The sequence below is a fragment of the Alteromonas sp. H02 genome (assembly GCF_059682525.1).
Genome location: NZ_CM185021.1, coordinates 2,301,631 through 2,532,316 on the forward strand (window position 1 = coordinate 2,301,631; position 230,686 = coordinate 2,532,316).

At 49.0% G+C, this 230,686-nt stretch carries 212 protein-coding genes, 3 tRNA genes and 4 pseudogenes (2 of these 219 running past the window's edge); 132 read left to right on the forward strand and 87 right to left on the reverse strand.

The window, feature by feature from the left end:
- Together AC566Q_RS10640 and AC566Q_RS10645 are read left to right on the forward strand one after the other, a co-directional pair.
- On the forward strand, window positions 1–370 hold the 3' portion of the coding sequence (locus tag AC566Q_RS10640; protein WP_499616512.1) for a thiolase family protein. 806 nt of this gene lie to the left of the window's left edge; only the last 370 of its 1,176 coding nucleotides appear in the window; its start codon lies off the left edge, out of view; its stop codon occupies window positions 368–370.
- Window positions 371–527: 157 nt separating this feature from the next.
- Window positions 528–1,946 (forward strand): transporter substrate-binding domain-containing diguanylate cyclase, encoded by a 1,419-nt coding sequence (locus tag AC566Q_RS10645; RefSeq protein WP_499616514.1) that lies wholly within the window; start codon window positions 528–530, stop codon window positions 1,944–1,946.
- Window positions 1,947–1,996: 50 nt separating this feature from the next.
- Here the strand turns inward: AC566Q_RS10645 and AC566Q_RS10650 are convergent, their stop codons facing one another.
- Window positions 1,997–3,655, reverse strand: a complete 1,659-nt coding sequence (locus AC566Q_RS10650) for a flagellar assembly protein A (protein ID WP_499616515.1) — start codon at window positions 3,653–3,655, stop codon at window positions 1,997–1,999.
- Window positions 3,656–3,762: 107 nt separating this feature from the next.
- On the reverse strand, window positions 3,763–5,202 hold the full coding sequence (gene sbcB, locus AC566Q_RS10655) for an exodeoxyribonuclease I (RefSeq protein WP_499616517.1): 1,440 nt from the start codon (window positions 5,200–5,202) through the stop codon (window positions 3,763–3,765).
- 244 nt (window positions 5,203–5,446) lie between these two features.
- Between sbcB and AC566Q_RS10660 the strand changes: the two genes are divergently transcribed.
- The 14 genes and pseudogenes from AC566Q_RS10660 to AC566Q_RS10725 all read left to right on the forward strand — a co-directional run bounded on the left by AC566Q_RS10660 (window position 5,447) and on the right by AC566Q_RS10725 (window position 19,658).
- The gene (locus AC566Q_RS10660) at window positions 5,447–6,427 is read left to right on the forward strand and encodes an IS5 family transposase (protein WP_499606862.1); all 981 of its coding nucleotides are present in this window, start codon (window positions 5,447–5,449) and stop codon (window positions 6,425–6,427) included.
- 188 nt (window positions 6,428–6,615) lie between these two features.
- Complete coding sequence (locus AC566Q_RS10665; RefSeq protein ID WP_287008793.1) at window positions 6,616–7,776, forward strand: hypothetical protein; 1,161 nt, start codon at window positions 6,616–6,618, stop codon at window positions 7,774–7,776.
- Between the two features lie 126 nt (window positions 7,777–7,902).
- On the forward strand, window positions 7,903–8,172 hold the full coding sequence (locus AC566Q_RS10670) for a hypothetical protein (RefSeq protein ID WP_287008792.1): 270 nt from the start codon (window positions 7,903–7,905) through the stop codon (window positions 8,170–8,172).
- Window positions 8,173–8,587: 415 nt separating this feature from the next.
- Entirely contained in the window at window positions 8,588–9,253 is a 666-nt protein-coding gene (locus tag AC566Q_RS10675) for a hypothetical protein (RefSeq protein WP_499616521.1), read from the forward strand.
- A gap of 155 nt (window positions 9,254–9,408) precedes the next feature.
- A complete protein-coding gene (locus AC566Q_RS10680; RefSeq protein WP_287008791.1) occupies window positions 9,409–9,996 on the forward strand; it encodes a recombinase family protein in 588 nt (195 codons plus the stop codon).
- Between the two features lie 81 nt (window positions 9,997–10,077).
- A complete protein-coding gene (locus AC566Q_RS10685; RefSeq protein ID WP_499616524.1) occupies window positions 10,078–10,551 on the forward strand; it encodes an RNase H family protein in 474 nt (157 codons plus the stop codon).
- A 561-nt stretch (window positions 10,552–11,112) separates the two neighbouring features.
- Window positions 11,113–11,622, forward strand: coding sequence for an invasion associated locus B family protein (locus AC566Q_RS10690; protein WP_499616526.1), 510 nt, complete (start codon window positions 11,113–11,115; stop codon window positions 11,620–11,622).
- An 84-nt stretch (window positions 11,623–11,706) separates the two neighbouring features.
- A pseudogene (locus tag AC566Q_RS10695) lies at window positions 11,707–12,075 on the forward strand (isoaspartyl peptidase/L-asparaginase); the annotation flags it as partial.
- A gap of 418 nt (window positions 12,076–12,493) precedes the next feature.
- Window positions 12,494–12,778 (forward strand): IS66 family insertion sequence element accessory protein TnpA, encoded by a 285-nt coding sequence (tnpA, locus tag AC566Q_RS10700; protein WP_499607299.1) that lies wholly within the window; start codon window positions 12,494–12,496, stop codon window positions 12,776–12,778.
- Window positions 12,778–13,113 carry an IS66 family insertion sequence element accessory protein TnpB gene (gene tnpB, locus AC566Q_RS10705; protein WP_126874057.1) on the forward strand — a complete coding sequence of 112 codons (336 nt, stop codon included), beginning with the start codon at window positions 12,778–12,780 and terminating at the stop codon, window positions 13,111–13,113. The genes tnpA (AC566Q_RS10700) and tnpB (AC566Q_RS10705) overlap by 1 nt, the downstream gene beginning before the upstream one ends.
- A gap of 23 nt (window positions 13,114–13,136) precedes the next feature.
- A complete protein-coding gene (gene tnpC / locus AC566Q_RS10710; RefSeq protein WP_499617455.1) occupies window positions 13,137–14,705 on the forward strand; it encodes an IS66 family transposase in 1,569 nt (522 codons plus the stop codon).
- A gap of 27 nt (window positions 14,706–14,732) precedes the next feature.
- Window positions 14,733–15,152 carry a CBS domain-containing protein gene (locus AC566Q_RS10715; RefSeq protein WP_499617458.1) on the forward strand — a complete coding sequence of 140 codons (420 nt, stop codon included), beginning with the start codon at window positions 14,733–14,735 and terminating at the stop codon, window positions 15,150–15,152.
- Between the two features lie 145 nt (window positions 15,153–15,297).
- Complete coding sequence (gene hrpA, locus AC566Q_RS10720; protein ID WP_499616529.1) at window positions 15,298–19,194, forward strand: ATP-dependent RNA helicase HrpA; 3,897 nt, start codon at window positions 15,298–15,300, stop codon at window positions 19,192–19,194.
- Window positions 19,195–19,355: 161 nt separating this feature from the next.
- The gene (locus tag AC566Q_RS10725) at window positions 19,356–19,658 is read left to right on the forward strand and encodes a PilZ domain-containing protein (protein ID WP_105935860.1); all 303 of its coding nucleotides are present in this window, start codon (window positions 19,356–19,358) and stop codon (window positions 19,656–19,658) included.
- A gap of 75 nt (window positions 19,659–19,733) precedes the next feature.
- On the opposite strand, the gene AC566Q_RS10730 is transcribed toward AC566Q_RS10725, so the two are convergent.
- Window positions 19,734–20,921, reverse strand: coding sequence for a class I SAM-dependent rRNA methyltransferase (locus AC566Q_RS10730; protein WP_499616532.1), 1,188 nt, complete (start codon window positions 20,919–20,921; stop codon window positions 19,734–19,736).
- 92 nt (window positions 20,922–21,013) lie between these two features.
- Here AC566Q_RS10730 and AC566Q_RS10735 point away from each other — a divergent pair, with 92 nt between their 5' ends.
- The 3 genes from AC566Q_RS10735 (at window position 21,014) to yghU (ending at window position 23,357) form a co-directional block, all read left to right on the forward strand.
- Window positions 21,014–21,442 carry a GNAT family N-acetyltransferase gene (locus tag AC566Q_RS10735; protein WP_499616535.1) on the forward strand — a complete coding sequence of 143 codons (429 nt, stop codon included), beginning with the start codon at window positions 21,014–21,016 and terminating at the stop codon, window positions 21,440–21,442.
- Window positions 21,443–21,450: 8 nt separating this feature from the next.
- Window positions 21,451–22,428: an NAD(P)H-quinone oxidoreductase gene (locus AC566Q_RS10740; protein WP_499616538.1), complete on the forward strand. Its 978-nt coding sequence runs from the start codon at window positions 21,451–21,453 to the stop codon at window positions 22,426–22,428.
- A gap of 68 nt (window positions 22,429–22,496) precedes the next feature.
- Window positions 22,497–23,357, forward strand: coding sequence for a glutathione-dependent disulfide-bond oxidoreductase (gene yghU / locus AC566Q_RS10745; RefSeq protein ID WP_499616541.1), 861 nt, complete (start codon window positions 22,497–22,499; stop codon window positions 23,355–23,357).
- Between the two features lie 398 nt (window positions 23,358–23,755).
- Here yghU and rnhA read toward each other — a convergent pair whose 3' ends face one another.
- A complete protein-coding gene (gene rnhA / locus AC566Q_RS10750) occupies window positions 23,756–24,220 on the reverse strand; it encodes a ribonuclease HI (protein ID WP_105935855.1) in 465 nt (154 codons plus the stop codon).
- Between the two features lie 86 nt (window positions 24,221–24,306).
- Here rnhA and dnaQ point away from each other — a divergent pair, with 86 nt between their 5' ends.
- The 8 genes from dnaQ to AC566Q_RS10790 all read left to right on the forward strand — a co-directional run bounded on the left by dnaQ (window position 24,307) and on the right by AC566Q_RS10790 (window position 29,404).
- Window positions 24,307–24,999: a DNA polymerase III subunit epsilon gene (gene dnaQ / locus AC566Q_RS10755; protein WP_105935854.1), complete on the forward strand. Its 693-nt coding sequence runs from the start codon at window positions 24,307–24,309 to the stop codon at window positions 24,997–24,999.
- A 33-nt stretch (window positions 25,000–25,032) separates the two neighbouring features.
- On the forward strand, window positions 25,033–26,448 hold the full coding sequence (locus AC566Q_RS10760) for a TIGR03503 family protein (RefSeq protein ID WP_105935853.1): 1,416 nt from the start codon (window positions 25,033–25,035) through the stop codon (window positions 26,446–26,448).
- Between the two features lie 186 nt (window positions 26,449–26,634).
- A tRNA-Asp gene (locus AC566Q_RS10765) sits at window positions 26,635–26,711 on the forward strand.
- Between the two features lie 27 nt (window positions 26,712–26,738).
- Window positions 26,739–26,815, forward strand: a tRNA-Asp gene (locus tag AC566Q_RS10770).
- A gap of 42 nt (window positions 26,816–26,857) precedes the next feature.
- A tRNA-Asp gene (locus AC566Q_RS10775) sits at window positions 26,858–26,934 on the forward strand.
- A 221-nt stretch (window positions 26,935–27,155) separates the two neighbouring features.
- Complete coding sequence (lolD, locus tag AC566Q_RS10780; RefSeq protein WP_105935852.1) at window positions 27,156–27,851, forward strand: lipoprotein-releasing ABC transporter ATP-binding protein LolD; 696 nt, start codon at window positions 27,156–27,158, stop codon at window positions 27,849–27,851.
- A complete protein-coding gene (locus AC566Q_RS10785) occupies window positions 27,848–29,080 on the forward strand; it encodes a lipoprotein-releasing ABC transporter permease subunit (RefSeq protein ID WP_105935851.1) in 1,233 nt (410 codons plus the stop codon). Before lolD ends, AC566Q_RS10785 begins: the two co-directional genes overlap by 4 nt.
- A gap of 63 nt (window positions 29,081–29,143) precedes the next feature.
- Complete coding sequence (locus AC566Q_RS10790; protein WP_146129606.1) at window positions 29,144–29,404, forward strand: hypothetical protein; 261 nt, start codon at window positions 29,144–29,146, stop codon at window positions 29,402–29,404.
- Between the two features lie 180 nt (window positions 29,405–29,584).
- Here the strand turns inward: AC566Q_RS10790 and AC566Q_RS10795 are convergent, their stop codons facing one another.
- On the reverse strand, window positions 29,585–30,940 hold the full coding sequence (locus AC566Q_RS10795; RefSeq protein ID WP_105935849.1) for a dicarboxylate/amino acid:cation symporter: 1,356 nt from the start codon (window positions 30,938–30,940) through the stop codon (window positions 29,585–29,587).
- Window positions 30,941–31,052: 112 nt separating this feature from the next.
- Here AC566Q_RS10795 and AC566Q_RS10800 point away from each other — a divergent pair, with 112 nt between their 5' ends.
- A complete protein-coding gene (locus AC566Q_RS10800; RefSeq protein WP_240622010.1) occupies window positions 31,053–33,275 on the forward strand; it encodes an Ig-like domain-containing protein in 2,223 nt (740 codons plus the stop codon).
- A gap of 58 nt (window positions 33,276–33,333) precedes the next feature.
- On the opposite strand, the gene astB is transcribed toward AC566Q_RS10800, so the two are convergent.
- Window positions 33,334–34,674 (reverse strand): N-succinylarginine dihydrolase, encoded by a 1,341-nt coding sequence (gene astB, locus AC566Q_RS10805; RefSeq protein WP_499616547.1) that lies wholly within the window; start codon window positions 34,672–34,674, stop codon window positions 33,334–33,336.
- A gap of 382 nt (window positions 34,675–35,056) precedes the next feature.
- Here astB and topA point away from each other — a divergent pair, with 382 nt between their 5' ends.
- Both topA and AC566Q_RS10815 read left to right on the forward strand, forming a co-directional pair.
- Complete coding sequence (gene topA / locus AC566Q_RS10810; RefSeq protein WP_499616550.1) at window positions 35,057–37,690, forward strand: type I DNA topoisomerase; 2,634 nt, start codon at window positions 35,057–35,059, stop codon at window positions 37,688–37,690.
- A gap of 13 nt (window positions 37,691–37,703) precedes the next feature.
- Window positions 37,704–38,252 carry a DUF2058 domain-containing protein gene (locus tag AC566Q_RS10815; protein ID WP_105935846.1) on the forward strand — a complete coding sequence of 183 codons (549 nt, stop codon included), beginning with the start codon at window positions 37,704–37,706 and terminating at the stop codon, window positions 38,250–38,252.
- A gap of 58 nt (window positions 38,253–38,310) precedes the next feature.
- Here AC566Q_RS10815 and rhaT read toward each other — a convergent pair whose 3' ends face one another.
- Both rhaT and AC566Q_RS10825 read right to left on the reverse strand, forming a co-directional pair.
- Window positions 38,311–39,363 carry an L-rhamnose/proton symporter RhaT gene (gene rhaT / locus AC566Q_RS10820; protein WP_205664797.1) on the reverse strand — a complete coding sequence of 351 codons (1,053 nt, stop codon included), beginning with the start codon at window positions 39,361–39,363 and terminating at the stop codon, window positions 38,311–38,313.
- A 237-nt stretch (window positions 39,364–39,600) separates the two neighbouring features.
- Window positions 39,601–40,323, reverse strand: a complete 723-nt coding sequence (locus AC566Q_RS10825) for a sulfotransferase-like domain-containing protein (RefSeq protein WP_499616554.1) — start codon at window positions 40,321–40,323, stop codon at window positions 39,601–39,603.
- 301 nt (window positions 40,324–40,624) lie between these two features.
- Here AC566Q_RS10825 and AC566Q_RS10830 point away from each other — a divergent pair, with 301 nt between their 5' ends.
- Window positions 40,625–41,542, forward strand: coding sequence for an aminotransferase class IV (locus AC566Q_RS10830; protein ID WP_123323325.1), 918 nt, complete (start codon window positions 40,625–40,627; stop codon window positions 41,540–41,542).
- A gap of 9 nt (window positions 41,543–41,551) precedes the next feature.
- Here the strand turns inward: AC566Q_RS10830 and AC566Q_RS10835 are convergent, their stop codons facing one another.
- The gene (locus AC566Q_RS10835; RefSeq protein WP_499616557.1) at window positions 41,552–42,472 is read right to left on the reverse strand and encodes a LysR family transcriptional regulator; all 921 of its coding nucleotides are present in this window, start codon (window positions 42,470–42,472) and stop codon (window positions 41,552–41,554) included.
- Window positions 42,473–42,617: 145 nt separating this feature from the next.
- On the opposite strand from AC566Q_RS10835, the gene AC566Q_RS10840 reads away from it, so the two are divergent.
- The 3 genes from AC566Q_RS10840 to AC566Q_RS10850 all read left to right on the forward strand — a co-directional run bounded on the left by AC566Q_RS10840 (window position 42,618) and on the right by AC566Q_RS10850 (window position 44,893).
- Complete coding sequence (locus AC566Q_RS10840; protein WP_499616559.1) at window positions 42,618–43,067, forward strand: DoxX family protein; 450 nt, start codon at window positions 42,618–42,620, stop codon at window positions 43,065–43,067.
- 62 nt (window positions 43,068–43,129) lie between these two features.
- Entirely contained in the window at window positions 43,130–44,074 is a 945-nt protein-coding gene (locus AC566Q_RS10845) for a glutathione S-transferase family protein (protein WP_499616561.1), read from the forward strand.
- A 9-nt stretch (window positions 44,075–44,083) separates the two neighbouring features.
- Window positions 44,084–44,893, forward strand: a complete 810-nt coding sequence (locus tag AC566Q_RS10850; RefSeq protein WP_105935840.1) for a DODA-type extradiol aromatic ring-opening family dioxygenase — start codon at window positions 44,084–44,086, stop codon at window positions 44,891–44,893.
- 21 nt (window positions 44,894–44,914) lie between these two features.
- Here AC566Q_RS10850 and AC566Q_RS10855 read toward each other — a convergent pair whose 3' ends face one another.
- Window positions 44,915–45,919 carry a phosphotransferase gene (locus AC566Q_RS10855; RefSeq protein WP_170308531.1) on the reverse strand — a complete coding sequence of 335 codons (1,005 nt, stop codon included), beginning with the start codon at window positions 45,917–45,919 and terminating at the stop codon, window positions 44,915–44,917.
- Window positions 45,920–45,982: 63 nt separating this feature from the next.
- On the reverse strand, window positions 45,983–49,126 hold the full coding sequence (rne, locus tag AC566Q_RS10860) for a ribonuclease E (protein ID WP_499616565.1): 3,144 nt from the start codon (window positions 49,124–49,126) through the stop codon (window positions 45,983–45,985).
- A gap of 662 nt (window positions 49,127–49,788) precedes the next feature.
- Here rne and rluC point away from each other — a divergent pair.
- Together rluC and AC566Q_RS10870 are read left to right on the forward strand one after the other, a co-directional pair.
- Entirely contained in the window at window positions 49,789–50,775 is a 987-nt protein-coding gene (gene rluC / locus AC566Q_RS10865) for a 23S rRNA pseudouridine(955/2504/2580) synthase RluC (RefSeq protein ID WP_240622009.1), read from the forward strand.
- 14 nt (window positions 50,776–50,789) lie between these two features.
- Window positions 50,790–51,449 carry an HAD family hydrolase gene (locus tag AC566Q_RS10870; protein WP_105935836.1) on the forward strand — a complete coding sequence of 220 codons (660 nt, stop codon included), beginning with the start codon at window positions 50,790–50,792 and terminating at the stop codon, window positions 51,447–51,449.
- Here AC566Q_RS10870 and AC566Q_RS10875 read toward each other — a convergent pair.
- A complete protein-coding gene (locus tag AC566Q_RS10875; protein WP_105935835.1) occupies window positions 51,432–52,049 on the reverse strand; it encodes a Maf family protein in 618 nt (205 codons plus the stop codon). The two genes, AC566Q_RS10870 and AC566Q_RS10875, sit on opposite strands and share 18 nt — an antisense overlap.
- A gap of 141 nt (window positions 52,050–52,190) precedes the next feature.
- Here AC566Q_RS10875 and yceD point away from each other — a divergent pair, with 141 nt between their 5' ends.
- The 17 genes from yceD (at window position 52,191) to AC566Q_RS10960 (ending at window position 66,558) form a co-directional block, all read left to right on the forward strand.
- Window positions 52,191–52,718, forward strand: a complete 528-nt coding sequence (yceD, locus tag AC566Q_RS10880; protein ID WP_499616568.1) for a 23S rRNA accumulation protein YceD — start codon at window positions 52,191–52,193, stop codon at window positions 52,716–52,718.
- 3 nt (window positions 52,719–52,721) lie between these two features.
- Window positions 52,722–52,892, forward strand: coding sequence for a 50S ribosomal protein L32 (rpmF, locus tag AC566Q_RS10885; protein ID WP_499616571.1), 171 nt, complete (start codon window positions 52,722–52,724; stop codon window positions 52,890–52,892).
- 18 nt (window positions 52,893–52,910) lie between these two features.
- Complete coding sequence (gene plsX / locus AC566Q_RS10890) at window positions 52,911–53,936, forward strand: phosphate acyltransferase PlsX (protein WP_499616574.1); 1,026 nt, start codon at window positions 52,911–52,913, stop codon at window positions 53,934–53,936.
- Window positions 53,933–54,898, forward strand: a complete 966-nt coding sequence (locus AC566Q_RS10895) for a beta-ketoacyl-ACP synthase III (RefSeq protein WP_499616576.1) — start codon at window positions 53,933–53,935, stop codon at window positions 54,896–54,898. The genes plsX and AC566Q_RS10895 overlap by 4 nt, the downstream gene beginning before the upstream one ends.
- A gap of 63 nt (window positions 54,899–54,961) precedes the next feature.
- Window positions 54,962–55,894, forward strand: a complete 933-nt coding sequence (fabD, locus tag AC566Q_RS10900; protein ID WP_123323338.1) for an ACP S-malonyltransferase — start codon at window positions 54,962–54,964, stop codon at window positions 55,892–55,894.
- A gap of 16 nt (window positions 55,895–55,910) precedes the next feature.
- Complete coding sequence (gene fabG, locus AC566Q_RS10905) at window positions 55,911–56,651, forward strand: 3-oxoacyl-ACP reductase FabG (RefSeq protein ID WP_105935829.1); 741 nt, start codon at window positions 55,911–55,913, stop codon at window positions 56,649–56,651.
- Between the two features lie 202 nt (window positions 56,652–56,853).
- A complete protein-coding gene (gene acpP / locus AC566Q_RS10910) occupies window positions 56,854–57,093 on the forward strand; it encodes an acyl carrier protein (RefSeq protein WP_018981476.1) in 240 nt (79 codons plus the stop codon).
- 130 nt (window positions 57,094–57,223) lie between these two features.
- Window positions 57,224–58,462 carry a beta-ketoacyl-ACP synthase II gene (gene fabF, locus AC566Q_RS10915; protein ID WP_499616581.1) on the forward strand — a complete coding sequence of 413 codons (1,239 nt, stop codon included), beginning with the start codon at window positions 57,224–57,226 and terminating at the stop codon, window positions 58,460–58,462.
- Window positions 58,463–58,609: 147 nt separating this feature from the next.
- Window positions 58,610–59,437 (forward strand): aminodeoxychorismate lyase, encoded by an 828-nt coding sequence (gene pabC, locus AC566Q_RS10920; RefSeq protein WP_499616583.1) that lies wholly within the window; start codon window positions 58,610–58,612, stop codon window positions 59,435–59,437.
- Complete coding sequence (mltG, locus tag AC566Q_RS10925) at window positions 59,427–60,458, forward strand: endolytic transglycosylase MltG (protein ID WP_499616585.1); 1,032 nt, start codon at window positions 59,427–59,429, stop codon at window positions 60,456–60,458. Before pabC ends, mltG begins: the two co-directional genes overlap by 11 nt.
- Window positions 60,459–61,079 carry a dTMP kinase gene (tmk, locus tag AC566Q_RS10930; RefSeq protein ID WP_499616588.1) on the forward strand — a complete coding sequence of 207 codons (621 nt, stop codon included), beginning with the start codon at window positions 60,459–60,461 and terminating at the stop codon, window positions 61,077–61,079.
- Window positions 61,073–61,957, forward strand: coding sequence for a DNA polymerase III subunit delta' (gene holB / locus AC566Q_RS10935; protein WP_499616590.1), 885 nt, complete (start codon window positions 61,073–61,075; stop codon window positions 61,955–61,957). Before tmk ends, holB begins: the two co-directional genes overlap by 7 nt.
- Before the next feature lie 10 nt (window positions 61,958–61,967).
- Window positions 61,968–62,744 (forward strand): TatD family hydrolase, encoded by a 777-nt coding sequence (locus AC566Q_RS10940; RefSeq protein ID WP_499616592.1) that lies wholly within the window; start codon window positions 61,968–61,970, stop codon window positions 62,742–62,744.
- Window positions 62,745–62,749: 5 nt separating this feature from the next.
- Complete coding sequence (locus tag AC566Q_RS10945) at window positions 62,750–63,313, forward strand: pyridoxamine 5'-phosphate oxidase family protein (protein ID WP_499616595.1); 564 nt, start codon at window positions 62,750–62,752, stop codon at window positions 63,311–63,313.
- Window positions 63,314–63,326: 13 nt separating this feature from the next.
- Window positions 63,327–63,851, forward strand: coding sequence for a macro domain-containing protein (locus AC566Q_RS10950; RefSeq protein ID WP_499616598.1), 525 nt, complete (start codon window positions 63,327–63,329; stop codon window positions 63,849–63,851).
- 56 nt (window positions 63,852–63,907) lie between these two features.
- Window positions 63,908–65,371, forward strand: a complete 1,464-nt coding sequence (locus AC566Q_RS10955) for a serine hydrolase (RefSeq protein WP_499616600.1) — start codon at window positions 63,908–63,910, stop codon at window positions 65,369–65,371.
- 191 nt (window positions 65,372–65,562) lie between these two features.
- Window positions 65,563–66,558 (forward strand): substrate-binding domain-containing protein, encoded by a 996-nt coding sequence (locus tag AC566Q_RS10960; protein ID WP_499616603.1) that lies wholly within the window; start codon window positions 65,563–65,565, stop codon window positions 66,556–66,558.
- On the opposite strand, the gene AC566Q_RS10965 is transcribed toward AC566Q_RS10960, so the two are convergent.
- Complete coding sequence (locus AC566Q_RS10965) at window positions 66,555–67,094, reverse strand: gluconokinase (RefSeq protein WP_499616606.1); 540 nt, start codon at window positions 67,092–67,094, stop codon at window positions 66,555–66,557. The genes AC566Q_RS10960 and AC566Q_RS10965 overlap by 4 nt on opposite strands.
- 112 nt (window positions 67,095–67,206) lie before the next feature.
- Between AC566Q_RS10965 and AC566Q_RS10970 the strand changes: the two genes are divergently transcribed.
- A complete protein-coding gene (locus AC566Q_RS10970; RefSeq protein ID WP_499616608.1) occupies window positions 67,207–68,583 on the forward strand; it encodes a GntP family permease in 1,377 nt (458 codons plus the stop codon).
- Here AC566Q_RS10970 and AC566Q_RS10975 read toward each other — a convergent pair whose 3' ends face one another.
- Window positions 68,584–69,681: an ROK family transcriptional regulator gene (locus AC566Q_RS10975; RefSeq protein WP_499616611.1), complete on the reverse strand. Its 1,098-nt coding sequence runs from the start codon at window positions 69,679–69,681 to the stop codon at window positions 68,584–68,586.
- Window positions 69,682–70,467: 786 nt separating this feature from the next.
- On the opposite strand from AC566Q_RS10975, the gene AC566Q_RS10980 reads away from it, so the two are divergent.
- From AC566Q_RS10980 to AC566Q_RS11005, 6 genes are all read left to right on the forward strand, one after another.
- Window positions 70,468–71,103, forward strand: coding sequence for a TonB-dependent receptor plug domain-containing protein (locus AC566Q_RS10980; RefSeq protein ID WP_499617467.1), 636 nt, complete (start codon window positions 70,468–70,470; stop codon window positions 71,101–71,103).
- Window positions 71,069–73,480: a TonB-dependent receptor gene (locus tag AC566Q_RS10985; RefSeq protein WP_499617474.1), complete on the forward strand. Its 2,412-nt coding sequence runs from the start codon at window positions 71,069–71,071 to the stop codon at window positions 73,478–73,480. The genes AC566Q_RS10980 and AC566Q_RS10985 overlap by 35 nt, the downstream gene beginning before the upstream one ends.
- Before the next feature lie 139 nt (window positions 73,481–73,619).
- Entirely contained in the window at window positions 73,620–74,345 is a 726-nt protein-coding gene (locus tag AC566Q_RS10990; protein WP_499616613.1) for a SapC family protein, read from the forward strand.
- Between the two features lie 20 nt (window positions 74,346–74,365).
- Window positions 74,366–75,391: a cupin-like domain-containing protein gene (locus AC566Q_RS10995; protein ID WP_499616616.1), complete on the forward strand. Its 1,026-nt coding sequence runs from the start codon at window positions 74,366–74,368 to the stop codon at window positions 75,389–75,391.
- 14 nt (window positions 75,392–75,405) lie between these two features.
- The gene (locus AC566Q_RS11000) at window positions 75,406–76,902 is read left to right on the forward strand and encodes a tryptophan halogenase family protein (protein ID WP_499616618.1); all 1,497 of its coding nucleotides are present in this window, start codon (window positions 75,406–75,408) and stop codon (window positions 76,900–76,902) included.
- 9 nt (window positions 76,903–76,911) lie between these two features.
- Window positions 76,912–78,462 carry a tryptophan halogenase family protein gene (locus AC566Q_RS11005; protein ID WP_499616620.1) on the forward strand — a complete coding sequence of 517 codons (1,551 nt, stop codon included), beginning with the start codon at window positions 76,912–76,914 and terminating at the stop codon, window positions 78,460–78,462.
- Here the strand turns inward: AC566Q_RS11005 and AC566Q_RS11010 are convergent.
- The 7 genes from AC566Q_RS11010 to AC566Q_RS11040 all read right to left on the reverse strand — a co-directional run bounded on the left by AC566Q_RS11010 (window position 78,452) and on the right by AC566Q_RS11040 (window position 83,903).
- Complete coding sequence (locus AC566Q_RS11010; RefSeq protein WP_105935811.1) at window positions 78,452–78,610, reverse strand: YqaE/Pmp3 family membrane protein; 159 nt, start codon at window positions 78,608–78,610, stop codon at window positions 78,452–78,454. The two genes, AC566Q_RS11005 and AC566Q_RS11010, sit on opposite strands and share 11 nt — an antisense overlap.
- Window positions 78,611–78,673: 63 nt before the next feature.
- Window positions 78,674–79,906 carry an SO_0444 family Cu/Zn efflux transporter gene (locus AC566Q_RS11015; RefSeq protein WP_499616623.1) on the reverse strand — a complete coding sequence of 411 codons (1,233 nt, stop codon included), beginning with the start codon at window positions 79,904–79,906 and terminating at the stop codon, window positions 78,674–78,676.
- The gene (gene zntR / locus AC566Q_RS11020) at window positions 79,903–80,325 is read right to left on the reverse strand and encodes a Zn(2+)-responsive transcriptional regulator (RefSeq protein ID WP_499616625.1); all 423 of its coding nucleotides are present in this window, start codon (window positions 80,323–80,325) and stop codon (window positions 79,903–79,905) included. The genes AC566Q_RS11015 and zntR overlap by 4 nt, the downstream gene beginning before the upstream one ends.
- Window positions 80,326–80,382: 57 nt before the next feature.
- On the reverse strand, window positions 80,383–80,835 hold the full coding sequence (locus AC566Q_RS11025; RefSeq protein WP_499616628.1) for an MBOAT family O-acyltransferase: 453 nt from the start codon (window positions 80,833–80,835) through the stop codon (window positions 80,383–80,385).
- A 54-nt stretch (window positions 80,836–80,889) separates the two neighbouring features.
- Complete coding sequence (locus tag AC566Q_RS11030; RefSeq protein WP_499616629.1) at window positions 80,890–82,722, reverse strand: M2 family metallopeptidase; 1,833 nt, start codon at window positions 82,720–82,722, stop codon at window positions 80,890–80,892.
- A 283-nt stretch (window positions 82,723–83,005) separates the two neighbouring features.
- Window positions 83,006–83,491 (reverse strand): YchJ family protein, encoded by a 486-nt coding sequence (locus tag AC566Q_RS11035; RefSeq protein WP_499616631.1) that lies wholly within the window; start codon window positions 83,489–83,491, stop codon window positions 83,006–83,008.
- Window positions 83,492–83,543: 52 nt separating this feature from the next.
- Window positions 83,544–83,903: a hypothetical protein gene (locus AC566Q_RS11040; protein ID WP_499616634.1), complete on the reverse strand. Its 360-nt coding sequence runs from the start codon at window positions 83,901–83,903 to the stop codon at window positions 83,544–83,546.
- Window positions 83,904–84,230: 327 nt separating this feature from the next.
- Here AC566Q_RS11040 and AC566Q_RS11045 point away from each other — a divergent pair.
- The 3 genes and pseudogenes from AC566Q_RS11045 to AC566Q_RS11055 all read left to right on the forward strand — a co-directional run.
- Window positions 84,231–85,091, forward strand: a pseudogene (locus AC566Q_RS11045) (DUF4861 family protein); the annotation flags it as partial.
- A gap of 66 nt (window positions 85,092–85,157) precedes the next feature.
- Entirely contained in the window at window positions 85,158–87,458 is a 2,301-nt protein-coding gene (locus tag AC566Q_RS11050; RefSeq protein ID WP_499617476.1) for a glycoside hydrolase family 88 protein, read from the forward strand.
- 221 nt (window positions 87,459–87,679) lie between these two features.
- Complete coding sequence (locus AC566Q_RS11055; protein ID WP_499616637.1) at window positions 87,680–87,865, forward strand: hypothetical protein; 186 nt, start codon at window positions 87,680–87,682, stop codon at window positions 87,863–87,865.
- Window positions 87,866–87,898: 33 nt separating this feature from the next.
- Here the strand turns inward: AC566Q_RS11055 and AC566Q_RS11060 are convergent, their stop codons facing one another.
- Window positions 87,899–88,849, reverse strand: a complete 951-nt coding sequence (locus AC566Q_RS11060) for a GlxA family transcriptional regulator (RefSeq protein ID WP_499616640.1) — start codon at window positions 88,847–88,849, stop codon at window positions 87,899–87,901.
- A gap of 121 nt (window positions 88,850–88,970) precedes the next feature.
- Here AC566Q_RS11060 and AC566Q_RS11065 point away from each other — a divergent pair, with 121 nt between their 5' ends.
- Both AC566Q_RS11065 and AC566Q_RS11070 read left to right on the forward strand, forming a co-directional pair.
- The gene (locus tag AC566Q_RS11065) at window positions 88,971–89,369 is read left to right on the forward strand and encodes a rhodanese-like domain-containing protein (protein WP_499616643.1); all 399 of its coding nucleotides are present in this window, start codon (window positions 88,971–88,973) and stop codon (window positions 89,367–89,369) included.
- Between the two features lie 40 nt (window positions 89,370–89,409).
- Complete coding sequence (locus AC566Q_RS11070) at window positions 89,410–89,646, forward strand: hypothetical protein (RefSeq protein WP_499616646.1); 237 nt, start codon at window positions 89,410–89,412, stop codon at window positions 89,644–89,646.
- Here AC566Q_RS11070 and AC566Q_RS11075 read toward each other — a convergent pair.
- From AC566Q_RS11075 to msrP, 4 genes are all read right to left on the reverse strand, one after another.
- Window positions 89,629–89,847: a hypothetical protein gene (locus AC566Q_RS11075; protein WP_499616648.1), complete on the reverse strand. Its 219-nt coding sequence runs from the start codon at window positions 89,845–89,847 to the stop codon at window positions 89,629–89,631. The two genes, AC566Q_RS11070 and AC566Q_RS11075, sit on opposite strands and share 18 nt — an antisense overlap.
- 231 nt (window positions 89,848–90,078) lie before the next feature.
- Window positions 90,079–91,455 (reverse strand): MBL fold metallo-hydrolase, encoded by a 1,377-nt coding sequence (locus AC566Q_RS11080; RefSeq protein ID WP_499616651.1) that lies wholly within the window; start codon window positions 91,453–91,455, stop codon window positions 90,079–90,081.
- 189 nt (window positions 91,456–91,644) lie between these two features.
- Entirely contained in the window at window positions 91,645–92,271 is a 627-nt protein-coding gene (gene msrQ / locus AC566Q_RS11085) for a protein-methionine-sulfoxide reductase heme-binding subunit MsrQ (RefSeq protein WP_499616654.1), read from the reverse strand.
- Between the two features lie 6 nt (window positions 92,272–92,277).
- Window positions 92,278–93,282: a protein-methionine-sulfoxide reductase catalytic subunit MsrP gene (gene msrP / locus AC566Q_RS11090; protein WP_105935796.1), complete on the reverse strand. Its 1,005-nt coding sequence runs from the start codon at window positions 93,280–93,282 to the stop codon at window positions 92,278–92,280.
- A gap of 185 nt (window positions 93,283–93,467) precedes the next feature.
- Here msrP and AC566Q_RS11095 point away from each other — a divergent pair, with 185 nt between their 5' ends.
- Window positions 93,468–93,653 carry a hypothetical protein gene (locus tag AC566Q_RS11095; protein ID WP_105935795.1) on the forward strand — a complete coding sequence of 62 codons (186 nt, stop codon included), beginning with the start codon at window positions 93,468–93,470 and terminating at the stop codon, window positions 93,651–93,653.
- Window positions 93,654–93,720: 67 nt separating this feature from the next.
- Here the strand turns inward: AC566Q_RS11095 and AC566Q_RS11100 are convergent, their stop codons facing one another.
- Genes AC566Q_RS11100 through AC566Q_RS11110 form a run of 3 tightly spaced genes read right to left on the reverse strand, consistent with a single transcriptional unit; the run spans window position 93,721 to window position 96,910 of the window.
- Window positions 93,721–95,061, reverse strand: a complete 1,341-nt coding sequence (locus AC566Q_RS11100; protein WP_105935794.1) for an anti-phage deoxyguanosine triphosphatase — start codon at window positions 95,059–95,061, stop codon at window positions 93,721–93,723.
- Between the two features lie 17 nt (window positions 95,062–95,078).
- Complete coding sequence (gene yfbR / locus AC566Q_RS11105) at window positions 95,079–95,684, reverse strand: 5'-deoxynucleotidase (protein ID WP_105935793.1); 606 nt, start codon at window positions 95,682–95,684, stop codon at window positions 95,079–95,081.
- Window positions 95,684–96,910 (reverse strand): pyridoxal phosphate-dependent aminotransferase, encoded by a 1,227-nt coding sequence (locus tag AC566Q_RS11110; protein ID WP_105935792.1) that lies wholly within the window; start codon window positions 96,908–96,910, stop codon window positions 95,684–95,686. The genes yfbR and AC566Q_RS11110 overlap by 1 nt, the downstream gene beginning before the upstream one ends.
- Before the next feature lie 189 nt (window positions 96,911–97,099).
- Between AC566Q_RS11110 and AC566Q_RS11115 the strand changes: the two genes are divergently transcribed.
- The 3 genes from AC566Q_RS11115 to AC566Q_RS11125 all read left to right on the forward strand — a co-directional run bounded on the left by AC566Q_RS11115 (window position 97,100) and on the right by AC566Q_RS11125 (window position 99,507).
- Window positions 97,100–97,579 (forward strand): hypothetical protein, encoded by a 480-nt coding sequence (locus tag AC566Q_RS11115; protein WP_499616658.1) that lies wholly within the window; start codon window positions 97,100–97,102, stop codon window positions 97,577–97,579.
- A 182-nt stretch (window positions 97,580–97,761) separates the two neighbouring features.
- Window positions 97,762–98,556, forward strand: coding sequence for a DUF2189 domain-containing protein (locus AC566Q_RS11120; protein WP_499616660.1), 795 nt, complete (start codon window positions 97,762–97,764; stop codon window positions 98,554–98,556).
- A gap of 621 nt (window positions 98,557–99,177) precedes the next feature.
- A complete protein-coding gene (locus AC566Q_RS11125; protein ID WP_105935789.1) occupies window positions 99,178–99,507 on the forward strand; it encodes a DUF3718 domain-containing protein in 330 nt (109 codons plus the stop codon).
- 85 nt (window positions 99,508–99,592) lie between these two features.
- On the opposite strand, the gene AC566Q_RS11130 is transcribed toward AC566Q_RS11125, so the two are convergent.
- The 3 genes from AC566Q_RS11130 to AC566Q_RS11140 are packed head-to-tail and all read right to left on the reverse strand — an operon-like array spanning window position 99,593 to window position 107,037.
- A complete protein-coding gene (locus AC566Q_RS11130; protein ID WP_499616663.1) occupies window positions 99,593–102,658 on the reverse strand; it encodes an efflux RND transporter permease subunit in 3,066 nt (1,021 codons plus the stop codon).
- Window positions 102,651–105,935 carry an efflux RND transporter permease subunit gene (locus AC566Q_RS11135; RefSeq protein ID WP_499616665.1) on the reverse strand — a complete coding sequence of 1,095 codons (3,285 nt, stop codon included), beginning with the start codon at window positions 105,933–105,935 and terminating at the stop codon, window positions 102,651–102,653. The genes AC566Q_RS11130 and AC566Q_RS11135 overlap by 8 nt, the downstream gene beginning before the upstream one ends.
- Before the next feature lie 19 nt (window positions 105,936–105,954).
- Window positions 105,955–107,037 carry an efflux RND transporter periplasmic adaptor subunit gene (locus AC566Q_RS11140; RefSeq protein ID WP_499616668.1) on the reverse strand — a complete coding sequence of 361 codons (1,083 nt, stop codon included), beginning with the start codon at window positions 107,035–107,037 and terminating at the stop codon, window positions 105,955–105,957.
- A gap of 344 nt (window positions 107,038–107,381) precedes the next feature.
- Here AC566Q_RS11140 and AC566Q_RS11145 point away from each other — a divergent pair, with 344 nt between their 5' ends.
- Window positions 107,382–108,605 carry an MFS transporter gene (locus AC566Q_RS11145; protein WP_499616671.1) on the forward strand — a complete coding sequence of 408 codons (1,224 nt, stop codon included), beginning with the start codon at window positions 107,382–107,384 and terminating at the stop codon, window positions 108,603–108,605.
- Between the two features lie 47 nt (window positions 108,606–108,652).
- On the opposite strand, the gene AC566Q_RS11150 is transcribed toward AC566Q_RS11145, so the two are convergent.
- Together AC566Q_RS11150 and AC566Q_RS11155 are read right to left on the reverse strand one after the other, a co-directional pair.
- Window positions 108,653–109,048 carry an OsmC family protein gene (locus AC566Q_RS11150; protein ID WP_499616674.1) on the reverse strand — a complete coding sequence of 132 codons (396 nt, stop codon included), beginning with the start codon at window positions 109,046–109,048 and terminating at the stop codon, window positions 108,653–108,655.
- Window positions 109,049–109,053: 5 nt separating this feature from the next.
- Complete coding sequence (locus AC566Q_RS11155) at window positions 109,054–109,887, reverse strand: CvfB family protein (protein ID WP_105935783.1); 834 nt, start codon at window positions 109,885–109,887, stop codon at window positions 109,054–109,056.
- A gap of 66 nt (window positions 109,888–109,953) precedes the next feature.
- Between AC566Q_RS11155 and AC566Q_RS11160 the strand changes: the two genes are divergently transcribed.
- The 4 genes from AC566Q_RS11160 to AC566Q_RS11175 are packed head-to-tail and all read left to right on the forward strand — an operon-like array spanning window position 109,954 to window position 113,261.
- Window positions 109,954–110,721 carry a 5-oxoprolinase subunit PxpA gene (locus AC566Q_RS11160; RefSeq protein ID WP_499616678.1) on the forward strand — a complete coding sequence of 256 codons (768 nt, stop codon included), beginning with the start codon at window positions 109,954–109,956 and terminating at the stop codon, window positions 110,719–110,721.
- A gap of 1 nt (window position 110,722) precedes the next feature.
- A complete protein-coding gene (pxpB, locus tag AC566Q_RS11165) occupies window positions 110,723–111,430 on the forward strand; it encodes a 5-oxoprolinase subunit PxpB (protein ID WP_499616680.1) in 708 nt (235 codons plus the stop codon).
- Window positions 111,430–112,362 carry a 5-oxoprolinase subunit C family protein gene (locus AC566Q_RS11170; RefSeq protein WP_499616683.1) on the forward strand — a complete coding sequence of 311 codons (933 nt, stop codon included), beginning with the start codon at window positions 111,430–111,432 and terminating at the stop codon, window positions 112,360–112,362. The genes pxpB and AC566Q_RS11170 overlap by 1 nt, the downstream gene beginning before the upstream one ends.
- Window positions 112,363–112,397: 35 nt before the next feature.
- Complete coding sequence (locus tag AC566Q_RS11175) at window positions 112,398–113,261, forward strand: D-amino acid aminotransferase (RefSeq protein ID WP_499617479.1); 864 nt, start codon at window positions 112,398–112,400, stop codon at window positions 113,259–113,261.
- 53 nt (window positions 113,262–113,314) lie between these two features.
- Here the strand turns inward: AC566Q_RS11175 and fur are convergent, their stop codons facing one another.
- Complete coding sequence (gene fur, locus AC566Q_RS11180) at window positions 113,315–113,740, reverse strand: ferric iron uptake transcriptional regulator (protein WP_499616685.1); 426 nt, start codon at window positions 113,738–113,740, stop codon at window positions 113,315–113,317.
- 350 nt (window positions 113,741–114,090) lie between these two features.
- Between fur and AC566Q_RS11185 the strand changes: the two genes are divergently transcribed.
- On the forward strand, window positions 114,091–116,097 hold the full coding sequence (locus AC566Q_RS11185; RefSeq protein WP_499616688.1) for a methyl-accepting chemotaxis protein: 2,007 nt from the start codon (window positions 114,091–114,093) through the stop codon (window positions 116,095–116,097).
- Window positions 116,098–116,130: 33 nt separating this feature from the next.
- The gene (locus tag AC566Q_RS11190) at window positions 116,131–116,622 is read left to right on the forward strand and encodes an energy transducer TonB (protein ID WP_499616691.1); all 492 of its coding nucleotides are present in this window, start codon (window positions 116,131–116,133) and stop codon (window positions 116,620–116,622) included.
- A gap of 84 nt (window positions 116,623–116,706) precedes the next feature.
- Here AC566Q_RS11190 and fldA read toward each other — a convergent pair whose 3' ends face one another.
- The 5 genes from fldA to AC566Q_RS11215 all read right to left on the reverse strand — a co-directional run bounded on the left by fldA (window position 116,707) and on the right by AC566Q_RS11215 (window position 120,654).
- On the reverse strand, window positions 116,707–117,231 hold the full coding sequence (gene fldA / locus AC566Q_RS11195) for a flavodoxin FldA (RefSeq protein WP_105933182.1): 525 nt from the start codon (window positions 117,229–117,231) through the stop codon (window positions 116,707–116,709).
- 32 nt (window positions 117,232–117,263) lie between these two features.
- A complete protein-coding gene (locus AC566Q_RS11200; RefSeq protein WP_070175106.1) occupies window positions 117,264–117,488 on the reverse strand; it encodes a DUF2788 domain-containing protein in 225 nt (74 codons plus the stop codon).
- Between the two features lie 214 nt (window positions 117,489–117,702).
- On the reverse strand, window positions 117,703–118,488 hold the full coding sequence (locus tag AC566Q_RS11205; protein ID WP_499616694.1) for an alpha/beta fold hydrolase: 786 nt from the start codon (window positions 118,486–118,488) through the stop codon (window positions 117,703–117,705).
- A gap of 38 nt (window positions 118,489–118,526) precedes the next feature.
- Window positions 118,527–118,922, reverse strand: a complete 396-nt coding sequence (locus tag AC566Q_RS11210) for an H-NS histone family protein (protein ID WP_499616697.1) — start codon at window positions 118,920–118,922, stop codon at window positions 118,527–118,529.
- A gap of 85 nt (window positions 118,923–119,007) precedes the next feature.
- A complete protein-coding gene (locus AC566Q_RS11215; protein ID WP_499616701.1) occupies window positions 119,008–120,654 on the reverse strand; it encodes an electron transfer flavoprotein-ubiquinone oxidoreductase in 1,647 nt (548 codons plus the stop codon).
- Between the two features lie 262 nt (window positions 120,655–120,916).
- On the opposite strand from AC566Q_RS11215, the gene AC566Q_RS11220 reads away from it, so the two are divergent.
- The gene (locus AC566Q_RS11220) at window positions 120,917–121,669 is read left to right on the forward strand and encodes an electron transfer flavoprotein subunit beta/FixA family protein (protein WP_499616704.1); all 753 of its coding nucleotides are present in this window, start codon (window positions 120,917–120,919) and stop codon (window positions 121,667–121,669) included.
- The gene (locus AC566Q_RS11225) at window positions 121,666–122,598 is read left to right on the forward strand and encodes an electron transfer flavoprotein subunit alpha/FixB family protein (protein ID WP_499616707.1); all 933 of its coding nucleotides are present in this window, start codon (window positions 121,666–121,668) and stop codon (window positions 122,596–122,598) included. The genes AC566Q_RS11220 and AC566Q_RS11225 overlap by 4 nt, the downstream gene beginning before the upstream one ends.
- A gap of 55 nt (window positions 122,599–122,653) precedes the next feature.
- On the opposite strand, the gene AC566Q_RS11230 is transcribed toward AC566Q_RS11225, so the two are convergent.
- Window positions 122,654–122,962, reverse strand: coding sequence for an isoamylase early set domain-containing protein (locus tag AC566Q_RS11230; protein WP_105933187.1), 309 nt, complete (start codon window positions 122,960–122,962; stop codon window positions 122,654–122,656).
- A 277-nt stretch (window positions 122,963–123,239) separates the two neighbouring features.
- Between AC566Q_RS11230 and AC566Q_RS11235 the strand changes: the two genes are divergently transcribed.
- The 5 genes from AC566Q_RS11235 (at window position 123,240) to AC566Q_RS11255 (ending at window position 129,225) form a co-directional block, all read left to right on the forward strand.
- Window positions 123,240–124,445 (forward strand): efflux RND transporter periplasmic adaptor subunit, encoded by a 1,206-nt coding sequence (locus AC566Q_RS11235; protein WP_499616710.1) that lies wholly within the window; start codon window positions 123,240–123,242, stop codon window positions 124,443–124,445.
- A gap of 3 nt (window positions 124,446–124,448) precedes the next feature.
- On the forward strand, window positions 124,449–127,604 hold the full coding sequence (locus tag AC566Q_RS11240) for an efflux RND transporter permease subunit (protein ID WP_499616713.1): 3,156 nt from the start codon (window positions 124,449–124,451) through the stop codon (window positions 127,602–127,604).
- 201 nt (window positions 127,605–127,805) lie between these two features.
- Window positions 127,806–128,171: a hypothetical protein gene (locus AC566Q_RS11245; protein WP_499616716.1), complete on the forward strand. Its 366-nt coding sequence runs from the start codon at window positions 127,806–127,808 to the stop codon at window positions 128,169–128,171.
- Between the two features lie 106 nt (window positions 128,172–128,277).
- Entirely contained in the window at window positions 128,278–128,781 is a 504-nt protein-coding gene (locus AC566Q_RS11250) for an alpha/beta hydrolase (protein ID WP_499616718.1), read from the forward strand.
- A gap of 192 nt (window positions 128,782–128,973) precedes the next feature.
- Entirely contained in the window at window positions 128,974–129,225 is a 252-nt protein-coding gene (locus tag AC566Q_RS11255; protein WP_499616721.1) for a hypothetical protein, read from the forward strand.
- Window positions 129,226–129,670: 445 nt separating this feature from the next.
- Here AC566Q_RS11255 and AC566Q_RS11260 read toward each other — a convergent pair whose 3' ends face one another.
- Window positions 129,671–130,561, reverse strand: a complete 891-nt coding sequence (locus AC566Q_RS11260; protein WP_499616724.1) for a transposase — start codon at window positions 130,559–130,561, stop codon at window positions 129,671–129,673.
- Window positions 130,562–130,635: 74 nt separating this feature from the next.
- Here AC566Q_RS11260 and tnpA (AC566Q_RS11265) point away from each other — a divergent pair, with 74 nt between their 5' ends.
- Genes tnpA (AC566Q_RS11265) through tnpC (AC566Q_RS11275) form a run of 3 tightly spaced genes read left to right on the forward strand, consistent with a single transcriptional unit; the run spans window position 130,636 to window position 132,847 of the window.
- Window positions 130,636–130,920, forward strand: a complete 285-nt coding sequence (tnpA, locus tag AC566Q_RS11265) for an IS66 family insertion sequence element accessory protein TnpA (RefSeq protein WP_024016272.1) — start codon at window positions 130,636–130,638, stop codon at window positions 130,918–130,920.
- Window positions 130,920–131,255 (forward strand): IS66 family insertion sequence element accessory protein TnpB, encoded by a 336-nt coding sequence (gene tnpB, locus AC566Q_RS11270; protein ID WP_126874057.1) that lies wholly within the window; start codon window positions 130,920–130,922, stop codon window positions 131,253–131,255. The genes tnpA (AC566Q_RS11265) and tnpB (AC566Q_RS11270) overlap by 1 nt, the downstream gene beginning before the upstream one ends.
- 23 nt (window positions 131,256–131,278) lie before the next feature.
- A complete protein-coding gene (gene tnpC, locus AC566Q_RS11275; protein ID WP_499617481.1) occupies window positions 131,279–132,847 on the forward strand; it encodes an IS66 family transposase in 1,569 nt (522 codons plus the stop codon).
- A gap of 422 nt (window positions 132,848–133,269) precedes the next feature.
- Here the strand turns inward: tnpC (AC566Q_RS11275) and AC566Q_RS11280 are convergent, their stop codons facing one another.
- Together AC566Q_RS11280 and AC566Q_RS11285 are read right to left on the reverse strand one after the other, a co-directional pair.
- Window positions 133,270–134,466 (reverse strand): amino acid aminotransferase, encoded by a 1,197-nt coding sequence (locus AC566Q_RS11280; RefSeq protein WP_105933193.1) that lies wholly within the window; start codon window positions 134,464–134,466, stop codon window positions 133,270–133,272.
- Window positions 134,467–134,671: 205 nt separating this feature from the next.
- A complete protein-coding gene (locus tag AC566Q_RS11285; protein ID WP_499616728.1) occupies window positions 134,672–135,526 on the reverse strand; it encodes an NRDE family protein in 855 nt (284 codons plus the stop codon).
- On the opposite strand from AC566Q_RS11285, the gene AC566Q_RS11290 reads away from it, so the two are divergent.
- Both AC566Q_RS11290 and AC566Q_RS11295 read left to right on the forward strand, forming a co-directional pair.
- Complete coding sequence (locus AC566Q_RS11290; protein WP_499616730.1) at window positions 135,513–136,100, forward strand: 1-acyl-sn-glycerol-3-phosphate acyltransferase; 588 nt, start codon at window positions 135,513–135,515, stop codon at window positions 136,098–136,100. The genes AC566Q_RS11285 and AC566Q_RS11290 overlap by 14 nt on opposite strands.
- Window positions 136,097–137,335: a cystathionine gamma-synthase family protein gene (locus tag AC566Q_RS11295; protein ID WP_499616733.1), complete on the forward strand. Its 1,239-nt coding sequence runs from the start codon at window positions 136,097–136,099 to the stop codon at window positions 137,333–137,335. Before AC566Q_RS11290 ends, AC566Q_RS11295 begins: the two co-directional genes overlap by 4 nt.
- A 1,013-nt stretch (window positions 137,336–138,348) precedes the next feature.
- Here AC566Q_RS11295 and AC566Q_RS11300 read toward each other — a convergent pair.
- The gene (locus AC566Q_RS11300) at window positions 138,349–138,891 is read right to left on the reverse strand and encodes a glutathione peroxidase (protein WP_105933195.1); all 543 of its coding nucleotides are present in this window, start codon (window positions 138,889–138,891) and stop codon (window positions 138,349–138,351) included.
- A 176-nt stretch (window positions 138,892–139,067) separates the two neighbouring features.
- On the opposite strand from AC566Q_RS11300, the gene AC566Q_RS11305 reads away from it, so the two are divergent.
- Together AC566Q_RS11305 and AC566Q_RS11310 are read left to right on the forward strand one after the other, a co-directional pair.
- Window positions 139,068–139,553 (forward strand): hypothetical protein, encoded by a 486-nt coding sequence (locus AC566Q_RS11305; protein WP_499616736.1) that lies wholly within the window; start codon window positions 139,068–139,070, stop codon window positions 139,551–139,553.
- A gap of 251 nt (window positions 139,554–139,804) precedes the next feature.
- Complete coding sequence (locus AC566Q_RS11310) at window positions 139,805–141,574, forward strand: S9 family peptidase (RefSeq protein WP_499616739.1); 1,770 nt, start codon at window positions 139,805–139,807, stop codon at window positions 141,572–141,574.
- A gap of 8 nt (window positions 141,575–141,582) precedes the next feature.
- Here the strand turns inward: AC566Q_RS11310 and rrtA are convergent, their stop codons facing one another.
- A complete protein-coding gene (gene rrtA / locus AC566Q_RS11315; RefSeq protein WP_499616740.1) occupies window positions 141,583–142,197 on the reverse strand; it encodes a rhombosortase in 615 nt (204 codons plus the stop codon).
- 83 nt (window positions 142,198–142,280) lie between these two features.
- Between rrtA and AC566Q_RS11320 the strand changes: the two genes are divergently transcribed.
- The gene (locus tag AC566Q_RS11320) at window positions 142,281–143,045 is read left to right on the forward strand and encodes an enoyl-CoA hydratase (protein WP_499616741.1); all 765 of its coding nucleotides are present in this window, start codon (window positions 142,281–142,283) and stop codon (window positions 143,043–143,045) included.
- A gap of 14 nt (window positions 143,046–143,059) precedes the next feature.
- Window positions 143,060–144,826 (forward strand): gamma-glutamyltransferase, encoded by a 1,767-nt coding sequence (gene ggt, locus AC566Q_RS11325; RefSeq protein ID WP_499616742.1) that lies wholly within the window; start codon window positions 143,060–143,062, stop codon window positions 144,824–144,826.
- Between the two features lie 474 nt (window positions 144,827–145,300).
- Here ggt and AC566Q_RS11330 read toward each other — a convergent pair whose 3' ends face one another.
- Entirely contained in the window at window positions 145,301–146,578 is a 1,278-nt protein-coding gene (locus AC566Q_RS11330; protein WP_499616744.1) for an O-acetylhomoserine aminocarboxypropyltransferase/cysteine synthase family protein, read from the reverse strand.
- 249 nt (window positions 146,579–146,827) lie between these two features.
- Between AC566Q_RS11330 and AC566Q_RS11335 the strand changes: the two genes are divergently transcribed.
- Window positions 146,828–147,214 (forward strand): c-type cytochrome, encoded by a 387-nt coding sequence (locus AC566Q_RS11335; protein WP_105933199.1) that lies wholly within the window; start codon window positions 146,828–146,830, stop codon window positions 147,212–147,214.
- Between the two features lie 46 nt (window positions 147,215–147,260).
- On the opposite strand, the gene AC566Q_RS11340 is transcribed toward AC566Q_RS11335, so the two are convergent.
- Complete coding sequence (locus tag AC566Q_RS11340) at window positions 147,261–147,716, reverse strand: hypothetical protein (protein ID WP_123327082.1); 456 nt, start codon at window positions 147,714–147,716, stop codon at window positions 147,261–147,263.
- A 117-nt stretch (window positions 147,717–147,833) separates the two neighbouring features.
- A complete protein-coding gene (gene cysK / locus AC566Q_RS11345; protein WP_105933201.1) occupies window positions 147,834–148,799 on the reverse strand; it encodes a cysteine synthase A in 966 nt (321 codons plus the stop codon).
- A gap of 181 nt (window positions 148,800–148,980) precedes the next feature.
- On the opposite strand from cysK, the gene AC566Q_RS11350 reads away from it, so the two are divergent.
- The 5 genes from AC566Q_RS11350 (at window position 148,981) to AC566Q_RS11370 (ending at window position 153,655) form a co-directional block, all read left to right on the forward strand.
- Complete coding sequence (locus AC566Q_RS11350) at window positions 148,981–149,817, forward strand: AAA family ATPase (protein ID WP_499616747.1); 837 nt, start codon at window positions 148,981–148,983, stop codon at window positions 149,815–149,817.
- On the forward strand, window positions 149,817–150,995 hold the full coding sequence (locus AC566Q_RS11355; RefSeq protein WP_499616749.1) for a vWA domain-containing protein: 1,179 nt from the start codon (window positions 149,817–149,819) through the stop codon (window positions 150,993–150,995). Before AC566Q_RS11350 ends, AC566Q_RS11355 begins: the two co-directional genes overlap by 1 nt.
- 66 nt (window positions 150,996–151,061) lie before the next feature.
- Window positions 151,062–152,276 (forward strand): RDD family protein, encoded by a 1,215-nt coding sequence (locus AC566Q_RS11360; RefSeq protein ID WP_499616752.1) that lies wholly within the window; start codon window positions 151,062–151,064, stop codon window positions 152,274–152,276.
- Entirely contained in the window at window positions 152,273–152,854 is a 582-nt protein-coding gene (locus AC566Q_RS11365) for a nucleotidyltransferase family protein (protein WP_499616754.1), read from the forward strand. Before AC566Q_RS11360 ends, AC566Q_RS11365 begins: the two co-directional genes overlap by 4 nt.
- A 30-nt stretch (window positions 152,855–152,884) precedes the next feature.
- Window positions 152,885–153,655 carry a rhomboid family intramembrane serine protease gene (locus AC566Q_RS11370; protein WP_499616757.1) on the forward strand — a complete coding sequence of 257 codons (771 nt, stop codon included), beginning with the start codon at window positions 152,885–152,887 and terminating at the stop codon, window positions 153,653–153,655.
- Here the strand turns inward: AC566Q_RS11370 and AC566Q_RS11375 are convergent.
- The 8 genes from AC566Q_RS11375 to AC566Q_RS11410 all read right to left on the reverse strand — a co-directional run bounded on the left by AC566Q_RS11375 (window position 153,652) and on the right by AC566Q_RS11410 (window position 164,735).
- Window positions 153,652–154,278, reverse strand: a complete 627-nt coding sequence (locus tag AC566Q_RS11375) for a MarC family protein (RefSeq protein WP_499616760.1) — start codon at window positions 154,276–154,278, stop codon at window positions 153,652–153,654. The genes AC566Q_RS11370 and AC566Q_RS11375 overlap by 4 nt on opposite strands.
- 3 nt (window positions 154,279–154,281) lie before the next feature.
- A complete protein-coding gene (locus tag AC566Q_RS11380; protein WP_499616762.1) occupies window positions 154,282–154,884 on the reverse strand; it encodes a methyltransferase family protein in 603 nt (200 codons plus the stop codon).
- Between the two features lie 87 nt (window positions 154,885–154,971).
- Window positions 154,972–156,342, reverse strand: a complete 1,371-nt coding sequence (locus AC566Q_RS11385; RefSeq protein WP_499616765.1) for an MATE family efflux transporter — start codon at window positions 156,340–156,342, stop codon at window positions 154,972–154,974.
- Entirely contained in the window at window positions 156,342–157,580 is a 1,239-nt protein-coding gene (gene moeA, locus AC566Q_RS11390) for a molybdopterin molybdotransferase MoeA (protein ID WP_499616768.1), read from the reverse strand. The genes AC566Q_RS11385 and moeA overlap by 1 nt, the downstream gene beginning before the upstream one ends.
- A 79-nt stretch (window positions 157,581–157,659) precedes the next feature.
- The gene (locus AC566Q_RS11395; RefSeq protein ID WP_499617484.1) at window positions 157,660–160,245 is read right to left on the reverse strand and encodes a response regulator; all 2,586 of its coding nucleotides are present in this window, start codon (window positions 160,243–160,245) and stop codon (window positions 157,660–157,662) included.
- On the reverse strand, window positions 160,246–160,512 hold the full coding sequence (locus tag AC566Q_RS11400; protein ID WP_499616770.1) for a hypothetical protein: 267 nt from the start codon (window positions 160,510–160,512) through the stop codon (window positions 160,246–160,248). It lies immediately after the preceding gene.
- Between the two features lie 186 nt (window positions 160,513–160,698).
- Entirely contained in the window at window positions 160,699–164,307 is a 3,609-nt protein-coding gene (locus AC566Q_RS11405; RefSeq protein WP_499616773.1) for an FG-GAP repeat domain-containing protein, read from the reverse strand.
- A gap of 128 nt (window positions 164,308–164,435) precedes the next feature.
- Window positions 164,436–164,735, reverse strand: a complete 300-nt coding sequence (locus AC566Q_RS11410; protein ID WP_105933212.1) for a hypothetical protein — start codon at window positions 164,733–164,735, stop codon at window positions 164,436–164,438.
- 173 nt (window positions 164,736–164,908) lie between these two features.
- Between AC566Q_RS11410 and AC566Q_RS11415 the strand changes: the two genes are divergently transcribed.
- From AC566Q_RS11415 to AC566Q_RS11440, 6 genes are all read left to right on the forward strand, one after another.
- Entirely contained in the window at window positions 164,909–165,448 is a 540-nt protein-coding gene (locus tag AC566Q_RS11415) for a hypothetical protein (RefSeq protein WP_105933213.1), read from the forward strand.
- On the forward strand, window positions 165,445–166,152 hold the full coding sequence (locus tag AC566Q_RS11420) for a GGDEF domain-containing protein (RefSeq protein WP_499616776.1): 708 nt from the start codon (window positions 165,445–165,447) through the stop codon (window positions 166,150–166,152). Before AC566Q_RS11415 ends, AC566Q_RS11420 begins: the two co-directional genes overlap by 4 nt.
- 210 nt (window positions 166,153–166,362) lie before the next feature.
- A complete protein-coding gene (locus AC566Q_RS11425) occupies window positions 166,363–166,803 on the forward strand; it encodes a GNAT family N-acetyltransferase (RefSeq protein ID WP_491047129.1) in 441 nt (146 codons plus the stop codon).
- A 108-nt stretch (window positions 166,804–166,911) separates the two neighbouring features.
- Entirely contained in the window at window positions 166,912–167,523 is a 612-nt protein-coding gene (locus tag AC566Q_RS11430) for a cation efflux transmembrane domain-containing protein (RefSeq protein WP_499616779.1), read from the forward strand.
- A gap of 881 nt (window positions 167,524–168,404) precedes the next feature.
- On the forward strand, window positions 168,405–169,361 hold the full coding sequence (locus AC566Q_RS11435) for an IS1595-like element ISAma5 family transposase (protein ID WP_499608136.1): 957 nt from the start codon (window positions 168,405–168,407) through the stop codon (window positions 169,359–169,361).
- 236 nt (window positions 169,362–169,597) lie between these two features.
- The gene (locus AC566Q_RS11440) at window positions 169,598–170,059 is read left to right on the forward strand and encodes a hypothetical protein (RefSeq protein WP_499616781.1); all 462 of its coding nucleotides are present in this window, start codon (window positions 169,598–169,600) and stop codon (window positions 170,057–170,059) included.
- Window positions 170,060–170,330: 271 nt separating this feature from the next.
- On the opposite strand, the pseudogene AC566Q_RS11445 reads toward AC566Q_RS11440, so the two are convergent.
- From AC566Q_RS11445 to cmoA, 9 genes and pseudogenes are all read right to left on the reverse strand, one after another.
- Window positions 170,331–170,642, reverse strand: a pseudogene (locus tag AC566Q_RS11445) (transposase); the annotation flags it as partial.
- A gap of 18 nt (window positions 170,643–170,660) precedes the next feature.
- A complete protein-coding gene (tnpC, locus tag AC566Q_RS11450) occupies window positions 170,661–172,070 on the reverse strand; it encodes an IS66 family transposase (RefSeq protein WP_499616784.1) in 1,410 nt (469 codons plus the stop codon).
- A 74-nt stretch (window positions 172,071–172,144) separates the two neighbouring features.
- On the reverse strand, window positions 172,145–172,906 hold the full coding sequence (locus AC566Q_RS11455) for an IS110 family RNA-guided transposase (protein ID WP_499616786.1): 762 nt from the start codon (window positions 172,904–172,906) through the stop codon (window positions 172,145–172,147).
- A gap of 414 nt (window positions 172,907–173,320) precedes the next feature.
- The gene (locus AC566Q_RS11460; RefSeq protein WP_105933223.1) at window positions 173,321–175,099 is read right to left on the reverse strand and encodes a sugar phosphorylase; all 1,779 of its coding nucleotides are present in this window, start codon (window positions 175,097–175,099) and stop codon (window positions 173,321–173,323) included.
- A gap of 3 nt (window positions 175,100–175,102) precedes the next feature.
- Window positions 175,103–176,326, reverse strand: coding sequence for a glycosyltransferase family protein (locus tag AC566Q_RS11465; RefSeq protein ID WP_105933224.1), 1,224 nt, complete (start codon window positions 176,324–176,326; stop codon window positions 175,103–175,105).
- Between the two features lie 8 nt (window positions 176,327–176,334).
- The gene (locus tag AC566Q_RS11470; protein WP_499616788.1) at window positions 176,335–177,159 is read right to left on the reverse strand and encodes an HAD-IIB family hydrolase; all 825 of its coding nucleotides are present in this window, start codon (window positions 177,157–177,159) and stop codon (window positions 176,335–176,337) included.
- The gene (locus tag AC566Q_RS11475) at window positions 177,159–178,037 is read right to left on the reverse strand and encodes a kinase (protein WP_105933226.1); all 879 of its coding nucleotides are present in this window, start codon (window positions 178,035–178,037) and stop codon (window positions 177,159–177,161) included. Before AC566Q_RS11475 ends, AC566Q_RS11470 begins: the two co-directional genes overlap by 1 nt.
- A 158-nt stretch (window positions 178,038–178,195) precedes the next feature.
- On the reverse strand, window positions 178,196–179,173 hold the full coding sequence (gene cmoB, locus AC566Q_RS11480) for a tRNA 5-methoxyuridine(34)/uridine 5-oxyacetic acid(34) synthase CmoB (protein ID WP_499616791.1): 978 nt from the start codon (window positions 179,171–179,173) through the stop codon (window positions 178,196–178,198).
- 16 nt (window positions 179,174–179,189) lie between these two features.
- Entirely contained in the window at window positions 179,190–179,918 is a 729-nt protein-coding gene (cmoA, locus tag AC566Q_RS11485; protein WP_499616793.1) for a carboxy-S-adenosyl-L-methionine synthase CmoA, read from the reverse strand.
- A 173-nt stretch (window positions 179,919–180,091) separates the two neighbouring features.
- On the opposite strand from cmoA, the gene AC566Q_RS11490 reads away from it, so the two are divergent.
- Both AC566Q_RS11490 and add read left to right on the forward strand, forming a co-directional pair.
- Entirely contained in the window at window positions 180,092–180,724 is a 633-nt protein-coding gene (locus AC566Q_RS11490) for a response regulator transcription factor (protein WP_499616796.1), read from the forward strand.
- Window positions 180,725–180,730: 6 nt separating this feature from the next.
- Window positions 180,731–181,732, forward strand: coding sequence for an adenosine deaminase (gene add, locus AC566Q_RS11495; RefSeq protein WP_499616798.1), 1,002 nt, complete (start codon window positions 180,731–180,733; stop codon window positions 181,730–181,732).
- A gap of 548 nt (window positions 181,733–182,280) precedes the next feature.
- Here the strand turns inward: add and fadE are convergent.
- From fadE to purM, 4 genes are all read right to left on the reverse strand, one after another.
- Window positions 182,281–184,704, reverse strand: a complete 2,424-nt coding sequence (gene fadE / locus AC566Q_RS11500) for an acyl-CoA dehydrogenase FadE (protein ID WP_499616801.1) — start codon at window positions 184,702–184,704, stop codon at window positions 182,281–182,283.
- 198 nt (window positions 184,705–184,902) lie between these two features.
- Window positions 184,903–185,670 (reverse strand): DUF3108 domain-containing protein, encoded by a 768-nt coding sequence (locus AC566Q_RS11505; RefSeq protein ID WP_499616804.1) that lies wholly within the window; start codon window positions 185,668–185,670, stop codon window positions 184,903–184,905.
- On the reverse strand, window positions 185,630–186,277 hold the full coding sequence (gene purN / locus AC566Q_RS11510; protein ID WP_499616807.1) for a phosphoribosylglycinamide formyltransferase: 648 nt from the start codon (window positions 186,275–186,277) through the stop codon (window positions 185,630–185,632). The genes AC566Q_RS11505 and purN overlap by 41 nt, the downstream gene beginning before the upstream one ends.
- Window positions 186,278–186,281: 4 nt before the next feature.
- Window positions 186,282–187,319, reverse strand: a complete 1,038-nt coding sequence (purM, locus tag AC566Q_RS11515) for a phosphoribosylformylglycinamidine cyclo-ligase (protein ID WP_499616810.1) — start codon at window positions 187,317–187,319, stop codon at window positions 186,282–186,284.
- 313 nt (window positions 187,320–187,632) lie between these two features.
- Here purM and AC566Q_RS11520 point away from each other — a divergent pair, with 313 nt between their 5' ends.
- Window positions 187,633–188,907 (forward strand): DUF2066 domain-containing protein, encoded by a 1,275-nt coding sequence (locus AC566Q_RS11520; RefSeq protein ID WP_499616813.1) that lies wholly within the window; start codon window positions 187,633–187,635, stop codon window positions 188,905–188,907.
- Between the two features lie 2 nt (window positions 188,908–188,909).
- Window positions 188,910–189,665, forward strand: a complete 756-nt coding sequence (hda, locus tag AC566Q_RS11525; RefSeq protein ID WP_123323651.1) for a DnaA regulatory inactivator Hda — start codon at window positions 188,910–188,912, stop codon at window positions 189,663–189,665.
- Here hda and AC566Q_RS11530 read toward each other — a convergent pair.
- The 5 genes from AC566Q_RS11530 to arsC are packed head-to-tail and all read right to left on the reverse strand — an operon-like array spanning window position 189,662 to window position 192,997.
- On the reverse strand, window positions 189,662–190,861 hold the full coding sequence (locus AC566Q_RS11530) for a hypothetical protein (protein WP_499616816.1): 1,200 nt from the start codon (window positions 190,859–190,861) through the stop codon (window positions 189,662–189,664). The genes hda and AC566Q_RS11530 overlap by 4 nt on opposite strands.
- Before the next feature lie 6 nt (window positions 190,862–190,867).
- Entirely contained in the window at window positions 190,868–191,629 is a 762-nt protein-coding gene (locus tag AC566Q_RS11535; RefSeq protein ID WP_499616819.1) for a hypothetical protein, read from the reverse strand.
- On the reverse strand, window positions 191,602–192,021 hold the full coding sequence (locus AC566Q_RS11540) for a DUF2069 domain-containing protein (protein ID WP_499617486.1): 420 nt from the start codon (window positions 192,019–192,021) through the stop codon (window positions 191,602–191,604). The genes AC566Q_RS11535 and AC566Q_RS11540 overlap by 28 nt, the downstream gene beginning before the upstream one ends.
- A gap of 5 nt (window positions 192,022–192,026) precedes the next feature.
- Window positions 192,027–192,641, reverse strand: coding sequence for an NAD(P)H:quinone oxidoreductase (gene wrbA / locus AC566Q_RS11545; protein WP_499616822.1), 615 nt, complete (start codon window positions 192,639–192,641; stop codon window positions 192,027–192,029).
- A 2-nt stretch (window positions 192,642–192,643) separates the two neighbouring features.
- Window positions 192,644–192,997 carry an arsenate reductase (glutaredoxin) gene (gene arsC, locus AC566Q_RS11550; RefSeq protein ID WP_499616825.1) on the reverse strand — a complete coding sequence of 118 codons (354 nt, stop codon included), beginning with the start codon at window positions 192,995–192,997 and terminating at the stop codon, window positions 192,644–192,646.
- 72 nt (window positions 192,998–193,069) lie between these two features.
- On the opposite strand from arsC, the gene AC566Q_RS11555 reads away from it, so the two are divergent.
- Window positions 193,070–193,582, forward strand: coding sequence for a TlpA family protein disulfide reductase (locus AC566Q_RS11555; RefSeq protein WP_499616828.1), 513 nt, complete (start codon window positions 193,070–193,072; stop codon window positions 193,580–193,582).
- Here AC566Q_RS11555 and bepA read toward each other — a convergent pair.
- On the reverse strand, window positions 193,568–195,037 hold the full coding sequence (gene bepA, locus AC566Q_RS11560) for a beta-barrel assembly-enhancing protease (protein WP_105933241.1): 1,470 nt from the start codon (window positions 195,035–195,037) through the stop codon (window positions 193,568–193,570). The genes AC566Q_RS11555 and bepA overlap by 15 nt on opposite strands.
- Before the next feature lie 309 nt (window positions 195,038–195,346).
- Here bepA and AC566Q_RS11565 point away from each other — a divergent pair, with 309 nt between their 5' ends.
- Window positions 195,347–196,423 carry an AI-2E family transporter gene (locus tag AC566Q_RS11565; protein ID WP_499616831.1) on the forward strand — a complete coding sequence of 359 codons (1,077 nt, stop codon included), beginning with the start codon at window positions 195,347–195,349 and terminating at the stop codon, window positions 196,421–196,423.
- Between the two features lie 49 nt (window positions 196,424–196,472).
- Here AC566Q_RS11565 and AC566Q_RS11570 read toward each other — a convergent pair whose 3' ends face one another.
- From AC566Q_RS11570 to AC566Q_RS11580, 3 genes are all read right to left on the reverse strand, one after another.
- Entirely contained in the window at window positions 196,473–197,351 is an 879-nt protein-coding gene (locus AC566Q_RS11570; protein WP_499616834.1) for a dienelactone hydrolase family protein, read from the reverse strand.
- 111 nt (window positions 197,352–197,462) lie between these two features.
- Window positions 197,463–197,933 (reverse strand): thioredoxin-dependent thiol peroxidase, encoded by a 471-nt coding sequence (bcp, locus tag AC566Q_RS11575; RefSeq protein ID WP_105933244.1) that lies wholly within the window; start codon window positions 197,931–197,933, stop codon window positions 197,463–197,465.
- Window positions 197,934–197,937: 4 nt separating this feature from the next.
- A complete protein-coding gene (locus AC566Q_RS11580; protein ID WP_105933245.1) occupies window positions 197,938–198,471 on the reverse strand; it encodes a glycine cleavage system transcriptional repressor in 534 nt (177 codons plus the stop codon).
- A gap of 238 nt (window positions 198,472–198,709) precedes the next feature.
- On the opposite strand from AC566Q_RS11580, the gene dapA reads away from it, so the two are divergent.
- From dapA to AC566Q_RS11610, 6 genes and pseudogenes are all read left to right on the forward strand, one after another.
- Window positions 198,710–199,594, forward strand: a complete 885-nt coding sequence (dapA, locus tag AC566Q_RS11585) for a 4-hydroxy-tetrahydrodipicolinate synthase (RefSeq protein WP_499616839.1) — start codon at window positions 198,710–198,712, stop codon at window positions 199,592–199,594.
- Window positions 199,595–199,603: 9 nt separating this feature from the next.
- Window positions 199,604–200,719, forward strand: a complete 1,116-nt coding sequence (gene bamC / locus AC566Q_RS11590; RefSeq protein WP_499616842.1) for an NlpB/DapX family lipoprotein — start codon at window positions 199,604–199,606, stop codon at window positions 200,717–200,719.
- 13 nt (window positions 200,720–200,732) lie between these two features.
- Entirely contained in the window at window positions 200,733–201,446 is a 714-nt protein-coding gene (gene purC, locus AC566Q_RS11595) for a phosphoribosylaminoimidazolesuccinocarboxamide synthase (RefSeq protein WP_499616845.1), read from the forward strand.
- A gap of 179 nt (window positions 201,447–201,625) precedes the next feature.
- On the forward strand, window positions 201,626–202,471 hold the full coding sequence (locus AC566Q_RS11600; protein ID WP_499616848.1) for a DMT family transporter: 846 nt from the start codon (window positions 201,626–201,628) through the stop codon (window positions 202,469–202,471).
- A gap of 299 nt (window positions 202,472–202,770) precedes the next feature.
- A pseudogene (locus tag AC566Q_RS11605) lies at window positions 202,771–203,108 on the forward strand (flagellin N-terminal helical domain-containing protein); the annotation flags it as partial.
- A 636-nt stretch (window positions 203,109–203,744) separates the two neighbouring features.
- Window positions 203,745–204,131: a flagellin gene (locus AC566Q_RS11610; protein ID WP_499617488.1), complete on the forward strand. Its 387-nt coding sequence runs from the start codon at window positions 203,745–203,747 to the stop codon at window positions 204,129–204,131.
- Window positions 204,132–204,203: 72 nt separating this feature from the next.
- Here AC566Q_RS11610 and yfaE read toward each other — a convergent pair whose 3' ends face one another.
- From yfaE to ubiG, 4 genes are all read right to left on the reverse strand, one after another.
- Entirely contained in the window at window positions 204,204–204,476 is a 273-nt protein-coding gene (yfaE, locus tag AC566Q_RS11615) for a class I ribonucleotide reductase maintenance protein YfaE (protein WP_105933252.1), read from the reverse strand.
- Between the two features lie 10 nt (window positions 204,477–204,486).
- Window positions 204,487–205,617, reverse strand: a complete 1,131-nt coding sequence (gene nrdB, locus AC566Q_RS11620; protein ID WP_499616851.1) for a class Ia ribonucleoside-diphosphate reductase subunit beta — start codon at window positions 205,615–205,617, stop codon at window positions 204,487–204,489.
- A 63-nt stretch (window positions 205,618–205,680) separates the two neighbouring features.
- Window positions 205,681–208,002: a class 1a ribonucleoside-diphosphate reductase subunit alpha gene (gene nrdA / locus AC566Q_RS11625; protein ID WP_499616854.1), complete on the reverse strand. Its 2,322-nt coding sequence runs from the start codon at window positions 208,000–208,002 to the stop codon at window positions 205,681–205,683.
- 427 nt (window positions 208,003–208,429) lie between these two features.
- Window positions 208,430–209,143 (reverse strand): bifunctional 2-polyprenyl-6-hydroxyphenol methylase/3-demethylubiquinol 3-O-methyltransferase UbiG, encoded by a 714-nt coding sequence (ubiG, locus tag AC566Q_RS11630; protein WP_499616857.1) that lies wholly within the window; start codon window positions 209,141–209,143, stop codon window positions 208,430–208,432.
- A gap of 290 nt (window positions 209,144–209,433) precedes the next feature.
- Here ubiG and gyrA point away from each other — a divergent pair, with 290 nt between their 5' ends.
- From gyrA to AC566Q_RS11680, 10 genes are all read left to right on the forward strand, one after another.
- Window positions 209,434–212,115: a DNA topoisomerase (ATP-hydrolyzing) subunit A gene (gyrA, locus tag AC566Q_RS11635; RefSeq protein WP_499616860.1), complete on the forward strand. Its 2,682-nt coding sequence runs from the start codon at window positions 209,434–209,436 to the stop codon at window positions 212,113–212,115.
- Window positions 212,116–212,251: 136 nt separating this feature from the next.
- Window positions 212,252–213,337 (forward strand): 3-phosphoserine/phosphohydroxythreonine transaminase, encoded by a 1,086-nt coding sequence (gene serC, locus AC566Q_RS11640; protein WP_499616862.1) that lies wholly within the window; start codon window positions 212,252–212,254, stop codon window positions 213,335–213,337.
- Window positions 213,334–214,623, forward strand: coding sequence for a 3-phosphoshikimate 1-carboxyvinyltransferase (gene aroA / locus AC566Q_RS11645; RefSeq protein WP_105935272.1), 1,290 nt, complete (start codon window positions 213,334–213,336; stop codon window positions 214,621–214,623). Before serC ends, aroA begins: the two co-directional genes overlap by 4 nt.
- Before the next feature lie 180 nt (window positions 214,624–214,803).
- Complete coding sequence (cmk, locus tag AC566Q_RS11650; RefSeq protein ID WP_499616865.1) at window positions 214,804–215,475, forward strand: (d)CMP kinase; 672 nt, start codon at window positions 214,804–214,806, stop codon at window positions 215,473–215,475.
- A gap of 117 nt (window positions 215,476–215,592) precedes the next feature.
- Entirely contained in the window at window positions 215,593–217,263 is a 1,671-nt protein-coding gene (gene rpsA, locus AC566Q_RS11655) for a 30S ribosomal protein S1 (RefSeq protein ID WP_499616868.1), read from the forward strand.
- An 86-nt stretch (window positions 217,264–217,349) separates the two neighbouring features.
- Entirely contained in the window at window positions 217,350–217,637 is a 288-nt protein-coding gene (ihfB, locus tag AC566Q_RS11660) for an integration host factor subunit beta (RefSeq protein WP_070176179.1), read from the forward strand.
- A gap of 122 nt (window positions 217,638–217,759) precedes the next feature.
- Window positions 217,760–218,014 carry a lipopolysaccharide assembly protein LapA domain-containing protein gene (locus AC566Q_RS11665; RefSeq protein ID WP_105935274.1) on the forward strand — a complete coding sequence of 85 codons (255 nt, stop codon included), beginning with the start codon at window positions 217,760–217,762 and terminating at the stop codon, window positions 218,012–218,014.
- 4 nt (window positions 218,015–218,018) lie between these two features.
- Window positions 218,019–219,179, forward strand: a complete 1,161-nt coding sequence (lapB, locus tag AC566Q_RS11670) for a lipopolysaccharide assembly protein LapB (protein WP_499616872.1) — start codon at window positions 218,019–218,021, stop codon at window positions 219,177–219,179.
- 5 nt (window positions 219,180–219,184) lie between these two features.
- Entirely contained in the window at window positions 219,185–219,883 is a 699-nt protein-coding gene (gene pyrF, locus AC566Q_RS11675) for an orotidine-5'-phosphate decarboxylase (protein ID WP_296045916.1), read from the forward strand.
- Window positions 219,884–220,216: 333 nt separating this feature from the next.
- Window positions 220,217–220,909, forward strand: a complete 693-nt coding sequence (locus tag AC566Q_RS11680; RefSeq protein WP_499616876.1) for a DUF2306 domain-containing protein — start codon at window positions 220,217–220,219, stop codon at window positions 220,907–220,909.
- 22 nt (window positions 220,910–220,931) lie between these two features.
- Here the strand turns inward: AC566Q_RS11680 and AC566Q_RS11685 are convergent, their stop codons facing one another.
- Both AC566Q_RS11685 and ald read right to left on the reverse strand, forming a co-directional pair.
- On the reverse strand, window positions 220,932–222,020 hold the full coding sequence (locus AC566Q_RS11685; protein ID WP_499616879.1) for a helix-turn-helix domain-containing protein: 1,089 nt from the start codon (window positions 222,018–222,020) through the stop codon (window positions 220,932–220,934).
- A gap of 161 nt (window positions 222,021–222,181) precedes the next feature.
- Window positions 222,182–223,309: an alanine dehydrogenase gene (ald, locus tag AC566Q_RS11690; RefSeq protein ID WP_499616882.1), complete on the reverse strand. Its 1,128-nt coding sequence runs from the start codon at window positions 223,307–223,309 to the stop codon at window positions 222,182–222,184.
- A 133-nt stretch (window positions 223,310–223,442) separates the two neighbouring features.
- On the opposite strand from ald, the gene lrp reads away from it, so the two are divergent.
- From lrp to serS, 6 genes are all read left to right on the forward strand, one after another.
- On the forward strand, window positions 223,443–223,928 hold the full coding sequence (lrp, locus tag AC566Q_RS11695) for a leucine-responsive transcriptional regulator Lrp (RefSeq protein WP_279321704.1): 486 nt from the start codon (window positions 223,443–223,445) through the stop codon (window positions 223,926–223,928).
- A gap of 129 nt (window positions 223,929–224,057) precedes the next feature.
- A complete protein-coding gene (locus AC566Q_RS11700) occupies window positions 224,058–226,556 on the forward strand; it encodes a DNA translocase FtsK (RefSeq protein WP_499616886.1) in 2,499 nt (832 codons plus the stop codon).
- Window positions 226,557–226,569: 13 nt separating this feature from the next.
- Window positions 226,570–227,184 carry an outer membrane lipoprotein periplasmic chaperone LolA gene (gene lolA, locus AC566Q_RS11705; RefSeq protein ID WP_296045940.1) on the forward strand — a complete coding sequence of 205 codons (615 nt, stop codon included), beginning with the start codon at window positions 226,570–226,572 and terminating at the stop codon, window positions 227,182–227,184.
- On the forward strand, window positions 227,181–228,497 hold the full coding sequence (locus AC566Q_RS11710; RefSeq protein WP_296045942.1) for a replication-associated recombination protein A: 1,317 nt from the start codon (window positions 227,181–227,183) through the stop codon (window positions 228,495–228,497). Before lolA ends, AC566Q_RS11710 begins: the two co-directional genes overlap by 4 nt.
- Window positions 228,497–228,880, forward strand: a complete 384-nt coding sequence (crcB, locus tag AC566Q_RS11715) for a fluoride efflux transporter CrcB (protein ID WP_296045945.1) — start codon at window positions 228,497–228,499, stop codon at window positions 228,878–228,880. Before AC566Q_RS11710 ends, crcB begins: the two co-directional genes overlap by 1 nt.
- Before the next feature lie 10 nt (window positions 228,881–228,890).
- Window positions 228,891–230,180 (forward strand): serine--tRNA ligase, encoded by a 1,290-nt coding sequence (gene serS, locus AC566Q_RS11720; protein ID WP_296045948.1) that lies wholly within the window; start codon window positions 228,891–228,893, stop codon window positions 230,178–230,180.
- A gap of 40 nt (window positions 230,181–230,220) precedes the next feature.
- Here serS and AC566Q_RS11725 read toward each other — a convergent pair whose 3' ends face one another.
- Window positions 230,221–230,565 (reverse strand): TusE/DsrC/DsvC family sulfur relay protein, encoded by a 345-nt coding sequence (locus AC566Q_RS11725; protein WP_296045951.1) that lies wholly within the window; start codon window positions 230,563–230,565, stop codon window positions 230,221–230,223.
- Window positions 230,562–230,686: the 3' portion of a DsrH/TusB family sulfur metabolism protein gene (locus AC566Q_RS11730; RefSeq protein WP_105935287.1), read on the reverse strand. It continues 139 nt past the right edge of the window; 125 of the gene's 264 nt are visible here — the last part of the coding sequence; its start codon lies beyond the right edge, outside the window — the gene reads right to left on this strand; the stop codon is at window positions 230,562–230,564. Before AC566Q_RS11730 ends, AC566Q_RS11725 begins: the two co-directional genes overlap by 4 nt.

Here is a 230,686-nt window from a genome sequence, read left to right on the forward strand (position 1 = left end):
GCCGCTAGCGAAAGTAGTCGCCCATGCGACTAATTCTATTGCACCGGAAGACTTTACGGTTGCTCCGGTAGGCGCGATGGAAAAAGTACTGGAAAAAGCGGGCTGGAGCAAAGACGATGTGGATCTGTTTGAGATCAACGAAGCATTTGCCATGGTGACCATGCTGGCTATTAAGAAGCTTGGCCTGGATGAGAGCAAGGTTAACATTAAGGGCGGTGCATGTGCGTTGGGTCACCCGATTGGTGCCTCTGGTGCCCGTATCCTGGTTACCCTGTTGCATGGCCTGAAACAAAAAGGCCTGAGTAAAGGGATTGCCTCATTGTGTATCGGTGGTGGCGAAGGTGTAGCGCTGGCAGTGGAAATGCTGTAAACAGAGTGCCAATAACACAGGGCTGCTTGAGGCGGCCCTGTGTACATTTTCCAATCAGATATACCTGAACATTATATTGATTTTATTCGTAATTGTTTCAATATGTTGATTTAAAGCACGCTGCAACGCATACTGGGTAAAAACAAGAATAAATGACATGGTGATGTTCATTTTACGAACAGTAATTACGCTTTGCTTTGTTATCTGCGCCGCTTTTATTGCAGGTAAGGCAAGTGCCAGCCCAAAAACAGTAACCTACTGTATTGACCCGGCGTGGGTACCTTACGAAATGCTCCGCAATGATAAACATGTGGGGATCTCTGCCGACTACCTCAAACTGGTGGGGGAGCTGGCCAACCTCAATTTCAAACTGGTTAAAACCGATTCGTTCCGGCAATCTCTTGAGTATGTGCAAACCGGCCGATGCATGCTGATGTCGATGCTCAATAGTTCTGCGCACCGTAATGTGTACCTTGATTTCACGGTGCCATATTTTCAATCGCCCAATGTGCTTATTGCCCGTGATGCCAAGGTGATGTACCAGGGCCTGGAAGGGCTGAATAATCAGTTGGTGGGGGTGGCAAAAGATTCTTTTCTGGCCGACTACCTGACCCGTTATTTTTCGCAGCTCAGCCTGCAGTTGTTCGAGAGTGAAGGCGAAGGGTTACGGGCATTGAGCCGTGGTGACGTTGATGTTTTCGCCGGAGCGCTGCTGAGTATTAACTCAGAACTGAATAAAATGAACATGCAGGAAATGGCCATTGTTGGCTATGCCGAACCTTATAATTCCCTGCGCATGGGGGTAAATAAAGCGTACCCGGAACTGGTTGCAGAGATTAATGACGCCATTGAGCGAATTCCGGAAGCGGCACGGGTGGATATCTATAAACGCTGGAGCAACGTAAAACGCCAGTACCATCAGGATTTTCGTTTAGCGGTGCTCGGCATTGCCTGTGTTGCGGTAATCCTGGCCACACTGTTCTGGCGGCGGAATATTATGCGCCGGTACAGTCGTGAATTACGCTCAAAGCAGGAAGAGATGGAAAACCTCCAGTCGGTATTATTGGAAAAAAATCGCATGCTGGAGTTTTTATCTTCCCATGATACCGCCACCAACCTGTATAACCGCAACTTTATGTTGCACCGGGCAGAAGATGAGGTGTCTCGTTTTAACCGTTTCCACACCGCGGCTACGCTGATCCTGTTTGATTTTTCTACCCAGAATGTGCGGCCAAATCCCGGCGATAAACCATTTTCGGAAGAGGGCATGCGTGAGCTGGCCAGAGTCTGCCTGCGCAGCGTACGGGAGGTCGATATTGCCGGGCGCTGGAGTGCTGAACAAATTATTATCCTGTGTCCGCAAACGCCTATTGCCGCATCGAAAATCCTTGCCGAACGCCTGAAGGATGCTATTGAAACGCATCCCCGGGATGATATTCGGCTATTGCCGTTTTCAATCGGGCTGGCCGCTTTGCAGGAGGGTGAAATCTTTGCCGATTGGTACGAGAGAGCCAGTCAGGCACTATATCTGGCGCGCCGCCACCATAGTGGTAAGGTGATGATAGCGGAGACCTGAGAGGCTTCAGGTTAGAAATAGAAAGGGCAGCGTTAAGCTGCCCTTTTGGATTAAACCAATGGTTCGTATTTCCACTGGTGCATATCGTAGCTGACTTGCGCCCGGTCGTATTCCCGTTCGGAACGCCAGTTGCGGTTGTTGAGTTTAACCGATACGCCGGAGTACAGTTTTTTGTTGGCTATCAGTTTAGCGGCTTCCTGATACTGCTGTTTGGCCTGTGACATCTCGACCGATTTACTCTCCATCCAGGTCAGCAGGTTCGACTCGTTTTTAAGCAATTCTTTAGCTTCGTCAACTTTGCTGAGTAACGACTTGGGCACAACGCGGCTATTGATGTTGTCTATTTTCTGTTTATGCCGTTCAGCATTACCGCGGATCTGGCGCAGCAGCTCCTCAAAACTGTCTTTGCGGGCCTGCAGCTGATTAAAGCCCATGCTGAAATCAATGCGCAAAGTACTGCCAGAGACTGCCCCCACGGTACCCGCAATGACCGGGCCATGACTGCTGATTTCACAGGCAAACAGGTTTCCCTGTGGGTTATCCGGCTGTCCCACCACAATCTGGCCACCGGTAATGACCCGGCAATGAGCAAGCTGGCGACCGACATTGAGGTTGCCACTACAGATAATGTCGAGCCCTTGCCCGTGCTGCAGATAAACACTGCCGCCCGCCTGAATAGTGCAGGTATATTCGTTATGAACGTCGGATTGTTTACCCATGGCGCCTTCGGTGATGATGACATCGCCGTCAGCCTGAATGTGTGCTGACTCGGCAAAGCCATTTACGGTGACATCGCCCTTGGCTTTAACAATCATATTTTCAGTCACGTCACCATTAACCAGCACAGAGCCCTCATAGGTGATATGGCCGGTACCCACGTTAACGCCCTGACAAATAAAAGTATCGTCCACCTGCATCACCAGGTTGTTATATTTGGGCATGCCGGCAATGGTAGAGACCACCAGATTTTCATCGTGATCGCTAAGCGCTGTGCCGCTGCCCAGATTGAGTGGTACCCAGTCACCAATTTTTGATGGCAATACGTTGCCGCGCACATCAAAGCCATGGCGACCTTTACCGGGCGGTTCGCGACGCAGCACTTCGGCGCCGGCTTTAACGCAGACAATTTCACCCAGGTTACGTAAATCGACTTTTTTATCGGTCTTGGCCTGAGGTTTGAGCACGCGCTCCAGCGCGTTGGGGACCAATGGTACCTGTTTAGATGAGTGGCCGTCGCGGGGCGGTAACCCTTTGGCTATTTCACCTTCAACATGACTACCAGGCTCTGCTTCGGCAACTCTTTCGAGCAACGCGCGAATGCGTTTGATGCCTACGCCACGACGGATACCATTATTCTTTGCCATGACCTGTATTTGTTCAGCCCGCGGTAACTGACCGCCGTGAGGCGCTGTGAGAATGGCAGAGGCGCTCATATTGTCTTCGCTAATGCGAAACTCAACTTCGGTATGGCGTCGTTCGCCAACCTGTTCGATCACCTGTTGTGAACTGTCTCGGGTTTTGAACAGGTGATTAGCCCTATCACAGGCTGTTTTTATGGCATTCTCAGACAGATAGACTTCATCAAAGCCCTGTTCACACAGCGCTTTATGGACCTCTTCTGCCGAGAGCTCCTGTTCCAATTCGCCGGGGGAGATGGTTAACGTTACGTTGTCACGGTTAGTATCGAAAGAAAAATTTACACCTTGCATTGCCATTCCTGTCTGTTAGCGCTGTGCGCACGTGAACAAGTCGTCGTTATTATTATTCTATATCTGCAATTTTGGGTATTTCTGTAGCGATTGACCCTACACAAATACTACAAATTTTGTGCGTAATCGTATAACGCTTTTAATATCGCTTTGTGCTCGTGATTTTCTGCATGTTGCATGGCCAGCTGTTCCAGCTCCAGCAGGTAAGCATCTATGGTGATACTGGCCGGAGAATCTGGTGCTGTCAATCTAAATTGGCGGTGCTGCTGCCAACGCTGGCTTTCCTCAAACGTCAGGGTGTGTGGGTAGTTTCTGGCCCGATAACGAAACAGCAGGGTTTTGAGTTTGGGGTTCTGCATGCGCTCGGCAAGGACACTGAGCTGCTCCGGCTGAGCCTCTCGCACATCATCGCACCAGTGCTTCTCTTCGTTAGTTAAAAAGCCACCGCTGTAGAGAGCATGATCGGCATCGACTTCGCTATCTTCATGGGGCTCATTGTAAAGCTCAACCAGTGTATCCCGCCAGGCGGTGTCTTCGGCCAGGCGTTGGTAATTTTCCAGGCACTGCTCACGGTTAAGGCCCAGACGATCGGCATTGTCTTCGGTCAGCGCTTTGGCGGTGGTAATAAACGGTGAACGGTTAATGTGGATAAGCTTAATCCCCGGGCGTTGCTGGCCGTCCTCAAAGCTTTCCTGGCGCGCATACAGCAGGCTCCGCAGGGTTTCGGCGTTCTCGCTTAAAATGGCTTGCGGATCTTTGCTTAAGTCTACGCAAATAATCGCGTTGGGGTTGGTGGGATGCTGGGCAACCGGCAGGATCCACGTGCAACAGCCCTGGCTGGCAGGGATCTTCGATGAAACATGTACCAGTGGGGTGAGTTGCTGCAGGTTTATCTGCTTAACCACCTGGGCTTTCTGGCGTAACGAAAAAGCATAGTCGAATAACTTCGGTTGTTTTTCCTTTATCAGACGAGCCAGGGCAATGGTGGCACGTACATCGGCAAGGGCGTCGTGCGCCTGGCCATGGTCGATACCGTTTGCTGCGGTAAGTAATTCCAGCCTAAAGCTCGGGCTGCCGTCTTCTCTTAACGGCCACTCAATACCTTCCGGGCGAAGTGCGTAACAGGCACGAACCAGATCAATGATATCCCAGCGACTATTGCCGTTTTGCCATTCCCGGCCATAAGGATCGTAAAAGTTTCGATAAAACATATAGCGACTCACTTCATCGTCGAAGCGAATACTGTTGTAGCCCACCACGCAGGTATTGGGTTCGCTCATGGCCTGATGTACCTCGGCGGCAAAGTCTGCTTCTGTCATACCATCCCGCAGGGTATGTTGTGGTGTCAGTTTAGTCACCAGGGCCGCCTGTGGATGGGGCAGGTAATCGTTGCTAATGCGACACATAATATTGATGGGTTTGCCCACCTCATTGAGATCCTGGTCGGTGCGGATGGCAGCGAACTGACTCGGCTGGTCTTTTTGCGGGCTGACTCCCCAGGTTTCGTAATCGTGCCAGAGAAAAGTTGCAGAACTGGTAGTACTCATGGTTTAGGTCGTTTAATCCGTAACGCTTTTGCTTTTATAGCGACATCCTAACATGGTTAACCGGGGGAGAAGCCAGAAAATCCGTGTTCGGGAGGAAGTCCCGGTCTTGCAGGGTGAATGACTCTGGTACCTGCAGGCAATAGGCAGTAGAGTAAATGACACAACGATAATAAATTAGGGAAGATGCGAATAAGTCCCCGATGTGAGATCATAGCTGCATAGTAAATCACAGCCATTACCGCCCATGAGCCAACAGTTAACTTTTGCCGATAGTGAGTTTTCCAGCAAGCGCCGTCAGACCCGTAAAGAGATTTTCCTATCCCGGATGGACAACTTGTTGCCGTGGACTCAACTGCTGGAAGTAATTGAACCCTTTTATCCTAAAGCAGGCAATGGCAGACGTCCGTATGCGCTTGAGACCATGTTTCGCATTCACTGTATGCAGCAATGGTATAGCCTTGGTGATGAGGCAATGGAAGATGCGTTATATGAAATTGCTTCGATGCGCCAGTTTGCGCAACTGTCATTGGATAAAGCCATTCCAGACCGCACTACCATTATGAACTTCCGGCACTTGCTGGAAAAGCACAAGCTGACTCGCAAATTATTCAAAACGGTCAACCAATGGCTGTCGGACTGCGGTGTGATGATGACGCAGGGTACACTGGTGGATGCCACGATTATTGAAGCGCCCAGCTCCACTAAAAATAAAAAGAATGAACGTGACCCGGAGATGCATCAGACCAAGAAAGGCAATGAATGGCACTTCGGCATGAAAGCCCATATTGGTGTGGATGCCAAGAGTGGTCTGACTCATACGCTGGTGACCACCGCCGCCAACGAACATGACCTGAACCAGTTGCACAACCTGTTGCACGGCGAAGAAGAATTCGCTTCCGGCGATGCTGGTTATCAAGGCGCAGAAAAACGCGAAGAGCTGAAAGATACAAATGTGGAATGGCTGATTGCCGAACGCCCCGGAAAAGTCCGGGCGCTGAAAAAGCATCCTCGCAAAAACAAAACGGCCATTAACATCGAATACTTAAAAGCCAGCATCCGGGCGAAAGTAGAGCATCCGTTTCGGATCATCAAATGTCAGTTTGGCTTTATCAAAGCACGCTATAAAGGACTGATGAAAAATGACTCGCAGTTAGCCATGCTATTCACCTTGGCGAACCTGTTTAAAGTAGACCAAATGTTACGACGACAGCCAAGATCTGTCTGAAATCCGGGAATAACCCGGAATAAGGCCGAAATCAGGCCTAAAAAGGTAGTATATTGGCCTAAATTGAGAATTTAGCGTTCAAAAATTAGGCGGCGAATGCAAAGGCTGGTTCAAGAACTAAATTGCAGGACTTATTCGCAGTTTCCCTAGGTAGATTATGATTAATTGATATTCATGGAAGAAAAACATTGAAAAATACTAAAAATACTCTTCGTTCTCTTCAAAATCTTAAAGCTTTCGATTCAGGGCAAAGCCCAAACGTGATATTTGAATTCCCGTTGTATTCTGATGCGAATATAAAAGGGCATTTTGACTCTCCTGAGTCACCATATAGGTTTATTAATCTTTTTAACCAGCAGATAAAAATGAGTGGCGATGTTTTCGAGGCTCTTACATTGCGTGTATATGATTGTTTACCTGAACCCAGAGGGGGCTCAGCTTTTATTCGTAAAGATATGAAAACTGACGTTTCAACTTACCATGGTGGTGATTATATAGATGAAATCACGTGTATTACTTCTCTCTTTTTAGGGATACGACTGAAAGCTGGGTCTAAATCTCGAATGACCTTACCTGACAACCCCTTAGACGGTAAACCTTCACCAAACTATAAAAATTCTCCAACTGTAAATATAGGTGCGTACGGTCCAGTAATACCAGACGTCACAAAGTGTGAAGATTTATCTTTACTCTCGAAGTTGATTCTACTGAAAAATTTAAAAGAGAGTGAATACGTTGAACTTCTCAGGGCTGCGAAACTATATAACGAGGCCTTGTGGCTTGCAGATTCAGACCCTCAAACAGCATGGTTATTCTTGATTTCTGCTGTCGAAGTTGCGGCAAATGAGTGGTTCAAAAAAGATGATACCCCACAAGAAAAGTTACGCTCACTCAAACCTGACCTTTCAGGTTTCTTAATTGAGTCTGGAGGCCCAAAGGTTTTTGATAGGGTTGCTGAGGAATTTGGTCATTTATTAGGTTCAACAAACAAGTTCATAAAGTTTTGTAAGAATTTCATGCCTCCAAAGCCAAAGACTCGTCCAATTGAAGAGTACCAAGTGAAGTGGTCAAAAACCGGTATTGGCTCTGTTCTAAGTACACTGTACGGTCATAGGTCCAAAACGCTACATTCAGGTTTACCTTTCCCTGCCTTGCTTTTATTCCCACCTATTAAAGACGATAAACAGGTATTTGCAGAAGTAAGTATGAAAGGGCTGTCAATGTACGGTGGATCATGGTGCCAGAATGAATTACCAATGAATCTGAATACATTTTATAATTTCGCCACCAGCGTATTAAACAAATGGGTTGATGATTTAATCGTTCAAAGCGAGTCTAATCATTGTTAACCTAAATTATCATCGAAAGTTTCCTGAACGAAGCAAACTGACACAACTAAGATTTAGATTCTTCAGGGTAGCTTTTGAGGTACATTTATGTAGACTGGATTTATGTGGAAAACAAGGAGAGCAAAAATGTTTTCAACTGAATTACCAAATCCTGAATTTAGTTTCAAAGCATTGGGTGATGACGGGAATTCTTACGTTATAGATTGCTTTGTTACAATGAACCATAAACCTCGTCCAGATGATATTCATTATAAGGAACCAAGCGATATTAAAACCCTAAGAACAGAAGATGGACAGCTAGTAACAAAAGTCAGCAAAGGGAAATATACAATCCCCATGCCATTACCATCACGAGGATTGATTACCCTTAGGTCCGCTGATCCAAAGGCTCCGTAAGAGTTATTCTTTATTTAATTATTCTTATTGGTATCCATGCCCTTACGAGGTTACAAGGAGAAGCCGTAAGGGTCTCTTAGTGGATAGTCACAATGTAGTCAGAAACTGACTTTTGACTACACTAAATATTAACCCGTAAAGGCCATCAAGGCCCCATTATTAAAGACCTTGAGGGGATCTTTAGAGCTTCACATTACCTCCCCACCTTGTGTTAACTAAAAAGGCCGTGTAGAGTTGCCGCCCTGACCACCCAGAGAGACATTCTACATTGGCAAATACTCGCATATCACTATCCAGCATTAACGACTCAGACCAACGTTACCAAAACAGGGACACTAGGACAGGCACATATGGGGAGGCAATCAGTGAGAGGCTAAGCAGTAAATCACACATAAAGAAATTAGTGAAAAGCCTCATGGATAACCCAGAGGGGAAACTTGAAACAATTGAGGTCACCTATGATCCTAATAACGAAGGCAAGTACATAATTGTTGATGGTTTCCATAGGTTTGCAGCCTACAAGGAGGTCAATAAGAGAACGAAAAGATTCAAACAGATCAGAGTCAAAGTACTTGAGGAGGTGACAGTAGAGAAAGCCTTATCAATCAATGCTGAGAATACAACTAAGCCTCTCACTGCAAGCCAAGAAACAGAAATACAATGGCAAAAGTTCTTAGTGTTGATGCAACAGCAACCTGACATTAGTACCAAAAACACAGCGAAAGAGATTGGCGTCACTCCCAATACTGTTACTAACTGGCGCAGAGACAGAAAGGCTTTCATTGAAGCTGGTTACTTTGAACAGAGAAGCCATGTAGCTAAAAGCATGGTCACAGGCTTTCCAATCCTCAAGCAAGCTAGGAATGAGTTAAAGAAAGCTACCTATACAGACCCAGAGATAGAGACACAAGGGCAACTATGCGAGGCTGATAAAGCACTACTACAGACCATCCTTAAAGCAGTAAAGAAAGCAAAGGAGCCTGACAAGCTTAAACGAGGTGCAGAGCTATTCTGGGGTGAGAACCCTAACTATGTGGACTATGACATTAACCTTGACCCTGATGATTACGATAACTTCTGATAAGCCACCGGTAAAGGAGTCTCAAGGGTAGCTCAAAAGCTTCATATATGAGCCAGTTACTTTGAGCTAGCTTTATCATGTATCAAAAGTAGTGTATTGACACTTATTGGCTAGGCTCATAAAATACCCCCACTTTTCATCCATAGAGATACATTGTGAGTCAACGTACATATTTTTATTGCCGCGTATCGACCTCAGACCAGACCACAGCTAACCAAGTACAAGCTTTTAAGAATAAGGGGTATGAGATCAATGAGGACTTTGTTATTGCAGAGACCGTATCAGGTGCTGTATGTGCAATGGAGCGTAAAGGCTTCAGAAATATGGTTGAAAATAAGCTGATAAAGGGAGATACGCTTGTAGTCCTTAAGCTAGACCGCTTAGGAAGAGATAACATTGACGTGCAGCAGACTATTGATTTGCTCCTTGAGAAGGGTATCAATGTTCGCATATTGGATTTACCATTTGATGAGCTAGTTACCCCTGAAAACAGATTAATGTTGAAGATTTTCGCAGCCTTTGCAGCCTTTGAGAAAGATCGTATCAGAGAGCGCACCCTTGAGGCTCAAGCCAGAGCCAGAGCAGAAGGCAAAACGATTGGAAGACCCACCAAAGCATCCCCTGAGAAGGTTGCAGAGCTACGTAAAAGCGGTCTATCAATATCAGTCACAGCTAAGCAATTAGGCGTCTCAGAAGCCACTGTAAAGCGCCTGTACGCTACAGCAAAGAAACAAGCTAAATAGTAACAGTTCCCCTAACCAAACAACTTTAAGGCGCTCTGAACCTCTTAGGGCGCATTTATCCCTATGTCATAAGGAGTAGTAATGACACAACCAACAGACAATACACTACGTGTTTATTTCCACAGTTCTTGGGTCTCACAGACTAAAAAAGGTGGGTGGGCTTTCTTAATGACCCGTAGAGACAATGAGAACGACCTACAACGCTCAGGACTTAAAGGGAGTGCATCAGCTACCACACAACAAACAATGGAGCTTACAGCAGTTGTAGAGGCTTTCAGACGCATTAATGAAAGGCAGTTAGCAGATAGACCTATTACCGTCTACACCTCAAGCAATTACATCAACCAAGGTATCAACACATGGTTAGCAGGATGGAAGGCTAAGAATTGGAAGGGAGCCAACAAGAAACCCGTTAAGAATGCTGAGCTATGGCAGGAGCTTGATAAGTGGAATGAGGAGTTTAAACCTACATGGGAACTCATCACCAACGAGGGAGACCACCCAGCAGACGCAGAGGTCAAAGCAATGGCAGTAACAGCAGCTAAAGGAGCATAAACAAATGAACACACAGGATATACAACAAGGTAACGCTGGTGGACTTGTAACGATCACAGAGAAGGGCTTAAATGTAGTAGCTACCCTTGACGGTCTATTGACAGTTAGAGGCTATGAGGGCGTCTACAAGTGTTCTGATTGTAGTCATGAAGCTCATTACCCTGAAGTGGACTTATGGACGCGCTGTGATGCTTGTTTTAGTAATCTGGTTACAGATGACGACGTTACGAGCCTTGATAAGATTGACCCTATCTAAAACGCTATGCTAGATGATGTGGTACACTTTGGGGATTCTCAGGTGTACCCATCACCACTAAAAAAACTAAGTCGCATCCACCCGTTATCAGCCTCAAATAGTCCCTAGCGTTTGTTAATGAAATGTACTGAAAAAATGAGAAAACGATTAAAACGTTTTTTTTCAGCGGCATGGGACGACGCAATCGTCACAGAAGGGAGGACCTTTCTACCTCCCCCCCTTGTGAGTTTTCAATTAAATGTTAAATTAACATCTGATCAAAGTACTGTATTCTCAATGTCTTAATGTAATGAAAAGGAAATTCAATGCTAAAAATGAAACTAATTCTGCTATTTTTTTGCTTTAGTCCACTAGCTTTAGCAGAAGCTATATGGGGTCCAACTTTAGAGTTTGGAGATTGGGAAGCTGTTGTTATTACAGATGATTTTGAAAATGAAAAACGACCTATAATGACTGGAAATGTCTTCGAAGAGGATGGTTCAGAGAAGTTAGGAAGATTTACAATTAGCAGATTTAAACAACTCTCCACCGGAATACATGCTGAAGTAAGTATATACATAAGCTTTTTTTCTGGGGCTTGGCCTGAATGTGACTACGAGCAAACTAAGTATAAAATTGATGAGGGAAAGTCGTTGCAATTCCCTAAAATTGGGCATACCTGCGAGACTTTGATACTCAATCCCCAACTAATTAAAGAAATGAAAAAGGGAAATGTTCTGAAAATAAAAGTTAAAAATCAAGTGGGTACAATATCTTTGAAGGGATTTACTAAAGCTTGGGAATATAGTGCGAGGGAGTTTCTCTCAGCAAACTGAAGGTAGGTTGAAATAAGCTCTTAAATTACGTTTTAGAGTAAAACATGTTTTCAAAGTCATCGAATATTTAGCGTTATGTAATTAACCTCAACCGGCGGCATGACAGCCAAGCGTTATGGCCGCATTGGTGACTCGCCGGTCATTGGTGCAGGTACCTGGGCCGATAATAGCAGTTGCGCGGTATCAGCCACCGGTCACGGTGAGTATTTTATTCGCTACCATGTTGCTGCAGATATTTGCTCACGGATGAAGTATACCGGCGTCAGCCTTGATGAGGCGGCCAATACAGTAATTAACGATGTGCTGGTCGAAGCCGGCGGCGATGGCGGTATTATCGCCATTGACCACGATGGCAACATTGCCGCGGTGTTTAATTCTGCCGGTATGTACCGGGCGCAAATCGATACTGACGGCAAAGTGAAAGTTGGCATCTATAAAGAATGGGTTGAGTAAAACTGATACCGGACATTGATACCTGTTAATGTCCGGAATGCTTTAAAAGGTGATGTAAATAGGGTTTCTGCGTTCAGACAGCCTGCTAAAATTACCTTTCCTCCTCCTAAATTACCCCCTTATTACGACCAAAGTAGTGTTAAGAAAAAGTTAACATTCCATCGCATTCTGAACTAGGCTTATTACAGGGCAAGACGCCCCAGAGGCTGTCTTAATAGCCGGGCAACAATGCCCCGTTATATAGCTGTAGTATGCGCTATCACCCTCTTGATAATAACAATCATGCCACAGCAGAGCGTAAGGTTTAATCGTGGCAAAGGAGGATCTATGGAGTAAGCGATCAATTTAGACCGTCTTTTCCCGGCGGAGCTACCCCGTAAAATAGTCCCCGTAGATTTTACTCACGGAGACTTAATCGATGGCAACAAAAAGACGTACACGCGAGCAATGGCAGGTATTGGTTGATAAGCAAGCAGCAAGCGAACTATCGGTCAGTAAATTTTGTGCGCAATATGATTTAACGGTATCAAACTTCTATCTGTGGCGTAAAAAACTGAGCGATGATAGCCAATCGCTCACGCAGACGGATAATTGGCTTGCCTTTGATATGCCAGCAAGTGTAGACAAAGAGCCGGGCGCAGCGTGGGAGATAGAGCTGGCCTTACCTGGTGGTGTGGTGCTGCGGATGAACCGGGCTGCCTGATGTTACCCTTATCCAATGGGCGTATTTGGCTGTATACCGGTAATACCGATATGCGCAAACAGTTTGATGGGCTGGCGGCACTGGTACAGGGCAAACTGGGGATGCAGGCGCATTGTGGTGACTGGTTTGTGTTTATCAATAAGCGCCGCACCCAGCTAAAGGTGTTGTATTACTACCAGGGCGGTTATTGTTTGTGGAGTAAACGGTTAGAAAAAGGCACCTTCGCCAAAGTCACTGACGGTACAGCAAAAACACCATTAAACAGTGCTCAGTTACAGTGTTTGATTGATGGCATTTACTGGCAAAAAGACAAACAAAACAGGCGATTTAATTGACTGATTTTGTTATAATTTACGCCATGAAAACACATTCTATTAGTCACCTTTCACCGTCTGAAATTGAGGCTGCCTTTGCTCATCAAGCTGAGGAGATTGCGCAACTCAAGCATCAACTGGACTGGCTTAAACGCCAGTTGTTCGGGCGTAAGTCTGAAAAGGTGTTAGTGGATAATCCGGCGCAGAGCAGTTTGTTTGATGAGGGTGAGACACACGCCTTACCGGCAGACACCAAACCGGTGAAGGCCCATACCCGTTCCTCACAAAAGCAACGTCGCGACTCGGATGTGAATGATGAAGGCCTGCGTTTTGATGAGACGGTGCCTCAGCTGATTATTGATGTGCCTGCGCCTGAGTTACAGGGGGCGGATGCCGACCAGTATGATGTCGTGGATATCAAAGAAACCCGTCGCTTAGCACAACAGCCCGGCAGTTATGTGGTACTGGTGTATCGTCGTCAGGTCGTGCGTCATAAAACCACGCAAACCCTTAAGGATACCCCAGCCCCCATCAATGTACTGGAAGGCTGTTACTGCGATGTCTCACTACTCGCTGGGCTGATGGTGGATAAAGCGGTATATCACTTACCGCTTCACCGCCAACATCAACGCATGCTTGATAGCGGTATCACCCTTAGCCGGGCTACCTTAATCAACTGGATACAACAAGGCATTGAGCTGCTTCGGCCCATCGCCAAGGCCCAGTGGCAGCACATTCTGCAAAGCAAAATCCTGATGATGGATGAAGTGCCCATTAAAGCCGGGCGTACCAAAGGGGCTGGCCGAAAACCGGGGCAAATGAAACAAACCTACTTCTGGCCGATGTACGGTGACAGTGATGAGGTGGCGTTTACCTGGAGTCACAGCCGGGGCATGTTGCACGCCAAAGCACAGTTGCAGGACTTTACCGGTACCTTGCTGACCGACGGCTATGCCGCTTACACCAAAACGGTTGAGCAGATAAACCAACACGAACAAAAGATAGTGCACGCTGCCTGTTGGGTACACATGCGCAGAGGCTTTGAAAAAGCCCTCGACAGTGAGCCGCACACCGCACAACAGGCATTGGATATTATCGCCACACTCTACCGGCATGAAAAACACATCCGGGATAAGCAATCAGACCTGGCCGATATCCATACCTACCGCCAACAACACAGCGAACCACTCGTGACTGACTTCTTCCGGTGGGTCTACCAACAACGCCAGCGCACTGATTTACTACCCAAATCCCCCTTCGCCAAGGCGCTTCATTACACCGCTGAGCGAGAGAGCCAACTCAAGGTGTTCCTGAGTAACCCCGCGTTACCCATGGACACCAATCATCTTGAGCGGGCACTGCGGGTAATCCCCATGGGCAGAAAAAACTATTTGTTCTGTTGGTCCGAACTTGGTGCTGAACAACTGGGCATACTGCAAAGCCTGATGGTGACGTGTCGCCTGCAAAGCGTGAATCCCTACCATTACCTCGTGGATGTATTGCAGCGTGTAGCACTGCACCCGGCCAAAGACGTACTCGACCTGACGCCAAGAGTCTGGAAAGAGAAATTCGCGGACAAAAAATTGACGAGCGATTTAGATAAAATGGGGTGATCCGGGTCTATATTGATCGCTTACTCTATGGAATCGTTACTGGTAGGTAAATACATGAGTCAGCATCCGGTTAAGCTCACTGAGTCCATGCCGGTGGCTGAAGCGGTAGAAAAGTTATTGCAAAACAACCAGTCCGGTGGCCCTGTGCTGGATAACGCAGGGGAGTTGTGTGGTTTTTTATCCGAACAGGACTGCATTAAAGCCATGGTGGAATCGACCTATTACCGTGAGCAGGTCTGTCGCGTAGGTGAAATCATGAAAACGCCGGTACTGACGGTGCGTGATGACATGTCGATTCTGGAAGTGGCAGAAAAGCTGCTGGTAGAAAAACCCAAGGTGTATCCGGTGGTCAATAGCGATAACAAGCTGGTCGGCTGCATTACCCGCAGTCAAATACTGTTTGCTATCGATAAACACTTACACGCGGAATACCCCAAAACCGCCTGATACGGCCGATAACGCCTGATTTATACAGTGATGCTGGCCTGATAAAAGACCAGCACACTGGCATTCAGGATATTGAGACTGGAAAAATGGTTGCGGTTCTTCTAGGATCGCTGCGTTTTTTAGTTTCCGGATGTTATCTGCTTTTATGTCAAAGTCTTCGCCGATCGGTGCGTTACTCAGTCAATTGCCGCAATGTCTTATTAAAGACAGGTTTCCTCTACGCCGCCAGTTACAAAAACTGGGTAAGGCCGATCTCACCAATGAGGGTAATCAGCAGCAACTGGCAAAAATCATCGAGCGTATTAATGCGTCGGTGGAAAAGTGCTCGGCGCGCCAGGCGTCTATTCCGGATATCGATTATCCGCCACTGCCGGTCAGTGACAGAAAGGATGACATCAAACAAGCTATTGCCGACAATCAGGTCGTCATTATCGCCGGTGAGACGGGCTCCGGTAAAACCACTCAGATCCCGAAAATTTGTCTGGAACTTGGCCGGGGCGTGGCCGGTACCATTGCGCACACCCAGCCACGGCGACTGGCCGCCCGCAGCGTGGCCAACCGGATTGCCGATGAACTCAACACCACTATTGGTGATTTAGTCGGTTTTAAAATTCGCTTTTCTGATCAGGTCAGCGACAACAGTCTGGTAAAACTGATGACCGACGGTATGTTGCTGGCCGAAATGCAGCAGGACCGTTTCCTGAATCAATACGACACCATCATTATCGATGAGGCCCACGAGCGTAGCCTGAACATCGATTTTCTGATTGGTTACCTTAAGCAATTGCTGGCTAAGCGCCCGGAACTAAAGGTTATCATAACCTCGGCGACCATCGATCCTGAGCGTTTCTCGCGCTATTTCAATGATGCGCCAATTATTGAAGTGAGCGGCAGAACCTTCCCGGTGGAAATTCGTTATCATGATCCCCAGGACGCCGAAGACGATGCCGACCAGGTGGAGCGGATCATCCTTGCGGTGAACGAGCTGATGCGTGAACCGCCCGGTGATATTCTGGTCTTTTTAAGCGGTGAGCGTGAAATTCGCGATACCCAGGATGCGCTGAGTCGCCGCCAGTATCGCCACACCGAAATTATTCCGCTGTATGCAAGATTGTCGGCCTCTGAGCAACAGCGGATCTTTCAGTCGCACAGCGGTCGACGCATTGTACTGTCGACCAACGTTGCGGAAACCTCACTAACCGTGCCGGGCATCAAATATGTTATCGACCCGGGCACCGCGCGTATTTCCCGCTACAGTGCACGCAGTAAAGTACAGCGCCTGCCCATTGAGCCGATATCCCAGGCCTCAGCAAATCAGCGTGCCGGTCGATGCGGCCGGGTTTCCGAAGGTATCTGTATTCGTCTGTATTCAGAGCAGGATTACGACAACCGGCCGGCATTTACAGACCCTGAAATTCTGCGTACCAACCTGGCCTCGGTTATTCTGCAAATGGCCAGTCTGGGCTTAGGCGACATTAACCAGTTTGATTTTGTGCAGCCGCCGGACAGTCGTCAGATTAACGATGGGTTTCGTTTGCTGGAAGAAATTGAAGCCATTACCCGTAAAAAAGGTCGGGTTACGTTAACCAAACTGGGCCGGCAGATATCCCGCTTACCGGTCGATCCGCGCTATGCCCGTATGGTGGTGGCGGCCGGCGAGTTTAACGCGCTGATGGAAGTAATGGTGATTGCGGCCGGGTTATCCATTCAGGATCCCCGTGAGCGTCCGCAGGATAAACGGGCACAGGCCGATGAGGCGCACAGTGAATTTGCCGATAAAGACTCTGATTTTATTGCCCTGTGGAATTTATGGTTGGCCTTTAGGGAGCAACAAAAAGCCCTATCGAACAGCCAGTTGCGTAAATGGTGCCATGGCCATTTTATCAACTACCTGCGCATGCGCGAGTGGCAGGACATCGTTAGTCAGTTGCGTAAGTCTGTGGCTGAAATCGATTTGAGAATTACCAGTCAGGCGGCGGATTATCAGGCCATCCATCAGGCATTGTGTAGCGGTTTGTTATCCCATGTGGGCATGAAAGACAAAGACCGCGAGTACCTTGGTGCGCGCAATACCAAATTTATGATCTTTCCCGGCTCAGGGCTGGCCAAAGCCAATCCCAAATGGATTGTGGCAGCCGAGCTTGTAGAAACCTCCAAACTGTTTGGCCGCATGGTGGCCAAAATTGAACCGCAATGGCTGGAATCGCTGGGCGGGCATTTGGTAAAACGCAATTACGCTGAACCGCACTGGTCGAAAAAACGCGGCGCAGTGACAGCCAGCGAGCGCGTGACCTTATTTGGCCTGCCGATCGTGGCGCAGCGTTATGTGACCTACAGCCAGATAGATCCGGCTACCTGTCATCAGCTGTTTATCCGTGAGGCACTGGTTAACGGCGAAACGAAGCTGCGTTATGCCTTTTTAGAAGACAATCAGGCGTTGCTGGAACTGGCCGATGGCTGGGAGCAGAAAACCCGGCGTCGGGATCTTATGGTCGACGAACAAATCCTGGTGGATTTTTACGCCGATAAACTGCCCCTTGAAGTGAATAACGACGCCGCCTTTAAAAAGTGGTTAAAAGGGCAGTCCTCTACCGACTTTTTGCGCCTGACCGAGCAGGATGTGTTTCGCGAGCAACCCGGCACCTCGGCGGCTAATGCGTTTCCGGACGTTTGGCAGCAGGGCAATATTACCCTGCCGCTGAGCTATCATTTTGAGCCTAACGCCGACGACGATGGCGTGACGGTAAGCATCCCTTTACCGCTGCTTAATCAGGTGGTGGAAGACGGCTTTGACTGGCAGGTTCCGGGCCTGCGTGAAGAGCGGGTGGTCCAGTTGATAAAAAGCCTGCCGAAACGCCTGCGGCGTAACTTTGTGCCTGCACCGAATTACGCGCAGGCGGCACTGGCCGATATGCGCATGCAGGAAGACAAAACCGGTAAGCCGATTAAGCTGCTTGAAGCACTGAGTACCAAGTTGCTAAGAATGACCGGGGTGAGGGTAGAGCAAGAAGACTGGCAGCCGGAGCAACTGGACAAACACCTGATAATGCATTTTGCGGTGGTGGATGCTGATAACAAGGTACTTGGTCGCGGCGATGATTTGCAAGCCTTAAAAGACCGCCTGCAGGGACGGGTAAAAGAAACCTTTGAACAGGCTGCTACACCGGAGCTTGAGCGTAAGGATATCACCAACTGGGATTTCGATACGCTGCCAGCCAGCTTTACCCAGAAGCACGGCGGCTTTGAGGTTCAGGCCTTTCCTGCGCTGGTTAATCACAATGGCCGGGTCGATATTGAACTGATTGCCGAGCAGGAAAAAGCCAATACGTTGCATCAGCAGGGGCTTAATCGTTTACTGATGCTGGGCATGCCCTCGCCGGTGAATTATCTGGAGCAGAAGCTGCCAAACAAAGCCAAACTGGGGTTGTACTTTAACCCCTTTGGTCAGATTAAAGCCCTTATTGACGACTGCATTCTGGCTGGTATCGACGCGCTCAGCCACGAATTTCAGGCACAGCACGAGCTGGTTATTCGCGATAAAGAAAGCTTCGACCGGTGCCTCGACCATGTGCGGGCCAATATCAATGAGTCGGTGCTGGCCATTGCCCAGCAGGTAGAAACCGGTCTTACGCTGGCTCATCAGTGCCAAAAGAAAATGAAAGGTAAAGTATCACTGGATATGGTGGCAGGCCTTAACCACATCAAACAGCATTTGGGGATGCTGGTGTACCCGGGCTTTGTGGCCGAGGTGGGCTTTGCCCGTCTGGCTGATTGGAACCGCTACATAAAGGCATTGGCGCGCCGGCTGGAAAAGCTGCCAGTCGACCCGAATCGTGATCGCTTGCAACAAATTACGCTGGATAAGGTAGAGCAGGCCTATGCGGCGGTACTTAATAAATACCATGCCGATAAAGTGCCTGCTGAACTGGCACAAGTGCGCTGGATGATTGAGGAGCTTAGGGTCTCGTTATTCGCTCAGCAATTGGGTACGGCTTATCCAATTTCAGCAAAACGGGTGTTAAGCGTCCTGGAAGCCTATTAGCGCTGAGACTTCAAAACCAACAAATAACGTTATTTTAAACTTAACCCCTGAGGCTGGCCTGAAATTACATTGACAACTCACGGATGTCACCCTATAAACTTGTTAGTAGTAAGGCAATTTGCCTTTCCATTTGCAGTTGAGGTGAGAGGAGAAGTAAGTAGATGTTAGGATACGATGATAAACGCAACTTTTTCAGGATGATGGTTAACTCTCCGTGTCAGTTACAAATAATCGATGATGAGTCGAGCCGGACACTTCAGGCGGTGTGCAAGGATATCAGCGCAACCGGTATGTCGTTGGAAGTTGATGAGCCGTCAATTGAAGTCGGCACTCAGGTGAGCGTTAGCATCGATTCAACCAGTTCACAAATACCGTCGTTATCAGCGGTGGCCAAAGTGGTGCGTTGCGTACCAGAGTCTGATAGCAGTTGTATTGTGGGTGTTGAAATCTCTGAGATGAAATAAGTTACGGTGATCTGGTTAAGCGCTACCTCTGACGGGCAGCGCTGGGTTTCCTATGCTACTTTTATCGCTTACCTGCTATAAAACCACACAAACTAACCCTTTCAGGTAATAGCCTTCCGGGTAATTCAAACCAACCGGATGGTCAGGCGCCTGCGACAAATGTTCCAGTATCTGCACTCGTCGACCGGCATCCAGTGCCGCATCTGCAACAATTTTCTGAAACAGCGACTGCTCCATTAAGCCCGAACAGCTGAAGGTCAGCAAAATACCGCCGGGTTTAACCGCGTGAATGCCATACATGTTGATGTCCTTGTAGCCGCGGCAGGCCCGTTTAAGCGACGCTTTACTGTCGACAAACTTGGGTGGGTCGAGGATCACCATATCAAATTGCTGTTGCTGATTATGGTAATTGCGCAGCACCTCAAAAACATCGCCTTTTACCTGGCTGCACTGCTCAGGGGCAAAGCCATTGAGCTCGATATGGCGGCTGGCCATATCCAGTGCTGGTTGCGACACGTCAACGTTAGTCACATGAGAGGCACCGCCATTCAGGGCGTAACAGGCAAAGGTGCCGGTATAACTAAAACAATTCAGCACGCTGGCCTGCTCCGAGTAGCGGCTGGCGGCTAAACGGTTTTCGCGCTGGTCGAGATAAAAGCCGGTTTTATGACCGGTATGCGGGTTAACCAGAATTTTTACGCCGTGTTCAACGATTTCTACTTCTTCAGGGATGTCGCCATGCAGGGGCTGGATCAGCGGCTCGAGTCCTTCTTTCGTTCTGACATCCACATCACTGCGCTCCATAATAGCCACGTCAGGCAGTAACTTTTGTAGCGCCCAGACAATCTTACTGCGATGTTTATCGGCACCAGCACTAAGCAATTGCAGCACTGCCAGGTTGCTATACAAATCGATAGTTACGCCCGGTAACCCATCGGACTCGGCAGCAATCAGCCGACAGGCATTGGTATTTGCCTGCTGCATCAGGCGCTGGCGGAGCTGCCAGGCCTGCTCGATACGGCGCAGAAAAAACGCGTTATCGATGACTTCCTGCTGATTGAATGTCCAGATACGCACGCGTATTTGTGAAGATGGAGAATAAGCACCACGGCCTAACCATGAGCCATCAGCGGCCACTACGTCCACCGTATCACCGCTGCGGCAGCGACCTTTTACAGTTGCCACTGCACCATCGAATACCCAGGGGTGATGACGTTTAAGCGATTTCTCGCGACCTTCTTGTAATATAACGGTAGCAGGCATACTCTGACATTCTTCTTAAGTTCGACCGGCGCGCAGTATACTGGTTATTGCCGTTTACTGCACGGCCCGGTTTATTTGCCACAGGACTGGCCATGTCTTCTGCCGTTGTTATTACCAATCATTTGCATGAAATGGATTTTCAAACCATTCATGAGTTTATTCGTAACAGTTACTGGGCGAAAAACATCCCCGTGGCTACTTTACAAAAAGCACTGCAAAATTCGCTGTGTTTCGCGGCGCTTGATGCGCAGCAAAATACTATCGGGTTTGCCCGAATGGTCACCGACAAAGCCACTTTTGGTTATTTGTCTGATGTGTTTGTGTTGCCTGAATGGCGCGGTCGCGGCGTGAGCCGTGAAATACTCGATGCGGTAGTTGCCCATCCTGATTTACAAGGGCTCAGACGCTTTATGCTGGCCACCAAAGACGCCCATGGTTTATACACAAAATACGGCTTTTCACCGGTGCAAGACGCCAGTCCGTTAATGCAAATCTGGCAGCCGGATATTTATCAACAATGAGTGTTTTCATGCAATTTATTCAACATACCGAAGGTAACATGGAGTCGGGTTTGTCACTGCAAACCGCCGAGTTACCTGTTCCTACAACGACTCAGGTGCTGGTTAAAGTCGCCGCGTTTGCGGTTAATCGCGCCGATTTACTGCAGCGCGCCGGGCATTATCCGCCGCCCAAAGGCGAGAGCCCGACTTTAGGGCTGGAGGTAAGCGGGGTTATTGAGTCAGTTGGCGAGGCGGTGACCGACTGGCAGCCCGGGCAGCGGGTTTGCGCCATTGTTTCAGGTGGCGGTTACGCTGAATATGTGGCGATTGAAGCCAGTCACCTGATGGCCGTACCTGACGAGCTATCCGATGCCGAAGCGGCCGGCTTAAGTGAAGTGTTCTTAACCGCTTACCAGGCCCTGCGCTGGGTTGGTCAGATAGATAATAGCCAGAAAGCGTTGATCCACGCGGGCGCCAGCGGGGTAGGACTGGCTGCTCTGCAACTGTGTAAGTTATGGGACATCAGCACGGCGACCACGGCCTCATCAGCCCAAAAACTGGCCGTTTGTGAAGCGGCCGGGGCCGAATTACTGGTGAACTATAAGCAGCAGGATTTTGTGGCTGAGCTCAAATCGCACTGGCCAGAGGGGGTTAATATGGTGCTGGACATGGTGGCTGGCGATTACCTGAACCGTAATCTTAAAGTGCTCGCTACCGACGGCTCGATAGTGTACCTGGCCATGATGGCCGGACGCTTTGCCGACAAACTTGATATGGCGCTGTTGCTGGGTAAACGAGCCAGTGTGCGCGGCACCACACTGCGTAATCGCGACAATGACTATAAAGCCCGGCTGACAGAGGCCTTTCGCCAGGATTGTTTACCCGCGTTTAGCAATGGTGAATTAAAAGTACCGGTTGATACGGTCTATACAGTGAATGAAGTCGAACAAGCCCATCAGCAGGTGCTGAACAACAATACCAGCGGTAAGATTGTCATCAGCTGGTAATTTAGCGTTGGCACTGGTTAGTCAGGGCGTTGCCACTTCGAATTTAATGTAAATTTTCAGGAGACGTTATGAGTGAACAATATGTCCCGCCTAAGGTCTGGGTAAATGACGCTGCCGGTGGCAATAAGTGGGCGAACATCAACAGCCCGGAATCCGGTGCCCGTTTTGAGCGAGAACTGCCGGTAGGCGAGCATCCACTGCAGCTTTATTCGCTGGGTACGCCAAATGGTCAGAAGGTCACCATTATGCTGGAAGAGTTGCTTGCCGCAGGTGTTTCAGCCGCAGAGTATGATGCGTTCCTGATTAACATCGGTGACTCCGATCAGTTCTCATCGGGGTTTGTGGCGGTGAATCCGAATTCTAAAATCCCGGCGTTAGTTGATAAATCAGGCGATCAAGACGTGAACGTGTTCGAATCAGCGTCTATTTTGGTTTATCTTGCGGAGAAGTTTGGTCAGTTTCTGCCCGCAAAAGGTTTCGCCAGAACCCAAACCCTTAACTGGTTGTTCTGGGCACAGGGCTCCGCACCGTTTTTAGGTGGCGGCTTTGGCCATTTTTATGCCTATGCTGATGAAAAACAGGAATACCCGATTAATCGCTTTGCCATGGAAGCGAAACGTCAGTTGGATGTGCTGGATAAGCATCTGGCGCAGAATACCTATATGGCGGGCGATGAATACACGGTAGCTGATATGGCTATCTGGCCATGGTATGGCAGTTTAGCCCTGGGCAATCTGTATAACGCCGCCGAGTTTCTGCAGGTTCACACGTATACTCATGTAAGGCGCTGGGCGGGGCAGGTTCAGTCTCGGGAGGCAGTGCAGCGAGGCCGGATAGTGAATCGCACCTTTGGCGAGGAGTGGGAACAACTTCGGGAGCGCCATGAGGCTGCAGATATTGATAAAGTGCTGGCTAATAAGCCTGCTTAAGATGCCTGGTAGTAAGAATTATTTCATTAAATAGTTCTTTCAGATATAGGTTTTTGCTTACTTTATAGTGTTAGTGCATAAGGCTGTTTATAGATGGTTGCCGGAGTCGCCGGCAGCGACCAAAGGGTGTTGTGCGACCCGGTGACCGGGAACCACTCTAGACTCCCCGCAGCCCTTATCAGTGAAAAGCGTCATCGTCACTGACAGAACAAACTGGACCGTCAATGACGGCACATCCCTGTGCCGCATCGACTGAATCCTCATCCATGATGATTCTTCCAGTTTGTTATGTCTGCCAGTGACAATGACAACACTGAATAAGGGCACAAGTTCTTCTTTCTTAGACTTAAATACCAGGATGACCAAAAGTCACGTTTTCTGAATGCCGTGCCAATTGATTAGGGGTTATAACCGGTATCTTCTTTGGTCGGTGATTCGGCAGCGTTACGGGCTAAATCATCGCAGCGTTCATTTTCCGGGTGGCCACTGTGACCTTTTACCCAGTGCCAGTTTACTTCATGTTGCTGGATCACCTCGTCGAGGGCCTGCCACAGATCGGCATTTTTTACCGGCTTCTTGTCTTTGGTACGCCAGCCATTGCGCCGCCAGTTGTGGATCCACTGATTGATACCGTTCTTTACGTACTGACTATCGGTGGTGAGTTCCACCTGGCAGGGTTTAGTCAGTAATTTGAGCGCCTCAATGGTGGCCAGCAGTTCCATACGGTTGTTGGTGGTTAGCGTAAAGCCTTCGCTAATTTCTTTACGGTGCTTGCCATAAATTAAGATTGCACCATAGCCACCAGGGCCGGGATTGCCTAAACAAGAGCCGTCGGTATAAATATGCACAGATTGTTGGGCCACGGATTCTCCTTTTTTTAACCTCAAGCGTGGTCACTTGGCAGTGGCTTGGTATACTACCGCAATCAGCAATAAGATAAGAGTGGTTTATGCGTCAAATAGTACTGGATACGGAAACAACGGGTATTAATCCAAAAGAAGGCCACCGGATCATCGAAATAGGGTGTGTGGAAGTGATCAATCGCCGTCTTACCGGCAATCATTTTCATGTTTATATTAATCCCAAGCGCGAAATTGAACAGGAAGCCATTGAGGTTCACGGTATTACCAACGAATTTCTGGCTGATAAGCCGGTATTTGCCGATGTAGCCGGTGAGTTTATAGAGTTTATTCGTGGTGGTCAGTTAGTTATTCATAACGCGCCCTTCGACGTGGGCTTTATGGATCACGAATTTGCCATGCATGGCCCCACCGCGAGCGTAAAAACCAAAGAAATTTGCGGTGTGCTGGATACCCTGGTACTGGCCCGTGATATGCACCCCGGACAAAAGAATAACCTGGATGCGCTGTGTAAGCGTTATGGTATCGACAACAGCCATCGTGAACTGCACGGCGCATTACTGGATGCCGAGATCCTGGCCGACGTGTACCTGATGATGACCGGTGGACAGACCGATCTGAATCTTAGCGGTAACAATCAGGCCAATTCAGGCGGTGCTGAGGTGATCCGCCGAATTCCCCGTAATGGAAAAAAATTAAAGGTTATTCAAGCTACTGCCGATGAATTAACACAGCATGAGGCGCGTCTGGACCTGGTACAAAATCCAATCTGGCGCCAGTAAACCGGTGAATTTTGCCAACACAGGGCTAATTGGGTGAGCAGAGCATTACTGACAATCTTGAGTGTAGCACTGGCCTTTACGGTAAGTGCTCAGGAGCCTGCTGAGCAGGGGGCTGAGCCAGCGCCGGAGGCTACCGCTCGGCAAGCGGAGAGTGAATCACCCATTGCGCTGATTGGTAACGATTATGAAAATGGGATTAAGCTGCTGCAAAACCGTTTTCGTATCGATCACAATGTTAAGGAAGTCACCATGGTGTTCTTCCGGGAGTACGGCTCTGCGCCCGTGGTGCTGGTGCGCCCGGATGGCTCCAAGATATTCCAGTCGCAGGTAGAAGGCGAGGACATCTTCTGGTTCGATTCTGATACCTACGACATGATCAGCATTAAAAATCCGGTGCCCGGCCCGTGGCAGGCGGTAGGGCAAATTATCGAAGGTAGCCGCGTAATGGTGCTCTCTGACATTGCTTTGCATGCAGAGCCCTTACCTCCCATTTTATTTTCCGGTGAAATTCTCAAACAAACAGCCTACCTGACCAACGGTGATAAACCCATCGATTACAGCCAGTTTCGTGATGTGGTTGAACTGACCATTGATCTGGTGAGCACGAATAATCCTAATTACGATAATTTCGGTGCTGACGACCAGCAAATCGCGACGTTTGAAGATAACGGCCGCGGCATGGATGAAGCGCCGCTGGACGGCGTGTTTACCGGGCAATTTAATCTGAATGTACCGGCGGGTGAGTGGCAACCGGTTTTTCGCGTTACCACGCCTATGTTTACCCGTGAACAGGTCGATCCGCCACTCAGGCTTTATCCTAACCCGGTTAAAATAGACGTTGAACTCGACGGCGGCGGAAACGATTATCACAAATTGCTGATCGATGTAGACCGTGACCTGGTGGACATCAACACGTTACTGGTAGACGGTAAAGTACGCTATCCCAACGCCGACGTGCGCAACTTTTCACTCACAGAGTTGGGAGGTGATGTTCGCGAATACCTTATCATTGCCTATGATTACGGTATTTTCAGAGTAAAAATGACCGCTTATGGTAAAACTGTTAATGGCCGTGACTTTATTCTGGATGTGCCGGAGTTCACCTTTTTAGTGGCGGAACCTGAATTACCAGAGCCTGAGGTTACTGAATCGGCTGCCGACAACAACGTGGATGAAGTGATACCTGAGCAGCCGGTTATCAGTGACGAAGAAGAAGGTATGGACGACGACACCCTGATGATGTGGCTGATCATTGTTAACGGCAGTATTGTTGGCGTTGGACTGCTCGGTGCTATTGTGGTTATCGTCCTGAGGCGCGGTAAAGGCAAGGGAAGTGTGCAGCCAGCTAAAGCAAAGGCTGATGCGAAAGCCGCAGCTAAACCAGCCGAGGCGGCCAGGCCGGGATTCTTAGGCGGTCTGCTGGGTAAGTTCAAAAAGCCTAAAGATTAACCTGCAAGCGCCGGTTTTGCTGGCTTTTCGGCCAACGTGGCGAATTATCAGGCAAACGATTCAAAGAATGACATTTTCGTGAAAAAAACCGTTGACTCCTTTCGGGGTAATACGTATCATCTGCGCCGCAGTGAGGGACAGGGTTAAGCACTTACCCAAGTAACTTGCTGAAATGATTGAAAATGTGGAGCGGTAGTTCAGTTGGTTAGAATACCGGCCTGTCACGCCGGGGGTCGCGGGTTCGAGTCCCGTCCGCTCCGCCACTTTTCAGTTGTGACTAAAGGCTTTATGGAGCGGTAGTTCAGTTGGTTAGAATACCGGCCTGTCACGCCGGGGGTCGCGGGTTCGAGTCCCGTCCGCTCCGCCATTAGCCTGATTCAAAAAAGCGTATACCACTACGCATACCGTTGGAGCGGTAGTTCAGTTGGTTAGAATACCGGCCTGTCACGCCGGGGGTCGCGGGTTCGAGTCCCGTCCGCTCCGCCATTTCTCTATCGAGAATTAAATAATCCTTTTCCTGACATTTTAAGCTTATTACAAAGCAGTTTATTCTTTCCTACGCAAACCTCGCTGTCTCAGCTATATCTTATCTTCGCTAATTTAACCGTGCTGTGCCCTGACTGGTTCTATACCTTGTCTGTCCTATCGAGTACACTTGCAAACCTATGATAATAAATATTATCGCTGCATTTAGTTAAGAGGACAGCATGGCAGAAAAAGCGGTATTGGTTTGCCGGGACGTCACCAAAACCTATCATGACGGTAACGAAAAAGTATCGGTACTCAGTGAGGTATCATTTACCCTCGCGCGGGGCGAAAAAGTGGCGATTTTAGGTAGCTCAGGGTCCGGTAAAAGTACCTTATTGCATATTCTTGGCGGTCTCGACCTGCCCACCTCAGGGGAAGTGACCATTAATGGCCGCTCACTGGCGGGTCTTAACGCCAATCAGCTGGCCGCACTGCGTAATAATGAACTCGGCTTTATCTATCAGTTTCATCACTTGCTGGCTGAGTTCAGTGCTCTGGAAAATGTTGCGATGCCATTACTCATTGCCGGCACAGGTAAAGCCGAGGCAGAAAAACAGGCGGCGGCGCTACTGGAAAAAGTGGGCTTAAGCCACCGTTTAAGCCATCAGCCGGCAGCGCTCTCGGGTGGCGAACGTCAGCGGGTTGCTATCGCCAGGGCGCTCGTGAATAACCCGTCTATAGTATTGGCTGACGAACCTACGGGGAACCTCGATAAGAAAACCGGCGATCAGATATATCAGTTACTGTGTGAACTCAGTGAGCAAATGGGTACCAGCTTTATTGTGGTAACTCATGATATTGCCCTGGCCAATGCTATGGACCGAGTATTGCAACTCACTGATGGTTCACTGGTAGTCCAGCGGAGTGAGTCGTGAATCTCAGCTTACAACTGGCGCGCCGCTTTCGTCGCGGTAAAAGCAGTAACCGCTACATTTCCTTTGTATCGTTATCATCGACGCTGGGGATCGGCTTAGGCTGTTTTGTACTGATTATTCTGCTGAGTGTTATGAATGGCTTTGAACGTGAGTTACGCGAACGTTTGCTGGCCATTATTCCTCATGCCGAACTCTTCTCGATTAACCAGCAGGGCATTGTTGACTGGCGTGAATACCAGCAGGTACTGGGCGAAGATCCTCGCATCAGAAAAGTGGAGCCTTACACTAAAATTACCGGCATGATCCAACAGGGCAGTGCACTGAAAGCGGTTGAACTAACCGGTATACAAATAAACGCGGCGATTCCGACGCGCTGGCAAAACGAAATCAGCGATGCCGACTGGCAGCTACTTCGTGAAGGTCCCAATCAGGTTCTGTTGGGTAAAGGGATCCTGAATAAACTGGGGCTCGCCCCCGGTGATAAAATCAGTGTGGTTATTCCCTCTGTAACGGAAGATTTAACCTTTGCAGCCCCAAAAAATCTGTATCTCACTGTGGCAGGCAGTATTCAGGTGGGTGGCGAGCTGGATAACCTGATTGGCATTATGCATCTCGAAACGGCATCTGAGCAGGCGGGCATTAAATCCGGCGCGCAGGGGCTGCGTTTTCAGTTTTACGATCCTTTCGCCGCCTATTCGATTATCCGCGAGGTTGGCTACGGATTTCCTCAAGCGGTATATATGTCTGACTGGACCCGAACTCAGGGGCACCTGTATGACGACATCCGCCTGGTAAGAGTGGTGGTGTACATTGCCTTATCGCTGGTTATTGCAGTAGCCTGCTTTAACATTGTTTCGTCGCTGGTGATGGCGGTAAAAGAAAAACAGGCGTCTATCGCTATTTTAAAAACCATGGGCGCAACAGATAGTCAAATCCGTAATACCTTTGTTTTTCAGGGGTTGTTAAATGGCTTTATCGGGGTCTTCTGGGGCACGTTACTGGCGGTGATCACGGCGCCGAATTTGTCATTGATTGTGGCTAAGCTGGAAGACCTGCTGGGAATAAAAGTGCTGTCGGGCGATATTTATTTTATCGACTTTTTACCCTCGCAGTTGCAGGCAAATGATGTATTGCTAACTGTTTTAGTTGCTATCGTTCTGTCGGTACTGGCAACGCTTTACCCGGCACAAAAGGCCGCTGCAATACAGCCCGCCAGAGCGTTACATTAAAGAGCGTTTTAATCTGCGGCTAGTTGGAGTATGTGAACGTTGGATATGGGATTATTCGTTTTAATGGTGTTTATACTGCCGGCGTGGGTGGCATATCAACTGGCTAAATATGAAGGCATGGCGGTGACAATCTTATGCCTCGCGTTGCCTTTTGCAATTATTCACCTGGTGGCGATGAATGCCGATTTGTTAACATCTGACCAGACACCGCCAGTGAGCACTGGTGCACCGATGGGATCCGTGGTTTATATTTTGTACGGCATTCCCTCTGCAATACTGAATTTAAGTATCCGGCTGTTGGTAAGAAAACACAACAAACGGTGACTGCATGTCACCCTGGTAAGGTCAGGAAAACTGGCGTACCGAGGGAGTAAGACTTTAAAGGGGTCCCGGATAACGCCTTTGGCGTTTCCGGGACAAAGAAAGTGCTTAGGTAATCGGCGTAGTCCAACTGTTAAGGGGGGCCCGGATAACGCCTTTGCGTTTCCGGGATAAAGAAAGTGCTTAAGCACTTTCTTTATTTTTATCAAAGTGTTCGAAGTCTACGTCTTCCTGTTGATGGCCGGCGTCCGGATCGTTAAACACGGCTTCATCCAGATCACCTTCCGATTTTGCGATAATGGTTGCTACGGTACAGTCGCCGGTAATGTTTACCGCGGTGCGGGTCATATCCAGTAAGCGGTCTACACCGATGATAAGCGCAATCCCTTCAACCGGTAGGTTCACCTGTTGTAAAACCATGGCCAGCATGATCAGGCCAACCCCGGGCACGCCAGCGGTTCCCACTGATGCCAGCGTAGCGGTTAAGACCACCATCACATAGTCACCCAAAGACAGGTCTACACCATAAACCTGAGCAATAAACACCGTGGCAACACCCTGCATAATAGCGGTGCCATCCATGTTGATAGTGGCGCCCAGAGGCAGGGTGAATGAGGATACAGATTTACCAATGCCCAGTTTATTGCGCGCGGTTTCCATGGTTACCGGGAGCGTGGCACTACTGCTTGAGGTACTGAATGCAAAGAGGGCCGCATCGCGCATCTTTTGTAGCAGGATTAACGGGTTCATACCGCTGAAAACTTTGAGTAATACCGGGTAGGTCACCAGTGCATGAATAACCAGCACAGCCAGTACCAGGAAGAAATACCACAACAATCCGCCGATGGTTTCCAGGCCGATAGTGGCAAACAGTTTAGCCATCAGCACAAACACACCATAAGGTGCCAGATTCATGATAATGGTCACCAGGCGCATGATAACGGTGTTAACATCTTCGAAAAACGCGGCTAGTCGTTTACCAGCATCGCCGGTCATTGCCATGGCTACACCCAGTAAAACCGCAAACACAATAATTTGCAGCATGTTACCTTCGGCCATTGAATTGATGGGATTAGAGGGGAACATGTCCACAATAACCTGTGATAACGAAGGCGCTTCCTTGGCGACATAAGTGGTTTCGCTTTGCAGATTAAGCCCTTCGCCCGGGGATACCAGCAAACCGCCCATAATAGCCAGCGTAACGGCAATAGCGGTGGTGAGGATATACAGGCCAATGGATTTAGCCCCGAGCCGGCCAAGCTTAGATGGTTCAGATAAACTGCTGGTACCGCAGATCAAAGAAACAAAAACCAATGGCACAACAAGCATTTTCAGGCTCGAAATAAAAATTTGCCCGAGCGTTGAAAATATACCTTCGACCAAAATGCCATACGTGGAAACTTCCACTGAGAATATCGAAAACCGCAAATCTCCGCTATCATCAAATATAAATTGAAGCAGCGCACCAATAATGATTCCGGCTACCATGCCGATAAAGATCCGTGCAGTTAAACTGTACTTGTGTGAAGACTGAGACATGTAAATTCCCTGAAATGTTATTTTATTTATAGTTCTTAGTTAGTGTGCCAGATTCATAGCAGTTTTAAATACTTAAAATGACCCAATAACGGTAAAGAGGTCCGGGAAGACGATGAAAATGCAATCTCTACGCTTAATAGCCGCCACATGGGCACTATTATTACTAGTTGCCTGCGGAGGCGGTGGTTCAGTCTCCAGAGAAGAGAATACCGGGGGCAATACGCCCGATCCTACTTATTCTGTGAGTCTTGCACTTGCCGACAGTAACGGTAATACCAGTACGTCACTCACCGGTGACTCACCACTCATCCTGTCAGCCACTGTTACCGACAGTGGCGGTAGCCCGGTTGCTAATACGGTAGTGACCTTTAGCTTTACCGTTGCCAACCTGGCCCGCTTTTCAAACGATACGGGCACGGCGCTGACCAACGATGAAGGGGTGGCGACCATTACCCTTATTGTGGGAGAACTATCTGGCTCCGGTGCGGTAGAGGCGGCGCTGGAAACCGGAGAGACGGCCCGTATTGGCTTTAGTTCCAGTGGCACCACGGCCAATGTGGAAACACCGGAATCTCTTGAACTGTTTGCCAGTCAGTCACAGTTATCCTCAAGCGGCTCAGATGAAGTAGAAGTCTGGGCAGTGGTTAAGAATGCACAGAATATCCTGCTCGACGGTGTCAACGTAACATTCTCTGCCGACAACAACGCCGCTATTGCTGAAACGCAGCCTGTCACCGATGAAAACGGCACGGCTATTGTGATGTTGCGTACCGGTGGCGACAAGGAAAACCGCACTATTAACGTTACCGCGACGGTGAGTGGCGAACAAACGCTCATACAAACCCTGAGCATCAATGTGGTGGGAACGGAAATCGAGATTAACGGCACTACATCAGCAATCATCGGCGACAGTGTCAGCCTTACGGTCAGCCTGCAGGACTCCGACAACGTGGGCATCGCCAGTGAAACACTGACGTTGCGGGTGGAAGATGAATCAGGAACCGACGTGACGGCCACCACGCTGGATGATGCAGCACCGCAAACCAGTGCTGAAGGGCGCGCTACGGTGGCCTTTACCGCGCCTGCTGCGGGCACCTTTACGGTATTCGCTAACGCTCTTAACACTGAAAGCAGCTTCGCTATTGAAGTGCAGCAGGATGAGTTTGTGTTTGTTAATGCACCGGATGTGAATGATGTTGATCAGGATATTCCGCTTAATACCGATTACAATCTACAGGTTAGCTGGTTACGTGACGCGGCACCATTTGCCGGCGGTTCAATAAGTTTTGCTATTTCACGTGGTTCAGTGGTAAGCGCAGATGCGGTGACCGATGGCAGTGGTATCGCAGATCTTACGGTAAGTTCAGGTAATGCCGGACTGGCAACTATCTCTGCCACCGGTACAGATGGCGCAGGTGTGCAGGTCTCCACGCAAATTGAGATTGCCTTTATTGCTACCGATGCAGAAACCATTATCGTAGATGCTACGCCGGACTCGATTGGTCCTGACGGTCAGACCAGCACCATTTCTGCTGTGGTTCTGGATGCCGACGGCAACCGGGTGCGTAACAAGCTGGTTAACTTTGAAGTCAATGATGTGTCTAACGGTAATCTGACCGACGCTCAAAGCCGCACAGACCGTCGTGGTATTGCCACAACCGTTTATGAGTCTAACGCGGTGAGTACCTATCAAAGTGTTGAAGTGCGTGCTTATGTAAACGATGAGCCAACGGTTGAAGATTCTACCTTACTCACTGTGGGTGACCGTCCTTTTGATATCTCTTTAGGCACCGGTAACCTGATTGAAGCACCGCAGCAGTCTTCTTACCGCAAAGAGTTCTCGGTATTTGTTACCGATGCTGACGCAAACCCGGTTAGCGGCGCAGCGTTAACCTTTAGTGCTACGCCGGTGGCTGAAACCACTAATGATGCAGCTTATGCTAAAGGCTACTGGCTATGGGATGAGGATGATTCTATCTACTACTCAGTGACAACCGCTGTCTGCGCGAATGAAGATTTGAACGGCAATGGCCGACTGGATGCAGGTGAAGATTTTAATGGTGACGGTCAGCTTACCCCGGGTAACGTAGGCGCTATTGATGCCGATGCCAACACCGATGAAAACGGTCAGGCCCTGATCAACCTTAACTATCCGAAACAATATGGTGCATGGGTACAGTTGGCCATTAGTGCCCGCGGTGAGTCATCCGGCACAGAGTCGGTGGATTCAATGAATTACTGGCTGAGCGTGTCTACCGAAGACCGCTCTACACAAGGGGCGCCGCCACCTTCAAGTCCCTGGGGTGTAAGTGCAAATTGTGGTGATACTCTGTAAGCAGTGACTGAGACCAATAAAAATGCCGGCAATTGCCGGCATTTTTTTGCGCTGATGATTATGCTTGCTGGAACGGATAAACCGACCCCAGCTTTAAGATTTGCGTTAGTTCATCCAGTGCCGTGCGAGACTCAACCAGCAGCTGCGGATCGCACAGATCCTGCTCGGTTAAGCGGTCACGGTAATGCTTGTCTACCCAGCTATTGAGGCGGGTAAACAGCGCATCATTCATAACGGTACTCGGGTTGACGGCGGCCAGTTCGGCGTCGGTCAGGGCAACGCGCAGACGCAAACAAGCCGGTCCACCACCATTGCGCATGCTTTGCTTTACATCGAAGTAATTAACGCTTTTGATGGGGGTATCACGGTTAACCAGCTCAGCCAGATAAGCGGCAACAGTGGCGTTTTCTTCACACTCTGACGGCGCAACAATGGTCATATTACCATCGGGTAAGGTGAGTAGTTGCGTGTTAAACAGATAGGTTTTAATGGCGTCCTGCAGGCCAACCTCATCACTTTTTACCTTGATAAAGTGGAGCGGTTTGTCGCCGAATTTGGCTTTTACCTCAGCCAGTGCAGCTTCACTGTTATAAAAAGCAAGCTCATGATAAAAAAGCACATTTTGATTACCTACGGCGATCACATCGTTATGGAATACGCCCTGGTCGATGACCTCGGGATTTTGCTGGATATACACCACACTTTCGTCGCTCAGACCATGCAACCGGGCAACGGCCTGACAGGCCTCAAACGTTTGTCGGGCAGGGTAGCGGGTTGGCTGGGGCAAATCATGGCGGAACGCATGACGGCCGTATACAAAAACCTCAACACCAGCATGGCCATAGGCACTGCATAAACGGGTGTGGTTGGCCGCGCCTTCATCGCCGAAATGGTCATTGTCAGGCAAGTGAGCGTGATGAGCAAAGTATTTGCTGTTGGCAAAGGTTGCCTTAAGAATATTGCCGGTGACCTGTGGCTCTAATGAGCGGTGAAATTTACTGGTCAGGTTGGCAGGCGTAAAATGGACCCGGCCATCGGCGGTATCGGCACTGGGTGAAACGGTGGCGGCATTGGCGGTCCACATACTGGAGGCCGAGCAACAGGCCAGAAACACTTCTCTGGCCTGAGCGGCTGCCTGTTCCAGCACTTTGGCATCGCTGCCTGCAAATCCCAAACGGCGCAGGGTAGCGATATCAGGGCGTTCCTGGGGTGCCAGCACGCCCTGTACCATACCCATATCAGCTAGCGCTTTCATTTTCTGCAGGCCCTGTTTGGCGGCCTCTTTGGGATTGCTGATAGCATTCGCATTAGAAAAAGAGGCGACATTGCCAAAAGACAATCCGGCATAGTTATGGGTAGGGCCAACCAGCCCGTCAAAATTCGCTTCACAATATTGCATGACAACCTGCCTTAATTTTTAGTCATTCGGTACACATGTTGTTGAGCAAAGAGGCAGAATAACCGCACAGCGCCTATGATTACACTATATATAAGTACAACTTTTTTTTATTTAAGTGTTGTAATTTCTGCCATTATTTGCGACAACCCGGCGCATTATACGTGTTTTAACTACGCTGCCAATCAGAGCGGTTAAAAAGTGTACTGTTTTGGGTGGGTGAAAAATAAACTTTACGAATAAGTATGAAGAAGAACTTGTTTTCCATTCACTTTGTCGATATATGTTAAAAAAAGAAGCGCCAGACTATGTGAGTGTAATTGCCTTATTTTCTTCCTGGTTTGCTATCTAAAATTTAAATTATTCAAAGGTTTAATTCTTATTTATGACAAAATCACTAGTCATAGTCGAGTCTCCGGCCAAAGCCAAAACAATAAATAAATATCTTGGTAAAAATTTTATTGTTAAATCTTCCGTGGGCCACGTACGCGACCTGCCGACCAGGGCGCTCGGCAAGGTGGAGCCGAAAAAACCAGCCAAAGAACTGAAAACATTGTCTGACGAAGCCAAGACCAAATACCTGCGTGAATACGAGTATAAAAAGCTGGTTGACCGCATGGGGGTCGATCCTCAACAAGACTGGAAGGCACACTATCAGGTATTAGAGGGCAAGGAAAAGGTCGTTAACGAGCTGAAAAAGCTCGCCAAGGATGCTGACACCATCTATCTCGCAACGGATTTGGACCGCGAGGGGGAAGCCATTGCCTGGCATTTGCAGGAGATCCTGGGCCAGAAAGGCAAAACCTATCAGCGGGTAGTATTTAATGAGATCACCAAAAACGCCATCAAGGAAGCCTTTGAACATCCTGGGGATGTCAATCAGGACCGAGTCGAAGCGCAACAGGCACGTCGTTTCCTCGACCGTGTGGTGGGCTTTATGGTGTCGCCGTTGTTGTGGAAAAAGATAGCCCGCGGATTATCCGCCGGACGGGTGCAGTCGGTAGCTGTGCGTCTGGTCGTTGAGCGCGAGCGTGAAATTAAGGCCTTCGTGCCAGAAGAGTTCTGGGACGTGCATGCCGATCTGACCACTGCAGCCAGTGATGCACTGCGCATGCAGGTGGTAAAAGAAAGCGACAAGCCGTTTAAACCAGTTAATAAAGCGCAAACTGATAAAGCCCTGGCTGCGCTCAAGCCGGCTGACTATGAAGTGGTTAGCCGTGAGTCCAAGCCTACCCAGAGTCGCCCGTCGGCACCGTTTATCACTTCTACCCTGCAACAGGCGGCCAGTACCCGTCTCGGTTTTGGGGTAAAGAAAACCATGATGATGGCGCAGCGGTTGTACGAAGCGGGCCATATTACCTATATGCGTACCGACTCAACCAACCTCAGCCAGGAAGCCCTGGATGCCTGTCGTGGTTACATCGATGATAACTTTGGTGCTAAGTACCTGCCGGCCGCTCCAAATCGCTATGGTAGCAAAGAGGGCGCACAGGAAGCTCACGAAGCCATCAGGCCGTCTAACGTAAATACCCTGGCCGCAACACTAAAAGACATGGAACGCGACGCACAGCGTCTCTACGAGCTTATTTGGCGTCAGTTTGTGGCTTGTCAGATGACGCCGGCCAAATATGATGCCACCACGGTGAAAGTAAAAGCCGGTGAGTTTGAGTTGGTCGCCAAAGGCCGGGTACTCAAATTTGATGGCTGGACCAAAGTGCAGCCACAGAAAAGCAAAAAAGGAGAAGAAGACAAACTGCTGCCGGACGTTAACCCTGGCGATAAGCTGGCGCTTAAACAATTGGATCCGAAACAGCACTTCACCAAACCAGTGGCGCGTTTTAACGAAGCCTCGCTGGTTAAGGAACTGGAAAAGCGGGGTATCGGTCGGCCGTCTACCTACGCCAGCATTATCTCAACCATTCAGGACAGAGGCTACGTACGCCTTGAAAACAAACGGTTTTATGCTGAAAAAATGGGTGAGATCGTCACCGATCGCCTGATGGAAAACTTTGATGGCCTGATGAATTACGATTTCACCGCTAACATGGAACAGCAACTGGACGAAATCGCCGAAGGTCATGAAAACTGGAAAGCCGTACTGGATAAGTTCTACAGCGACTTTTACAGCAAGTTGCTACAAGCCGAACAGGAAGCCGAAGCGGGCGGTATGCGCCCCAATCAGGCAGTACCGGTAGACATTAACTGCGATAAGTGCGGTCGTCCTATGAACGTGCGTACGGCCAGTACCGGCGTGTTTTTAGGCTGTTCTGGTTACAACCTGCCGCCGAAAGAGCGTTGTACCAATACCATGAACCTGACCTCCGGTGAGGAAGTGGTTAAAGTCGACAACGACGACGAACAGGAAACCGAAGATTTACGCGCTAAACGCCGCTGTCCGGAGTGTGGCACGGCCATGGACAGTTATCTGGTTGATGAAACCCGCAAACTCCATGTTTGTGGTAATTCACCAGCATGTCCGGGGACTTACGTTGAAGCCGGTACCTTTAAAATTAAAGGCTACGATGGTCCGTTGATTGAGTGTGACAAGTGCGGCAGCGACATGGAGCTCAAAAACGGTCGTTTTGGTAAGTACTTCGACTGTACTAACAGTGAATGCAAAAATACCCGTAAATTATTACGCAGCGGTGAGCCTGCACCACCGAAGGAAGATCCGGTTGATTTACCGGAGCTAGAGTGTGAGAAAAGTGACGCTCACTTCATGCTCAGAGACGGCGCCTCCGGTATTTTCCTGGCCGCCCATAATTTCCCCAAGTCGCGGGAAACCAGAGCGCCTAAGGTGGAGGAGCTGGCCCGCTTCCGAGATCGTATATCGCCCAAGTTTTATTACCTGGCCGATGCACCGAAAACCGATCCGGACGGTAACCCGGCAATTGTTCGCTACAGTCGTAAGACCAAGCAGCAATATGTCATGACCGAAGATGCTAAGGGCAAAGCCACCGGTTGGTCTGCCTGGTATCAGGACGGTAAATGGCAAGCCAGAGACACTAAGAAAAAGTAGGCAGACACCGATTATGGCATCATTACAGGACCAGTTGCTCAAAGCCGGTTTGGCAGATAAGTCCAAAGCCAAACAGGCCAGAGCCGATAAACGTAAAAAGCAAAAACTTAAAAACAAAGGCACTGCGGTTGGTGAGGACGAAAATAAACTGGCCGCTCAGCAGGCCGCTGAAGCAAAAAAGCAGCGTGATCGCGAGCTTAATCAGCAGCGTCAGGCGGAGCTTGAGAAAAAAGCCGTGGTGGCGCAAATCCGCCAGCTGATTACGGTAAACCAACAGCCGAAAGGCAATGGCGATACCGTTCTCAACTTTACCGACAACAACGTGGTAAAGCGGATGTATGTCAGTGACGCAGTGCATAAGCTGGTGGTGGATGCACGCCTGGCAGTAGTCAGACTGGACGATGACTATGCGCTGATACCGACACCAGTTGCTGATAAAATTGCCGAACGTGATGCGAACGTGGTGATATATCGTGCCGATCTTCGTGAAGAGAATAAACAAAAATCTGCCGAAGATGATTGGTATGCAGAGTACGAAATTCCGGATGATTTAACCTGGTAAAGGCTATTTTTCAGGACTAAGAAAGCCCGCGTTATGCGGGCTTTTTGATGGTGACGGTTTATTGTAATGAATTGCCCACGCCGATAAGAATGGTCGACAATACGAGCAAGGAGATGCCCACTAGCAGTAACATTCTGCTCTTGCGATTTGCGCCTTTCCATTCCATTAATGCCAGCCCCCACAGGGTTGAGAAAATAATGATACTGGCCATGTGAATGGTCCAGCTGGAAAACTCATAGTCGCCCATATGACTTTCGCCCATGGTGTAGAAGAAAAACTGAAAGTACCAGAAGGATCCCCCCAGCGCTGCCAGCAGGTAGTTTTTGAGAACCCGGTTAGAAGCCAGTCGCTGGTTATTTTGCTGCGTATGGCCGGTAAATTCAGCTACCGAACGATTTTTGTGGATCAGCCAGGCGCACCACAGGGCGTTGGTGGTTAACCCGCCAGCCAGGACTACACAGAGTACCGGCAAGCCTTGCCACAGATGGTCGGTGCCGGCGGCCAGCGTGAGTTCGCGAATAGGTTTACCGGCGGCAATGCCAAACGCAAAACACGACGACATCACCCCTGAAAAGAGCGCAATTATCAGGCCTTTCTTCATATCAATAGCGTCTTCAGACTGGCTGCCCAGACTGCGGTTTTTCTCGGCTGTGGCCCTGGCTACTAAAATGACGCCGAGTAAGGTTAAAAAGGTGCCTAATACGGCAAACTGGCCACTTGGTGTAGCCAGCACCTTACCGATAGTACCATCGAAAACCGGTGGTCCAAGGGTGCCTAAAACGGTGGTCAGACCCAGTACAATCGCCATGCCGGATGAGATCCCCATATACCGGACCGCCAGACCGAAAGTCAGACCACCAAAGCCCCAGCCCAGCCCCCATAGGAAGCATTGTTGTAATACACTGAATGACGTTGTACTTAATACCTCAAACAATTGTTGGGTTTGTACCCAGGCAAACAGCCAGGGGCAAATCAGCCAGCTAAAAATCCCACCGGTTAGCCAGAATATTTCCCATGACCAGCCTTTGATCCGTTTATACGGTACATAGAAGCTGGCAGAAAATAAGCCTCCCAACCAATGAAAGAACACCCCAAGCAATGGATTCTGCATTATTCCTTACTCCTGCTTTACTTATTGTTTTGTAATTTTTAGGTGAACAATTTACAAAAAATACACATGCAGGGAGAGAATACACAATTAATAAACATTTATACACAAAAATAATCACAAATAATCATTATTGTGTAATTTTATGATTGAAAATGATTATTTTGGGCGTGGGAGACCCTGAGATGGTAGAGCTGGCAGGAGGCACCAGCTCCGTTGAATGATTAACTTAAAGGTACATTAAGGCGTTATTTTGTGAGTCGCCAGCTGTTCATAATAAGGCTGTGCTTCTTTTAACACCCCTTGCAGCGCATCAGGCAGTTCCGGAATGGGTGGCTCGGCGGGTGCGAAGCCGGTACTTTTCCAGACTTCCGGATACCAGTGCTCTGCCCAGGCGCCATCATTGGGATGGCCGCCTTCAGACCAGTTGAGCATGGCCGGATCCCAGGGAATACCAATGGCATTACACAGCTTTTCCAGCATCACCGGTGGATTCTGACGAATATCCGAGGAGTCTACGACGATAGGATACTGACCCGACTCCGAGACAATTTTATTAAATAGCTCACACTGGGCGCGGATACCGATATCTTCCAGACAGGGTGCACCGTTCTTTTTATGGTAGCTGGTGATCACCCGCGCAGGATGACGGATTAAAAACACATTACACACTTCTGATAGCCAGTCTAGCGGAAACGATTCAAGCATATGATGGGGCATGTGTTTCTGGTAAAAAACCGGTTTGTTTTCTGGGGTAGGGCCAATACATCGTTTTGCCACTGCCACCGGGTCGGTCTCTTCGCGGGCAAAAATCTCATCCTGCATAGGATGCACCCGGTCGCTGTGTTTCAGGTAGGGCGCATAAAATGGCTCATCCCATACCGCACAATCGGCGCGGGCGCCAAAAGCATACATCATGGCGGTAGAGAGATTGCGCGGGCCAGACCACATGGCTATTTGCATGGGTAACTTCCTTTTTATCTGTTACCGGCCACTACTTGCTGACCGGTGGTAAATGCAAGATACCGGCAAGCATAATCGGGCGGGCGGTACTTTTTCAAGTCTATTTTTAATATTTTATACAATATAATATTTTGTTTTGCGAGCAGGAAAATGCTAGGGTAACGCCGTGATTTACTTGCTTTTAATCGTTTATGCTGGTGAGCGTATGTTGAACACCGGGTTTATAGGTTAAAAGGTATGGGCTGAAGTATACTTCATTGGTCACAATAAAAGTGTCAATTAAAACAGCAATGAGGAAGCCATGCAGGAACATAAAGCGGGCGGCGCACATGCCTCCATCGATGACGAACGTAATCAGAATATTTTAATTTATATCAACGGTGAGCTGGTGCCCCGGGATCAGGCTAAAGTGTCGGTTTACGACAGCGGCTTTATGCTGGGGGACGGCGTGTGGGAAGGCCTGCGTTTACATAAAGGCAAGTTTTCTTTTATTGACGATCACCTCGACCGTCTGTTTGCCGGTGCTAAAGCGCTGGATATGGACATCGGCAAAAGCCGTGACGAACTGAAAGCGGCGCTGCAACAAACGGTAGATGCCAATGGTATGACCGATGGCGTGCATGCCAGACTGATGGTTACCCGGGGGCCGAAGAAAACCCCTTATCAGGATCCGCGTCTGAGCCTGTGGGGGCCAACCATAGTGATCATTGCTGAATACAAGTCGCAGGATTTGGTGCCGGTGGAGAAGGGCATTAACCTGTTTACCGTTCACGTGCGTCGTGGCCACCCTGATGTTCAGGATCCCCGCTTAAATTCACACAGTAAAATTAACTGTATTACCGCAATGATCCAGTCGTACAAAGCCGGTGCTGATGAAGCTCTGATGCTTGATCCTCATGGTTTTGTCAGTACCTGTAACTCAACTAACTTCTTTATTGTTCGTAAAGGCGAAGTGTGGACCTCCACCGGTGATTACGCCATGAAAGGCATAACCCGGCAGAAAACTATCGACGTATGCAAGGCCAACGGTATCCCGGTATTTGAAAAGAACTTCTCCCTGGTGGATGTGTACAGTGCCGATGAAGCGTTTGTTACCGGCACTTTTGGCGCACAAACGCCGGTGGTTGATGTTGACGGCAGAACCATCGGTGAGGGCAAGCCCGGTGCCATGGTGAAAAAAATCCGCGAGCTGTATCACGCCATGGCAGAAGCGCAATAAACGCCTGGTTTATTGGTTTGTGGTCAGGCAGCTATCCCAATAGGGCGTGTCGCCATAAAAATCGGCAGCAAAGTTTATAAAGGCTCTGACCTTGCTGGCCAGCAACTGCCGGTGCGCATACACCGCATATAAATGCAGCGGCTCAGGCTCGTTATCCCGCATAATGAGTCTTAGTCGACCGGCATTCACTTCATCAAAGCAAATAAACGTGGGCTGCAACACTATTCCCTGGCCTAACGCTGCGGACTGACATAATAACTCACCGTGATTACAGCTAACCGTACCCAGCCTGTTATGAGGGCGCTGATTTAAATACTGATGAGCGGCCGGGCTGTTATCGTTATCCAGTAAGCTGTAGCGCAGATAATTGTGTTCAATCAGATCTTCCATGGTTTTTGGCTCCCCATATCTGGCCAGATACTCCGGTGCGGCGCACATCACCAGATTAATGTTAGTCAGGCGTTTGGCGATCAGCGAAGAATTTTTCAGGTGACCAATTCGCAGCGCCACATCAAAGCCTTCTTCAACAATATCCACTTTTCGATCGTTCAGGTGCAGGTCTACATCGACATCGGGGTACTGTTGTTGAAACTGATTAATAAGCGGCGCCAGATGGCGGGTAGAGAACGCTACCGGCGCACTGATGCGTAATAAACCGTGAGCTTTATGCTGTAAGTCGCCGAGCTGATTTTCCATGGCGTCTATTTCATCAAGTACCTGACTGGCTCTGGGCAGATATTGCTGGCCGGCTTCGGTCAGATGCACTTTACGGGTGGTACGGTTGAGCAGACGCGTAGACAGATGAGCTTCAAGTTGCGAGACGTACTTACTTATCAGCTGGGGTGACTTGTCGAGCTTATCTGCCGCTGCACTAAATGAACCGCTGCGAGCCACCATCACAAATGCCCGCATTGCATCTAATCTGTCCATAATTTTAATTATCAATGAAATGTTGATAGTTACTCTATTTTAACCCTCTTAATAAATCAATATGTGGATAGTAAAGTATCACCATCGAGTCGGAACAACACAGGGTTGTTTCCACATTCACCTACTTTGATGAGAGAGATTTATTATGAAAGCATTAATTACTAAGTTAGTCAGTTCAGATGCCGGTATCGCAGCATTAGTTTTACGGGTTCCTGTTGGTCTTACGCTGGCGGCCCACGGTGCACAAAAGTTATTTGCCTGGTTTGGCGGCTATGGCCTTGACGGTACCGGACAGTACATGGCGAGCCTGGGACTGGAGCCGGGTTTCCTGATGGCCTTGTTGGCAGGCAGTGCAGAGTTCTTTGGTGGTCTGGCCCTGGCGCTGGGTTTACTGACCCGTCCTGCCGCCGCAGTCAGTGCATTCACTATGCTGATTGCCATCTTCAGTGCACATATCCAAAACGGTTTGTTTTTATCTAACGGTGGTTATGAATACGCACTGGTACTGTTTGCAGTCACCGTTTCGCTGGCAATTACTGGTGCCGGACGTCTGGCAGTCGATAATGTGATAGCCCGCGCCCTGACAACCAAGTAAACACAGCACCCACAGTAATAGCTGCCAGGCTTGTCCTGGCAAGCTGTACAGGAGGAGACAGAATGTTAGTAAATGGAAAATGGGATGCCGACTGGCAACCGGTTCAGAACAAAGACAAGGACGGGCGTTTTATTCGTCAGGTTTCATCCTTTAGGCATTGGATAACGGCCGATGGTTCACCCGGCCCCACCGGTGATGGCGGCTTTAAAGCTGAAGCGGGCCGCTATCATCTGTATGTCGCCTATATTTGCCCCTGGGCATCACGTGCGTTAGCAGTGCGTGCGCTGAAAGGCCTCACCGATCTCATCACTGTAAGCGTGGTGAATCCGCGTTTAAGCGACCAGGGCTGGCAGTTTGGTGGTTATCCGGGGAGTACCGATGATGAGCTCAATCAGGCAACCTACATGCACCAGATATATACGCAGGTAGCGCCGGATTTTACCGGCCGGGCAACGGTACCCGTGCTGTGGGATAAACAGCAGCAAACGATTGTTAATAATGAGTCAGCGGATATCCTGCGGATGCTGAATTCGGCCTTTAATGAACTGGTCAATACCGGCCCGGATCTCTATCCGGCAGTTCTGGCTGATGAGATTGATGAGCTGAATGAAGAGATTTACCACAAGCTGAATAACGGGGTTTATCAGGCCGGCTTTGCTTCCAGTCAGGCCGCTTATGATGAGGCTTTTGATAACGTATTTAGCACACTGGATAAGCTCGAAGCCAGACTGGCCGACGGTCGAGGCTACGTTTTCGGCGATGTTCTGACCGAAACCGACATCCGGTTGTTTGTTACCCTGGTGCGGTTTGATGCCGCTTACTACGGTTTGTTTAAGTGTAATCGCCAATTGATCAGGGAATTTCCTTATCTTAATGCTTATATGCATCGGATCTGGGCCCTTGACGGTATTGCTGATACGGTAAACATAGACCATATTAAAGCCGGTTATTACTCCATCAAAACATTGAATCCCGGCGGGATAGTGCCGCGCGGACCACAATTTTAAGGAGGCGTTATGCAGGCATCACAACAAGCCTTATTTATTTCCCATGGCGGCGGTCCGATGCCGTTACTGGGCGACCCCGGCCATCGTGCATTAACCGAGCATCTGGCGCAGCTGGCAGGCACCATTCGTCGGCCAAAAGCCATCCTTATTATCAGTGCGCACTGGGAGGAATCGGTGGCAACGGTGACTACGAATCCGGCGCCAGAACTGATTTATGATTATTACGGCTTCCCGCCGGAAAGTTACGCTATTAAATATCCCTGTGCAGGCGAGCCTGAGTTGGCCGGTAAAGTAGCTCAGGCGATTCGGGCGAGTGGCATTGACGTTGCCGAGGATGCTAAGCGCGGACTTGATCACGGGGTATTTGTGCCGCTTAAAATCATGTATCCGGACGCCGATGTCCCTTGTGTTCAGCTGTCTCTGGTCAATACCCTGGACGCGGCCGCGCATATTCGCATCGGTGAAGCACTGGCTAATCTGGATTATGATGATCTGCTTATCCTGGGCTCAGGCTTTTCGTTTCATAATATGCGGGCGTTTTTTGCCGCCGATACGCCTCAGAGCCGCGCCATGAATCAGGGTTTTGAAGACTGGCTTAAAGATGTGTTGTCCAGCACGTCGGTCAGTGAAACTGAGCGTCAGGAAAAGCTAAAGAATTGGGAGCAAGCGCCGGGAGCGCGATTCTGTCACCCGCGGGAAGAACATCTGATACCACTGCATGTGTGTTATGGCGCTGCGGGACGCGCCGCCGATCTGACCGATTCGGTTGTTGTGCTTAACAAGCAGGCCGGCACCTTTGGCTGGTTTAATCCTGCTTAAAATCGCCAGCCAGGTCGCAATCTATTGCGGCCTGGCAGATACCAGCGCAATAGCCTGTTCAGTTTGCTGTTGTAACATCCGGTTAATTTTAAAATGCTCAGGGCTCCAACCCGCTAAAAAGCGGTGAAAGTCGGCATTAGCCACGCAGTAGAGTTGGCGCCAGCTGTTGCACACGGCTTCACATTCCTCTGGCGCCAGTTGCTTGCTTAAAGCGCTGCGTAATTCCCTGAAGTAATAATCAAGATAGTCTTTAGTATGGTTAAGCAGGTCTTGCTCAGACAACACGCTGCCCAGAAAATATGCCACATCCTGAACGCCGATACCGCCTCCCACATATTGAAAATCGACGGCTGCGACAGTCTGATCGTCAGCACTGAAACAAAAATTCGCCACTTTCGCATCACCGTGGATTAGCGTGCGATAGGGGCACTGTTGCAGCGTTTTATCAAAGGCCGGGGCAAACTGTTTAAGCGGGCCAGCTGCCATTTTGCTGAACTCGTCGGGACGGGTAGCCAAATGCCAGTAACTGCCCTGGGACCATAAACCGGACGGCGACTGATGAATAAAGCGGCCATGAAAGGCGGCTAGCCAGGCAAGAACAGGTTTACAGGCATCGGCGCTTAGTTGCTGATGTCTCCCTTCAAACCCCGCAGTATTTAAGTCACTGAGTACCAGTGCCAGCCGCGTACCTGACTCGTTGCTTACTGCGTCTGAGGCTATCAACCGGGCAAGGTGCCCGTAATCTGCAAAGAGGGGCGCGTAATGCGTATAGAAATATTGCTCTATCTCATAGGAGCGCCATTTACGCTCAAGGCTTTGCTGGCTACTCCAGCCCCGCGGGTGGCGGAACGTGGCAGGCTGGGAAATCAGCTTGATGATCACGCTGGCCTGGCGAGCGGGCGAGTAACAGCGCAGCAGCTGACCAAAATCACTCCACAGTGACTGCACCAGTTCAAACTGACTCAACTGTGGGTCCTGCAGCAGGCTTTGTAGCCAGGGTAAGGGTAAAGACGATGGTGTATTCATAATCATGCTACCACATAAACAAAAAAGGCCAGCATGGCTGGCCTTTTGAATAATGTTACCGTATTACACGCTGGCTGGACGGGTCGTCGGCGCTGATGCTATGGCATTAGCATTTGCCATTGTTGCCAGGCGACCAGATACCGACAGGGCAGGACGCTGATCGTCGGCTCTGCTGATAATGGTGATCTCTTCCGTTGACGCTGCCACCTGAGGTGGGTTAGTCATTGGGTGAGAAGCGGTAAATTTACCTAAACTGCTGGCCATAGCCACTTTAGCAGGCGCTGCCGGAGCAGTGTTTGCTGGTATAGTCTCGGCTACAGGCTCTGCTTCGGCTTCTACCGGCACCGGTTTTGCCTCTGGCTCTGGCGCTTTTTCTTCAGCGGCAGTGTCTTCAGCCTGGTTAGGTGCTTCAGTGGCAACCGGTTCAGCGGCTTCAGGCGCAGTTTGCTGCTGCACTTCTTCCGTTGCGGCAGGGGGTTGCGGCTCAGCTGACGCTGGTTCTTCAGACGCTTGCTCTGCCGGGGCTTCTTCAGCGCTGGTCGTGCTCTGCGTTTCGGCTTCCAGGTTAATTTCGACCTGCTTTGGTTCTTCATTCGCAGTCGATTCCGGCGCTTCTGTTGCTGCTACGGTTTCATTATCAGTCGCGGCAGTCTCGGCAGGTTCTGGTGCATCAAACTGCAGTTCATCCTGCTGAGCTGGCTGAGCCTGAGTTTCATCCTCTGACTTTTCTTTCTTACGACGCTGGCCAGCTGCACGGGCATGGCGAGGTGAGCGGCGACTGCGGCTGCGCGAGCCTTTTTCAGCGCGTGCTTTATCGTCATCATCCTGCTGGTTAGCATCATCCTGACCTTCTGCCGGTTGCTGAGTCGCTTCCACCGTTTCGGCTTCCGACTGTTTGCTCTGTACCGGCGCCTGAGGTGCCTGAGCTTTCTCTTCTACGCTGGCTGGAGACTGGGTAACAGTCTCTTTTGCTGCAGTTTCAGTCTGGTTAGCTGGCGCTTCTGCCGGCGTTTCATTTACTGACTTGTCGGCTTCAGCTTTAGCTGCTTCGGCTGCTTTCTGCTCGGCTCTTTCCTGAGTCGCTTTGGTTTGCACCGGATGCTTATCAGTACCGCCTTCTGCACGCACACTGCCTTTCAACTCGCGACGCTGACGACGCTCTCTGGCTGGCTTCTTACGAGCCGGCTTTTCAGCCGCTTCATTATCGGTTTGTGGTGCCTTATCAGCCACTTCCTCGTTAGCCTTTTCGGCTTTATCCGTTTGCGTTCTGTTACGCGAACGGTTACGACCACGGGTCTGCTTCGGCTTGTCCTGGCGCTTATTATTGCTGTTGTCAGAAGATTGTTCACTGGTGTTATCAGTCGACTTCTCTTCGTTATCGTTGCGACGGTTTTTATTACCAGAACGGTTATTACGACGTCTGTCGTTATTATTGCGACGACGACCATTCTGGTTGTTATTGCGTGGCTTAGCTTTTGGCTTAGGCTTCTCTTCGACTTGCTCTTCGTCACTGGAGAATAAGCCGGATAACCATTTGCCGAGTGCCGCCAACAGGCCGGTTTTCTGCTCAACAGGCTTTTCTTCAGCCTTAGGCGGAACCACCGGCGCCTGGGTTGGCGCAATCAAACCCTGTAATGCCGGCTCTTCGCGCTTAACCGGCGCGGTAACGCCCGGTGACGCTTCCTTGGTTTCTACTTCAGCCAGGCTGATATTGTAGCTGGCGTCAGACACTACATCGTCTGCACGGTGACGAACGATCTGGTAATGCGGCGTATCAAGATTCGGATTTGGAATGATGATCAGGCTAACGTTATGACGTTTTTCAATGTTCTGCACTGCTTTACGTTTTTCGTTAAGCAGATAGGTGGCTACCGGTACCGGCAGCTGGGCTTCAATCTGGCCAGTGTTATCCTTGATACTTTCTTCTTCAAGAATTCGCAGGATAGACAGCGCTAATGACTCAGTGCCACGGATAGTGCCATGACCAGAACAACGTGGGCATACGTTATGCGCTGATTCACCCAGTGACGGGCGCAGACGCTGACGAGACATCTCAAGCAAGCCGAACCGTGAAATACGACCCAGCTGAACACGGGCACGGTCAGGGCGCACGGCGTCTTTCATGCGGTTTTCAACTTCACGCTGGTGCTTCACCGGCGTCATATCAATAAAGTCGATAACCACCAGACCACCCAGATCACGCAGACGTAACTGACGGGCAATTTCGTCGGCGGCTTCCAGGTTGGTATTGAGTGCGGTTTCCTCAATGTCGCCGCCTTTGGTTGCACGGGCAGAGTTGATATCGATTGAGGTAAGTGCTTCGGTTGGGTCAATAACAATTGAGCCACCTGAAGGCAGACGTACTTCGCGTTCGAAGGCCGACTCGATCTGGCTTTCAATCTGGTAATGACTGAACAACGGCACATCGCCTTTATACAATTTAACGCGGTTAGCAAAATCAGGACGAACCAGCTCAATGTGCTGTAAAGCCTGCTCGTATACACGCTGTTTGTCGATCAGGATTTCACCCACGTCGCGACGTAAATAGTCACGGATCGCACGCACAATGACGTTACTTTCCTGGTGAATCAGGAATGGAGCAGGGCGCTCTTCTGCGACTTTGGAAACCGCTTCCCAGTGCGTCAGCAGCACGCGTAAATCCCAATCCAGTTCTTCGTAGGATTTACCAACCCCCGCGGTACGAACAATCAGACCCATGCCATCAGGCAGGTCCAGTTTCGACAATGCGGCTTTCAGATCGGTACGCTCGTCACCTTCGATACGGCGGGAAATTCCCCCTGCACGAGGATTGTTTGGCATTAATACCAGGTAACTACCTGCCAGCGATAGGAAAGTGGTTAACGCTGCGCCTTTCTGGCCGCGTTCTTCCTTATCGATTTGAACGATAACTTCCTGGCCTTCCTTGATGACGTCCTTGATATTCGGACGACCTTCGAGCTTGTAGTTTTTCGGGAAATAAGTGCGGGCAATTTCTTTGAGAGGAAGGAAACCGTGGCGTTCGGCGCCGTAGTCAACAAAGGCAGCTTCTAAGCTGGGTTCTACACGGGTAATTTTACCTTTGTAGATATTCGCTTTCTTTTGCTCGTGCCCGGGACTTTCTATATCCAAATCATACAAGCGTTGCCCGTCTACCAGGGCAACCCGCAACTCTTCTTGCTGAGTTGCATTGATTAGCATTCTTTTCATTGTATCTAACTCTGTTATTGCTTACAGCCGTTCAGATACACAATTAAAGTGACTGTGCAAAACCTCACCGCGCAACCTCACGTTGGGCAGGGATCTTGTTGTATTGTCGTATTACCCTTGATTCTATACGCTTTTTACTTCTTCAAAAAAGCGTTTCTGTCTTTATTGGGTGTCGGGAACGACGGCCCTGTACAAGTTTTCTGTATCTGTTCACCAACCTGAACTTCGCGGGTCAGTGAACTATGTCAATTCAATTCTGTATAACTAAACGGCACATTATTTTTGCCATTGTCGCAAGTTTTCAGCTACGTGATTGTTCATCAACGCACGTTGTATTTCCTACTCAATTGATAATTCCGCAATGGGGTAGTTTGGTAGTAATACAGACTCTGCGACCGGTTGTTTAACTTTTTAGTTTAACGTTATTTTAACAACGAGTCTGACGAGAACCTTTCGGTGTCGTTTCGGTTAAAACAGTTTGATTATCGCACCAAAGGGTTGAAATAGGCAAGCCATACGCGTAATTAGGGAGCAATTAACTCAGCCGGACGTCGTTTTCTGAACAAAATGCCGGGTTAAACAACTGCTCATGATGTAGTTTTCGATTAATCGGCGTTCGAGTTAAGTGAATGTGCAGACGAAATACGTTAGAATCGCCGCCTATGAAATCAGCCGACACAATGCCCGTGACATCACCAGACAAGAATTCCCCCACATCTCAGGTTCAATTTGTTGAAGTCGAACCAGACTTAGACGGGCAACGCATTGATAATTTTCTGCGTACCTTTTTAAAAGGCGTCCCAAAGAGCCTTATTTATCGTATTTTGCGCAAAGGCGAAGTGCGGGTGAATAAAAAACGGGTAAAGCCGGAATATAAACTGGTAGCGGGAGATTTGATTAGGGTTCCGCCTGTAAGGGTGAGTGAAACCCCTGAATTGCCATCCCCTAAACTGGAAAAGATTGCCAGTCTGGAACAGCACATCCTGTTTGAAGACTCACATATCATTGTGTTTAACAAACCTTCCGGGTTGGCAGTGCACGGTGGCAGTGGTTTGAGCTTTGGTTTGATTGAAGGGCTCAGAGCATTGCGCCCGGAAGCGAAGTTTATGGAGCTGGTTCACCGGCTCGACCGCGATACGTCGGGTTGTATTCTGGTGGCCAAAAAGCGCTCGGCGTTACGCCATATGCATGAGCAGTTACGTAACAGCCAGATGGACAAACGTTATCATGCGCTGGTAGCCGGACAGTGGCCACAAAACCGCTTTAAAGTGAAGGCGCCATTGCAAAAGAACATTTTGCAGTCTGGTGAGCGGCTGGTAAGCGTGTCTGAGCAGGGCAAACCTTCAGAAACCCGCTATCGAATTTTACAGTCGTTCGAAAATGCTACGTTAGTTGAGGCTTCACCAATTACCGGCCGGACCCACCAGATCCGCGTACATTGTTTACATGCCGGCCATCCCATTGCCTGTGATGATAAGTACGGTGATGCGGAATTCGACAAGCAAATGAAACGCATAGGGCTCAATCGTTTGTTTTTACATGCTTCCAGCTTACGGCTGATGCATCCGAAAACTGAAGAGATGGTGACCTTTAATGCGCCCTATGATGAGCAATTAACCCAGGCCGTTAACACGCTTAAAAAAGTATAAGAGTGCAGGAAGTTATGACCAAGCAGTACAAACTGATCATCTTTGACTGGGATGGCACGCTGATGGACTCAGCGGCGAAAATTGTTAGCTGTATGCGAAAGGCAGCCGCACGTTGTGAGGTTGCTATCCCTTCAGCAGAAGCTGTCAGCCATATTATCGGCATCAGTTTAAAGCCTGCCATTAAGCAGTTATTCAATATTGATGATGACGAGCTGGCCGAGCGTTTAACCCTGGCGTATAAGGAAGTGTACCTTGGTGCAGATACCACGCCTTGCCCGCTGTTTGATGGGGTAACCGATATGCTGACTGACCTTAAGGATGCTGGCAATGTGCTGGCGGTAGCTACCGGTAAAGCCCGGCGCGGACTCAACCGGGCCTGGGAACAAACCGGTACTGGTCATTTCTTCACAACGTCCCGCTGCGCCGATGAGGCAGACTCCAAACCTTCCCCGGACATGCTGTTGCAGTTGCTTGAAGAGCGCGGTTTGTCTGCCGGGCAGGCGCTGATGATTGGTGATACCACCTACGACATGCAAATGGCACAGGCTATTGGCATGGACAGAGTGGGAGTAAGCTACGGGGTGCACGCACCAGTGAACTTAGCCAAACATCACCCCAAAGCCATTGTACATTCCATTGCTGAGTTGCACGACCTGTTAATGACGCAGGGTTAAATCGAGCAGGTTAATGTGCCAGTCGGCCAGCATGTCGCGCAGTAGCATAACCGGCAGGCCAATCAGGGTGTTAGGGTCCCGGGACTCGATGCGGTCGAACAACAATACACCGGCCCCTTCGGCTTTAAAGCTACCGGCACAGTCGTAGGGTTGCTCTTTTAACAGGTAGCGCTCAATAACCGAATCCGATAATTCAGAAAAGGTGACGTACACATCCTCAAACCGGGTTTGTTCGCGCTGCTGTGCCTGATGAACCAGGCTAAGCGCCGTGATAAAGCGCACTTTATTGCCTGAACACAGCTCGAGCTGTTCGATGGCTTTATCCAGCGTGCCGGGTTTACCAAGTATGTGGACATGGCCGGTTTTATCGGTAACGGTGGCAACCTGGTCGCCACCAATGATCACCGCATCGGGGTAATTAGCAGCCACCGCCCGGGCTTTTTCCAGTGACAAACGGCAAGCCAAATCCTGAGGAGCCTCACCAGGGTTAGCGGTTTCATCTATGTTTGGGCTGATACCGGGAACCTGGAAGCCGATATTGGCAAGTTGAGCTTTGCGGTAGTTGGATGAAGAAGCCAGGATAATTCGTGGTGAAGTCATAGTTATTATAATTCTGTCGTCGCTTAACTTACCCCTTTATAATAAGGGAAACGCCAAAGAGTTTAGCGGATTTTGTCACAATGGTAAAAAAACGATTAATCCTTTGACAGTAAAGGGCTGACGCTATATTATGCGCGCCCTATGCAGAAAGTGAAATTACCGCACCAGGTCGAACCGGTCAAAAGCGCGCTAAAACGCTCAGATTATGAGGGAGTTATCGCGACCATAGACATGGCAAGGTTAATGGGTTCCGTCGTCAGCAGTGACGAATGGGTTGAAGTGAAAGTACAGTTCGAAAAAGACGCGCAGGGTCTTACTGTATTTCATGGCACCCTGGACACCGCAGTAGTTTTACTCTGTCAACGGTGTAACGAGGCATTTGATTGTCCGCTTCATGTTGATTTTTGTTATAGTCCGGTGCAGGGACAACAAGACGCAGAAGCATTACCCGAAGCCTATGATCCGGTAGAGGTCGGCGACCACGGAGAAGTCAATCTTCTTCAATTATTTGAAGACGAGCTGATTTTGTCGTTACCGATTGTGCCCTTTCATGCAGAGGAAGATTGTGCAATCACCAGTGACGATATGCAGTTTGGTGAGATTGAACCGGAACAGAAGCAACCAAACCCTTTCGCGGTTTTGAAAGAACTTAAGCGAGACCAGGAGTAAGTTATGGCAGTACAACAAAATCGTAAAACGCGTAGTAAGCGCGGCATGCGTCGTTCACACGATGCGTTGACAGGCGAGACTTTGTCTGTCGATGCAACGTCGGGTGAAACACACCGCCGTCACCACGTGACCGCTGATGGTTTCTACAAAGGCAAAAAAGTCATCGGTAACTAAGTTACTGGTGCCGACATTTTGTCTAAATTAACCATTGCGTTAGATATCATGGGGGGCGATCATGGTCCCCCTGTTATTCTTTCCGCCGTCCAAAAAGCTATTCAGTCCATTACCGATGCACAGTTCATTTTGTGTGGTGATGAGAACATTATAATTCCCGCTCTGGAATCCCTCACCGAACAACAACGCCAACGCACTGTAATCCATCATTGCGAGCAAGTGGTTGAAATGGGTGAGCCACCGACCGCGGCATTACGCAATAAAAAGCAATCTTCCATGTGGAAAGCACTGCAACTGGTTGAATCCGGTGAGGCAGATGCATGCGTAAGTGCGGGTAATACCGGTGCGCTGCTGACCATGGCGTTTTATTTACTTAAAACGTTACCTGGCATCGACCGCCCCGCGCTGGTCTCAGATATGCCCACCGCCAGTCATCACCGCGTTTTTCTGCTCGATTTGGGCGCGAATGTAAATTGCACCTCTGAAATACTGTTCCAATACGGTGTTATGGCATCGGTACTGGCCGAGCAAATCAGTGGCATTGAGTCACCACGGGTGGCATTACTGAATGTGGGCGAGGAAGATATCAAGGGCAATGCCCAGGTTAAATACGCCGATCAGTTGTTCAAAAATGCCAAAGGTATTAACTATATTGGTTATGTAGAGGGTGACGATATTTTCACCGACTACGCCGATGTGGTAGTGACCGACGGGTTTACCGGTAACATCGCACTGAAATCCTGCGAGGGCCTGGCAAAACTCGTTATTAATGAAGTAAAACGGCAATCCCAGGCAAACTTTTTCAGCCGCATGATGGCGCGAATTGCCTTACCCTTACTAAAAACAGTTTACAATCGTGTGAACCCCGACCAGTATAATGGTGCCAGTCTGTTAGGATTGCGCGGCATTGTCATCAAGAGTCACGGCAATGCCTCGGCAGAAGCGTTTTATTACGCCATATTGCAGGCCAAGCAAGAAGCTGAGATGAAAGTGCCTGAAAAAATAAAAAGTAAAATAGAAACCGTTTTATTGGAGCAACTTTGAGCAAATACTCTCGTATAATAGGTACGGGTAGCTATTATCCTAGCGACGTACGTACCAATGCCGATTTAGAGTTGATGGTGGACACCAGTGACGAATGGATCACGGACCGAACCGGCATTAAAGAACGCAGAATTATAGGTCCGGATGAGACCGCTGCAACCATGGGCGCAGAAGCCAGCAAGAAAGCCATTGAAGCGGCCGGTATTGATGTGACTTCTATCGACATGATTGTTTGTGCGACCACCTCAGGTCGTCATGCCTTACCCAGCACTGCCTGCGAAATTCAAAATATCCTCAACATCGATAATATCCCGGCTTTTGACGTAGCAGCGGCTTGTGCCGGTTATTGCTATGCGCTGAGCGTTGCCGACCAATATGTGAAAAGTGGTATGGCAAAACGGGTGTTAGTGGTGGGTACCGATTGCCTTAGCCGGCATATTGATCCAGCCGATCGCACCATGGTTATCTTATTTGGTGATGCTGCTGGCGCTACCATTATTGAAGCCAGCGACGAGCCGGGCATTTTGTCTACGCATATTAATGCGGCCGGCTCTTACAGTGATCTGCTGAAAATTGGTAACCCGGATAAATCAAACCCGGATTCCATTCATGAAAACTGGGGCTCAATGAAAGGCAATGAAGTCTTCAAGGTCGCAGTCACCAAGCTGTCGGAAATTGTTGAGCAAACACTGTCTGCCAATAATATGCAAAAGAGTGATTTAGATTGGCTGGTACCACACCAGGCCAACTTCAGAATTATTAAGGCGACAGCCAAAAAGCTGGATATGTCGCTGGATCAGGTTGTGCTGACACTGGAAAGATACGGTAATACGTCAGCGGCAACCGTGCCAACAGCGCTCGACGAAGCCATTCGCGATGGCCGAATCAAGCGTGGTCAACATTTATTGCTGGAAGCATTCGGCGGTGGTTTTGCCTGGGCTTCTGCTTTAGTTAGGTATTAACAAATGCCATGGTGAGCAGGTTAGCCCGGCTCACCTGAATTAGAACAATTATAAGGATGCTTTATGACTCGTATCGCCTGTGTGTTCCCTGGACAGGGCTCTCAAGCGGTTGGCATGCTCAAAGAGCTGGCCGACGTTCATCCGTCTATTCTCGATACCTTTGCGCAAGCCTCTGAAGCGCTGGGTTATGATTTGTGGGACGTGGTACAAAACGACCCCGACAGTAAGTTAAACGAAACCCAGGTAACGCAGCCGGCATTGCTTACGGCCAGCGTGGCTATTTATCGTTTGCTGGCAGAGCAGGGCATTGCACCGGAATACATGGCCGGTCACAGCCTGGGTGAATATTCTGCCCTGGTGTGTGCTGGTGCTTTGGATTTCGCTGAAGCCGTAAAGCTGGTTGAAGCTCGTGGTGAGTTTATGCAACAGGCAGTTCCGGCAGGTGCAGGCGCCATGTACGCCATTATTGGCCTGGATGACGATAGCATTGCTGAAATTTGTCATGATACCGCAGTGGCCACCGGCGACGTGGTATCACCGGTTAACTATAATTCGCCGGGTCAGGTAGTGATTGCTGGCGAAAAGAACGCTGCAGAACAGGCCGCTAACGCCTGTAAAGAGGCCGGTGCCAAGCGTGCATTACCACTGGCGGTGAGTGTTCCTTCTCACTGTGAGTTAATGCGTCCGGCAGCCGATCATCTTGACGATAAGCTGGAAACCATCGCGATTGCCGAGCCTACAGTGAAAGTGGTTAATAACGTTGATGTGGCGGTTGAGTCAGATCCGGCGGGCATTCGCAGCGCACTGGTTCGTCAGTTGTACTGCCCGGTGCAGTGGACCAAAACAGTGGAGTTTCTGGCCGCAGAAGGGATTGATACCATTATCGAAGTTGGTCCGGGTAAAGTGCTTACCGGACTCGGTAAACGAATTGTCAAATCTGTAAGCTATATTGCTGTTAACACCCCGGAGACGGTGGCAAGTTGGCAGGCAGAATAATAGGAATCTTTTTCAAATGAGCGATTTACAAGGTAAAATTGCCCTGGTCACCGGTGCCAGTCGTGGTATTGGTAAAGCGATAGCAACACAATTGGCTGCGCAGGGCGCTACCGTCATTGGTACAGCTACCAGCGAAGGCGGAGCCGATGCTATTACCGAATACCTGGCGGCCTCCGGCGGCAAAGGTATGAAGCTGAATGTCACCGAAGAAGGTGCCGTGGATGCGCTGATTAAAGCCATCAACGAGGAATTTGGCGCGGTTGAGATCTTGATCAATAATGCAGGTATCACACGTGATAATCTGCTAATGAGAATGAAAGATGAAGAGTGGCAGGCGATTATCGATACTAACCTGACTGCTATCTTTTCATTGTCAAAAGCTGTTTTGCGTGGAATGATGAAGAAACGCTGCGGCCGCATTGTGAATGTGGGTTCTGTAGTGGGTAGTTCGGGTAATGCCGGACAAGCGAACTACGCGGCGGCGAAAGCCGGTGTCATTGGTTTTTCTAAATCACTGGCTCGCGAAGTCGCTTCTCGAGGCATTACGGTAAACGTTGTTGCACCAGGCTTTATCGATACCGATATGACCAAAGCCTTAAGTGACGAACAGCGTGAAGCCATTTTCAAAGATATTCCGGCGAATCGTTTGGGTCAGCCAGAAGAAGTTGCTGCAACGGTTGCGTTCCTGGTGAGCGACGGTGCGGCGTATATCTCTGGTGAGACAATCCATGTAAATGGTGGGATGTACATGGGCTAACTCGATTTGTGTGATTTTTTGCAGTTTTGCATTGACACACAGACAGAGAAAGCCTTGAATGTTAAAATCTTGTTGATTAAACTTGGTTGGTTGCTGGTTTGACCAGATAGATTGTTTTAGCTGGTCGCTTGCAAGCGATAATATTGCAAAATAAACTAGCGACAATTTTTGTATCTAGTGACGTTAAGGGAAACCTAGAATTATGAGTAACATTGAAGAGCGCGTAAAAAAAATCATCGTTGAGCAGCTTGGTGTTAAAGAAGAAGAAGTAAAATCCGAAGCATCTTTTGTTGATGATCTGGGCGCTGATTCACTTGACACTGTTGAGTTAGTCATGGCGTTGGAAGAAGAATTCGACACTGAAATTCCAGACGAAGAAGCAGAGAAAATCACTACTGTTCAGTCTGCAATTGACTACATCAACGCTAACAAAGACGCGTAAGCTTCTTTTTTAGTTAGTGAAAAACGGCTCTGTAACAGAGCCGTTTTTGTATGTATTGTTATCGCTCAACGAACGCTTTGTGGCGATTACCGTTGGGTTTTTCTGATTAGTTCCGATGCGAGGACATTCTGTGACAAAACGTCGCGTAGTGGTTACTGGCTTGGGTACGCTGTCTCCTTTAGGTTTGTCTACCGACAAAACCTGGCGCCGAATTCTGGCTGGCGAAAGCGGGATTGGCGACATTACCCATTTTGACTGTAGTAACTATTCCACCCGGTTTGCTGGTCAAATCAATGATTTTGATCCGCAAGACTATATCGATAAAAAAGAAACCAAGAAAATGGACCGCTTTATCCAGTTGGGTATTGCAGCGGGCAAGCAGGCATTACAGGACTCGGGTCTTGAAGTAACGCCTGAAAACGCGTCTCGCGTAGGCATTGCCATTGGTTCAGGTATTGGCGGTCTGGAGCTTATCGAAGAAAACCACTCCAAGCTGGTTAACAGCGGCCCTCGTCGGGTATCGCCGTTCTTTGTGCCTTCCACTATCACTAATATGATTTCCGGATTTTTGTCGATCATGGCAGGGCTGAAAGGGCCAAACCTGAATATCGTGACTGCCTGTACTACCGGTGTGCATAACATTGGTGTAGCAGCCCGGACTATCGCTTATGGTGATGCGGATGCCATGCTTGCCGGTGGTGCCGAAGCGTCTATCACGCCATTGGGTATGGCTGGCTTTGCTTCTGCTCGTGCTTTGTCTTCACGCAACGATGCGCCGCAACAGGCAAGTCGTCCGTGGGATAAAGACCGTGATGGTTTCGTTATGGGCGAAGGTGCCGGTGTGGTAATGCTTGAGGAATACGAAGCGGCCAAAGCGCGCGGTGCGACCATTTATGCGGAGCTGGTCGGCTTTGGCATGAGCGGCGATGCGTACCATATGACGTCACCACCAGAGAATGGCGAAGGCGCTGCAGCGTCGATGGTAAATGCCATCAACGATGCCAAAATTGACCCGTCCCTGATTGGGTATATTAATGCGCATGGTACGTCAACGCCGGCCGGTGATATTGCCGAAGTGTCTGCGGTGAAGAGCGTGTTTGGTGACCACGCGCATAAAGTGCTGGTTAGCTCAACGAAATCCATGACCGGTCACTTACTCGGTGCAGCCGGTTCGGTTGAGGCGATTTTCACTATACTGGCACTGCGTGACAAGCTGGCTCCGCCTACTATTAACCTGGACGAACCGGGTGAAGGCTGCGATCTGGACTTTGTTCCGCACAAAGCCAAGGCCTTTGAAGAAGAGTACGCACTGTGTAACTCCTTTGGTTTTGGTGGCACTAATGGCAGCCTGGTTTTCAAGCGCCCGTAGGCCGAAATCAATACTAGAAAAAGGGAGCCGTGAGCTCCCTTTTTCTTTGCCGTGCAAACCATGAGCTGCTGCGACTTGGTATTAATAAAATTGCTGATACAATACCCGACTGAACCTGACTAACCCGGTGACTGCCGAACGCGCTGTATGACTGATCCCAATGGACTGGCTCCACTGCAACAATTTGCCCTGAATGACCGGCTGGCCAATTATGGTGACGGTACGTTTACTACTATGCGCGTATCGGAAGGTAAAGTAGCGCTGTTAAATCGCCACATTGATCGTCTGGTCAATGACAGCCAGGCCCTTGGCCTAACGGTTAACGCCGGAGCCATTCGTCAGGTTATTGCGGCCGCCTTACCAGAGCGAAACGACGGCGTGCTCAAGGTGTTAATTGGTGCCGGGCAGGGCGGTCGTGGCTATGCGCGTCTGGCAGAGCCAAAGGTAAACGTTGCCGTGAGCTGGCATGACGTGCCGGCTATTTATCAAAGCTGGCAACAACAGGGGATTCATGTTGGGACTGTGCCTGTGACCCTAGCCAGGCAGCCTTTACTGGCCGGGCTAAAGCATGCCAATCGCTTAGAGCAGGTTTTCATTAAACAGGCGCTGGGTAAAACAGACTTCGACGATGCTATTGTCACCGACACCGAGCAAAATGTAATTGAAGCCAGCGCAGCAAACCTGTTCTGGCTGGCTGGCGGGCAGTGGTTTACCTCATCGCTGGCACTGGCCGGCGTTAATGGTGTTATGCGGCAGTTTATCCTCGACCATTGTCCTGAGATCCACATCATAGAACAGCAGTTAACGGAAATCGCCCACGTTGATGCGATGTTTTTATCCAATGCACTGATGCAAATCGTGCCGGTGAAAATCCTCACTCTGGGTGAGTCTGAACGGCAACTGGACATTGGGCCGGTACTGTCGCTCCACAAGTCACTGGCCCCGGTTTATGCAGGAGAATACGGTGCTGCGTAAACTGGCGTTAGGGTTAATCATTGTAGTGGGCGCAGCGATGGCAACCTTGGGCTGGCTGCATCAGCAGTTTGCTAAGCCGCTGAATATAGAACAGCGCCAGTTATTTACCCTGACACCCGGTCAGGGCGCGATAGAAACGCTGATGCGCTTTGAGCAGCGAGGGTGGCTACCCATGCCTACGCTTGCAGCCCGGCTGTGGCTTAAGCTAGTTTATGGTGGCCAGCCTATTCTCGCCGGTACTTATGCCTTTGAGCCGCCATTAACGTTGGCGGGCGCTTTTGAATTACTCTCCCATGGCGAGGAAGTACAGTTTGATATCAGCCTGATTGAAGGCCAAACCTACCAGCAATGGTTGACAACGCTTAAAGCCCATCCGCGCCTTAAAGCTGACCTCACTGCTAATGAGGAGGCACTTGTTCAGCGCCTTATTGCTGAATGGCAGCCCTACAGCGCTGAGCCATTAAATAGTCTTGAAGGCCTGCTGCTGGCGGACACCTATCACTTTACAAATCAGACGCCAGCCAGTGAGATCCTCAAACGAGCGTCTGCTGCCATGCAGGACTATTTACTTCAGATGTGGGCTAAACGCGAACCAGGCTTGCCCTATGAGGCGCCGGTGGATGTGTTAACCATGGCGTCGATTATCGAAAAAGAAACCGCACTGGCATCGGAACGAGCGCGTATTGCCGGGGTATTTGTGAATCGTCTGGAGCAGAATATGCGGCTGCAAACCGATCCAACGGTCATTTACGGACTCGGTGAACGGTTCGACGGGAATCTGACCCGCAAACACTTACGCGAGAATACCCCTTACAATACCTACGTGCATAAAGGGCTACCGCCAGGGCCCATTGCCATGATTGGCCGGGTTGCTATTGATGCGGCCTTGCAGCCTGCGCTGACGACGGAGCTTTATTTTGTGGCTCGCGGTGATGGCAGCCACCAGTTTTCCAATACATTAGAAGAACATAATCAAGCGGTACGAGAGTTCCAGTTAAACCGAAAGGATGGGCAACCATAGATGTCAGGTAAGTTTATCGTCGTTGAAGGCCTTGAAGGGGCCGGCAAGAGTTCAGTGATTGCACTGGTAGAACAAGCGGTTAAGTCAAAAGGCTTTACTACCGTGACAACCCGGGAACCCGGCGGCACACCCATGGCTGAGGCCATTCGCAACTGCGTAAAGCAAAACTGGCAGGAAAATGTGGTGGAGGAAACCGAACTGATGCTGATGTATGCCGCGCGGGCGCAACTGTTGGCTAACGTGATCAAGCCGGCTATGGATGCAGGCAGCTGGGTGATCGGCGATCGCCACGATTTATCCTCGCAAGCATACCAGGGGGGGGGGCGCGAGATTGCGCAGACCACGCTGTCGGCGCTCAGTGATATTACGTTAAAAGGGTTTAAACCCGATCTCACTCTGTATCTGGATGTCGAGCCCGCTGTGGGCTTAGAACGTGCCCGCGGGCGTGGTGAGCTGGATCGCATTGAGTTAGCCGGGCTGGGCTTTTTTGAGCGCACCCGCGCCCGTTATCTGCAACTGGCTGCTGCCGATAGCAGCATCATCACCATTGATGCTATGCAGCCTATGGCCGATGTGCACCGGGATGTTCAACGCACGCTGGAGCAGTATCTTTCATGCTAGCGTTACCCTGGTTAGCCGAGCGATATCAGCAGCTGGTACAGCGCTTTCAGGCCAGTACACTACACCATGGCATTTTGCTAAGTGGCCCGCAGGGCGTGGGCAAGCGTGAGTTAGCTGATGCCCTGATGCAGGCCATACTGTGTTTGCACCCGAGGAGTGACGGCCCCTGCGGTGAATGCCAGAGTTGCAAACTGATTGAGGCAGGTACCCATCCCGACCGTTACGTGCTGGAAAGCGATAAACAGCTAGGCGTTGATGCCATCCGTGAAGCTATTGGTAAGTTAAATACCACGGCGCAGATCGGCCGTCACAAAGTGTTGATCATTCCGGCAGCCGAGCGGATGACCGAAGCGGCCTCTAATGCTTTACTTAAAACGCTGGAAGAGCCCACCGACAACACTTACCTGTTGTTATTAACGCACCGGGTAGCCGGATTACTGCCGACCATTTTAAGTCGCTGCGAAAAACACGTCATTGCTACACCATCCGCACAACAAAGTCTTAGCTGGCTGGCAGGCCAGGGCCATGATGAGGTTGATCAGGCGCTACTCAACGCTTATGGTAATGCGCCACTGCGGGTAGCCCGGGCGTTAACCGATGAAAGTGCGCTGAGTTACCGGGATTTTCTCACCGGTCTGGAAGCCTTGTTGGGTAATAACCAGGATGTCACGGAAGTGGCGTCGAAATGGCAGGAGCATGCAGAACAGGTGATTTACTGGTGCCAGCAGTATTATCATGATCAATACTGCAAAACACAGCGTAAAGAAGACTTGCAGCGTTATCAGCACTGTATTGCCTATGCTGTCAGGGGACGTCACCCCGGCGTTAATAAAGTGCTGCTGTTGAGCCAGATTTTTTCATTACTAAAACAAGCCTAAGGAGCTTTTTTTGTTTGTAGATTCTCATTGTCATCTCGACCGCCTGAAACAAAATACCGAAGAGTTGGCCCAAACGCTGGCATTTGCCCGCCAGCGCGGGGTGGAACACTTTCTTTGTGTGTCGGTATCGGTAAAAGATTACCCGCAGATGCTTAGCACAGTCAGCGGTTTCGATGATGTGTCGGTATCCTGTGGCGTACACCCTTTGCATCAGGAAGATGCTTGCGATTACGACACCTTGCTGGCAGCGGCCAGTAGCGATAAGGTGATTGCAATTGGCGAAACCGGACTGGATTACTATTACAGCGAAGACACCCGTGAGGTGCAGATCCAGTCGTTTATCGACCATATCAAAGTGGCCAATGAAACCAACAAACCGCTGATCATTCACACCCGCGATGCTCGCGAAGATACCATCGCGCTGTTAAAGCAGTACAAAGCCGATCACACTATTGGTGTACTGCATTGCTTCACCGAAGATTTACCCATGGCCGAGGCGGCCATGGAAATGGGCTTTTATATTTCTATTTCCGGCATTGTTACCTTTAAGTCTGCCGCAGAATTACAGGCGGTAACCAAGGCTATTCCTCTTGAGCGGTTACTGATTGAAACCGATTCGCCCTGGCTGGCACCGGTGCCCCATCGCGGTAAACCCAATCAGCCCGGCTATGTGGTAGAAGTCGCTGAATTTATTGCTGAACTTCGCGGTATCAGTGTGGCTGAACTGGCTAAAGCCACTACAGCGAATTTTTATCGCCTGTTCTCTGCCATTAAGCCAAATAGTTAAACACTATGTCTGACTGGCGCGTGTTACTTTTAAAAAGTCTCGATAAAACCCGGGATATGCCGGAAAGCCGCTATTTCCAGCTGGCGACGGTCGATAGCGGTGGCCTGCCGCATAATCGCACTGTGGTATGTCGCGGGGTTGATGAGAACCAGTCCCTGATGTGGGTGGTTACCGACACCCGCAACAAGAAAGTTACTGAGTTGCATAGCAATCCTCATGCGGCGGTTTGTTGGTATTTCGCCAAAACCCGTGAACAATACCGAATGAGGGTAAGCTGCAGGGTGGATACGCCGAACGATGACAGAGCGTTGTGCCAGCAACATTGGGAGCGTTTGTCAGTGGCAGCCCGGCAACAGTTTTTATGGGGCGAGCCCGGCTCCGAGCGCACAGCACCGAAAAAGTCTCTGATTGATCACAGTGCCAACACGAATTTCCCGCCCGATCATTTCTGCGTACTAACCCTACTGGTAGAAAGTGTGGATTACCTTAATCTGCGCGGTAACCCGCAGCAGCGGCAGTGTTTTGAAAAACACCAGGGGCAGTGGCATAGTAAAGAGCTTATTCCCTGAACGGTATACGCTTATGGCAATTCGCTTCGTGCTGGGTGATATTACCGGTGCAACCACCGACGCTATCGTTAATGCGGCTAACCCGGCCATGCTTGGCGGCGGTGGCGTTGATGGTGCCATTCACCGGGCTGCAGGTCTGGCGCTCTTAAAAGCCTGTCAGGCGGTAGCTTTAAAAGATGGCGTGCGCTGTCCTCCGGGAGAAGCGCGAATTACCCCGGCGGGCAACCTGCCGGCTAAATTTGTTATTCATACGGTGGGGCCCATCTATCATCAGGATCCACATCCTGCCCAAACCCTTGCCAGTGCGTACAAGCAAAGTTGCCAGCTGGCCGTTCATAACGGCTGCCAATCGGTGGCTTTCCCGGCTATATCCTGTGGTGTTTATGGCTACCCTCATAAGGAGGCGGCAAGCGTGGCTATTAACGCTTGTTTACAATTTGCCGGGGCACTTAAGATTGATTTTTACCTCTTCGACCAGACACTATACAACTGTTTTGTTTCTCAGTGGCAGACGATTAAACATCAGCAGCAACAATAAAACTTTTTGGGCTGCGTTTGCGACTATATTAAAAAGCACCTGAAACGGAGTTGGTGATGCGTTTACCCAAAATAGTCCTGCTTGCCCTGGTAATAGTTACCAGTCCCATGGTTTTAGCTGCCGATGCAGCCGACTTTAATCAGCTTGATCAGTATTTAACGACTGCGGAGGCTAACGGTTTCAGCGGCGCCGTATTAATTGCTGAAAACGGTAAGCTCCGTTTAAATAAAGGTTACGGAAAAACAGAGCGGCTGAGGAGTACAGCTATAACCGCCGATACCCTGTTTGATACCGGCTCGGTAACCAAGCAATTTACCGCCGCGGCAGTGATGCATCTTGTACAACAGGGCAAGCTGAGCACTGCAATGCCAATTAGCCGGTTTTTTAACCGCCTGCCCGAAGATAAACAAGCTATCACCCTGCATCAGCTTCTTACCCATTCAGCCGGTATTGCCAATGGTATTGGAGCGAGAGATTTCACACACGTTCCTACGGACGAGTTCTTTAACCGGTTATTTGCTTTACCGCTATATTTTGCGCCAGGTGAAGGCTACGCCTATTCAAATGCCGGTTACAGTATTCTGGCGCGGATCATTGAGCTGGTCAGCGGGATGTCCTACGAAGAGTACCTTCAGGAGGCCTTATTTGAGCCAGCCGGTATGCGCCATACTGGCTATCTTAATCCGCTACTGGCAGAACTCCCTGCGGCTGCCGGCTATTTGTTTGGCGAAGTAGAGACGGGCAGTACCCGGGATAAGTATTTTGAGGACGCGGCTATCGCCTGGCCACTGAAAGGGAATGGCGGCATGCTGTCCACCATGAATGATATGTATCTGTGGGCACAAGCGCTGCAGAGCGAATCGGTGTTGGCTGCAAAATACCGTGATCAGCTCTTTGAGCCCCATGTGGCAGAAAACGAGGAGGGCACCAGCCACTATGGTTATGGCTGGGCAATTATGCCAACCCCCCGGGAAACCACTTTTATTGGTCACAATGGCTCAAATGGTACCTACTACTTTGATTTTCGCTGGTTGCCTGACGAACAGATACTTATCCTGTTTGCCTCTAACGCATTGGTGGAAAGTACCATGGCCTTGCCTTATTACATCGAGCAATACCTTTTTGAAAAGGAACCGTTACCGGCGTTTGAGACCGGCATCACCAGTCAAATTGCAGGACTATCGCTGCGCACAGCCGGTAACCCTGAGCGCAAAAAGGCGGTGTTGCAGGAAACGTTTGCCAGCAGGATTGATAACAAGCGTACTCTGAATCGTGCCGGTTTGCGGTTAATAGATAATGAACGATATAACGATGCAATAGCCCTGTTGCTGCTGAATGTCGATCTGTTCAGGGATGACGGTAATTTGTGGGACAGTCTTGGGGAAGCGTATTTTGTTAACGGGCAGTATGCACAGGCAAAGCAGGCTTTTACCCAGGCCATTGAACTTAAGCCTGCAGAAAATTGCTACTGGTGTGATAACAGCGCTGCACGACTGCGGCAAATCAGCACAGCAGACTGAATACTGGCTTCTGGCCGCTATCTTAAAGCCGGTATAGTAATAAACCTACCGGCTTTGCACTAACCTGAATATGGGTGATGCACTGTTTTAACGCACTGCATTTAAATGCTTAAGCCAAAGATTGGTATTCCCACAACAAAATGTTACGTGTAACATAGGTGTTCGATGACCAATTATGTCTGTTAACATTTATGACCAATCGCGCCTCCCTACAAGATATTGCCGATCAACTGGGCATTACCAAAATGACGGTCTCCCGGTATTTTCGTTCTCCAGAAAAAGTAGCTCCCGCCACGCGCGAAAAAATTGCTCAGGCGGTAAAACATTCCGGCTATATTCATAACCGCGCGCCGGCGTTAATGTCCAGAGCGCTGAGTCGCACCATTGGTGTGGTCATCCCATCTTTATCAAACCAGGTGTTTTCTGCTTTGGTGGATGGCATTGAAACCATTACCAACGCAGAATCTTTCGACATATTACTGGCTCATTCAGGCTATGATCCCAAGGTAGAAGAACGCAAGATTGAAATGTTGCTGTCTTATCAGGTGGATGGCATGATCCTTTGCGAAACCGAACATACCGACCGCACCCGAACAATGTTAAAGCAGGCGGGCATTCCGGTTGTGGAGTGCATGGAGTTACCGGAAGCCCCAATAGATATGGTGGTAGGGCTCGATCATAAAGCGGCTGCTTTTAATGCGGTAACCCGGATGATTGCCAGCAATAAACAGCACATTGTTTATCTGGCAGCCCGGCTGGACCGACGAACCATGCTGCGTCAGCAAGGCTACGAGCAGGCTATGTGGGAAGCAGGGCTTACTCCGCAAACCGTGGCTACACCGTTTCAGTCGAGTTTTTCGCAGGGCATGAAATTGCTGCAGCAGGCGCTCGATACCTTTGACAGGGTGGATGGTATATTTTGTACAAATGATGATTTGGCTGTAGGGGCCATGCAGTACTGTAAAAATGAAGGTATACGGATACCGGATGATCTTTCTGTGATGGGTTATAACGGGCTGGATATCGGCCTTACCATGCAACCTAAACTCACCAGTGTGGTGACCCCGCGTCAGGCCATTGGGATTAAAAGCGCACGCCTTCTTATTGATGTGATCAACGGTAAAGCGCCCTCTGATAAGCTTTTTGATCTGGGCTTTTCTTACACCGAGGGAGAATCGTTGAGTTAATCCGGTGAAATGAGCGGCAGGTGACGCTGAATATCAGCAACCAACTCTTCAATAGGTAACTCAATATCCACGGCGTACACATCCTGTTCGTCAGCAGCAGGCCGTTCCAGCGTATTAAACTGACTTTCCAGCATTTCGGCTTTCATAAAATGTGCCTGACGTGCTTCCATCCGACGTTTAATAAGCTCAAACCGGCCATCCAGAAAAACAAAGCTTACGCGACTGATATGCGCACGAAATATATCCCGGTACTGCTTTTTCAGTGCAGAACAAACAATCACTACCGTTTTTTCTGCTGTAACATGCTGCTCGGCAGTCGCGGCAATCTGTTTTAGCCAGGGCGCTCGGTCTTCATCATTGAGCGCTTCACCCCGCGACATTTTAGCTATATTCGCCGGCGGGTGCAGGTCGTCACCGTCAATAAAGGCGGCGCTGGCAGCCTCTGCGAGACGTTCACCAACCGTACTTTTACCACTGCCGCTGACGCCCATAACTATAATGCAACAGGGAGCGGGGATTTTATCGATGGCTGTCATAGAGTCTGCTTGCGTTCTTGTTAAAAAAATGTTCTGCTAAATGTTATGCGTAACATTTTAGCTCGGCTTGACGGCTGTGTGAATAGTTAAATAGAGAATACAACGAGATTTCATGGATATTGCGAGCAATCAAACTGACAATATTGTTTTACTGTTAACCGGACTGACCATGGTTCTGGTGCTGATGGGACTGATTATTGTAGCCCGGGTGCATGCGCTCATTGCGTTAATTACAGTAAGTCTGATTACTGCCCTGGTAACCGGTATCGGCGCTGCTGACGTGCTGCCTGTTATGATGCAGGGCTTCGGCAGTACGCTGGCCGCAGTGGCCCTGCTGGTAGGTCTTGGCGGCATGATTGGTAAGTTACTAGAGAGCAGCGGCGGGGCAGATGTGCTGGCCCAGCGCATGATTAGCCTGTTTGGTCTCGAGCGAGCACCACTGGCTCTGGGTATTACTTCGTTGCTGTTTGGTTTTCCGATCTTCTTTGATGCCGGGCTTATTGTGATGATGCCCATCCTGCTGAGTGTGGCGAGGCGCTTGCAGCAATCAACCCTGTTAACCGTGCTTCCTGCGGCCGGTGCGTTTGCTGTAATGCATGCCTTTGTGCCGCCACACCCGGGGCCCGTAGCCGCGGCTGATTTGCTGGGGGCAAATATTGGACTGTTGCTGATAGTGGGAACGGTGATTGCTATCCCTACCTGGTATGCAGGCAGTTACCTTTATGCCATGTACGCTGGCAAGCGGTTTAATATAGACCTGCCCGCATGGTTTACTGATAGCGAATCTAACCCCAACAGCCAGAGGCAACCTGCTTTTGCCCGGGTTATCGCGGTGCTCTTGTTGCCGTTTGGTCTCATTTGCCTTGATACCGTGGTGAATACTCTGCAGGTTGCTGGCATGATCCCGCAAGAGTCGCCTTTTTTAAGTGGTCTGCGTTTACTTGGCAAGACGCCGGTAGCACTGTTATTAACCCTGCTCATAGCGTTTGGGTTATTTCGCAAGCAATTCAACCGTAAGCAATACGAAGGTTTATGCAATGATGCGCTTGGGCCTTTAAGTGCCGTTATTCTGGTCACCGGTGCCGGCGGAATGTTTGGTGGTGTGCTGCGTGCTGCAGGGATAGGCGATGCGTTTGCGCAACTACTGGTAGACAATGGCTTACCGGTTATAGTGGCGGCGTTTGTGATTTCCGTTTGTTTGCGGGTTGCGCAGGGCTCAGCCACGGTTGCCTTAACGACCACCGCGGCGTTGATTGCGCCGGTAGTAACTCAGGTTCCGGGCCTCAGTGCGATAGATTTATGCTGTATTGTTATTGCCATTGCCGGGGGCGCTACGGTGCTGTCACATTTTAATGATTCGGGCTTTTGGCTGGTGTCACGGTTGTTGCAAATGGATGAGAAAACCACCTTAAAAACCTGGACTGTTATGGAAACCCTGTTAGGCACGATAGCCTTTATACTGGCGCTCCTGCTGAGCGCCGTATTCTAGTTATTCGGCCTCGGGCGGTGAGGGCAGGCCAAGGGAACTTAAAGCCAGTTCGTAAGTGCCTGCCTGAACGCCGTTTAATGGCGCATAGTTAGGCGCATTACTGGGAATAAAGCTGACCTTATTAAACAGCTGGGGCTGGATTTGTTTAATAATAGCCGGAATAAACTGTGGGTATTTTGTCATTGGCCCACCCAGTACAAACATCTTCGGGTTGATGACCGCCGCGATGGTTGCCAGAGTAGTGCCAATTTGTGAAATAGCCGGGTGGCCGGTTAAATTCACGCCATCTTCCAGGGCTTGCTGGAGGTGATGATTAGATACAAAGTCCTGCAGGTTTTCTTTATCATTGACCATGATATGCCCAATTTCGCCGGAGATACCGGTTGAGCCTCTGATCAGATGGTTGTCCAGATAAATCCCGGCACCAATTCCCTCGCCAAAGTAAATAAATACAAAATCAGAGACGTTTTTAGCGATACCAAGGGATTTTTCCGCCAGCGTAGCCCAGTTAACGTCGTTGTCGAGGGTAACCGGGCAGGCAAAATGCTCCTCAAGCAGTGCTTTGAAGTTAATGCCATGGATAATACTGAACTTAGAGTAGGGCAATGCCAGAATTTCACCGGTTTGTGAGTTAACCGGTACCGCAACTGAAATGCCAATGGCCAGTAACGGCGAAGACTGGTCCTGCACGGCCAGACGGATAAAGCGTAAAATAGCCTCTTCCAGTTCTGCTTGTTGCCAGCCCGGGTCAATATAAAAGCACTGATCACGAATCACTTTTAAAGACAGGTCGGTAAGACGTAGCTGGATCTGCTTTACATCGATGGCAATGGCCAGAGTCAGCCCTTTAGCGGCGTTTATTTCGTAAATAACGCCGGCACGGCCTTGCTTATTTCTGGTTTTACGGCTGGTTTCTACCACCAGGTCGCTTTTCTCCAGCCGCTGCGCCGATTCTGAAATCGTCGGCCGGGAAATACCGGTTTTCTTGGCTATGGCGGCTCGCGTCATCGGACCATGTTCTTTCAGACAGTGAAAAAATTGCCTGTCGGTCATCAGAGCGAGAGGTGTGCCGTTTTGTAGGGGGTCTGTTTGTTTCATTTTTATTAACACATTTCTCTACTGATTTGCTCAGTTTGATTATTATTGCATTAGGCAACAAATGCTTTAGTTATCGATATGTTAAGTCACTGTTGCAAGATGATTTGTTAATATACCTGCTTTTTAAATTCTTAAAAGGTATATCCGGTATTTTGCTGCTGCTTTGCACTAATTAACAGTAAGTCAGGCACAAAATCCAGCATTACACAAATAATCGCTATGCTTAAACCACAAAAGATAAACTTAAATTGCTGATATAAAATAAAAAAATAAATTTCACTGTTATTTTATCAGATTGCGTCGCTTCATCTGATCGTTAAACGCCTGTTTAATATACAGCAGATTAATGCTGATTATTCATAAAGTTTGTTTATAAAATCGATTAGAATGAGTTTGTTTCATGAGTTTTTTACTACCCTAATGCAAAGCAAAGATCGCACCAAACAGGGTTGAAGTGTTAAAATCTTATCAATTAGTTAATCTGCTTTACAAAAAGCTTGCATTGTTACGAAAATGTAACTATACATATGGGGCGTTACAAACGGTTAACCTGATTTCCCGTTGTAACGGTTCAATACGGATTGAGAGAACTGTATTGAATTTAGCACTGCGTCAAGGCAACAGCAGGTCAGCCTGCACTTAATTATCGGTTAATCGGTTGGGTATCAGATGACAGTTGGTTAAGGCCAACGGCGCATATAAATAAAAAAGTGTTAATCTCATTGGAAACCAAATTATGTTTTATAAAGCAAGCTAGCAACTGCTGTATCCGGGGCACTTTATGTGATGGTCGCCACAGGCGTTCAGGCACAACAAGCGGAAACAGTTGAAAAGATCGAAGTACGCGGCGTTCGTGGCAGTCTGTCACAATCAATGAACGTAAAGCGTCAGTCTACTGGTGTTGTTGACGCCATCTCTGCTGAAGACATGGGTAAATTCCCGGATACTAACCTGGCTGAATCGCTACAGCGTATCACGGGTGTATCAATCAACCGTGTAAACGGTGAAGGTTCTGAAGTAACTGTTCGTGGTTTTGGTGGTAATTTCAACCTGATAACCCTGAACGGTCGTCAGATGCCAGCCGCAAACGTTGCCTCAATTACCGGTAACCCGCTTGATCAGGGCGCTTCTGGTACAACTCGTTCATTCGACTTCTCTAACCTGGCATCTGAAGGTGTTAGCGGCATTGAAGTTTATAAAACAGGTCGCGCAGCGGTACCTTCAGGTGGTATCGGTGCAACAATCAATATCAATACTTTAAAGCCACTTGCACAGGGTGATAACCGTGCGTCTGTGGGTGTTAAAGCGGTTAAAGACGAAAGTGGTGATGGCGTAACACCAGAAATGAGTGGTGTGGCTAACTGGGTTAACGAAGACGCTAACTTTGGTGTATCAGTATTTTGGTTCTTACCAGGAGCGTGACTCTGGTAGCCGCCACATGAGTGTTGAAAACTACCAGTTATATAACTGGGATGTTAACTCTCCGGGCACTTTTGGTCTGGTTCAGGGTGCAAACGTTACCAGTGCTCCCACTCAGGGCCAGCTGGTTGCAATGCCTTCTAACCTGGGTTTAGGTGTTAACCAAGACAACCGTGAACGTATCAACGGTATGCTGACCGTTCAGTACGCACCAAGTGATGAAATGACCATCACTGCGGATGCAACTTACGCGAGCAACGAGATCCAGTCTACTTCTGTAGTTGATGGTATCTGGTTTGCACGTCAGTTTACCGATATGGAATTTGACGGTAACCCTGTTGTTGCTACGCCAATCCGCTTCACTGAAGACATCGATGGCGGTAAAGACTTCTTCTTCCAAAACCTGGTAATGGGTGCGAAGGATGAGTTGTCATCATTTGGCTTTAACGTTGACTGGTGGGCGAATGATTCACTGAACGTGCGTTTTGATGCGTCTGTTGCCGAGGCGAAGAGTGGCGGTGCTGGTCCATACGGTAAAAACGTCATTCGTTTCAACGTGGCGGGTGCTGCTGCTGGCTGGCAAACGGTTGACTTCGGTCAACACATGCCTCAGGCAAGCATCGTGGTTGACGATTCTCAGAAAGGTAACGACAACGGTATTTTCGATCTGCCGGACGTAGGTCCTCAGGTTACCCGTGCAATTTCTTCTGACCAGACGTCTGACGTTGCCCAGTTCCGTTTAGACGGTACCTGGGACCAGGGTTCAGATATCAAACTTGATTTCGGTGTGGGCTACATGAGCACTGAAATGAACCAGGTTCGCTACGAAACTGAAGCACAGCTGGGTGGCTGGGGTGTATCTGATGTAGGTAATATCCCTGAAGGTCTGCTGGAAATCGGTTGTACTGCCTGTGCGTTTGAAGATCATGACATGAGCGGTGTTGCTGGTGCTGATGGTATGGCTGTTCCAGCTGGCGCGACCACTATCCCACTGGGTAGCGTGTCGTTTGTTGGTAACGCTGTACACCTGTTAGAAGGTGTTGCGCCTGCCTATGGTTTCACTCCAGGCGATCTGCCAGCCGTAGCGTCTGACAACAATACTGTTAAAGAAGACATCATGTCACTTTACGGTATGGCAACAATGGACGGCGAAATCGGTGGCTTTGAAGCTAACCTGGTAGTGGGTCTGCGTTACGAGAAGACAGACGTTGAGTCTATCTCTCTGCAATCGGTACCTGAGCAAATTATCTGGTTATCAGATAACGATTTCCGTATCCAGCTGGGTAGTGGTACCGATGCACTGGCAGAGAAGCACTCTTATGAGGCGCTGCTGCCGAACATCGATTTGTCAGTTAACCTGACCGATGATCTGAAAGCCCGTTTCTCTTACAGCATGACCCTGGCTCGTCCTGCTTACAACCAGATGTACACTGCAACCAGCATTGGCGCGCCTAGCCGTCCAACTTACCTGGGTGGTCAGGGCTCTGGTAGCCGCGGTAACGCAGCACTGGATCCGCTGGAGTCAAACAACTTCGACCTGTCACTGGAATACTACTATGGTGAGTCGAGCATGGTGTCTGTGGGTTACTACCGTAAAGACGTAGATAACTTCGTAGGTACTCAGCAGGTATCACAGAGCCTGTTTGGCTTACAGGATCCAACCTCAGGTCAGGCTGGCACAGTGTCTGGCGATGCGATTGCAGAGCTTGAGTCACGTGGTATCGAAGTCACCGAACGTAACTTCTTTACTATGACAGCACTGCTGTCTAATCCGGATGCATTCCCGGGCGGGGCAGATGACTTCCAGGAAGGTCAGGCCTTCGCAGATGAAGTATTCGCAAACTACAGTGTTGGTCCGGTAGCGGGCGATCCAAACATGCTGTTTGAGGTGACTCAGCCAGTTAACAACCAAAGTGCTCGTATCTCGGGTTACGAGTTAGCGTGGCAGCACTTCTTTGGTGAGTCAGGCTTTGGTTATCAGGCTAACTTCACCATCGTAGACGGTGATATCGGTTACGACGTAGGCGCCGATCCGGCAGTAGACCAGTTCGCTCTGGAAGGTCTGTCTGACAGTGCCAACATTGTATTAATTTACGAAATGGACGGCCTGTCTGCTCGTGTTGCTTACAACTGGCGTGACTCGTTCCTGAGCGAAGTTAACCGTGGTGTATCTTCTGTTCGTAACCCGCTGTTTATCGACGAGTACGAGCAAGTGGATGTAAACGTTAGCTATGAGTTCAGCGAAAACCTGACCGTCAGCATGGATATCATCAACCTGACTGAAGAAGGCCAGCGCCAGTATGGACGCAGCTACAACAACACCTTCTTTATCCAGGAACTGGACAGACGCTACGTTCTGAACGCGCGTTACACGTTCTAAGTGATGTAAAAACCTGACCGGCGCACCCGTGCCGGTCAGGCATTTCCCGGTTGTAGTCAAGTCAGCATTTGCCTGTCACCACAGCTAAGGGTAGGATGCAGACTAATCGTTTCTTCTTAGCTATTTAGCGAATTTTCCTATGTCTAATATTGCCGTTTTAAATAACGTTGATCACGCTGATATCAAGATCAGTGTCAGTGACACCAACAGTACCAGTGATAACGTCAACCGTTGTCAGATCTATGCTTCTGAAATCACTGAGTTACAAAAAGAATTCCCCATCCTCATTTATCGCGGCGAAGAGACTGAGTCGTTACAGTTGCATGCTATTCTGGGGTTGGAAAAAAATGAAAACCTGTTTTTATCCGCGAGCGGCTGGACAACCCGTTATGTGCCGGCTTTACTGGCTCGTGGCCCGTTTAGCATAGGCTACAGTAAAAACGACAGTGGCGAACCTACGGACCCTAAAATCTGCCTCGATATGGACGATGCGCGGGTAAACAGTAATGAAGGGGAAGCCGTGTTTATGCCTATGGGAGGCGAGTCACAGTACCTGCAGTATGTCAAAAAGGCGCTGCAAACCATTGAGACCGGCGCACAGTATAACCACACTTTATTTACCTTAATTGATGAGCTGGATTTATTGGAACCGGTGTCAATTCAGATTAAGTTAAGTAATGTTGAACAGGTTAATCTCAACAACTACTACACGATTAACCAGCAAAAGCTCAGCGCCCTTGAGGGGGATCAACTCGCTAAGCTCAATCAGTACGGTATCCTTAGCTCATTATTTTTCATTCTGTCTTCAATGGGCAATTTTCAGCGTCTTATCGAGCTAAAGAACGCTAAGTCGGCAGTACTGTAATTATTTAAGGACGCATTACTATGACGGCCAATCAGGTACTTGTGTTAGACGGCATTTCACCCGACAACATTCCTTTTGACGATCTTTTTGCGTTAAATAAACCGGTAATACTTAAAGGGCTGGTAAACAGCTGGCCGCTGGTGCAGGCCGGCAAGGAGTCTGTTGAGCAGGCGATGGTGCAGCTTACTCAAAACGATACTGGTCAGCCACTGCTGGCCTATCGTGCGCCAGCACACATTAAGTCACGCTTTGGTTACAACGACACCTGCACCGGCTTTAACTATAGCAGTGAAAAGACGCGGCTGACCGACGTGCTGGCACAAATCAAAGCGGGCTTCAGTATTGATGAGCACGAATACCTGTACATCAACTCTTTGCGATTCGATCAGGGCCTGCCTGAATTAAGTAAAGCCAATACACTTAATTTTTCGCATCCGGAATTTACCAATAACCAGCCGGTACCCAAAATCTGGATTGGCACTGAATCGGTGGCGGCAGCGCATTTTGATCAGCCCAAAAACATTGCCTGTTGCGTATTGGGAAAACGCCGTTTTACCCTGTTTTCGCCAGATCAGGTAGACAATCTCTATCCCGGTCCGTTGTCGCCGACGCCCGGCGGGCAGGTGGTCACCACTGCTAATCTTGATGAACCCGACTTTGAAAAATTCCCACGCTTAAAAACCGCGCTGGAAAATGCCTGGATCGCTGATCTCGAACCCGGTGACGGACTGTATTATCCCAGTATGTGGTGGCATGAAGTCAGGGCGTTCGACCGCTTTAACATTATGGTTAATTTCTGGTGGATGACAGCCAAACCTTATCTGGGCAATCCCATGGACCTGCTCATGCATGGCATGCTAACCCTGCGCGACAAACCGGCTGAGGAAAAAGCCGCCTGGCGCGCATTGTTTGACTATTATGTGTTTGGTGATGGTGAAAAAGTCATCGAGCATTTGCCGGTGGAATGTCATGGTCCGCTGGCACAGATGGATGAATTATCGGCGCGCCGTTTACGCGCAATGTTACTGAATAACCTTAATCGATAAATAGGCTTAAATTAATGGCGCAAAAGAAAACCCGTGTTGTTGTAGCCGGCGGCGGCACTGCCGGATGGTTAACCGCGTTTAGTTTAGTGACCCGTTTAGGTAACGTGCTGGATATCACCTTAGTTGAGTCTGATCAGATTGGCACCGTGGGAGTAGGGGAAGCAACCATTCCTACCATGTGTAATTTTCATCAGCTGATGGGCATCAACGAACGTGAGTTTATGGTCGCGACGAACGCCACCTTTAAGCTGGGTATTCAGTTTGATAACTGGGCATACGACGGTGACAGTTATATTCACTCGTTCGGCGAAATCGGTCAGCGTTCGTGGATGGCCGAATTTCATGAATTCTGGATGGAAGCTGCGGCTAACGGTCAGCAGGATAGTCTGGAAGACTATTGCCTGGAATTAAAGGCTGCCAAAGCCAATAAGTTTGCCACTAAAATTGGCAATCGGCCGCTTAACTTTGCCTACCACCTCGACGCCACGGCCTATGCAGCTTACCTTAGGAAAAAATCCGAAGCCGCAGGTGTTACCCGTTGTGAAGGTAAAATTCAGTCGGTAGATACCGACCCGCAAAGCGGTAACCTGACTCGATTGACACTGGATACGGGTATTGCGATCGAAGGGGATGTGTTTATTGATTGCACCGGTTTTAGGGGACTGTTAATCGGCGAACACCTTGGTGTCGGATATGAAGACTGGAGTCACTGGCTCGCTGCCGATCGGGCGATTGCCATTCAAACTCAATCTACTGAAGCGCCTAAACCTTACACTATCGCCACCGCCCACAAAGCCGGTTGGCAGTGGCGCATTCCGCTACAATCACGGGTGGGTAACGGTATTGTTTACAGCAGTCGTTTTTTAAGTGACGAGGATGCTCTGGCAACGTTGAAGCAAAACCTCGACGGCGAAATGCTAACCGAGCCCCGTTATCTTAAGTTTAAGACCGGCCGACGGGAAAAAGCCTGGCATAAGAACTGTATTGCCGTTGGTTTGGCCAGTGGCTTTTTAGAACCGCTGGAATCCACCAGTATTCACCTGGTGACTACTGCGCTTATCCGCCTGATGAAGCTGTTTCCGTTTAGCGGTGACCATCAACTGCTGGCCGAGCAATATAATCGCGAAACGCAAAAAGAGATGGAGACCATCCGCGATTTTATTATTCTGCATTATAACCTGACAAAACGTACAGATAGTGATTTCTGGGAGCATTACCGCACTATGGATATTCCCGAGCCGTTAGCCCATCGTATGGCTATCTTTTCGCACAACGGCTATGTATGGCCCGACGATGTGGCGCTGTTCAGAGTAGACTCCTGGGTGCAGGTAATGATGGGCCAGGGCCTGATGCCAGCTCAGCATCATGGGGCAAGTCGAATGTTACCCACCGACAGTTTGAAACAACAGCTCAGTGCTTTTAAGCAATCGGTTAATAATGCGTTGGGCCAGTTACCTGCCCACGCCGACTTTATTGCCCGCTATTGTCCGGCCAGCGAGCAGGTTAAGTAAGGGCCAGGCATGCAAGAGAACATCACCCGTGTTGTGATTGTAGGCGGCGGTACCGCCGGCTGGCTTACCGCTGGTATTATTGCGGCCAAAAACCCTCTGGTTGGCGAGAACAGCCGTACTGAAGTTATTCTGGTGGAATCGCCGGACGTTAAAAACCTTGGCGTAGGTGAAGGAACCTGGCCTACCATGCGCGATACGCTGCGTTTGCTGGGCATTGCCGAAAAGCAGTTTCTCAGTGAGTGTGATGCCAGCTTTAAGCAGGCGTCGAAGTTTGTTGGCTGGCAGCAGGGCGGTGAGGATAAGTATTACCATCCCTTCACGGCACCTGCGGGTTTTGGCGCGGTCAACCTGGTTGAGGCCTGGCACGATGAAGGCTGCCCGGGCGACTTTGAGTCCTGGGTCTGTGCTCAGGGCATGGCATGTGAGCGCTATCAGGCGCCGAAAATGCCCCAATTACCCGAATATGCTTACAATTTTAATTACGGTTACCATTTAAGTGCCGATAAATTTGTTGCGCTCCTTCATCGCCATTGCACTGAGCAACTCGGCGTTCAGTATAAAAGCGCCCATGTTGCCGGGATCCAGAGTCATCCCGATGGCGCAATAGCCGCTATCGAACTGGCCCAGGGCGAGCCGTTAGCAGGTGACTTATTTATTGATTGCAGTGGTTTTAGTGCGCGCTTAATCGGGCAGCATTACAATGTCCCCTTTGTCTCTAAACGGCACATTTTATTTAACGACACGGCAGTGGCAGCCCAGGTGAATCATGTCGGTGACCAAACACCCATCGCATCGTGCACCGTGGCGACAGCCAGGCCTCACGGCTGGGTGTGGGATATCGCGTTACAGTCGCGCCGCGGCATTGGCCATGTTTTTGCCAGTGAGCTAACCACCGAAAGCCAGGCCGAAGATGCATTAAGAGCCTATATCAGCAGTGATCAGTCATTAAGCCAGAAAGCAATTATGCCGCGAACCATCCGCTTTGACCCCGGCCACCGGGCACGGTTCTGGGAACATAACTGTGTTGCCATCGGGGTCTCTGCGGGTTTTGTTGAGCCGCTGGAGGCCACGGCGCTGGTACTGATTGAAAAGTCGGCGGAGTGGATAGCCGAACAATTGCCGCGCAGCCGTGCCGCCATGGCAGTACTTCGTAAGCGCTACAATGACATGACGGACGCACGCTGGGACGAGATTATTGATTTTATCAAACTGCATTATGTGCTCAGTGAACGCCGCGACAGCCCCTACTGGCAGGCACATGCCGATCCTGCATCCTGGACGGACAGCCTGCAGGAAGCGTTGCAGTTATGGCAAAGTCAACCGCCAGGCCTGTTAGAAACCAATCTTCGCCAGGAGCTTTTCTCCTCAGCCAGTAAACAATACGTGTTGTATGGCATGGGGTTTCGCTCCCGTGACTGGCAGCCGGGTGGCATTACCAGCCTGCGCAAACCACTGATCGAACGGGTGCGCCGGGAGTTTCTGCATAATGGCGATAAGCTGTTGGCGCAGTTGCCAACCAACCGGGATTACTTTAACCGGCTTAAAGCGACTAGCGCTTAGCAATAATATAAACCGCGTGCACAATGCCCGGGATATAGCCCAGCAGGGTTAATAGAATATTGATCCAGAACTGTGCGCCAATACCCACTTGCAAAAATACGCCCAGTGGTGGCAGTAAAATTGACAATAAAATGCGTAGAATATCCATGGTTTTCACCTTGTTTGTGTAGAAAACTATGGATGTTGCAAGGGGCTTGCCAGTTATTGGATGTTAATGACAACAACTGGCCTGGGAAGACTTAGTCATTTTCTGTTGCAGTGCCTGCCAGCCATTTCTAAGCATTAACCCACCGAGTAGCACAGCACACAGTGCGTAGACTGGTGAGATCTCTCCGTGTTCGTGGGTTGACTGACCAAGGGCAATCCACGACTGCAGTGAAAACTGCTCTACCAGCAGGTTAAAGCCATATCCCAGCATAATACTGGCGCTCATCACACTACCGATATACAGCACGAGGGTGCGTTTACCCATTTCCTTAGCAATCATCCCCATAGTTGAGATATTCGTGGCCGGGCCAGCCAGTAAAAATACCAGCACGGCACCCGGAGATAAGCCGGCACTCAAAAAGCCTACTGCAATAGGCGTAGATGCCGTGGCACAGATATACATAGGAATACCAATCACCGCCATCACCAGCATGGCCACCAGACCGTCGCCCCAACTGGTCAGAAAGTCGGTGGGTACCCAGGTTTGAATTGCCGCGGCCAGCGCCAGGCCTATCAACAACCAGACGGTAATATCAATCAGCAGTTTACCACTGGAAAATTGCCAGATAGCGGCGACTTTGTCGGTAAAACCTGGTTTATTGGTAGGTGATGCAGAGCTGCTATCGCTGCCGCAACAAGAAGAGGTACTTACCGGTGTTGCCTGTGTTTGCTGAGAGCTGCAGCAGGATGTCGTGCTGACCGGTTCAGCTGGCTTGCTACTACAACAGGATGACGTTGTTTCTGCTACTACTGCTTTATTGCTACAGCAGCTTTGGGGGGCTTTGGCCGGTGTAGCAGGGACTGTATTGCTAGTGGCTGATATTTCTTTATCGAACCACTTTACCATCAGTCCAGCGTAGATAGCGCTGACAATGGCACAAAATGGCCGCACTATGGCGAACAGCGGGCCAAGCAACGCGTAGGAGACAGACACCGAGTCGACTCCGGTTTCCGGCGTGGAGACCAGAAACGAGACGGTGGCGGGTTTGGAAGCGCCGCTTCGGCGTAAGCCTACCGCTGCTGGAATAACCCCACATGAACACAGAGGCAGCGGAGCGCCAATGACTGCCGCTTTACCAACGGCACCCGTACTGGCGCTGCCCATGTGTTTTTGTAACAGGCTGATAGGAACCAGTTCATGCATCAGGCCGGCAACCAGCAGGCCGAGCAATAACCACGGTGCTGACTCCATAAACAGTAATAAAAAGTTTTGTGCTAACAGGGCGATATCGCTCATGATGCCTCCATGGAATCCAGTGCCTGCAGGATAGAGCAGTGCTCAGCACTCTGAGGACCGCCACAACAGGCAGTATGCAGTGTTTGTAATGACATACGAATTTTCTCCAGCTCAGCAATCTTTTCATCCAGTTCCCGGACTTTGCGTGCCGTGACCTGCTTTACCTCTTCACAGGTATGATCGTCAGGGTGCAGACGCAGCTCCAGCAGCTCGCTGATTTCACCCAGCGTAAAGCCAACGGTTTTGGCGCGCTTAATAAATTGCAGACGGGTTAAATCGTCAGCAGAAAATAACCGGTAACCGGCATCCGAGCGTAAAGAAGCCTGCAACAACCCCTTGTTTTCATAAAAGCGCACGGTGTCGACGGTCAGTTCGGTTAGCTTTGCCAATTGGCCAATTTTGTAGTGTTTTGTCTTCATACTGGTAGTTTAAACCCTGGAGTTTGCTCCAGAGTCAAGCATAGCATAATCAGTTTTTTACTGGGGTAGGACCGTGAGCAAATACCTGGTTAGCACAAATCCCGCCACAACCTGTGAAGTATTAATGAGTGCCCGCCCTGACCAGACAATGCTGTCATAACGAATTCGGTAAACTTTACCGGCAATCACCAGCAGGCTGAGAAAGCCGAACCAAGGTGTAAATAACCAGGTTATTTCCCATTTAACCAGCGAGATAGCAATATCATGTAACAAACCACTGACTAGAAATGTGCACATTATGGCCAACCATGACGGTGCTAATTTGTGCACCGGTTTCATTATATAGCGGGATAAATAGTAGCCCCAGATAGGATTCCAGTATTGCCAGAAAGTATCGAAAGAGCCTGCCCCTAATGAACGCGTGAGCATATTTTTAAGTGAGTCAGGCGAGCCCAGAGGCACACCGTTACGACGTCGGACGTAAGTTTGTAAGGAAATGGAATATGCCACAATGTTCTGCCCTGAATGCACAAGCCGGTATAAACACCGGCTTGTGGGGTAATGTTACCAGCCGCACTGGCGGTTTTTGTTTTGCTCATCCAGCCAGGTTTTCAGTGGCTGGAAGTAATTCACAATGGTGCTGGCGTCCATTTTATCCGTTCCGGTAAGGGTTTGCAGTGCTTCCTGCCAGGGCTTACTCTGACCCATTTCCAACATGGCGTTCAACGCGACACCGGCTTCTTTACTGCCATAGATAGAGCAGCGGTTAAGTGGGCCTTGGTCGCCGGCCACATCACATAACGCCTTATGGAACTGAAACTGCAGAATGTGGGCGAGGAAATAACGGGTATAGGGCACATTGGCCGGTACATGATATTTAGCGCCAGGATCGAAGGCGTTAGCATCACGACTTACCGGAGCCATTACACCCTGGTACTTCTCGCGTAAATTCCACCAGAGTTCGTTGTAATCATCCGGACCCACTTCACCGGCCATGACTTTCCAGCGCCATTGATCAACCATTAAACCAAACGGAATAAAGGCTATTTTATCCAGCGCTGTCTGCAACAGCATACCAACGTCATTGGACGGATCGGGAATTTCATCAATCAAACCAATTTCTTTAAGGTATTTAGGTGTAATTGACAGCGCAATGGTATCGCCAATGGCCTCATGAAAACCGTCATTGGCAGAGCTGCGATACAGCAGTGGCTCCTGGTTGTAGGCGCGCTGGTAATAGTTGTGGCCCAGTTCGTGGTGAATGACGTTAAACTCTTCGCCGGTAATCTGGATACAAATTTTAATGCGTAAATCGTCTTTATCATCAACATTCCAGGCCGAAGCATGACATTGCACATCCCGGTCGGCAGGCTTACTGAACTGAGAGCGTTGCCAGAACGTTTCTGGCAATTGTTCAAAGCCCAGCGAGGAAAAGAAAGACTCGGCCTGTTTGACCATTTTAATTTCATCGTAGCCCTGATCGCGCAATGCACCGGTGACGTCAGGCACTTCCATCGGCTCATCGGGTTTCACCAAATCGTAAATATTGCCCCAGCTCTGCGCCCACATATTGCCCAGCAAATGCGCCGGGATAGGCTTATCCTGAGGCACGATATCTTCACCGTAGTAATCGCCGAGCTCAGCACGAACATGGCAGTGCAGGGCATCATACAAGGGCTTCACCTGACCCCACAAGCGGTCCAGGTCAACCGGGAAGTCATCGGCAGGCATATCATATTTGCTGCGCCATAGCTCACTGACGTTGGCAAACCCCAGTTCTGCTGCACCTTCATTAGCGATTACCACCTGTTCCGCATACAAGTCTTTCATGGGAACAGACACTTCGCGCCAGCCTTGCCAGTATTCCAGTAGCAGATCGGCATCGCGGGAAGTCGCCATTGCTGCACTCATGTCGACCAGGCCGATACAGTCATCCTCAGAACGACAGTATTTGCCTTTACCGTACATGCCATCCAGTTCAGCGCTTATTTGCGCCAGGCGCTCAGATTTCATAGCACTCGCTGGCGGTGGCATGGTCAGGGAAGTGCGCATGAGGTTCAGTTTACGGCGCAGATCCGCATCGACTTCCACGTCATTAAACTCTGCTGCCTGCTTGGCCAGCTCAGAAGCACGGTTCGAATAGAGTTCAGAAATATAGGCGTTTACTGCCGCCGTATCTTCGTTGATATTGGTCGCATATAACCAGGCGGCTTTGGCTGCCGGCACCTGCATTTTTTCCATTTCACGCTGGGCTGTATCAACAAACGTTGCGGCATCTTCGGCAGTATACATTGGCGTTTTTTCGGTGGTTTCCTGTGGTGGTTCGTTAGCTGGCTGACAACCGCTAAGTGCGGCAACCAGACCCAGTGAAACCAAAGAAAGACGGGTCATTTTCATAATGCTTCTCTCGCTTTGGGAATTACCGCTTTAGCGGGGTGACTCCCTTGTTGTTATATTGCAATGATTCCAGGCTGAAATAGACGTATTACACAAGGTGTATACTGATTTCGGCACGTTTACCACTGTAATCACATTCCCGGCTAAAGCCAAGTGATACAGCGCGGTTAACAATCGGGTGCAGTAAAGGGATATCAGGACAATATGTTGGGGGGACCTGTAAAGGCAAAAGTGGAAATACGAACGTATGATCAGTGGCAGCCTGGTGAAGCAGCAGGTGCCGCTACATCCGTTTTAAACAACACTGCTTAAACTTTTTACCGCTATCACAAAAGCAGGGATCGTTGCGGCCCGTTTTGAGTAAGCCGGAATCGTTGTGCATGATGCCTGTGGTATAGCGCCATTCATTGTCTTCCATAACAAAGTCGCTGGTTTCATGCATCAGGTATGGCTTGTGGTTAACGGCGTAATAGGCTTTAAATTCTACCTGATCCGTTGTAGTTGAAATGTGTTGTGCGTCGGACGAGGAAATTACGACTGATAAAGCCAGCCACTTAGTGCCTGAAGCATTTTCTTCTAACGCTAGCTCACTTAATGAGGCGCGTTGTTGTTTGGCGTAGGTTTTTAAAATATAGGCCCAGTTACTCAGGCAATATGCACTAAAGCGAGAACGCATCAGGGCTTGTGCAGATTCCGCTATTGTTGCCCCGGAATGCTTAGGTTCACAACACTCGCTATAAGGCTTATTACTACAACAAAAACACAACACCGGCTAATCCTGTTAAATGACAATGCCAGTAGTTTAAGGCGAGACGCCAGTTTTACCAAGGGCCTTGCAGTATATTACCGGCCACCTTGTCATTTACAGATACCGCCACTAAAGATACTGCATACTGCTCGCACAATTGTTTAATGGAAACACGCTCTTCTGGCGTCAGAGTCAGATCCTCAACATAAATAGAGCGGCACTGCCCACTGGTAATCAGGCGGCGGATCCAGGCTGGTACTTTTTCCTGATCTGGTTTCTGTATGCGTATGGCATAGTTGACGTCTTTTTGAAAAGCCACGGAATTTGATAACAAATATGACCAGCCTTTATGCGCTGGTGCGTGTTTAGCCACGCGCTGAGGAAATTGCAGGATGTTGCTTTCAGTCTCAAAAGTTGTGGTTGCCATAGTCATGTTTGTTTTCCTGTTAATATATACAGTGTATATATATACAGTAATACTGTATAAAACAACATGCAAGAGTTTTTTGCTACTTTTTTAATCGATCCTGTCAGGTCGGGGCATAAACTATTTGGCAGCAATGTTTTGCTTTTGAGTGTTCGGTTTGATCTGAAATACGTCATGTGTTTCATATATAAATCAATGTGATAGTATTATATTACAAAAATGCTGTGGCTGTGCTAGCTTTACAAAGCTTTAACAAACTACCTAACCATAAATCAGGGGGACGTAGCGTTTAAAGCATCGACTTAAAGTTTTAGCTTTGGTGGAAGGAGCTTTATGCACCCATTAAAACGTACACTCTTTTGTTCCGCATTTTTATTAATCGCCGGATGCTCTCTACCGCTTCATGACAATGCGGCTTATTTTCAGGCCAGACACGTGCCGGAACGCCTTGATGATTTTGCTTTTGAAAATGACAAAGTTGCTTTCCGGCTATATGGCCCCGCACTTCAGGCGTCGGCTGAAAATAATGGAACTGATTGCTGGCTAAAACGAGTCGACTATCCGATCATTGATAAATGGTACCAGAGACATGCACAGGGCAAGTCCTACCATGAAGATACCGGCGAAGGGTATGACCCATAACATGTTGGCAGCTCTTTGGGGTGTGGTGGTGTTGCTTTGTGGCAGGCTGATTCGGCAGATAAACTCAATCAGCCAAATGTTTACAAGCGCTTTGAAGTCATAGAAAAAACGGCACAGAAAGTAGTATTCGAGCTAGAATATGAATGGCAGGAGCCGGCTTTAAAAGAAGTCAAACGGATCACCCTGCAAAAGGGCGATCAGCTCTATAAGGCCGAAAGTCGGTTTACCTCGAAGGGTAAGCCCGTGATTGTCGAAGTCGCGGTGGGCGTGACGACTCACCATGGTAAGGCTCAGGTCACAGTTAATGATTACCAGAATATCGTTACAACATGGGAACAGATAGATAGCAGTGGGTTAGGTACATCGGTTATCGTGCCCTACGATAATGCGGTGCAGTATGTTCATCTCCAATCTAAAACGCCAGACCGCTCACACGGCGTTGTCGTTACCACTACCGATGCCGACGGACGTCTGACCTACTATGCGGGTTTTGCCTGGCAAAAAGCAGGCGAAATTACCAGCTTAAACGAATGGCAATCGTACACGAAACGATTTGCTGATGAAAAATTCCCGGAGCAGCCCCTTACGTCAGATTCTGTTAAGGCTTTGACCAAAAAAGTGGCTGACTGGCAAATTAATCACCATGAAGAGCAGGGAAAATACCGGGCTATTCCTCGTACCCCCCCTGACTGGGCTAATCGTAAGCGTTACCACGACCTTGAATGGCATCACGGCGCCCTTTATGCAGGGATGGATCGCTGGCGTAAAATTGCTGACAACCCCAAATACACCGAGTGGTTAATGGCTATAGGAGAGCGTAATAAGTGGAAATTGCACCAGCGCCCTTATCATGCTGACGATCATACCGTTGGACAATTTTACTTATCTCTATATGAAGATTTTCAGCGACCTGAAATGATGCGTCCAACCCAACACCAGTTTGACTGGATTCTGGATAATCCTAAAACCGGTACATTGGACTGGCTGGCAGAAAATACCCACGCACACGATCGCTGGGGGTGGTGTGATGCGCTATTTATGGCGCCGCCAGTATGGGCCCGACTGGCCAAAATTACTGGTGACGATAAGTATCTTGAATTCATGGATCAGGAATATCGTGTTACCTACGATTTGCTTTGGAGCGAGAAAGACCATTTATTCTGGCGTGATTCCAGCTACTTCACACAAAGCGAGAAAAACGGTGAAGACATTTTTTGGGCGCGTGGTAATGGCTGGGTGTTTGGCGGATTGGCTCTGATGATCCCGGATTTACCTAAAAACTGGGAAGGCCGCCAGTTTTACGTTGACTTATTTAAAAAGATGGCCAATCGCTTGCAATCGATCCAACGTGAGGACGGCACCTGGTCGATGGGACTGCTGGGTGGTACAGAGGGCTATCCGGAGATTGAAACGAGTGGCACATCATTCTTTACTTTTGGCTTAGCGTGGGGAATTAACCAGGGCATTCTGGACCGGGATACTTATCGTCCGACTATTATGAAAGCCTGGCGAGCGTTGCAGAAAGCCGTGAATGATGACGGAATGTTAGGTTATGTTCAGCCCGTGGGTGCAGCCCCTGGCGATTCGTTTAAAGATTACACTGAAGTTTATGGTACCGGTGCCTTTTTGGCCGCGGGCAGTGAGCTTTATAAAATGCTCAAAGATGAAGAAGTCACTAAAACACTTCATTTGGGCGCACTTAAAACGTTTATGGACGATAGTGGCTGGTGTTGGTTTCAGGACCCCCGGGCAATTATTACCGACGATAAGCTGATTGTGGGCGGTGTTTCCGGACATGGCCTGGGTGACGCGGCTGCAGGAGTTTACGACCTGACTGACGCAGAGATACTGGGACGGGTGACCCTGCATCCTGATTTTGATCATGATGACCATAACTCGCCGGTATTTTACGCTCGCCCTGATGGTTCGCTGTTAACGGTTTATGCTCGCCACAGCACTGAGAATAAGCATTACTACCGTATCTCAGATCCCGAGGATTACCTTCAGTGGGGAAAAGAACAGGTGATTGAACAGCCTGAGCCGGTAACTTATATGAACTTATATCCACTGGCCGGCGAAGGAAAGTTATACAACTTCTACCGTGGCATTAAATGGAATCCAACCTATGTGACATCGGCGGATCATGGCGAAACCTGGGGAGAATCTTATCACTTGATTCAAAATGAGGTCGAGGGGGTACATCGCCCTTATGCCCGTTACACTGGTGATGGTAAAGATACTATAGGTATCTCCTTTACCGATGCTCATCCTCGTGACTACGGCAACAGTATTTATTATGCAGAATTTCGCAACGGTAATTTTTATCGTGCCGATGGTACTTTCATCAAAAATCTCAAAAATGATGGCCCCTTGAAGCCTTCTGAGGCAGAAAAAGTATTTCAGGGCGGTAATGGCCCGTTCCGCACTTTGGATTTGAGTGCTGAGCAGAGTGCCTGGACCAGTGCTATCACGTTTGACTCGCAGGGGTTTCCACATATTGCCTATTCATTGTATCTGGCCAATGATGACCAACGTTATCGTTTGGCTTCGTGGGATGGAGCGCAATGGCATGACCGTGAAATTGCCTACGCAGGCAGTCGGTTGTATGACCGTGAGGCGAGCTACACAGGTTTGATTACGTTGGATCCGCAAAATCCGCAGCATGTGGTTATTTCTACGGATGTAGACCCTTCCTCTGGTGTCCCCTTAGGAGGAAAGCATCAGGTGTTTCGTGCCACAGTTGATCAGCAGGATGACACCGGTTCCATTGTATGGCAGCGTCTATCGAAGGATGATAATCAGCATAATATTCGCCCTATGGTGGTAAGGGGAGATAAGCACAGTGTTATTATATGGTTGCAGGGTCAGTACAATACTTATACTGACTATGATCTCGATGCGGTAGGTTTGTCATTCTGATTTTAAACCTGGGAATTTGGTTGCTGACAAGTCGTGTAACCTCACTGTCAGCACCCTTTGTATTGATTTTCAGTATGTTGCTCCCCGGTTTGTTATGCCTTTGACAGGCTTCTCCTATAATTAGGCGTTTCTCTGTTACCCATCGTTACATTATCCTGGTTGCGTAAAGGGTCTTTAAAGGCTTTACTTTCAGAAGTATAACCAAAAAGAGCGGCTTTTTTATGTCTACTGTTAAACGCGTAATACTACTGGCAACACTGCTGTTGGGCGCCTTAGTCTGTTATCAGGCAGGCTTTGCGACCGGCATTTTTGTGTTGGTTGTTGTGGGTATGTTACTGGAACTGGGTTTTTGGGTTGGCATTTTTAAATGGGAAAAAGCCAGGCCGCTTAAGCAAGCATCCAAATAATAACGCTGTCTCAGCAATGAATAAGCTAACTGCCTAAACCAGTTGCTGACTACTTTGAAACGTCTGGCGGTATTTCGACGGTGATACCGACAAATGTTTATTGAAATTGTGTCTTAGGGTAACAGCATTATCAAAGCCTGATCTCCCGGCAATTTGTTCTACGGTGAGGTGAGTGGTTTCCAGCAGTTGCCGGGCTACCTCAAGCTTGCGTTCGCACAGCCATTGATGAGGTGTCATATTAAACTGGCGGATAAAATGGCGATCCAGAGTGCGTCGGGTCATGTTTGCCTTAGCTGCCATCTGCTCCACCGTTAGCCCTGACCCACTGTGTTTTACTGCCCAGTCGAGTACCTTTGCCAGTGCCGAGTTCACCGGCGCTAGCGGTTTCTGCACAAATTGCGACTGGCCGCCGTCACGGTGTGCAGGTAACACAAGGCGTCTTGCCACGGTATTGGCATATTCATAACCAAAATCATTGCGAATAACCGCTATCCCCAGGTCAATGGCGGCGGCACTGCCTGCCGAGCAGCCAACCCGGCCGTCGTACCAGTACAAACTGTCATCCCGGTAGGTGATGTGCGGAAAGCGCTGCTTAAATTGTTCGGCATAGCGCCAGTGGGTAATTGCCGTGCGTTGATTGAGCAGGCCCAGTGAGGCTAATAAAAATGATCCGGAGCAAAAACTGATAATCCGGCCTCCCTGATCATAATGACGGCGCACCTCACTGGCTAACAGCGGGTCGATACGCTCAATGCTCACCGGAAAACTGGGGATCACCAACAGATCAGTGGCCGGGAGGTGCTTAACTGCAGGGCACTGAAAGGCTGTATGGCCTAAACCTTCCAGCGTTTGCCTGCCCAGTGTCACAGTCTGGGTCTGATACCAGTCTTTAAACTCCGGTCGGGGCAGGGCAAATAGCTCCGTGGCGCAACCGAGTTCGAACAACGACAGTGTTTCACAAAGCAAAATGGTGACTTTTATCATAGGGGCCCGCGCTGACAGCTATTAATTTGTCTAAATATTATCGATACTAGTTATATTAGACAGTTCTGGCGAGGCGATCCAGCAGTGATAATTAACTCTCAATTAATCAGGGAGTTTTATTATGCCATCTACTGTTATTCGTCCCAGACCTGCTGCCAGCGAGGAAGCTTTAGCCCATTTTCAGCGTTTACTGAAATATGAAACTGACTGTTGGGATGTCCACTATGCGCTGCATAACGATCTGGTCGATTTTGTCTTGCTTGATGTCCGCGCCGTGGAAGTGGCCCGGCAAGGTTATATTGCGGGGGCGACATTTTTGCCCCATGGGCAGATAAACGAAGACACATTATCAATCTATCCAGCAGAAACCGTATTTGTGGTGTATTGCGCGGGGCCCCATTGCAATGCTACCGAGAAAGCGGCTATCAGACTGGCACGCTTAGGCCGGCCGGTGAAAAAAATGATTGGTGGGGTGACCGGCTGGCTTGATGAAGGTTTTGAACTGATAAGTGATCAATGAAGCGCTGATAAGTAAGGCTTCCTTTGCAGAGGATTAACAGGTGGTTGCCATCAATGGCAGCGCTGGTGGTTTCTTAGTCCGACGGCCGGCGCAACTATACCTGATTGCTCCGGCAGACATGCGGTTCGCCGGTACTGTTGGCGTAAATCACTTTTTTATTACTGACCATAAATATCACCCGTTTGCTGACTTCAAAGTTTTTAAAGTCGCCACATGTGCCGGTCAGTATGGTGTTGTTGCTGAGTCTGAAATAATAGGTTTATTCACCGCTGCCTGACAACAGTGAATAAGAAAGTGCTTTATCCTCACCGTCCTGGAGTTGACCAAACGACAACTCGCCATTATTCAGGCCAATGTTGCCCTCAACGATTTCGCTGTCAGAGCTGTTTAGCAAACTGACACTCGGCGAAGTGACAACATAAACCTGATAGAGAATAATGGCGATTGCAACTACGAAGCTGAGTGCTTTTAAAGGCATAGCCACCCCCGGTCAGGTTGACAGGAGCAGAACGATGAAAAGTGGTGATTTGCCATGTTTTCAATCCGTGAAATCTGGTGAATAAATCTTGTAAATAAGGTAACCAAAATCCGTGTTACCTCAATAATATTGCAGTGATTGCCGTATAAAGCAAGCTGTCCTGACCATTCAGGCTAACACATCCGGCTTCCTTGCCGTGAGGATGCGCTCTGCGATGCAGATGTAAATCTGTTAGGCGCCTTGTTGGTAGCTCTGCCAGGCTTGCATTGAACCAATAAAAACATCCACGTTTTCAAAACCCTGCGCCAGCAGATAACTGGCTGCTACGGTAGCGCGCTTACCGCTGCCACAGGCCAGTGTATAATGGCGGGATTTATCCAGTTGGTGGCACATTTCCGGCAGATAGCCTAAGTAGATATGCTTTGCCTGGTCAAATTCGTTGTTTTCAACCTCTTCCTTTTTGCGAACATCCAGCAGTTGCCAGTTAGCACGTGGTGCTCTAATGCGCTCATCAACCTTATCTGCATTAACGGCGTTCACATGCTGACGTTGGTAAGCCTCAAAGGTATCTGGCTTTGGTACCATGGTCAGATAACCACTAATTTGCTGGTAGCCCATCCGCCACAGCTGTTCGGCGCTTTCGGTTGCCTGTTGATGGGAATCTGCCACCAGTGCGATAGGTGTGGAATAGTCCAGAAACCAACCACCATAAGCGCTGAGTAAGCCGCCCGGCAGATTAAGACTGCCGGGATAGTGACAGTCACGAAACTGGGCATGACTTCTTACATCAATGAGCACGCCGGGACGTTCTGCGCTTTTCTGCCAGGCTGACTGAGCATTCTGTGCCAGCTTCTGGCACGCCACTGCCGGTATAGGCGTATCCATCCCGGTAACATTAGACTGCTCCATCTTGCTGAAGTAGGGAGCAATATAATGGTTCTCTTTTAACTTACGCTCTATAAATGCTTTTTTAGAGGTGCACTGGTAGCCCGGGTTTTGCCGTTTCTCTATCCCTATGGTGGTAAACTCACGCGCTGCCATACCTGAACCACACACCGATCCGGCGCCGTGAGCGGGGTATACAATAATATCGTCACCCAGGTTGGCCAGCGTTTGCAGGCTGTCATAAAGCTGGCCCGCCATCTTTTCCTTTTCCTCAGGGTAAAAGTCCGTGCGGCCAACTTCACTGACAAATAAGGTATCACCGGTAAATACACCAATGGGCTGACCATCCTGTTCGTTGTCGATAGCCAACACACAAATACTGTCTTTGGTATGGCCGGGCGTTGTAATGACCTCGAGTGTCCATTTACCAATCTCAAATTTATCGCCATTAACGGCATTGCGGGCATATTCGATAGGCTCGTCAGCGTCTTTACCATGGTAAATATCAGCACCGGTCTGGTTGGCCAGAGCTACCGCGCCAGAGATAAAGTCTTCATTGCGGTGGGTTTCGATAATGGTAGTGATCCGGCATTCATGCTTTCCGGCAAGGGCGAGATAAAGTTGCGTATCTAACTGAGGATCAATCACACAGGCTTCACCATCACTGCCAATCAGGTAGGAAAGGTGGGCAATGCCCGGTGTTTTAACAGATTCAACAAACATAGGTTAACTCCACTTTGGTGTTGTGCCGCGCACAACGTGAATGTATTCACTTCACCATAAGCTTTCAAATGTCATGCCGAATAAAAAGTTATTTTAAAACAGTGAATTAAGAATTATCGCCACAGAGATTTCCAGCAACGGAAGAAATATTCACTTAATCCTATATAAAATTTACATACTGCTGAGGTGTCAGCGTGCGCGTTGCAGTCGCTGTTTCAGGTATTGCAGTCTGGGAAGCAAAATCAGCAAGGCGATTACCCAGTAAATCAAAGGTTCCTGCAAGCCGGTTTTGCGTGACCAGCTAAAGTGTAACAGGGCCAGAAAAACAACAAGGTAGATTGTGTTATGCAGGGGTTGCCAGCGTTTGCCAAGACGCTGCCTGACTGTATTAGGCGAGGTAATGGTCAAAGCAGCCAGCAGTAATAAGGCAACCATGCCTATGGTAATGTACGGCCGTTTAATAATTTCACCCACCACTAAGGACCAGTCAAACTGTAACTCAAAGCTGATATATGTCAGCAGATGGATAACAGCATAAACGAACACATAGACGCCCAGCATTCGCCTGAAACGCATTAAAACCGGGGCGGGCAGGTAGCGGGCAGCCGGACTGATAAGCAGGGTGATCAGCAGCAGGTTTAAGGCGCCGATACCGGTAAAATGAATCAGCGCTTTCACCGGGTCTGCCCCCAGGTTATCGGTGACACCCAGATAAAAAGTGAAAATCACCCAACCGAGGATCAACAGGTGCAATAACGTTTTGCCCAGCGTGATTTGCCGGGCAGATAATCTTAACGGTTTATTCAGTAACTTCATCAAATACTAATAGTAGCGGGTGAGATCCATATTGGAATACAACGGGGCGACTTCCTGATAGCCGTTAAACATCTCGGTATCGATACGGTTCTGTGAAAACAGGCCGCCTTTAGTGATCCGTCGTTCACTGGCCTGACTCCAGCGTGGGTGAGCCACGTTTGGGTTCACGTTGGCATAAAAGCCATACTCGTGGGCTGCCAGTCGATTCCAGGTAGTCGGCGGCTCCTGATCGGTGAGAGTAATGCGCACCACTGATTTAATACTTTTAAAGCCATATTTCCAAGGCACTACCAGCCGAATTGGCGCGCCGTTTTGCGGTGGCAGGGTTTTACCATACACGCCAACCGACATCAGGGATAGCGGGTGCATGGCTTCATCCAGACGCAGGCCTTCCACATAAGGGTAGTCGATACCACCACCCATAAACGGGTTGCGTTGACCCGGCATCTGTTTCGGATCGAACAGGGTTTTAAACGCAACATATTTAGCCGAACCGAGCGGATCAGCCAGCTTGAGTAGTTTATTTAATTCAAAACCCAGCCAGGGGATCACCATCGACCAGGCCTCAACGCATCTTAACCGGTACACCCGTTCCTCTAATGGAAATTTATTGAGGATATCGTCATAGCTCAGGGTAATGGGGTTGCGAACCATACCGTCAATTTTCAGTGACCACGGGTCAACCTGAAAGTCCTGGGCATTTTCTGCCGGATCGTCTTTACTGGTGCCGAACTCATAAAAGTTGTTGTATGAGGTGACTTTTGCATAAGGCGTCATGGTTTCGTCGGTAGACAGGCTGTCGTTGCGGGTAAAATCCAGCGGTTTGGCCTTGAATGCTGGCTTGTCATCATCGTCATCAAACCAGCCACGAGCTGTTGCTGAACCGCTTAACAGCGCGCCAGCACCAACAAACCCCATGGATTTGAGCAATCTGCGCCGCGATGAGAACACTGATTCGTCGGTAATTTCGTGACTTTTAAAAGTTTGAGATGGTTTAAATCGTTTAGTCATAATACCTGATTTGCGAAAACTAATACCTCTGGTTACGTACTAAGACCGCATTAAGCACAAAAAAATTTCATCCCCGCCGGATAGTATTAGTCGCAGCGCCGGCGGCTCACGCTACCCCCTACAAGTTGGCAAGATATTTGTAACATTGTTGGTTCAATGCCTAAAACCACAGAATATTGACACTTATGAGATTACCGACAAAAAGCCTGATCGCTAAAATTGAAGCCTTGTCTGCGCAAATGAATCCTGAGCAATTAAAAGACTTTCTGGATGTGCTGGATTCCATGGCTGTAATGGTGGAAGACGCCAAAGCAATGCCGACCTCTGCAGAAGCCAGCGAGTTAAACGCGGTAAAACTGGCCCTGCATTAATATGTAGCCTGCCTCTGCTGCTGATTGCTTACAGGTAGGCAAGCGTATTAAACATCCGTTCAGGCGTTTACAATGACAAAGTATCGAGTACACCACCGCGCTTAGGCACAAACATATTGGAATAGAGACGGGCGGCGAATTCGTCGGTCATGCCTGAAATATAATCGGCAATCACGCGGTGACCGTTGCCTTGCTCCTCGGCCTGTAACCAACGACTCCGGGTGTTTTCCGGTAGCAGGCGGGTGGGATCTGAGCTGAATGCCTCAAAAAGCTCCATCACTACCTGCTGGCCTTTATATTCCAGTAATTGCACTTCAGGTTTGCGAATGACCTTGCGATATACAAATTGTTTAAACAGGGCCAGGGCTTCACTGTGGTGGTGAGGAAGAACCGCCTGATAACACAACAAGGGGTGAGTAAACTGCGGGTTTTCCTCGATGCGGATTGCGGTAATAAAGCAGTTAACCAGTGCGCCAATAGCGTTTTTGCGCTCAAACTGTTCAATGCTGAATAAGCGGTCACCGAGTTTACTGATAGCATCAGACAGCCACGACACTTTGAGTTCAATCAACGGCTTTTCCAGCTCTTCACTGAATTCGGCGCGCTTAACCATCCCCATCACAATGGCATCTTCCAGATCGTGAATACCATAAGCAATATCGTCGGCCAGCTCCATCACACTGCAATCAAAGGACTTATGACTGGTTTTACCGTGCTTACCGGCACTTTGATTAAATGCCATAAAAGCGTCGCGTTCTTCTGGTTTTAACGGAGCGAGTAACCAGTCAAACAGATTTTCATCACAGCGAAACAGCCCTTTAGGCGGGTGCCAGTTTTCGGCTTTCACCTGACGCATGCGTAAATCATCTGCCGGCACAATATCCTGATTGGTCAGCGTATCGATAAAATTGGGGTATTTCACCAGGCCCAGAACACTACGACGGCTCAGGTTCATGCCGTGTTCTGCGGTATAGGGCTCCAGCCGGGTAACAATGCGAAACGTCTGGCCATTGCCTTCAAATCCGCCGTGCTGGTGCATCATGTAATGCAGTGCTATTTCACCGCCATGGCCAAACGGCGGGTGACCAATGTCATGGGCCAGACAAAGAGTTTCAATTAAATAGGGATCGAGACTGACATATTCGGTTAAGCGGGGAAATTTGCCTTGCAGCTGTGCGGTAATGCCGGTGCCAATCTGCGCCGCTTCCAGTGAATGGGTGAGGCGGGTACGGTAGAAATCACTTAATCCCACCCCCAGTACCTGTGTTTTGGCCTGTAAACGGCGAAAGGCCGCTGAGTGGAGTACCCGCGCTTTATCACGCTGAAAAGGCGAACGATGATCGCCGTCTCTTGCCTGAGTGCGGGGTAACCGACGTTCGGACCAGATGGATTGCCGATCGGATTGCATACAGACTGACTCCTTTATTACTCGCCGTGATCTTCCTGAGTGATTTCATCCAGACTCAGAGAGAAGCTGGGCACGTACTGTTTTAAAAAATAATCCACTTCGTCTGAATGGTAGTCTTTGAGCATTTTATCAAGGCGCTTTTTGGCAAGCGTGAACTCACGGTTACCGGCGCTGAGCTCCTCAAGCGTTTTCAGGTAGGCACAAATAACGTCGGCGGCTTTTACAATAAAGGCTTCGTCTTCGCCGTGTTTGTCACCGCTGATTAATTCGGCGTAATCTTCGCGAAAGGGCTCAGGGGCCATATCGATAAGCTTCTGCTCGGCGATTTTCTCAATCTTTTTATACTCTTCCTTGATGGCCGGGTTGTAGTACTTAACCGGCGTAGGCAGATCGCCGGTAAGCACTTCAGACACATCATGGAACATCGCCAGGGTGGCAATCCGGTCGGGATTGAGCTGACCATCAAAAAAGCGATTACGAATAAGCGCCAGGGCATGGGCAACCATAGCCACCTGCAGGCTGTGCTCCTGAACATTTTCAATACGCACATTATGCATCAGCGGCCAGCGGTGAATCAGTTTCATCCTGGCCAGGTGGGCAAAGAAATGGCTGTTTTCAGCCATTACTTTTTACCTTTCTGGCGGTAGCCATTAAAGAAGTTTTCAATGCGATCCATGGCCGGGCCTAAAATATCGCTGTGCGGTAAAAATACCAGACGGAAATAAATGCCTTCGTTTAAGTTGAAGGCACGGCCGTGAACCAGCAGGATTTTTTCGCTGCTGAGCAGGTCGAGGATCATTTGTTCGTCGTTGGCGATATTAAACTTCTCAGCATCGACCTTAGCAAAACAGTACATGGCGCCATTCGGCGGCACACAGGTGATGCCGTCGATGTCATTCAGACGACGGGCCGCCAAATCCCGCTGTAATTGCAGTCGGCCGCCGGGTTTGACTAAATCGTTGATGCTCTGATAGCCGCCAAGCGCTGTTTGTATAGCGCTCTGGCAGGGCACGTTGGCGCACATCCGCATGGATGACAGAATATTCAGCCCTTCAATATAGTGTTTAGCCAGGCGTTTATTACCGGATACCACCAGCCAGCCGGCACGGAAGCCCGCCACGCGGTAGTTTTTGGATAAACCGCTAAACGTCACAAAAAACACGTCATCGGCCAGTGAGGCTATGCACGTGTGCTTGGCATCGTTATACAGAATCTTGTCGTAGATTTCGTCGGAATACACCACCAGCTCATGCTCGCGGGCTAAATCAACAATTTGTTGCAGTAATTCTTTGCTGTACACGGCCCCGGTGGGGTTATTCGGGTTGATCAGTACGATGGCTTTGGTTTTCTTGGTGATCTTACTTTTGATGTCATCAATATCGGGAAACCAGCCAGCCTGTTCGTCACAGCGGTAATGCACCGGGGTACCGGAAGATAAGCTTACCGCAGCCGTCCATAGCGGGTAATCCGGGCTGGGTAACAATACTTCGTCGCCCATATTAAGCAGCGCCTGCATGGCAATCATGATCATTTCACTCACGCCATTACCAATAAACACATCATCAACCTGGATGTTGCGAATGTTCATTTGCTGGTAGTACTGCATTACTGCAACACGGGCCGCGTAAATACCGGTAGAGTCAGAATAGCCTTGTGAGGTTGGCAGGTTATGAATGACGTCCTTAAGGATATCGTCGGGGGCATCAAATCCAAACGGGGCAGGGTTGCCAATATTCAGTTTGAGAATACGATGGCCTTCATCTTCCATCTTGCGAGCCTGCGCGGCGATCGGACCGCGAATGTCATAACATACGTTATCTAACTTGTGCGAACTGTGTACCGGTTTCATCTTAAACTACTTAAGTTACGGGGCTTTCAGGGTATCGCATCGGGCTATACGCTGTTAAGCAAATTTTGCGCTTTAGCGCAAATATATTGCATAAACTGTTACAAAAACCGACTTGAGACAGTAAAAAGGAAGGGCTATAACTCAAAATAGTGTTTTTAGAGAATAAGTTTGCTTTTGCAGGGTGTCCGCATGCGCCATTCAGATGTAGTTGTAGATCACAGCGCCGGGGTAGAACATTACCCGGGCGAGAGCAGGGTGTCGGTAAAACCCATTGATGGTGCCATGGTTTGCTGTGGTATTTATGGCGTTTTCGAACACACGGGCATTTGGGTTGATGGGCACATTATTGAACTGCATGGCAGTGGTCTGGTGAAAGCTGTGTCGCCTCAACGCTTTTTAAACGATCGCAGTGGCGAGAATATTTATATGCTGTGCGATAAAGATTTGCATCCGCTGGTAGCCGCCGGCGCCGCCGAGCGAGCCGTATCGCGCATCTTTACTTATATTGAATACCATCCCTGGGGCAATAATTGTCATCGTTTCACTTTTGATGTGGCCACCGGGCACAAAAGCGCAGTATGTAGTTTTTACGATTTTAATGTGGCGGTGAATCGCTACTTTCACCGTCGCCTTTACTGGCAACCGGTCAGTATCCCTCGCACATATTAATATTTAATATTTTTATTGTTAATAAATTGTGAACTTTAGTAATTGGATCTATCGTATATATAACGGTGGGGAAGATTCTGAAGTAATTAGCACCGGTTCGCTCAGAAGATCGGTAAATATCGTGGATAAGTGAATGTTTCCCTGTTTTGCGCTTAACAGTAACCACTGAGGGAAGTGAATTTATGTCACAACACTTTAAAGAAACACCCCAGAACGCTATCACCGACAGCGGTATCGCCAGGGTCATTCCCTGCAAAGAGCTCGATGTTGGCGACCCCATTAAATGGTTGTCTCTGGGCTTTCAGGATTTATTAAAAACCCCGTTATTGTCCGTTTTCTATGGTTTATTATTCGCCGTCATTCCCTGGTTAATCTCCTTTTTAGTGGCGATGACCGGCTGGCACCTGATTATTTTGCCCTCGATAGTGTGCTTTATGCTGATTGGTCCGTTTCTGGCCGCGGGCTTGTACGATATAAGCTGGGAACATGAGAAGGGCCATAAGCCCACTTTATCGCATTCACTACGTGCCATGCGCCGTAATGCGGTGAATGAGTGGGGATTTGGTATTTTGCTGATGATCCTTATGATCTTCTGGTTGCGTGTTGCCTCCCTGATCCATGCACTGTATCCGCAGCATCAGATTGAGAGTCTGGAAAGCTTAATACCTTTCCTTATTCTTGGAACCGGCGTAGGCGCAGTGTTCTGTATCGGTATGTTTTTTGTTACCGCATTTACTCAGCCCATTCTGCTGGAGCGGAAAGTTGATTTAGCCACGGCGGTGATGACCAGTATCAACGCGGTTTGGGTGAATAAGGTACCGATGTTTATCTGGGCTGGTATCATTTTCTCCATCGTTGCCATTGGCTTTGTTACCGGGTTTATCGGATTCATTGTATTAATGCCATTACTTGGCTATGCCTCCTGGCACGGTTACATTGATGCCATCGAAACCAAACGGGAACGTGATTACGTTTAATCCGGTTCTCGACCTCTCCTTCATAACCTACGGGTAGTCGGGCATATAGTCTGGCTACCCGTTTTTTCTGCTGCTAACCTTAACCCGCAACCAATTTATCGCTAATTAAAGTCATCGCGGGCGTTGATAAATCTTCTTTCTGATGACGATTGTCCCTCTGTCTGACTTTCAAAATAGTCAGATTTTCATCGTTTTTACATTATTTCTGTAATTAAATTACAGGTTAAGTGAGCTCTGAGAGCCGTTTTATCAACTTAAGTTGTATAAATTTGTGAATAACCGGCTGGATCAAGCTGAAAAACTTTCAGAATTGATGGTGTTTTTTAGAACTTTTTTATATCTAAAGTTTAATAGATATTCTGAATGGTAATATTTATTTGAAAAATAACTAATAAAAACAATTGTATAAGTTGTTAATTGGCCATTAACATTATAATTTACGCTATTTTCACCATACCTATACAATAATAAAACAGTAATTTTCTTTCAGATGGGGCATAAATATAGTGCACCAACGAGAAACGCTCAGCGCAAATCGTTGGGCTGACACCAGAACTGATAAACAGCAATTTCGCTCTACAGCTTCCGGTGGATACCAAGATAATATGAGAGGAAATTTAAATGACTAAAGTAATCAAATCAACAATCGCTGCTGCAGTATTAGCAGTAATGGGTGTATCAACTGCTTCTGCTGACGTAACTGCTGAAGGTGTTCGTTTTACAGGTGATACTGAGTTCGCTGGTTTTTGTAAAGCGGTAGTAAAAGATGACGTTCGCCTGCTGCGTTCTTCTGTATCACGTAACATCGGTCTGATTGGTGCAAGCCAGCGTGAAGTACTGAAAGTAGTTAGTGCAAAAGACGGTGTAACCTGTAATGGTGTATCTCTGGTTGAGTTTTCTCAGTCTCGTGACGCATCAAACGTCTATCAATTCCTGACTGCACGCAGCTAATAGTGCCGGGAATCAGTAAACGGGAACCGCAGTGGTCAAAAAACCGAGTTCCCGTTTAACTCCTTCCTTCTCAGGCGCTTTATCCTTAAGCCCTAATCCAGCGACTCACCTGTACTTTCGAGCGGAAAATCATTTTGCTCACCCGATAACGTAACTTCAGTAACAGTACATAAGCCAATGGAACCAGAAACAGACTGGTTAGTGTGGAGAACACTAAGCCGCCAATAATGGCTATTGCCATGGGCGAGTAGGCCGGGCCGTCGCCACCAATACGGGTGCTGCCCATTGCCAGAGGTACCAGACCCAGTACCGTGGTGGAAACCGTCATCAGAATTGGCCGGATCCGCGAGCTGCATCCATCTACTATAGCGGTAATTAAGGCTTCGCCTTCGCCAATCAACTGGTTAATTCTATCTACCAGCACAATACCGTTGTTTACCACTATTCCCATCAGGATCAGCATGCCTATCATGCCCATTACCGACATAGAAGTGCCCGTGATCATAAAGGCCCAGAATACGCCAGTAATACTAAACAGCAGTGACGTAATAACGGCGGTTGGTAGCAGCAAGGATTCAAACAGCGCTGCCATAACAATGTAGATCATGCACACAGCCAGCAACATATTCATTTGCATTACCGCAAAGGCTTCGTCCTGACGACGGAAGCCGCCGTCCAGCGTCCAGCTATAGCCAGAGGGCAGGCTCATGTACTGCATGGCGGCCTCAATTCGTTCGCGGGCCTGTTCCATAGTGGTGCCTTCTTCCAGATTGGCACCCACTGACAGGGCGGTTTGACGATAATAGCGATTTATTTGCGCCAGTTGCGGCATAACCGAAATGTCGGCCACCATGTCCAGGGTGATATTACGGCCCGAATTGTTGGTTAAATTAAGGTTTTGCAGTGCATTAAGTGATTCTTGCACCGATTTACCATACATGAGTTTGACATTGACCTCGCCGGCTTCACCGTAGCGGAAGGTGCGCAGGTTATTACCGCGCAGGGCAGTCGCTACCAGACCTGACACCTGCTGAGTGGTGAGGCCCAGCTGATAAGCTTTGTCGCGGTCGATACGGATCTGCAGTTCCTGGCGTTCGCTACCAACGTCGGCGCGCACATCAGTTAAGCCATCAACGTTGTCCAGCACTTCTACCACACGGTTGGCGATCACTCTGAGCTGATCAGAAGATTCGCCAAGCAGGGTGAGTCTGACCCCACCGCCATTGCCTTCGTTCCAGCGGAAAGACGGTTTGGCCCGGACAAACTTCGGCATATTCTCAAGTATCAGGCGTTTAATTTCGCTTACCGGTACCGGTAAATCATCCTGCAGGGTGATACCAGATGTTGCCTGCCCAGCTTCGTAATAGGTATACACCTGTTTTATGTAGAACTTTTCCTGATTGTCGTAGAGATAAGCTTCCATTTTATCAACGGTTTTCTCTACTTCTTCCAGAGTGTAATTCTGGCTGATGTGATAGTTCAGCCAGACTCGGGAGCGGTTATCATTCCCTTCGTCATCGTTGGAAATAACGCCCAGAGGAATGGCCGTACTGGCCAGAATAGCTAACGCAATGACCGAGGTTTTGCCCTGATTATGCATGGCCCAGCTTAAGATTTTGCGATAACGCTTAATATACCCTGCAGGCTTTGCATGGTGAGCGGCAGGCGGCTTAACCTTTGAGGCCAGCAGGGGGATCAGCGTTTGTGCAATCAGCAGTGAGGCAAACAGCGAGATACAAATGGCAATTGCCACGTGCTCCAGAAACACGGTGACATCAATTTTAACGCCCACAATATTGGGTAAAAAGACGATAGCCGTTGTAGTGGTACCGGCGATGACAGCCAGACTCACCTTACCAACGCCTAATTTGGTAGCCTGTTTCGCATCGGCATGAGTGGCCCGCTGCTGAAAAATGCTTTCAGTGATTACTACCGCATTGTCTACCAGCATACCTACCGCCAGCATCAGGCCCATCAGCGACAGGATATTCAGCGAGTACCCCAGCAAATACATGACGCCCAGGGTAATGCAGATAGAAAACGGCACAGACAGCACAACCAACAGGGTGGTTGTGAGTTGCCGCAGGAATAAATACAACACCACAACAGAGAGCAGTGCGCCAAATAAACCCGCTTCCACCAGATTTGATAACGATGAGGTGACACTTTCGGCCACGTCATCCATTACGTACAGGTTAATGCCGTTAAAAGCCGGATCCTGTTTGGTTTTTTCAACCACCGCCATTACCTGTTCACTGACTTCTACCAGGTTACTGCCTGATTCACGGAAGATATTCAGACCCACCGCATAGGCGCGGTCGAGGTGGCGGCCATTGTTACGCTCAGGTGTTTCATAATCCACCGTGGCAATATCTTTAAGCATGATCCCCGGTGCAACATAGAGCTGCTGGATATCGCGCATATCAGAGAACTGGCCCTGGGGATTAACAATAAACTTCTGGTCGTTGGCAAAAAAGTGCCCGGCCGTCATCGAGAAGTTGGCTTCCCGCAATCGTCTGCCCAGTTCGTTGGTATCGATATGCAGTGAAGTAATGCGTTCCGGGATAAGGCGAATACTGATTTGTTTTTTCTCAACACCGTACAGTTCAACCCGGGAGACACCCTGAACCCGTTCGATTTCGCCTTTTAAATTGCGGTCGAGCAGATCGTAGGCGTTCGACAGATCGCGCTCACTGGAGACCCGCAGCTGGAAAATCGGCATGTCGTTGGTATTAAATTTAAACACCATCACGCGCTCAACATCATCAGGCAGTTCGTCGCGAATGGCATCGATTTTTTCCCGGGCCTCGATACTTTTGGCTTTAATGTTGGCGTCCCAGTCAAATTCCACAAACACTTCAGCGCGGTTTTCAAATGAGGTTGCCCGCAGTCGTTTGATGCCAGACATGGTGGCAATCGCTTCTTCCACCGGACGGGTGATCATGCGCTCTATTTCAGCCGGAGTGGCGTCACGATAGGGCACCTGTACTACCATTTGCGGAATATCAATGCCGGGAAATTTCTCCAGCGGTAACAAGCGTCCTGCAGCGATGCCGAAAATCAGCATCGACAGGAAACACATACAGACAGTGACCGGTTTGCGCAGGGCAAAACTGGTCAGGGCGGCACCAGCCTGAGCAAACTTATCCATAAACTTTGCCTCCGGCTGTGTCGTTCGCCGTTACGGCAAACTGTTTGCGGTCAAACAGTGAATAAATCACCGGTAACAGAATAAGGGTCAGCAAGGTAGAGAACAGTAAACCAAAGATCACAGTGATGGCCATAGGCGTGCGCACCTCGGCACCTTCACCAAAGCCAATGGCCATGGGCAGCAGACCAAGAATAGTGGTCAGCGTGGTCATGATAATGGGGCGTAAGCGGCTGTTAGCGGCATCGATGATGGCCCTATGTTTATCCAGACCCTGTTCACGTAACTGATTGATGCGATCAATCAGTACAATGGCGTTATTAACCACGATACCGCAGAGCATTATTAATCCGATAAACACCACCACACTAACGTTGGTGTTGGTGAGCAACAGGCCATAAATAGCGCCGGCTACGGCCATAGGAATGGCAAACAAAATCAGTAGCGGGTGACCCAGTGATTCAAACTGTGAAGCCATTACCAGGTACACCATAAAGATAGCCAGAGCCAGTGCCAGCATCAGCGAGTCGAAACTTTGCTGCATGTCTTCGCTCTGACCGGCAATGGTTGCCCGCAACTGCGGCGGCAGGGCAATTTCACGGATAATTTGTTCTGCCTCAGCCACGCCCTGAGCCAGATCACCATAGCGCAGATTGGCTTCCAGCAATGCTACACGTTGCTGGCCTACCCGGGTGATCTCACTGGGACCGTTACTGACAAAGACTTCAGCCACAGCATGTAAGGGCACCGGCTGTTCTGCACCCGGATTAATGATGATTTGGCTGATATCGTCAATCTGGTCGCGTTGTGTATCGGCAGTGCGCACCAGAATGTCCACCTTACGGTCGCGCATACTGTACTGGGTTGCTACTTCGCCGCCAATTTGTGCGGCTACCAGCTTGGCGGCAGTAGACGCATCCAACTCCAGGCGGGCAAGGGCCGCGTGATTGAAGTTAATTTTGAGTTCAGGGTTACCGACCCGCAGACTGCTGGTTACATCGGCAAAACGGCTGCTGCCTTCCAGTGCCTGCTTCAACGAGTCGGCACTGCGCTGGAGCAGCGCTAAATCATAACCTTGCAGTTCAATCTGTATCGGTGCAGCAAAGGTAAACAATTCAGGATAACCAAACTTGCTCTGCACACCGGCCTGTTTAGCCAGGTATTCACGTAATGACTCTTTAACCCGTGCTTCATCGGCATCGCTGGCCTGTTTATCCAGCACTACGTTGAGCTTGCCCCAGTGATCGCCTCCTTGTGATGGCGCAGCACTTATAAGACTGCCGGTACCGGCCAATGAATAGGTGCGGTTAACATCAGGCAAGGATTCGGTGTAGAGCGCCAAACGGGTCAGTAAGTCGTCGGTTTGCTCGACACGGGAGCCTGCCGGCAGGGTGACTTCAATGAAAAATTCACCCTGTGACATGCGTGGAATAAGCTCCATGCCCAAGCGAGGGATGAGCATAAACGCCGACGCGGTAACGGCAACAGCCACACCCAGCACTAACCAGCGAGTGCGCAGGGCAGCTTTCAGGCTGACATTGTACAGTTTTTCTATACCGTTAAAGGCCAGGCCAAATAAGCCGGTAAGTGGCTTAAAAATAAACGACAGAGCGGTGCTGATAGCGCGCCACACTGTAATAAGCAGGGTCGTAACCAGCATGGGAATGATCCCTAATACCAGCTTAACCAGCATGCGTAGCGGCCAGGTAATGTAAAACACGATCTTGCGCCAGCCTTCAGGGCGGCCAGCAGGTGTGGGTTCCAGCGCATCCTGCTCAGTGAAACTGTCTTCACGGTGGGCTTTGGCGGCCAGTGCCGGGATCACCGTCAGAGCCACAATCAGTGAGGCAATTAAGGCAAACGAAACGGTCATGGCCTGGTCGCTGAATAACTGACCGGCAATGCCTTCGACAAAAATAAGCGGTACAAATACTGCCAGGGTAGTGAGCGTGGAGGCTAATATTGCACTGGAGACTTCCTTGGTGCCTTCGGTCGCCGCCGTCGCAGCGCTGATCAGGCCCTTGCCGCGCTGTTTGTGTTTGTCGATATTTTCCAGTACCACGATACTGTTATCCACTAACAAACCTACCGCCAGAGCAATACCACCGAGGCTCATAATGTTAAGGCTGATATCGTTACCGTACATCAGGTTAAATGTAGCGATAACCGATAGCGGGATCGATACTGAGATGATCAGCGTTGGCCAGAAATCCTTAAGGAACAGGTAAAGAATGATCATGGCCAGAATGCCGCCGATAATGGCAGACGATTTTACATCTTCGATGGCCTGTTTAATGAACTCACTCTGATCGTACACTTTATCCAGCGCATAATCAGAGGGCAGCTGGTTTTGGATCCGCTCAAGGGCAATGCCTACCTGACGTGCTACATCTACGGAATTGGCATCACCTTCTTTGTAAATGGCAATCTCCGCGCCTTCCTTGCCGTTAAACCGACTAATGGCGTCCCGTTCCTTATAGGTATTCTGGATGGCGGCCACATCGCGCAGACGAATAGACTTGCCGTTACGGTTGGCAATATACAGCTCACCAATTTCATTGAGGCCGGTAAACTGGTTCAGGGTACGTACCAGAAACGCCTGATTGCCATTATCTATACGTCCGCCTGCGGTATTGAGGTTTTCCTCTTTAAGGCGGGTAATGATGGTGTTGATACTGATATTTAACTGGCTGACCCGGCGCTGATCCACCAGGACCTGAATTTCGTTTTCCAGTGCTCCGCCAATTTTTACCGAAGCAACCCCTTCAATAGATTCCAGCTGGCGTTTAATTTGCTCATCAGCGTAAATGCGTAACGACTTCATGGCTTCAACGGACGGATCCGGCGTATTGAAGCTCAGGCCATAGCGTAAAATAGGATCGAGGCTGGGGTTAAAGCGCAATAAACGGGGTTTATCTACATCCAGTGGCAGTTGCAGGATATCCAGTTTTTCCCGCACTTCCAGGCTGGCGAAATCCATGGCAGTGCCCCAGGCGAATTCCAGCACGACGTCTGACTGGCCCGGCCGTGATATAGATTTAACGGTGCGCACGCCTTTAACGGTGCCAATGGTTTCTTCGATGGGTTTGGATACCAGCTGTTCTACCTCAGCAGGCGCCGCACCGGTGTAGTCGGTGCGAATTGTCAGAGTCGGGTAGGCCAGTTCGGGTAGCAGGTTTACCGATAACCGGCCTAAAGAGACCATACCAAATAACAGCACGGCGAGCGTGAACATGGCAATCGCGACAGGGCGCTTTACCGCAATATCAACAAGTTGCATAACAATCTCCTGGCGGCTATCAGCTGTTTACAATTTCAACTGGTGACGCATCTTTCAGATTGTGATGCCCGACGGTAACAACGGTTTCTGAACCTGTAAGGCCGTTGGTAATTTCGATAAATTCACCGTTTTCGAAGCCGGTGGTTACATCTAGCTTTTTCGCTACGCCTTCTTCCACCACAAACACACTGGTTTGATCGTCAATGGTTAACAGCGCTTTACGGGGTAATAAGGTCGCATTGGCGTGAGTATCGTAATCTATCGAGACTTCAGAAAACATGCCGGCTTTCAGGCGGCCGTTAGTATTAGGAACGGTGAGGGTAACTTTAAAGGTACCAGTGGTTGCATCAACTACCGGGCTGATCCGCTCAACGTAGCCGCTCACCGTGGCATTACCCAGTGCTGCAATTTTCAGGCTGGCATTTTGTTTTGCCGAAATGGAGGCCATTTCGCTTTCTGGCAGATAAACAATGCCCTGTAAGGCTTTTTGCTGAACAATATGGAACATTCTTTCGCGCTGAAAAGACTCAGTAAGGTTACCCACCTTGGCATTACGCTCGGCAATGTAACCGCTGATGGGAGCGGTGATGGTGGTTTCCTTCAGATCCAGTTCGGCTAGTGCCAGCACGGCTTTGGCTGCTTCGTACTGGGCGGTGAGCTTATCAAAGGTATCGTCGCTCACCAGTTTGCTGGAATACACTTTCTTAATTTTGCTTAATTCTTTTTCGATGCCGGTGAGATCGGCACGGGCTTTACTCAGGTTTAACTCGTAACGTTTTTTATCGAGCTGGGCAAGTACCTGACCCTTTTCTACATAATCGCCTTCTTCGACGAAAATGTGCTCAACAATACCAGACGCCCGGGCGACTACAAACGCTTCTTCTTTGGCTTCTAAAATGGCGGTGGTCTGATAGCTCGATGAGATATCACCCATGGTTACAGGTGTGGCTTCTACGGGAATGCTGACAACCACTTCATCTTTTTGTTCTGCTTTTGTATCAGTGGCCTCGGCGTCGATACAACCGGTTAAGGTCACGCTACTGGCCAGCAGGCCGGCAATAAGTAATGAGCTGATGTTGCGGTGGGTCTTTACGTGTTCCATCGTGTTACCTTGAAAGTATATTGTTATATACGCCTGACAGCATTCGCTGTGCCAAATTGTTAAGTAAAGTATAAATCCCTACAAAACAATAAATTAGCGAGCAGTTGTATCTTTGTGTAAGCAATTGTATCAATTTGGTGTGGCGGTAATGGCTAACTGTTGAGTGAATTGGTTATATGTTGAGGATTTTGACTATTTTAGCGAGCGTGGAAACACTTTTTCTGTCATTCAGGCCCCCAAGAGCAGAAAAATACAATCAATAGGCGACAATTGTGGTTGGGGCTGTAACAATTACTGGCCTGGGATTCACTTCAAATTTTATTTCACCATTTTCGGATTTCTTCATGTCAGCACCGGTTAAATTAGTCAGCTTTTCCATTGCCTTTATTTGTATCCTTCTGGCTCTAAACTTTGGTATTCGATCGTCCATGGGCTTCTTTATGGAGCCGGTGTCGGCCGAGTTTGGTTATGGCCGCGAAGTATTTGCTTTTGCGTTGGCGTTGCAAAATCTGTGGTGGGGATTATCACAACCTGTCGCCGGCGCTATTGCCGATAAATACGGTACGGCCAGAACCGTAGTGGTTGGCGCCTTTTTATATGCGGCGGGGTTAGCCATAACCGCCACAACAGATTCGGTTGCCGGTTTGAATGCCGGCGCAGGATTGCTGATGGGAATGGGGATTGCCGCCACCGGTTTTGGCGTGGTGTTACCCGCTATGGCGCGCATGGTGTCGGTGGAAAAGCGCGCTTTTGCGCTGGGGCTTGGCAGTGCCGCAGGGTCTGCCGGGCAGCTTCTGGTCGTGCCGGTTGCCCAGGAATTTATTCTCGGGTTTGGCTGGGTGAACGCGCTGTTATTGCTGGCCGGATGTTCATTGTTAATGGCGGTGCTGGCTGCTACGTTCCGCCAATCGGGCGGGGCGCAACTGGCGGTTAATAAAGACAGTACCGCACAAACCATGCGCGAGGCACTGAAAGAGGCTTGTGGTTACTGGCATTACTGGCTGATTGTAGTGGGCTTTTTTGTCTGTGGTTTTCAACTGGCATTTATTACCGTGCACATGCCGGCTTTTTTAAGTGACCGAGGGTTTTCTGCCAACACCGCGGTAGTGAGTTTATCGCTGATTGGATTGTTCAATATCTTTGGTTGTCTGCTATCCGGCTCCTGGTCGGGCAAATACTCCAAGAAAAACCTGCTGACCATTATCTACGCGTTGCGGGCGATTGCGATAGCCGCTTTTATGCTGTTTGAAATGAGTGAAATGTCGGTGTACCTGTTTTCTATTGTTACCGGATTGCTGTGGTTAGCCACTGTACCGCCAACGTCCGGGCTGGTGGCACAATTATTTGGCCTGCCTTACATGGGGCTGTTGTACGGTATTGTTTTTCTAAGTCACCAGCTGGGATCATTCAGCGGTGTCTGGCTGGGCGGCTATTTGTTCGACCTTACCGGTTCTTACGATGTGGTGTGGTGGAGTGCCTGTTCGATTGCACTGGTTACTGCGCTGGTACATGTGTTTATTGATGAGCGGCCAGTCCCCCGACTGCGGGAGCAACCCTTAGCAGTATGATGAATGGGCGGGCTGTTCAGGATTAACTGCCCGCCGAAAAATGATTGTTAATCGACAATTGTGTAGCTGGTGGTGATATCCACATTGCCTTTTAACATGAGCATCACCGAGCAATATTTCTCGGCCGACAGTGACACTGCGCGGTCGACGTCTTTTTCTTTTAAGTTGTCACCGCTCACGATGTAATGGGCATGGATTTTAGTAAATACCCGCGGCGGTTCTTCGGCACGGTCTGCCTCCAGCTCGCACTGGCAGTCGTGAATGGTCAGGCGGCGTTTTTTAAGAATATCCACCACATCGATACTGGAGCAGGCGCCAACCGCCAGTAATACTGTTTCCATGGGGGACAGGGTTTCACCATTGCCATCGAGGGTCTGGCTGAAACCGCTTTCGGTTTTTCCTGAGAAGGTAAGGGCTTGTTGCCAACTGATTGTCGCTTTCATTGTTATTATTCCACCAGGGTGATTTTTTGTTTATCCAGTTTAATCTTCTGCTGCTTATACAAGGCGCCTAAAGCGCGTTTGTAAGCCGCTTTACTCACGTTAAAGTGGGCGTAAATTTCTTCCGGCGGGCTTTTATCGGTGAGCGTGGAAAAGCCACCGTGGGCTTCCAGATCGTCGAGGATTGCCTGTTGTAGTGCATCCCGCCCGGTAGCGTTAACCTGTTGCAGGGCAACGTCGATTTTGCCGTCTTCACGCACCTGCTTAATGTACCCGGTGGTTTCGTCGCCAATGCGCAGCTTCTTAAAGGCGTCACTGGCAAATACTAACCCCAGGTGAGTCTGGTTGATGACTACTTTGTAACCTAAGTCGGTCTGGCCGCAGACAATTAGCTCGACTTCCTGGCCGGCCTTAAAGTAGATGCCATTCTCGCTTAAAAACGGGTGTAATTTGGTGGTACCCAGCAGGCGGCCGGTGGGCTCATCAAAATACAGATAAACCGGGTAAACCATGCCCTGATTAACCGGCATTGCCTGGTTCTGACGGGGAACCATCAAATCGCGCGGCAATCCCCAGTCGAAAAAAGCGGCAAAATCGGTAACGCCCACAGCTTTTAATACTTTGACCTCACCAGCCAGAATTTTTGGGGTTGCCAGGCTGGCCGCGAGCTGGCCGTTTTCACCGGTATACACCATGGCCTGCACTTCGCTGTCGACTGCCAGTGGTTGTTCTACCTCTTCGGTAAGCACAATACTGCGATCATCATCCGCGTGAGACAACTGATAACCGAAGGGAAATTCTCCAACCACTTTAAGCGGGTTAATCTGACCAATTTTTAGCATGGGGACTGACTTTTAAAATAAAACAAGTAACATGATAACCGATATGTCACGAAGAACTAACCGCTTATGATGTTAAATTGCGATTTAGGCGAAAGTTATGGCGCCTGGACAATGCCTGTTGATGAACAAATCATGGTTCATATCGACATGGCCAATATTGCCTGTGGTTTTCACGCCGGCGATCCGCTTACCCTGCAAAAAGCCATTGGCCTGGCCATTGAACACAAAGTAGCTATTGGAGCCCATCCTGCTTATCCCGACCTGGCTGGTTTTGGCCGCCGTAGCCTGGCCATGGCCGACGATGAACTGATTGCCTGTCTGCACTACCAGATTGCTGCGCTAGATGGGATGGCCCGGGCACAGGGCGGCGAGGTGGAGTACATTAAACCCCATGGCGCTTTGTATAACGATCTGATGCAAAAGCCTGCACTTCGGCGCACTGTGATGCAGGCAGTTGCCAGCTGTTCGGTTGCGGATGTTCCGCTGATGATTCAGGCGCATCCTGACCATCAGCAATTAAGCCGGGAGGCCGCTGAGTTTGGCCTGGTGTTATTATTTGAGGCGTTTGCCGACCGTAAATACACTCCTGAAGGCTACCTGATGTCGCGTAAGGAGTCCGGTGCTGTGCTCAACGAGGAGCAGGCGTATGAACAGGCTACCCGGTTAATGGATGACGGAATTATTATTGCCAGCGACTACAGCGTGTTAAGCATGCCGGTGGATACACTTTGCGTGCATGGTGATTCGCCTGGTGCAGTCGCCATGGCAGAGTCGCTGCGGGTAGCGTTAACCAAACGTAAGCTGAGTCACGTGAGGCCGGGAGCGAACGCCTGATATGCAACCTTTCGGTACGATACGGGCAGTGCAGGCCGCAGGTGAGGACGGCGTTATTTTCTATACCAGCGGAGCTGATCTGGCCGCGCAGAACCAGGCGGTTAACGCGCTGCATCAAGCGTTGGTGACGCATCGTCCCCACTGGTTAACTGAGTTGGTACCTTCCTACGACAGTTTAATGCTGGTGTTTAAAATGAGCGAGGTGGATTACCACGGCGTTTATCAGTTTGTTAAACAGCTACCGATAACCGATACCAATAGTCAGGCCGCCTCCACATTACACCGTCTACCGGTGTGGTATGGCGCGCCTGAGGCCAATGATCTCGACCTGGTGAGCAATACTACTGGATTATCTGCTGCCGAGATTATTGAACGTCATCAGCAGTCTGCTTACACCGTTTTTGCTGTGGGGTTTGCGCCAGGCTTTGCTTATCTGGGAGAGCTGGCGGCGGAGCTGACTACACCGCGTCTGGCAAACCCACGTAAAGCGGTACCTAAGGGCGCTGTAGCGATTGCTGACCGGCAGACCGCAGTCTATCCGGATGTCTCGCCCGGAGGCTGGCATTTACTTGGCCTTTGTCCGGTAGATCTGTATAAACCCGGCGCTACAGAGCCAACGTTGATGCAGGCGGGTGACAAGGTTGAGTTTTATGCCATCAGTGAAGATGAGTATCACGCCTTGGCGCAGAAAGCAGGGGAGTCGGCCTGATGGCAGTACGTTTTACTCGCGTCGATTTAACCGCCTATCCGGTGGATGCCGGCCGGCAGGGGCAGTTACATCAGGGGTTTTGTCAGTCGGGCCCGCTGGATCCCTATGCGTTTTCGCTGGCTAATTTACTGTGCGGACAACAGGGTGCTACGGCCATCGAGTTTATTGGCGGCCTGGGCGTGGAATTTACCGCTCCGGCAGTGGTGAGCGTTACCGGGCCGGCCGCTGAGATCACCCTGGATAATCAGCTGCATCAAAGCTGGCAGTCGATACAGGTTAACGCCGGTCAGCAGCTTATTGTGGCGCCGGCAAGAATCGGCAGCAAACACTATCTGGCGATTCAGGGCGGCTTTGAGTTTCCCCGGGTGGTTGGCAGTGCCAGTATGGTAAAGCGTGAACAGCTGGGCGGTTTGCATAACGATGGTAAACCTTTAAAGGCGGGTGACGAAGTGGTGGTTGCCAGCGTAGCATCAGCGCAAAAATTGCCCGACGCGCTACCGGCGCAATTGATCCCTGATTATCAGCCTGACGCGCGGGTCGGCTTGGTGCCTGGCTATCAGCATGACTGGCTAAGCCCATTGCAGTGGCAGCGACTACTCAATAGTGAATACACCATCACGCCGCAGGTCGATCGCATGGGCTATCGGTTAAGCGGGCCTGCCATAGAGCTGCCCTCAAGGGCTTTATATTCAGAAGCCATTGCGCTTGGCGCGATGCAAATTCCGCCCGACGGTCAGCCCATTGTGATGATGGCCGACCGGCAAACTCTTGGCGGTTATCCCAAAGCCGGGACCATTGCCCGATGTGATCTGAATCATTTCGCACAGGGCATTCCCGGTGATAAGATAACTTTTTATCAACTCGACGCCGACGATGCCAGAGCAAAATGGCTGCTGATGCAGGCCGCTATTCAACGCTGGCTATCTTTTTAGGTCTGTGGACCGGGCGTTTTCTCAACGAGACTCTCATGACCATAGCATATTTAAACGGCGAGTTTGTGCCGTTGGAACAAGCACGTATTTCGCCGCTGGATCGCGGTTTTCTTTTCGGCGATGGTATTTACGAAGTGATCCCCAGCTATGCAGGTAAAATGGTGGGGTTCAGTCAGCATATGGCCCGTTTTGCCAAAGGCCTGGCAGCTATTGAGATTGATTATAAAATCGACAGGGATGAGTGGCAGACACTTGTCCAGCGTCTGATCGACGATAACCGTGAGACCTTAGGCGACAATATCGGTGTTTATCTGCATATCAGCCGTGGTGCAGACACCCGGCGTTATCACGCTTATCCGGAAGGCGTTACGCCTACGGTATTTGGTTTTGCCTTTGCCTTATCGGCGCCGGTTAAAGCCGATCGCCATGCACACCCGGGTGCCAGCGTGTCACTGGCAGAAGATTTACGCTGGGAACGTTGCCATATTAAGTCAACGGCGCTGTTGGGTAATGTAATGCATTTCCAGCAAAGCGTTAAAGAGGGTAACGCCGAAACGCTGCTGTATAACCACCAGGGTGAGATCACCGAGGCGAGCAGCAGCAATGTGTTTATTATTAAAGATGGCAAGGCTTTTACACCGCCGCTGGATAACCAACTGCTTCCAGGGATCACCCGGATGCTGGTTCTGGAGTGCCTGAAAATAGCCGGAATTGAGGTGTCTGAAGAGGTCATTACCGTGGGCGAATTGCTGTCTGCTGATGAAGTCTGGATCACCAGCTCCGGTAAAGAGATCCTGCCAATCGTTAAGGTTGGCGATAATCAGATAGGCGACGGTAAGGTGGGTGAAATTTGGCAAAAAGTGTTCTCAATCTATAGCGAACAAAAATTTACTTTGTGAGCGATGAGTTTGCTACACGAATAAAAAAGGAGTCGTCAGACTCCTTTTTTAGATTAATCGAGATTGTCACAGTTTTCGTCGGTACATTCGCCGTAAAGATACAAACTGTGATGCGTAAGCTTCATGTTGTTGTCTTTAGCGATTTGTTCCTGACGCTGTTCAATCAGATCATCTTCAAACTCGATAACCTTGCCACATTTTAAGCAGACTAAGTGGTCATGATGCTCTTTGTGACTGATTTCAAATACCGATTTTCCGCCTTCAAAATGATGGCGGTTTAAAATGCCGGCATCGTCAAACTGATTGAGAACCCGGTACACGGTAGCCAGACCGATTTCTTCACCTTGTTCGATCAAAATCTTATACACGTCTTCTGCGCTGATGTGTTGATTTTTTGGCTCCTGCAAAATTTGCAGGATTTTTAATCTAGGCAAGGTAACTTTGAGGCCGGCTTTCTTTAATTCTTTATTTTGGTCCATTGGGTGCCTAAATCTGGGATGCGAATTTCTCGCTATTATAGGTAACTTGAGCAGATTTGAAAGCCTAACAGGGCATAGATAATGGTGATTTCTATAAATAATGTCTATTTTAGGCTTAAACGTATAGGGTGTAGACTATATTTAAAATAATGTGAATGAGATGATGCAGGTTTTAACGTTTGCATCGCTGCGGGTTTTCCAGACCATGCTGACTCATCGAATTGACGTTCCGGCAAAATTTTAAACTTAAGTCTTCTTATAATGAGGCCGATTAAGAGGTATGTTGCGCCGGAAGTCACTAACCTCAGCACTGCTATACTTAGCTTACCGTGCTGCAAACAGGAATACTAATGCCCTTAACAGTCGTTAATAAAATCATTCTGGGATTCGCATCCTTTGGTTGTTTATTGTTAATTACCAGTATTCTTTCCTACTGGGGATTATCCGGCATCCAAACCTCCGCCGAAGACGTTATCGAAGAAAAAATGCCGGTACAAACGTTGATGAACGAGGTCAATACACAAATTCTCACGCTGGCTACGATTACCGCCAATGGTTATCACGTGAGTTCGTTGCCTGAACTGCAAAACAGCAAGTCGACCTTTGCCGCTCGCTCTGAAACCTTTGTACGTGGCCTCGACGAATTGGCTAAACTGCTGGGCAATGACAAACAAGCCACTCAGGCCATAGAAGCCAGTCAGGAGTATGTTGAGCAAAGCCTTGGCATGTACGAAGCGTTGGAACAACAGCTTATCTTTGAGGAGCGGATTGCCGAACAATCTGAAAAGGTACTGATGATTGCCGATGAAGCCAGTGCTCTGATGCTCGACCTGAGCTATCTAGACAGTAACGATCCGGGCATCGAAACAGTGATTGGTACCGGTAACAACATCGACAATAAACTGCTGACCATGAATACGGCCATTGAAGATCTGGTTAACAGCCGCGAGGCTGATGCAACAGCAGTGATTGAAGAAGATTTGGCTTATCAAATCAGTAACCTTGAAGTTGATAAGGATTACCTCAACCGCCTGGCTGAAACCGTGGATACCCAGGGCACGGTAGACATGTTTAATGAGCAGTATGAGGCGTTTATTGTTGAACTTACCGGCGATAACGGGCTGGTGTGGATGCAAAAGCAAAAGCTGGCGTTTACCAGCGAAAGTGCCGCGCGTCAGAATGCCGCGCGAGCTGCACTGAATGCTGCGCAGTCCTCGATAGAATCACTGTACGGACAAATTAATACCAGTACGCTGAATGCGCAGCAGAAGATCCTGGACACCGTAATGGGCGCGTTAGTTAAAACCGGTGCGGTCTTTGTCATTGGTTTAATAGCTGCGGTGGTTCTGGCTGTTATTACTACCCGCAGCATCGCCCGCCCGCTGGTGAAAATTAATCGCGGTCTGACCCAACTGAGTCAGGGCGATCTCACCCGTAAGCTGGACGATAACGGCAGCGATGAATTTGCTGCCCTGGCATCCAAAATCAATGCGCTGACTGAGAGCCTGCGCAGCCTGGTGGGCAACATCCTGTCGCAGGAACACCGCCTTGAAGAGGTGACTAAATCGAGCATTGCGCTGGGCGAGGAAAGCCTGCAACAGGTGGGCGAACAACGCAAGCAGGTACAGACCACTGCTACCAATACTGATCATGTGCGGGAAACCAGTCATCATAACCTCAGTCAGATCACGACTGCCATGGAAAAACTGAGTCAGGTGGAACAGCAGAGTCAGAGCATTGCTGCACTGGCTGAAAGTAACCGTCAGCAGGTACTTGAACAAGCCCGTCAGGCTGAAGCTTCAGCGCAGGTTGTTCATCGCCTTGACGAAAACAGCCGTAATATCGGCAGTATTCTGGATGTGATTAAAACCATTGCCGAGCAGACCAATTTGCTGGCGTTGAATGCCGCTATCGAAGCCGCCCGGGCCGGCGAACAGGGCAGGGGATTCGCGGTGGTAGCTGACGAAGTAAGAACCCTGGCAAACCGTACGCATAACTCCACTGAAGAAATTGAAGCCATGATCGGCAGCTTACAAAATGATGCCCATCAGGCGGTGCAAACCATCAATACAGGCCGTGAGCAGGCGCAACAGGGCGCTAAAACTACCGAGCAGGTTACAGAACAGGTGGCGTCAATTTCGGTGATTATTCAGGAGCTGAGCCGGATTAACCGCGAGATCGTTACCGATACCGAGCGACAGGATGCACTGCTCGCTGATGTTGCCGGCAGTTTACAGCGTATTGTTGAACTGGCCGAACTCAGCGCCCATAGTACGGAGCGGGCTAATGCGTCTACCTCGAAAATTGACGTGGAAATTGCTGACTTGAAAAGGGCGGTATCGAAGTTTAGACTTTAGTTTAAATTAAACGACAGTTATCAGGGAAGAACAATGAAAAATGCAGTTTTAACGGTGTTTGTCGCCGGCTTAATAGTGGCCTGCGGCGCCACTGAGCCCGCTACCACTCCCGCCACAAGTGAATATGCCCAACTCCCACTAAGCACCGATGTGCTGGCTATGCCTGAGTGGCAGGCGCTCGAACGTTTTCCCGCACGCTATCCAAAGAAAGAAGCCATGGCGGCGAATACAGGATGCGCTACCATTGAGTACGTGATAAAGCCTGATAACACTGTAACAGGCATACGTGTAGTGGAATCGAGCAGCCGATACTTTGCCAAAGAAGCCGAACAGGTGGTCGAAAAGTGGAAGTGGTCGGCCATGCCAGCTGGCATTTTAGACAAGCCGGTTAAAACCCAGACCCGTTTTGAGTTTTGTCTTGAAGATGGTTCGGGGCAATGCCAACTGGAAAAACTTGCCAGTAAAACCGAGTGTTCCGGGAGTGATATTATTGCTTCGGTAGGGACGAGGGTTAGCCGGGGTTAAACCTAATACCATTAATCCGCATAGCAGTTTACCGGTACAAAAAAACGCAGGGTTACACCTGCGTTTTTTGATCATCAGCTGACCTTAAGCCAGTTCGGCTAAACAAAGCTCTTCGTTTAACTGCTGGCACCAGGCACGAACACGCTCGTCGGTGAGTTCTGGCTGACGGTCTTCGTCGATACCCAGACCCACAAAATGGGTGTCATCGGCCATGCCTTTCGAGGCTTCAAAATCATAACCGTCGGTAGACCACTGACCAACCAGGATAGCACCGCGGGCTTCGACGATGTCACGCACCATGCCCATGGCATCAAGGAAATACTCTGCGTAGTCTTCCTGATCACCACAACCAAAGATGGCTACCAGTTTGTCGGTAAAATCAATTTGCTCCAGCTCAGGGAAGAAATCATCCCAGTCACACTGGGCTTCGCCGTAATACCAGGTAGGAATACCGAAGATCAGCAAATCAAACTCTGCAATCTGCTCTTTAGAGCTCTTTGCAATGTCGTGAACGTCAATCAGGTTTTTACCCAATTCTTTTTGAATTAACTTGGCAACATGCTCTGTATTGCCAGTGTCGCTACCAAAAAACAGGCCAACACTTGCCATATCTAACCTCTATCTACTTACTCTGAAAATGGTTATCCGGATACGCCGCTGCTCTGCCAGAACAGCTGGATAATCCCTTTTGCAATAAAACCCATGGCTCCCAGACCCAGAACACCATAGGCGACAACCCGGCCAATCATGGGAACATCGTTCTTTTTCAATACGTCATGGACGGCAAAAATCATCAGAACAAACAATATCACCAGCCCTAAATCGAGCATGATGGATTCTATTTGTTCGTAATACTTCGCAAGCATAAAAAACCTTTACTGTATTTTCGCGCGCAAACTATACCACAGTAATGTGGCTATCGCAGGCATTCTTACTGACTTTTATGTCAATGCGGCCAACGTGCCGGCAACTCAGAATGACAACTTCCGTAGTCTGCCAGCTATTACAATCTGATTGGCGCGGAGTATATCACAACCGGTCTTTTTAAATGCAAATGTTTATCATTTACAAAATTGATGGTCAGGATGTTAACGCCCGTTCGACCAACCCGTTAACTACCTGCGGTTTCTCGGCATGTAACCAGTGACCAACACCTTCAACAATCTTGGCTTTAGCGTTAGGGAAGTACTTACCGATAACTGCCTGATGTTGCCGGGTAATATAGTCTGACTCGCCACCTTTTATAAATGTCACACTGCCATCAAAGCGGGCGCTTTCCGGAGCAGAGAAACCGCCTACGTTGGCGTAGTCTTTTTCCAGACCTGCTACGTTGAAACGCCATTGCCACTGGCCATCATCACCCTGATAGAGGCTCTTTAACAAAAACTGTCTGACCCCGGGGATTTTAATCTCAGTTTGCATCACACTGTCTGCGTCTTTACGTCCGCTTATAGCACTGAGATCAACCTTTTTGAGTCCGGCAAATACCGCTTGGTGATGAGGCGGGTAGGTTACCGGCGCAATATCCATGGGCACCAGTTTATCAACCCGGTCCGGATGGATGAGCGCGGTGAGCATGGCCACTTTGCCACCCAGCGAATGGCCCACAACATGACACTTATCAATGTGCTGTTCATCCAGTACCTGGATCAGCGCGCTAACGCAGTCTGCCAGGGTAAAGGTGTCTACCCAGGGCGATTCACCATGGTCCGGTAAGTCGATAGCGATGACATTAAAGGAGTCTGTGAGGTGGCGTCTGAGTGCGGCTAAATTATCCAGATTACCAAACAAACCATGAATCAAAACAACCCAGGGGGCATTTTGCTTTTCGCAGTGATACTGCTCAAAATTAAGTGATATAGACATGTAAATAAAAAAGCGGGGAAGGTCCCCGCTATTAAAGATTAAATTGCGAAATCTTCTAAAGACTGACCTTTTGCAAGGGCATCTTTAAATACTACCGGCATTCTGCCTACGCCGGTCCAGGCGACAGTTCCACCATCAACGGTAATTTTATATTTAACCGGACGTTTTTTACCGGATTTACGTTTTGGCTTGGTTTCTGCCACATCCTGTAAATCGGCTACATCAATGCCAGCTTCTTCCATTTGTTTTTTAATTTCTTCAAGCTTAGCAAGTTTTTCCTGCTGGGCTTTAATTAATTCAGCTTCCTGCTCTTTTCTTTTTTCGATAATGTTATTCAGCTTTTCCTGAACACTCGTTAACTCTTCTACCGATAAATCCTTTACGGCACCTTGTAAACGTCGTCCATGAGTTAAAATTTCTAAAAACTCACTCATTAATTATCTGCCTGTGTTTAAAAACTATGACAATTCTAATTTAAACTCGTGCTTTTTCAAAATTATATTTAAAACAATAAACGAATTACATATTCGGATAATTAGGACCACTGGCGCCTTCGGGTACCACCCAGCGGATATTTTGTGCCGGATCTTTAATGTCACAGGTTTTACAATGTACGCAATTGGCCGCATTAATGTGAAACTGCGGTTGCTTGTCGTCACCCTCAACTATCTCGTATACACCAGCAGGGCAGTAGCGTTGTGCTGGTTCCGCGTAACTTGGCAGATTAACCTTTACCGGTATTTCCGGGTCTTTTAACTGCAGGTGACAGGGTTGGTCCTCGTCGTGACTGGTATTGGCTAAATACACCGATGATAATTTATCAAAACTGAGTTTATTATCCGGCTTTTCATAGTTGATTGGCTGGCACTGGGCGGCAGATTTTAATTTTTTAAAGTCAGCATCAGTATCTTTTAATGTCACAAAAAGATTGCCGTTAAAAATATTTTGTTCCAGCGTATTAAACGCACCTCCCAGTAAATTGCCAAATTTATGCAGAGCCGGGCCAAAGTTTCGTGCTTTGAAAAGCTCTTTTCTTAAATCACTTTGCTGATACGCCTGATTGAATTCTGTACAAAAATCTGCATTGGTCGCTTGGTTAATTTGACTAAAGATAACTTCTGCGGCCATTTTGCCCGACTTAATTGCAGTATGAATGCCTTTAATTTTGGAAAAGTTTAATGTTCCGGCATTACAACCTACCAGGCAACCACCCGGAAAAGCCATTTGTGGCAGCGAATTAAATCCGCCCTTAGTAATTGCCCTCGCACCATAAGCTACTCGCTCTCCACCGTTTAAATATTGAGCAAATAGCGGGTGATGTTTCATGCGTTGAAATTCATCGAAAGGACTTAAAAACGGATTGTCGTAATTTAAATCAACAATTAAACCGACATAAATTTGATTATTTTCGGCATGATATAAATAACTGCCTCCGGAAGCTTCTGTTAGTGGCCAGCCAGCGGTGTGGATAACCAGGCCCGGCTGATGTACTGCCGGATCGACCTGCCAGATTTCTTTAAATCCGATGGCATAATGTTGAGCTGTGGCGCTTTTATCCAGGGCAAACTTTTCAATCAGTGTTTTACCCAGATGACCACGGCACCCCTCGGCAAAAACAGTATATTTTGCTTTAAGTAACATGCCCGGCATGTAGCTATCTTTTTCAGAGCCATCAGCAGCGATGCCCATATCGCCGGTAATAATGCCGCCTACGCTGCCATCGTCGTTGTAGTGGACATCCGCTGCAGCAAAACCGGGGAATATTTCAATGCCCATGCCCTCGGCCTGCTCAGCAAGCCAGCGACAAAGATTCCCCAGTGAGACAATATAGTTGCCTTTGTTATGCATGGTTTTAGGCGTAATCAGATCCGGCAGCTTAATACTGGCACTATCGCTGCGTAACAGGTAAGTGGCATCCTCGGTTACCGGTTGATTAAGGGGCGCGCCTTTTTCTTTCCAGTCGGGAATGAGCTCGGTGAGAGCCGCGCTTTCCATTACGCCACCGGATAGAATATGAGCTCCGACTTCTGAACCTTTTTCGACGATACAGATGGTTAACTCGGTGCCCGACTGCTCAGCCTGCTGGGCCAGTCGAATAGCGGTGGCTTGGCCCGATGGACCTGCGCCAACAATCACAACGTCAAACTCCATTGATTCTCTTTCCACGGCCTTTCTCCTGATATTCTGATTTGACTTATTGTTCTCTGTAGGGACGTTAACTGGCAACCATATTTGCCACTTTCATGGCATTTATTGCGTTGCGTCAAACTAAACCAGGTTGACGTTAACGTCAACTGCAAGTAAATTTTATGCTAAAGATGTTGCAAAAGTGTTGTTGCGTCAAATTGACAGTTGCTGTCATTAAAGTGCCATAGTTATTGGAGCACGATCTAAGCAGACTAAACCGTAAAGGATGAAAGAGGCTTATATGAAAATACTGGTGCCGGTAAAACGGGTAATCGATTACAACGTAAAAGTGCGGGTGAAGTCCGATCAATCCGATGTGGATTTAACCAACGCTAAAATGGCCATGAATCCTTTTTGCGAAATAGCAGTGGAAGAGGCGGTCAGACTAAAAGAAAAAGGTATCGCGACGGAAATTGTTGCCGTTAGCATTGGCCCTAAGGCATGCCAGGAGCAGATCCGTAATGCCATGGCGCTCGGTGCAGACCGCGGTATTCACGTGGAGTGCGAAACATTTCCTGAGTCGTTACAGGTTGCCAAGATTCTGGCTCGCCTGGTGGAGCAGGAATCACCCGGCCTGGTGATTATTGGCAAACAAGCCATTGATTCTGATAATAACCAGACCGGTCAGATGCTGGCTGCATTAACCAAAATGCCTCAGGCGACCTTTGCTTCGGCAGTAGAAATAGAGGGGGACAGCCTGAAAGTGACCCGTGAAATTGACGGTGGATTGCAAACCCTGAAACTCAGCATGCCTGCGGTGGTGTCTACCGATTTGCGCTTAAACGAACCGCGCTATGCTAAATTGCCGGATATCATGAAAGCCAAACGTAAACCGCTGGCGGTAATGAGTACCGACGAACTAGGCGTGGATATTACCCCCCGGGTAACAACGTTGAAAGTAACGCCTCCACCGGCCAGAAGTGCAGGTGTTAAAGTTGAGACAGTGGCTGAACTGATGGCAAAACTTCGCGAAGAAGCAAAGGTGATCTCATGAGCATACTGATTTACGCAGAGCATGATAATAAACACCTTAAATCTGAAACGCACAAGCTGGTAACAGCTGCCACACAGCTTGGTGACGATATCCATATTCTGGTAGCCGGATTAGATTGCGCGGCAGTAGCCGAGCAGGCAGCTACTATTGCCGGCGTAAAACGTGTCATGCTGGCAGACAATCCGGCCTACGCACATCAGCTTGCTGAGAACACCGCCGATTTAGTACTCGATATCGCAGAGGGTTATACTCATATTCTGGCGGCGGCTACCACTACCGGTAAGAACTTTATGCCACGGGTGGCGGCGTTACTCGATGTGGTGCAGCTATCTGATATCATTGGCATCGAAAGCCAAGATACCTTTGTGCGACCTATATATGCCGGTAACGCTATCGCAACAGTGCAAAGTAGCGATGCCGTTAAGGTAGTTACGGTTCGGGCCTCGGCCTTTGATGCAGCACAAGAGGGGGACAGTGTTTCAGTTGAGACTCTAGCAACGGTAATCGAAAACACTCAGGTAACCTTTGAAAGTGACGAAATGACCAAGTCAGATCGCCCTGAACTGACGGCGGCAGACATTGTTATCTCCGGTGGACGCGGTATGCAGGATGGTGAGCACTTTGCCATGCTGGAGCGCATAGCAGATCAACTTGGAGCTGCCGTAGGAGCAAGCCGGGCAGCTGTTGATGCCGGGTTTGTGCCCAATGATATGCAGGTAGGGCAAACCGGTAAGATTGTTGCGCCACAGCTTTATATTGCGGTAGGTATATCCGGTGCTATCCAGCACTTAGCGGGTATGAAAGACTCAAAAGTGATTGTCGCCATCAATAAGGATCCGGAAGCGCCTATTTTTCAGGTGGCAGATTACGGTTTGGTAGCAGACCTGTTTGATGCCTTACCGGAAATCGAAAGCGCGCTGGGCAGCTAAGGGCTGAGCCAGTTAAATACGCCCGGCAGGCAGGTTGTCTGCCGGGCGCTTTTCGCTATACCCGAACCACTGAATTATCGTCAAAACTCACCGGTGAAGGCGAGTAAGCATCGGCTTCCCAGTCGTTTTCCCAATTTTCGTCATCGAGCAAATAACGGAACTGGTATTCCGCTTCCGCAGGCAGGTTTACCGTTTGGGTAAAATCGCCGTTCTTAAGCTTTTTCATTGGTTCAGCCTGGATATCCCACGCATTAAAATCGCCTAGCAGCTTGGCAGTGTCGGCATTATTGGCTTCACTGGCCTTTAACTTGAAAGTTACTTTGCAGATTGGTTTAGATTTTAAATATTGTTTCTTCAGACTCATTGTTTTCTCTCCAGCTCAACAATCTGTAATTAAATTACAAGTTACGCTCAAATAATCACCGTTTCAAGGGCTTTTGTTCGAAATGTGGTCACAAATTAACGGTGATACTGATTAATAAAATCAAAATTTACCTTTGCAATAAACATCTTGATAAATCGACACATTTATTAACAAAAGATATAAAGCGTTTACGTGGCTTACTTCGTAATATTACCGTTAGACAAGTTTATGTTTAGCAGGCTGGCGTAGATCAGCAGACAACCAGAGTGGCACATTAATGAAGTTATCGTCTTTAATCAGGTCGGCGCTGCCGATTTTATTACTGGGCCTGGCGCTTATCGCAGCCGGTATTATGATCCTGTCGAAAAAACCGCCGGAGAAAAAAGTAGTAGAAGAGCTGGCGTTTTTAGTTGATGCACAGCCGGTGTACACCGAGCATGTGGAGTTTACAGTCACCAGCCAGGGCAATGTCCAGCCCAAGCACAAAACCAGCATTGCCACCCAGGTGAGTGGCCGGGTTGTGGAGATAGCCGACAATTTTGTGGTGGGTGGTTTTTTTAACAAAGGCGACGTGCTGCTTACCCTGGAACAAGACGATTATCAAACTGATCTGAGCCTGGCCGAGGCCGAGCTGGCTCAGGCCGAAGCAGCCCTGCAGGAAGAAATAGCCCGCGGCAAAGTGGCCGCAGAAGAATGGCGTTCGGTAAATGGCGTAGTACCGCCTGAACTTGGCCTGCGTAAACCACAACTGGCCAAAGAACAGGCCAATGTAAAAGCCGCTAAAGCCAAGCTTACCAGAGCACAGCGCAATCTCGACCGGACTCAGGTCATTGCCCCCTATGATGGCATTGTGATTGAGCGTAACGCCGATCTGGGCCAGTTTGTAGGTACCGGCGCCCTGGTGGGCGAGCTTTATTCTACCGAGGTGGCCGAAGTGCGCTTACCGCTTACTGATGCGGATTTGGCCTTTATTGATCTTGAAAGCGGTATTTCCCACCGCAATCCGGTTACGCTGAGCGCCATGGTAGGCGGTAAGTTTCAGCAGTGGCAGGGCACGCTGGTGCGTAGTGAAGGCGTGTTGGATACCACTAATCGGTTGATTTACGCAGTAGTAGAAGTACGCGATCCGTACCTGCGGGATAACAGCGAGTTTAATGTTCCACTGCGCTTTGGCCAGTTTGTACAGGCCGTAATTAGCGGGACAGACGCACGCTCATTAATTGTGATCCCACGCAGCTTACTGCGCCTTGATGGCACCGTTCTGGTAGCCGACGAGAATAACGAACTGCAAATAAAACAGGTAGACATTGCCCGTTCCAGCCCTGAATCGGTTTATATCTCGGCCGGTCTGAGCGATGGTGACAAGGTGGTACGTAGCGCTGTTCCTAATCCGTATAATGGCATGCCGGTGCGTTTGCCTGAGCAGGATCCTGCAGAACAGGACGTAGCCGATGAAGATGCTGCGTTAGATACCGGAGCATAAGTCATGCAAGCATATAACACGCATAAAGGCCTGATAGCCTGGTTTGCCCGCAACAGCGTGGCGGCCAACCTGCTGATGTGGATTTTGCTCATCGGCGGTGTATTTGGGGCTTTCGGTATTCAAAAGCAGGTGTTTCCTAATTTTGAGGTGAATATCATTTCGGTGCGGGTGCCTTATCTTGGCGCTGCGCCACAGGAAGTGGAAGAAGGTGTTCTGTTAAAAGTTGAAGATGCTATTAAGGATCTCGACGGAATTAAACAGATCACCTCGACTGCCACCGAAGGGATGGGCTCGGTTACTATTGAGGTGGAAGAAGACTACGACGTTCAGGTGGTCCTCGATGAAGTTAAATCACAGGTCGACGCCATTCCCAGTTTCCCCGGTAACACCGAGAAACCAATAGTTTATCGCACCAAGTTTCAGCAGGACGTACTGTGGATTGCCGTGTACGGCGACGCCAGCGAACGGGAATTAAAGGAGTTCGCCAAGAACCTGCGTGATGACGTAGCTAATTTGCCCGGCATTTCCAGTGTTCAGGTGGTGGGCGATCGCGACTATGAAATTTCTATCGAAATGTCGGAATACACGCTACAGAAGTACGATTTAACCTTTTCTGAGGTCGTGAATGCGGTACGTCAGTCGTCGGTCGATTTACCCGGCGGTGCAATCAAGACGGATAACGGCAATATTCTGCTGCGGACTAAAGGCCAGGCATACACTGGCTGGGAGTTTGCGCAGATTGTGCTGTTAACCCGCGCTGACGGTTCGCGCCTGACGCTGGGGGACATTGCCACCATTGATGACGGCTTTGTAGAAGATCCCCAGTATGCCATGTTTGATAACCAGCCGGCGGTTAACGTGCGGGTAAAAGCCGTGGGCGACCAAAATGCGCTGGAAATCTCTAAAGAAGTGAATCAGTACCTGGAGAAAAATAAAAAGGACTTTCCGGCGCATATTAAAGCTGATGCCTGGGGCGATTCGTCGTTCTACCTGGCCGACCGCCTTAACATGATGCTGGAAAACATGTTCTGGGGTGGAGTGCTGGTGTTTTTGGTACTGTCACTGTTTCTTAAAATTAAACTGGCGTTCTGGGTAATGGTGGGGCTGCCGGTGTGCTTTTTAGGTACGCTGATGGTATTGCCCATGGAAGGCCTGGGCGTTTCTATTAATATGCTCAGCTTGTTTGCCTTTATTCTGGTGCTGGGGATAGTGGTGGATGATGCCATTATTATGGGGGAGTCGGCTTATTCAGAAATCGATGCCAAAGGGCATAGCACAGATAATGTTATTGCCGGTGTAAAAAAGGTCGCCATGCCGGCCACCTTCGGGGTACTTACTACCATTGCCGCTTTCTCACCAATGCTAATGGTGTCTGGTCCGTTTGGGGTGATATGGAAAACCATTGGACTGGTAGTCATTGTCTGCCTGACCTTTTCACTTATCGAGTCAAAGCTTATCCTGCCGGCTCACCTGGCGCATATGCGCCTCAAGCCTTACGACCCGGCGAAAGCTAATCGTTTTCAGCGCTTCCGCGATTTTTTCAGCGAAGGCATTAAATCGTTTATTAAGAATGTTTACGCGCCGTTTTTGGTTAAGGCGGTAAAAGCCCGCTATGTGACACTGGCCGCTTTTGTCAGCATGCTGATTTTAACTTACGGTATGTTTAAGGGAGACTGGGTGCGGTTTGTATTTTTCCCTACCATTCCAAGCGACTTTGTGATGGCATCGGTGGAACTGGAGCCGGGGTCATCCTTGTCGCAGCGTGATAAAGCGATGGATACCTTATTGGATGCAATGTATCGGATGGATGAACAGCTCTCCCGGGAAACTGGTTCAGGTGTGATCAGCCATGCGGTAGCCTTCGATCAGGGCTCATTGGGTGGGCAGGTGTTTGCCGAGCTGAGTAAAGGAGAATCACGGGAAGTTACCGATACCGAAATTCAGCGCCGCTGGCGTGAGTTTATGCCGGAAATTCCCGGCGTGAAAACCCTTAATTTTAACGCTCCGGGCGGTCCGGGCGGCGGTTCTGATTTAAGTTTTGAGTTCAGTTCCAGTGATATAACTCAGCTCGAACTCATCAGTAAAGATGTTAAAGCTGCGCTGGCCGAGTACAACGGGGTGTCTGACATTAATGATACCTTCGCCGGTGGCGCCGATGAAATTCAGTTGCAATTAAAACCACAGGCAGAAGCTCTTGGTATTACCTTACAGCAACTTGGACAGCAGGTTCGTTACGGTTTTTATGGTGCCGAAGTTCAGCGCGTACAGCGTGATGACGAAGAAGTTAAAGTGATGGTGCGTTATCCCAGGGAAGAACGTAACTCCATTGGTCACCTGGAAACCATGCGGGTGCGTTCGCCGGCGGGTCAGGACGTGCCGTTTGAACAGGTGGCAGATATTGAACTGGGCAAAGGCTACGACTCAATTATCCGGGTAGACGGCCAGCGTTCGGTAACGGTTTCGGCAGCGGTAGATAAAGATATTGCTGAGCCTAACGAAGTCACCATGGAAATGATCACCCGGGTAATTCCGGAAATCATGAAAAAGTACCCGCGGGTAGAGTTTAAGCTGCAAGGTAACTCCCGTGAACAAATGGAAGCCATGACATCGCTCGCCCAGGGGTTATTGTTTGCTCTTTTTGCAATTTATGCATTGTTAGCAATTCCACTACGTTCTTATACACAACCGTTAATCATTATGTCGGTGATCCCTTTTGGTATCGTAGGGGCAATACTGGGCCACCTGATGCTGGGTCATGCAGTCAGTGTACTGTCGATTTGCGGCATTATTGCGCTGTCGGGCGTGGTGGTTAACGACAGCCTGATCATGGTTGATTTTGTTAACCGAGCGCGGCAGGAGGGCCATCGTCTGATGGATGCGGCAATTAGTGCAGGGACGCAGCGGTTCAGGGCGATTATTCTGACCTCTCTGACTACCTTCATGGGCCTGGTGCCGATAATGTTTGAACGCAGTCTGCAGGCACAGGTCGTAATCCCCATGGCTATATCCCTGGCGTTTGGTATCTTGTTTGCTACGGTGATCACCTTATTATTGGTACCCGCGCTGTACGTTATTCTGGATGACATTAAAAATGGCCTGACCAGAAATAAGCGCTCGGCACTGGCTACTGAGCCATCTGAAGGGATGATATCCAAATAGACGCTTCGTGCGCACCATGTGTGCAGCAAATAGTTGTTAAACAAACGCCGGCAGGGAAACCTGACCGGCGTTTTTAATTCAGGCTGTAGTCTCCAATATCACTCTGTTTAAAATAAACCGGTTTAAAATAAATCACAAAAAGCTTGAATGCTGATAAATTATACAGTACTGTTTAGTTATACAGTATTTGAGGGTATTGTGATGAACACAGGTTTAAAAACAATTGATAACTTAATTGAACGCTTTGGTATTTCAGTGGGCGAGGGACATGACGCTTTTCAGCAGGTACTGGATCTTTACGGCGGTGACAGCCGCGCCACCACTATGAAGCTGCCGTTTTGTTTTTATCAGATCATTTCCAATTTGCCGGTGAGCCGCCGTTTATCGCTGCACCAGTTTTATTTGCCCCATCGTAAAGCCCGGTTAGCCAGCTTTTTGATTGACGAAAACGGCCAGATTATTGAGCAGGTTTACTACCAGCGAGATAGCAAGTATGTGAAAGCCTGCAAGAAATTACAGTCGCTGGTGCAACGCCACTACTTAAAAGACTGGGCTACAGCTGCCTGAGGCTGGGTTTCATAAATTTGTTATTAAAACCGTATAATGTAAGATAAATGCCATTGTTATTTATCCGTAATATCGGATAATCACGCTTCTAGATAAGGAGTTGTGCGTGAAAGTTATCTTTTCACACGGTAAAGAAAGTGGCCCGTGGGGAACCAAAATACGGTTTCTGGCAAACATAGCTGAAGAAATGGGATGTCAGATTCAAAGCATTGACTACAGCGACATCTTGGATCCTGAAAAAAGGGTAGAAAGGCTGATGCAAGCTATCCCTAAAGACGATCCCGAAGTGTTACTGGTGGGCTCCAGCATGGGCGGTTATGTGTCTTTGGTTACGGCGTTACAGCATAAAGTACGCGGAGTGTTTTTACTGGCGCCGGCTGTGGCAATGCCTGGCTACAAGGTACAATCCTACCCGGTCTCCTGTCCGGTAACCTGCGTTCACGGCTGGCAGGACGAAATCATTCCGGCGGAAAATATTTTAAACTTCGCTAAACAGCTTAATATCACGCTACATCTGATACCCGGCGATCATCGTTTAAATGACCCCCTGAAAGCGGTTGGGGTACTCTTTAAACAGTTTTTATTTGAGCGTCTGACCGATCATTCGTGATTTCAACTTCCTCACAAGTTACAGGTAGTGAGTTAGAATGCGCAGGGAAGTCTTAAGCAGCAACAGTTAACCAGGCTCGGCATCGCCTTTGTTATCTTTGTACTTAGCAGTATTTACTATTACTATCGCGACGAAGCACAGGCTGAAAGCTTAAACGCACTGTTTAACGATACGGTATTTGGTATCCCGGACGTGAGTACCAAACTGAGTTTTTATTCTGAAACTCACGAACTGTTGACCATCAAAATTATCGCCACGGGGTTACCCGAACCGGCCAGAGAATATAAACCGCACTTGCTGGCATTTATTTGTTCACAACCTTCACTAAAAGCGATTCTGCGTGCGGGCAAGCCTGTTCACTTCGATATGAGTGCGCCAGACCGGGTTGAAGGCAGCCATGTTAATATGCGAATAGATGCAGCACGATGTCATTATAGTGATTAACGAGTTGAGATAGCCGGCCAGAGTATTGTATTGGCTTACTGAACATAAAATGCGTAATAATTCTATTTATAGCTAGTCTTTTGCTTATCGTTATTTAAAAAGAACGCCTTCGGGACTGTAAATTGAAGAAAATACTGTGAAGAAAATACTGGACGAAAATACTGGACAGGCACTTTAACTGAAAAATACTGTGAAAATACTGGACAGGCACTTTAACTGAAAAATAAAAGTATTGACTCATTCGATTTATCGCTAGCCTTTTGCTCATAGTTATTTAAATAGATTGCATTCAGGACTTTAGGGGCTCTATATTAGAAGTGCTTATCGATAGATATCTCAACAACTTCATACCGAATGGATAAGACCTGGTTCATTTATGCCCTGTGAAAGGCCACATAGTCTTAAAAATTAGTGAAGTGATAATAGAGTAAGAGAAGCTTTCAGTTTAAGCCGAGTTGTACTTGTTCTTTCGTCTAATATTTTGACTTAACTTTTCGATGCTAACAGTAGTTTTAAATTCAGTTTCTATGCCAGATATCATGGTTTGCCAGTCAGCCTGCTCTAATCCTGTCCTGGTAAGGATAGGGGAAGCGGTATCTTCAATTTTCCCTCGCTTTTGTGGATGGTAATGTCGACCTGTGAATTCAACCAATGCCAGGTAATCATGAAGTTGAAATGGTAAACCGTCGGGCATGTTGGCTTTGGTATTATCCCCGAATGGGAAAAGTGGTTTAGGTTGTTCGTTGGACTTAGCTGCATTGATACGTTGTTGAATGCTGGTATGGTTAGAGGTCTCAGGCGTTTTCGCAATACCTGCTCGTATTGGATTTAAGTCAACATAGGCCATACAAGCCGCTAATGCTGCTTCATCTAATAAAGCTTGTGATTTGAAACGCCCCTCCCAGAAATGACCAGTGCAGTCATCTTCTTTATTGGCCTGCCTGGCAATGTATTCATTGAGTAGGCGCATAAACCAGCTGATATCATAAAGCCGACGTCGATAGACTTCTGCAATTGCAGTTACAGTAGCGATTTCAGCCTCTGTTAAACCTTTACCTTGCTCAGGGTGAAGAAACCGTTGAGATAACAACACCCCTTTGAACAGTTTGTGCCAACGCTGGATAATTTCTTTAGCCGATAAGGCATCGGCTTTCTGCTTGTTAATACGTAATACCACATGTGTATGATTGCTCATTACCGCAAACGCACAGACATCCACACAAAATACTTCAGCCAATAACATCAATCGGTCTTCGACCCATTGACGACGATGCTCGTAGCTTCTTCCTGAGACAGTGTCTTCGCCACAGAGATAAGCACGACGGTAAGCGATCAATTTAGACCGTCTTTTCCCGGCGGAGCTACCCCGTAAAATGGTCCCCGTAGATTTTACTCACGGAGACTTAATCGATGGCAACAAAAAGACGAACACGCGAGCAATGGCAGGAATTGATTGATAAGCAAGCAGCAGGCGAACTGACAGTCAGTGAATTTTGTGCACAGCATGCGTTAACAGTATCAAACTTCTATCTGTGGCGTAAAAAACTGAGCGATGATAGCCAATCGCTTGCGCAGCAAGATAACTGGCTTGCCTTTGATATGCCAGCAAGTGCGAACCAGAGCGCAGGCTCTGCCTGGGAGATTGAACTGGCATTACCCGGTGGTGTGGTGCTGCGGATGAACCGGGCTGCCTGATGTTACCCTTATCCAATGGGCGTATTTGGCTGTATACCGGTAATACCGATATGCGCAAACAGTTTGATGGGCTGGCGGCACTGGTACAGGGCAAACTGGGGATGCAAGCGCATTGTGGTGACTGGTTTGTGTTTATCAATAAACGCCGTACCCAGCTCAAGGTGTTGTATTACTACCAGGGCGGTTATTGTTTGTGGAGTAAACGGTTAGAAAAAGGCACCTTCGCCAAAGTCACTGACGGTACAGCAAAAACACCATTAAACAGTGCTCAGTTACAGTGTTTGATTGATGGCATTTACTGGCAAAAAGACAAACAAAACAGGCGATTTAATTGACTGATTTTGTTATAATTTACGCCATGAAAACACATTCTATTAGTCACCTTTCACCGTCTGAAATTGAGGCTGCCTTTGCTCATCAAGCTGAGGAGATTGCGCAACTCAAGCATCAACTGGACTGGCTTAAACGCCAGTTGTTCGGGCGTAAGTCTGAAAAAGTGTTAGTGGATAATCCGGCGCAGAGCAGTTTGTTTGATGAGGGTGAGACACACGCCTTACCGGCAGACACCAAACCGGTGAAGGCCCATACCCGTTCCTCACAAAAGCAACGTCGCGACTCGGATGTGAATGATGAAGGCCTGCGTTTTGATGAGACGGTGCCTCAGCTGATTATTGATGTGCCTGCGCCTGAGTTACAGGGGGCGGATGCCGACCAGTATGATGTCGTGGATATCAAAGAAACCCGTCGCTTAGCACAACAGCCCGGCAGTTATGTGGTACTGGTGTATCGTCGTCAGGTCGTGCGTCATAAAACCACGCAAACCCTTAAGGATACCCCAGCCCCCATCAATGTACTGGAAGGCTGTTACTGCGATGTCTCACTACTCGCTGGGCTGATGGTGGATAAAGCGGTATATCACTTACCGCTTCACCGCCAACATCAACGCATGCTTGATAGCGGTATCACCCTTAGCCGGGCTACCTTAATCAACTGGATACAACAAGGCATTGAGCTGCTTCGGCCCATTGCCAAAGCCCAGTGGCAACACATCCTGCAAAGTAACATACTGGCCATGGATGAAGTGCCCATTAAAGCCGGGCGCACCAAAGGCGCGGGTCGAAAACCCGGACACATGAAACAAACTTACTTTTGGCCGATGTACGGTGACAGTGATGAAGTGGCCTTTACCTGGAGTCACAGCCGAGGCATGTTGCATGCCAAAGCACAGTTACAGGACTTTACCGGTACCTTGCTGACCGACGGCTATGCTGCTTATACCAAAACTGTTGAGCAGATAAACCAACAAGAACAACAGATTGTGCACGCTGCCTGCTGGGTACACATGCGCAGAGGCTTTGAAAAAGCCCTCGACAGTGAGCCGCAAGCCGCACAGCAGGCACTGGATATTATCGCTGCGCTCTACCGGCATGAAAAACACATCCGGGATAAACAATCAGACCTGGCCGATATCCATTCTTACCGGCAACAACACAGCGAACCACTCGTGACTGACTTCTTCCGGTGGGTCTACCAACAACGACAGCGCACTGATTTACTACCCAAATCCCCCTTCGCCAAGGCGCTTCACTATGCGCATGAGCGAGAAAGCCAACTCAAGGTGTTCCTGAGTAACCCCGCGTTACCCATGGACACCAATCATCTCGAACGGGCACTGCGGGTTATTCCCATGGGCAGAAAAAACTATTTGTTCTGTTGGTCTGAACTCGGAGCTGAACAACTGGGCATATTACAAAGCCTGATGGTGACCTGCCGCCTGCAAGGCGTGAATCCCTACCACTACCTCGTGGATGTATTGCAGCGTGTAGCACTGCATCCGGCCAAAGACGTACTCGACCTGACGCCAAGAGTCTGGAAAGAGAGATTCACGGACAAAAAATTAACGAGCGACTTAGATAAAATGGGGTGATCCGGGTCTATATTGATCGCTTACGCACGACGTACACATCGAGAAACGCAGTGGTAGTAGGGCGTATCAGAGAGACTAATCAGGCATTTACGGGGTCTGGGCATCCATTTATCCAAGCGAAGCAACGGGTATACCTATTGTGCTGGAGTTGAGATAAATTCCAACTGTACATCTGGATGGTGAGTGACTGTCCAAGAATTAGTGAGTGACTGTCCAAGAATTAAAAAAGCCTTACGGGGTCTGGGCATCCATTTATCCAAGCGAAGCAACGGGTATACCTATTGTGCTGGAGTTGAGATAAATTCCAACTGTACATCTGGATGGTGAGTGACTGTCCAAGAATTAGTGAGTGACTGTCCAAGAATTAAAAAAGCCCTGGTTTCTCAGTCAGGGCTTTTTTGTAATACCGTTTAGCAGCGCGATTAGCTGTTAATCACAGCTACCATGGCTTTGGCCAGATCATCGATGTTAGCCTGGCTGATACCTGCTACGTTAACGCGGCTAGAATCAACAAAGTAAACGCTGTGTTCATTACGCATTTTCTGTACTTGTTCCGGGGTAATACACAGGAACGAGAACATACCTTTTTGATTATTTACAAAGCTAAAGTCCTTTTGTGCGCCATTGGCAGTCAGCTTTTCAACTAACAGGCTGCGCAGGGTAGACATGCGGTTACGCATCTCGTTAACTTCGGTTTCCCACTCTTGCTTAAGAGCTACGTCAGATAGAATGATGTCTACCAGCGCACCGCCGTAGCTTGGTGGCATAGAGTACATACCACGGGCAACCGACTGGATTTGCGCCTGGGCGATTTTTTTGGTCGCGCTGTCTGCGGTAACGATGGCGGCTAAGCCAACACGTTCACGGTATAAGCCGAAGTTTTTGCTGCATGAGGCGGCGATGATCACTTCCGGCAGGTTTTCACACAGCAGGCGAACACCGTAGGCATCTTCTTCCAGGCCATCACCAAAGCCCTGATAGGCTAAGTCGACGAAAGGCAGAAACTCACGCTCTTTGGCTACTTCTACCACTTGTTGCCATTGCTCTTTGGTGAGGTCGGCACCGGTTGGGTTGTGGCAGCAACCGTGCAGTAATACCACGTCGCCTTTTTCAACTTTGCGCAGGGTGTCCATCATTGCGTCAAAGCGAATCGAAGCAGTAGCTTTGTCGAAGTAGGGGTAAGTTTCGAGGCTTAAACCAGCATTGCCCATTAACGGGATATGGTTAGCCCAGGTCGGATCGCTGATCCACACTTTGGTGTCTTTATTTACGCGGGTCAGCAGCTCGGCAAGAATACGTAACGAACCACAACCGCCGGGCGCTTGCACGGCTGCCACGCGATCGGCCATTAATACCGGGCTTTTTTCACCCAGGATCAGGCCCAGCATGCCGTCGATAAAACCCTGCACACCCTGTGGGGTGATATAGGTTTTTGACTTTTCGCGCTCAAGTAAAATGGTTTGCGCTTTGGCTACCGCAGATAAAATAGGGGTGTTGCCTTGCTCGTCTTTATAAACGCCAACACCTAAGTCTATTTTATTAGGGTTGGTATCTTGCTTAAACGCAGCAGACAAACCAAGAATCGGATCCGGGGCAAGTTGGGGTAGCACTTCAAACACGTTATGTCCTCTAAATGTACAGGAATCGGTTTACTAAGTTTATGAACAGTCCTGGGCTTTCACAAACTCAAACAACGGTGGTCGTGTGTTGTTGCTCAACACTGTTGTCAGTCAGACCACTTCATCATCTTCCGCTGGCACGGGAGTTAACCAGTCGGGCTGCGCATTATGCCATCAACTGCTGCAAATTCGAATAGAAAAGCGCTTATTCCTGCACAATTTTCCACTGAAACTCACGGGGTGGGGATACCTTTTTGCCGCGCTCATATTCCTGCTCAATCCAGCTGACTTCATGGCGGTGATTAACCAGCAGCAGGGTAGAGCTGCGCGTACCATACTCGGGCGAGGCAATAAAGATAGACGACAGACGCTGTTCCCACTCAAGCGGCACGCCGGTATCTGGCAGGTCGTGTTGCGCAGCCGGGGTATTATCCTGAAGCAGAGTAAACAGGGCACCATTATCGAGCGAACTCGCCGTACTAATATACTCCTGCAATCTGGTTACGCCACGCCTTACTTTGGGCCAGGGCGTATTAAGCGCACTGTTAGAGAGCCCGTGAAAGCCCGCCGCCAGCGGCGTAAAACGGTTAGTGTGATTGTTATATACCTGCAGGCGCGCTACATTTCCGTACAGCAAATTATAACCGTTATAGGCCTCACGGCTGTTGCTAAGCTGCTGTTCAAATAGTGTTTCGCTGGTGCTGCGAGAGAGATAGTTAATCACCAGCTCACCACGGCTGCGTGCCTGAGTTTGCTCACGGGCAGGATTGCGAATATTCGTCAGTGCAGCAATATCGCCATTACGGTGAATTCCCATCCAACTGCCACCGGCTTGTAAATCCTTTCCGGCCAGTATAGCCTCGGGCGCATCCCACCAATGGCTTGGCTGAGTAGGGCGCTGATAAAACTCATCGCGATTAGCGGCAATAATCAGCGGGTAGTCCTGGTGCTGTTCAACGGCAACAAAAATAATACACATAGCGTTTGTGGCGCACTCCGTAGCGGTTACAATTACCGCTAACAGAATAACCGATTGGTGGCGGAATATGCAGTCATTCAAAGCGCCTTTACCAGAATCAGTCCCACAATACCCGGTTGGCATGTGGGGGAAATGTTGCCGGTGGTGGCTGGATAAGCGGGGCTGGTTAGTGCAAGGCAGTCTGGCTAATCACCCCAAAATGGTGCTGGCCGTTGGTCCGCATACGTCTAACTGGGACTTCATTATTGGTGTGATGTTTAAACTGGCACTCGGTCTGGATGTGGCGTTTTTGGGCAAACATACTTTGTTTAAAGGGCCCTTAGGCGGTATTGCGGTTAACAGAAGTAAAGCTCACGGGGTAGTGGGGGAAGTTGCCGGGCGAATTAGCCGTTCAGAACAGTTACTGTTGGCGCTGGCACCGGAAGGAACGCGAAAAGCCGTGTATCCGTGGAAAAGCGGCTTTCTTTACATTGCACAAACCGCTAGAATTCCCATTCAGTGTGTCGGCCTTGATTATCAACAGAAAACGCTGGTTTTCGGGCCCGTCCTTACAGTACCCAAAGATGTAACGGTGTCGATGGAGTCGGTTTACAGTTTTTACCGCACCATCACCGCTAAATACCCGCAGCAAACAATTACGGAGCCCAACGCGTGACCAAACCGGGAGTGACCACTCGTCAAGTACATGCCGACAGACAGCTAAATCATCCGGCCGATGGTGCAGTACATACCAGTACCACCAACGCTGTCTTATTCGAATTTGAAAAAACGCAGGATCTGGTAGATGTGTTCCAGGGCAAAAAAATGGGCCACGTTTACGGACGCTCCTCATCAGGCTCTATGGCGGCGCTACAAACCATTATTGCTGATATGGAAGGTGGTATTGCAACCGCCTGTTTTGCCACCGGCATGGCCGCGATAACCAGCACCATGCTGTCGCTGTTTAAAGCCGGCGATCACCTGATTGTAAGCCAGTATTTGTTTGGCAATACCCGCAGTTTCTTAGATACCCTGATGGATTTAGGTGTTGAGTTAACTTTCGTTGACGTGACGTCGATTCAGGATGTGATTGCAGCGAAACAAGACAATACCCGCGCGGTATTTACCGAAACCATCGCTAATCCGGTTACCCAGGTAGCGGATCTGCGCGCCATTGGAAAATGGTGTGACGAACAAAAACTGTTGTTTATGGTAGATAACACCATGACACCGCCACCGGCGTTTGATGCCAAAGCCATGAAAGTCTCACTGGTACTCAACTCACTTACCAAATACCATGGCGGTCATGGCCATGTACTGGGCGGTGCGGTGACGGATATGGGCAATTTCGACTGGACCTCATTTGCTAACATTAAACCGGCTTATCAGGTTGCCGATGAGCGGATGTGGGGCATCACACAAATTCGTAAAAAAGGGCTGCGAGACCTGGGCGCTACGCTGGCTGCACAATCGGCGCATCTTATTTCGGTAGGCATTGAAACCCTGTCGCTGCGCATGGCGCGTAGTACCGAAAACGCCATGAAGCTGGCCACCTATCTGGAAAGTCAGGATAAGATTGAACGGGTCTATTACCCGGGCCTTTCTAATCACCCGCAACATTATGTGGCACGTGAGCAACTCGGTGGTTATGGCGCGATCCTGAGCTTTGATTTGGTGCCAGGTATCGATCCATGCGAATTCTTAGATGAGCTTAAGTTAGTTTTATCGGCTACCCATCTTGGTGATACCCGAACACTGGCACTGCCGGTGGCTTCCACCATATTTTTTGAGAATGGTCAGCGAGAGCGTGCGCGTATGGGGATAACCGAAACCATGATAAGAATGTCAGTGGGAATAGAAGATACCGACGATCTGGTAGCCGACTTCGACCAGGCGCTGGCAAAGTTTTAAGCACAAACACCACGCATTACGCATTAAAAAAGCCTGCATTGTGCAGGTTTTTTTGTCTCTGTAATTAATCGTCTGCGGCTTTAATACCTTGTAATAATTCGTTTTTATAATGAGTGAGAAAAATGAGGTGGGTTAGCCACGGGTATCAGCAAAAATATTTGCAACAATTTGTGAAAAAGTTTGAACTTTAGAACAAAGCGAGGGACTAACTCTATGCAACTAGCAATTACGGGTTTTAATGTGTGAACCCCCGATTGTTTAAGTGTGTTCCAAGTTGAGTGTGCATATTGGCCCCGCAGTTTGCGGGGCTTTTTTTATGGTGCGCCGGGCATGGCGCGTAGTGCTTTAGCACTGTTCGACTCACTGTGGTGGTGAGTTGATGACTTGGAGGTGGAAGTCCTCTGCACACCCGGCAAGGGGAAGTGCTAGCCGAACGGCAAGGGTGTTCATCGTGAGGTGAAATCTGAAGGAAGCCGAAGGCAAAATGCTGGCCTGACGAACAGGAAGCGGTTTAGGCGTTGTTGCAGGGTGAGGTGGCGATTATCACTAAAGCCCAATACTTGCACGGAATGCAGCAACGTAGAGCCGACAGGCATAAGCAGGAAGGTCGCGCGAATTACCCCGGGAGGTCTGATATTCTGCTATAGAGCTACTGACATCGCGAGGTGTCGGGATGGAATATCAGAAGTCAGCAGACGCCGTAGTAGTGCTATGAAACCGATAGCACGAAGGGCTGAACCTGTCACGAGCGGCAAGTCACGCGTGCTCTCGCGTTATCGGGACACAAGGCAATGAAGAATCATTGCTCCGGGACAAATATACAAGAAGGGTCGGAAACCTGGGCGGTGTTTGCGGAGTTCTAAACGATAAAGCGGCGACACGATGAACGAAACAGACTCAGGTATTGACTATGGTCAATACAGACAGGAACCGCCGTGGTACGGAACCGTATGCCCGGTGGTGTGAGAGGACGGGAGTTGCGAAACTCCCTCCTACTCGATCGCGAAGAAAGCTTACATGGCTAACGCTTTTTCAACGTCACCGCGAAGTTCTTTATCGGAAGGTTTTACTGAACTCTTGTAGTGTTTAACGATTTTACCGTTTTTATCTACCAGGTACTTGTTGAAGTTCCAGCTCGGCTCCTCGCCAGTGGCTTTAGCCAGAATGCGATATAGCGGATCGGCATCGTCACCCTTTACATGGGTCGGCTCAAACATCGGGAATTCCACACCGTAGGTTAACTCACATAACTCGGCTGTTTTACCTTCGTCATCGTCTTCCTGGTTAAAGTCGTGGGAAGGGAAACCCAGCACCACAAAATCGTCGTCCTTCAGCTCATCATACATAGCTTCAAGACCTTCAAACTGTGGGGTAAAACCACAGTAACTGGCAGTGTTAACAATCAACAGGGTTTTGCCCTGGTATTCGCTGCATAAGTTTACGGTTTCCTGAGAATTGAGTTTACGTTTCATGAACTTTAATACGTCAGGGCAGCTATTTGCCTGCGCGAATAAAGGAAGCGTACTGAATAACAATGCGCCAACTAGTTTTTTCATTGCTTTATTCCTGTTGTTAGGGGTTAACACCAATACTGTCCGGGCGGGTAGGTTGGATCAATTTATCCGTAGTGCGCTTAACAAGACCAGCGTGTGAAAAACAAGGACAAATGTCTACTTACCGCATAGATAGCTGGCTATAATGGGCACGAATTTATAACGAAGTAAATAACAATATGCGACATACTCTAATTAAAAGCAGTGTTTTACTGGGCTTGAGTGTTGTAGTTGCAGCCTGCAACAGTACCGCGCCAGAAGCCGTTACGACAGAACCCACCGCCAATGTTAGCCAGTTTGCCAGGGTGATTAAACCCGAGGCGCCACAGGCAACGCAGGTAAAAGATAGTATCACCCTCGAGCAGATTATGGCCGATCCTAAGTGGCTCGGTCGTCAACCGCAGAGTCCGGGGTTTGGTCTGGATGGCAGCGTGGTGTATTCCCGCAAGCAGGAAGATACCCAGCTCTACGATGTTTATCGAATTAACGAGCAGGGAGAGTCGGTTAAGGTTGCGCCTGAGGTGCTACACCAATACAAATCCGATGAAAAGGCCACCAGCCGAGATGGTCAATACACCGCCTGGAAATACAAAGACAGTGTATTTGTACAAATGCCGGCTGGTGAAATTGTTCGGGTAACCTATGGACAGTCACTCAGCGGGTAACCTATGGACAGTCACTCAGCAATATAGGCTTTTTAACCGATAACCGGTTATTTGCACGGTTATACAATACCTATATCGCCATTGATTTAACCAGCGGCCAGCAGGAAAAACTGCTGAGCTGGGAGTTTGCCGATGTACCCACTGCCAACAAACCACCTAAAGATTTTGTTGCTGCTGAACAGCAATCGCTGATCCAGTATATACAGGTACAGCGCAAAAACCGCAGCGATAGGTTCGCCCAGGAGCAGACAATGCGAGCGCACAGTCCGGCAGTTGCGCCGGCGCCGGTGTACTTTGATGACAGTGAGCGTCTGGTCGCCGCGGAGCTATCGCCCAGTGGTAAACATGCAATCATTGTAACCACCAGAAAAGGCAGTACTCGTGATGAATCAGACATCATGCCGCATTATATTCAGGAAGATGGTCGCATTGCCGCAATCAGTGTGCGCCAGCGGGTAGCCGACGCTAAGCCGGTAACGCAAACCACCTGGCTGGTCGATGTGGCTACCGGCACTAAGCATGAACTTTCTTATGTGGGCTTACCCGGCTATAACGAAGATGTACTGGCCGATGTAAAACGCGAGAATGCTGCAGCCCGTGGCGATGAGTACACGGATAACCGGTTACCCCGCGCAATCGGCCTGCTTAACAGCTGGTCGCGCAGCGTGCCGTCGATCCGCTGGCATAGCGACGGCTCTCAGGTAGCTCTGCTGCTGGAGGCCTGGGACAACAAAGACAGCTGGATTGTTACCGTTGATCTGGCGGCCAGGAAGCTGGTAACCCAGCTGCGCCAGCATGATGATGCGTGGATCAACTACCACCACAACCAGTTTGGCTGGCTGAATCATTCCCATACCCTGTTCTATCAGTCAGAGAAGTCCGGTTACAGCCACATTTATTTGCAAAAGCCCGGTGAGGCGCCTAACGCACTTACCAGTGGTCAGTATGTGGTGGATAGCTTAACCGTGACCGAAGACGATCAGTATGTGTATTACAAAGCCAATAAAAAGCACCCCGGTATTTACGAAATTTACCGAGTGAATACTCAAACCGGTGAGCATCAGGCACTTACTGATCTTAATGGCCTGACCGATTACGTGTTGAGCCCGGATGAACAAACCTTACTGCTTACCCATTCCACGGTAACCCGTCCGCCGGAGTTATATTCAGTGGCGGTAAACGGTGAGCAGGCCCCGCGGCGGCTAACCCATACCATTAGCGAAGCATTCCTTGCCAAGCCGTGGGTGGCACCGCAGGTAGTGGCGATTGATTCCAGTCATACCGAGCAGCCCATTTACGCACGAGTTTACTTACCGGAGGGGTATACCGAAGGTGAACCACGCCGGGCAGTAGTGTTTAACCACGGGGCTGGCTATCTGCAGAACTCTCACTTAGGTTGGTCGGGTTATTTCCGCGAATTTATGTTCCACAGCTTTTTAGTTAAACAAGGCTACGTAGTACTGGATATGGATTACCGTGCCTCCCGTGGCTACGGCCGCGACTGGCGCACTGCCATTTATCGTCAAATGGGAACACCAGAGCTGGAAGACTTGCGTGATGGCGTAAACTGGCTGGTAGAGAATGCCAACGTGGATCGCAACCGAATCGGTACCTATGGTGGCTCTTATGGTGGCTTCCTTACCTTTATGGCCATGTTTAATGCTCCGGATCTGTTCCAGGCTGGTGCGGCGTTACGACCGGTGTCAGACTGGGCGCATTATAACCACGGGTACACTTCTAATATCCTCAATACGCCGGATGTTGATCCCATTGCTTATCGCAGAAGTTCGCCAATTTACTTTGCCGAAGGCTTGCAAAAACCGCTGCTGATCAATGCGCCGATGGTGGATAACAACGTATTCTTTGTGGATGTGGTGCGTCTGGTGCAACGCCTCATCGAGCTGGAGAAAACCGACTTTGAAACGGCTATTTACCCGGTAGAGCCGCACGGTTTTGTGCAGCCCAGTTCGTGGTTGGATGAATATCGCCGTATTTACGGTCTATTCGAAGAAAACCTCTAGTTATTAAGTTATGCCTTGCGGCGGCTGGCTATAGCGCCCGCTGTAAGGCTGCTTCCCCACATTAATACAAACAGCAATACGCCGCACACCGCGCCATATAGATGGGCATCAACAGCCACGCTGGCATCAATTAAGCTGGCAACATCTTCGCTGCTTCCCTGATACTGTTCAAACACCAGCTTGGCTGCTACGCCAGCCAAAAGTAACCAGCCTGAGCGAACCTTATTAATAATGTCCATGCAGGCTCCCCACACAAAAATGCCATGTAAGGCACCGGAAAGTCCCATGTACCAGATTAATTGCGGCGACAGTAAGTAGATGGCCAGGCTGGTACCCAAACCACACCAGATAAACAGTTTGATAAACGTTAACGGCCGGTAATGCTCGCCATGCAGAGCCCAAAGTAAGGCCAGGCCAACCAGGTTTAATAACAGGTGGTAGCCGTTAGTGTGGATAAGGTTACCAGTGATCAGACGCCAGGTTTCCATGCTTTGCAACGCATAACGGTCGTAGGCGAGTAAGTCGGTCATCGACTGGCCGGCAAAAAAGAAGGCAATGCAAACAATGGCCAGAATTAACGGGCCGAGACTAAACTGTGGTTTTAGTGGTAGCGCAACTATCATTGGAATTTATTGTTGATCAAAAGGCTGGGGCGCTATCATAACGAAAATGCCCTACGAAACCTAATAAAGAGTCGGAGACAATAATGAGTAATATTCTCATCGAAACCCATGGTGCTATTACTACCATCACCTTAAATCGTCCGGAAAAGAAAAATGCCCTGACCCCGGACATGTATCAGACCATGGCCGATGTCCTGGTTGAGGCTAACGAAACCGAGAGCTGTAAAGTGGTGGTTATTCGCGCTGAAGGTGACGTGTTCTGTGCCGGTAACGAAATCACTGGTTTTGCCAATCACGGCGCTGAGCCCCATCTGGCAGAAACCGTCAGCTTTATGAATGCGCTGCTTAACTGTAAAAAAACGGTAGTCGCCGAAGTTTCCGGCAAGGCGGTTGGCATTGGCACCACCATGCTGTTACATTGTGATTTCGTGTATACCCACGGTGAAGCCCAGTTTGTAATGCCTTTCATTAATCTGGGTCTGGTGCCGGAGTATGCATCAAGTTATATCCTGCCGCGAATGGCAGGCCGGCGTCGTGCCAGCGAGTGGTTATTACTGGGTGAACCCTTTGGTGCTCAGGAGGCCTATCAGTTTGGCATGGTGACCAAAATTGTCGAACCCGAAGCCTTGCGGGACACTGTTAACAAAGTTGCCGGTAAGCTGGCCGCCAAACCTGCTTACGCTTTGTTGCAGTCAAAAGCACTAATTAATAACGAGGCAGAAGCCATTCACCAGCATATGGATGTTGAGCTGGATGTCTTTATTGAAGCCATGGGCACAGAAGCTGCGCAGGAAGCTTTTGATGCATTCCTGCACAAGCGACCAATTAACCCGGAAAAATTTAAATAAGAGGAAGATTCACCTTGAGTCGTAGTCGCACGCGCATTCTTTTTCTGGCAGGGTGTTTAACTCTGTCTTCCAGTTTTCATGCTCTGGCTCAGCAAACCCCGGCCCCCCGTGAAGCGGGCGAGCCGGAAGCCGCTACCGGTTATATCGAGAAAAAAGCCCATATCAGCCAGGATTACATGGTGGTTGCCGCCAATCCTTATGCCTCCTGGGCGGGCAAAAACATCATCGAACAGGGCGGTAGTGCTATCGACGCGGCAGTAGCCGTGCAGGCCATGTTAACCCTGGTAGAGCCGCAATCGTCTGGTATTGGCGGTGGTGCTTTTATGCTGTATTGGGACAACAAAGCCAAAAAACTGCATACCTTCGATGGTCGTGAAATGGCCCCTGCAGGGGTCAATGCCTACTGGTTTATGGAGCACGGTAAGCCCATGAAATGGCTGGATGCGGTGGTTGGCGGTAAGTCAGTTGGCGTACCGGGCGTACTCAAGGCATTAGAAACGGCCCACGGCCAGTTTGGTAAGCTCGATTGGCCGGTATTATTCCGCGATGCCATTAATACTTCAGAAGAAGGGTTTAAAGTGTCTAAGCGGCTGGAAAAACTGGTCACCATGGCCGAACAGTATCACAAGGGCATGAAAACCTTCCCCAGCACGGCAACCTACTTTTACCCGGCAGGCAAGCCACTACAGGCTGGAACTACGAAAAAGAATCAGGCATTAGGCAAAACCCTACGTAATATTGCCGAGCAGGGCGCTGATTACATGTATAAAGGCGAGCTTGCAGCAAAAATTGCCAAAGCTGTGCAGGGCGTAGAAATTAACCCTGGTGCATTAACCGCTGAGGACATGGCCAATTACAAAGCCATTGAGCGCAACGGTGTTTGTGGTGAGTACCGCAGCAAGCAAATCTGCGGCATGGCACCACCCAGTTCAGGCGGGATTAACGTTTTTCAGGTACTTAAACTGCTGGAAGGCTTCGATTTATCCAAATACCCCATCGACAGCGTAGAATTTGCCAACCTGTATACGCAGGCGAGCGCCTTAGCCTATGCCGATCGTGAAAAATACATTGCCGACAGTGACTTTACCAATCTGCCTAACGGGGCGCTGATCAACGAAGGTTACCTGCACCGCCGCGCCGAGAGCATCAAGGTTGATAAGCCCTGGCGCTTTGCCCGCCCCGGTGAACCGTTTTCTACCCAGGTCAGCCAGGGCAGCTCACTGGAACAACCCAATACCAGCCACTTTGTTATTGTTGATAAAGAGGGTAACGCGGTATCCATGACCACCAGTATCGAGTTTATGTTTGGCTCGGGCATTATGGTTGACGGCTTTCTGCTGAATAACCAGTTAACCGACTTCTCGTTCTCGCCATCGATGAACCGCTTCCCGGTACCTAACCGTGTAGAGCCACACAAACGCCCGCGCAGTGCCATGAGTCCTACCATGGTGTTTAACGATCAGGGTGAGCTTGAAATTCTGGTGGGTTCACCGGGCGGTAGCCGCATTGTGAGCTATGTAGCGCAAACTCTGATTGGCGTAATTGACTATGGCCTGGATATCCAGCAGGCTATTAACCTGCCCAAGATCACTAATCGCAACGACTATACTGCGCTGGAAAAAGGCACACCGATTGAAGCGCTGCAGGGGCCGCTGGAAGCACTTGGCCATAAAATAAAAGTGGTCGACCTTAACAGTGGTCTGCACGGTATTCAGGTAACCAAAAAAGGTTACGTGGGCGGCGCGGATCCGCGACGTGAAGGCGTTGCGGTAGGCAAATAACACAGTGCTTTTAAGGTACGTCAGATATAAGAAATGCCGGTAAGCATCACTTACCGGCATTTTATTTTTAAGCGTCAACAACCAACTCTAAAAATAAGTTAATTATTTGAGGTAATACTTACCACTTGCTGTTTGCGGCTACCAAAGAATGATGATTACCGTTCGTTGCCGGAGTCGCCGGCAGCGACCAAAGGGTGTTGTGCGACCCGGTGACCGTGAACCACTCTGGACTCCCCGCAGCCCTTAACAGTGAACAGCGCCATTGTCCCTGGCAGAACAAACTAGACCGTCAATGACGGCACATCCTTGTGCCGCATCGACTGAATCCTCATCCATGATGATTCTTCTAGTTTGTTATGTCTGCCAGTGACAATGACAACACTGAAGAAGGGCACACATTCTGTTCTTTCTCCGACTTATATTAAGGCTCCAATACAATAGTGATGAGGTGAAGTATTTAGGATCAGTTTTTTACTATACGCTAACGGCGTTCAGTGCTTGCTCAACATCGGCAATGATGTCGTCGATGTTTTCAATGCCCACTGAAATTCGCACCAGGTCGGCGCTTACCCCGGCACTGGCTAACTCTTCTTCGTTTAACTGACGGTGCGTGGTCGTGGCCGGGTGACAGGCCAGTGATTTGGCGTCGCCAATGTTTACCAGGCGCAAAATCATCTGCAGCGCATCAATAAACTGTGCGCCGGCTTCACGGCCGCCCTCAATACCAAAACTTAAGATGCCAGATGCTTTACCGCCTGTGATCTTTTCGCAGGTGTCGCGATAGGGACTATCGGCCAGGCCAGCATAGTTTACCCAGCTGACTTTTTCGTGATTACTCAGATAGGCGGCCAGCTTTTCGGCGTTCTCACAGTGGCGCTCCATGCGCAGGCACAGCGTTTCCAGGCCCTGCAGGATCTGGAATGCATTCATCGGGCTGATTGCAGCGCCAGTGTTGCGCAGGGGGACCACCCGGCAACGGCCGATGTAGGCAGCAGGCCCAAGTGCTTCGGTATACACTACGCCGTGGTATGACGGGTCGGGTTCGTTCAGAACCGCAAAGCGCTCTTTATTTGCAGCCCAGTCAAACTTACCGCTATCCACAATAATGCCGCCCACGCTGGTGCCGTGGCCACCGATGTACTTGGTGAGACTGTGCACCACGATATCCGCGCCCAGTTCAAAGGGGCGACACAATACAGGCGTAGCAACAGTGTTATCAACGATCACGGGCACACCATGTTTATGAGCAATTTCGGCCAGTTTCTGAATATCGACTACGTTACCGGCCGGGTTACCAATAGACTCACAAAATACCGCTTTGGTGTTTTCATCAATAGCTTTATCAAAGCCTTCGTAATCATCGTGAGAGACCATTTTTACCTGCACGCCCTGACGCGGCAGCGTATGCGCAAACAGGTTATAAGTACCGCCGTAAAGCTGGCTGGTGCTCACAATGTTGCTGCCCACTTCACAGATTGCCTGCAGAGCGTAAGTGATGGCAGCCATACCCGAGGCCAGCGCCAGCGCGCCAATACCACCTTCCATTGCCGCTACACGTTCCTCAAGAACCGCTGTGGTAGGGTTCATAATGCGGGTATAAATATTTCCGGCCACTTTAAGATCAAATAAATCAGCGCCATGCTGAGTGTCGTCAAAGGTGTAGGAGGTAGTTTGATAAATCGGTACTGCTGCCGCCTTGGTGGTGGCTTCAGACTCGTAGCCGTGGTGCAGTGCAATGGATTCTAATTTCATAGTGATAAATACCCTAAGATGTCCTTAATAAAACTCGGTCAATATCATGGTTTATGTCATCTATACCTGCAACAAGTATTTTACATTTACCGGCTGATTAACCGCTTACTCTGCTGAATTCATTGATCTAAATCAGGCGGTGTTCAAACCAGTACTTTGGGAGGATTGTTGCTGAAATCCACTGTACCTATGCTTGATACCAGACACGCTTTTTCGTTCACAGAACGAGACTAAAATGAGGAAATACCCATGAAAAAATCAGTAGTTTTGATGGCAATTGGTGCAGCGCTGATGGCAAACGGTCTGGCAGCAAAAGAAACTGAGTCACAGGACGTTAAAATGATCAATCTGGCTCATCAGAGTGGTTGCGTTACCTGCCACTCAATCGCCAGTGGCGGCAGTGGCCCGGCAGGCTTAAAGCCGATTGGCCCGGCGTGGCAGGACGTGGCGAAAAAATACAGTGACGTAGAGAATGCTCAGGAAGCGCTGGTCACTACTGTTCTGAATGGTTCAAGCCCCTATGCCAGCCACTGGAAAGGTGAGGTAAGTGGTTTTGCGATGCCACCCAATTCAGTGGTCATCAACAAAGAGCAGGCTAATGAGCTGGTGGGCTGGATCCTGCACTTAGCCGATTAATCACTATCGATAGACTATTACGGTCCCGGCCAGCCCGGGATCGTGGTTATAAAAAGGGATCAGCCTGAATTTTATCGACCTTCCACTGACCGCTCACTTTCTTAAGCTCCAGCGTACGTAAATCTTCGACTTTATCGCCGTTATACTGACCAGAAAAAAATAGCGTAACATTAGCGTTGTCGGCATATTCGGTTCGGCCAACCGATTGACTGGTTTGTGGAGTCACTTCCACTGTATCGTATTTAAGGTTAAATACATGGCGCTGAACATTGTTCTGGGTGTGATAGCGTTTCAGGATCCGGGCCATGCGATCGGTACTTAACTCCACCGCACGGTCAAGGTTTTCATCCAGGTACACGCCACGAATAAACATTACCGCGGTATATTCCGGGGTGTTTTCATCGAGCATGCCGTAACGGCCAATGCGCTCTTCTTTTTCGCAGGCGCTGAGCAGGAAGATAGCAATAAAAGGGATAATAAATAAACGAAAGCGTAACGGCATAACTATAACCACCGGTATTAATCAGTGCCTTACTGTAACTTTAGTCTATTTATTTGGCAAACGGATAAAAAAACGGGGCCATAAGGCCCCGTTTCTGATTGATTATTGAGTAATCAATTACTGTACTTCTTCCTGATCGCCAAAGGCGCCAGCGAAAAGTGGGCTGGACAGATAACGCTCGGTACCACTGGCAAGCAGCACTACCACAATCTTGTCTTTGTTCTCAGGACGTTCAGCAAAGCGCTTGGCGGCAACCACAGCTGCACCAGAAGAAATACCCGCCAGGATACCTTCCTCTTTCATCAGGCGGTGGGCCATTTCCATACACTCATCGTTGCTGACCTGTTCGACTTCATCTACCAGATCAAGGTCGAGGTTACCCGGAATAAAGCCGGCACCGATACCCTGAATTTTGTGTGGTCCCGGCGTCAGTTCTTCACCAGCTTTCGCCTGTGTGATAACCGGTGAATCAGTGGGTTCTACCGCTACAGAGGTAATTGCCTTACCCTGAGTGTTCTTGATGTAACGGCTAACACCAGTAATGGTTCCGCCGGTACCAACACCTGCTACAAACGCGTCCACTTTACCGTCGGTGGCTTCCCAGATTTCCGGGCCGGTGGTTTTTTCATGAATTTCCGGGTTGGCCGGGTTTTCAAACTGTTGCAGTAATACGTACTTATCCGGGTTGGAATCAACAATCTCCTGTGCGGCAGCAACGGCACCTTTCATGCCTTTAGGCGCCTCGGTAAGTACCAGGTTAGCACCCAGCGCTTTAAGCAGCTTACGACGCTCAAGGCTCATGCTTGAAGGCATGGTCAGGGTAATTTTATAACCACGGGCCGCGGCGACGAATGCCAGCGCAATACCGGTGTTACCACTGGTTGGCTCAACAATCTCTTTGCCTTCGGTGAGGACTCCGCGTTTTTCGGCATCCCAAATCATGTTAGCGCCAATACGGCACTTAACCGAGAAGCTTGGGTTACGGGATTCAATTTTTGCGTATACGTTACCGCCAGTCACGCGCTTTAGCTTCACGAGTGGCGTGTTACCAATGGCCAGTGAATTATCTTCAAATACTTGCATGGTTATTCCTTTTGATTGTCTTGGCTCCAGCGCGCTTTTGTTCAGGCTGACAAATCTCACAGAGATTATTGGTGGAGCTTATTTGGTTACCCTTATATCATTGTTATTAAGTCATAAAATGCAAAGTGATTTTTGCTATATGATATGGTTATTTTAATGGTTAAACGAAATAAGGATCCTAATGGCATTTCAAGGCACCGACAGTTATATCGCCAGTGATGACCTGCAACTGGCAGTAAATGCAGCGATCACCCTCGAACGACCCCTGTTAATCAAAGGCGAGCCGGGAACGGGCAAAACCTTGCTGGCTGAGGAACTGGCGGCCAGCTTAGGCACGGATTTAATTCAGTGGCACATCAAATCGACCACCAAAGCACAGCAGGGCCTGTACGAATATGATGCAGTGTCGCGTCTGCGTGACTCGCAGTTAGGCGACGATCGGGTTCACGACATCAGCAATTACATTGTAAAAGGTAAATTATGGGAAGCCTTTGAGGCTGAAAAACGCCCGGTGTTACTGATTGACGAAATAGACAAAGCTGACATTGAGTTTCCTAACGACCTGCTGCTTGAGCTGGATAAGATGGAATTCTATGTATATGAAACCCAGCAACGTATTAAAGCGGCTATCCGGCCCATCGTGGTGATTACCTCAAACAACGAAAAAGAACTGCCCGACGCGTTCCTGCGGCGTTGTTTCTTTCATTACATTAAGTTTCCAACGCCAGATGAAATGCGCCAGATTGTGGAAGTGCATTTTCCAAAGATTAAATCACGCCTGTTAGAGGAAGCATTAACGTCGTTCTTTAAACTGCGGGATATTCCGGGCCTCAAGAAAAAGCCTTCTACCTCGGAGTTGATTGACTGGCTCAAGTTGCTGGTGGCAGAAGATATTCCGCCTGAGGCTTTGCAGGATAAAGAGGGTAAGGCCAGTATACCGCCGCTGTATGGCGCATTGCTTAAAAACGAGCAGGATATTCACCTGTTCGAAAAACTGGTCTTTATGGCACGTCGCTAATGCTGGTTGATTTCTTTTTTACGCTCAGACGCTATGGGGTAAAAACCAGCCTGCGCGAGCTACTGGATTTGATCCGGGCGCTGGAGCAGCAGGTTATCTTCGCTGATGTGGCAGCCTTTTATCATCTGGCGCGTATTACGCTGGTTAAAGATGAGTCACAGTTCGATAAGTACGACCGGGCGTTTGCCAGCTATTTTGAAGGGGTGGAAGCTATCGATTTGTTTGGTGATAGCATCGATGAAGAATGGCTACGCAAGGAATTTGAAAAACGTTTATCGGCCGAAGAGCGAGAAAAGCTACGCCAGGAAGGCGGCCTCGATGAGCTGATGAAAAAGCTTCGTGATCGACTCGATGAACAGAAAAAGCGCCACGCCGGCGGCAATAAATGGGTTGGTACCGGTGGTACCAGCCCGTTTGGTGCCTATGGTGATAACCCCGAGGGCGTGCGAATAGGGCAAGATGGTAATCGCCGCTTTTCAGCCGTAAAGGTCTGGGATAAAAGGGAATTTAAGAATCTCGACGGTAATGCAGAGCTGGGTACGCGTAACCTTAAAATGGCCCTTCGCAAGTTACGCCAGTTCGCCCGCGGCGCCGCCAGCGAGGAATTAGACATCTCCTCCACCATTTCTAATACGGCAAAGCAGGGCGGCCTGCTCGATATCCATATGCGACCGGAACGGCATAATGCCGTGAAGGTGTTAATGTTCTTTGATATTGGCGGTTCAATGGACAGTTATATCAAAGGTGTGGAGGAGTTGTTTTCGGCCGTGCATGCTGAGTTTAAATACCTCGACTACTATTATTTTCACAACTGTGTATATGAATCCGTGTGGAAAGACAATGCACGGCGCGACAGTGAACGTATGGACGTGTGGGATGTGATTCATAAATACGGCCCGGACTGCAAGGTGATTTTTGTGGGGGATGCCACCATGGGGCCATATGAAATTGCTTATCCAGGTGGCAGTGTAGAGCACTGGAATGAAGAGCCAGGGGCGACCTGGCTAAACCGTATTACCAGTCATTTTACCCATTGCATCTGGCTCAACCCGCAGCCGCAGCAATACTGGGAATATTATCAGTCTGTTGCACTGATTAAGGAATTAATGGCAGATAAGATGTTTCCATTAACTTTACAGGGCTTATCTGACGGCATTTCGGCATTACAAAAAAAGTAACAATTTGAATTTTGCTCAACGAGGCAATGAGAGTATAAATAGAATAACAATAAGGGAAACAGTGACATGACAGTCGAAGCATCAGAGCAATTACCTGACAACAGCAAACAGCAAAGCGAAGCGCCGGAAGCGTTAAGCGCCAAAGAAACCCGCGAAATTGTTACGCCGTATGCCTTTGGGGTGGCTGATGAACTGCTTGGGCAGCCGCTGGCTTCGCCTATGAGGCGCTTGGTTGCCCAGTGTATTGATGCTTCTTTGGTGGTGTTATTAAGCACTGCTCACGCCTTAGTACTGGCCTTTTTTGTGGCTATTACGTTTTTCCGGGCCGGTAAGCATCTGGCTGAGGGCGAGAACAAACGCAGTTTTGCCCGTAAGATGCTGCGCCTGAGTGCGGCCTGCTTATTGTTTGTTGTGACTTTTGTGCTGGTTGATGGTTATAACACTACACCGAAAATAAAGGAGATCCCCCGCGATTCAGCGCTGGCGTCTTCGGTTCTCAATGTGGCACAAAAATTTGCCTGGCAGAGTTGCGAGGGTGAGTTTAGCTGCTACGGCGAAGTGGCTGCCGGTTTTGGTGAAGCTTTCGCTAGTACCGGTGACACTGAACAGGAAGCCATCCAGGAGTTTGACGCGTTTCTGGCCAATAAAGACCTCACAGCGGCACAGCAAAACCAGTTAAGAGCGTTGTTTGTTAATGCATTTAGCCAAAGTTTGGCTATGGACCCGGATTCAGACAGCGACGCAAAGAATGATGAAGTGCAGGCGGCTATCAGAGAAGGACTGCGTGCCGGTTCAATGGACGTTATTGATCCAGAGCAGGCAGGATCGTTGCCAACGCCTGAGAAGGTGTCTGAGCCAGCAGACGAACCAGTGCTAAAACTTGGCCTCGGAAAAGATAACGACACTGCGAAAACCAACAGTTTGATCAGCTGGGTAGATGGTATTATCAAAGATCTCGGCCTCGGTTTTGGTTGGGCTGCACTGTATTACAGTGTGCTAACAGCGTGGTGGCGTGGCCATACCATTGGCAAGCGCATCATGCGCATCAAAGTTGTCAAGCTTGATGGCAGCCCGCTGAATTTATTTGAAAGTTTTGGCCGCTATGGTGGTTATACCGCCGGCATCGCCACCGGTTTACTGGGATTTTTACAGATATTCTGGGATCCTAACCGCCAGACCATTCAGGATAAAATTGCTGAAACCCTGGTGTTGTATCGTCCGCCCGGCGCCGTGCCTATTCCTCAGTTAATTAGTGAACATCACAAGCCGGAGCAAGCATGACCCTGCGACTGGCACTGTTAGCTGCTGGCTGTGCCAGCCGTTATGGCGGCAACAAGTTACTCGCAGTGCATCCGGCCAGTCAGCAACCGCTACTTCACCATGTCATTAGTGAATATATAAAAGCAGGGTTCACAGATATCGTAGTGCTTACCGGCTATTGGCACAACGCTATTTGTGAAACACTGCCCAACGGCGTTACCCACCACTATGTAGACGACTGGCAGGAGGGAATGGCTGCCAGTGTGCGCACGGCTGCAGCGCTTGATTTAACAGGTTACGATGGACTAATGATTGGGCTTGGCGATCAGGCCGGTATCAGTGCAGGATTAATCAGCTCACTGACGACAGACTATGCCAGCAACCCGGTTATCACGGCTACAAACTGCCAGGGGATCATTGGCCCGCCAGTCATATTTCCACCCCAATCACTAACTGTACTAAACCAACTACAAGGCGATAGCGGTGCCGGTAAGTATCTCAGAAAGCTGGCGTTAGTGTCTCCCGACAGCATTCAGACCAAGCGTATTAACTCGTTGACCGACATCGATTATCCGGCTGATTGGCAAAAGCTCGATTGATTTATCAGAACCCAGCCCTATATCTGGAGAATGAATCAAGCCAAATCAAACTATGCATTAAGCTCTGCCATCCTGCCGGTGGTAATAGCCGTTGCGCTGCTCTGGGTAATCCAGTCGGCAGGGGTATTGTTTGAGCTGCCGTTAAATGTGCTGGGTGTTATTCCGCATGACTGGAACCGGTTGTACGGGGTAGTCACTTCAGCACTGGTACATGGCTCTTATGAACATTTGTTTAATAACACGCTGCCGCTTATCGTACTGGGCGCCATGCTGCGCTATGGCTACCCCAACTCCCGTTTAAAAGTACTGATATTTGCCTGGGTAGGTTCGGGGCTGGGCGTGTGGTTGTTTGGCCGCGAATCGGTGCATCTGGGCGCCAGTGGTGTTAGTCACGGCTTGTTCTTCTTTTTATTTACGGTGAGCTTGCTGCGCAAAGACAAGCGTTCGGTAGCGCTGATGATGATCGCCTTTTTTATGTACGGCGGCATGATCATGTCGATCTTCCCTCGCGATCCCGGCATTTCTTACGAAGCCCATTTCTTTGGTGCATTAGGTGGCGTAGTGGCAGCCCTGATATTCTGGCGCCATGATCCTAAACTGGCCGAAAAACACTATCAGTGGCAGGATGAAGAGCCTGAGCGGGATGATCCGGTTATTGGCGATTTATGGCGTCAGGCGCGCTATCCTGAGGGGCCGGCAGAGCCGGGTAAGCCAGACTCTGAAGCTGAACCGAAAGGCCGGGCAGGGCATGAAGCGACGTATCACAACATCGACCGCCACGGCCATCACCACTATCACTAACTCACTGCGGCCACACTCAGGCCAAAGTAGTCGCTGATCCCGGCGAGGATGTTGGTAGTGGCCAACGAGGCCAGGATAAACCCCATCACGCGGCTGATAATACTGGCACCGGCACTGCCAATAAGCCTCATAATCACTGTCGATGTCAGCATGAGTACCAGTGTAATTAACAGCACAATCATCATCATGGCGGCAGTTTGTGCCTGTTCCCACAACGTATATACGTTATTTTTGGTTAGTAACACGGCGGCCAGCATGGCACCAGGGCTGGCAATAGAGGGAACGGCAATGGGAAAAACCGCCGTTTCCCTGATGGTGGCGGCCATTTTTATTTCCTGTTCTGGTTTGCTTTCACCAAAAATCATGGTCAGCGCAAACAGAAACAGCACTATACCGCCGGCTACCTGAAATGCCGCTAAGGGTATATGCATGGCCGTTAGGATGATTTCGCCAGCGACGATAAAAAACAACAGAATAATGCTGGAAGTAAGAAACGCCATGAGCGCAATGAACCGGCGTTGCTTTACAGTATGCTGTTTGGTGGCAGCAATAAATACCGGCAGGGTACCGATAGGATCAATAACCGCAAAAAAGTAGATGAGAACCGGGATAAAATCGATCATAAATTATAACCAGCGCGGTACCAGGTTTTGGTAAGCCAGATAACGGTTTTTGTAGCGGGCATTTAAAAAATCTTCCTCTAAATGAGTTTGCTGGCGCAGCGCTGCCAGTCCAACCAGCAGGCAAACCAGGCTAAACAGGCAGGGTAATGCCAGAAAAAAACCAACCTGTGCAATGGCAACGCCGATGTAGCCCGGATTACGACTGATACTATACAAACCGTGCTCAATGAGATCATGATTAGCATTGTTTACAATGCCGCTTCGCCATTGCTTACCCAGCGAGAAATTAGCCCCCACGGCAAGCGTAAAACCAAGCAACAATAAGCCTGCACCAGACCACTGCAATGGCGCTAAAAGCAGCCATCCGAAAGGCAGTAAATACTTAAAGACCGCTGGGTTGAAGGCGATAACTACCGTTACCAGCCAGATGGTGGCGCGAAAGACTCTGAATGCCAGGTGATTCCACCAATGGCAACTGTAAGTGGGCCCCATAGAAACAACGGGCTGGTGCGTGCGTTTTTTATACAGAATTAGTGCGGTGTAAAATACCGCTACAAAGGTAAAGAAGCCCGCCAGAAAATACCGCAGCAGGAAAAAATCTTCCATACACCACTCCTATGTGAACCTGTATTGATGATTGCGTATTAATATCAGGCGTGCAAGTCAGGTTTGCCAATGACACCCCGTTTCACCTCAAGCCGGTGCGGATTCGAGCCTTTTTTGCACAATGTACAGCCGGTAGCCGAGCATGATAGCAGCGCTGGTCAGCCCGGCAATAATACCTATCCAGAAGCCATCAGCTGCCATTGGCTCGCTGCTGAGCCAGTCTGTGCGACCTAAAATCACACCAATGGGCAGTCCAATCAGCCAGTAAGCACAAAATGTAATATAGAACATAGCGGTGGTGTCTTTGTAACCACGAAGAACGTTGGCCGAAATCACCTGAATAGCGTCGGAGAACTGAAACAGCGCCGCGTAGATTAACAGTTGGGATGAAATGGCAATTACGGCTTGGTTATTGGTATAAAGACTGATGATCAGCCCTTTAGCCAACAGGGTAAAGGTGGCGGTTAAACAGGCTACGCTCAGGCCTATCACCATAGCACTTTTTACTGCCACGCGCGCCTGGCGAATTCTGTGCTGGCCCATCCGGAAACTGACCCGAATAGAAATAGCCATGCCCATGCTGAGTGGAAACATAAACATCAGTGCTGAAAAGTTTAACGCTATTTGATGAGCCGCGACGATATTGGCACCAAATGGGGCCAGTAACAGAGCAATTACCGCAAATAAGGTGACTTCAAACAGCACCGTCATGGCAATAGGCAGACCAAGGCGAAACGTTTGTGAGATGGTACGCCAGTGCGGTTTATGCCAGAGCAGAAATAACTGGTAACGGCGCAAGCGGGGTGCCAGAGTAATGTAAATTATTGTGGCAATGGCCATTGCCACAAACACCAGCGCTGTGGCAACACCACATCCTGCGCCGCCCATAGCCTCGATACCTAAACCGCCGTAAACAAACAGGAAGTTGCCGGCGATATTTACCGCCAGACCAATTACCGTAATGATCATGCTGGGTTTAGTATGGCCCAGCGCTTCACAGTAATTACGTGACCATTGGTACAGCGCAAAGGCCGGAAACGCCAGAAACACGTAATACACATACTCGGCCGTGATCCCGGCAAGGTTAGCTTCCATGGGAAACAAACTCACAATGCTACGGGCGTAAAATGCGCCAAAGAAAGGCACAATACTTACCAGTAACAGCAGATAGCCGGCTTGTTGGGTGGCGTTAGCCACATCATCAACGCTTTTAGCACCCTGTAAGCGGGCGATGAGCGGCGGGATCGCCAGTGCAATGCCTTGTATAAAACTCATAATCGGGATAGAAATACTGAACCCCAGGGCTACTGCTGCCATGTCTACGGCGCTGTAGCGCCCGGCGATAATTGTATCGCTAACGCCCATCAGCATCTGCGTAATTTGCGCAATCAGTAACGGCCAGGCCAGCTTAATAAGGCGGCGGCTTTCCAGTGCCGTGCGTGGTGATATTACCATCATCAACCCAGCTTACCGGCAACAGAAAAAGGTTGAATTTCTACCCAGTCGCCAGCTTTCAGCCCATCAGCTTCGGCCGGGATCAGCATGTAGCAGTTAGCCTGGCTAAAGCTGGTCATCACCCCGGAACTTTGTTTGGCCAGTGGCGAAACGATAAGTGTGCCGGCTTCATTCTGGCTGAAAACAGCACGCTGAAAATCCAGGCGGCCAGGGCGACGTTTAATGTCGCGGGATACCTGCGCCCTGAGGGTAAGGCGATGACCGTTATCCAGACCGGTTTCGCCCTGCAAATGGCGGATCATCGGTACCACTAACTGTTCGGTAGTAACGCAAGCCGAAACCGGATTACCCGGCAGGCCACAGAACACCGCATTGCCTAAGCGGCCAAATGCAAAGGGTTTACCCGGTTTGATGGCGACTTTCCAAAAGCCAATTTCGCCGAGCTCATCGAGCACAGGTTTTACAAAATCCGCATCGCCTACCGAAACACCGCCGCTAGAGACGATCACGTCACAGGTTTGCTGAGCCTCCTGTAGAACCTGTTTCAGGATTTCCGGCTTATCTGCCACGATCCCCAGGTTGTTAATTTGTACCTGCCAGTTTTGCAATAAAGCGGCTACACCAGTGCGGTTAGACTCGTAAATCTGGCCGGTAGCAAGTGGTTTACCGGCTTCGACTAATTCATCGCCGGTGGCAAGCAGGCCTATATTAAGCTGGCGATAAACGTTTACTGTGGCGAGGCCCAGTGAGCTTAATAACATGGTATCGGTGGCGGTTAAGCGATGCCCGGCATCAAACAGCTGGTCGCCCCGGGCGATATCGCTGCCGGTCTCGCGAATATTCGCCAGTTCTACGGTATCGGTGTGCAGCGTAATAGTATCGTCTTCACGACTGACATTTTCCTGGATGACCACTGCATCACAATCGGCCGGAATTGGGGCGCCGGTCATAATACGCACACACTGGCCGGCTAACACTGATGGTGACTGACTGTCACCAGCAAAAACGGTACCGACCACCTTAAGCGTATTGCCCGCCTGACCATCGCTACTTTTAAGCGCGTAACCATCCATTGCCGAGTTATTGCAGGGCGGCACGTTAAGCGAAGCAATCACAGGCATGGCCAGTACCCGGCCAACGGCCGCTTTTACATCTGCTTGTTCACTAACGCTTACCGGCTGCGTATGACTGAGCATAGTAGCGATTGCATCGGATAAAGATAACCAGGGAGAATTAGACATAAGGCACTGACTCAACAAAATTTGCTGCGGAGTATAGCACTATCACGCGCGACTTTTACATGCCTGCTATCCCAGGCTTTCACCCGTTTGCAGAGTGGTTATACCATTTGCTAATCATGGCCAGAATTTCAGCTTCTTTAAAGGGCTTGCTTAAGTGGTCATTCATACCTGCTGCCAGGGCTTTTTGCTTGTCTTCGAACATGGCGGCGGCGGTGAGGGCGACGATTGGCACCACAATGCCCAACTGGCGGATTTCTCGGGTTGCGGTGTAACCGTCCATCACTGGCATCTGAATATCCATCAGGACGATATCGAAGGCGCTTTTGCGTACCTGTTCGACCGCTTCCTGACCGTTATTGGCCAGGGTGATTTTCATGCCCAGGCCACTAAGCTGTTCTTTAATGACTTCCTGATTAATCAGGTTGTCTTCCACCACCAGAATGTTGGCAGGCCCCGGCAGTTCCACTTGTGGGGTGCTACTGGCGAGGTTCTGATAATGCGCCCGTTGTTCGGTAGTAGGTACGGTAACCGGTACGGTAAAGGTAAATTCAGAACCTTTGCCTAATTCACTGTTGACATGTAACTCACCGCCCATGGCGGTGGTCAGGCGATGACTGATAGTCATTCCCAGCCCTGAGCCGCCATACACCCGGCTGGTGGAGGAATCGGCCTGAGTAAAGGCCTCAAATAATACCGCCTGTAATTCCGGGCTCATCCCGATCCCCGAGTCCTGTACATGCCAGCAAAGCAGGTTTTTACCGTTACTATCTTGCAGTTGCTCGACCATCAGGGTAACGCTTCCCTCGTGGGTAAACTTAATGGCATTACTTAGCAGGTTGGCCAGTACCTGTTTAATACGCAGAGAATCGCCCACAAAGTACGCCTGGGAGATCTTGCCAAAGCGGCAGGAGAAACTAAGCCCTTTGCTTTCGGCCTGACCACGGAATAAATCATCGAGCTGACCGACGATTTCACGCAGCGAGAACGTGACCGACTCGAGATTCATTTTATTGGCTTCGATTTTTGAGAAATCGAGAATATCGTTGATGATACTCAGCAGCAGTTCACCGGCCTGATGGATTTTGCTAAACCGGTCTTTCGCCTGATCCGGCGTGTGATCCTTAAGGCCAAGCCGGCTAAGGCCCAGAATGGCATTCATTGGCGTCCTGATCTCATGACTCATGTTGGCCAGAAACTCACTTTTTGCCCGGTTAGATTTATCGGCCTGTTGCATGGCTTCGTTCTGTCGCTGTTCTGAAAGCACCAGGCGCTGGTTAGTGAGCGAGAGCTCCTTGGTGCGTTTGTCTACTTCAAATTCTATTTCATCGGTATAGCCGGCAACAATGATCATAAACCAACCGAGCAGACCAGCAAATAAAGTGGCACTGGCGAGTAACAGATGTACTCCCCAGGGCTGATAGATAAAGATACTTTCGTTGGCGATATACAATTCCCAGCTTCTGGCTCCCAGTGATATTTCGTAGCGGTTGAGCAAGGGGAATTCGTCATTGAGCTGTTGCTCATTCTGGCTGGCAGAAGATAACCGTTGTTGCTGCGTGGGGCTCAGATTTTTACTGTACAGGATACCAGATTCGATACCGGCCATGGGATCCATCAACAAAATCGCGTGGTTGTTTTCTGCCTTGCTAAAAGCCACAGACGCCAGATCCTGAGCGCGAATAACACCGGTGGCATATCCGTTTTGAAAGGTACTTTGCTGATCGGATTTAACCGGCAGGAAAAGCAGTACCCCAGCTTGCTGGCTATCGGCCTGTACCAGCATGATAGGGGTAGTGGGGTAGATTTGTTCGGTTTGCCAGGCAACCTTTAAGGCTTCCTGGCGGGACGCCTGCGAATACACATCATAACCAAGGGCTTTGACGTTGTCGGCAAAGGGTTTAATAAAGGCCACCACTACGTGCAAAGGACGCGGCGTAAAGGGGATGAGCTCACCGTTAGCATCACGCTCGGTGATGGTAAATTCGAGACTGGCGTTCTCTGTCGCATAGCTTCGTTGAAGCTGAGACTGGAGTTGGTGCACGTTATCGCCGGTTACCCGGATGTTCCATGACAGCCCTTGTAAAACTGGGTTTTCATCAAGAATTCTGGCGGTAAACCGGCGAAATTGCGTAGGCGTTAGATTAGGTTCGGCCTTTACCAGGCCGGCAACCGAATAAAGAATGTTTGTAGCGTTACTGACACTGGCCTCAAGATTGTTGGCCAGGGTACTGGCATCGTTATTAAACTCGGCGGTTTGCTTATTGCGTTCTTCGTTTATGGCCAATGTGCATAATACGGCAGCAGACAGTGTAAATCCGGCCAGAGAAGTAATAGTAAAGCGACTGCGGGGAAAAGGCGTAACCGCAAGGCGGGGAAACAAGGATAACAGCCAGGGCAGGGTGAAAATAATTCCTATGGCATCGCCCGTCCACCAGCTTAGCCAGGTAGATAACAGGTTTTCCTCGCTGATAATGCCTTGTTGCAGCAGCAACATGACGCTTAAGGTACAGCCTACCAGCGTGCTCAGCACTGCTGTAACAAACAGGAATCGGAAAATTACTGCTGGCTTGCGGTAGGTCATGGGAAACCCCACAAACCGCCGAACAAGCAGATAGCCCACGTGGGCCTGTAGTGTGGCATACAGTGCCAGGAGAAGCGGTATCAGTCAGTCGCTGATTTCTGTACCAGTGCTTAATCGAACATACAGACTGATACTCAATGATCCAATAAAAACCCCTGGTAATGCCCGTTGGCCGAATGCCAGAACTGCAGCCAAAGCAAGACCTGCTGCCGGCCATATGATAGTAGCCAGACCCGGAGGAACTGCCATTAGCTGTCCGATATACCCCAGCACAAAATAGGCAACGGCGGTAATTAAAATAACTTCAGCAGTAAGCCAGCGTTGTCGGATGGTTTTGGCGGATGTCTGCATAGGCCTCGTTGGCTAATAGTGGCTGATTAGCAAAGGTAACAGGAAAGTGCATGATTTAGAGTCTAACAGATATGTGTAGGTTAGCTATGCGCGAAAAGATTTATTTTGGGGAAACCAACCATTTGCGGGATTTTGACAGGAAACAGGTGCCTGCCCTGGGCAGGCACCTGTTTAACTAACGCTAAGTTAACGTAACCAGTACATGGCAGCGCTGGTACCTAACAGTATTTCAAGACCATTATCACCCATTCGGGTGCGCATGCTCTGCCGGGTTGGCTGACCAACAAGCTGAGTGCCAGACCAGATTTTAAAACCGTTGTGGTCAAACTTAGCGACCCGGTTTACATCACTGGCGTTGTAAGTTTCGCCTTCTTCCTGAACGGCCAGGAACCAGCCTTGCTCGTTTTCGGTGGAGACATCCACAACAACATCAAGTACGGCACCAGCGGTGGTACGCTGAACTTCGGTGAGGGTATTATCGTTAAGTTCGAATACGATGATTGAGGTTTCGTCATGATAAGACAGCTGTCTGAGATCAGAAACGCACAGTAGTTCAGGCATGCTGTCGGTGTCGTAGTTAATCAGTTCTAATCGATCACAACGCTGATCAATAAAGCTCTGCTCAGCAAACGACGAACTGGTGCGGGTTAACAGCGACAGTCGCTCACCATAACTGACAATTGCGACGTTTTGCGTGCCATCGTGATAAGCCGTGAAATCAGAGATATAGTTGCTGAATGTATAACTGGCCAGTAACAGCTGATTTTGAACATCCACTGCTTTTATCTGATTACTGTCTTCGTAAACCAGATCGTCGTAGCCATCGTTGTTCATATCGATAGCCCTGATCACACCAATGTCGCTGTCGTAATCACCAGCATTAGACCATTGCACCGTACCATCGTGTAGTTGAATAACCGAAATGGCACCATCGTAGGTCTCTGTCGTGGGGACAAAAATATCGCCGGCACCATCGTTATTAAAGTCAGCGGTAACGGCGCTGGCGCTGTTATCCCAGTTACTGGATAATTCGTCACCCACTGCAGTAATACCGTCACTATCCATGGTGAGGATCCGGCCACCATCGTAGCCACTTGAAGAGCTGGGGATGAAAAATACCGCCCGCTCATCGCCAGGTAACAGATCGGCCCAGCCAGCGGCGGTGAAGTAATCTAGCTCTACTGCTACGCGCTGCTGATTGGTTATGGGTGTACCGTTAGTGATATCTGCAGAAGCCAGAATGTCCTCACCCGTGGTGGAAATCCCGGTTGACCAGAATAATTCCAATTCGCCATCGTTATCGGCATCACCGGCAGTGAGAGACAACCCGCCATGATCGATCATATCGATGCGCCAATCGTTTACCAGTGAACTGCCGCTGAGGGAATAAGCGGAGATTTCACCCCACTGGCAATCCGCAGTAATTAGTTCGTCTCTATTGTCCTGATCGATATCGAAGCTATACAGGTCACAAATATTTAAATCGTCTATTGAGGCTAACTGAGAACGGTCTCTGGCATCGTAAACAGTCACCGCTCCCCATCGGCTGGCACCAAAGATTTCGGCGACGCCGTCGCCATTGATGTCGCCAGCAGCCACATGGTCGCTGCTAAATCCAGAGCCGTTGTACCACTGGTTTTCACCGGTTTCGAGATCGTAAACCAGGCCGGTATTGACAATAAGCTCCATGGCGCCATCGTTATCCACATTGGCTACCGCAAAATCATCGGCACCATCAAGATCGAAGGTAAACAGCGGTGTAGCAGGGGATGCAAAAGACAGTATATCGAGTTGGCGACCCGCATCGCTGTAATCGTCGTCACCAGAAAGGATAAACAACTCCGGAATACTATCGCCATCGATATCTGCCAGACGCGCCGCGATAACATAGCGGTTGTTGTTACTATAAACCGGACTGGCCGAACCGTTCAGATCGGTAATAGTGCTAACGCCGTGTGCTGTCGCTACCACAATATCTGCCTTATCATCACCATTAATGTCGCCAGCCATGACATTTTTGATAGCGCCATCTACGCCGAGTTCACCACCATACATCCAGCTTTGTTGGTAACCAGTATCAGTGACATTGATAAGCGAGATTCCCCGTGACGAATCAGTCGTCAGGAGCTCATTATTGCCGTCACCGTCGAAATCGGCCACCCACAGTGAGTCGTTACTGTAAGGCACTTCAATACTACTGCGAACAAGCATATTGGTGTTATCTGATGTGGCTTCAATACTCACACTGTGCGTGTCGGTATTGCTGTTATCAGGCCAGCCAAAGGTAAATTCATAACGTTGCTGGGGAAACAAGAAGTTATCTGGCACATCCCAGGAAATCAGGCCGTCTTCATCAATACTGGCATTTTCCGGGCCGGCAACCAGCGAAGCATTTGAAGACGAACCCTGTACATCCGGATCGACAATTCGCGCAGTGAACTGCACCTGTGATCCGGCACTTACTGTTTCCGGGACATTTTGCAGTTCTACCTGAGCAGGCGAGTCGCCCACCTCAAAATATGTCAGATAGCCCTGAATGTGGTTAGCGCCATCAGACACCACCATGGCAACTTCCAGCGTGTCGTTGTGTACTACGATACCTGCTGGCAAAACATTACTGTGCTGATCTTCCAGTAGCACACCATTTACGTACCAGTTGTAGCTAATTTCAAGCTCTTCTTCGGGGGTATCCGGATCGTAATAATAGCCTGGTGACACCTGTACAGGGGTTGTTGCAAGCACTTCATAGAAATGCCAGTCTACCCCATAAACCTGAGGCGGGCGTGACAAAATGTCCAGGCTGACAAGGTCTACATTGCTGATATCATCAAACATCAGCGCAGACCAGGACGCTAAATACGTACCGGTATCCATGGTGCCGTCGTTATCGATGTCTTGATTAACCAACAGGTAACTATCTTCTACCTGCACAGTGACGGTTGTGTCGGCAATCAGGGTTAATAAACCTTCATAGCTATAGGGTGGCAGGCCATCGTTGGATGTAAAGGCCAGGTTTACTTTGCCAGCATCGCTGAAATACAGGTCGCCGGAAAGATCAAAATTTACCACTCCGGTATCAAAAGAATAGGAAATATCAGACTGGGAATCCATTCGCAGTGATACTTCACCCATATCAAAAGTAAGGTACTGGGTGGTTTCTACCGCGTAATTAGTGTTTGTTTCTGCTTCTGTATGAGTTTGCGTGCCGTAAATTGCTACAGACTGGCCTTCTATTGTCCAGTTTAACCCGGCAAAATTAACGGTATAGGCAATTTCCTCATCGCTCAAAGCGGTAACCGTTACTGCCACAGAGCCGGACATAACCCAGTCGTTTTCGTTTTCACAGTTAGCATAGCGAAGCGTTAAGTTGCCTAAAAAGTCGCCATTAACTTTACCATCATAAGTAACCGTTCCGCCGTTATTACACATAAAAGTAGCATTTACATTGCCATCACTGCCGACTTCAGACGTAAAATCTTCATCGGCAATCGATGGAATATTGACTGGCGTTTGATCTATCTCACCAAACATATCCAGCACGACTCGCTGGATAAATTCAGGCGTGAGCGCGGCATCGGTGGTTTGGCCGGTGTAATAACTATTAGCCAGTGAGCGTCCGGCATTATTGAGCTGCGTGGCTGAATAATCTTTTGCGTTAGCAATAATTTGAGTGGGTGTTGGTGCTGGTGGCTGGCTGGTACCCGAACCACCGGAATCAGAACCTCCGCCACCACCGCAGGCAGCCAAAATCATTGACGCGCCGGCAACGGCAAGGTGCTTGGTATAATTGAACATTTTACGTCCCTGAGTAAAAATCATTGCCGAAGGGGGTACGGCAACACTGCAGAGAAGAAATTATAAGATTTTGCTACCGGTTGCAATTACGGTGTAATAAATATTTACCCGCCGTGAGAAACAGTTAACTAACTACCAAGGTTGAAGAAAACCCCAACTGCCAACTCAACCCACAGATAAAGAAATGCGCATAACACGAGACCGGCTGTAATAAATCGTGCCGGGCGTTTTATGTATCTGAAAGTAATCAGTAAGGTACTGCCGGTAATAAAGATCAGACTGCCCATAATGACGAAATCCATGACCGACCAGTTAACCTCGGGCGTTACCAGACTGGCAATAAACGGGATGAGCAATAAACCCAGCGTAGCCGCGGCGACATATTTGAATGATAGCTGGGTTGAAGGGCTTAAAGTATATGTGCTCATGATAGTCTCCCGAATTACCAGTCATTAACTTATAGCAAAATAGTACCAATGCCTACAGATTTAGACATTATGGCATGTTGAGGATGTACAAATAGGTTGATACTTCATTGACATTTTGATGAAAAATAGTACTTTAGTTGTAGTGAAAGTAACTTGAAGCCAGGAAGGCGGGTTTGTTAAACAAACTAAAGTTGTTGTCTTTATCTCCTTATCCACATCTCTACCAGTTAATACTCTGGCTTTGTGCTGGTTTGTCGGTTTTTATCATTATTGTTTTTGTGCGTTTTCTCTCCCTGGCAGACGAAAACAATGTGACCTCAATCCACTTTGATGAACTGATACAAATACTCACTCAACTTGACGTGATTAGCATGTTAGCGTTGCCGGACTTCTGGCAAATCAGCCTATCAGCTGAAGCTGGCAATACCGCAATGTTTCTGGGCGGTTACAGTGCCATATCACTGCTTATTTTTACTACCGGCCTTTACACTTACCATAAAAACATCGAAGCGCTGAGCCGCCGGCAGGTTTTTATGTTGTTAATTTGCGCAGGCTGGGCCCACTTTTTATTGGCCAAGTGCATACTGCTGTTTAGTATTCCGGTTAAACTTACCGGGCCCGTAGCGGCGGTAGGGGCACTGTCAGTGCTCTATTTTTCTCTGTTAGCGTTAATTTTTGACTCTTACCTTTGTTTACGCAGGAAGGCATTATGAGCCGGTGGATGGTACTTTTAAGCGGAGGCCTGTGCTCATGTACCAGTTATGCCGACTCTGTATGGCGACCCATCGCCACCCACGCTACGATGCTGGCCATGGTAATGTTTATTAACCTGGTTTTTCTGGGTGGTTTGTACGTGCTGTCGATCATCAAGGGCAAGCGTCATCGCGCTTTACTCGAATCCCAGGCACAGGAAGCCCAGATAGACTTTTTAACCCAGGTACTTAATCGGCGGGGATTTGAGCGTCGAATAGCCGATAAACGCCAATTACAGGGTTACATCCTGATAGTGGATATTGATGACTTTAAGCGTATAAACGACGAGTATGGCCATCACTCCGGCGATGTGGTCCTGCAATATGTGGCAGCCCGACTAAAAGACGCATTGCGGGAAGAAGACATGATTGCCCGCTTTGGCGGCGAAGAATTTGTGATTTATGCCGCATTAAAAAATAAGCAATCGGCAGAAGAGTTATCCCGCCGCCTGGTAATCAGTATCAGCGCAAACTCGTATCAGGTACCTGGAGTAGATGAACCCTTAAATGTCACCATAAGTGTTGGCGTGGCCAGTGTACTTGATTCACCGAATGTATCGGATGTGACATCCCGAAAAGGGGTTTTAAGCAGCGCATTTAAAATAGCCGACAGCAACCTTTATAAAGCGAAGCGTTTAGGGAAAAATCAGTCGGTAATGAACTAACCCAGGTTTGATAACACAATTTGCCAGGTTTTACTAATTAACCAAAGCGGTGTATTTCTGCTGATAAAGAAAGCAAAATCAATCAGCGTAATTACGCAATTAGTTGATTATATGAGAGCTTTGTGTAATGAATAGAGCAGAATAAATACCAAAATGGCGTATTTAATTACACCTTTTTTTAATCTATTAAATTGTTATGAGTAAGTGTTGATGGAAATCGTGGAGTTACCAATAAGTAAAATTGAGGAAATTGGTGAACTTTGGCATGAGTTAAACATGCACCATGCTAGATCGTCATGTCAGTTTAAGGGTGATGTAACTTCATATTCTTTTGAAAGGTGCCGTAAACGATTGCTTGAAAATGAAAAGCTAGCAGTATTCGTAGCAAAGAACGATGATCATATCGTTGGGTATTGCGTATCTTCTGTGAACAAAAGTTCGGGTGAGATTGATTCGCTTTTTTTACTGCCGGAGTACCAAGGAAAGAATATTGGCAATGAGTTAACGACTCATGCTATCAATTGGTTGAACAGTCACGATTGTTCCGAAATTAATATATATGTTGCCGAAGGTAATGAGTCGGTATTCAAATTTTATGAGAAGTTTGGTTTTAAAAAGAAATATTATGTTCTACAGGCTAAAAACTCATAACAAGCACATTAAAAATCGCTCCACTACGTTGCGCTGGACGTCGCTGACGCTCCGCCTTTTATGTGGGCGTTAGGTAACAAGTCCCACCCTCAAAGAGGAATCAAACCAATGTCAGATTGCGGCTGCGGCGCAGAGCAAGCAGAGAAGCTAGAAAGAACTACTCTGGCCTATCTTCTTTCTATCAATGGGGTAATGTTCGTGGTTGAGGCTGCGTTAGGCTTCTACGCCCAATCAACCGGCCTTATCGCAGATTCATTGGACATGCTAGCGGATGCTACCGTTTACGGAATATCACTTTACGTCGTAGGTAAAGGCATTTCTCAGCAAGCAAAAGCAGCAAGTGTAAGCGGTGTACTCCAAATCATTCTCGGTCTTGGAGTCCTTTTTGAGGTTGTGCGTCGCTCACTCTATGTAAGCGAACCTCAAAGCATGCTCATCATGGCTGTCGGGCTTCTAGCGCTAATAGCTAACGTAGCCTGCCTAATGCTCATATCCAAGCACCGAGACGGCGGGGTTCACATGCGAGCATCCTGGATATTCTCCACAAATGACGTAATTGCTAACGTTGGCGTCATCTGTTCTGGCGCTCTCGTTTGGCTCCTCGGTAGTAGATACCCAGATTTAGTTATCGGGGCAATAATATCCGCCGTAGTAGTCAGAGGCGGCATAAAAATTCTTAAAGATGCCAAAGCAACCAAATCCCAAGAAATTGTTACCTAACAATGCCTTGCAGCCGACCCACTTTCCGCTACTTCCCTTCGGTCATTCGCTCCAAGTGGGCGGCTGAAGGCAGGCGTTAGCCCCCATTCGTTAATTGTTGCAAAAATAAAAGATCGGGGCAGTGTTAACGCCGGTATCTCAACTTGTTTTAGCGTCCCACCGACATTGGTTATTTTTGCGTCCAGGGCTATCAACTAATCAAGGGCGTTTCTTCCCGTGGTTTGCGCGGCGCGGGCAGTGTTTCCTTGAGCGGCCGGTGCTTTTATCTGCAATCGTATAGCGCAATTCTATGGTTCATTGGCAACGCAGCTTTATCAGTTCCGGCAAATGGTTGCTGCAAAAATCAGTTGTTGTTTTTCTGGGGGTTGTTTAAGGTAAATGCAAATCAGGGAAGGGCAATTAAGTAATGCAAACATCTTGGTGCAGGGCAGCAGAGCTGCGAGGGTTCAGTGTTGGGGCTAACAAAGCGCAGCACGGGACAATAACGCGCAGTTCCCCTTTTTTGCAAAGAGCGCAAAAAAGTGGCCCTTCGCTATTGCCCGTGTGCTAGGTGTTAGCCCCCATTCGTTAATCCATTCAAAAATAAAAGATCGGGGCAGTGTTAACGCCGGTATCTTTTCTTGTTTTAGCGACCCACCGCCATTGGTTGTTTTTGTGTCCAGGGCTATCAACTAAGCGTGGTCATTTTTTCCCGTGGTTTGCGCGACGCGGGCAATCTTTCGCTGTAAGCAAGAAGTGCTTTTATCAGCAATCGTAACGTGCAATTCTCAGCTTAATTGGCAACGCAGTTTTTTCAGTTCTAGCAAATGGTTAATGTAAAAGGCTATGTTCTGCTAAATTGTTGCTATACTGTATATGGATACAGTTATTGAGGGTTGATTATGCTCCCAGCACAATTTAGAAAGCTTATAGCCGAGTTAGAACACTTAACAGATAGCCAAACCCGTTATGTTGAGAAGCTGCTGAAAGGCACTGATAGCGTCTCACAGTTGATAACAGAGCTTGAGGAGCGGATGGTTGAAAACCCTGAATGTCCGCACTGCCATAGCTCACTGATCAATCGGCACGGCAAGGTAAACAAGATGCAGCGTTATCGCTGCAAGAACTGCGGCAAAACCTTTGTAGCGACAACGGCGACACCGCTAGCTCGACTGAGGTACAAAGAGCTTTGGTTAGAATATATTCGCTGTATGCTGGACAGTAAGCCATTGCGTAAATGTGCCGAAGAATGTGGTCTCCACCTTGAAACATCGTTCAGGTGGCGGCATCGATTCCTAGCGCTACCATCAGCACTGAAGGCGAGCAAACTAGAAGGTATTATCGAGGCTGACGAAACACTTTTTCCCTACTCAGAGAAAGGCTCAAAACGGATGACTCGTCAGCCCCGCAAAAGAGGGATGAAAGCGAAAAAACGAGGGCGTTCAAAAGATGACTGGGTGCCCGTTTTAACGGTCAGAGACAGAGCCAAGAATACGTATGAGGCCGTTGTGCCAAGTGTTACATCGGCAACTCTGCATCAGGAGCTAGCAGGAAAATTAGAGAAAGACAGTGTGTTATGTAGTGATGGATATAAGCCCTACATAGCTCTTTCTGAGAAAAATGATTTAATACACAAGCGCTTAGACGTGGCGGGAGGTGTTAAGGTGATAGATAAAGTCTTTCATATTCAAAATGTTAACGCCTATCACAGTCGTCTGAAAGCGTGGATAAAACGGTTTCACGGAGTAGCCACAAAATACCTAGAACATTACCTTGGTTGGTTCAGGTTTATGGATAACCCAGAAAACCTTAACGGAAACAGGCTCTTTTCGATTCAACAACAGTTAATCCGAACATAGCCATGTAAAAATCAGTTGTTGTTTTTCTGTTGGTTGTTTAAGGTAAAAGCAAATCAGGGAAGGGCAGTTAAGAAATGCAAACATCTTGGTGCAGGGCAGCAAAGCTGCGAACGTTCAGTGTTAGGGCTAACAAGGCGCAGCACCGGACAATAACGCGCAGTTCCCCTTTTTTGCAAAGAGCGCAAAAAAGTGGCCCTTCGCTATTGCCCGTGTGCTAGGTGTTATGCCTCAGGTAAATGAAAAAATTAGTTCTCATTTTTAAAGTTGTCTTTTTAGTTTTGCTCGGAGTTCTTTCCGTAAAAATGATGTACGGTGATCCCGTACAGAAACCAATAGAGTACCTTTTAGCACAGCACATTGATTATGCCGAATGTCCCACTGGTAAATACGCAAGGCCATTTTTTCAAGTTAAAGGCGATGAGACAAAATTTCATGTTATTAAAAAGTTTGCCTATCGGACAGGATGCTCAGGGAATAGAGAAAGCACAATTATTGGTAAATCCGTATCCTTTAGCTATTTCAAAGATTCACCAATTTCTGGCAAAGTAGTAGAGGTATCTATAAACGGTAGTCAGATTTATTCACAAAATGAATTTGTAGGTAAATCAACTTCAGCGGGTGCGTTACTATTTATGGTTGTTGTCGGCTTCTCAATCTGGAGCTTTTTAGGGGTAAAAAGGCATAACAATCCACTGTAGTCGCCCGCAAGCGGGCTGGGACAAATACACGTAGGCTCAGTCGCTTCGCTTATGTGGACTCCCCCTTTGTCAACAACATTAGCGGTCAATTGAAGAATTAATGCGTGCTTATGTACGAGCTCTAATTGGGAAGCTACTCCAGGCTCTATGATATTTACGCGGACTTGTTGTCAAATCTCGATAGCGAGCTCGAAGCTCTGAGCGAAGCACTGACTAAACAAGCTGATTTTCATCTTTTATTGAGCATTTGTGTTGTTGGCAACAACCTCGATTAAGCGGCCAATAGTTCTGCTTTGTACTCTGTTCCATTCGCTAACATCGCGAATGCCGTTCTAACTGTTTTATTCGCCAATGCGACCGCTGTACAGCGCTTACCCCTACGTTCAACCATCTGCTGGATCCACCTCTCTTTTTTGGTTTTTGCTGGTCGTCTCATTGCCTGATTAACTGCCGACATCGCACCGCTAACTAAACAACTTCGGAGCATATTGTTTTTAACGTACTTGCCCACCGAGCCTAATTTCACTTTACCGCCTGATGAATGCTGAATGGGTGTTAAACCAATACAAGCAGATGCATCGCGTAACCGTTCACCAGGGCCCTATTGACAGGCAGCTTTAAAGTCGTTGAGCAGAGGATAGGTGGTTTTATTCAGCGTCGCAGCAAGTATTGCCCGGATCCATTTCAGAGGATTCAACTTTTGTTTTCGGCAGGTTTCAACAATGGTCAGGATGCGCTGTCTGAACAGTTCGCCCCGATGTGACCACACGCCATAGCTGCCTTTTCGCCACAGTACATAGCTACGCAATGAGCGTTCTGCTTCATTATTGGTCAGGGGCACGCATTCATTCTTGAGGAATACCCAGCACATCTCATCGTGTTTCAGCAGCAGTTTACACCGGTTCTGATAGCGGGGAGTCACACAGCGTCTTGATGCCAGTTCAAGTTGCTCTCGCCAGGCGATGCGGAGTTTTTCCATCCGGTCCCGGTATCGCTTTTCACTCAGTTTGTTACCTTCAAACCGGTGTTGCAGCCGGAACAACAGGCGGATGAGCCTGACCAATACTGTACCGTAGATTTTATTCGTGCCCCAGCTTTCCGCCAGCGCATTCATATTTCTTAAGATATGCGCCCAACATAATTGTCGGTGGTCTGCATCAATGTAGTGATAGCCGGCATACTGGTCAGTCACAACAATGTTTTCTGGATTATCGCCCAGTAATTTCTTCGCTGCCCAGGCGCCGCGAGAGAAGTGTGTCATAAAGCAAGACAATTCAGCTGTGCATACTTGCCACATCCAGCGGTTTTCGTTGCCGCGCTGATGGCGGGTTTCATCACAATGAACCACTGCCTCATTATGCATAGTCTCTTTAATATCCTGATAGGCAGGCGTCAGCACCGCACTGACGCGGCCTTGTGCTTCAGAGATAGCACCGCGACTGAACGATAAACCGAAGTTTTGCTCGAGCTGCTGCTGGATTTTACTGATACTCTGGTGAAACTGCCCCGACTGCATTGCCACATAGGCTAGCAGGTTATTTCCCATCTGCCCCTGATTCACGTTGTCAGGTAGCGTTGCTTTTACCGTTTTGCTGCACTGACAACACTGGCCCTGATGCAACTGATGTTCGACTACAGAGAATGCCTGGCTGGGAATATCAAATACCTGATGCCGACGATAAGGGGAATCATTGATAGCAATGTCACCACCGCAAGCACAAGTATCGTCGGGATAATAGGTGCGCGTCTCATCAACGGTATCGGCCAGCATCCGCTTACTACCTTTATGGCCGGATTGCGCACCGCGCTTACGGCCCGTCGGCTTTTTAGCTGGCGCAGATGAAGCTACACTCGGACCATTAGACGATGGCGGGCGCGATGAATTACGACTGTTCTGATTCAGTCGGTCTTCGAGGTCATTTAGCCTGTCCCAGAGTGAACTAATGAGCTCATTGGCATCATCGAGATTAGTAGCGACGGGTGGCTTTGTGGGCTGCTTTTTACGTGGCATGAGACCACTCTGACAGACTGGCGGGATCAATCAATAGGATCCCCACGATCATTGAAAATAAATATTACTAACTGTCAATAGGGCCCTGGTGAACGGTTACATGCATCGCGACCTTTTTTAAATTGCCCCATCTCTCCACAACCCAGTGCCATGTAAAGGTTCACAGCGTTTAACGGGCCAACACCCTCTAAGGCCTGTAGTGATTTACATGTTTCGTGTTCGTTTGCTGCTTTTTCTATATATAAATCGTACTGCTTTATTGATTCGATACTCCGTTGGAGTTGTTTCCAGCTTGTATTCAGGGCTTGCCTAAAAATCATTGAAAAACCGTTTTCAGCATCTTCCAGAACATTTTCAACAACACCATTTAACCCACCCTGACTGGATGACACACGGATATTAAACTCTAACAATAAGGATTTTATTTGTTGTTGCATTGCGACTTTATGTTTGATGGCCAGCTCTCGCAGACGAACTAAGGTTTGAAGCTCTTGCTGTTCCTTTGACTTACCGTTAATAAACGACACATCTGTGAGTTGCGCGGCCTGCGCAACCGCTAAAGCATCGTTTTTATCTGTTTTTTGGTTTTGTCTCACACTGGCAACAAGTTTTGCTGAAATTAATCGAGCATCATGCCCGTATTCCAATGCTTTTTGCTTCCAATAGTTTGAGGTACTACATGCTTCAAAAACAATTATCATTGGTTTTGACGACGCTAGCCAAGAACCAAATTCTGTCGGTGTCATTGCCAGATTAGACTGCACCTTGTTGCGTTTGCAAACGCAAACCTGAATTTCTTCTTTCGCTAAATCAACACCTGTGATTATATTGTGCATGTTGGACTCCATAATATTTTTTGTGTGAGAACTAAAATATTAACCCAGCTCAATGAGTTGGGGGAGTCCAATTATCTCGTTATTTTAGCCCATGTATTTGTGCCCCAAAGTTGGGGTGTTAGCCCCCATTTGTTAATCCATTCAAAAATAAAAGATCGGGGCAGTGTTAACGCCGGTATCTTTTCTTGTTTTAGCGACCCACCGCCATTGGTTGTTTTTGTGTCCAGGGCTATCAACTAAGCGTGGTGTTTGTTCACCGGGTGCAAACCGAGCAGGCGTATACGTTCAACCAGCAGGATTTATATAAAATTATTGGCCGCACTTTCGATGCACTGGAGTCGCATCAGCCGGAATAGGATATTGGAGTGCCGATCCCAGACATTATAAAGGCTCCCTGAGGAGCCTTTACGTTATCTATTGGCTTTTACGGTATTCTTCGTAATCCATGTTGCTGAGCCAAACCGTTTGGTATGGCTTTAATTGCACAAAGCCCAGTACATCTTCTATCTGGTCGCGAGTGATCAAATCAATCCAGTTGTCGGTGCCAATCAGATTCAGATCGGATAACAAAATAGATTGTTCTTCATCAGTCACGTTAGAAATACAGAAAATGCTTTGTCTGCGATTCAGGCTTTGACGCCAGTAACCAAACAGTGACGGACCCAACTGTAAGGTAAACTGCGTAGCGTTAGGGTGAAAAGCTTCCTGAGCCTTACGAATGCGGATCAACTGCGATAACCGCGTCAGCACCTTGTGATGTTGCGAATAAGGTGAGTCCAGCTGTGATTCCAATTCTGAGTAATCCCAGCGTTTGCGATTAATTGAACGATTCTGGCCGGTATTGGCCACTTTATCGTAGTCGTTGGACGTACCCAATAAGCTGTGAATATAAAGCCCTGGTATACCTTCCATACCAAGCATCATGGCATGTGCACACAAGAAACGGTCGACCTGGAATTTATCCGGGCCCTTTACCGTACCTTGCATGGCATCAAACAACGTAATGTTGATTTCGTAAGGCTTTTGTTGGCCATGCTCACTGGAACGCCACGAAATGCGGCCGCCAAAGTTTTGCATCGACTGTACCAGTGTCCCTATTTCCTCGTCACTCAGCAGGCCTTCTGCAGGGCGTAACCCAATGCCGTCGTGGGAGGCAATAAAGTTAAAGTAGGTGGTGCCGTTTTGTGCCGGCGGCATACTCATCATCCAACTTTTAAGATAAGTACAGTCACCGGTGACCATGGTATTCACCAACAGCGGCGGTAGCGAGAAGTTATAAATCGCATGGGCTTCGTTAGCGTTACCAAAATAGGTCAGGTTCTCGCGATTGGGAATGTTGGTCTCAGTAATAATAATAATACTGGGATCCACATGTTCAATCAGCGTTCTCATCAGGCGTATTACTTCATGGGTTTGTGGCAGGTTAATGCACTTGGTGCCGATGATCTTCCATAAGAAGGCCACTGCATCCAGGCGGAATAACTTGGCGCCATTATCAATGTAATGTTTGATGATTTGAATAAAGGTGATCAGTACCTTGGGATTTTTAAAGTCAAAATCCACCTGGTCGTGGCTGAATGTACACCATACGTGCTGGGTGCCGTTTGCCGTTTCTGTTTCACGCAGTAACGGGCTGGTGCGCGGGCGGGTCACATCGGTTAAATCTGCCGTGGGATCGGCTGTTAAAAAGAAGTCGCTGCCCGGGCCTTCGCCTTTAATAAAGTTGTCAAACCACATACTGCGCGAGGAGCAGTGGTTAATCACCAAGTCAAACATCAAGCCGTATTCTGCCGCGATGCGGTGTACATCTGACCAGGTGCCTAGTGACTCGTTGACACTTGAGTAGTTTATTACCGAAAAGCCGTCATCAGAGCTAAACGGGAAGAAGGGCAGGATATGGACCTTGTTAACCGTGTTTTTGCAGTAGGTATGTAAAAACCTGAACAGCGTAAACAAGGGTGACTCGTGTTCATTGATCACGCTGTCGCCGTAGGTGATCATCACGATATCCTGCTCATCCCAGTAGTTTTGGTGCGGCTCGGGGATCACTATGTCATCTTCCTGGTTCAGACCGATCGTATTCATCAGCTCTGTGGCCAGCACGCCAATTGGCGTGTTGGTGACCACATCTGCATAAATAAACTGAAGATGATGACTAATTTTTTCGTGTAAGTAATCCCAGCGTTTTGTCATTGATTATCCTTTAAATTCTTCTGTGTCAGCTTCAACCGCTTCGAGCAGGCGATCAAGAATGTCGGGTACCGCACTGGTTACTCGGTTCCAGCTTGGAATAAATGGCGTTTCCATTGGATTTTCCAGGAAATGCTGACCGGCTTTCATAATATTACTGGCAAACATCTCCACCGCTTTTTCTTCGCTATGAATATCCAGTGTCAGGCCATTCATAACCGCATCGTTGTGATAAGTCTCAATAAAGTCCAGTGCGATCCGATAGTAAGTGGCTTTAATTGAACGGAACATTTCATTGCTGAATGATTGCCCCTGGGTCGCTAACTTACGGAACAGGGCTTTGGTAATGTCGATAGACATTTTAGACAAGCCGCCTTGTTCGTTATTCAGCGACAGATCCTGGTGTTTATGGTCGTAGGTTTCGGCGATATCCGCCTGACATAAACGGTTGTGCGAATAATTACGGTGCATTTCTGAAAGCACGCCAATTTCCAGACCCCAGTCACTCGGGATGCGAATATCATTAAGTACATCGCGACGGAAGGAGAACTCACCGGCTAACGGGTAGCGGAAGCTGTCCATAAATTCGATGTATTCGTTGTCACCCAGCGTACGTTTAAGTGCGCGCAGCAGTGGCGTTACCAGTAAGCGTGATACACGGCCGTTGATTTTCCCGTCGGCGACCCGGGCGTAATAGCCCTTACAAAACTCATAGTTAAACTGTGGGTTGGCAACCGGGTATATCAGGCGCGCTAGTAAGTCGCGGTTATAGGTAATAATATCGCAATCGTGTAGCGCCACGGATTCGGCTTTGTTTGAGGCCAGGATATAGCCCATGCAATACCAGACATTGCGGCCTTTACCCAATTCCTTAGGCGCCAGGTCAAGCGCCTGAAGCTCTTCGTCAATGGCTTTTAAACGTGGGCCATCATTCCACAAAATACGGTGGTGCTGTGGCAGGCGGCTGAAAAAGCCCTGGGCATGGCGGTATTGCTCCAGGTTGGCGCGGTCAAGTCCGATAACAATTTCAGACAGATAAGGGACATTCGTTAGTTCATCAACGATGTGGCCCAATGCCGGTCCTTCAAGCTCTGAAAACAGTGATGGCAAGATAAGTGCCATCGGACGTTTCTGAGAAAAGCGTAACAGCTCAGCTTCGAGTGCTTCGGTCGAGCGGCTGGCGAGATTGTGTAGCGTTGTCACGACACCATTTTGGTAAAAATCGGCCATGTGTCCTCCTAATCTTTCAATGAAAGCAATTGTGTAAGCGTTTCTGTCCAGCCCTCAGGGCCAAGTTTTGTGCTGGTATATACGTTATCTTTTTTATCCAGTGGGGGAGGCTCATGGGTGGGTGACGCGATGCGCACGGCAATATCGGCAGCTTCCATCATGGCGATGTCATTTTTGCCATCGCCTAATGCAATAGACGTTGCAGTAACCGCCGATTGACGCCGATACTCCTCCATAAACCAGCTTAGTGCCTTACCTTTAGTACAGTCTCCGGAAATATGGATGAAACGCCCGCCTTCCAGCGGAGTTGCGCCACGTTCTCTGACTGACTCGATAAACTCGGCTTTGCGAATATCACTACCAAGCCACATTACCGGTTCGCCAAATTGGCGTTTGGCTGCTAAGCGGGCTTCATCCTCGCTCAAACCGGTGGCAGCCATTAAATCTTCGGTGCTCATTTCGCTAAAATGAGTAAATTCACCCGCAAAATCTGCTTTAACGATTTCAAGTAATTTTAACCAGTAGCCCTTTGACGAAATAAAGGACTTACACCAAAAACCGTCCTGCCAGATGGTACCTGCCGGTTTTTGTTTAAAAAATCCGTGTGGAATATAAGCAGCTGCACCGTTCTCCACCACGAATGGGCCGTTCAAACCGATCTTTTCCCGTAGCTCGGTCATCTCTGCAAAGGTTTTACTGGTATTGGGTATCACCGGTACTCCGCGTGCCGAAAGAGCATCCAGCGTGGGCTGAGCGGCGGCAAAACTATAGGTATGGTGATCCAGCAACGTGCCGTCCATGTCAGTAAAGATCACAGTACTTGATTGATCCATTAAACAGCCTTTTCTACATGAGTGATTTGACGGGTTTCGTCCAGATGGTAAACGTAATTACACTGCGGCGGCAATGTTTCCAGACTTTGTTCTGTTAAGCGTTGATAATGCTGTATAAACCGTTCGATTTCCAGGTCGGTCATAATGCCACTGTGCGCTTCAGATGAACCCAGTTTAGCAGCCAGTTTGTGTTCCTGCTCTTTTCGCCAGTTATATACCTGATCAAAAGAGGGCGCTTTCAGCATTACCCAAAAAGACATTTGTTCAAACAGGGCCTGGTAAGAATCCGCCAACTGTTTGTTAACGTAATTGCGCCAGGTGCCAAGTGGATCTTCATCATGCTCCAGTGCGTTAACCGGTTCCGCCAGCTTAGCTTTGGTTTGCGGTTTTACGCCCCAACACCAGCCCTCTACCAGTACTATGTCTGGTGGTGAGTGGATAACCGGCCACTCAACTACCGGAAATGGGTTGTCAATGGCTTTATTAAAACGTGGAATCGAGACAGTGCCATAGCCTCGTAAGCGGTCGAATGTCGTTTGCGCCAGTGATACATCGTGGGTGCCGGGTACGCCCCGGGTAGCCAGTAACGGGTGCACTTTTATAGCCAGCGCATTGCGGCTTGATTTATCCAGATAAAAATCATCCAGCGATAACGACACCACATTGAGCTTTTTAAACTCGCTCAGATAAAACACTAAAAAGTCGCACAGCGTTGATTTTCCCGAGCCTTGGCAACCATTAACACCAACGAAGAATGGCTTCTTTGCACTATCTTGGTGCTCATGGATTTCATCTGCCAATGGGATGAACCATTTTTGTGCAATGTCGCGGTAGCTCTCTGGAAGTTGATGCGCCGCAAGAAATGTAGAAATGTCCATAAAGCTGCCTTAGTTATTGATGATTCGCACAGCATACTTGTAATTTAGTTACAACATTTGTGCCAATTCAGTCGATAATTACTGCTTAACGATCCCTTTTGGTTATGATTGCACAAAAAGCGATCGAATGCAGGTGTCAGCATGCTTTAAGAAGCGGTTTATCCCTTATTCGCTATAATCACAGCCCGTTTAGGGGCGGGGTAACCCTCAATCGTTTTAGAAGGGTCATCCGGGTCAAGAAAATCCACCAGGGAATGATTAGTCATCCAACGGGTAGCGCGCTGCTCTTCGGTGCTGGTGACGCACTCATCCACCACCTGGCAGTCGTTAAAGCCGAGCCGCTGCAACCACACTAACAATGCTTTTGAGCTGGGCAGGAACCAGACATTGCGCATTTGCGCGTAACGCTCGCCCGCCATCAATACGGTTTGTTCGTCACCATCAACCACAAGGGTTTCCAGTACTAGCTGGCCGCCTTTGCGTAATTGTGACTTAAGTTGTTGTAAAAACTCCATGGGGTCACGGCGGTGATAAAGCACGCCCATCGAAAATACCGTATCGAATGCGCCAACCGGCTGCATGTGTTCAATGCCCAATGGTAAAAAGTGCACGGGTGCCTGGCCGATAAAATGCTTAATCGCTAAGAACTGAATAAGAAACAACTGAGTAGGGTCAATACCGTAAACACCGGCGGCGCCTTCGCCATACATGCGCCACAAATGGTATCCACTGCCGCAGCCTACATCCAGAACCTGTCTGCCGGTCAGTGGTGCCAGATGAGGTAAAACCCGATCCCACTTCCAGTCGGAACGCCACTCAGTATCAATGTGAATGCCGTGAACGTAATAAGGTCCTTTACGCCATGGCATAAACTGGCGGAGTAATCCTTCGATCTGTTTTTGAGTGTAGGTATCGATGTCTGATGCTGCACCTATGGTGACAGACTCTTTAAAGTCGAGTGTACTGGCCTCAGTGGCTGGCAATTTGGCGATCAGCTTTTGCCACTTTTTAAACTCACCGTGCAGCGCCGTGCTGTGCCACTCGTCCATTTGTCGGGGCAGGGTATTGAGCCAGTGTGACAAAGGCCCGTTAAGCAGGTCTTTATAACAGCTGTGAAAGAGTTCAGTTGCAGACATAGATAGTTAACCCGGGTTATTTAATTGCCACCAGTGACATAAAGTTAAAACAGCGATACCACATTACCACATCCGCAAAGCCGGCTTCTTTGAGCCTTGCCTGATGAATATCAAAGGTGTCGATAAGCATGACATTTTCCAGTGCCGCCCGTTTCTGGCTGATCTCAAGCTCGCTATAACCGTTCTGGCGTTTAAACTGCAGATGCAAATCATTGATCACATCGTTGCCGCGGTCATCATCGTGGCGAATTTTTTCGGAGATAACAAAAATGCCGCCCGGCAGCAGGCCGTCGTAGATTTGCTTAATAATAGCAGTGCGTTCTGGCGGGGGAATAAACTGCAGGGTAAAATTCATCACCGCCATAGACGCATTAGTAATGTCTTCTGATTGCGCAAACCCCTGTTTTACCGTGATTGGGTTGGGCAACTGAAAGGCTTCAACTTTGCGCTGACAACGTTCAACCATGGCCGCTGAGCTGTCGACGGCAATAATATTGCAGTGGTCTTCGGGGCAATGGCGTGACACCGAAAATGACGCGGCGCCTAAAGAACAGCCCAGATCATACACATTAGTATTCGCTTTTACGTGGCTGGCTGCCAGCTGACCTATGGTTTCGATAATGGTTTGGTAACCGGGAATAGAGCGGCTAATCATGTCGGGAAATACATCCGCAACGGCATCATCAAACTGAAAATCACTAACCTGTTTTAAAGGTGTAGCAAACAGATTGTCTTTATTCGACACGATAAATTCTTCTTCAGTAGCAGTTTGGGCGGCAATTTTACCCGGTGGCAGCAGAAAACCAAGTCTGTATATAAAAAAATTCGGTAATACGGCATTCTTTACTTCAATCGTTTAATCTTTAGTATTAACCTATACCTATTGATAATAATGATAGCCACCGAGGCACCGATTTAATGAAGTTTATAATTGCCGACGATCATCCGCTTTTCAGGGAAGCTTTATCAGGCGCGTTAACCCCGCTATTTGAAGGACTGGAAGTTCTTGAAGCTGAATCGACGGGTGCATTGATTGAACTCTTGGCTCGTAACAATGATGCTGATCTATTGCTACTGGATTTATCCATGCCGGGCGCCAACTGGTTCGAAACGCTCACTACGGTGAAAGAACGTTATCCGGCATTACCTATTGTGATGGTTTCGGCCAATGATGATATCGATGTTATTTCACAGGCAATCACCCTGGGCGCAAAAGGTTACATCACTAAAGCCACGCCAACGAAAACCATTGCTGAAGCCATTGATATCGTGCTAAGCGGTGAACAGTGGCTGCCGGCCGATATTGCCGAAAAAATGACGTTCAACAGCGGCAACATGAATGACATGCTCGAGCGCTTCAAAGAACTCACCCCTAAGCAGGTATTAGTGCTGAAGTATGTGCGTGCAGGCATGATGAACAAACAAATAGCGCACGAAATGAATGTTACCGAGGCTACGGTAAAAGCGCATATCAGTGCGGCACTTAAAAAACTGGATATCAATACCCGCACGCAAGCGGTGCTGTTGATGGACAAGCTGCAAATTAACTGATCCACTGTGATAGACCCGCGGCTTCCTCTGGTGGATATCCACCGTCACCTCGACGGTAATATCCGCCCGGAAACAATATGGGAACTTGCCACCAGGCATAACATTGCACTCCCCGCCAAAGATCTCGACGAACTTCGCCCGCTGTGCCAGATTCAGAATAAAACCGCCGACTTGCTGGCGTTTCTGGCACGCCTCGATTACGGCATTTCCGTACTTGCAGATACCGACGCCTGTTACCGCATTGCTTACGAAAATATGCAGGATGCTAAGCGGGCCGGGCTCGACTACGTAGAGTTAAGATTTTCCCCTTTCTATATGGCCCAATCACATCAGTTAAACGTAGCGGATGTGGTGGAAGCGACCATAGCAGGTTGCGCCGACGGCAGTCGCGATTTTGCGATTAAGCATAATTTAATCGGTATCCTGAGTCGTACTTTTGGTACAGATGCCTGCACCTTGGAGCTCAACGGTTTGCTTGCTCACAAAGACCATATTACGGCACTGGATCTAGCCGGCGATGAGCTGGGTTACCCCGCACCAATGTTTACCGAACACTTTAAAAAAGCCCGGGATGCCGGGTGGCAGATTACGGTACATGCCGGAGAAGCCGATGGCCCGCAAAGTATCTGGAACGCCATTGAGCTGCTCGGTGCCAGCCGGATAGGGCACTGTGTGGCAGCTAAACACGATGACAAGCTGCTTGAATATCTGGTGGAGCACAACATTGGCGTGGAAAGTTGCCCAACGTCTAATTACCAGACCGCGACCGTGGTGGATACCGCCAACCATCCTATGAAAGCCTTTTTAGAAATGGGCGTAGAGGTTACGCTAAACACCGATGACCCGGGCGTATCGGCCATTGATATCAGTAATGAATACCAGGTAGCCAAAGACGTTATTCAACTGACTGATGAGCAACTCAGGCAAATCCAGATTAACGGTGTTAACCAGTCCTTTATCTCCGCCACAGAAAAGCAGCAATTATTTGAAATAGCTCTGCAGCGTTAACCCTTGGTGACGATTTTTTAGCGGTGGAAATATAACTAAAGCCGTTATGTTTATGCATCCGGAAAGACGTCTGAATAGGTAAACAGGTTTAAAAAAAGCACCCGAAGGTGCCTTTTTGATTTTCAGCCCTAAACCACCTACTTCAGTAGGTGGTCATCATTCGTGGTAGTGCTTGGCCCGTATCTATAAGTCAGCAAATAAGGGTGTCTATAGATTGTTGTCGGAGTCGCCGACCGCGACCAAAGGGTGTTGTGCGACCCGGTGACCGGGAACCACTCTGGACTCCCCGCAGCCCTTATCAGTGAAAAACGTCATAGTCCCTGACAGAACAAACTAGACCGTCAATGACGGCACTTCCATGTGCCGCATCGACTGAATCCTCATCCATGATGATTCTTCTAGTTTGTTATGTCTGCCAGTGACAATGACAACACTGAAGAAGGGCACAATTATTGTCCTTTCTTCGATTTAAATAGAGCCCCCTTTTAGGGGGTTAATGTAAAGCCACCTTCTTTAGAAGGTGGATTCTCTACAAGTTAAACGCCGCGCTATCTAATAGCGGCAACCAGTTCTTCGGGATCAAAATCATCAACAGCGATAATCTTAGCGCGGCCTTTTTCGGTGCGCTTGAGCAGCTCTGCTTCCGCTTCGCTGATCAGATCCTTTGCCAGGGCTTCGTCGGCCAGTTTATCTAGCTGAGTAAAGCTGCGCTTTTCACCCAGAGCACGGCAAATATTGTCGAACACCGGCTCTGCTGCCAGTACGTCTTCCAGCGTTTGCTCCAGCTCTCCCGGCAGGCTGCCAGGCTCACGGGTGAGGTACTGGCCCTGTCCAAGGCGGGTTCTGGCTGTGCCGGGTTGCTGCAGCAATCTGGCAATTGCATGCTCAGTGGCATCATTGGGCTTGGATACCCGGTGGCCAAAGGGGATCAGTTTTAACTTTAATACCAGTCCCAGCCACTTAATCGGGAAGTTATCCAGGAAGTCCATCAGTGCGGTTTCCAGGTTATAAATCAGATCCTGCATGGCCCAGTGGAGGAGCGGCAGATCTTCATGCTGGCGGCCTTCTTCGTCGAAACGTTTCAGGGTCGCACTGGCCAGGTAAATGTAGCTTAACAGGTCGCCAAGGCGTGCTGATAAACGTTCACGACGTTTGAGTGTGCCGCCCAGAATGCCCATGGATAAGTCGGTTAGCAGCGCCAGGTTAGCACTGTAGCCTTGCAGCAGTTGATAATAGCGGGCGGTGCTGTCTTTAAACGGTGACTGGTGGAAGTAACCGCCAGTCAGCGTAAACCAGATGCTGCGGTAAGCATTGGCAAGCGCAAAGCCAATATGGCCAAATACTGCTTTATCGAATGCCTTTATTGCTTCCTGTTCATCAGACAGTGCAGCGGCCTTAATTTCGTCCAGCACAAAGGGGTGACAACGCATGGCACCCTGTCCAAAAATCATCATGTTACGGGTCAGGATGTTAGCGCCTTCTACCGTGATAGAAATAGGCATACCCTGATAACCACGGCCAAGGTAATTATTTGGCCCAAGCATAATACCTTTACCACCATGTACATCCATGGCGTCATTCACGGCAACTCGCGAACGCTCCGTAAGGTGATATTTACAAATGGCCGAAATAACCGAGGGCTTTTCACCCAGATCAACGCCCACGGTTGAGAAGCGGGTTACCGCATCCATCATGTAAGCATTACCGCCAATGCGGGCGAGCATCTCTTCCACGCCTTCCATATGCCCAATAGGGAGTTTGAACTGGCGTCTGATACGCGCATAGGCGCCGGTAGACATCGCGCAGGATTTGGCGCCGCCAGCAGAAGTTGAGGGCAGGGTAATACAGCGGCCTACCGACAAACACTCCATCAGCATCCGCCAGCCTTTACCGGCCATGTCTGCGCCACCAATGATGTAATCCAGCGGTACAAAAATATCGTTACCCCGCACCGGTCCGTTCTGGAATGGCGTATTAAGCGGGAAGTGGCGTCGGCCAACATCCAGCCCTTTGGTATCGTGGGGAATCAACGCGCAGGTGATGCCCAGCTCTTTCTTGCTGCCTAACAGACCATCGGGATCATAAAGTTTAAAGGCCAGGCCAATCACCGTGGCAACTGGTGCCAGGGTAATGTAACGCTTGTCGAAAGTGAGGCGCATGCCGAGCACTTCTTCACCTTCCCATTCGCCTTTGCACACAATGCCCTGATCAGGGATTGCACCGGCATCAGAGCCCGCTTCCGGGCTGGTTAAGGCAAAGCAGGGGATCTCATCGCCACTGGCCAGGCGCGGCAAATAATGATTTTTCTGCGCTTCGGTACCGTAATGCTGAAGGAGTTCACCCGGCCCTAACGAGTTAGGCACCCCAACCGTACTAGAGAGCACAGCGCTGGTGCCGGCAAGCTTTTGAATAACACGTGACTGGGCAAACGCAGAAAACTCCAGACCACCGTATTCTTTTTTGATGATCATGGCGAAGAACTTGTGTTCTTTCAGGTAAGCCCAGACCTCCGGTGGCAAATCGGCGTCTTTATGATTAACCTGCCATTCGTCAATCATGCTACAGACTTTGTCTACCGGTCCGTCGAGAAATGCCTGTTCTTCTGGAGTCAGGCGACCCATGGGAATGGCATGCAGTTTCTGCCAGTCAGGGCGGCCGGAGAAGATCTCGCCGTCCCACCACACGGTACCGGCATCGATGGCTTCCTGCTCGGTGGTTGACATCTCCGGCATGACCTTGCGATAAAAGGCCAGCATCGGCTTGGTGAGGTAAGGGATACGGATGGATGGCACCGCAAAAGGGGCCATAACAACAATAAACACGAGCCAGCTAAGTAGCCCTAAAGAACCAAAAATAGTACCAATTAACAGTACGCCGCCTGCAACAATAATGGCATTCATTAAAGGCAGGCGTTGATAGGCGGCCACACACAGTGACAGTATTACCAGTAACACCCAAATAAAATCAGACATTTGTTCTCCTCGTCCAAGTACTCTGTTTTTGAGGTCTGACCAGATATCTTAAAGCTATCCTCGCTGCGGCGAAAAATCAAGTTATAGTACGATGCCAACTGGCTATGGCAGTGTCATTAAATAATGACGAATGGCATGACAAGCTAGAATATCCGTAAGGTATGAAGGTGGCATGCGTTATGGCATGCCACTAAAAGGTTAATCGCTGCGTTTGGTAGAAAAGGCTTTCAAGCGTAAGTCGCCTTGTTCGTCACCGTCTTTAAATTGCTGTAAACGCACCAGCTGGTAGTTTAAGTCCGGCGCAAACCAGGCCAGTGTATAGCGGCTTTTCGACTCGCGCACGATTTCTACTTTAATGGCTTCAATTTTACCATAGGGTAAATCAACGGTTTCTTTACCGAGTACGCGCATACCGTAATGGCGCTGCTGGCCACGGTAATTAATAAAATCATAGCTTAAGCTTTCTATCCCACGGGATAGCCGGATAGGGGCATCAAGGCGGTACAGCTGGTTGTCCAGTTCGCCCTGCCAGGGCAGCGAGTAAGCTTCGTCATCTTTGTCAATTTGGATCTGCCCGCCATCATCGCCAGGAAATTCTACTTTCAGGCTTTTGTCCGGGCCGGTACCGGTGCGTGAGTAGTTGTACTGCTGCGGCACCAGGTGATCGCCCTCAACCATAAATATGGAGTGTTCAAAGCGTTTATCCGACAGGAAGAATTTTGAGACTTTAGACTGATAGGTCAGTGAATAAAGACCTTCGGATAATTCTTCCAGTGATATTTTGGCGGAGCCCAGATTATCGTCCCATTTGTAAGCATAATAAACGGCTTCAAAGGGGGTGATTAGATTGGTGGAGTCTGATGGAGTGGTGTCGGCCAGAGCCGACACGCATAATAAGCCTGACAGGAGCGCCAGGGCCAGAGATTTAGTCGTTCGCGTAACCGTTGTCCGGAAGAACTTTACCATCTAATAATGCCTTATTGTTGTTCATTTTAAGCCGGTCACTGCAATACCAGTGAACCACTAGCGGGTAAATACTACGTTCCTGCTCCTGCACCCGTTGGGCGAGGGCATCGGCGTTATCATCTTCAAACACCGGGACTTTACATTGAATGATGACAGGCCCGCCGTCAAGCTCGGGCGTCACAAAATGAACACTCAGGCCGTGTTCATCGTCACCATTATCCAGTGCACGCTGATGAGTATTTAACCCTTTGTACTTGGGCAACAAAGATGGGTGAATGTTCAATAGGCGGCCGCTAAAATGTTCGACAAACTCACTGGTGAGAATGCGCATAAAGCCGGCCAGCACAACGCAATCAGGCTGATAGCTGTCCAGGGTGGTCAGTAAAGCCTGATCATAGGTTTCGCGGTCTTCGTACTGTTTGTGATCCAAACAGATGGCTTCGATGCCCGCATTGCGGGCTCGTTCCAGACCATATGCGTCAGGGCGGTTAGAGATAACACAGGCAATATTCGCATTGATTTTGCCGGCCTCTACCCAGTCGATAATGGCCTGCAGGTTAGAGCCATTACCCGATATCATGACGCAAATGTTAGGTGTTGTACTCATGTGACTAATTGATCTCAACCTGGTTTTCGCCGTCCAGATCGGCAATTTCACCTAACAGCCAGGCTTTTTCACCGGCGTCGTTTAGCACCGCCAGGGCCACATCCACATCCTGCTCGTCTACTACCAGGATAAGGCCAACACCGCAGTTAAAGGTACGGTACATTTCGTGAGTTTCTACATTGCCGTTATCCTGTAACCAGTTGAATACCGAAGGCCATTGCCAGCTGTTGGCATCTACGACGGCTTTTTTGTCGTCAGGCAATACGCGCGGGATATTTTCCCAGAAACCGCCACCGGTGATGTGTGAGATGGCTGCAACTTTCACGCTGTCGAGTAACTTAAGTACCGATTTTACGTAAATGCGTGTTGGAGCTAGCAGCTGGTCAATAACCGGAGAGCCGTTGAGGTCGGCGTTAACATCGGCACCACTGACTTCGATAATTTTACGGATTAACGAGTAACCATTAGAGTGTGGGCCGGATGAGCCCAGCGCCAGAATTTTCTGACCCGCTTTAACCGTGCTGCCATCAATCACATCATCGGCTTCTACCACACCAACACAGAAACCCGCGATATCGTAATCGTCACCATGATACATGCCGGGCATTTCTGCCGTTTCGCCACCAATCAGGGCACAACCAGCTTGTTCACAACCGGTGCCAATGCCCGATACCACCGCTGCAGCCGTATCGACATTCAGTTTACCTGTAGCGTAGTAGTCGAGGAAAAACAGCGGTTCGGCGCCCTGAACTATCAGGTCGTTTACGCACATCGCAACCAGATCGATGCCCACGCTGTCGTGACGCTCAAAGTCCATGGCTAAGCGTAACTTGGTACCAACACCATCTGTACCAGACACCAACAGCGGATTTTTGTATTTTTCCGGCAGTGAACACAGTGCACCAAAACCACCTAAACCACCGCGTACTTCGGGGCGGTGAGTGCGTTTGGTAACGGACTTGATACGTTCAACGAGTTGGTTTCCAGCGTCGATATCGACACCGGCATCTTTATAACTTAATGATGTATTATTTTCAGACACGGGTAAGCCTTGTTGCATGGACTGGTTTGAATGCGCGGATTCTACCAGTATCCGGGGGTAAGTCCAACGTGTATGCAGGGTTTACCTGGTAAATTGCACCAATGTTTAATCTCGAGTCTGTATAAAATGTCGCCAGTCAGTTTGCTTATTGGTTACCAGAACGCAGATAAGCCAATAATTAAGATGAAAAACGTGTTTAAATAGATAACAATAAACCGCCCGAAGGGCGTGCACCTTTATTGCGATTAACATGGAGTTTGCGAAGCTTTTGCCCGTAGCAGAATTACTTAATTTACCGAGAAAACTCTCGCAGTTGACGGCCGCCATTACCTTACTGGTAGGTAGTGCCTGGCTCGGCATGGCCCACGCCAGTTCCACTGTTGAACTCGGTACCGGCAAGGTATCGGTAGACAACAAGTCCAGCCGCGCACTCAGCAACGGCACCCGCGCCGCGCTTGAACAGTTGCTGGTAAAAATCACCGGGCAACAGGATATCAGTGATTATCAAACCGTTGATGCCATTCGCCGTAATGCCAACCGTTATCTGCGGGCTTACCGCTTTACCGAAGAACAGGGCGAGTTGTTCTTAGTTGCAGAATTCGACCGCGAACTTATTGAAACCGAACTGGTTAAGCAAGGCTTGCCTATCTGGGGAAGCCGACGCCCGGATGCATTGTTATGGCTCGCCATCGAAGATGCCGACGGTGAGCGCCGTATTGTCGACGACGGCAATCAGAGTGAACTGGCAAGGATGACCCGTCGCCAGGCCGAAACCCGCGGCGTGCCTTTAGCCTTACCGCTGATGGATCTGGACGACACGCTTACCATTAATGGCTACGACGTGTGGGGCTTGTTTCCCGAACAGCTCGTTAATGCAGCCAGTCGCTATAACGTAGATTACGTGCTGGCCGCGCGGCTATATCCAAACCGCACACGCGAAATTGTATATCGCGAACCAGAACGCCCGGTATCCACCCGGTTTATTCCTGAACCTTTTAATGTGCCTGCACTGCGAGTCAATGAATTCGGCGAGGTTATCCTACCCTTACCGGCGGAAATGGACGCAATTGAAATGTCTTGGGTAGAAAAAGAATCTGCCAGCGGACCGGTGTTTACCCAGGAAGAGTTTTCCACGGTTGCCGCGCGTGCTAAAAAAGGCCGCTATTCATTGGATTATTTGTATCTGGCCGCCAATCAGGGCGCTTATCAGATCACCCACGACACGCTTATCGGCGATGAACCCGAAGCGCTGCTAACCACTTTTATTAACGACTACGCTAATTACCTCGGTCAGAACTTTTCGATTTTACCTACCGATGGTAATGCCGCGCAGGCAATTGAAATTTCAGTAGGTAATCTGTCGAGCCTGGCGGGTGTGGTTGCGGTACAAAACTATTTAAAGAACCTTAGCGTGACCGACAAAGTCATGCTGGTTAAACAGCAGGGGATGGTGAGTACGTTCCGCCTTAATCTGCTGGGTACTGAGCAGGACCTGCGCTCAGTGTTATCACTCGATAGCCAGTTACAGCCGTTGACCGATGCCTTTGGTCAGCCTCTGAAAGGCATGCATTACTTCTGGAGTCAGTAGCCATGCAGCTGCCCTTACCGGTTACGCTTCCTGATGACGAGACCTTCGACAGCTTTATTTCCGGCGGGAATGATGAGGTGGTGTCGTTATTAAGTTGTGTGGCCAGCCATTCGCCCGACTGGCGTGGCGAACCGGCTCTGGCATTACTGGATGCGGCATCCATTCCACTTATTAATCTGGTAGGCAGTTCCGGGCGTGGTAAAAGCCATTTGCTTTACGCCACGTGCCATCAGCTGGCGGCCCGGGAAATTCCCCATGCCTATGTGAATTTTACGGATGTGGTTAATTTATCGCCCAAGCTGCTCGAAGCGCTCGAACAATTGCCGGTGATTTGTCTGGATAATCTGGAAGCCATTGCCGGCCATGCAGCATGGGAAGAAGCAGTGTTTGATCTGATTAACCGCGTAAGCGAAACGCGTATTGGCCTGTTGATTGTGGCAGCGCAGTCTGGTCCGAATGCCAGTAATGTGCGGCTGCCGGACCTGCGTTCGCGTATCAGTGCCGGATTAACTTACCAGTTAGTATCGCTTAATGATGAACAGCGCGGTGAAGTGTTAAGCTCGCGGGCACAGCAGCGGGGGTTATCCTTGTCGGCCCAGGCGCTGCATTACTTGCTCAACCACAGTCAGCGGGATCTGCCAAGTTTAATGGCGCTGCTCGACCGACTCGACCAGCGCTCATTACAAGAGCAAAAGAAAATCTCAGTCGCTCTGGTTAAACGAGAGCTGGCTGAGGACACGGATCCCTCCGCGTCTTAATATCTCAGGTGATTATCCCAGTGCCTCATTTGCAGGGCCGGGCGATAAGACTTGTCTGAATCCTCCAAACGCAATGGTGAAACCCGTTGCGAATTGGTCAGTGACTCAAAATCAAACCAAGACGTATTGGCCCGCAGTTGAATGGTGGCCGGTAATTCCGCCTGGATCTGCGCCACATTCAGGTTCGGTAATACCCGTTCTACCGTGAAAGCCGCTCTGGCCTGCAGGGTATCCTGATTTATGCGGTTGCGCTGGCCCCAGGTGATTAGGGCATCGGGATTGTTATTGTTGCCAATGACGCCCACATCGGCACTAACTCCCAAACGATGCAGCATCATAAACCGTTCAAATAAGGTCGCATAATCCTCACGCTCGGTATAGTAAGCGTAAAACGCCGGTGCGGTATCAGCACTGAATTCATCGGCTGCCTCGCTTGCGGTGTAATTGCGTTGCGCGGTGGTGGCTGTTTCGCCGCCAAAGGAGACATCTGCCAGTGCGTCCAGCACTGACGAGTTCAACGGATACTGGTTGTAGAGTAAAGTAGACTGAGGTGCATTGTTCTGGAAGAAACTAAGTGGCGTTTGTGAATCGGCAATGCTGGCCCAGGACATCGGCGGGAAGAAGTCATTGGCGTGGGCCAACTCATGGTACATCAACCAGGACAGGGCCGCTTCCAGCTGATCCAGGTTACGGCTGTTGCGGCTGCTTGCAGCCAGCGAAGCCTGTGGATAGTAATAGCTGTCGTTTTTAACGTAGCGCCAGTATATACCAAACTGTAAATCACTCCCAAAATCACTGCGGTAGTCAGGCGCTGTATTTAACGTATCCCGCTCCTCGGGCGTTCGCCAGAAGTTGCGGGCATCAAGGTAAATAGCGCCGGTACGGACCCAGTAGAAAGAGGGGCGCACGTCGTAGGAAATAACCACTGCCGTAACACCGCGCAGCAAACTCAGCATATCTTCTGAGGTAGCGGAATTTTGCAGGAACTCAGCAAAACGATCGCCCATCCACGGGTGCGACACCAGCGTTTTATTCAAAATGGTTTCTATGGTGGGGTTACTGGTTCGCATGCCTATTAATGGCAATTCATTGAAAATGCAGCTGTTAACCAACAGATTGGTGTACACACACTCTTTTAACCCATCCGCCCAGGGCGTATCGGCCCGATAAGGAATGAGATCGGTAGTAAGATACATATCGTTCTACGTGAAAATACCATTACTGTCTACCGGCGCATCGTTAATCCCTACTAATACGGTATCAGTAGCGGTGGTGCCATCATCAAAAGTCAGGGTCACAGAAAATTCCATGACTTCGTCTTTAGTGACTTCCGGCGCAGCAAAAAATGCACTTTGTAGTGGTCCGCCGGTGCTGTCCTCCTGATACACAATGTCTTCGGCCTCTGGCCCGGCAAGTTGCTTCCATTGGGCATCAGTAATAATTTTGCTGGTAGGTGAGTCAACTCGCAGAGATACCCGGCCGCGCTCGGTTGCCATATGGTCGAGGCGAATGTTGGCCTGGTTTTCCTCTGCTGATGCTTCGGCATTAAGGGTGAAACTTAACGAACGCTGCTGACCATTGGTGGTAGCTGCTGTTACAGTAAATTCATAGCTGCCGCTGGCTGGAATATCAAAGCCAACGGCCTGGGTATGAGCTGCCAGTAAATCAACCGTAGGGCCGCTGGTTTGCTGCCAGTCAATAGTGTCGAGGGATTGGCTATCGTTGCTTAATACAACAAATCCAACCGATGCGCCGACGCTGGCATTCAGCTCGCCAAACAGGCGCAGGTTATCTGCAGTGAGGGCCGGTTCGACTGCCGTGAATCCAGGCGTTGGAGTACCGGGTGTTGGGGTTACGGTGCTGCCACCGCTATCGCCACCACCGCCACAACCACCGATCAGTAACGCAGCCGATAATGCAGCAGCGGTGCGGGTGGTTAAGAACGCTTTGAAAACCTCTCGCATTCCTCTTTCATCTCCTCTTTAAGCTTTTTCAGCCCCAGGCCCAGCTCCCGGCCCCGTAAACGGGCAAACACGCTGCAGCCGGTAAACATGCCGACCACCAGCACAACTTCCACTGCGGCCAGCCAACGTTCGCTGTCGACGGCGTAAAATACAGTGAGTCCGTGTAGTAAATAGTACAACGCAATAAAATTCGCCCAGGCATGGGTGTAAGGCTTAGCCTTGATGATGCCATGCAACGGCAATAATAAGGGTAAAACGTACAACAGAAAGATAAAGGCCAGTGAATACTGCTGGTCAGTTGTTAAAAAAAGTTGCCACACAGAGATCCAGACAAGTAAGCCAAGATGGCTGGCCAGGGCTAAAACGCGAAACCGTTGTGTCTTTGCTGACATAGGGATCATACTGCATTACCTTTTTCTGTGTTCATTGATGCCAGCGCGCTGGCCAGTTGTGCCAGTCGCTTGCCCTGGGCGTGGCAGAGCTGCTTTTCTTCGCTGCTTAATGTGGTGACATTATTGGCCGCCAGGTGCGTTACACCATAGGGCGTACCGCCGGTTGTGGTGTTGTGAAGTGCCGGTTCAGAATACGGCAAACCTGCGATCACCATACCGTGGTGAATCAGTGGCAGCATCATCGACAACAATGTCGACTCCTGACCACCGTGCATGCTTGATGTGGAGGTAAACACGCAGGCGGGTTTGTTGATCAGCGCACCGTTTAACCACAGTCCACTGGTAGAATCGAGAAAGTGTTTTACCGGCGCGGCCATATTACCAAAGCGGGTAGGGCTGCCAAGCGCCAGCGCGCTGCAACCGGTTAAATCGTCGAGGGTGACAAAAGGCGGGCCGGCCGCCGGGTCGTCGGGTTGCTCTGCACCCGGATCCGATGAGATAGGCGGTACAGTGCGAATCTTCGCCGTCGCGCCGCCTGCCTCAACGCCCACACCAATAGCCCTGGCCAGTTGTTCTGTGCCACCGTGACGGCTGTAGTACAGGATCAGTACCGGTGCCATTATCAGAGAATGTCCAGTACGGCTTCCGGTGGGCGACCAATGCGGGCTTTATCACCGTTAATGACTACCGGGCGTTCCAGCAGTTTCGGGTATTCTGCCATGGCCGCAAACCGCTGTTCATCGGTAACGTCGGCGCCATTGAGGCCAGCTTCTTTATATTCTGCTTCTTTTACCCGCATCATTTTTTTCACGTCGTCCAGGCCGAGTTTCGCGAACAGGGATTTTAACTCAGCTTCACTTAATGGCTCTTTTAAATATTCGACCACGTCGGCTGCAATGCCTTTTTCTTCGAGGAGTTTTAGCGTTTCACGGCTTTTTGAACAACGCGGGTTATGCAGTATTTTTATTTCAGACATAGTGTTCTACTTATTCATTGTGTTGTTATGATAGCGCCAGTTGTTGTACTTACGGTTATCGGGTTGAACAGATTGAAAATTGTCGCAGATTATAAACGAATTACACAACAACGTGGATCTTTCCGTGTTGTTATTATGGTGTTGGTTGGTTTGCTGGCGCTGGCGGGCGGTATTGCCCTGAGAAGCCTGCAGCCTTTAACTGTTAACACGGTTCAGGGCCAGCCTTTCAACTGGCAGAGCGAGCAGTGGACCGTGGTCAACTTTTTTGCTGAATGGTGTCAGCCTTGCCTGCGGGAAATTCCCGAACTCAACCACGTTTATAATGACCAACAATTCAGAGTGCTGGGTGTAAGCTTTGACGAACTCGATAACGAAGCGCTTAGTGGGGTTGTAGCACGACAAAGTATCCGCTTTCCGGTAGTTATAAGCGAGGCGGTAGCGGATTTACCGGTATCCATGCCCATTGTGTTGCCCACTACCTATATTGTCTCTCCCGCCGGTGAGGTAACCATGACCATTCGCGGTGAAGTAACGCAACAGAAGCTGCAAAAAGCCATTAAACAGGCCCAATCAGAACTGCTTTAGCTTTTCCTGTTCGTCTCTGAATTGCTGGATCCGTGCCCGGATCCGCTGTTTTTCCAGGTGATCGTCACCAGTATAGTTGTACGCATGTTGCAATTCGTCGATAGCGTTAGGATACGCACCATACAGAGCAAGTAATTCAGCCTTGCTCTGATGCATGCCCTTGTAAGACTTTTCCGCCTTATAAGCATTACTCAACAGCTGATAAGCCAGTTGATCGTGGGGGTGAACCAGCAAATAATCACGGATAAGCTCAATGGCAGCGTCATTGTTGTCACTGGCCATGTAGGCATTGGCCAGGTTAAGCACTACCACGCTGTTACGCGGTTTATGCTCCAGCTCTTTTTGCAGCATAGTAATGGCTTCATCCGCTTTACCCATGGCCAGCGCAATGTCGGTGGCCAAATCAACGTAAAACAGATTGCCGGGCGTTCTGGCCAGTAACTGATCGTTGATTTGTTTGGCTTTGAGGTTTTCCTCGTTAGCCAGGTAGGCAATGGCAAGACCATAAAGGCCGGCGTCGCGAATGGCAAAGGTGTCATTTTCTACAACCGCTTTAAAGTGTTCCAGTGCGTAGTCTGGTTCAAACTGATAACGGGCCAGCAAGCGGGCCTTGGCCAGATTAAACGACAAGCTGGGGCGCAGTCTCACGTCCGGATAGCGGCGCATGCGGTTGCGGGCATCGGCAATCCGTTTTTCGGTTAGAGGGTGGGTGAGTAACCGTTCGGGTGGTCTGGAACTGGTGCGGTACTCCTCGGCCATTTTACCAAAAAAGGTCGAGGCAGCTTTCGGGTCGAAACCGGCCTGATACAAAATATCAATACCAATGCGGTCGGCTTCCTGCTCATTAGAGCGGGTGTAATCAATGTTCAACTGACTGGCCATTGCCGAGGAGGTTTGCATGGCGGCAATACCGGCTTCCGGGTTAGCCATGGCCAGCAGGATACTGCCTAACATAGAGGCAATCTGTAACGGTGAACTGCGCTGTTGCGATAATGCTCTGCGGGCCAGATGGCGCTGGGTAACGTGAGTTACCTCGTGGGCGAGCACGGAGGCTACCTCACTTTCTGTATCAGCCCGGGTAATAATGCCGGAATGCACGCCAACGTGGCCGCCATAAAAAGCAAATGCATTCATTACGCTGTTGTTGATAATAAAAAACTCAAAGGGGAATTTGGTGTTTTCGGCCTGTAGTACCAGTCGGTTACCCAAATCCTGAATGTATTCGGTGAGAACCGGATCGTCAATGACCGGAGCCTGGCCACGCATTTGCCGCATAATGGCATCACCAACCAGCATTTCTTTATCCAGAGTAAGGACTTCTGACGCTACCACGCCGATATCTGGCAGCGTGTTTTTATCGCTACCGATTGACTGGCCAACAGAGGAAACCGGCAACAAAGCCGAAGCTATGCCCATCGACACACCCAGGATACCGGATCGAAAAAATTGTCTCATTTTCCCTCAAATAAAGCCTGATACTGCTATATATACGACAATCTGACAGCATTCAGTTCCCTGAATTTAATAATATATTTCAGATTACACCCTTTTAATGCCATTGCTTGCTTGCATGCCTGGCAAGGCAAAACAGCAATGGTGCAGATGGTCTGATCACACCACATGGTGGGTTTGGGTGCAAGTTCTATGCGTTACAATTCAAGTGTTTGTCGGTATAGTAACGCTCTTTATTGTTGAGTGCCGGTAGTTAGCTTTGGCGTCGGGCAGTAACCATACTGTTGGCGAAAATGCGTGAAGGAATGATGAATGTTTAGTGTTTTTGGGCGCTGGTACAAACGCAAGTTTTCCGACCCTGATGCAGCCATGCTGCTTATCCTTATTTTAATCAGTAGTGCATTGTTGCTGCTGTGGGGCGACATGCTGATGCCGGTTATTGTGGCAGCGGTGATCGCTTATCTGCTCGACTGGCCGGTAACACAGTTAAACCGCATGGGGCTGGGACGTTCACCTTCGGTAGGGCTGGTGTTGTTGTGTTTTATATTGATCATGGTGTTGCTGGCCGTTGGCCTGGTCCCGGTGGTTACCAAACAAAGTGTCAGCCTGGCCCAGGAATTACCGACCATCTGGCAAAACGCCCAGTCCTGGTTACTGACGCTACCGGATAAATATCCAGAATATGTTCAGTTTTCGCATATCTACGAAATGATGGAAGGGGCTAATCAGCGCCTGGTAGATTTTGGTGAGCAAGCGTTATCGGCGTCTATAGGCTCAATTACCAGTGTGGCAGCCTTATTAATCTACTTTATTCTGGTGCCGCTGATGGTGTTTTTTATGCTGAAAGACAAACAGTATTTCACCGACAGCATCTCCCGTATTCTGCCCAAGGAGCGTCGCTTGATTGCTCAGGTGGGTAACGAGATGAATGTACAGATTGCCAACTACATTCGCGGTAAAGTGATTGAGATTATCATTGTGGGTGCGGTGTCATGCGTGACATTTGCGATTATGGATCTGCGGTACGCCTTGTTGCTGGGGGTACTGGTAGGCCTTTCAGTCCTTATCCCCTATATTGGGGCTGCAGTGGTAACCATCCCGGTTGGTGTGGTGGCAATGTTTCAGTGGGGCATTTCGCCGGAATTCTGGTACCTGATGATCGCCTACGGCATTATTCAGGCGCTGGATGGTAACCTGCTGGTGCCTATTTTATTCTCCGAAGCGGTAAGTCTGCATCCCTTATACATCATTATCGCCGTGTTGTTCTTTGGTGGTCTATGGGGCTTCTGGGGGGTATTCTTTGCTATTCCACTGGCAACGCTGGTGAAAGCGGTGGTTACTGCCTGGTCGTCCTCGCCTGAACAGCTAACTGCCAGCGAAGACGCTTAAGTCTTCTATCCTGTTTTGTATCGGCCAGCGTCTGCTGGCCGCGTTTCAATCAAAGCGCCTGTTTAAATAATGCCAGGGTTTGTTGCCAGGCGCGCTCGGCCTGTTTTTCGTTGTAGACTCTGGAGTCCGGCGGCGTCCAGCCATGCAGGGTGTCAGGGTAGACCTCAATATGCGCGGTCAGTCCGGCTGCCTGATATGCCTCTTTAAGCATGGGTTGCATTTGCGGTGAACGCTCATTGTCATTTTCTGCAATAGCGTGCAGGGCAAGTGCATCTGACTCAATAATAGTGTGGTGAGGGCTATCCGGTTTATCTGTTGCCAGTCCGCCGCCATGGAAACTGGCAATGGCGCCAATACGCTTGGGCATGGCTGCGGCAGCAAACATGGTAAACGAACCGCTCATGCAATAACCCATTAATGCGCCCTGACGTTTGGTATCCACCGCAGACTGCTGATCAAGAAAAGCAAAGAATGCCTCGGCATCGCTGACTACCGCTGACTGAGTGAGTTTTTCACGCATAGGGGAGAGAATCTGCCAGGCCTCCTGAGAAGGAAATTCAACCCCATCAGGTAATGCCGCTCCGCTGACATCCCGATAGAAAGGATTGACCACCAATACTGCATAACCCTGTGCAGCCAGGCGCTGTCCCATCAGATCAAAGGCTGCTCTGCGACCCTTGATGTCGGGCCACATTACCACGGCCGGATGGCGCCCGGTTTTTGGTGCCGTAAATAAACAGTCTGCGCTACCGTGCGGGGTCTTCACACTTATTTCCTGTTGCACAATGCTTTCGTCAGCCACAGCAAACTGAGGTAATACAGTACTTAACGTGCCCAGTGCCAGTAGCTGATTAAACTGCCGGCGATTTAACTTGCCGCCTTCCTCGGTAAAACGCTGAATATCCTGTTCTGTTGAATTATCACACATGGTGTTTCCTTAATAAGCGGGAGCAGAGGAACAGTATACGTTGAAATGGCAGGTAAAGATTGAACTTAAAAAAGTGTTATGGCAGGCCGTGCGACCTGCCAATAAGCGGTTTTATTCGCCGTTATTCAGATAATTAAGAATGACCAGGTGATGTTCCTTGGTTTTAAACTTGTTAAAGACCTGCTCAACATTACCTTCTTCGTCGATTAAGAAGGTAATACGATGGATGCCGTCGTATTCTTTACCCATAAATTTTTTCGGGCCCCATACGCCAAACGCATCGGCAACAGTATGATCTTCATCGGATAGCAACGTAAAATTTAGCTGTTCTTTTTCGATGAACTTAGGCAGACGTTTCACTGCGTCGGGGCTGATACCGAGCACTACGACATTATTTTGTTGCAGTTCGTTCTGAATGTCACGCAGGCCCTGGGCCTGAACGGTACAGCCTGGGGTCATGGCTTTCGGATAAAAGTAAACCAGTACTTTTTTGCCTTTGAGTGATTCCAGAGAAACCGGGTTACCGTCCTGATCGGGCAGACTAAAAAGCGGCGCTGCATCACCGGCAGAAAGCGTATTCATATTATTATCCCTTATGTTTATCAATAATATTGGATGTCAGGTGTAGCACCTGACACAGCAAATTCAGGTTGTAGCGAAATTCCGGCATGGCAACATCGTCAGGGATATTTACCACCAGCTTAAACCGCATCATCTTGTGGCCGGTTTCATCATCCACACTGGTGGTTTGACGAAAGGCGCTGATAGAGACGTGCTGGTCGGCGAAAAAGCGGGTAATGGCCTGGATCTGCCCCGGGTTATCCACACCATTAAATTCAACATCGTAAAGGTGAGTCAGATTTTGTTTGGTGTGTTCGCGAGTACGTTTCAGAATCGACAACAGATCACGGCGCTGGCACATCTCAGGGATGCTGAGTTCTACCCGCGTTATGGCGTTATGGGTGCCCTCGATGATCATTGTTAACGAAAATTCCTGACCGTAAATAGCATGTCTGCTGTCAAGAATATTGCAATCTGATTCGCTGACCAGGGTGGCAATATCACTGAGAATACCCACCTGGTCGGTACCTAAGATAACCGCAATTAACTGTTGTTTCATGGACCTGACTCATATTAAGGGGCGCAGATTCTAACATAGCCGTGGCCAAAGTCGAATCGGTCACTGGTAGGATTTTGCCAGCCTGAAAACCTGCAGTAAGAGTTAAACGGTTTTAAAACAACGGTAGCAAAAATAAAAACCGTCATTTTCTGGTAATAATATGCGATCCGGGTATTCAAATGCTTGTTTTTAACCAGTGCGGCAATTACCATGTGCGCTCGCAAAAAGTGGAGAGAATATGTTTACCGGTAGTTACGTTGCGCTTGTCACCCCAATGTTTGATGACGGCCAAATTGATTATCCTGCGCTGCGGGAATTGGTTGAGTTTCATATCCAACAGGGCACTCATGGTATTGTGTCAGTAGGCACTACTGGCGAATCCGCCACGCTGCCTTTCGATGAACATATTGAGGTAGTCAAACAAACGGTAGAAGCCGCTGCGGGCAGAACCAAAATTATTGCCGGAAGCGGGGCAAACTCCACCTCTGAAGCGATTTTTCTGAGCGAGCAGATGGCTGGTCTGGGGATTGATGGCTTCCTGAGTGTTGTTCCTTATTACAACAAGCCTCAGCAAAAGGGCATGATTGCTCATTTTGAGGCAGTAGCCGACGCCACCGACGTACCGGTATTGCTGTATAACGTTCCGGGCCGCACGGTTGCCGATATGTTACCTGAAACTGTAGCTGTACTGGCTAAACACCCTAAAATTGTTGGCCTCAAAGACGCCACGGGCAATATTGCCCGGCTAAAAGCCACACAGGCGTTGGTAGACGATGATTTTGTGTTGCTGAGCGGCGATGATGGCAGCTCATGTGAATTTTTATGCGAAGGCGGTCACGGCGTGATCTCGGTTACAGCCAATATAGTGCCAGCGGCCATCGCGCAAATGTGTGAAGCCGCGTTGGCTGGTGATAAAGCCCGGTGCCGCGAGCTTAATGCCAGCATTGAAAAGCTTCACTCTGCACTGTTTATCGAACCAAATCCGGTGATCCCGAAGTGGGCATTGTATAAAATGGGCATGATGAAAAGCCCATTTTTACGCTTACCGATGGTTTTACCGGAACTTGCGAGCCAAAAAAGCATCGAAGCGTTGTTACATGAATACGCTTTAATTTCAGAATAAGAGATAACTATGAATAAAAAACTGGCTTTGGTCAGCGGTATTGCCAGCCTTGTTCTTACTGCTTGTGCTTCTCAACAAGAACGCGTAACAGCCTCCGGCAGTTACGAATACTTAAAATCAAAAGAACGCACACAGTTGCAAGTGCCGACCGATCTGGATGCGCCGGATTTTACCAGCGATTATAATATTCCGGCATTACAACAGTCTGCCGATACCACTTTGGTAGGACGTAACCTTGAGGTAGTGCCTCCGGCGCTGGTGATCCCGTTAGTACAGGGCTCCCATGTTGAAGAGGGCTCTAAAGGTGCAACCGTGTTGCTCGACCAGGTAAGAGATAACGAAACACTGGATAAGACAATCTGGAACTCGCTGATCGGCTACCTGGAAGAACGTGGTATCAGCGTAGAAAACTTCAGCCCGGAACAGGGTGAACTGATGACCGGCTGGATGAATGTTGCGCCGGCCAGTACCGAAGAAGGCAATGGCGGCTGGTTTGACTGGTCGTCTGATGAAAGTGAAGTGGCTGGCAAAGGTCGCTATAAGTTTGACGTTGAGTTAAAGCCTCATGGTCGAACTGCGCAGCTGAGTGTAGCCCTGGTAGATTATGAACGTGGCGATAAGTCTGTAGAAGATTTAAACGCCATGGAAAAACGCCGCGACGAAGTTATGGTGTTAAACCGGGTTATCAGCCATTACGAATACCTTAATCAGCTTGAAACCAATCGCCGCATTGCCCAGATCCGCCAGGGTCTGGATATGGAAATGGGCTTTGATGACGACGGTAACCCGGCTTTCGTGTTAGATGCTAACTACGACATTGCCTGGCCACGTATCCAGTTGGTATTGCGCAAACTGGGTTTCAACGTAAAAGATTTAGATAAGTCGAACGGATTGATTTTTGTGCAGTATACTGACGAGCAGGTGAGTTGGTGGCGTGACCTGTTTTCATCAGACGATGCACAGTTGCTGGATTATGAAGACTATCGCCTGAAGGTGACAAAATTAGGCCCTAAAACGTCTATCACCTTTATGGATAATGAAAGCACACCATTTGATGCCAAACAGGTTGCTGATCTGTTCAAACCTTTTGAACAGGTAATGACCGAAGACGGCTTAGACATTTAATACGAGACCTATAATGGAAAAACGCGACGAGCTTTATCGCGGTAAAGCGAAAACTGTTTATCACACAGACGACAGTGACAAGTTAATTTTATTGTTTCGCAACGATACTTCGGCTTTCGATGGTGAAAAAATCGAACAGTTAGATCGTAAAGGCGAGGTCAATAATAAGTTTAACCACTTTATCATGACCAAGCTGGAAGAAGCCGGTATTGCTACGCAGGTAGAATCACTGCTATCTGACACCGAGTCACTGGTTAAAAAGCTGGATATGATCCCGGTAGAGTGCGTTGTGCGTAATGTAGCCGCAGGTTCTCTGGTTCGCCGTCTGGGTGTGGAAGAAGGTCAGTTACTCAATCCACCGGTGTTTGAGTTCTTCCTTAAGAATGACGCGCTGCATGATCCAATGGTGAATGATTACCATATTGAGTCATTTGGCTGGGCCACTGCCGCTCAGGTAGCCCGAATGAAAGCACTGACATTTGCCGTCAACGATGTACTGAAAGCATTGTTCGACCAGGGCGGTATGATGTTAGTGGATTATAAACTGGAATTTGGTGTGGACAGTGCCGGAAACATTGTACTGGGTGATGAATTTACACCAGACGGTTGCCGTCTGTGGGATAAAGAAACCCGCAAGAAGATGGACAAAGACCGTTTTCGCCAGGGCTTAGGCTCAGTGGTAGAAACCTATATTGAGGTGGCAGAACGATTAGGCTTAAAGCTTTAATTAACTTCTGACACCGCAGCTAATTGAAATACCCGCCAGTGAGCGGGTATTTTTTTGATTGTTACCGGGCCTGGATTGCAATAAACATTAAATCAGCCCGGCGCAGAATAGGCGCAAAGTGGTATTGAATTTAGTTAACAATATGCAACTATGATTAAAAATGCGGAGCAGGACATTCTATGGCACTGATTAAACTGGTTTTACTGGCTGCGCTGGCAATGACGGCCTTTGCCGCGAATTCCTTGCTGTGCCGCATGGCACTGGTGGAAACCGATATCGACCCGGCATCCTTCACCTTCTGGCGTTTAACCAGTGGCGCGCTGATGTTAACGCTATTAGTGGTTATGCGTAACCATAAACCGTTAAAAGAAGGCAATATGACCTCTGCTATTGCGCTGTTTGTGTATGCTGCCGGCTTTTCGTTCGCCTATATCAGCATGACCACCGGGGCCGGTGCTTTGTTACTTTTCGGTGCGGTGCAGGTCACCATGATCAGTTGGGGCCTGTTTAAAGGCGAAAGGATGAGTACACTGCAATGGGGCGGCTTTCTGCTCGCCCTGGTTGGACTCATACTGCTCCTGCTGCCTAATGCGGCAGTACCGCAGCTTTCCAGCGCACTGATGATGCTGGCGGCGGGAATCGCATGGGGTGTTTATTCGTTAAAGGGTAAGGGCGCTAAATTTCCCATAGAAGCTACAGCAGGTAATTTTATCCGTTCCACGCCACTGGCGTTAGTATTGCTGGTGATATTCTGGCCGGGCGGTGAGTTCCATGCTGAAGGTATGGCTTACGCCGTTGCCTCAGGCGCGATTGCCTCGGCATTAGGCTATGCCTTGTGGTATAGCATTTTGGTGCACATAGCGGCGATTAAAGCTGCAACATTACAATTATCTGTGCCGGTGCTGGCAGTCTTTGCCGGATGGTTGTTCTTAGATGAAACGGTCACGCTGAGAATCATCTTAAGCTCACTGGCCGTTATTGGTGGTGTCGCCATGGTGATTTGGGTTAAAAAAGCTGTCGTCTGAATGGTTTTACTATGCGCTAATACCTGTCGTTCTGCCGCGTAACCAGTGTCATAGGAAGCCAGTATGCTGATTGAGTGATATGCATTGGGGCAGTTAGTGTGGTTATGCTTCAATTAAGAATATTGAAAATCTATCCAGCTTTAAAACACAGCGCACGCTTAACGCTGAATGAAACTTGATTGAGTACTTGTGTCTTGTCACCTTTGTCTATTAATCAATAAGTTAACGTAAATTAAGACTAAAGTATAAAGACAGTAGGCCGATACGGATATCAGGAAGTCGAGAAGTATTCATGGAAGATGTCTTTAGTTGTTGGTCACAATCAGTCAGCGCTTAATATTCAGCGTCAGTTGTTCTCGGTAACAAACCGGCTGGACCAGTCTTTCGAACGCCTTTCCTCAGGTTTTCGCATCAACAGCGCTGCCGATGACGCAGCCGGATTACAAATAGCTGATCGGCTGCAAAGTGATGTGATATCAAGCCGTCAGGTGGTGCGTAATCTCAATGATGGTATTAGCTATGCGCAGATTGCAGAAGGGCGTTAGACGAAGTAAATACAGCTGCTCAGCGCATGCGTCAACTTGCCGTGCAGGCACAAAATGGCATTCACTCCGATAGCGATCGCCTGGCATTAGACAAAGAGTTTCAGCAATTAAAAAGCGAGATTGATCGTATTGCCTACGAGACGGAAGCGTTTGGTCGTCATCCGTTATTATCGCCCGCCACATTATTATTTGCAGATAACTCTCCAGACAATGTGACGCTGGGTTCCGGTCAGCAGATAATTAATAACCTGCCTTTCAGTGGTAGCGGCAACGATTTTTACTTTATTCCGGCAGACTCTGAAAATATCCGCTTTACCTTCGATTCCTATAGCCTGGATGATGATATTCATCTTTTCACCACCAGCGGTGAGCATTTAGCGGGAGTAGAAGTACCGGCGGTCGGAGATCCGCTGGCAGATTTTAACTGGCAGGATCTCGGCCTTGATTTAAGTAATATTGATACGGCTTTTTTGACTACCGGCAATGGATTTGATGCCGGAGCCAGCTATGACGCGAGTAATATCAACGGGGCTAACGCTGTGGGAACCACCGTCACTTATAGTGGCGACGGAGATCTGGATAACGACGGGCGTATTTTCACCGGCGAGACGGATGTAGAGGTGATTACGTTAACCGGCACCACCAATCAGGATATTATTCTGGCGGTCTCAGGGCAGAGCTCAGGGAGTTCTTATAAGGGCCGAATATCCTGGGATCGGTTAGGCGGTGTGGCCAGTGCTGCCATTCAGGAGGCTGAACTGGCTGATGAAAACCCGGAAGAAGACGTTAAAATTACTACGTCTGCAGCAATTAATGGCCCGCAGGATTACCATGAAATTGCCAAAACACCGGCTACAGCGGCCGATTTGGGGCTCACCGGCTTATCGTTAAGTAGCCAACAGCAGGCAGAAGTTGCTTTAAATGCGCTGTCTGGCGCAATAGATGATATTGGTGAAAAGCGCGCAGGTTATGGTGCTGTGCAGAATGCCATGCAATCCAATTTACGAAATCTGTCGATTCATGCCGAAAACACTCGGGCAGCACAATCACAAATAAGGGATACAAACTACGCCAGCGAAACGGCCAGTCTGGCAAGAAATCAAATCATTCAGTAAGCCAGTCAGTCATTGCTGAGTCAGGCCAACCAGCAGCCGGAAATAGCCTTAACGTTACTCAATGGCTAGGCTCTAGAAACCCAGTTTAATTTTTAAATGGTTTTTTGGTTTGCAGCAACAGGGCAGGATTTCATCGTCGTCGATAAAGGCGAGGGGATCAGTAGTGTATTCCACTTCGCCTTCCAGTAACGTGGTGCGGCAGGCACCGCAAAATCCCTCGCGGCAATGGTATTGCACGTCAATCTTTTGAGATTCAAGGCTTTCCAGCAGCGTTTTATCGGGGGGTGCGGTCACCGTTACCGTATCGACAATGTCGATACGGTAGGTGTTGTCGCGGTCGGTCATTGCCGGTTATTTAAAGTTCGAAATCGGCAAAGTCGTCTTCGCTAACGGCTGAATCAATCTGACCTACCAGGTATGAGCTGATCTCTGATTCCTGTGGTGCCACCTGAACATTGTCGGAAATCAGGTAGTTATTCATCCATGGCAGCGGGTTAGAGGTAACGTCATAGGGCTGACCCATGCCGATAACCGCCATACGCTGGTTAGCAATGTATTCTACATACTGACACAGAATTTCTTTATTCAGGCCAATCATAGAGCCGTGCTGGAACAGGTACTCTGCCCATTGCTTTTCCTGCTCTACCGCTTTCATAAAGATTTCTTTTGCTTCATCGGCACATTCCTCGGCGATTTCCGCCATCTCCGGGTCGTCTTTGCCTTTAGCCCACAGATTCAGAATATGCTGAGTGGAGGTCAGGTGCAGGTTTTCATCGCGGGCAATCAGGCGGATGATCTTGGAGTTACCCTCCATCAGCTCACGCTCTGCAAATGCGAAAGTACACGCAAAGGATACGTAGAAACGAATTGCTTCCAGTGCATTAACCGAGTTCATGCACAGGTAGAGTTTTTTCTTCAGCTCGCGCATGTTAACCGGGTAGGGCTGTCCTTCATTGGTATACATGCCTTCGCCCTGAGTTTGCCAAAGCTGTGTGGCATAAATCAGGTCGTCGTAATATTTGGAGATATCCGTTGCACGACGCTTAATTTCGTCGTTCACCACGATATCTTCAAAGATACTGCTCGGATCGGTAAACAGGTTACGCAGAATATGCGTGTAAGAGCGAGAGTGGATGGTTTCAAAGAAAGACCATGTCTCTACCCAGGTTTCCAGTTCTGGCAACGAGATAATCGGCAGGAATGCGATATTCGGGCTGCGGCCCTGCACTGAATCAAGCAGCGTCTGATATTTCAGGTTAGAAATAAAAATGTGCTTTTCCGGCTCGGTCAGTTTTTGAAAGTCGACCCGGTCACGGGTGACATCCACTTCTTCCGGACGCCAGAAAAAACTAATTTGTTTTTCGATGAGCTTTTCAAAAATCGAGTGTTTTTGTTGGTCGTAACGGGCTACGTTAACCGGATTACCAAAAAACATCGGCTCGTCGAGCTGATTCACATTTTGCTGATTAAACGTGGTGTATTTCATATTTTATTATCACTTCACTAGCGCAATAAGAAGCCCGGCTGGCGCCGGGCAAATGAACAATTGTTATATTTTACAAGCACCGCCGGCGCAATCGTCGTCTTCTTCAATCACGACTTCCTGAGCGGCAGGTTTCGCTGCTGCAGCACTGGTTGTTTCAACCGGCGCATCGGCAGCACCATCACGGGTGTTATGGTAATACAGTGTTTTCACGCCCAGTTTGTATGCGGTCAGCAGGTCTTTCAGCAATAAACGCATAGGTACCTTGCTGTTCTCATACATAGATGGGTTATAGCTGGTATTGGCTGAAATCGTCTGGTCGACAAACTTCTGCATGATACCGCACAACTGCAGGTAACCATCATTAGACGGGATATCCCACAGCAATTCGTACTGGTCTTTCAAACGTTCATATTCCGGTACAACCTGCTTAAGCACGCCGTCTTTACTGGACTTAACGCTGATATGGCCGCGTGGTGGCTCAATACCATTGGTGGCATTTGAAATTTGCGACGAGGTTTCTGACGGCATCAGTGCCGACAGTGTTGAGTTACGCAGGCCGTGCTCAACGATATCCTTACGCAGACCTTCCCAATCTAAATGTAATGGCTCATTACAGATAGCATCCAGATCTTTCTTGTAAGTATCAATCGGCAGCACACCCTGAGAATAGGTGGTTTCGTTAAACTTAGGACATGCGCCTTTTTCTTTAGCCAGATTGTTTGAGGCTTTAAGCAGGTGATACTGCATGGCTTCAAAGGTTTTATGTACCAGGCTGTTAGCACTGAAATCAGAATATTTAACGCCGTTCTTCGCCAGGTAATAAGCAAAGTTAATTACCCCTATACCCAGGGTACGGCGGTTCATGGTGGCGTTGTAAGCAGCAGGTACCGGGTAGTCCTGATAATCCAGCAGACTGTCCAGCGCACGTACTGCCAGGTCTGATAATTCTTCAAACTCATCCAGTGACTTAATCGCACCTAAGTTAAACGCAGAAAGTGTACACAGGGCGATTTCACCGTTTTCGTCGTTAACATGCTCAAGTGGCTTGGTAGGTAACGCGATTTCCAGACACAGGTTGCTCTGACGAACCGGTGCCACTTTTGGATCGAACGGGCTGTGGGTATTACAGTGATCCACGTTTTGCAGATAAATACGGCCAGTGCTGGCACGTTCCTGCATAAACAAGCCAAACAGTTCCATGGCTTTAATGCGTTTTTTGCGGATTGACTCGTCCTGCTCGTACTTAACGTACAGTTCTTCAAACTTAGGCTGGTCGGCGAAGAATGCATCGTACAGGCCGGGTACGTCTGACGGGCTGAACAGCGTGATGTAGTCATCTTTCATCATGCGCTGATACATCAGCTTGTTAAACTGCACGCCGTAGTCGAGGTGACGTACACGGTTTTCTTCTACACCACGGTTATTTTTCAGTACCAGCAGTGATTCAACTTCCATATGCCACAACGGATAGAACAGCGTTGCTGCACCACCACGGACGCCGCCCTGAGAGCAGCTCTTAACCGCCGTTTGGAAGTACTTGTAAAAAGGGATACAACCTGTGTGGAACGCTTCACCGCCGCGGATAGGGCTGCCCAGTGCACGGATACGACCAGCATTAACACCGATACCGGCACGCTGACTGACGTACTTAACAATGGCACTGGCTGTGGCGTTAATTGAATCAAGGCTGTCGCCGGTTTCAATTAATACACAAGAGCTGAACTGACGGGTAGGGGTACGCACGCCCGACATGATAGGAGTAGGCAAAGATAGTTTGAACGTAGACGTTGCATCGTAAAAACGACGAACGTATTGCAAACGGGTTTCTTTCGGGTAGTTGGCAAACAAACAGGCCGCTACCAGAATATACAGGAACTGAGCGCTTTCGTAGATCTCACCCGTTACACGGTTCTGCACCAGGTATTTACCTTCCAGCTGTTTAACGGCCGCATAGCTGAAGCTCATGTCACGCCAGTGATCGATATAGCTATCCATCTCGGCGAATTCTTCCGGCGTGTAGTCTTCTAACAGGTGAGTATCATACTTACCCATATCAACCATACGGGCCACATGATTAAACAACTTAGGTGGCTCAAATTCACCAAACGCCTTTTTACGTAGGTGGAAAATCGCCAGACGAGCCGCCAGATACTGGTAATCCGGTGCATCAGTTGAGATCAGATCTGCCGCTGATTTAATGAGGGTTTCATGGATCTCGGCGGTTTTGATACCGTCGTAAAACTGAATGTGGGCTTTAATTTCTACCTGTGATACCGAGACATTGTTGAGTCCTTTTGCTGCCCAGGTAATAACTTTGTGAATTTTCTCCAGATCAATGGGCTCTTTTTCACCATTACGTTTGGTGACAGATAAATTGTTATTCATTTTAGTGGCCGTTTGTCAGTTAGCGCTATTTGCGGGGCAAGTTTGCATGCCCAATTTGTTTTAAATTATTAATTTCGAAGGGATCCATCAGCGATCGCTTCGATCCGTGAATGTTTAATCCGCCTGAAAAATACCTGCATCAGTCGGTTTTTTAAACAAGACTGCTATCAGATAACCACAAGATAGTGAGGTTTTGCCTTTAATGCAACCCAATATCTGGTGCTTAATTCAGCGATCAAATCAAGGCTGGTAAAAGGTTAGTATTGACTAACCTTTTAAGTTTGAACAAAGCAAGATTTGACTGAATGCAAGCACTTTAGATTTTTTTTGCGATCGCTTAAAACAATTTATTCCGAATATTTAATTTTTATAAATATGCGATATATAGTGTTCGGTTATAAATATGGACACTATATCTTGTGTGTCGTCAAGATTTTTCACATTGCAAAATGTAGTTGACGTCAACGTTTCGATCCGATAATACGAATGCCTGATTGAAGGGATCAAAATGTAAGCCGGTGGCAGATCGGGTAAACAGGCCCGCCTGATCGGCAATTTTTATCAGCTCAGACGGTTTTAGGAAACGCTGATACTGGTGCGTACCCTTAGGTACCCACTGTAATACGTACTCGGCAGCCACAATGCCCATCAGATAGGCTTTCAAATTGCGATTTAAGGTGGAAAAGAACACTTTGCCGCCAGGCTTAACCAGCTTGGCACAGGCACTGATCACTGAAGCCGGGTCGGGCACGTGCTCAAGCATCTCCATACAGGTTACTACGTCGAAAGATTCCGGCTGTTCGGCCGCCAGGGTTTCAACACTCACGCAGCGATAATCGACTTTAACACCTGTTTCCAGACTATGTAGCTGAGCAATTTCCAGTGAGGCACTGGCCATATCGATACCGGTAACCTCGGCCCCTCGTACAGCCAGCGACTCAGCAAGAATGCCGCCGCCGCAGCCGACATCGAGGATCTGCTTACCAAAAACGCCCTCGCATTTTTCTTCTATAAAGGAAAGGCGTAGCGGGTTGATGGCATGCAAAGGTTTAAACTGGCCTTGTGGGTCCCACCAGTGGGCAGCGATTTCAGAAAACTTGTCGATTTCCGTTTGATCTACATTTTGCTGTGTTTCTATCATGAGCTTGAGTTTTCATCTTACCTGAAGTTAAAAATCCGCTTTACATTACCGCAAATCGGCAATCTGCACATGGCTTATTTGCCGCCGGGTTTAGCAATCGCGCAAAAATTAAACGCTTAGGATATAAGTGAAGGTAAGGATGCATTAATCACTACATAAATGCTGATTTGGGTGATAAACTCATTGGTTAATTAGAAGACCCCCAATGCGTGATCCAAGGGGATCCGGACGCAGGATCGTCAGGTATCTGCAGGATTGCGACAAACTTATAACAAGGGACCAAGCAGTTTATGACTGATAACGCCAAAGAAATTCTCCCCGTTAATATAGAGGAAGAGCTCAAAACGTCGTATCTGGATTATGCGATGAGCGTTATCGTTGGGCGCGCGCTGCCCGACGTACGTGATGGCTTAAAACCGGTACACCGCCGTGTACTGTTTGCCATGAATGAGTTGAAGAATGACTTTAACAAACCTTATAAAAAGTCTGCCCGTGTAGTGGGTGACGTCATCGGTAAATATCACCCCCATGGTGATTCTGCCGTATACGATACCATCGTTCGGATGGCGCAGCCTTTCTCCTTGCGCTACATGCTGGTTGACGGACAGGGTAACTTTGGTTCGGTCGACGGCGACTCCGCCGCCGCAATGCGTTACACCGAAGTGCGGATGGCAAAAATTGCCCACGAACTGCTTGCTGATTTAGACAAAGAAACCGTGGATTTCGTGCCAAACTATGATGGCACCGAGCACATTCCGGATGTGTTACCCACCAAAATTCCTAATCTGCTGGTAAACGGGTCTTCAGGTATTGCCGTAGGGATGGCAACTAACATTCCACCGCATAACCTCACCGAAATTGTAAACGGTTGTATTGCGTTAATTGACGAGCCATCACTGGATGTCGATCAGTTGATGGAGTACATCCCTGGTCCGGATTTTCCAACCGCCGCCTTAATTAGTGGCCGTAAAGGTATCGTGGATGCCTATCGTACCGGACGTGGCAAAATCTATATGCGTGCCCGGGCCGAAATCGAAACCGAAGACAACGGCAAAGAAACCATTATCGTTACGGAAATTCCGTATCAGGTAAACAAAGCCCGCTTAATCGAGAAGATTGCCGAGCTGGTAAAAGAAAAACGTATTGAAGGCGTCTCTGCACTGCGTGATGAGTCTGACAAAGACGGTATGCGTATTGTTGTAGAAGTTAAACGCAACGAGTCAGCCGAAGTGCTGCTTAACCACTTATACGCCAATACCCAGTTACAAACCGTATTCGGTATTAACATGGTGGCGCTGGATAACAACCAGCCAAAAGTGTTTAACCTTAAGGAAATCCTGCAGGCGTTTATCCTGCACCGTCGTGAAGTGGTTACCCGCAGAACAGTCTACGAGCTGCGTAAAGCCCGTGACCGCGCCCATATCCTTGAAGGCCTGGCCATTGCACTGGTTAACATCGATCCGGTGATTGAGCTGATCAAAGCCTCACCAAGTCCTTCTGAAGCAAAACAAGCGTTAGTGGCTTCTGGCTGGGAGCTGGGTGATGTAGCGGAAATGCTGCAACGTGCTGGTAATGATGCGGCGCGCCCGGACTGGCTGGAACCGGAATTTGGTATTCGCGACGGCAAATACTACCTGACTGAGCAACAGGCTCAGGCGATTCTGGACCTGCGCTTACACAAGTTAACCGGTCTTGAACACGAAAAAATCCTCGACGAATACAAGCAACTGCTCGAGCTGATTGCAGAATTACTGCACATTCTGGGCAGCCCTGAGCGCTTAATGGAAGTCATTCGCGAAGAGCTTGAAAAAGTCCGTGACGAGTTTGGCGATGAGCGCCGTACCGAAATCACCGCAGCCAGCCATGATATTGATTTAGAAGATCTGATCGAGCGCGAAGAAGTGGTTGTTACTCTGTCTCACCAAGGTTACGTGAAGTATCAGAAACTGTCTGAGTATGAAGCGCAGCGTCGTGGTGGCCGCGGTAAATCTGCCACTAAGATGAAAGACGAAGATTTCATCGAGAAGCTGCTGGTTGCCAATACCCATGATCATATCCTGTGCTTCTCAACCCGTGGCCGACTTTACTGGCTGAAGGTCTATCAATTACCTCTGGCCAGCCGTAATGCCCGTGGTCGTCCGATTGTAAACATTCTGCCACTGGAAGATGATGAGCGTATCACCGCGATCCTGCCGATTAAGGAATTCGAGGAAGACAAGTTTGTCCTGATGGCTACGGCCAATGGTGTGGTGAAAAAAACCAGCCTGACCATGTACTCACGTCCTCGTTCAAGCGGTATCATTGCAGTTAACCTGAATGACGGTGACGAACTGATTGGTGTAGCGATTACCCATGGGGATGACGACATCATGCTGTTCTCGGACGCCGGTAAGGTTGTTCGCTTTAACGAGAAACTGCGTGATTCTGAAACCGGCGCGGTTAAACTGGATCCTGAAACCGGTGAAGAGCTGCTGGCGCTGCGTCCAATGGGTCGAACTGCTACAGGTGTTCGTGGTATTAAGATGCCAGATGGCCAGAAAGTCGTGTCGCTAATCGTACCTCGTGGTGACGGTGCGGTGCTGACAGCTACTGAAAACGGGTATGGTAAACGTACGCCGCTGGAAGATTACCCGGCCAAGAGCCGTGCTACTCAGGGTGTAGTGTCGATTAAAGTCTCTGATCGTAACGGCAAGGTTGTCGGGGCGGTACAGGTAGATGAAAACGACGAAATCATGCTGATCAGTAATGCCGGTACGCTGGTAAGAACCCGCGTGAGTGAAGTATCTACCGTTGGGCGAAATACCCAGGGTGTAAGGCTGATCCGTACCGGTGAAAACGAGCAACTGGTTGCGTTACAACGTATCGAAGAAATCGAAGACACTGAGTTACTAGAAGCTGAAGGCGATGAAGCCGAAGCCGTCGATACAAACGCCGCACAAGACGGCGCAGACGAGTCAACGACAGACGAATAATCCTGCGTTAAAGGATACAACAAGCATCGCAAGCGGCTCCTAGTGCCGCTTGTTTTTTAGTGTATGTGAGCATTATGCCACCCGTAACAACATTGCGGGCAGGTGATAATGCTTCCTGACAGTATTTAAGAAGCTCATGAAAAACGTATTCAATTTTAGTGCTGGCCCTGCCATGCTGCCCCCCGCAGTGATGGAGCAGGCACAACAGGAATTTATTAACTGGCGTGACAGTGGCTGCTCGGTGATGGAAGTTAGCCACCGCGGTGCAGACTTTATCGAAATTGCCGCAACAGCGGAACAAGACCTGCGTGACCTGATGAACGTACCGGAAAACTACAAGGTCCTGTTTCTGCAAGGCGGCGGGCGCGGGCAGTTTGCAGCGGTACCGCTGAATATTTCAAAACAGGACGATACTTCACTGCATCTGGTGAGTGGTTCCTGGTCTAAGGGCGCGGTTGCAGAAGCTTCAAAGTATAATAATGCCAAAGTGATTGGTGAAGTAGTTGATCACAATGGTTATCAGTTTATGCCAAAGCCGGCTGCTGTTGACATCGATCAAAGTGCGGCGTATCTGCATTTCTGTCCTAACGAAACCGTGGATGGTATTGCCTACAAATGGTTACCAGAAGCAGGCGATGTGCCGCTGGTTGCCGATATGTCGTCGAACATTCTGTCGGGCCCGGTAGACGTGAGCAAATACGGTATTATCTATGCCGGTGCGCAAAAGAACATTGGCCCGTCCGGCTTATCGGTAGTGATTGTTCGCGAAGATCTGGTAGGTAAGGCTCGTCAGAGTACGCCGTCGATCTTCGATTACGAACTGATGGCCAAAAATGACTCCATGTATAACACACCGCCCACCTTTTCCTGGTATCTGGCGGGGCTGGTATTTAAATGGCTGAAAGCCCAGGGCGGTGTAGAAGCCATGGCCAGTCTTAATCAGCACAAAGCGGATACGTTGTATAAAGCCATCGACGACTCGTCGTTCTACCGCAACAATGTACATCCGGAAAACCGTTCAATTATGAACGTTCCTTTCCATCTGGCCGATCCGGCACTGGATAAAGTGTTCCTGGAAAAATCTAAACAAGCCGGTTTAATGGCCCTTAAAGGTCACCGCTCGGTAGGGGGTATGCGTGCCAGTATTTATAACGCCATGTCTATTGAAGGGGTAGAAGCCCTGGTGAGCTTTATGAAAGACTTCGAGGAGCATCACGCATGAGTGTAGAGCAGTTAACGTTACAGCCGGTCAACAAAATCGACGGTACCGTCAACGTGCCGGGCTCAAAGAGTCTGTCTAACCGGGCCTTGCTACTTGCGGCACTGGCGAAGGGCGAAACCCGCCTGACTAATCTGCTCGATAGTGACGATATCCGCCATATGCTGGATGCCCTCAAATTACTGGGTGTTGAATACAGCTTAAGCGATGACAAAACCGAGTGTAAGGTTACCGGCTTAGGCGGCGCGTTTTCGGTTGATAAACCGCTCAGCTTGTTTTTAGGTAATGCCGGTACCGCCATGCGCCCTTTATGTGCTGCACTGGCCGCCTCGAACGTAACGGTTGAATTAACCGGGGAACCACGGATGGAAGAACGCCCCATCGGCGACCTGGTTGATGCGCTGCTGGACGCAGGGGCGGATATTGAGTATTTAAAAAATGCCGGTTATCCGCCGCTTAAAATCACCGGTAGCCAGTTAAAGGGTGGCGAGTTGTCTGTGGATGGCAGTGTGTCGAGCCAGTTTTTGACGGCCCTGTTAATGGCGGCTCCGTTGTTTAGCGAAGACACCACTATCGCCATTAAAGGCGAGTTAGTGTCGAAGCCTTATATCGACATTACCCTGGATACCATGGCCAAATTTGGCGTGTCGGTAGAAAATCAGGATTATCAGCGCTTTGTGATCAAAGCCGGGCAGCAGTATGTGGCACCTAAAACCTTTATGGTAGAAGGAGATGCATCATCTGCATCTTATTTCCTGGCAGCCGGCGCTATTAAAGGCGGTACGGTCAAGGTCACTGGAATTGGCAAACAAAGCATCCAGGGTGACATTCGTTTTGCTGATGTGCTTGAAGCCATGGGGGCTAAAGTTGAATGGTTTGACGATTGTATTGTTATTCATGGTGCGCCGCTTAAAGGCGTGGACATGGATATGAACCATATCCCGGATGCTGCCATGACTATTGCGACCACGGCGTTATTTGCCGAAGGGGAAACCTGCATCCGTAACATTTATAACTGGCGGGTAAAAGAAACCGATCGGTTATTTGCAATGGCCACTGAGCTACGTAAACTAGGTGTGGAAGTAGAAGAAGGGCACGATTATATTCGGGTAACGCCTGGCGCTGTATTACAACATGCTGCTATTGATACCTATAACGATCACCGCATTGCCATGTGTTTTTCACTGGTATCTTTAAGTGATACACCGGTAACGATTAACGACCCGGGTTGTACCGCCAAAACTTTCCCTGATTATTTCACCCGCTTTGCCACAATCTGTCATCGTTAAGACAGAATTATTCTCTACTATCAATTGCGCTGGTCTCAGGGCCAGCGTGCATTCGCTACAGACTTAGGTATTATGCCCGGGTATTTATTGACGTGTATCATTGCCAATTGAGCTTACACGGGTATAATTGCCGCCGTTTTCGAGTTGTTATTAACATTTTATTAAATAAATGGAGCAGGTATGCATCCAATACCCGTAGTAACGGTAGATGGTCCTAGTGGGGCAGGGAAAGGCACACTAAGCGCATTAATCGCAGAAAAGCTCGGCTGGCACTTACTGGACAGTGGCGCGATTTACCGCGTACTGGCCGTTGCCGCCATGCATCATGATCTTCCGGTCGACGATGAAAGTGCTGTTGTTCCGCTGGCCTCTGGCCTTGACGTAAGTTTTGAAATTGACAAAGAGCAGCGCCGTGTGGTGCTTGAAGGTGAAGACGTCACCGACGATATTCGCACCGAGGAAGTTGGCGCTGTGGCGTCACAGATTGCGTCCCTGGCCAGGGTTCGCGAGGCGCTGTTACGCCGCCAGCGTGCGTTTCAGCAAGATCCCGGCCTGGTGGCCGACGGTCGCGACATGGGCACCGTGGTGTTCCCTGATGCCAATGTAAAATTATTCCTGACCGCCAGCGCTGAAGCCCGCGCGGAGCGTCGCTATAATCAGTTGAAAGATAAAGGTCTGGATGTTAATATTGCGCGCCTTTTAACCGATATCAAAGCCCGGGATGATCGCGACGCGAATCGTTCTATTGCGCCATTGGTACCGGCAGAAGACGCTGTAGTGATCGATTCAACAGATTTGGATATTAACCAAGTCTTTGAAAGTGCAATGGAAATTATCAATTCCAGGCTGTAAGCCCGGAGTCGGTTTCACCATCGCAATCGTTGTCACAGGAGGTGACGACTTTGTTTAATAACCCCACGTTATCCGGATCGAAATGTGGATGTCAACTTAAGTTAATTACTAAATCATATGACTGAAAATTTTGCACAACTTTTTGAAGAGAGCTTACAAGAACTTGAAACTCGTCCAGGTTCAATTGTAAAGGGTACTGTAGTTTCAATTGATAAAGACATCGTTCTTGTTGACGCAGGTCTCAAATCAGAAAGTGCTATCCCAGCTGAACAATTTAAAAATGCCGAAGGCGAATTAGAAATCGCAATCGGTGACGAAGTCGACGTAGCGTTAGACGCTGTAGAAGACGGCTTTGGTGAAACTATCCTGTCTCGTGAAAAAGCTAAGCGTCACGAAGCGTGGGTTGAGCTGGAAAAAGCTTACGACGATAAAGCCACTATCAAAGGCGTTATCAACGGTAAAGTTAAAGGCGGTTTCACTGTTGAAGTTAACAGTGTTCGCGCATTCCTGCCAGGTTCACTGGTTGACGTTCGCCCTGTACGCGACACCACTCACCTGGAAGGCAAAGAACTTGAGTTTAAAGTAATCAAGTTAGACGCCAAGCGTAACAACGTTGTTGTTTCTCGTCGTGCTGTTATCGAAGCAGAAAGCAGTGCAGAGCGTGAAACGCTGCTGGCCAACCTGGAAGAAGGTCACGAAGTTAAAGGTATCGTTAAGAACCTGACAGACTACGGTGCGTTCGTAGATCTGGGCGGTGTTGACGGCCTGCTGCACATCACTGACATGGCCTGGAAGCGCGTTAAGCACCCAAGCGAAATCGTAAATGTTGGTGACGAAATCAACGTTAAAGTGCTTAAGTTCGACAAAGAAAAGCAACGTGTATCTCTGGGCATGAAACAGATGGGCAACGATCCATGGCAAGAAATTGCACAGCGTTACCCAGAAGGCACTAAGATCACTGGCCAGGTAACTAACCTGACTGACTACGGTTGTTTCGTAGAGATCGAAGACGGTGTTGAAGGTCTGGTTCACGTTTCTGAAATGGATTGGACTAACAAAAACATCCACCCATCTAAGGTTGTTAACCTGGGCGATTCTGTTGAAGTTATGGTTCTGGAAATCGACGAAGAACGTCGTCGTATTTCTCTGGGTCTTAAGCAGTGCATCGATAACCCTTGGGAAACTTTCGCTAAGTCACACGAAAAAGGTGACAAAGTGTCTGGTAAGATCAAGTCAATCACTGACTTCGGTATCTTCATCGGCCTTGACGGCGGCATCGACGGTCTGGTTCACCTGTCTGACATTTCATGGAACAAGTCTGGTGAAGACGCCGTTCGTGATTACAAGAAAGGTGACGAGATCTCAGCGGTTGTTCTGCAAGTCGACCCAGAGCGTGAGCGTATTTCTTTAGGCGTTAAGCAAATCGAAGAAGATCCGTTCAACAAGTATCTGACAGATACCAAGAAAGGTGCTATCGTTGTTGGTACAGTTACAGCAGTTGATGCCAAAGGCGTTACTGTAAACCTGGCAGAAGAAGTTGACGGTTACATCCGTGTAGCTGATCTTTCTCGTGACCGTATCGAAGACGCGTCTGAAGTGGCTAACGTTGGCGACAGCATCGAAGCGAAGTACACCGGTGTAGACCGTAAGAACCGCATCGTAAACCTGTCTGTTAAAGCGAAAGACCAGGCTGACGAGAAAGAAGCAATCGACAAAGTGAACCAGCAAGACGACGCTGGCTTCGCGAACGCGATGGCTGAAGCTTTCAAAGCAGCAAAAGGCGAATAAGCTTTTTGACACATCAGGTATACGGTAAATGCCGTATACCTGTTGATGTAGCTGTTTGATGGATTGAATGACAAAGAGGTTTACACATGACCAAGTCTGAATTAATTGAGCGGCTCGCTGATCAGGCACGCCATATCCCGGCAAAAGAATTAGAAACAGCTATCAAAGAAATGTTGGAACAGATGGCGCAAACCTTACAAAAAGGTGACCGTATCGAAATCCGCGGGTTTGGTAGTTTTTCTTTGCATTACCGCGCGCCTCGCGTGGGACGTAACCCTAAAACTGGCGAAACAGTGGAGCTGGACGGTAAATACGTTCCTCACTTTAAGCCTGGCAAAGAGTTACGTGACCGGGTGAATGAATCAATCGCCTGATCAATATCTGCACAGATAGAAATAAAAAGCACTGTTATCAGTGCTTTTTTTGTATGTGAATGCTGTAACACTATCTACATTTTGTTATCCTGATTTTAATTTCTTTATTTAGGATCACGCACTTGAAAGGCTTGGCATTTTTACTCTGCATTATTGCGATTCTGGTACTGGCGATTGCCGTTGGTTCTCAAAATGATGCTGTAATATCAGTAAATTACCTGATTGCTAAGGCTGATATGACGGTCGCCACTCTGATTGCTATAGCATTAGGGCTAGGCGTTGTCGTTGGCGTTCTGGCTATTCTGAGCAGTTGGCTTACGCTCAGAGTTAAGCTCATGCGGGCACAGGCTAAGCTTAACAAGCTGCAGAAAGAATAAGCCTATGCTGGAGCTGTTATTTTTACTGCTGCCAGTCGCAGCCGGTTATGGTTACATAATGGGCCGCAACAGCGTTCGTCAGGCGCAGCGTAAACAATCCAGTATCCTTTCCAAACATTATTTTCGTGGTTTAAATTTCCTGCTTTCCGATCAGCCCGACCGGGCCGTGGATACGTTAATTAAAATGATTAACGTCAACAGTGATACGGTGGAAACCCATATCGCAATGGGCAACTTTTACCGCCAGCGCGGCGAAATAGACCGCGCTATCCGCGTTCACCAGAACCTGGTAAGCCGTGACGAAATCCAGTCTACCCAGCGCGAACTAGCGCTCAAAGAGCTCGGCAGGGACTATATGCAGGCGGGTTTTCTTGAGCGTGCTGAGGGCGCGTTTGTGAGTTTACTTAATTCCGACAAGCATTTTGAATTTGCTCAGCAGCAGTTGTTTGCCATTTATCAAACGACCAAAGAGTGGGGTCGTGCTATCGAGCTGGCCGAAAAAATGCTGGCCGAGAACGACAGTATTCGTAGCAGGCTGGCCCATTTCTATTGTGAACAAGCAAAGATTGAGCTGGATAATGAAGATATACCCGCTGCGCTTAAGGTGTTACAAAAAGCGGTCAATGTAGATGAACAGGCGGTCAGGCCCTGGTTAATGCTGGGTGAAGTTACCTTTGATCAGGGCCGCTTAAAAGAAGCCGGTGAATACCTGGTGCAGGTCGCTAATCGTGATAAGAACTGGTTTATTGAAGCGGTGCCGTTACTTGAGCAAATCGCCAGTGAAACCGGTGACTGGCAGAAATTTGAGAACCTGTTAAATGATAACTGGGTGCAAAGTGCCACCTTGTACCTGGCTATGGTGGATGTATTTTCCAATAAAGGCGAAGTGCAGCACGCCGCCGATTATTTATTTGAACAACTGCAAAAAACGCCTACCATGCGTGGCTTCCATCGCCTGATGCAGTTGTATTGTGAGTTAAGTGATGATGCCAACGCGAAGGCCACCTATCAGCAGTTACGGCAACTGGTGGCCAAGCAAATTGAACAGCGTCCGCGTTACCGGTGTAAGAGCTGTGGCTTTTCTGGTCGCAAACTGTATTGGCTGTGTCCATCCTGTAAAAAGTGGGGGGTCGTTAACCCCATTAGAGGTCTAGACGGAGAGTAAAGAGAATGAACCAAGAAGCCCGTGTGATCGTCGCATTGGATTTCGATGATGCCGATAAGGCCATGGCCCTGGTAGATCAACTGGATCCTGGTGCTTGTAAGCTGAAAGTCGGCAAAGAGATGTTTACCCTGTTCGGGCCTGAGTTTGTAAAATCGCTCATCGCCAAAGGGTTTGATATTTTTCTGGATTTAAAATTTCATGATATCCCGAATACCGTAGCCAAAGCTTGTAAAGCCGCGGCCGAAATGGGGGTATGGATGGTAAACGTGCATGCCAGCGGTGGTAAGGAAATGATGATGGCGGCAAAACAGGCCATTGCAGAGTCTGCTCATCCTCAAACCAAACTGATTGCGGTAACGGTGCTGACCAGCATGGATCAGGCGCAGTTGAATGATGTGGTGCCAGAGGTATCACCAGCCGAGCAGGTTAACAAACTGGCCCAGCTAACGGCCGATAGCGGGCTCGACGGCGTTGTTTGTTCTGCAAAAGAAGCGGTAATGTTACGTGAAACACATAACGACGAGTTTCTGTTAGTAACACCTGGAATTCGTCCTGCCGGGGCAGATGTGGGCGATCAGAAAAGGGTTATGACACCGGTTGATGCCATCGACGCCGGTGTAAGCTACCTGGTAATGGGCCGGCCAATTACACAAGCTGAAAACCCGTTAGCCGCCCTGCAGGCAGTAAATCAAAGCCTGGCGTAAAACATCTAAGACCAAATAAAAAATAAAGGGGTCAGAGTTAATTAATATTAATTAACTCTGACCCCTTTAACTTTTTAACTCTTTAACTCTTTTTAATTTTTGACGATCAGATTCCAAATTCGATAAGCGATTTATGTCGAAATTGGCATGCTTAAAGCCTGCTAAATGTTGAAAGGGCTTTATATGTCACAAGTTATCACTTCCAATTTGAACACTCAGCCATCATTCCAATCGAGGCTAAATCACAAGTTCGAATTAATGTTAAAAGCCTGGGTGGCGATTATTCTCACCGGCTAGTGGATATTTGCGTTATACATCCTCGTACAATTTACGTTGCCGCTGTTAACCGGGCATTTGGATGAGTCCCGCTACGCTTATATGATCAGGGGATATGTAAACGGCGACACCATTAATAACGCCATTTTATTGCTCCATGTGATACCCGTGATGCTGATTAGCCTGAGCGGCACATTCCAGCTGTTTCCGGCGATTCGCCACCATTACCCACGATTTCACCGTATCAATGGCCGTGTTTATCTGACCTTTGGCCTGTTGGGGGCCATTGGTGGCTTGTATCTTACCTGGGTAACCGGAAGTCGCCTGAGTGATTTAGGCGCGTTGGGGGTTACCGTGAATGGTTTACTAATTCCGGTAATGGTTTACTTTACCTGGCGCTATGCAGTGCAACGGGATTTCGAGCGTCATCAGCGTTTTGCCGTACATGCGTTTATTTTAATTAACGGGGTATGGACATTTCGATTGCTGCTGATGGGCTGGTTTATGCTCAATCAGGGACCACGGGGTAACAGTGCCAATCTGGATGGTCCGGCTGATGTTATTCTGTCATTTGCTTCTTACCTGTTGCCAATGTTAATTGCGGAACTGATTTTAAGGGCTCGCGCGCGTAATACCGTGGCCAGTCGCGTTATAGCCACCATCGCAGTGGGAATTGCCATACTTATCACTTTGATTGGTACCGCCGCGGCTACCATGATGATGTGGGGGCCACGTATCATTGCTGGCTGACTGAGGGCTGCGAGTTACCCACTCAGGCTTGTGCTGACTCAACCGCCAGATGTTGCTGGCGGTATTGATTAGGCGTACAGCCCTCGCTGGCTTTAAATGCACGATTAAAGGGCGCTAGTGAGGCAAATCCCGATTCCAGACTAATGACTAAAATGGTCCAGTGCCGACAATGCCCGGCAGTTAATAATTGTTTGGCATGGGCAATTCGGTAGCCATTGATAAACTGATTCACATTGGCCGAGGACGTCATAGTGCGGATGACCCGGCTGACCTTGTATTCTGATACCTGCAGGGCGGTCGCTATATCAATGGTCTTTAAGTCGTGTTGAAGAAAGCACTTTTGTTGTTCCATTAGTTGCCGGATTTGTGCGGCCAGCTGTTTGTCTTCGAAGGTCGCGGTATTATCTAATTGACTTTGTTGACTGGCAGCCGACGTTAACCGGCTACTTTGCCTGCGTACCTGGTGCTGCCAGACTAAAATGACCAGGGTTGTCAGCAGAATGGCCAGAGCTGAACTCACCACGAGCCAGGGTCTAACCTGCTCACTGACTGCGCCGGATAACATGCCGTCTGCTATCACCGTACAACTGAATACGCCGCTGAAAAACGTGGTGGCAAACAATAACCGTTGGTGCCGCATCGGTTTATCTGCATTATTAAAGCCACGTACTGCCTCCCAGAAAGCCAGTGCCAGAATGGTAGAAGATAACAACTGCGTGACTTCAGAAACAGCACCCTGTATCCAGCCAATCTTTTGCGCTGTAAGCCAGTCAACCGACACCATCAGTTCCAGACTGCGATTGGTGACGACTAACAGGGCGATTGCGCCGGCAAATAGATAATGCTGTGTTGCAAGGGCCTGAGTGCCCCTGAACAACGCACGGGATATCAGCCAGATAACATTACAGGTAGCGCAGGTGCCCAGTGCAAACACATACTGATAAGCACTGCCTGATTCGGCGGTAAGTACCTGCAGCGCCACCATCGCCAGCGACCCGCTAAAAATAGCAGTAAGGATATGCTCAACTCTTACCGGTCTGAATGATAACTGGGCCAGCATTACAGCGATCGCGGTAAGCAATAATACGTAATAAGCGTAACTAAGCCACATAAGTGAACCACATAAGACTGAGCTGTCGATGGTGATGGAGTGACTGTAATACTAATGCAAAGCAGGGCAGAGGCAAGGGCAGATTTGTTAGTCTTTGTGTCATAAAAAACGGGGCCTGCCAGCCCCGTTTTAAAATATTTACTTTTACGCGCTAGCGCAACCTATGCTAACGCATCCATTGCTGGCGTATATTGAATGCCTAACTGATCGCCTAAGGCTTCAACAACCGCTTTGTAGGTGACTTTACCTTCATGAACGTTAAGGCCGTTTAACAGGTGAATGTCTTCCATCATGGCCTGCTTAGGTCCTTTATTGGCTAACGCCAGACCAAACGGTAAAGTAGCGTTGTTTAGGGCCATAGTAGAGGTACGTGCTACACCGCCAGGCATGTTTGCTACGCAGTAGTGCACCACACCGTCAACAATATAAACCGGATCCTGGTGAGTGGTGGCTTTTGATGTAGCAAAACAACCGCCCTGGTCGATAGCCACGTCTACTACTACAGAGCCTTTTTTCATATTGGCAATATGTTGCTCATTGAGCAGTTTCGGCGCCGCTGCACCCGGGATAAGTACCGCACCAACCAACAGATCAGCAGACGCTGAATAATGCTCAATAGCATCAACGGTAGAATAAACGGTTTTCACCTGACCATTAAAGATATCATCCAACTGGCGTAAACGCGGCAGTGAACGGTCCAGAATAGTCACATCGGCGCCAAGGCCTAATGCCATTTTAGCGGCTTGTGTACCCACCACACCGCCACCAATAACCAGCACTTTACCCGGAGCTACTCCAGGTACGCCGCCTAATAAGGTGCCGCTGCCGCCGTGCGCTTTTTCAAGATAATGAGCGCCGGCCTGAACCGACATACGGCCAGCCACTTCACTCATAGGCGCCAATAATGGCAAGCCACCCCGTGCATCGGTAACCGTTTCATAAGCAATACAGGTTGCGCCGGACTCAATCAGTAATTCAGTCTGGGTTGGGTCGGGTGCCAGGTGCAGGTAAGTGTAAAGTGTTTGGCCACGGCTTAGTTGTTTACATTCCTGCGGCTGCGGCTCTTTTACCTTAACGATCATTTCCGCTTCGGCAAAAACCTGCTCGGCACTGGCGGCAATGCTAGCACCGGCTTCCACATACATCTCATCGGTAAAACCAATGGCTGTGCCAGCGTTAGTCTCGACCATTACCTTATGACCATGCATTACAAACTCTTTCACCGCCGCCGGAGTTAAGCCTACGCGGTACTCGTGGTTTTTAATTTCTTTAGGAACACCCACTAACATAATTGTCTCTGCCTGTTTAAACTATTGAGTTACTAATGATGCTAGTATATCGAAAGGTTTTAAAATATATCTGCTGTAGTTTTTTTATTGCCAGTGTAATATTCTTCTAAAAAGGCCTTTTGGAGTATTTAATATGCTGGTGAAAACACCCAAACATCTCGACAGAATAGACCGCAACATACTTTCCATGCTGCAAAAAGACGGTCGAATTTCTAACGTTGAGCTGGCAAAACAGGTTGGGTTGAGCCCAAGCCCCTGTTTAGAAAGGGTAAAGCGCCTGGAGTCTCAAGGGTATATTAAAGGTTATCACGCTCATCTGGACCCTCATCAGTTGGGTGCCGCCATGCTGGTGTTTGTGGAAATCACTTTAACCAAAACATCGGTGGATATTTTTGCCGAATTTTCAGCTGCCGTTCAGCAGCACGATGATATACAAGAGTGTCACCTGGTCTCTGGTAACTTCGACTTTTTGTTAAAAGCCCGGGTGGCGGATATGTCGAGCTACCGAAAATTGCTGGGGGACACATTATTAAGGCTGCCTGGTGTGAGTGCCTCGAGAACCTACGTGGTAATGGAAGAAGTTAAAAGTACCAATAGCCTGCGAATTAATACAAAATAAGGTCAGGATGGTATGATAAACTTTTGGGTCACCCGCTGAAGCCAGCCGCTTCTGTGACCCGGGTACGTGCGCAAAAATAAAACCAATGACTGGTGTCTGTAACACCGGCAAAGAGAGATATTTAGGGATATGGTGCGACTTTCTGGCGTTCAACGCATATGGGAGACAGGTATTATTATTGCCTGTGCTCTGGCGTTCTTTTTATTATTGGCGTTAGCCTCTTTTCATCCGGGCGATCCTGGCTGGAGTCAGGCTGGCCTGCAGAATAGTGTTCATAACTGGGTGGGTCCTACCGGCGCCTGGACAGCCGATCTGTTCTTTTTTACCTTTGGTTACCTGGCTTACGCCACGCCATTTTGCTGTGCTTTTATTGGCTGGTTTATTTTTCATAACATCAAGACCTGGCGCGAACTGGATTACCTGACAATTGGGCTGCGTTTGATTGGCGCAATCCTGATTTTGCTTGGCTTAACCGGCATATTCAGCATTAATTTTGATGATCTGTTCAGCTTTACCGCCGGTGGGTTGATTGGCGATGTGATCAGTTCTGCGCTTATTCCCTATTTTAATGTGGCCGGAACCGTACTATTACTGCTGTGCTTTTGCTGTGTTGGCTTTACGTTGCTGACTGGTATTTCCTGGTTGCTGATTGTGGATAAGCTGGGCGAAGGGACCCTGTGGTTTGGCCGTAAATCCATCGCTGCGCCACAAAAATTGCTGGCCCTTAATATGCCAACATTATCGTTACCCAATAAATCGGCCAGTAAAGACAAAGACAGTGATGAACTAAACATCACCAGCCTGCGTGCCGAACCGCCATCGGATAAAACGGCCGATAAAGTACCGCCAAAACAAGCCGCCCCGATTAAGGCTGAGCGCAGCGAACCTACCTTCACCATTCCGGATGAAATCTTTGCCTCACAGGAGGATGAAGATGACGAGATGCCGCCCTTTATTGTAGATACCGACGATGGGGCAGGGGAGTCCTTCAGTACTGATGAGCCAGTCATTGCTACCGAGGCTGAACCTCGAAAAGTGGCACCAGCGGCGCCTGCAGCCCCCCAACAACCGGCCGCCCGGGGCGCTAAACAAATCAGACCGCCACGCACTGAATCCGATGGGGATGTGGACATTGGCCCTATGCCTTCGTTCGAACTGCTCGACCGTCCGGATAAAAAGGAAAACCCCATTACCCAGGAAGAACTGGATATGGTTTCCCGTTTGGTGGAAGAAAAGCTGGCAAACTTTAACATTGATGCTGCGGTGGTGGGCGTGTATCCAGGCCCGGTGATTACGCGTTTCGAAATTGACCTGGCACCAGGTGTAAAAGTGAGCAAAATTAGTAGTTTGTCGAAGGATTTAGCCCGTGAGATGTCGGCAACATCAGTACGGGTAGTGGAGGTAATCCCCGGTAAGTCGGTGATTGGCCTTGAACTACCCAATAAAAAGCGTGAAATGGTGCGCATGAGTGAGGTGATTGAGTGTGAGGCTTTTCAGTCGAATGCGTCAGCTCTGACCATGGTACTAGGCTCCGATATCAGCGGCGATCCGGTGGTCGTAGACCTTGCCAAAATGCCGCACCTGCTGGTAGCAGGAACCACCGGTTCCGGTAAATCGGTGGGTGTAAACGTGATGATTCTGAGCTTGTTATACAAATCCACGCCAGAAGATGTGCGGATGATCATGATTGACCCCAAAATGTTGGAGCTATCGGTGTATGAAGGTATACCGCACCTGCTCGCTGAGGTGGTCACCGATATGAAAGAGGCCGCCAATGCATTGCGTTGGTGTGTAGGGGAAATGGAACGCCGCTATAAGCTGATGTCGGCATTAGGGGTTCGAAATCTTAAAGGGTATAACGCCAAAATTAAACAGGCGATTGCCGATGGCGAGCCGATTAAGGATCCGCTCTGGCGTACCGAAGACAGTATGCTTGAAGAAGCCCCGGATCTGGAAAAACTGCCTTCTATTGTGGTAGTGGTTGATGAATTTGCCGACATGATGATGATTGTGGGCAAAAAAGTCGAAGAGCTGATTGCCCGGATTGCGCAAAAAGCGCGGGCGGCCGGTATCCATTTGGTACTGGCTACACAGCGCCCTTCGGTAGACGTGATTACCGGTTTGATAAAAGCCAATATTCCCACCCGGATAGCATTCCAGGTATCGAGTAAAATTGACTCGCGCACTATTCTCGACCAACAGGGCGCTGAAACATTGCTGGGAATGGGGGATATGTTGTACCTGCCGCCTGGCAGCCCGGTGCCCACCCGTGTGCACGGTGCGTTTGTTGATGATCACGAGGTACATGCTGTGGTAGCCGACTGGAAGAAACGCGGCGAACCGGAGTATATCGATGAAATCCTCAATCCCGAGTCTACCGCGGAAGTCTTGTTACCCGGTGAACAGCCGGAAGGCGGCGATCAGGAAGTGGATGCATTCTATGATGAAGCCGTGGCATTTGTTACCGAAACCCGCCGTGCGTCGGTATCCAGTGTACAACGCAAATTCCGTATTGGTTACAACCGGGCAGCCCGGTTGGTTGAACAAATGGAGCAAAGCGGTGTCGTTACTCCTGCGGGCCATAATGGTAATCGTGAAGTATTGGCGCCGCCTCCACCGAGAGATTAACAGGAAGTCGTTTATGAAAGCATTTTTTAGCAGAGCCTTACTGACTCTGTCATTTTTTTCTGTTCCAGCACTGGCCGATGACGCTGAAGCGCTAAAAACCAGACTTGCCGCCCTTGAGTCTTTCAAGGCCGCTTTTACCCAGTCGGTTACCGACGAGAAAGGCGAAGTGGTGCATCAGGCCACCGGTAATCTGACGATGGCCCGGCCGGATAAACTGCGCTGGGAAACCTTAACGCCGGACGAAACGGTATTGATAGCGGATGGCAGTGCAGTGTGGCATATCGATGACTGGGTAGAGCAGGTTACGGTGATGGCGCAGAACCAGGCGATAGACAATAACCCCATAGTGCTGCTTACCAGTAACGACGATGCTATCTGGCAACAATATACTATTCACGCTACGCAAGCTAACACCTTCAGCGTTTCTGCCAAAGCTGAAGGTGGCCAGATTCGTAGCCTGAGCCTGAGTTTTGACGACCAGGGTCTGGCACATCTGGTGATGCTTGACAGTCAGGGTCAGCAAAGTGCCATTGATTTCAGTCAGCGTGAATTTAATACACCCGTTTTCCCTTCGGCATTTATTGCTGATGTGCCGGAGAGCTTCATGGTAGACGATCAGCGTCCATGAGTTTGTTTAGTCAGCAAACCTATGCGCCACTGGCTGCGCGCATGCGCCCGGTGAACCTGGATGAGTATGTTGGTCAGGGGCATTTGGTTGGGCAGGGGAAACCCCTGCGCAAAATGCTCGAGTCGGGCCATTGCCATTCCATGGTACTGTGGGGCCCGCCGGGCACCGGCAAAACCACCATGGCCGAGCTGATTGCGGTGTATACCAATGCGCAGGTCATTAAGCTCTCTGCGGTTACGTCGGGCGTTAAAGATATCCGTGCGGCCATGGACCAGGCTGAACAGAATAAGTCTATGGGTGAGCGTACGCTGTTATTTGTAGACGAAGTGCATCGTTTTAATAAATCCCAACAGGATGCGTTTTTACCCTTTGTGGAGTCAGGCGTGGTGACTTTTGTTGGCGCCACAACTGAAAACCCGTCGTTTGAGCTGAATAATGCTTTGCTCTCCCGGGTTCGAGTGTATGTGCTGAAAGGCATTGACGATGACGCCCTTAATAACTTGCTCGACAGAGCGTTGGCAGATGCTGAGCGCGGTCTGGGAGAACGTAATTTAAGTCTGGCCGACGATGCCAGAAATGCGCTCATTGGCTTGTCTGGCGGTGATGGAAGGCGTTTATTAACCTATTTGGAACTGGCCAGCGATTTTACTAACGAAAGTCAGATCAGCCTCAATGATATCGAACAGGCGGTTGGCGAGAAGGTCGCCAGTTACGACAAGCAGGGTGATACCTTTTACGATTTAATCTCGGCGTTCCATAAATCAGTGCGTGGCTCCGACCCCGATGCGGCGCTGTACTGGTATGCACGAATATTAAATGGTGGCGGTGATGCCCTTTACGTGGCACGCCGGCTTCTGGCAATATCTTCTGAAGACATTGGTAACGCCGATCCCAGAGCCATGCAATTGTGTATCAACGCCTGGGATGTGTATCATCGCGTTGGCCCTGCTGAAGGGGAGCGTGCTATTGCTCAGGCCGCGGTTTATTGTGCCCTTGCAGCCAAAAGTAATGCGGTTTATATGGCGTTTAGTCAGGCCAAACAGGATGCCAGAGAAAAACCGGATTACCCGGTGCCGGTGCATTTACGCAACGCGCCAACCAAATTATTAAAAGAAATGGGCCATGGTGCAGAGTATCGCTACGCACACAATGAGCCCAATGCATTTGCCGCAGGCGAATGTTATTTGCCTCCGGAACTGGCCGATGCAAGATATTATCAACCTACCGAACGCGGGCTGGAAAAGCAGCTTAAAGCCAAGCGGGAATATCTGGATCAGTTAAATAATAGCAGCCAACAAAAACGGAACGGCTAATGTCTCATACTCTTTCGATATATCTGTTTATCGCCACTGGTGGTGCCGTAGGGGCGTGCTTGCGCTTTTTCTGTACTGGTTTAGTGGATTCGTGGTTTGGAAAAGCGTTGCCCTTTGGTACACTTGCGGTCAATATTATCGGCTCATTTTTACTGGCCGTTTTGTATGGCTTTATTGAGCGCGGCGAGATTGCCGAACAGCCTTTCCGGGCGCTGATTGGCGTAGGGATGTTAGGGGCGTTAACTACGTTTTCAACCTTTACCATTGAAACCCTCACGTTACTTGAGAACGGACTGTGGATTAAGGCGCTGGCCAATATATTATTAAATGTGTGTGCCTGCCTGCTTGCAGCATGGCTGGCAGTAGAACTAACCAAAGGATAAAGAAAAGAACATGTTAGATGCAAAGTGTTTGCGCAGCGACATCGTAGCAACGGCCGAACGACTGGCCAGTCGGGGATTCACCCTGGATGTTGACGCTTTTAATGCCCTGGAAGAAAAGCGTAAGGCATTACAAATCAAAACCCAAGATTTGCAAAATGAACGCAACACGCGAAGTAAATCCATTGGTAAAGCTAAAGCACAAGGCGAAGATATAGCGCCTTTACTGGCCGAAGTGTCTGATTTAGGCAATAAGCTGGATGCAGCCAAAGTAGAGCTCGATGAAGTACTTGCTGAAGTGAATGCTCTGATGCAAGGCATTCCTAACCTGCCACACGAAAGCGTACCGGTGGGTAAAGACGAAGCCGAAAACGTTGAAATAAGCCAATGGGGCGAGATCCCATCATTTGATTTTGAAGTTAAAGATCACGTGGACATTGCAGATGCCCTGAATAAAGGTATCGATTTTGAAGCATCGGTTAAGATTACCGGTAGCCGCTTTGTGGTAATGCGTGACAAGTTCGCTCGTTTACACCGTGCACTGGCTCAGTTCATGCTGGATACCCACACCGCTGAGCACGGTTACACCGAAATGTACGTGCCGTATCTGGTCAATGCCGACAGCCTTTACGGCACCGGTCAGTTACCCAAATTTGGTGAAGATCTGTTTCATACCAAACCGGCAACGGAAGAAGGGCAGGGCTTGTCGCTGATCCCAACTGCCGAAGTACCGTTAACTAATTTGGCCCGTGATGAAATTTTCCCTGCCAAAGAACTACCGATTAAAATGACTGCGCATACACCTTGTTTTCGCAGTGAAGCGGGTAGCTATGGCCGTGACACTCGTGGCCTTATTCGTCAGCACCAGTTTGATAAAGTCGAAATGGTTCAGTTGGTAAAACCGGAAGACAGCTTTAACGCACTGGAGGAGCTGACTGGCCACGCCGAAATGATCCTGCAAAAGCTGGGACTGCCATACCGTAAAGTACTGCTGTGTACCGGTGATATGGGCTTTGGTTCATGCAAAACTTACGATTTAGAAGTGTGGTTACCAGCACAGAATACCTATCGTGAGATCTCATCTTGCTCAAATATGCTGGACTTCCAGGCGCGCCGTATGCAGGCTCGTTATCGTAATCCCGAAACCAACAAGCCTGAATTACTGCATACCCTGAATGGTTCTGGCTTAGCAGTGGGACGTACGCTGGTTGCTATCTTAGAAAACTATCAGCAAGCCGATGGCTCGGTAAAAATTCCGGAAGCGCTGGTAGGTTACATGGGTGGCGTTACCGAAATAAAGTAAAACGTAGTGATACCAAAAGGCCGCTAATCAGCGGCCTTTTTTATAAGCACTTTTTAGGCTTTGGCAGGCCGGCCAGCTTTGTGGCCTGTTTGGCGGGCCCTTTAGGGAACAGGCGTTGCAGATAGCGGCTATTGCCTTTTTCCGGTCCGTACTTGGCAGCCATCGCCTTGACCAGCGCTCGTATGGCCGGGCTGGTTTCATATTCCAGATAGAATTCCCGCACAAATAACACGACTTCCCAATGCGCCTCGGTCAGCTCAATGCCTTCCTGTTCGGCTAACAACGGCACCATCTCCTGTTGCCACTGCTTGTAATCTAACAGGTAGCCGAGTTTATCGGTGGCGTAGGACTGACCCTGCCATTCAAACTGAAAGTTGTCGCTCATGGTAAGATGTTAATCCACTGCTGATGTTGATGATGAAGTTGGCAGAGTTTACCAGATGACACGGTAGCTTCTATAGCCACACCTCGTTCGGCACAATCGTTTGCCATGGCCACTATTGATA

What these genes read in the sequence shown, in the direction of transcription:
- bcp (WP_105933244.1), bottom strand. Translation starts at nt 197,933, where the DNA reads ATGAATACGCTTTCTGCCGGTGATGCAGCGCCGCTTTTTAGTCTGCCC.
- AC566Q_RS11420 (WP_499616776.1), top strand. Translation starts at nt 165,445, where the DNA reads ATGAGCCGGTGGATGGTACTTTTAAGCGGAGGCCTGTGCTCATGTACC.
- AC566Q_RS11330 (WP_499616744.1), bottom strand. Translation starts at nt 146,578, where the DNA reads ATGAAATTAGAATCCATTGCACTGCACCACGGCTACGAGTCTGAAGCC.
- gyrA (WP_499616860.1), top strand. Translation starts at nt 209,434, where the DNA reads ATGACTGATAACGCCAAAGAAATTCTCCCCGTTAATATAGAGGAAGAG.
- fabG (WP_105935829.1), top strand. Translation starts at nt 55,911, where the DNA reads ATGAGCGATTTACAAGGTAAAATTGCCCTGGTCACCGGTGCCAGTCGT.
- AC566Q_RS10875 (WP_105935835.1), bottom strand. Translation starts at nt 52,049, where the DNA reads ATGACTTCACCACGAATTATCCTGGCTTCTTCATCCAACTACCGCAAA.
- AC566Q_RS11000 (WP_499616618.1), top strand. Translation starts at nt 75,406, where the DNA reads ATGGCGCAAAAGAAAACCCGTGTTGTTGTAGCCGGCGGCGGCACTGCC.
- msrQ (WP_499616654.1), bottom strand. Translation starts at nt 92,271, where the DNA reads ATGAAGTTACTGAATAAACCGTTAAGATTATCTGCCCGGCAAATCACG.
- AC566Q_RS11475 (WP_105933226.1), bottom strand. Translation starts at nt 178,037, where the DNA reads ATGGACATTTCTACATTTCTTGCGGCGCATCAACTTCCAGAGAGCTAC.
- AC566Q_RS11400 (WP_499616770.1), bottom strand. Translation starts at nt 160,512, where the DNA reads ATGCAGACATCCGCCAAAACCATCCGACAACGCTGGCTTACTGCTGAA.
- tnpC (WP_499617481.1), top strand. Translation starts at nt 131,279, where the DNA reads ATGAAAACACATTCTATTAGTCACCTTTCACCGTCTGAAATTGAGGCT.
- rpmF (WP_499616571.1), top strand. Translation starts at nt 52,722, where the DNA reads ATGGCAGTACAACAAAATCGTAAAACGCGTAGTAAGCGCGGCATGCGT.
- fabD (WP_123323338.1), top strand. Translation starts at nt 54,962, where the DNA reads ATGACTCGTATCGCCTGTGTGTTCCCTGGACAGGGCTCTCAAGCGGTT.
- AC566Q_RS10990 (WP_499616613.1), top strand. Translation starts at nt 73,620, where the DNA reads ATGTCTAATATTGCCGTTTTAAATAACGTTGATCACGCTGATATCAAG.
- bepA (WP_105933241.1), bottom strand. Translation starts at nt 195,037, where the DNA reads ATGAGACAATTTTTTCGATCCGGTATCCTGGGTGTGTCGATGGGCATA.
- AC566Q_RS10740 (WP_499616538.1), top strand. Translation starts at nt 21,451, where the DNA reads ATGCAATTTATTCAACATACCGAAGGTAACATGGAGTCGGGTTTGTCA.
- AC566Q_RS11375 (WP_499616760.1), bottom strand. Translation starts at nt 154,278, where the DNA reads ATGATCGATTTTATCCCGGTTCTCATCTACTTTTTTGCGGTTATTGAT.
- AC566Q_RS10855 (WP_170308531.1), bottom strand. Translation starts at nt 45,919, where the DNA reads ATGAATACACCATCGTCTTTACCCTTACCCTGGCTACAAAGCCTGCTG.
- AC566Q_RS11055 (WP_499616637.1), top strand. Translation starts at nt 87,680, where the DNA reads ATGTCTACTGTTAAACGCGTAATACTACTGGCAACACTGCTGTTGGGC.
- AC566Q_RS11335 (WP_105933199.1), top strand. Translation starts at nt 146,828, where the DNA reads ATGAAAAAATCAGTAGTTTTGATGGCAATTGGTGCAGCGCTGATGGCA.
- AC566Q_RS11430 (WP_499616779.1), top strand. Translation starts at nt 166,912, where the DNA reads ATGTCAGATTGCGGCTGCGGCGCAGAGCAAGCAGAGAAGCTAGAAAGA.
- AC566Q_RS11460 (WP_105933223.1), bottom strand. Translation starts at nt 175,099, where the DNA reads ATGACAAAACGCTGGGATTACTTACACGAAAAAATTAGTCATCATCTT.
- ubiG (WP_499616857.1), bottom strand. Translation starts at nt 209,143, where the DNA reads ATGATAGAAACACAGCAAAATGTAGATCAAACGGAAATCGACAAGTTT.
- astB (WP_499616547.1), bottom strand. Translation starts at nt 34,674, where the DNA reads ATGCAATATTGTGAAGCGAATTTTGACGGGCTGGTTGGCCCTACCCAT.
- AC566Q_RS10650 (WP_499616515.1), bottom strand. Translation starts at nt 3,655, where the DNA reads ATGCAAGGTGTAAATTTTTCTTTCGATACTAACCGTGACAACGTAACG.
- AC566Q_RS11530 (WP_499616816.1), bottom strand. Translation starts at nt 190,861, where the DNA reads ATGTATCTTACTACCGATCTCATTCCTTATCGGGCCGATACGCCCTGG.
- AC566Q_RS11470 (WP_499616788.1), bottom strand. Translation starts at nt 177,159, where the DNA reads ATGGATCAATCAAGTACTGTGATCTTTACTGACATGGACGGCACGTTG.
- AC566Q_RS11425 (WP_491047129.1), top strand. Translation starts at nt 166,363, where the DNA reads ATGGAAATCGTGGAGTTACCAATAAGTAAAATTGAGGAAATTGGTGAA.
- AC566Q_RS11110 (WP_105935792.1), bottom strand. Translation starts at nt 96,910, where the DNA reads ATGAAACCGGTACACAGTTCGCACAAGTTAGATAACGTATGTTATGAC.
- aroA (WP_105935272.1), top strand. Translation starts at nt 213,334, where the DNA reads ATGAGTGTAGAGCAGTTAACGTTACAGCCGGTCAACAAAATCGACGGT.
- dnaQ (WP_105935854.1), top strand. Translation starts at nt 24,307, where the DNA reads ATGCGTCAAATAGTACTGGATACGGAAACAACGGGTATTAATCCAAAA.
- AC566Q_RS11350 (WP_499616747.1), top strand. Translation starts at nt 148,981, where the DNA reads ATGGCATTTCAAGGCACCGACAGTTATATCGCCAGTGATGACCTGCAA.
- yfbR (WP_105935793.1), bottom strand. Translation starts at nt 95,684, where the DNA reads ATGGCTGAAAACAGCCATTTCTTTGCCCACCTGGCCAGGATGAAACTG.
- nrdA (WP_499616854.1), bottom strand. Translation starts at nt 208,002, where the DNA reads ATGAATAACAATTTATCTGTCACCAAACGTAATGGTGAAAAAGAGCCC.
- lolA (WP_296045940.1), top strand. Translation starts at nt 226,570, where the DNA reads ATGAAAGCATTTTTTAGCAGAGCCTTACTGACTCTGTCATTTTTTTCT.
- AC566Q_RS11120 (WP_499616660.1), top strand. Translation starts at nt 97,762, where the DNA reads ATGTCACAACACTTTAAAGAAACACCCCAGAACGCTATCACCGACAGC.
- tnpC (WP_499617455.1), top strand. Translation starts at nt 13,137, where the DNA reads ATGAAAACACATTCTATTAGTCACCTTTCACCGTCTGAAATTGAGGCT.
- AC566Q_RS11565 (WP_499616831.1), top strand. Translation starts at nt 195,347, where the DNA reads ATGTTTAGTGTTTTTGGGCGCTGGTACAAACGCAAGTTTTCCGACCCT.
- AC566Q_RS11300 (WP_105933195.1), bottom strand. Translation starts at nt 138,891, where the DNA reads ATGAAAAAACTAGTTGGCGCATTGTTATTCAGTACGCTTCCTTTATTC.
- AC566Q_RS10845 (WP_499616561.1), top strand. Translation starts at nt 43,130, where the DNA reads ATGTTAGTAAATGGAAAATGGGATGCCGACTGGCAACCGGTTCAGAAC.
- AC566Q_RS11170 (WP_499616683.1), top strand. Translation starts at nt 111,430, where the DNA reads ATGGCAGTACGTTTTACTCGCGTCGATTTAACCGCCTATCCGGTGGAT.
- AC566Q_RS10975 (WP_499616611.1), bottom strand. Translation starts at nt 69,681, where the DNA reads ATGAAACAAACAGACCCCCTACAAAACGGCACACCTCTCGCTCTGATG.
- AC566Q_RS11145 (WP_499616671.1), top strand. Translation starts at nt 107,382, where the DNA reads ATGTCAGCACCGGTTAAATTAGTCAGCTTTTCCATTGCCTTTATTTGT.
- AC566Q_RS11290 (WP_499616730.1), top strand. Translation starts at nt 135,513, where the DNA reads ATGCAGTCATTCAAAGCGCCTTTACCAGAATCAGTCCCACAATACCCG.
- sbcB (WP_499616517.1), bottom strand. Translation starts at nt 5,202, where the DNA reads ATGAGTACTACCAGTTCTGCAACTTTTCTCTGGCACGATTACGAAACC.
- AC566Q_RS11490 (WP_499616796.1), top strand. Translation starts at nt 180,092, where the DNA reads ATGAAGTTTATAATTGCCGACGATCATCCGCTTTTCAGGGAAGCTTTA.
- cmoB (WP_499616791.1), bottom strand. Translation starts at nt 179,173, where the DNA reads ATGTCTGCAACTGAACTCTTTCACAGCTGTTATAAAGACCTGCTTAAC.
- serS (WP_296045948.1), top strand. Translation starts at nt 228,891, where the DNA reads ATGTTAGATGCAAAGTGTTTGCGCAGCGACATCGTAGCAACGGCCGAA.
- AC566Q_RS11370 (WP_499616757.1), top strand. Translation starts at nt 152,885, where the DNA reads ATGAATCAAGCCAAATCAAACTATGCATTAAGCTCTGCCATCCTGCCG.
- AC566Q_RS11135 (WP_499616665.1), bottom strand. Translation starts at nt 105,935, where the DNA reads ATGCAACTTGTTGATATTGCGGTAAAGCGCCCTGTCGCGATTGCCATG.
- AC566Q_RS11175 (WP_499617479.1), top strand. Translation starts at nt 112,398, where the DNA reads ATGACCATAGCATATTTAAACGGCGAGTTTGTGCCGTTGGAACAAGCA.
- AC566Q_RS10685 (WP_499616524.1), top strand. Translation starts at nt 10,078, where the DNA reads ATGACACAACCAACAGACAATACACTACGTGTTTATTTCCACAGTTCT.
- rrtA (WP_499616740.1), bottom strand. Translation starts at nt 142,197, where the DNA reads ATGATAGTTGCGCTACCACTAAAACCACAGTTTAGTCTCGGCCCGTTA.
- AC566Q_RS11015 (WP_499616623.1), bottom strand. Translation starts at nt 79,906, where the DNA reads ATGAGCGATATCGCCCTGTTAGCACAAAACTTTTTATTACTGTTTATG.
- AC566Q_RS11060 (WP_499616640.1), bottom strand. Translation starts at nt 88,849, where the DNA reads ATGATAAAAGTCACCATTTTGCTTTGTGAAACACTGTCGTTGTTCGAA.
- AC566Q_RS10730 (WP_499616532.1), bottom strand. Translation starts at nt 20,921, where the DNA reads ATGCCTGCTACCGTTATATTACAAGAAGGTCGCGAGAAATCGCTTAAA.
- AC566Q_RS11320 (WP_499616741.1), top strand. Translation starts at nt 142,281, where the DNA reads ATGAGTAATATTCTCATCGAAACCCATGGTGCTATTACTACCATCACC.
- AC566Q_RS11340 (WP_123327082.1), bottom strand. Translation starts at nt 147,716, where the DNA reads ATGCCGTTACGCTTTCGTTTATTTATTATCCCTTTTATTGCTATCTTC.
- AC566Q_RS10725 (WP_105935860.1), top strand. Translation starts at nt 19,356, where the DNA reads ATGTTAGGATACGATGATAAACGCAACTTTTTCAGGATGATGGTTAAC.
- AC566Q_RS10825 (WP_499616554.1), bottom strand. Translation starts at nt 40,323, where the DNA reads ATGCAAATAGCCATGTGGTCTGGCCCGCGCAATCTCTCTACCGCCATG.
- tmk (WP_499616588.1), top strand. Translation starts at nt 60,459, where the DNA reads ATGTCAGGTAAGTTTATCGTCGTTGAAGGCCTTGAAGGGGCCGGCAAG.
- AC566Q_RS11310 (WP_499616739.1), top strand. Translation starts at nt 139,805, where the DNA reads ATGCGAGCGCACAGTCCGGCAGTTGCGCCGGCGCCGGTGTACTTTGAT.
- AC566Q_RS11125 (WP_105935789.1), top strand. Translation starts at nt 99,178, where the DNA reads ATGACTAAAGTAATCAAATCAACAATCGCTGCTGCAGTATTAGCAGTA.
- AC566Q_RS11385 (WP_499616765.1), bottom strand. Translation starts at nt 156,342, where the DNA reads ATGATGGTAATATCACCACGCACGGCACTGGAAAGCCGCCGCCTTATT.
- AC566Q_RS10840 (WP_499616559.1), top strand. Translation starts at nt 42,618, where the DNA reads ATGAAAGCATTAATTACTAAGTTAGTCAGTTCAGATGCCGGTATCGCA.
- fur (WP_499616685.1), bottom strand. Translation starts at nt 113,740, where the DNA reads ATGGACCAAAATAAAGAATTAAAGAAAGCCGGCCTCAAAGTTACCTTG.
- AC566Q_RS11410 (WP_105933212.1), bottom strand. Translation starts at nt 164,735, where the DNA reads ATGAGCACATATACTTTAAGCCCTTCAACCCAGCTATCATTCAAATAT.
- bamC (WP_499616842.1), top strand. Translation starts at nt 199,604, where the DNA reads ATGAATAAAAAACTGGCTTTGGTCAGCGGTATTGCCAGCCTTGTTCTT.
- AC566Q_RS11455 (WP_499616786.1), bottom strand. Translation starts at nt 172,906, where the DNA reads ATGCACAATATAATCACAGGTGTTGATTTAGCGAAAGAAGAAATTCAG.
- tnpC (WP_499616784.1), bottom strand. Translation starts at nt 172,070, where the DNA reads ATGCCACGTAAAAAGCAGCCCACAAAGCCACCCGTCGCTACTAATCTC.
- nrdB (WP_499616851.1), bottom strand. Translation starts at nt 205,617, where the DNA reads ATGAAATACACCACGTTTAATCAGCAAAATGTGAATCAGCTCGACGAG.
- AC566Q_RS10870 (WP_105935836.1), top strand. Translation starts at nt 50,790, where the DNA reads ATGACCAAGCAGTACAAACTGATCATCTTTGACTGGGATGGCACGCTG.
- AC566Q_RS11440 (WP_499616781.1), top strand. Translation starts at nt 169,598, where the DNA reads ATGAAAAAATTAGTTCTCATTTTTAAAGTTGTCTTTTTAGTTTTGCTC.
- purN (WP_499616807.1), bottom strand. Translation starts at nt 186,277, where the DNA reads ATGAGTACAACACCTAACATTTGCGTCATGATATCGGGTAATGGCTCT.
- AC566Q_RS11540 (WP_499617486.1), bottom strand. Translation starts at nt 192,021, where the DNA reads ATGTCAGCAAAGACACAACGGTTTCGCGTTTTAGCCCTGGCCAGCCAT.
- arsC (WP_499616825.1), bottom strand. Translation starts at nt 192,997, where the DNA reads ATGTCTGAAATAAAAATACTGCATAACCCGCGTTGTTCAAAAAGCCGT.
- AC566Q_RS11130 (WP_499616663.1), bottom strand. Translation starts at nt 102,658, where the DNA reads ATGGATAAGTTTGCTCAGGCTGGTGCCGCCCTGACCAGTTTTGCCCTG.
- AC566Q_RS10815 (WP_105935846.1), top strand. Translation starts at nt 37,704, where the DNA reads ATGGCATCATTACAGGACCAGTTGCTCAAAGCCGGTTTGGCAGATAAG.
- AC566Q_RS11685 (WP_499616879.1), bottom strand. Translation starts at nt 222,020, where the DNA reads ATGTGGCTTAGTTACGCTTATTACGTATTATTGCTTACCGCGATCGCT.
- AC566Q_RS10715 (WP_499617458.1), top strand. Translation starts at nt 14,733, where the DNA reads ATGGAATCGTTACTGGTAGGTAAATACATGAGTCAGCATCCGGTTAAG.
- cysK (WP_105933201.1), bottom strand. Translation starts at nt 148,799, where the DNA reads ATGCAAGTATTTGAAGATAATTCACTGGCCATTGGTAACACGCCACTC.
- AC566Q_RS11700 (WP_499616886.1), top strand. Translation starts at nt 224,058, where the DNA reads ATGGTGCGACTTTCTGGCGTTCAACGCATATGGGAGACAGGTATTATT.
- AC566Q_RS10795 (WP_105935849.1), bottom strand. Translation starts at nt 30,940, where the DNA reads ATGTCTCAGTCTTCACACAAGTACAGTTTAACTGCACGGATCTTTATC.
- AC566Q_RS11305 (WP_499616736.1), top strand. Translation starts at nt 139,068, where the DNA reads ATGCGACATACTCTAATTAAAAGCAGTGTTTTACTGGGCTTGAGTGTT.
- yceD (WP_499616568.1), top strand. Translation starts at nt 52,191, where the DNA reads ATGCAGAAAGTGAAATTACCGCACCAGGTCGAACCGGTCAAAAGCGCG.
- AC566Q_RS10950 (WP_499616598.1), top strand. Translation starts at nt 63,327, where the DNA reads ATGGCAATTCGCTTCGTGCTGGGTGATATTACCGGTGCAACCACCGAC.
- hda (WP_123323651.1), top strand. Translation starts at nt 188,910, where the DNA reads ATGCAGCTGCCCTTACCGGTTACGCTTCCTGATGACGAGACCTTCGAC.
- AC566Q_RS11160 (WP_499616678.1), top strand. Translation starts at nt 109,954, where the DNA reads ATGATGTTAAATTGCGATTTAGGCGAAAGTTATGGCGCCTGGACAATG.
- msrP (WP_105935796.1), bottom strand. Translation starts at nt 93,282, where the DNA reads ATGACTAAACGATTTAAACCATCTCAAACTTTTAAAAGTCACGAAATT.
- AC566Q_RS10830 (WP_123323325.1), top strand. Translation starts at nt 40,625, where the DNA reads ATGCAGGAACATAAAGCGGGCGGCGCACATGCCTCCATCGATGACGAA.
- AC566Q_RS10955 (WP_499616600.1), top strand. Translation starts at nt 63,908, where the DNA reads ATGCGTTTACCCAAAATAGTCCTGCTTGCCCTGGTAATAGTTACCAGT.
- AC566Q_RS11580 (WP_105933245.1), bottom strand. Translation starts at nt 198,471, where the DNA reads ATGAAACAACAGTTAATTGCGGTTATCTTAGGTACCGACCAGGTGGGT.
- holB (WP_499616590.1), top strand. Translation starts at nt 61,073, where the DNA reads ATGCTAGCGTTACCCTGGTTAGCCGAGCGATATCAGCAGCTGGTACAG.
- tnpA (WP_024016272.1), top strand. Translation starts at nt 130,636, where the DNA reads ATGGCAACAAAAAGACGAACACGCGAGCAATGGCAGGAATTGATTGAT.
- AC566Q_RS11435 (WP_499608136.1), top strand. Translation starts at nt 168,405, where the DNA reads ATGCTCCCAGCACAATTTAGAAAGCTTATAGCCGAGTTAGAACACTTA.
- AC566Q_RS11225 (WP_499616707.1), top strand. Translation starts at nt 121,666, where the DNA reads ATGAGCATACTGATTTACGCAGAGCATGATAATAAACACCTTAAATCT.
- AC566Q_RS11355 (WP_499616749.1), top strand. Translation starts at nt 149,817, where the DNA reads ATGCTGGTTGATTTCTTTTTTACGCTCAGACGCTATGGGGTAAAAACC.
- AC566Q_RS10965 (WP_499616606.1), bottom strand. Translation starts at nt 67,094, where the DNA reads ATGACAGCCATCGATAAAATCCCCGCTCCCTGTTGCATTATAGTTATG.
- fadE (WP_499616801.1), bottom strand. Translation starts at nt 184,704, where the DNA reads ATGTCTGATTTTATTTGGGTGTTACTGGTAATACTGTCACTGTGTGTG.
- zntR (WP_499616625.1), bottom strand. Translation starts at nt 80,325, where the DNA reads ATGAAGACAAAACACTACAAAATTGGCCAATTGGCAAAGCTAACCGAA.
- AC566Q_RS11235 (WP_499616710.1), top strand. Translation starts at nt 123,240, where the DNA reads ATGAAGTTATCGTCTTTAATCAGGTCGGCGCTGCCGATTTTATTACTG.
- AC566Q_RS11505 (WP_499616804.1), bottom strand. Translation starts at nt 185,670, where the DNA reads ATGGTAAAGTTCTTCCGGACAACGGTTACGCGAACGACTAAATCTCTG.
- AC566Q_RS10690 (WP_499616526.1), top strand. Translation starts at nt 11,113, where the DNA reads ATGCTAAAAATGAAACTAATTCTGCTATTTTTTTGCTTTAGTCCACTA.
- AC566Q_RS11360 (WP_499616752.1), top strand. Translation starts at nt 151,062, where the DNA reads ATGACAGTCGAAGCATCAGAGCAATTACCTGACAACAGCAAACAGCAA.
- AC566Q_RS11210 (WP_499616697.1), bottom strand. Translation starts at nt 118,922, where the DNA reads ATGAGTGAGTTTTTAGAAATTTTAACTCATGGACGACGTTTACAAGGT.
- lolD (WP_105935852.1), top strand. Translation starts at nt 27,156, where the DNA reads ATGGCAGAAAAAGCGGTATTGGTTTGCCGGGACGTCACCAAAACCTAT.
- moeA (WP_499616768.1), bottom strand. Translation starts at nt 157,580, where the DNA reads ATGTCTAATTCTCCCTGGTTATCTTTATCCGATGCAATCGCTACTATG.
- AC566Q_RS11185 (WP_499616688.1), top strand. Translation starts at nt 114,091, where the DNA reads ATGCCCTTAACAGTCGTTAATAAAATCATTCTGGGATTCGCATCCTTT.
- yghU (WP_499616541.1), top strand. Translation starts at nt 22,497, where the DNA reads ATGAGTGAACAATATGTCCCGCCTAAGGTCTGGGTAAATGACGCTGCC.
- tnpB (WP_126874057.1), top strand. Translation starts at nt 130,920, where the DNA reads ATGTTACCCTTATCCAATGGGCGTATTTGGCTGTATACCGGTAATACC.
- AC566Q_RS10660 (WP_499606862.1), top strand. Translation starts at nt 5,447, where the DNA reads ATGAGCCAACAGTTAACTTTTGCCGATAGTGAGTTTTCCAGCAAGCGC.
- crcB (WP_296045945.1), top strand. Translation starts at nt 228,497, where the DNA reads ATGTCTCATACTCTTTCGATATATCTGTTTATCGCCACTGGTGGTGCC.
- AC566Q_RS11245 (WP_499616716.1), top strand. Translation starts at nt 127,806, where the DNA reads ATGAACACAGGTTTAAAAACAATTGATAACTTAATTGAACGCTTTGGT.
- AC566Q_RS11205 (WP_499616694.1), bottom strand. Translation starts at nt 118,488, where the DNA reads ATGTCTATATCACTTAATTTTGAGCAGTATCACTGCGAAAAGCAAAAT.
- AC566Q_RS10970 (WP_499616608.1), top strand. Translation starts at nt 67,207, where the DNA reads ATGGATATTGCGAGCAATCAAACTGACAATATTGTTTTACTGTTAACC.
- AC566Q_RS11710 (WP_296045942.1), top strand. Translation starts at nt 227,181, where the DNA reads ATGAGTTTGTTTAGTCAGCAAACCTATGCGCCACTGGCTGCGCGCATG.
- purC (WP_499616845.1), top strand. Translation starts at nt 200,733, where the DNA reads ATGGAAAAACGCGACGAGCTTTATCGCGGTAAAGCGAAAACTGTTTAT.
- AC566Q_RS11155 (WP_105935783.1), bottom strand. Translation starts at nt 109,887, where the DNA reads ATGCTAAAAATTGGTCAGATTAACCCGCTTAAAGTGGTTGGAGAATTT.
- acpP (WP_018981476.1), top strand. Translation starts at nt 56,854, where the DNA reads ATGAGTAACATTGAAGAGCGCGTAAAAAAAATCATCGTTGAGCAGCTT.
- topA (WP_499616550.1), top strand. Translation starts at nt 35,057, where the DNA reads ATGACAAAATCACTAGTCATAGTCGAGTCTCCGGCCAAAGCCAAAACA.
- AC566Q_RS11065 (WP_499616643.1), top strand. Translation starts at nt 88,971, where the DNA reads ATGCCATCTACTGTTATTCGTCCCAGACCTGCTGCCAGCGAGGAAGCT.
- AC566Q_RS11010 (WP_105935811.1), bottom strand. Translation starts at nt 78,610, where the DNA reads ATGGATATTCTACGCATTTTATTGTCAATTTTACTGCCACCACTGGGC.
- yfaE (WP_105933252.1), bottom strand. Translation starts at nt 204,476, where the DNA reads ATGACCGACCGCGACAACACCTACCGTATCGACATTGTCGATACGGTA.
- AC566Q_RS10790 (WP_146129606.1), top strand. Translation starts at nt 29,144, where the DNA reads ATGGTGTTTATACTGCCGGCGTGGGTGGCATATCAACTGGCTAAATAT.
- AC566Q_RS10835 (WP_499616557.1), bottom strand. Translation starts at nt 42,472, where the DNA reads ATGGACAGATTAGATGCAATGCGGGCATTTGTGATGGTGGCTCGCAGC.
- AC566Q_RS11030 (WP_499616629.1), bottom strand. Translation starts at nt 82,722, where the DNA reads ATGAAAATGACCCGTCTTTCTTTGGTTTCACTGGGTCTGGTTGCCGCA.
- AC566Q_RS11075 (WP_499616648.1), bottom strand. Translation starts at nt 89,847, where the DNA reads ATGCCTTTAAAAGCACTCAGCTTCGTAGTTGCAATCGCCATTATTCTC.
- serC (WP_499616862.1), top strand. Translation starts at nt 212,252, where the DNA reads ATGAAAAACGTATTCAATTTTAGTGCTGGCCCTGCCATGCTGCCCCCC.
- pxpB (WP_499616680.1), top strand. Translation starts at nt 110,723, where the DNA reads ATGCAACCTTTCGGTACGATACGGGCAGTGCAGGCCGCAGGTGAGGAC.
- AC566Q_RS11365 (WP_499616754.1), top strand. Translation starts at nt 152,273, where the DNA reads ATGACCCTGCGACTGGCACTGTTAGCTGCTGGCTGTGCCAGCCGTTAT.
- AC566Q_RS11230 (WP_105933187.1), bottom strand. Translation starts at nt 122,962, where the DNA reads ATGAGTCTGAAGAAACAATATTTAAAATCTAAACCAATCTGCAAAGTA.
- AC566Q_RS11190 (WP_499616691.1), top strand. Translation starts at nt 116,131, where the DNA reads ATGAAAAATGCAGTTTTAACGGTGTTTGTCGCCGGCTTAATAGTGGCC.
- cmk (WP_499616865.1), top strand. Translation starts at nt 214,804, where the DNA reads ATGCATCCAATACCCGTAGTAACGGTAGATGGTCCTAGTGGGGCAGGG.
- AC566Q_RS10675 (WP_499616521.1), top strand. Translation starts at nt 8,588, where the DNA reads ATGGATAACCCAGAGGGGAAACTTGAAACAATTGAGGTCACCTATGAT.
- AC566Q_RS11005 (WP_499616620.1), top strand. Translation starts at nt 76,912, where the DNA reads ATGCAAGAGAACATCACCCGTGTTGTGATTGTAGGCGGCGGTACCGCC.
- rpsA (WP_499616868.1), top strand. Translation starts at nt 215,593, where the DNA reads ATGACTGAAAATTTTGCACAACTTTTTGAAGAGAGCTTACAAGAACTT.
- rhaT (WP_205664797.1), bottom strand. Translation starts at nt 39,363, where the DNA reads ATGCAGAATCCATTGCTTGGGGTGTTCTTTCATTGGTTGGGAGGCTTA.
- dapA (WP_499616839.1), top strand. Translation starts at nt 198,710, where the DNA reads ATGTTTACCGGTAGTTACGTTGCGCTTGTCACCCCAATGTTTGATGAC.
- AC566Q_RS11600 (WP_499616848.1), top strand. Translation starts at nt 201,626, where the DNA reads ATGGCACTGATTAAACTGGTTTTACTGGCTGCGCTGGCAATGACGGCC.
- rluC (WP_240622009.1), top strand. Translation starts at nt 49,789, where the DNA reads ATGAAATCAGCCGACACAATGCCCGTGACATCACCAGACAAGAATTCC.
- pabC (WP_499616583.1), top strand. Translation starts at nt 58,610, where the DNA reads ATGACTGATCCCAATGGACTGGCTCCACTGCAACAATTTGCCCTGAAT.
- fldA (WP_105933182.1), bottom strand. Translation starts at nt 117,231, where the DNA reads ATGGCAAGTGTTGGCCTGTTTTTTGGTAGCGACACTGGCAATACAGAG.
- AC566Q_RS11465 (WP_105933224.1), bottom strand. Translation starts at nt 176,326, where the DNA reads ATGGCCGATTTTTACCAAAATGGTGTCGTGACAACGCTACACAATCTC.
- wrbA (WP_499616822.1), bottom strand. Translation starts at nt 192,641, where the DNA reads ATGGCACCGGTACTGATCCTGTACTACAGCCGTCACGGTGGCACAGAA.
- hrpA (WP_499616529.1), top strand. Translation starts at nt 15,298, where the DNA reads ATGTCAAAGTCTTCGCCGATCGGTGCGTTACTCAGTCAATTGCCGCAA.
- AC566Q_RS10800 (WP_240622010.1), top strand. Translation starts at nt 31,053, where the DNA reads ATGAAAATGCAATCTCTACGCTTAATAGCCGCCACATGGGCACTATTA.
- AC566Q_RS10670 (WP_287008792.1), top strand. Translation starts at nt 7,903, where the DNA reads ATGTTTTCAACTGAATTACCAAATCCTGAATTTAGTTTCAAAGCATTG.
- AC566Q_RS11150 (WP_499616674.1), bottom strand. Translation starts at nt 109,048, where the DNA reads ATGAAAGCGACAATCAGTTGGCAACAAGCCCTTACCTTCTCAGGAAAA.
- AC566Q_RS11095 (WP_105935795.1), top strand. Translation starts at nt 93,468, where the DNA reads ATGAGATTACCGACAAAAAGCCTGATCGCTAAAATTGAAGCCTTGTCT.
- tnpB (WP_126874057.1), top strand. Translation starts at nt 12,778, where the DNA reads ATGTTACCCTTATCCAATGGGCGTATTTGGCTGTATACCGGTAATACC.
- AC566Q_RS10960 (WP_499616603.1), top strand. Translation starts at nt 65,563, where the DNA reads ATGACCAATCGCGCCTCCCTACAAGATATTGCCGATCAACTGGGCATT.
- AC566Q_RS11570 (WP_499616834.1), bottom strand. Translation starts at nt 197,351, where the DNA reads ATGTGTGATAATTCAACAGAACAGGATATTCAGCGTTTTACCGAGGAA.
- pyrF (WP_296045916.1), top strand. Translation starts at nt 219,185, where the DNA reads ATGAACCAAGAAGCCCGTGTGATCGTCGCATTGGATTTCGATGATGCC.
- lrp (WP_279321704.1), top strand. Translation starts at nt 223,443, where the DNA reads ATGCTGGTGAAAACACCCAAACATCTCGACAGAATAGACCGCAACATA.
- AC566Q_RS11405 (WP_499616773.1), bottom strand. Translation starts at nt 164,307, where the DNA reads ATGTTCAATTATACCAAGCACCTTGCCGTTGCCGGCGCGTCAATGATT.
- AC566Q_RS11115 (WP_499616658.1), top strand. Translation starts at nt 97,100, where the DNA reads ATGCGCCATTCAGATGTAGTTGTAGATCACAGCGCCGGGGTAGAACAT.
- AC566Q_RS10735 (WP_499616535.1), top strand. Translation starts at nt 21,014, where the DNA reads ATGTCTTCTGCCGTTGTTATTACCAATCATTTGCATGAAATGGATTTT.
- lapB (WP_499616872.1), top strand. Translation starts at nt 218,019, where the DNA reads ATGCTGGAGCTGTTATTTTTACTGCTGCCAGTCGCAGCCGGTTATGGT.
- AC566Q_RS10980 (WP_499617467.1), top strand. Translation starts at nt 70,468, where the DNA reads ATGGTCGCCACAGGCGTTCAGGCACAACAAGCGGAAACAGTTGAAAAG.
- rne (WP_499616565.1), bottom strand. Translation starts at nt 49,126, where the DNA reads ATGAAAAGAATGCTAATCAATGCAACTCAGCAAGAAGAGTTGCGGGTT.
- AC566Q_RS10850 (WP_105935840.1), top strand. Translation starts at nt 44,084, where the DNA reads ATGCAGGCATCACAACAAGCCTTATTTATTTCCCATGGCGGCGGTCCG.
- AC566Q_RS11140 (WP_499616668.1), bottom strand. Translation starts at nt 107,037, where the DNA reads ATGGAACACGTAAAGACCCACCGCAACATCAGCTCATTACTTATTGCC.
- AC566Q_RS10995 (WP_499616616.1), top strand. Translation starts at nt 74,366, where the DNA reads ATGACGGCCAATCAGGTACTTGTGTTAGACGGCATTTCACCCGACAAC.
- AC566Q_RS10645 (WP_499616514.1), top strand. Translation starts at nt 528, where the DNA reads ATGGTGATGTTCATTTTACGAACAGTAATTACGCTTTGCTTTGTTATC.
- AC566Q_RS11100 (WP_105935794.1), bottom strand. Translation starts at nt 95,061, where the DNA reads ATGCAATCCGATCGGCAATCCATCTGGTCCGAACGTCGGTTACCCCGC.
- AC566Q_RS11200 (WP_070175106.1), bottom strand. Translation starts at nt 117,488, where the DNA reads ATGCTTGCGAAGTATTACGAACAAATAGAATCCATCATGCTCGATTTA.
- AC566Q_RS11220 (WP_499616704.1), top strand. Translation starts at nt 120,917, where the DNA reads ATGAAAATACTGGTGCCGGTAAAACGGGTAATCGATTACAACGTAAAA.
- tnpA (WP_499607299.1), top strand. Translation starts at nt 12,494, where the DNA reads ATGGCAACAAAAAGACGTACACGCGAGCAATGGCAGGTATTGGTTGAT.
- AC566Q_RS11535 (WP_499616819.1), bottom strand. Translation starts at nt 191,629, where the DNA reads ATGCGAGAGGTTTTCAAAGCGTTCTTAACCACCCGCACCGCTGCTGCA.
- ald (WP_499616882.1), bottom strand. Translation starts at nt 223,309, where the DNA reads ATGTTAGTGGGTGTTCCTAAAGAAATTAAAAACCACGAGTACCGCGTA.
- AC566Q_RS11725 (WP_296045951.1), bottom strand. Translation starts at nt 230,565, where the DNA reads ATGAGCGACAACTTTCAGTTTGAATGGCAGGGTCAGTCCTACGCCACC.
- AC566Q_RS10945 (WP_499616595.1), top strand. Translation starts at nt 62,750, where the DNA reads ATGTCTGACTGGCGCGTGTTACTTTTAAAAAGTCTCGATAAAACCCGG.
- AC566Q_RS11040 (WP_499616634.1), bottom strand. Translation starts at nt 83,903, where the DNA reads ATGACTATGGCAACCACAACTTTTGAGACTGAAAGCAACATCCTGCAA.
- ihfB (WP_070176179.1), top strand. Translation starts at nt 217,350, where the DNA reads ATGACCAAGTCTGAATTAATTGAGCGGCTCGCTGATCAGGCACGCCAT.
- AC566Q_RS11240 (WP_499616713.1), top strand. Translation starts at nt 124,449, where the DNA reads ATGCAAGCATATAACACGCATAAAGGCCTGATAGCCTGGTTTGCCCGC.
- AC566Q_RS11380 (WP_499616762.1), bottom strand. Translation starts at nt 154,884, where the DNA reads ATGGAAGATTTTTTCCTGCTGCGGTATTTTCTGGCGGGCTTCTTTACC.
- AC566Q_RS11080 (WP_499616651.1), bottom strand. Translation starts at nt 91,455, where the DNA reads ATGTTTGTTGAATCTGTTAAAACACCGGGCATTGCCCACCTTTCCTAC.